General features: G+C 32.1%; 219 protein-coding genes, 1 tRNA gene, 2 pseudogenes, 2 riboswitches and 5 other annotated features (1 of these 229 cut by a window edge). Of the genes and pseudogenes, 27 read left to right on the top strand and 195 right to left on the bottom strand.

What is annotated here, in order from left to right; all coding sequences use genetic code 11:
* The 4 genes from FYJ50_RS01085 to FYJ50_RS01070 form a co-directional block, all read left to right on the top strand.
* On the top strand, positions 1-398 hold the 3' end of the coding sequence (locus FYJ50_RS01085) for a M20 metallopeptidase family protein (protein WP_154459192.1). It extends 778 nt beyond the left edge of the window; 398 of the gene's 1,176 nt are visible here — the last part of the coding sequence; its start codon lies beyond the left edge, outside the window; it ends in the stop codon at positions 396-398.
* Between the two features lie 28 nt (positions 399-426).
* Entirely contained in the window at positions 427-1,779 is a 1,353-nt protein-coding gene (locus FYJ50_RS01080; RefSeq protein ID WP_154459191.1) for an LTA synthase family protein, read from the top strand.
* On the top strand, positions 1,776-2,546 hold the full coding sequence (locus tag FYJ50_RS01075; RefSeq protein WP_154459190.1) for an SDR family NAD(P)-dependent oxidoreductase: 771 nt from the start codon (positions 1,776-1,778) through the stop codon (positions 2,544-2,546). Before FYJ50_RS01080 ends, FYJ50_RS01075 begins: the two co-directional genes overlap by 4 nt.
* Before the next feature lie 71 nt (positions 2,547-2,617).
* Positions 2,618-2,785: a hypothetical protein gene (locus tag FYJ50_RS01070; RefSeq protein WP_154459189.1), complete on the top strand. Its 168-nt coding sequence runs from the start codon at positions 2,618-2,620 to the stop codon at positions 2,783-2,785.
* Positions 2,786-2,842: 57 nt separating this feature from the next.
* On the opposite strand, the gene FYJ50_RS01065 is transcribed toward FYJ50_RS01070, so the two are convergent.
* The 41 genes from FYJ50_RS01065 to FYJ50_RS00870 all read right to left on the bottom strand — a co-directional run bounded on the left by FYJ50_RS01065 (position 2,843) and on the right by FYJ50_RS00870 (position 42,196).
* Entirely contained in the window at positions 2,843-3,706 is an 864-nt protein-coding gene (locus FYJ50_RS01065; protein WP_154459188.1) for a Cof-type HAD-IIB family hydrolase, read from the bottom strand.
* 32 nt (positions 3,707-3,738) lie between these two features.
* Complete coding sequence (locus FYJ50_RS01060) at positions 3,739-4,668, bottom strand: hypothetical protein (protein ID WP_154459187.1); 930 nt, start codon at positions 4,666-4,668, stop codon at positions 3,739-3,741.
* Position 4,669: 1 nt separating this feature from the next.
* On the bottom strand, positions 4,670-5,413 hold the full coding sequence (locus FYJ50_RS01055) for a type 1 glutamine amidotransferase (RefSeq protein WP_154459186.1): 744 nt from the start codon (positions 5,411-5,413) through the stop codon (positions 4,670-4,672).
* Positions 5,410-6,726, bottom strand: coding sequence for a Mur ligase family protein (locus FYJ50_RS01050; protein WP_154459185.1), 1,317 nt, complete (start codon positions 6,724-6,726; stop codon positions 5,410-5,412). The genes FYJ50_RS01055 and FYJ50_RS01050 overlap by 4 nt, the downstream gene beginning before the upstream one ends.
* Before the next feature lie 51 nt (positions 6,727-6,777).
* Positions 6,778-7,962, bottom strand: coding sequence for a cation:proton antiporter (locus FYJ50_RS01045; RefSeq protein WP_154459184.1), 1,185 nt, complete (start codon positions 7,960-7,962; stop codon positions 6,778-6,780).
* 38 nt (positions 7,963-8,000) lie between these two features.
* Positions 8,001-8,071, bottom strand: a riboswitch (Fluoride riboswitch).
* Between the two features lie 25 nt (positions 8,072-8,096).
* Positions 8,097-9,830 carry a bifunctional homocysteine S-methyltransferase/methylenetetrahydrofolate reductase gene (locus FYJ50_RS01040; RefSeq protein ID WP_154459183.1) on the bottom strand — a complete coding sequence of 578 codons (1,734 nt, stop codon included), beginning with the start codon at positions 9,828-9,830 and terminating at the stop codon, positions 8,097-8,099.
* 3 nt (positions 9,831-9,833) lie between these two features.
* Positions 9,834-12,155: a homocysteine S-methyltransferase family protein gene (locus FYJ50_RS01035; protein ID WP_338082976.1), complete on the bottom strand. Its 2,322-nt coding sequence runs from the start codon at positions 12,153-12,155 to the stop codon at positions 9,834-9,836.
* A complete protein-coding gene (locus tag FYJ50_RS01030) occupies positions 12,145-12,798 on the bottom strand; it encodes a vitamin B12 dependent-methionine synthase activation domain-containing protein (protein ID WP_205946363.1) in 654 nt (217 codons plus the stop codon). The genes FYJ50_RS01035 and FYJ50_RS01030 overlap by 11 nt, the downstream gene beginning before the upstream one ends.
* Before the next feature lie 41 nt (positions 12,799-12,839).
* Positions 12,840-13,328 carry a hypothetical protein gene (locus FYJ50_RS01025; protein ID WP_154459181.1) on the bottom strand — a complete coding sequence of 163 codons (489 nt, stop codon included), beginning with the start codon at positions 13,326-13,328 and terminating at the stop codon, positions 12,840-12,842.
* Positions 13,318-13,701, bottom strand: coding sequence for a DUF4430 domain-containing protein (locus tag FYJ50_RS01020; protein ID WP_154459180.1), 384 nt, complete (start codon positions 13,699-13,701; stop codon positions 13,318-13,320). Before FYJ50_RS01020 ends, FYJ50_RS01025 begins: the two co-directional genes overlap by 11 nt.
* A gap of 64 nt (positions 13,702-13,765) precedes the next feature.
* A riboswitch (cobalamin riboswitch) is annotated at positions 13,766-13,932 on the bottom strand.
* Positions 13,933-13,937: 5 nt separating this feature from the next.
* Positions 13,938-14,831 carry a ketopantoate reductase family protein gene (locus FYJ50_RS01015; protein ID WP_205946362.1) on the bottom strand — a complete coding sequence of 298 codons (894 nt, stop codon included), beginning with the start codon at positions 14,829-14,831 and terminating at the stop codon, positions 13,938-13,940.
* A 28-nt stretch (positions 14,832-14,859) separates the two neighbouring features.
* A complete protein-coding gene (locus tag FYJ50_RS01010; RefSeq protein ID WP_154459178.1) occupies positions 14,860-15,465 on the bottom strand; it encodes a M48 family metallopeptidase in 606 nt (201 codons plus the stop codon).
* Positions 15,455-16,285, bottom strand: a complete 831-nt coding sequence (locus FYJ50_RS01005; RefSeq protein WP_154459177.1) for an Mrp/NBP35 family ATP-binding protein — start codon at positions 16,283-16,285, stop codon at positions 15,455-15,457. The genes FYJ50_RS01010 and FYJ50_RS01005 overlap by 11 nt, the downstream gene beginning before the upstream one ends.
* Positions 16,282-17,184 carry a tyrosine-type recombinase/integrase gene (locus FYJ50_RS01000; protein WP_154459176.1) on the bottom strand — a complete coding sequence of 301 codons (903 nt, stop codon included), beginning with the start codon at positions 17,182-17,184 and terminating at the stop codon, positions 16,282-16,284. The genes FYJ50_RS01005 and FYJ50_RS01000 overlap by 4 nt, the downstream gene beginning before the upstream one ends.
* A 16-nt stretch (positions 17,185-17,200) precedes the next feature.
* The gene (locus FYJ50_RS00995) at positions 17,201-17,854 is read right to left on the bottom strand and encodes a tRNA1(Val) (adenine(37)-N6)-methyltransferase (RefSeq protein ID WP_154459175.1); all 654 of its coding nucleotides are present in this window, start codon (positions 17,852-17,854) and stop codon (positions 17,201-17,203) included.
* Entirely contained in the window at positions 17,851-19,017 is a 1,167-nt protein-coding gene (gene dinB, locus FYJ50_RS00990; protein WP_154459174.1) for a DNA polymerase IV, read from the bottom strand. The genes FYJ50_RS00995 and dinB overlap by 4 nt, the downstream gene beginning before the upstream one ends.
* Positions 19,010-20,641, bottom strand: a complete 1,632-nt coding sequence (locus FYJ50_RS00985; RefSeq protein ID WP_205946361.1) for a DNA repair protein RecN — start codon at positions 20,639-20,641, stop codon at positions 19,010-19,012. The genes dinB and FYJ50_RS00985 overlap by 8 nt, the downstream gene beginning before the upstream one ends.
* Positions 20,634-21,359: a TlyA family RNA methyltransferase gene (locus FYJ50_RS00980; RefSeq protein WP_154459172.1), complete on the bottom strand. Its 726-nt coding sequence runs from the start codon at positions 21,357-21,359 to the stop codon at positions 20,634-20,636. The genes FYJ50_RS00985 and FYJ50_RS00980 overlap by 8 nt, the downstream gene beginning before the upstream one ends.
* Positions 21,346-23,202 (bottom strand): 1-deoxy-D-xylulose-5-phosphate synthase, encoded by a 1,857-nt coding sequence (dxs, locus tag FYJ50_RS00975; protein ID WP_154459171.1) that lies wholly within the window; start codon positions 23,200-23,202, stop codon positions 21,346-21,348. The genes FYJ50_RS00980 and dxs overlap by 14 nt, the downstream gene beginning before the upstream one ends.
* A gap of 15 nt (positions 23,203-23,217) precedes the next feature.
* On the bottom strand, positions 23,218-24,066 hold the full coding sequence (locus FYJ50_RS00970) for a polyprenyl synthetase family protein (RefSeq protein ID WP_154459170.1): 849 nt from the start codon (positions 24,064-24,066) through the stop codon (positions 23,218-23,220).
* On the bottom strand, positions 24,050-24,262 hold the full coding sequence (gene xseB / locus FYJ50_RS00965) for an exodeoxyribonuclease VII small subunit (protein WP_154459169.1): 213 nt from the start codon (positions 24,260-24,262) through the stop codon (positions 24,050-24,052). The genes FYJ50_RS00970 and xseB overlap by 17 nt, the downstream gene beginning before the upstream one ends.
* Entirely contained in the window at positions 24,216-25,586 is a 1,371-nt protein-coding gene (gene xseA / locus FYJ50_RS00960; protein WP_154459168.1) for an exodeoxyribonuclease VII large subunit, read from the bottom strand. The genes xseB and xseA overlap by 47 nt, the downstream gene beginning before the upstream one ends.
* Positions 25,583-25,960, bottom strand: a complete 378-nt coding sequence (nusB, locus tag FYJ50_RS00955) for a transcription antitermination factor NusB (protein WP_154459167.1) — start codon at positions 25,958-25,960, stop codon at positions 25,583-25,585. The genes xseA and nusB overlap by 4 nt, the downstream gene beginning before the upstream one ends.
* A complete protein-coding gene (locus FYJ50_RS00950; protein ID WP_154459166.1) occupies positions 25,957-26,853 on the bottom strand; it encodes a 5'-nucleotidase in 897 nt (298 codons plus the stop codon). Before FYJ50_RS00950 ends, nusB begins: the two co-directional genes overlap by 4 nt.
* A gap of 39 nt (positions 26,854-26,892) precedes the next feature.
* Entirely contained in the window at positions 26,893-27,219 is a 327-nt protein-coding gene (locus FYJ50_RS00945; protein WP_154459165.1) for an Asp23/Gls24 family envelope stress response protein, read from the bottom strand.
* Between the two features lie 35 nt (positions 27,220-27,254).
* Positions 27,255-28,211: a bifunctional riboflavin kinase/FAD synthetase gene (locus FYJ50_RS00940; protein WP_154459164.1), complete on the bottom strand. Its 957-nt coding sequence runs from the start codon at positions 28,209-28,211 to the stop codon at positions 27,255-27,257.
* A complete protein-coding gene (truB, locus tag FYJ50_RS00935; RefSeq protein ID WP_154459163.1) occupies positions 28,211-29,041 on the bottom strand; it encodes a tRNA pseudouridine(55) synthase TruB in 831 nt (276 codons plus the stop codon). Before truB ends, FYJ50_RS00940 begins: the two co-directional genes overlap by 1 nt.
* Positions 29,042-29,087: 46 nt before the next feature.
* Positions 29,088-29,666 carry a hydrolase gene (locus tag FYJ50_RS00930; RefSeq protein ID WP_154459162.1) on the bottom strand — a complete coding sequence of 193 codons (579 nt, stop codon included), beginning with the start codon at positions 29,664-29,666 and terminating at the stop codon, positions 29,088-29,090.
* A gap of 12 nt (positions 29,667-29,678) precedes the next feature.
* Positions 29,679-29,801: a hypothetical protein gene (locus FYJ50_RS10705; protein ID WP_268891853.1), complete on the bottom strand. Its 123-nt coding sequence runs from the start codon at positions 29,799-29,801 to the stop codon at positions 29,679-29,681.
* A gap of 283 nt (positions 29,802-30,084) precedes the next feature.
* Positions 30,085-31,824: an aspartate--tRNA ligase gene (gene aspS / locus FYJ50_RS00925; RefSeq protein WP_154459161.1), complete on the bottom strand. Its 1,740-nt coding sequence runs from the start codon at positions 31,822-31,824 to the stop codon at positions 30,085-30,087.
* A gap of 1 nt (position 31,825) precedes the next feature.
* Positions 31,826-33,100, bottom strand: a complete 1,275-nt coding sequence (hisS, locus tag FYJ50_RS00920) for a histidine--tRNA ligase (protein ID WP_154459160.1) — start codon at positions 33,098-33,100, stop codon at positions 31,826-31,828.
* Between the two features lie 40 nt (positions 33,101-33,140).
* Positions 33,141-33,332: a binding site (T-box leader), on the bottom strand.
* Positions 33,330-34,061, bottom strand: coding sequence for a YebC/PmpR family DNA-binding transcriptional regulator (locus tag FYJ50_RS00915; RefSeq protein WP_154459159.1), 732 nt, complete (start codon positions 34,059-34,061; stop codon positions 33,330-33,332). It overlaps the preceding feature by 3 nt.
* A 44-nt stretch (positions 34,062-34,105) precedes the next feature.
* Complete coding sequence (locus tag FYJ50_RS00910) at positions 34,106-35,059, bottom strand: PhoH family protein (protein ID WP_205946360.1); 954 nt, start codon at positions 35,057-35,059, stop codon at positions 34,106-34,108.
* Positions 35,060-35,103: 44 nt separating this feature from the next.
* On the bottom strand, positions 35,104-35,283 hold the full coding sequence (gene rpsU / locus FYJ50_RS00905) for a 30S ribosomal protein S21 (RefSeq protein WP_154459158.1): 180 nt from the start codon (positions 35,281-35,283) through the stop codon (positions 35,104-35,106).
* 68 nt (positions 35,284-35,351) lie between these two features.
* Positions 35,352-36,698, bottom strand: coding sequence for a butyryl-CoA:acetate CoA-transferase (locus FYJ50_RS00900; protein ID WP_154459157.1), 1,347 nt, complete (start codon positions 36,696-36,698; stop codon positions 35,352-35,354).
* A gap of 66 nt (positions 36,699-36,764) precedes the next feature.
* Positions 36,765-38,204, bottom strand: a complete 1,440-nt coding sequence (locus FYJ50_RS00895) for a UDP-N-acetylmuramoyl-L-alanyl-D-glutamate--2,6-diaminopimelate ligase (RefSeq protein ID WP_154459156.1) — start codon at positions 38,202-38,204, stop codon at positions 36,765-36,767.
* Positions 38,195-39,481 carry a tRNA (N(6)-L-threonylcarbamoyladenosine(37)-C(2))-methylthiotransferase MtaB gene (gene mtaB, locus FYJ50_RS00890; RefSeq protein WP_154459155.1) on the bottom strand — a complete coding sequence of 429 codons (1,287 nt, stop codon included), beginning with the start codon at positions 39,479-39,481 and terminating at the stop codon, positions 38,195-38,197. The genes FYJ50_RS00895 and mtaB overlap by 10 nt, the downstream gene beginning before the upstream one ends.
* The gene (locus FYJ50_RS00885; protein WP_154459154.1) at positions 39,478-40,203 is read right to left on the bottom strand and encodes an RsmE family RNA methyltransferase; all 726 of its coding nucleotides are present in this window, start codon (positions 40,201-40,203) and stop codon (positions 39,478-39,480) included. Before FYJ50_RS00885 ends, mtaB begins: the two co-directional genes overlap by 4 nt.
* Before the next feature lie 3 nt (positions 40,204-40,206).
* On the bottom strand, positions 40,207-40,929 hold the full coding sequence (locus tag FYJ50_RS00880) for a pseudouridine synthase (protein WP_154459153.1): 723 nt from the start codon (positions 40,927-40,929) through the stop codon (positions 40,207-40,209).
* A 2-nt stretch (positions 40,930-40,931) separates the two neighbouring features.
* Positions 40,932-41,465, bottom strand: a complete 534-nt coding sequence (scpB, locus tag FYJ50_RS00875; protein ID WP_154459152.1) for an SMC-Scp complex subunit ScpB — start codon at positions 41,463-41,465, stop codon at positions 40,932-40,934.
* A complete protein-coding gene (locus FYJ50_RS00870) occupies positions 41,462-42,196 on the bottom strand; it encodes a segregation and condensation protein A (protein ID WP_154459151.1) in 735 nt (244 codons plus the stop codon). The genes scpB and FYJ50_RS00870 overlap by 4 nt, the downstream gene beginning before the upstream one ends.
* Before the next feature lie 67 nt (positions 42,197-42,263).
* On the opposite strand from FYJ50_RS00870, the gene FYJ50_RS00865 reads away from it, so the two are divergent.
* From FYJ50_RS00865 to FYJ50_RS00855, 3 genes are all read left to right on the top strand, one after another.
* The gene (locus FYJ50_RS00865) at positions 42,264-42,983 is read left to right on the top strand and encodes an N-acetylmuramoyl-L-alanine amidase family protein (protein WP_154459150.1); all 720 of its coding nucleotides are present in this window, start codon (positions 42,264-42,266) and stop codon (positions 42,981-42,983) included.
* Between the two features lie 164 nt (positions 42,984-43,147).
* Positions 43,148-44,335: an ATP-grasp domain-containing protein gene (locus FYJ50_RS00860; protein WP_154459149.1), complete on the top strand. Its 1,188-nt coding sequence runs from the start codon at positions 43,148-43,150 to the stop codon at positions 44,333-44,335.
* A gap of 17 nt (positions 44,336-44,352) precedes the next feature.
* Positions 44,353-45,111 carry an alpha/beta hydrolase gene (locus FYJ50_RS00855; RefSeq protein ID WP_276983610.1) on the top strand — a complete coding sequence of 253 codons (759 nt, stop codon included), beginning with the start codon at positions 44,353-44,355 and terminating at the stop codon, positions 45,109-45,111.
* 55 nt (positions 45,112-45,166) lie between these two features.
* Here FYJ50_RS00855 and FYJ50_RS00850 read toward each other — a convergent pair whose 3' ends face one another.
* The 6 genes from FYJ50_RS00850 to FYJ50_RS00825 all read right to left on the bottom strand — a co-directional run bounded on the left by FYJ50_RS00850 (position 45,167) and on the right by FYJ50_RS00825 (position 51,061).
* Entirely contained in the window at positions 45,167-46,204 is a 1,038-nt protein-coding gene (locus FYJ50_RS00850) for a threonine aldolase family protein (protein ID WP_154459148.1), read from the bottom strand.
* Positions 46,205-46,283: 79 nt separating this feature from the next.
* Positions 46,284-47,075: an enoyl-CoA hydratase-related protein gene (locus FYJ50_RS00845; protein WP_154459147.1), complete on the bottom strand. Its 792-nt coding sequence runs from the start codon at positions 47,073-47,075 to the stop codon at positions 46,284-46,286.
* Positions 47,076-47,089: 14 nt separating this feature from the next.
* On the bottom strand, positions 47,090-47,962 hold the full coding sequence (locus FYJ50_RS00840; protein WP_154459146.1) for a 3-hydroxyacyl-CoA dehydrogenase family protein: 873 nt from the start codon (positions 47,960-47,962) through the stop codon (positions 47,090-47,092).
* A gap of 13 nt (positions 47,963-47,975) precedes the next feature.
* On the bottom strand, positions 47,976-49,067 hold the full coding sequence (gene acrA, locus FYJ50_RS00835) for an acryloyl-CoA reductase electron transfer subunit beta (RefSeq protein ID WP_154459145.1): 1,092 nt from the start codon (positions 49,065-49,067) through the stop codon (positions 47,976-47,978).
* Between the two features lie 17 nt (positions 49,068-49,084).
* Positions 49,085-49,879 (bottom strand): electron transfer flavoprotein subunit beta/FixA family protein, encoded by a 795-nt coding sequence (locus tag FYJ50_RS00830; protein WP_154459144.1) that lies wholly within the window; start codon positions 49,877-49,879, stop codon positions 49,085-49,087.
* Positions 49,880-49,891: 12 nt separating this feature from the next.
* Positions 49,892-51,061 (bottom strand): acyl-CoA dehydrogenase, encoded by a 1,170-nt coding sequence (locus FYJ50_RS00825; RefSeq protein WP_154459143.1) that lies wholly within the window; start codon positions 51,059-51,061, stop codon positions 49,892-49,894.
* Between the two features lie 238 nt (positions 51,062-51,299).
* Between FYJ50_RS00825 and FYJ50_RS00820 the strand changes: the two genes are divergently transcribed.
* Entirely contained in the window at positions 51,300-52,484 is a 1,185-nt protein-coding gene (locus FYJ50_RS00820; protein WP_154459142.1) for an acetyl-CoA C-acetyltransferase, read from the top strand.
* Positions 52,485-52,619: 135 nt separating this feature from the next.
* A complete protein-coding gene (locus FYJ50_RS10605; RefSeq protein ID WP_338082975.1) occupies positions 52,620-53,042 on the top strand; it encodes an alpha/beta hydrolase in 423 nt (140 codons plus the stop codon).
* Between the two features lie 12 nt (positions 53,043-53,054).
* Here FYJ50_RS10605 and rbfA read toward each other — a convergent pair whose 3' ends face one another.
* The 7 genes from rbfA to gmk form a co-directional block, all read right to left on the bottom strand.
* Positions 53,055-53,402 carry a 30S ribosome-binding factor RbfA gene (rbfA, locus tag FYJ50_RS00810; protein ID WP_154459141.1) on the bottom strand — a complete coding sequence of 116 codons (348 nt, stop codon included), beginning with the start codon at positions 53,400-53,402 and terminating at the stop codon, positions 53,055-53,057.
* A 2-nt stretch (positions 53,403-53,404) separates the two neighbouring features.
* Entirely contained in the window at positions 53,405-55,246 is a 1,842-nt protein-coding gene (infB, locus tag FYJ50_RS00805) for a translation initiation factor IF-2 (RefSeq protein WP_154459140.1), read from the bottom strand.
* A gap of 8 nt (positions 55,247-55,254) precedes the next feature.
* Positions 55,255-55,545, bottom strand: coding sequence for a L7Ae/L30e/S12e/Gadd45 family ribosomal protein (locus FYJ50_RS00800; protein WP_154459139.1), 291 nt, complete (start codon positions 55,543-55,545; stop codon positions 55,255-55,257).
* The gene (gene rnpM / locus FYJ50_RS00795; RefSeq protein WP_154459138.1) at positions 55,538-55,795 is read right to left on the bottom strand and encodes an RNase P modulator RnpM; all 258 of its coding nucleotides are present in this window, start codon (positions 55,793-55,795) and stop codon (positions 55,538-55,540) included. The genes FYJ50_RS00800 and rnpM overlap by 8 nt, the downstream gene beginning before the upstream one ends.
* An 8-nt stretch (positions 55,796-55,803) precedes the next feature.
* Positions 55,804-57,396 (bottom strand): transcription termination factor NusA, encoded by a 1,593-nt coding sequence (nusA, locus tag FYJ50_RS00790; protein WP_235900894.1) that lies wholly within the window; start codon positions 57,394-57,396, stop codon positions 55,804-55,806.
* A 10-nt stretch (positions 57,397-57,406) separates the two neighbouring features.
* Positions 57,407-57,865: a ribosome maturation factor RimP gene (locus tag FYJ50_RS00785; protein WP_154459137.1), complete on the bottom strand. Its 459-nt coding sequence runs from the start codon at positions 57,863-57,865 to the stop codon at positions 57,407-57,409.
* A 106-nt stretch (positions 57,866-57,971) separates the two neighbouring features.
* On the bottom strand, positions 57,972-58,550 hold the full coding sequence (gmk, locus tag FYJ50_RS00780) for a guanylate kinase (protein ID WP_154459136.1): 579 nt from the start codon (positions 58,548-58,550) through the stop codon (positions 57,972-57,974).
* Positions 58,551-58,652: 102 nt separating this feature from the next.
* Here gmk and FYJ50_RS00775 point away from each other — a divergent pair, with 102 nt between their 5' ends.
* Positions 58,653-60,284 carry an Rqc2 family fibronectin-binding protein gene (locus FYJ50_RS00775; protein ID WP_154459135.1) on the top strand — a complete coding sequence of 544 codons (1,632 nt, stop codon included), beginning with the start codon at positions 58,653-58,655 and terminating at the stop codon, positions 60,282-60,284.
* A gap of 2 nt (positions 60,285-60,286) precedes the next feature.
* Here FYJ50_RS00775 and FYJ50_RS00770 read toward each other — a convergent pair whose 3' ends face one another.
* The 13 genes from FYJ50_RS00770 to FYJ50_RS00715 form a co-directional block, all read right to left on the bottom strand.
* Positions 60,287-61,504, bottom strand: a complete 1,218-nt coding sequence (locus FYJ50_RS00770; RefSeq protein WP_154459134.1) for a M24 family metallopeptidase — start codon at positions 61,502-61,504, stop codon at positions 60,287-60,289.
* 75 nt (positions 61,505-61,579) lie between these two features.
* Positions 61,580-63,217 (bottom strand): peptide ABC transporter substrate-binding protein, encoded by a 1,638-nt coding sequence (locus FYJ50_RS00765; protein WP_154459133.1) that lies wholly within the window; start codon positions 63,215-63,217, stop codon positions 61,580-61,582.
* 16 nt (positions 63,218-63,233) lie between these two features.
* Positions 63,234-64,202 carry an ABC transporter ATP-binding protein gene (locus FYJ50_RS00760; protein WP_154459132.1) on the bottom strand — a complete coding sequence of 323 codons (969 nt, stop codon included), beginning with the start codon at positions 64,200-64,202 and terminating at the stop codon, positions 63,234-63,236.
* 2 nt (positions 64,203-64,204) lie between these two features.
* Positions 64,205-65,209, bottom strand: a complete 1,005-nt coding sequence (locus FYJ50_RS00755; RefSeq protein ID WP_154459131.1) for an ABC transporter ATP-binding protein — start codon at positions 65,207-65,209, stop codon at positions 64,205-64,207.
* A gap of 13 nt (positions 65,210-65,222) precedes the next feature.
* Positions 65,223-66,152: an ABC transporter permease gene (locus tag FYJ50_RS00750; RefSeq protein ID WP_154459130.1), complete on the bottom strand. Its 930-nt coding sequence runs from the start codon at positions 66,150-66,152 to the stop codon at positions 65,223-65,225.
* Between the two features lie 12 nt (positions 66,153-66,164).
* Positions 66,165-67,082, bottom strand: coding sequence for an ABC transporter permease (locus FYJ50_RS00745; RefSeq protein ID WP_276983760.1), 918 nt, complete (start codon positions 67,080-67,082; stop codon positions 66,165-66,167).
* 134 nt (positions 67,083-67,216) lie between these two features.
* Complete coding sequence (locus FYJ50_RS00740) at positions 67,217-67,522, bottom strand: (Fe-S)-binding protein (RefSeq protein WP_154459129.1); 306 nt, start codon at positions 67,520-67,522, stop codon at positions 67,217-67,219.
* On the bottom strand, positions 67,519-67,641 hold the full coding sequence (locus tag FYJ50_RS10695) for a hypothetical protein (protein WP_268891852.1): 123 nt from the start codon (positions 67,639-67,641) through the stop codon (positions 67,519-67,521). The genes FYJ50_RS00740 and FYJ50_RS10695 overlap by 4 nt, the downstream gene beginning before the upstream one ends.
* 65 nt (positions 67,642-67,706) lie before the next feature.
* Positions 67,707-68,285, bottom strand: coding sequence for an electron transport complex protein RnfA (locus FYJ50_RS00735; RefSeq protein WP_154459128.1), 579 nt, complete (start codon positions 68,283-68,285; stop codon positions 67,707-67,709).
* Positions 68,282-69,004: an electron transport complex subunit RsxE gene (rsxE, locus tag FYJ50_RS00730; protein WP_154459127.1), complete on the bottom strand. Its 723-nt coding sequence runs from the start codon at positions 69,002-69,004 to the stop codon at positions 68,282-68,284. The genes FYJ50_RS00735 and rsxE overlap by 4 nt, the downstream gene beginning before the upstream one ends.
* 11 nt (positions 69,005-69,015) lie before the next feature.
* Positions 69,016-69,522, bottom strand: a complete 507-nt coding sequence (locus tag FYJ50_RS00725; RefSeq protein WP_154459126.1) for an RnfABCDGE type electron transport complex subunit G — start codon at positions 69,520-69,522, stop codon at positions 69,016-69,018.
* Positions 69,519-70,658 carry an RnfABCDGE type electron transport complex subunit D gene (locus tag FYJ50_RS00720; protein ID WP_154459125.1) on the bottom strand — a complete coding sequence of 380 codons (1,140 nt, stop codon included), beginning with the start codon at positions 70,656-70,658 and terminating at the stop codon, positions 69,519-69,521. Before FYJ50_RS00720 ends, FYJ50_RS00725 begins: the two co-directional genes overlap by 4 nt.
* 12 nt (positions 70,659-70,670) lie before the next feature.
* Positions 70,671-71,963 (bottom strand): RnfABCDGE type electron transport complex subunit C, encoded by a 1,293-nt coding sequence (locus tag FYJ50_RS00715; RefSeq protein WP_154459124.1) that lies wholly within the window; start codon positions 71,961-71,963, stop codon positions 70,671-70,673.
* 97 nt (positions 71,964-72,060) lie between these two features.
* Here FYJ50_RS00715 and FYJ50_RS00710 point away from each other — a divergent pair, with 97 nt between their 5' ends.
* Genes FYJ50_RS00710 through FYJ50_RS00700 form a run of 3 tightly spaced genes read left to right on the top strand, consistent with a single transcriptional unit; the run spans position 72,061 to position 74,863 of the window.
* Positions 72,061-73,152 carry an FAD:protein FMN transferase gene (locus FYJ50_RS00710; RefSeq protein ID WP_205946358.1) on the top strand — a complete coding sequence of 364 codons (1,092 nt, stop codon included), beginning with the start codon at positions 72,061-72,063 and terminating at the stop codon, positions 73,150-73,152.
* Positions 73,149-74,507: a Y-family DNA polymerase gene (locus tag FYJ50_RS00705; protein WP_154459122.1), complete on the top strand. Its 1,359-nt coding sequence runs from the start codon at positions 73,149-73,151 to the stop codon at positions 74,505-74,507. Before FYJ50_RS00710 ends, FYJ50_RS00705 begins: the two co-directional genes overlap by 4 nt.
* Complete coding sequence (locus tag FYJ50_RS00700) at positions 74,504-74,863, top strand: hypothetical protein (RefSeq protein WP_154459121.1); 360 nt, start codon at positions 74,504-74,506, stop codon at positions 74,861-74,863. The genes FYJ50_RS00705 and FYJ50_RS00700 overlap by 4 nt, the downstream gene beginning before the upstream one ends.
* Before the next feature lie 35 nt (positions 74,864-74,898).
* Here FYJ50_RS00700 and ileS read toward each other — a convergent pair whose 3' ends face one another.
* The 4 genes from ileS to hpf all read right to left on the bottom strand — a co-directional run bounded on the left by ileS (position 74,899) and on the right by hpf (position 79,676).
* Positions 74,899-77,625, bottom strand: a complete 2,727-nt coding sequence (gene ileS / locus FYJ50_RS00695) for an isoleucine--tRNA ligase (RefSeq protein ID WP_154459120.1) — start codon at positions 77,623-77,625, stop codon at positions 74,899-74,901.
* Positions 77,626-77,661: 36 nt separating this feature from the next.
* Positions 77,662-77,874 (bottom strand) — a binding site (T-box leader).
* Entirely contained in the window at positions 77,868-78,620 is a 753-nt protein-coding gene (locus FYJ50_RS00690; RefSeq protein ID WP_154459119.1) for a YlmH/Sll1252 family protein, read from the bottom strand. Its footprint overlaps the feature before it by 7 nt.
* Positions 78,610-79,053 (bottom strand): cell division protein SepF, encoded by a 444-nt coding sequence (locus FYJ50_RS00685; protein ID WP_154459118.1) that lies wholly within the window; start codon positions 79,051-79,053, stop codon positions 78,610-78,612. Before FYJ50_RS00685 ends, FYJ50_RS00690 begins: the two co-directional genes overlap by 11 nt.
* 101 nt (positions 79,054-79,154) lie before the next feature.
* Complete coding sequence (hpf, locus tag FYJ50_RS00680) at positions 79,155-79,676, bottom strand: ribosome hibernation-promoting factor, HPF/YfiA family (protein ID WP_154459117.1); 522 nt, start codon at positions 79,674-79,676, stop codon at positions 79,155-79,157.
* Positions 79,677-79,845: 169 nt separating this feature from the next.
* On the opposite strand from hpf, the gene FYJ50_RS00675 reads away from it, so the two are divergent.
* The gene (locus tag FYJ50_RS00675) at positions 79,846-80,856 is read left to right on the top strand and encodes a shikimate dehydrogenase family protein (protein WP_154459116.1); all 1,011 of its coding nucleotides are present in this window, start codon (positions 79,846-79,848) and stop codon (positions 80,854-80,856) included.
* A 25-nt stretch (positions 80,857-80,881) separates the two neighbouring features.
* On the opposite strand, the gene aroD is transcribed toward FYJ50_RS00675, so the two are convergent.
* Entirely contained in the window at positions 80,882-81,643 is a 762-nt protein-coding gene (gene aroD / locus FYJ50_RS00670; RefSeq protein ID WP_154459115.1) for a type I 3-dehydroquinate dehydratase, read from the bottom strand.
* A gap of 230 nt (positions 81,644-81,873) precedes the next feature.
* Here aroD and FYJ50_RS00665 point away from each other — a divergent pair, with 230 nt between their 5' ends.
* Positions 81,874-83,100, top strand: a complete 1,227-nt coding sequence (locus tag FYJ50_RS00665) for a shikimate kinase (protein ID WP_154459114.1) — start codon at positions 81,874-81,876, stop codon at positions 83,098-83,100.
* Positions 83,101-83,114: 14 nt separating this feature from the next.
* Positions 83,115-84,128, top strand: coding sequence for a 3-deoxy-7-phosphoheptulonate synthase (aroF, locus tag FYJ50_RS00660; RefSeq protein ID WP_154459113.1), 1,014 nt, complete (start codon positions 83,115-83,117; stop codon positions 84,126-84,128).
* 12 nt (positions 84,129-84,140) lie between these two features.
* Here aroF and FYJ50_RS00655 read toward each other — a convergent pair whose 3' ends face one another.
* Entirely contained in the window at positions 84,141-84,806 is a 666-nt protein-coding gene (locus FYJ50_RS00655) for a M48 family metallopeptidase (RefSeq protein WP_154459112.1), read from the bottom strand.
* Positions 84,807-84,916: 110 nt separating this feature from the next.
* Between FYJ50_RS00655 and mnmL the strand changes: the two genes are divergently transcribed.
* A complete protein-coding gene (gene mnmL / locus FYJ50_RS00650) occupies positions 84,917-85,864 on the top strand; it encodes a tRNA modification radical SAM protein MnmL/YtqA (protein ID WP_154459111.1) in 948 nt (315 codons plus the stop codon).
* 15 nt (positions 85,865-85,879) lie between these two features.
* Here the strand turns inward: mnmL and tyrS are convergent, their stop codons facing one another.
* The 13 genes from tyrS to FYJ50_RS00585 all read right to left on the bottom strand — a co-directional run bounded on the left by tyrS (position 85,880) and on the right by FYJ50_RS00585 (position 97,747).
* Positions 85,880-87,112 carry a tyrosine--tRNA ligase gene (tyrS, locus tag FYJ50_RS00645; RefSeq protein ID WP_154459110.1) on the bottom strand — a complete coding sequence of 411 codons (1,233 nt, stop codon included), beginning with the start codon at positions 87,110-87,112 and terminating at the stop codon, positions 85,880-85,882.
* Positions 87,113-87,144: 32 nt separating this feature from the next.
* Positions 87,145-87,326, bottom strand: a binding site (T-box leader).
* Positions 87,327-87,354: 28 nt separating this feature from the next.
* On the bottom strand, positions 87,355-88,605 hold the full coding sequence (locus tag FYJ50_RS00640) for a peptidoglycan bridge formation glycyltransferase FemA/FemB family protein (RefSeq protein WP_154459109.1): 1,251 nt from the start codon (positions 88,603-88,605) through the stop codon (positions 87,355-87,357).
* Positions 88,606-88,679: 74 nt separating this feature from the next.
* The gene (gene leuS, locus FYJ50_RS00635) at positions 88,680-91,094 is read right to left on the bottom strand and encodes a leucine--tRNA ligase (protein WP_154459108.1); all 2,415 of its coding nucleotides are present in this window, start codon (positions 91,092-91,094) and stop codon (positions 88,680-88,682) included.
* Between the two features lie 31 nt (positions 91,095-91,125).
* Positions 91,126-91,317 (bottom strand) — a binding site (T-box leader).
* A 25-nt stretch (positions 91,318-91,342) separates the two neighbouring features.
* On the bottom strand, positions 91,343-91,684 hold the full coding sequence (locus tag FYJ50_RS00630; protein WP_154459107.1) for a hypothetical protein: 342 nt from the start codon (positions 91,682-91,684) through the stop codon (positions 91,343-91,345).
* 16 nt (positions 91,685-91,700) lie between these two features.
* Complete coding sequence (locus FYJ50_RS00625; RefSeq protein ID WP_154459106.1) at positions 91,701-92,093, bottom strand: prepilin-type N-terminal cleavage/methylation domain-containing protein; 393 nt, start codon at positions 92,091-92,093, stop codon at positions 91,701-91,703.
* Positions 92,056-92,211, bottom strand: coding sequence for a prepilin-type N-terminal cleavage/methylation domain-containing protein (locus tag FYJ50_RS00620; RefSeq protein ID WP_154459105.1), 156 nt, complete (start codon positions 92,209-92,211; stop codon positions 92,056-92,058). Before FYJ50_RS00620 ends, FYJ50_RS00625 begins: the two co-directional genes overlap by 38 nt.
* The gene (locus tag FYJ50_RS00615; protein ID WP_154459104.1) at positions 92,204-92,587 is read right to left on the bottom strand and encodes a prepilin-type N-terminal cleavage/methylation domain-containing protein; all 384 of its coding nucleotides are present in this window, start codon (positions 92,585-92,587) and stop codon (positions 92,204-92,206) included. The genes FYJ50_RS00620 and FYJ50_RS00615 overlap by 8 nt, the downstream gene beginning before the upstream one ends.
* A complete protein-coding gene (gene comGC / locus FYJ50_RS00610; RefSeq protein ID WP_154459103.1) occupies positions 92,565-92,861 on the bottom strand; it encodes a competence type IV pilus major pilin ComGC in 297 nt (98 codons plus the stop codon). The genes FYJ50_RS00615 and comGC overlap by 23 nt, the downstream gene beginning before the upstream one ends.
* A 9-nt stretch (positions 92,862-92,870) precedes the next feature.
* A complete protein-coding gene (locus FYJ50_RS00605; RefSeq protein ID WP_205946357.1) occupies positions 92,871-93,875 on the bottom strand; it encodes a type II secretion system F family protein in 1,005 nt (334 codons plus the stop codon).
* A complete protein-coding gene (locus tag FYJ50_RS00600; protein WP_205946356.1) occupies positions 93,787-94,770 on the bottom strand; it encodes an ATPase, T2SS/T4P/T4SS family in 984 nt (327 codons plus the stop codon). The genes FYJ50_RS00605 and FYJ50_RS00600 overlap by 89 nt, the downstream gene beginning before the upstream one ends.
* 52 nt (positions 94,771-94,822) lie before the next feature.
* On the bottom strand, positions 94,823-95,425 hold the full coding sequence (locus tag FYJ50_RS00595) for an MBL fold metallo-hydrolase (protein ID WP_154459100.1): 603 nt from the start codon (positions 95,423-95,425) through the stop codon (positions 94,823-94,825).
* 34 nt (positions 95,426-95,459) lie between these two features.
* Entirely contained in the window at positions 95,460-95,609 is a 150-nt protein-coding gene (gene rpmG / locus FYJ50_RS00590) for a 50S ribosomal protein L33 (protein WP_154459099.1), read from the bottom strand.
* 62 nt (positions 95,610-95,671) lie between these two features.
* The gene (locus FYJ50_RS00585) at positions 95,672-97,747 is read right to left on the bottom strand and encodes a peptidoglycan D,D-transpeptidase FtsI family protein (RefSeq protein ID WP_338082974.1); all 2,076 of its coding nucleotides are present in this window, start codon (positions 97,745-97,747) and stop codon (positions 95,672-95,674) included.
* A 94-nt stretch (positions 97,748-97,841) separates the two neighbouring features.
* Between FYJ50_RS00585 and ispG the strand changes: the two genes are divergently transcribed.
* Entirely contained in the window at positions 97,842-98,891 is a 1,050-nt protein-coding gene (gene ispG, locus FYJ50_RS00580) for a flavodoxin-dependent (E)-4-hydroxy-3-methylbut-2-enyl-diphosphate synthase (RefSeq protein ID WP_154459097.1), read from the top strand.
* On the opposite strand, the gene FYJ50_RS00575 is transcribed toward ispG, so the two are convergent.
* Both FYJ50_RS00575 and FYJ50_RS00570 read right to left on the bottom strand, forming a co-directional pair.
* Positions 98,888-99,733 carry a deoxyribonuclease IV gene (locus FYJ50_RS00575; protein ID WP_154459096.1) on the bottom strand — a complete coding sequence of 282 codons (846 nt, stop codon included), beginning with the start codon at positions 99,731-99,733 and terminating at the stop codon, positions 98,888-98,890. The two genes, ispG and FYJ50_RS00575, sit on opposite strands and share 4 nt — an antisense overlap.
* The gene (locus tag FYJ50_RS00570) at positions 99,730-101,034 is read right to left on the bottom strand and encodes a DEAD/DEAH box helicase (RefSeq protein WP_154459095.1); all 1,305 of its coding nucleotides are present in this window, start codon (positions 101,032-101,034) and stop codon (positions 99,730-99,732) included. The genes FYJ50_RS00575 and FYJ50_RS00570 overlap by 4 nt, the downstream gene beginning before the upstream one ends.
* Before the next feature lie 74 nt (positions 101,035-101,108).
* On the opposite strand from FYJ50_RS00570, the gene ispH reads away from it, so the two are divergent.
* Complete coding sequence (gene ispH / locus FYJ50_RS00565; RefSeq protein WP_154459094.1) at positions 101,109-102,014, top strand: 4-hydroxy-3-methylbut-2-enyl diphosphate reductase; 906 nt, start codon at positions 101,109-101,111, stop codon at positions 102,012-102,014.
* Here ispH and FYJ50_RS00560 read toward each other — a convergent pair.
* From FYJ50_RS00560 to xerA, 13 genes are all read right to left on the bottom strand, one after another.
* A complete protein-coding gene (locus FYJ50_RS00560; protein ID WP_154459093.1) occupies positions 102,011-102,649 on the bottom strand; it encodes a tRNA (adenine(22)-N(1))-methyltransferase in 639 nt (212 codons plus the stop codon). The two genes, ispH and FYJ50_RS00560, sit on opposite strands and share 4 nt — an antisense overlap.
* Positions 102,646-103,884 (bottom strand): RNA polymerase sigma factor RpoD, encoded by a 1,239-nt coding sequence (rpoD, locus tag FYJ50_RS00555; protein ID WP_154459092.1) that lies wholly within the window; start codon positions 103,882-103,884, stop codon positions 102,646-102,648. Before rpoD ends, FYJ50_RS00560 begins: the two co-directional genes overlap by 4 nt.
* Before the next feature lies 1 nt (position 103,885).
* A complete protein-coding gene (dnaG, locus tag FYJ50_RS00550; RefSeq protein ID WP_154459091.1) occupies positions 103,886-105,622 on the bottom strand; it encodes a DNA primase in 1,737 nt (578 codons plus the stop codon).
* Positions 105,623-105,634: 12 nt separating this feature from the next.
* Positions 105,635-107,014 (bottom strand): glycine--tRNA ligase, encoded by a 1,380-nt coding sequence (locus FYJ50_RS00545; protein ID WP_154459090.1) that lies wholly within the window; start codon positions 107,012-107,014, stop codon positions 105,635-105,637.
* Between the two features lie 72 nt (positions 107,015-107,086).
* Complete coding sequence (gene recO, locus FYJ50_RS00540) at positions 107,087-107,815, bottom strand: DNA repair protein RecO (RefSeq protein ID WP_154459089.1); 729 nt, start codon at positions 107,813-107,815, stop codon at positions 107,087-107,089.
* Entirely contained in the window at positions 107,799-108,701 is a 903-nt protein-coding gene (gene era / locus FYJ50_RS00535) for a GTPase Era (RefSeq protein WP_154459088.1), read from the bottom strand. Before era ends, recO begins: the two co-directional genes overlap by 17 nt.
* 12 nt (positions 108,702-108,713) lie before the next feature.
* A complete protein-coding gene (ybeY, locus tag FYJ50_RS00530; protein ID WP_154459087.1) occupies positions 108,714-109,169 on the bottom strand; it encodes an rRNA maturation RNase YbeY in 456 nt (151 codons plus the stop codon).
* Between the two features lie 257 nt (positions 109,170-109,426).
* Positions 109,427-109,903 (bottom strand): HEPN domain-containing protein, encoded by a 477-nt coding sequence (locus FYJ50_RS00525; RefSeq protein WP_154459086.1) that lies wholly within the window; start codon positions 109,901-109,903, stop codon positions 109,427-109,429.
* 2 nt (positions 109,904-109,905) lie between these two features.
* Entirely contained in the window at positions 109,906-111,000 is a 1,095-nt protein-coding gene (locus FYJ50_RS00520; protein ID WP_154459085.1) for a GmrSD restriction endonuclease domain-containing protein, read from the bottom strand.
* Between the two features lie 43 nt (positions 111,001-111,043).
* On the bottom strand, positions 111,044-114,103 hold the full coding sequence (locus FYJ50_RS00515; protein WP_154459084.1) for a type I restriction endonuclease subunit R: 3,060 nt from the start codon (positions 114,101-114,103) through the stop codon (positions 111,044-111,046).
* Positions 114,104-114,251: 148 nt separating this feature from the next.
* Positions 114,252-115,103, bottom strand: coding sequence for a GIY-YIG nuclease family protein (locus FYJ50_RS00510; protein WP_154459083.1), 852 nt, complete (start codon positions 115,101-115,103; stop codon positions 114,252-114,254).
* 87 nt (positions 115,104-115,190) lie between these two features.
* Positions 115,191-116,375 carry a restriction endonuclease subunit S gene (locus FYJ50_RS00505; RefSeq protein ID WP_154459082.1) on the bottom strand — a complete coding sequence of 395 codons (1,185 nt, stop codon included), beginning with the start codon at positions 116,373-116,375 and terminating at the stop codon, positions 115,191-115,193.
* An 11-nt stretch (positions 116,376-116,386) separates the two neighbouring features.
* Positions 116,387-117,376: a site-specific tyrosine recombinase/integron integrase gene (xerA, locus tag FYJ50_RS00500; protein ID WP_154459081.1), complete on the bottom strand. Its 990-nt coding sequence runs from the start codon at positions 117,374-117,376 to the stop codon at positions 116,387-116,389.
* On the opposite strand from xerA, the gene FYJ50_RS00495 reads away from it, so the two are divergent.
* Positions 117,364-118,131: a restriction endonuclease subunit S gene (locus tag FYJ50_RS00495; protein WP_338082978.1), complete on the top strand. Its 768-nt coding sequence runs from the start codon at positions 117,364-117,366 to the stop codon at positions 118,129-118,131. The genes xerA and FYJ50_RS00495 overlap by 13 nt on opposite strands.
* Here the strand turns inward: FYJ50_RS00495 and FYJ50_RS00490 are convergent.
* From FYJ50_RS00490 to FYJ50_RS00475, 4 genes are all read right to left on the bottom strand, one after another.
* Positions 118,128-118,628: a restriction endonuclease subunit S gene (locus FYJ50_RS00490; RefSeq protein ID WP_154459079.1), complete on the bottom strand. Its 501-nt coding sequence runs from the start codon at positions 118,626-118,628 to the stop codon at positions 118,128-118,130. The genes FYJ50_RS00495 and FYJ50_RS00490 overlap by 4 nt on opposite strands.
* A complete protein-coding gene (locus tag FYJ50_RS00485; RefSeq protein WP_154459078.1) occupies positions 118,618-120,126 on the bottom strand; it encodes a type I restriction-modification system subunit M in 1,509 nt (502 codons plus the stop codon). Before FYJ50_RS00485 ends, FYJ50_RS00490 begins: the two co-directional genes overlap by 11 nt.
* Positions 120,127-120,238: 112 nt before the next feature.
* On the bottom strand, positions 120,239-120,766 hold the full coding sequence (locus FYJ50_RS00480; RefSeq protein WP_154459077.1) for a hypothetical protein: 528 nt from the start codon (positions 120,764-120,766) through the stop codon (positions 120,239-120,241).
* A 3-nt stretch (positions 120,767-120,769) separates the two neighbouring features.
* On the bottom strand, positions 120,770-122,524 hold the full coding sequence (locus FYJ50_RS00475) for an N-6 DNA methylase (RefSeq protein WP_154459076.1): 1,755 nt from the start codon (positions 122,522-122,524) through the stop codon (positions 120,770-120,772).
* A gap of 147 nt (positions 122,525-122,671) precedes the next feature.
* Between FYJ50_RS00475 and FYJ50_RS00470 the strand changes: the two genes are divergently transcribed.
* Positions 122,672-122,878 carry a helix-turn-helix domain-containing protein gene (locus FYJ50_RS00470; RefSeq protein WP_154459075.1) on the top strand — a complete coding sequence of 69 codons (207 nt, stop codon included), beginning with the start codon at positions 122,672-122,674 and terminating at the stop codon, positions 122,876-122,878.
* A gap of 48 nt (positions 122,879-122,926) precedes the next feature.
* Here FYJ50_RS00470 and FYJ50_RS00465 read toward each other — a convergent pair.
* From FYJ50_RS00465 to fmt, 14 genes and pseudogenes are all read right to left on the bottom strand, one after another.
* A pseudogene (locus FYJ50_RS00465) lies at positions 122,927-123,151 on the bottom strand (IS3 family transposase); the annotation flags it as partial.
* A gap of 894 nt (positions 123,152-124,045) precedes the next feature.
* Positions 124,046-125,050, bottom strand: a complete 1,005-nt coding sequence (locus FYJ50_RS00460) for a LacI family DNA-binding transcriptional regulator (protein WP_154459073.1) — start codon at positions 125,048-125,050, stop codon at positions 124,046-124,048.
* A 24-nt stretch (positions 125,051-125,074) separates the two neighbouring features.
* Entirely contained in the window at positions 125,075-125,416 is a 342-nt protein-coding gene (locus tag FYJ50_RS00455; RefSeq protein WP_154459072.1) for a hypothetical protein, read from the bottom strand.
* Positions 125,400-125,798: a hypothetical protein gene (locus tag FYJ50_RS00450; RefSeq protein ID WP_154459071.1), complete on the bottom strand. Its 399-nt coding sequence runs from the start codon at positions 125,796-125,798 to the stop codon at positions 125,400-125,402. The genes FYJ50_RS00455 and FYJ50_RS00450 overlap by 17 nt, the downstream gene beginning before the upstream one ends.
* An 86-nt stretch (positions 125,799-125,884) precedes the next feature.
* The gene (locus tag FYJ50_RS00445; protein WP_276983810.1) at positions 125,885-127,198 is read right to left on the bottom strand and encodes a UDP-N-acetylmuramate--L-alanine ligase; all 1,314 of its coding nucleotides are present in this window, start codon (positions 127,196-127,198) and stop codon (positions 125,885-125,887) included.
* A 12-nt stretch (positions 127,199-127,210) separates the two neighbouring features.
* Positions 127,211-127,834: a hypothetical protein gene (locus FYJ50_RS00440; RefSeq protein WP_154459070.1), complete on the bottom strand. Its 624-nt coding sequence runs from the start codon at positions 127,832-127,834 to the stop codon at positions 127,211-127,213.
* Between the two features lie 3 nt (positions 127,835-127,837).
* Positions 127,838-128,164, bottom strand: coding sequence for a thioredoxin family protein (locus tag FYJ50_RS00435; RefSeq protein ID WP_154459069.1), 327 nt, complete (start codon positions 128,162-128,164; stop codon positions 127,838-127,840).
* Complete coding sequence (trmB, locus tag FYJ50_RS00430) at positions 128,161-128,790, bottom strand: tRNA (guanosine(46)-N7)-methyltransferase TrmB (protein WP_320860146.1); 630 nt, start codon at positions 128,788-128,790, stop codon at positions 128,161-128,163. The genes FYJ50_RS00435 and trmB overlap by 4 nt, the downstream gene beginning before the upstream one ends.
* 7 nt (positions 128,791-128,797) lie before the next feature.
* Positions 128,798-130,183, bottom strand: a complete 1,386-nt coding sequence (gene pepV, locus FYJ50_RS00425) for a dipeptidase PepV (RefSeq protein WP_154459067.1) — start codon at positions 130,181-130,183, stop codon at positions 128,798-128,800.
* An 83-nt stretch (positions 130,184-130,266) separates the two neighbouring features.
* Positions 130,267-132,402 carry a polyribonucleotide nucleotidyltransferase gene (gene pnp, locus FYJ50_RS00420; protein ID WP_154459066.1) on the bottom strand — a complete coding sequence of 712 codons (2,136 nt, stop codon included), beginning with the start codon at positions 132,400-132,402 and terminating at the stop codon, positions 130,267-130,269.
* Positions 132,403-132,488: 86 nt separating this feature from the next.
* On the bottom strand, positions 132,489-132,755 hold the full coding sequence (gene rpsO / locus FYJ50_RS00415; protein ID WP_154459065.1) for a 30S ribosomal protein S15: 267 nt from the start codon (positions 132,753-132,755) through the stop codon (positions 132,489-132,491).
* 94 nt (positions 132,756-132,849) lie between these two features.
* Positions 132,850-133,914 (bottom strand): radical SAM family heme chaperone HemW, encoded by a 1,065-nt coding sequence (hemW, locus tag FYJ50_RS00410; RefSeq protein ID WP_235900893.1) that lies wholly within the window; start codon positions 133,912-133,914, stop codon positions 132,850-132,852.
* A 1-nt stretch (position 133,915) separates the two neighbouring features.
* Positions 133,916-135,718 (bottom strand): translation elongation factor 4, encoded by a 1,803-nt coding sequence (lepA, locus tag FYJ50_RS00405; RefSeq protein WP_154459063.1) that lies wholly within the window; start codon positions 135,716-135,718, stop codon positions 133,916-133,918.
* Positions 135,719-135,761: 43 nt separating this feature from the next.
* Positions 135,762-136,694 carry a methionyl-tRNA formyltransferase gene (gene fmt / locus FYJ50_RS00400; protein ID WP_154459062.1) on the bottom strand — a complete coding sequence of 311 codons (933 nt, stop codon included), beginning with the start codon at positions 136,692-136,694 and terminating at the stop codon, positions 135,762-135,764.
* A 122-nt stretch (positions 136,695-136,816) separates the two neighbouring features.
* Here fmt and rpsT point away from each other — a divergent pair, with 122 nt between their 5' ends.
* Positions 136,817-137,083, top strand: coding sequence for a 30S ribosomal protein S20 (rpsT, locus tag FYJ50_RS00395; RefSeq protein WP_154459061.1), 267 nt, complete (start codon positions 136,817-136,819; stop codon positions 137,081-137,083).
* A gap of 13 nt (positions 137,084-137,096) precedes the next feature.
* Here rpsT and holA read toward each other — a convergent pair whose 3' ends face one another.
* The 14 genes from holA to mnmA all read right to left on the bottom strand — a co-directional run bounded on the left by holA (position 137,097) and on the right by mnmA (position 151,728).
* On the bottom strand, positions 137,097-138,053 hold the full coding sequence (holA, locus tag FYJ50_RS00390; RefSeq protein ID WP_154459060.1) for a DNA polymerase III subunit delta: 957 nt from the start codon (positions 138,051-138,053) through the stop codon (positions 137,097-137,099).
* A gap of 12 nt (positions 138,054-138,065) precedes the next feature.
* Positions 138,066-138,920: a hypothetical protein gene (locus FYJ50_RS00385; RefSeq protein WP_154459059.1), complete on the bottom strand. Its 855-nt coding sequence runs from the start codon at positions 138,918-138,920 to the stop codon at positions 138,066-138,068.
* Positions 138,921-138,941: 21 nt separating this feature from the next.
* Positions 138,942-140,774 carry a ComEC/Rec2 family competence protein gene (locus FYJ50_RS00380; protein ID WP_154459058.1) on the bottom strand — a complete coding sequence of 611 codons (1,833 nt, stop codon included), beginning with the start codon at positions 140,772-140,774 and terminating at the stop codon, positions 138,942-138,944.
* Positions 140,771-141,244 (bottom strand): ComEA family DNA-binding protein, encoded by a 474-nt coding sequence (locus tag FYJ50_RS00375; protein WP_154459057.1) that lies wholly within the window; start codon positions 141,242-141,244, stop codon positions 140,771-140,773. The genes FYJ50_RS00380 and FYJ50_RS00375 overlap by 4 nt, the downstream gene beginning before the upstream one ends.
* Before the next feature lie 49 nt (positions 141,245-141,293).
* Positions 141,294-141,773: a transcription elongation factor GreA gene (gene greA / locus FYJ50_RS00370; RefSeq protein ID WP_154459056.1), complete on the bottom strand. Its 480-nt coding sequence runs from the start codon at positions 141,771-141,773 to the stop codon at positions 141,294-141,296.
* Positions 141,774-141,832: 59 nt separating this feature from the next.
* Positions 141,833-142,897 (bottom strand): endolytic transglycosylase MltG, encoded by a 1,065-nt coding sequence (gene mltG / locus FYJ50_RS00365; protein WP_205946355.1) that lies wholly within the window; start codon positions 142,895-142,897, stop codon positions 141,833-141,835.
* Positions 142,890-143,144, bottom strand: coding sequence for a DUF1292 domain-containing protein (locus FYJ50_RS00360; RefSeq protein ID WP_154459054.1), 255 nt, complete (start codon positions 143,142-143,144; stop codon positions 142,890-142,892). Before FYJ50_RS00360 ends, mltG begins: the two co-directional genes overlap by 8 nt.
* A 39-nt stretch (positions 143,145-143,183) precedes the next feature.
* On the bottom strand, positions 143,184-143,609 hold the full coding sequence (ruvX, locus tag FYJ50_RS00355) for a Holliday junction resolvase RuvX (protein WP_154459053.1): 426 nt from the start codon (positions 143,607-143,609) through the stop codon (positions 143,184-143,186).
* Entirely contained in the window at positions 143,609-143,860 is a 252-nt protein-coding gene (locus FYJ50_RS00350) for an IreB family regulatory phosphoprotein (protein ID WP_154459052.1), read from the bottom strand. Before FYJ50_RS00350 ends, ruvX begins: the two co-directional genes overlap by 1 nt.
* A 78-nt stretch (positions 143,861-143,938) precedes the next feature.
* Positions 143,939-146,563: an alanine--tRNA ligase gene (gene alaS / locus FYJ50_RS00345; protein ID WP_154459051.1), complete on the bottom strand. Its 2,625-nt coding sequence runs from the start codon at positions 146,561-146,563 to the stop codon at positions 143,939-143,941.
* Between the two features lie 30 nt (positions 146,564-146,593).
* Positions 146,594-146,779: a binding site (T-box leader), on the bottom strand.
* Positions 146,780-146,820: 41 nt separating this feature from the next.
* Positions 146,821-147,984 (bottom strand): cation diffusion facilitator family transporter, encoded by a 1,164-nt coding sequence (locus tag FYJ50_RS00340; protein ID WP_154459050.1) that lies wholly within the window; start codon positions 147,982-147,984, stop codon positions 146,821-146,823.
* Between the two features lie 82 nt (positions 147,985-148,066).
* Positions 148,067-148,477 (bottom strand): peptide deformylase, encoded by a 411-nt coding sequence (locus FYJ50_RS00335; RefSeq protein WP_154459049.1) that lies wholly within the window; start codon positions 148,475-148,477, stop codon positions 148,067-148,069.
* Positions 148,470-150,575, bottom strand: a complete 2,106-nt coding sequence (recD2, locus tag FYJ50_RS00330; RefSeq protein ID WP_154459048.1) for an SF1B family DNA helicase RecD2 — start codon at positions 150,573-150,575, stop codon at positions 148,470-148,472. Before recD2 ends, FYJ50_RS00335 begins: the two co-directional genes overlap by 8 nt.
* Positions 150,562-151,728 carry a tRNA 2-thiouridine(34) synthase MnmA gene (mnmA, locus tag FYJ50_RS00325; protein WP_154459047.1) on the bottom strand — a complete coding sequence of 389 codons (1,167 nt, stop codon included), beginning with the start codon at positions 151,726-151,728 and terminating at the stop codon, positions 150,562-150,564. Before mnmA ends, recD2 begins: the two co-directional genes overlap by 14 nt.
* 94 nt (positions 151,729-151,822) lie before the next feature.
* Here mnmA and FYJ50_RS00320 point away from each other — a divergent pair.
* Positions 151,823-151,909, top strand: a tRNA-Leu gene (locus tag FYJ50_RS00320).
* A 119-nt stretch (positions 151,910-152,028) separates the two neighbouring features.
* Here the strand turns inward: FYJ50_RS00320 and FYJ50_RS10690 are convergent.
* The 10 genes from FYJ50_RS10690 to gap form a co-directional block, all read right to left on the bottom strand.
* Complete coding sequence (locus FYJ50_RS10690; protein WP_268891850.1) at positions 152,029-152,154, bottom strand: hypothetical protein; 126 nt, start codon at positions 152,152-152,154, stop codon at positions 152,029-152,031.
* 55 nt (positions 152,155-152,209) lie between these two features.
* Positions 152,210-152,758, bottom strand: coding sequence for a transcription termination/antitermination protein NusG (gene nusG, locus FYJ50_RS00315; protein WP_154459046.1), 549 nt, complete (start codon positions 152,756-152,758; stop codon positions 152,210-152,212).
* 8 nt (positions 152,759-152,766) lie between these two features.
* A complete protein-coding gene (gene secE, locus FYJ50_RS00310; RefSeq protein WP_154459045.1) occupies positions 152,767-152,973 on the bottom strand; it encodes a preprotein translocase subunit SecE in 207 nt (68 codons plus the stop codon).
* Positions 152,974-152,981: 8 nt separating this feature from the next.
* Positions 152,982-153,131, bottom strand: a complete 150-nt coding sequence (rpmG, locus tag FYJ50_RS00305) for a 50S ribosomal protein L33 (protein WP_154459044.1) — start codon at positions 153,129-153,131, stop codon at positions 152,982-152,984.
* Positions 153,132-153,169: 38 nt separating this feature from the next.
* Positions 153,170-153,772: a sigma-70 RNA polymerase sigma factor region 4 domain-containing protein gene (locus FYJ50_RS00300; protein WP_154459043.1), complete on the bottom strand. Its 603-nt coding sequence runs from the start codon at positions 153,770-153,772 to the stop codon at positions 153,170-153,172.
* 19 nt (positions 153,773-153,791) lie between these two features.
* Entirely contained in the window at positions 153,792-154,505 is a 714-nt protein-coding gene (gene rlmB / locus FYJ50_RS00295) for a 23S rRNA (guanosine(2251)-2'-O)-methyltransferase RlmB (RefSeq protein ID WP_154459042.1), read from the bottom strand.
* Entirely contained in the window at positions 154,502-154,888 is a 387-nt protein-coding gene (locus FYJ50_RS00290; protein WP_154459041.1) for a Mini-ribonuclease 3, read from the bottom strand. Before FYJ50_RS00290 ends, rlmB begins: the two co-directional genes overlap by 4 nt.
* On the bottom strand, positions 154,888-156,222 hold the full coding sequence (gene cysS / locus FYJ50_RS00285; RefSeq protein WP_154459040.1) for a cysteine--tRNA ligase: 1,335 nt from the start codon (positions 156,220-156,222) through the stop codon (positions 154,888-154,890). The genes FYJ50_RS00290 and cysS overlap by 1 nt, the downstream gene beginning before the upstream one ends.
* Before the next feature lie 13 nt (positions 156,223-156,235).
* Entirely contained in the window at positions 156,236-156,400 is a 165-nt protein-coding gene (locus tag FYJ50_RS10450) for a hypothetical protein (RefSeq protein WP_205946354.1), read from the bottom strand.
* Positions 156,401-156,506: 106 nt separating this feature from the next.
* A complete protein-coding gene (gap, locus tag FYJ50_RS00280; RefSeq protein ID WP_154459039.1) occupies positions 156,507-157,520 on the bottom strand; it encodes a type I glyceraldehyde-3-phosphate dehydrogenase in 1,014 nt (337 codons plus the stop codon).
* A gap of 124 nt (positions 157,521-157,644) precedes the next feature.
* On the opposite strand from gap, the gene FYJ50_RS00275 reads away from it, so the two are divergent.
* Positions 157,645-158,142, top strand: coding sequence for an Lrp/AsnC family transcriptional regulator (locus FYJ50_RS00275; protein WP_154459038.1), 498 nt, complete (start codon positions 157,645-157,647; stop codon positions 158,140-158,142).
* Positions 158,139-159,299, top strand: a complete 1,161-nt coding sequence (locus FYJ50_RS00270; protein ID WP_154459037.1) for a pyridoxal phosphate-dependent aminotransferase — start codon at positions 158,139-158,141, stop codon at positions 159,297-159,299. The genes FYJ50_RS00275 and FYJ50_RS00270 overlap by 4 nt, the downstream gene beginning before the upstream one ends.
* 26 nt (positions 159,300-159,325) lie before the next feature.
* Here FYJ50_RS00270 and FYJ50_RS00265 read toward each other — a convergent pair whose 3' ends face one another.
* The 50 genes and pseudogenes from FYJ50_RS00265 to FYJ50_RS00025 all read right to left on the bottom strand — a co-directional run bounded on the left by FYJ50_RS00265 (position 159,326) and on the right by FYJ50_RS00025 (position 227,737).
* Entirely contained in the window at positions 159,326-159,694 is a 369-nt protein-coding gene (locus FYJ50_RS00265; RefSeq protein ID WP_154459036.1) for an RpnC/YadD family protein, read from the bottom strand.
* A gap of 128 nt (positions 159,695-159,822) precedes the next feature.
* On the bottom strand, positions 159,823-160,092 hold the full coding sequence (locus tag FYJ50_RS00260; protein WP_205946353.1) for a PD-(D/E)XK nuclease family transposase: 270 nt from the start codon (positions 160,090-160,092) through the stop codon (positions 159,823-159,825).
* A gap of 245 nt (positions 160,093-160,337) precedes the next feature.
* Entirely contained in the window at positions 160,338-162,275 is a 1,938-nt protein-coding gene (locus FYJ50_RS00255; RefSeq protein ID WP_154459034.1) for a hypothetical protein, read from the bottom strand.
* A 536-nt stretch (positions 162,276-162,811) separates the two neighbouring features.
* Positions 162,812-162,943: a hypothetical protein gene (locus FYJ50_RS10685; RefSeq protein WP_268891849.1), complete on the bottom strand. Its 132-nt coding sequence runs from the start codon at positions 162,941-162,943 to the stop codon at positions 162,812-162,814.
* A gap of 369 nt (positions 162,944-163,312) precedes the next feature.
* Positions 163,313-165,016 (bottom strand): phospho-sugar mutase, encoded by a 1,704-nt coding sequence (locus tag FYJ50_RS00250; protein ID WP_154459033.1) that lies wholly within the window; start codon positions 165,014-165,016, stop codon positions 163,313-163,315.
* Positions 165,017-165,119: 103 nt separating this feature from the next.
* Positions 165,120-165,389: an HPr family phosphocarrier protein gene (locus FYJ50_RS00245; RefSeq protein WP_154459032.1), complete on the bottom strand. Its 270-nt coding sequence runs from the start codon at positions 165,387-165,389 to the stop codon at positions 165,120-165,122.
* 51 nt (positions 165,390-165,440) lie between these two features.
* Positions 165,441-166,892, bottom strand: coding sequence for a glycogen synthase GlgA (glgA, locus tag FYJ50_RS00240; protein WP_154459031.1), 1,452 nt, complete (start codon positions 166,890-166,892; stop codon positions 165,441-165,443).
* Positions 166,892-168,013, bottom strand: coding sequence for a glucose-1-phosphate adenylyltransferase subunit GlgD (glgD, locus tag FYJ50_RS00235; RefSeq protein ID WP_154459030.1), 1,122 nt, complete (start codon positions 168,011-168,013; stop codon positions 166,892-166,894). The genes glgA and glgD overlap by 1 nt, the downstream gene beginning before the upstream one ends.
* Positions 168,014-168,016: 3 nt before the next feature.
* Entirely contained in the window at positions 168,017-169,156 is a 1,140-nt protein-coding gene (locus FYJ50_RS00230; protein WP_154459029.1) for a glucose-1-phosphate adenylyltransferase, read from the bottom strand.
* A 284-nt stretch (positions 169,157-169,440) separates the two neighbouring features.
* Positions 169,441-172,023, bottom strand: coding sequence for an ABC transporter ATP-binding protein/permease (locus FYJ50_RS00225; protein ID WP_154459028.1), 2,583 nt, complete (start codon positions 172,021-172,023; stop codon positions 169,441-169,443).
* An 80-nt stretch (positions 172,024-172,103) separates the two neighbouring features.
* A complete protein-coding gene (locus FYJ50_RS00220) occupies positions 172,104-172,649 on the bottom strand; it encodes a transcription repressor NadR (protein WP_154459027.1) in 546 nt (181 codons plus the stop codon).
* A gap of 95 nt (positions 172,650-172,744) precedes the next feature.
* Positions 172,745-176,455: an N-acetylmuramoyl-L-alanine amidase gene (locus FYJ50_RS00215; RefSeq protein ID WP_154459026.1), complete on the bottom strand. Its 3,711-nt coding sequence runs from the start codon at positions 176,453-176,455 to the stop codon at positions 172,745-172,747.
* Between the two features lie 107 nt (positions 176,456-176,562).
* Complete coding sequence (locus tag FYJ50_RS00210) at positions 176,563-177,579, bottom strand: acyltransferase (RefSeq protein WP_154459025.1); 1,017 nt, start codon at positions 177,577-177,579, stop codon at positions 176,563-176,565.
* Complete coding sequence (locus tag FYJ50_RS00205) at positions 177,573-178,289, bottom strand: hypothetical protein (protein WP_154459024.1); 717 nt, start codon at positions 178,287-178,289, stop codon at positions 177,573-177,575. The genes FYJ50_RS00210 and FYJ50_RS00205 overlap by 7 nt, the downstream gene beginning before the upstream one ends.
* Positions 178,290-178,303: 14 nt before the next feature.
* A complete protein-coding gene (locus FYJ50_RS00200; RefSeq protein ID WP_154459023.1) occupies positions 178,304-180,154 on the bottom strand; it encodes a transglutaminase domain-containing protein in 1,851 nt (616 codons plus the stop codon).
* Positions 180,155-180,292: 138 nt separating this feature from the next.
* Positions 180,293-181,324, bottom strand: coding sequence for an NAD-dependent epimerase/dehydratase family protein (locus FYJ50_RS00195; RefSeq protein WP_154459022.1), 1,032 nt, complete (start codon positions 181,322-181,324; stop codon positions 180,293-180,295).
* A 326-nt stretch (positions 181,325-181,650) separates the two neighbouring features.
* Positions 181,651-182,361 (bottom strand): IspD/TarI family cytidylyltransferase, encoded by a 711-nt coding sequence (locus FYJ50_RS00190; RefSeq protein WP_154459021.1) that lies wholly within the window; start codon positions 182,359-182,361, stop codon positions 181,651-181,653.
* Positions 182,330-183,178, bottom strand: coding sequence for a LicD family protein (locus FYJ50_RS00185; protein WP_154459020.1), 849 nt, complete (start codon positions 183,176-183,178; stop codon positions 182,330-182,332). The genes FYJ50_RS00190 and FYJ50_RS00185 overlap by 32 nt, the downstream gene beginning before the upstream one ends.
* A 16-nt stretch (positions 183,179-183,194) precedes the next feature.
* A complete protein-coding gene (locus tag FYJ50_RS00180) occupies positions 183,195-184,232 on the bottom strand; it encodes a glycosyltransferase family 2 protein (protein ID WP_154459019.1) in 1,038 nt (345 codons plus the stop codon).
* 719 nt (positions 184,233-184,951) lie between these two features.
* Positions 184,952-186,223, bottom strand: coding sequence for a lipopolysaccharide biosynthesis protein (locus FYJ50_RS00175; RefSeq protein ID WP_154459018.1), 1,272 nt, complete (start codon positions 186,221-186,223; stop codon positions 184,952-184,954).
* Positions 186,224-186,298: 75 nt separating this feature from the next.
* Positions 186,299-186,544 carry a hypothetical protein gene (locus tag FYJ50_RS00170; RefSeq protein WP_154459017.1) on the bottom strand — a complete coding sequence of 82 codons (246 nt, stop codon included), beginning with the start codon at positions 186,542-186,544 and terminating at the stop codon, positions 186,299-186,301.
* A complete protein-coding gene (locus tag FYJ50_RS00165; RefSeq protein WP_154459016.1) occupies positions 186,531-186,791 on the bottom strand; it encodes an oligosaccharide flippase family protein in 261 nt (86 codons plus the stop codon). The genes FYJ50_RS00170 and FYJ50_RS00165 overlap by 14 nt, the downstream gene beginning before the upstream one ends.
* A gap of 58 nt (positions 186,792-186,849) precedes the next feature.
* Positions 186,850-187,767 carry a glycosyltransferase gene (locus tag FYJ50_RS00160; RefSeq protein WP_154459015.1) on the bottom strand — a complete coding sequence of 306 codons (918 nt, stop codon included), beginning with the start codon at positions 187,765-187,767 and terminating at the stop codon, positions 186,850-186,852.
* A gap of 15 nt (positions 187,768-187,782) precedes the next feature.
* On the bottom strand, positions 187,783-189,759 hold the full coding sequence (locus FYJ50_RS00155) for a DUF6077 domain-containing protein (protein ID WP_154459014.1): 1,977 nt from the start codon (positions 189,757-189,759) through the stop codon (positions 187,783-187,785).
* The gene (locus tag FYJ50_RS00150) at positions 189,756-190,106 is read right to left on the bottom strand and encodes a DUF2304 domain-containing protein (RefSeq protein ID WP_154459013.1); all 351 of its coding nucleotides are present in this window, start codon (positions 190,104-190,106) and stop codon (positions 189,756-189,758) included. Before FYJ50_RS00150 ends, FYJ50_RS00155 begins: the two co-directional genes overlap by 4 nt.
* 3 nt (positions 190,107-190,109) lie before the next feature.
* Positions 190,110-190,796, bottom strand: a complete 687-nt coding sequence (locus FYJ50_RS00145; RefSeq protein WP_154459012.1) for a glycosyltransferase family 2 protein — start codon at positions 190,794-190,796, stop codon at positions 190,110-190,112.
* Positions 190,797-190,970: 174 nt separating this feature from the next.
* Entirely contained in the window at positions 190,971-193,415 is a 2,445-nt protein-coding gene (locus tag FYJ50_RS00140; protein ID WP_154459011.1) for a glycosyltransferase family 2 protein, read from the bottom strand.
* A 50-nt stretch (positions 193,416-193,465) separates the two neighbouring features.
* Positions 193,466-194,251, bottom strand: coding sequence for an ABC transporter permease (locus tag FYJ50_RS00135; RefSeq protein ID WP_154459010.1), 786 nt, complete (start codon positions 194,249-194,251; stop codon positions 193,466-193,468).
* Positions 194,252-194,263: 12 nt separating this feature from the next.
* Positions 194,264-195,388, bottom strand: a complete 1,125-nt coding sequence (locus FYJ50_RS00130) for an ABC transporter ATP-binding protein (protein ID WP_154459009.1) — start codon at positions 195,386-195,388, stop codon at positions 194,264-194,266.
* A gap of 307 nt (positions 195,389-195,695) precedes the next feature.
* Positions 195,696-197,375, bottom strand: coding sequence for a glycosyltransferase (locus tag FYJ50_RS00125; protein ID WP_154459008.1), 1,680 nt, complete (start codon positions 197,373-197,375; stop codon positions 195,696-195,698).
* Between the two features lie 185 nt (positions 197,376-197,560).
* The gene (locus FYJ50_RS00120) at positions 197,561-198,064 is read right to left on the bottom strand and encodes a hypothetical protein (RefSeq protein WP_154459007.1); all 504 of its coding nucleotides are present in this window, start codon (positions 198,062-198,064) and stop codon (positions 197,561-197,563) included.
* A gap of 386 nt (positions 198,065-198,450) precedes the next feature.
* Positions 198,451-199,362, bottom strand: coding sequence for a dTDP-4-dehydrorhamnose reductase (gene rfbD, locus FYJ50_RS00115; RefSeq protein WP_154459006.1), 912 nt, complete (start codon positions 199,360-199,362; stop codon positions 198,451-198,453).
* The gene (gene rfbB / locus FYJ50_RS00110) at positions 199,362-200,396 is read right to left on the bottom strand and encodes a dTDP-glucose 4,6-dehydratase (RefSeq protein ID WP_154459005.1); all 1,035 of its coding nucleotides are present in this window, start codon (positions 200,394-200,396) and stop codon (positions 199,362-199,364) included. The genes rfbD and rfbB overlap by 1 nt, the downstream gene beginning before the upstream one ends.
* Positions 200,397-200,399: 3 nt before the next feature.
* Entirely contained in the window at positions 200,400-200,972 is a 573-nt protein-coding gene (gene rfbC, locus FYJ50_RS00105) for a dTDP-4-dehydrorhamnose 3,5-epimerase (protein ID WP_154459004.1), read from the bottom strand.
* An 8-nt stretch (positions 200,973-200,980) separates the two neighbouring features.
* Positions 200,981-201,859 (bottom strand): glucose-1-phosphate thymidylyltransferase RfbA, encoded by an 879-nt coding sequence (gene rfbA, locus FYJ50_RS00100; protein ID WP_154459003.1) that lies wholly within the window; start codon positions 201,857-201,859, stop codon positions 200,981-200,983.
* Positions 201,860-202,176: 317 nt separating this feature from the next.
* Positions 202,177-203,346, bottom strand: coding sequence for a MerR family transcriptional regulator (locus FYJ50_RS00095; RefSeq protein WP_154459002.1), 1,170 nt, complete (start codon positions 203,344-203,346; stop codon positions 202,177-202,179).
* On the bottom strand, positions 203,321-204,445 hold the full coding sequence (locus tag FYJ50_RS00090) for a glycosyltransferase family protein (protein WP_154459001.1): 1,125 nt from the start codon (positions 204,443-204,445) through the stop codon (positions 203,321-203,323). Before FYJ50_RS00090 ends, FYJ50_RS00095 begins: the two co-directional genes overlap by 26 nt.
* Positions 204,446-206,182 (bottom strand): sugar transferase, encoded by a 1,737-nt coding sequence (locus FYJ50_RS10785; protein ID WP_154459000.1) that lies wholly within the window; start codon positions 206,180-206,182, stop codon positions 204,446-204,448. It lies immediately after the preceding gene.
* Between the two features lie 82 nt (positions 206,183-206,264).
* A complete protein-coding gene (locus FYJ50_RS00080) occupies positions 206,265-208,928 on the bottom strand; it encodes a Cna B-type domain-containing protein (RefSeq protein ID WP_154458999.1) in 2,664 nt (887 codons plus the stop codon).
* A gap of 185 nt (positions 208,929-209,113) precedes the next feature.
* Positions 209,114-211,045, bottom strand: a complete 1,932-nt coding sequence (locus tag FYJ50_RS00075) for a Cna B-type domain-containing protein (protein WP_154458998.1) — start codon at positions 211,043-211,045, stop codon at positions 209,114-209,116.
* A gap of 157 nt (positions 211,046-211,202) precedes the next feature.
* Positions 211,203-213,038, bottom strand: coding sequence for a polysaccharide biosynthesis protein (locus tag FYJ50_RS00070; protein ID WP_154458997.1), 1,836 nt, complete (start codon positions 213,036-213,038; stop codon positions 211,203-211,205).
* A gap of 62 nt (positions 213,039-213,100) precedes the next feature.
* Positions 213,101-213,910: a radical SAM/SPASM domain-containing protein gene (locus tag FYJ50_RS00065; protein ID WP_154458996.1), complete on the bottom strand. Its 810-nt coding sequence runs from the start codon at positions 213,908-213,910 to the stop codon at positions 213,101-213,103.
* A 31-nt stretch (positions 213,911-213,941) separates the two neighbouring features.
* Positions 213,942-214,418, bottom strand: a complete 477-nt coding sequence (locus tag FYJ50_RS00060) for a hypothetical protein (protein ID WP_154458995.1) — start codon at positions 214,416-214,418, stop codon at positions 213,942-213,944.
* Positions 214,419-214,786: 368 nt separating this feature from the next.
* Complete coding sequence (bilR, locus tag FYJ50_RS00055; protein WP_154458994.1) at positions 214,787-216,799, bottom strand: bilirubin reductase, long form; 2,013 nt, start codon at positions 216,797-216,799, stop codon at positions 214,787-214,789.
* An 11-nt stretch (positions 216,800-216,810) separates the two neighbouring features.
* Positions 216,811-218,727: an NAD(P)/FAD-dependent oxidoreductase gene (locus FYJ50_RS00050; RefSeq protein ID WP_154458993.1), complete on the bottom strand. Its 1,917-nt coding sequence runs from the start codon at positions 218,725-218,727 to the stop codon at positions 216,811-216,813.
* A 51-nt stretch (positions 218,728-218,778) separates the two neighbouring features.
* Positions 218,779-221,898 (bottom strand): AAA family ATPase, encoded by a 3,120-nt coding sequence (locus FYJ50_RS00045; RefSeq protein WP_154458992.1) that lies wholly within the window; start codon positions 221,896-221,898, stop codon positions 218,779-218,781.
* The gene (locus FYJ50_RS00040) at positions 221,895-223,022 is read right to left on the bottom strand and encodes an exonuclease SbcCD subunit D (protein ID WP_154458991.1); all 1,128 of its coding nucleotides are present in this window, start codon (positions 223,020-223,022) and stop codon (positions 221,895-221,897) included. Before FYJ50_RS00040 ends, FYJ50_RS00045 begins: the two co-directional genes overlap by 4 nt.
* Before the next feature lie 70 nt (positions 223,023-223,092).
* Entirely contained in the window at positions 223,093-224,706 is a 1,614-nt protein-coding gene (gene pckA / locus FYJ50_RS00035; RefSeq protein ID WP_154458990.1) for a phosphoenolpyruvate carboxykinase (ATP), read from the bottom strand.
* Positions 224,707-224,900: 194 nt separating this feature from the next.
* Positions 224,901-225,812 carry a ketopantoate reductase family protein gene (locus tag FYJ50_RS00030; RefSeq protein ID WP_154458989.1) on the bottom strand — a complete coding sequence of 304 codons (912 nt, stop codon included), beginning with the start codon at positions 225,810-225,812 and terminating at the stop codon, positions 224,901-224,903.
* A 1-nt stretch (position 225,813) separates the two neighbouring features.
* A pseudogene (locus FYJ50_RS00025) lies at positions 225,814-227,737 on the bottom strand (aconitate hydratase).
* 92 nt (positions 227,738-227,829) lie between these two features.
* Here FYJ50_RS00025 and FYJ50_RS00020 point away from each other — a divergent pair.
* Positions 227,830-229,140, top strand: a complete 1,311-nt coding sequence (locus FYJ50_RS00020; RefSeq protein WP_154458988.1) for a citrate synthase — start codon at positions 227,830-227,832, stop codon at positions 229,138-229,140.
* Positions 229,127-230,338 (top strand): NADP-dependent isocitrate dehydrogenase, encoded by a 1,212-nt coding sequence (locus FYJ50_RS00015; protein WP_154458987.1) that lies wholly within the window; start codon positions 229,127-229,129, stop codon positions 230,336-230,338. The genes FYJ50_RS00020 and FYJ50_RS00015 overlap by 14 nt, the downstream gene beginning before the upstream one ends.
* Positions 230,339-230,351: 13 nt before the next feature.
* Here FYJ50_RS00015 and FYJ50_RS00010 read toward each other — a convergent pair whose 3' ends face one another.
* Together FYJ50_RS00010 and FYJ50_RS10845 are read right to left on the bottom strand one after the other, a co-directional pair.
* Complete coding sequence (locus FYJ50_RS00010) at positions 230,352-230,585, bottom strand: hypothetical protein (protein ID WP_154458986.1); 234 nt, start codon at positions 230,583-230,585, stop codon at positions 230,352-230,354.
* A 17-nt stretch (positions 230,586-230,602) separates the two neighbouring features.
* Positions 230,603-230,686: IS3 family transposase (locus FYJ50_RS10845; RefSeq protein ID WP_154459219.1), on the bottom strand; the 84-nt coding region annotated here is incomplete at its 5' end.

The following is a 230,686-nucleotide window of genomic DNA, read 5'->3' as shown; positions in this document are numbered from 1 at the left end:
ACAATGAACAAAGAGAATTCATATTAAAAAGACTAAATGAAGTTTCCAGTTCAATAGCAGCTTCTTTTAGAGGGAGTGCAAAAGTCATTTTAACAAGTGGTACACCTCCTCTAATCTGCGATAAAAAATCAGTCGATGATTTTGTGAAATATATGAAAGAACTACCGGTTGAAAATCAGATGGGAATCAATGGAATCCATGCAGGGGCAAGTGATGATTTGGCTGTAATCCTGCAAAAGATTCCAGGAGCCTATATGTATTTGTCAGCTGGATTTACAGATGGTAGAGAAGTCTATGCTCAACATCATCCTAAAGTTGTATTCAATGAAGATGTTCTAATCAGTGGTCCTGCTTATCTGGCACATTGTGCAACACGCTGGCTGGAAGAGAACTGTTAACAGGAATTATGAATACAGGAGGATTATTTTGATATTTATCGGTTTTTTATGTGCTTTTTCCTCTCGATGGGCTTTTTCTTATTTTGGTTTATCCTGTTTTGAACAGATTGTATATCATTTAAAAGTACCACTGGAAGGAACCAATACACAGTTTATATCAGATTGGATAAAAAAATGTTTGATTCCATCTTTAGCTTTATCCATTCCTTTTTATTTTATGCCTTTCTGGCTGAATGTTTTTATTTTTTTGGCAAGCATGCTGTATGCAATTATTCAAATTCAGATTGTTCCTTATATTTTCCATCAGTTTCAGACAAGTGATGTATTTGAATCGGAATTTCACCAGGGAAATATTAAAAGTCCTGAAAAGAAAATGAATCTGATTCATATATATTTAGAATCGATGGAAACCACCTACGCTTTAGAAAAAGATGGAGGAAACAGTAAAGAGGATCTGGTTCCTTTCCTGACAAAGCTGACCAAAGAGAACATTTCTTTTTCTAATACAGATAAAATTGGAGGTGCTCGTATTATAAATGGTACGGGATGGACTACAGGAGGAATTGTAGGAAGTGAATGTGGAATTCCATTATTGTTTCCTTTAGGACATAAATTCTGTAAAGAAAACGTTCCTTTTTTAAAAAATATCAAAGGTTTAGGAGATGTATTAGAACAAGATGGATATCATCAGGTGTTTATGATTGGCTCGGATGCTGCATTTGGAGGTCGAAAATCTTATTATCTTCAACATGGTCATTATGAAGTTGAAGATATAAATCAGATAAAAAGGGAAGGGAAACTGGAAAAAGATTATCATGAATTCTGGGGCTTTGAGGATGATAAATTATTTGAATTTGCCAAAGAAAAACTGTTAGAACTATCTAAAGAAAATAAACCATTTAATTTTACGATGTTAACAGTGGATACGCATCATCCATATGGATATCAGTCTAAAACATGTAAGAATAAATTTAAAGCATCTTTATCCAATTCTATTTATCATATGAATGAACTTTTACAGGATTTTATGGAATGGTTAAAACAGCAGGATTTTTATGAAGATACAGTTATTGTAATTCAGGGAGATCATATCAGTATGGCTGCTGAATACATTCATAAAACGTATGACAAAAAATATAAAAGAAGAGTCTGGAATGTTTTTATACATGCACAGAATCATACAAATCATACAAAGAATAGAGATTTTACAACTTTTGACCTGTATCCTACCATTTTAGCTTCTTTAGGTTATAAAGTGGATAGAGCAGGTTTAGGAACCAATCTGTTTAGTTCAGAAAAAACAATAACAGAGAGAATGAATGCGAAAACTTTTAATAAAGAGTTAACAAAAAAATCAGATTTTTACAGGAGTTTGTTATGAAAATTGCTATTGTAACCGGTGCTAGTTCAGGATTAGGTAAAGAATTTGTATTTCAATTAGAAAAAATGGATTTGGATTTAGATGAAATATGGATCTTAGCCAGACGAATGGATCGTTTAATAGAAATTCAAAATACATGCAATCTACCAATAAAACCTGTCTGTATAGACTTATGTGATACCAATCAGATGGATTGTCTGGAAAGAGAAATTAACCTTATAAAACCAGATATTAAAATATTGATCAATGCAGCTGGAATGGGAAAAATCGGGAATTATAAAACAATCAGTCGAAAAGAAGCCGATTGGATGATCGATCTAAACTGTAAAGCAGCTATTGATATGACTTACATATGTTTACCTTATATGAAAGAGAATAGTCATATTCTTCAAATATGCTCAACCTCAGCTTTTCAGCCTTTACCCTATTTAAATATATATGCGGCATCAAAATCTTTCTTATATCGCTTTTCTAGAGCTTTGAGAATGGAATGTAAAAAAGATAAGATACATGTTTGTGCAATCTGTCCATACTGGATCAAAGACACAGAATTTATACAGAATGCACAATCGGATGTAAATAAAGATATAAAATCCTATCCACTGGCTTCTAAAACAGATAAAGTAGTGAAAAGGGCATTGTACGATGCCTTCCATAATTTTGCAGTATCTACACCTGGAATACTATGTACACTTCATCGTTTCTTTTCGAAGCTGTTTCCATCCTCATTTTTAATGAATTTCTGGAATCTGCTTCGAAAAATATAATATTTTATTAATGTCATTTTTTCTTCAGAATCTTTCTATATTCTTATAGATAGAAAGGGCAAAGAAAAAATATGAATAAAAATTTAAAAAATCAAATAAAAGGATTGTATATAGATATACGTATCCAATGTAAAAATTTAATGGATGATATAAATGAAGAAAAACTCATTGATATCATCCATGCACTTTATTTGATCTCCTGTGAGATAAAAGATATATATAATGAACTTGAAGATTAAAAGAATATATATTCTTTTAATACATATTACTTCGCATAATATATCTTATGTAATTTTTTATATAGATAACGTTCCTTCCAATAAGGCATCAATAACAATACCAATGCCATTTTCATCATTGGATTTAGTGACCAGATCGGATACTTTTTTTACTTCATCCATAGCATTTTCCATGGCAACGCCAATTTTTACCTGTTTTAACATTTCTATATCGTTTTGAGCATCCCCAAAAGCCATAACCTGGTCCATATTAAGATTCAGTTTTTCCGTAATCTTTTTTATTGCACTGGCTTTATTGACATTTTTTGGCATTATTTCTAACCATTGTGGTCCAATTAATAATACGTCATAATCCTTTAAAGCTTCTTTTAATTTATCTAAATTTTTTTCAAAGAAAGATTTAGAATGAACCATAATCACTTTATTAATATCTTTTGTCAGTTTAATTGGCTCATATGGTAAATTGATAAAGTTTCTTTGTTCCATACCAGCTTTTAATCCATAATCTTCTGGCTCTTTAAATAAGAAAGATTTGATTCTTTTTTTCATACGATTGTACGTGGATACATAACTGTAAAAGTCATAACCGCATTGAAAAATACCTTCTATATCAAACTGTTTACAGATTTTCTGAATTTTTAAACCATCTTCTTCTGTTAATACATTATCCAGATCGTATTCACGGTTTTTAAAATCATAAATGATCTGTCCATTGACCAGTGCTAAGAAATGATTTCCATTTTCTAAACCTAAAGGTTCATATACAAATTTACATCCATTTTTATCTCTTCCAGAAGCAATGATAATATGAATGCCTTGTTTCATCGCTCTTTGAATCGAATCTTTTGTTCTTTCATCAATGGTTTTATCACTGGTTAATAAAGTTCCATCTAAATCAAATGCAATACATTTAATATCCATATAAATCTCCTTTCATAAAGAAAGAGAAGCTATCAACTTCTCTTTAATTTAACACTTCGATCAATTCCAATGGCCTGACAGCTCATTACAATTGTGATTGGTTCTTCATCACTTTCCTGATAATAAATAAATGAATTATGGAAAGTGATAGAAGTATTGCATGATAAACTTTGTTCTGGATCCAGATATAATAAGGCATAACCACTGGATTCTCCTGATATATTTTTTGTCTGTGCCAGTAAACCATCTGTTTTCAGATCCAGCTTTTTAATATCATCCATACTCATCGTACTAAAATCACCTTTTGATGCATAATCCGATGTTAAACATCCATTTAATGTTCCATAAGGAGTCACATATGGAATCACAATACGCTGATCGGTTTTATTTTCATATTTAATATAAAAATTGGATACAACTGTATTTCCTTCAAAGAAATTTATTTCTGCCTGTGAATAATCATAACTGATCAGTAAATCATCACTTTCATACAATTTTTGTGCCATACCAACCTGTTTGGTTGCGATTTCACTAGAGGAAGCTTTTCTTATTTTCGAATTTTTAAAAGCTAAAAAGTCTTTAGAAGAATTGAATTCAATTCCTATATTTTTCTGATCATTATTTGGAAAACCAATATAGCCTGCAATATAAGCTTTTTCATTGGCTGGAACAATTTTACTGGGAACAAATTTGTTCTGATCAATGGCACCAATGGCTTCATCACTGCCCTTCTCTTTTATTGTATAAGATAAATCTTCCAGATTATAATCCGAATCAGAATCATTTTGTATATCAATTAAATAATAGTAATAAATTGTATTCTGTTTTTCATTTTCAACTTTTAATACATCCGATAATGTCAAAGTAATGTCTTTTGAGATAGAATAACTTGGATTTTTAGAACATCCAGTAAAAGAAAGACATAATAGAAAGGAAAACAGTATCGCAAATATTTTTTTCATACTAACCACCTATATTGAATCTTTTAAATAATGTATCTCGAGCTCCTTTTTCAAAGGTTTCATTTAAAGGCTTTAAATCTTCAAATTTAAAATCCGGATTTCTTTTCTTTAAAGATTTATAGATCACAAAGTCGGCCACTACAGGATTTTTAGGAAGTAAAGGACCATGTAGATAGGTACCTAAAATTTTACCATCATAAAATCCTTCCTGTCCTGCATCAAAACTATTGCCATATCCATGAATCACTTTTCCAAGAGGATGTTTCACATTTAATGTCTGTCCCCCATGGTTTTCAAATCCTACAATACGAGTCTTGATTCCATCTAAGTTGGCATCGATCACAATATTACCAATGCATCGAGATCCTTGTTTACCTGTATCGGTATAATAATCATAAAATTGCAGGCCTTTTATTTTCTGATTGTTGGCAGCAATATAATATTGTCCAAACAATTGATATCCACCACAGATCAGTAAAATAAATGTATTTTCATCCATAGCTTTTTGAATATTTTCTTTTCTGGATAATAAATCTGGAATTAAGCTAATCTGTTCTTTGTCCGCACCGCCACCTAAAAAGATCAGATCGTATTCACTCAAATCTTTTTTCTGACCGATTCCACAAGTATCCAATTCAAACTGAATATCCCGATCCAGACATCTTTTCTTTAACACCATCATATTTCCTTTATCCCCATAAAGGTCCATAATATCATGATACATCCAGCATACTTTTAATTTCATAATCCCATCTCCTTTACAATCATTTGTCGAGTTGGTAAAAGTGCTGTATAAGTCGCAATGGCATAGACTTTTAAATGAGTTGAAAAAGAAGTTTGAATGGCTTTTTCTATGGTATCCACTACAGTGATATTTCCTTTGTATCCACCATAATAAATACGTAAAGCCATATCATAGCCACGACATCCTGTACAGATAATTGATTTTGTATGTTCATTCATTATTTTCTCAAAGAATGTGTCATAAATCCAGCTGACATCGGTTCCATCCTGTTCGTTATCGTTTAATACGATACAGATGGTTTTATCCGTATCATCGGTTTCAATTACTTTCATCACCTCATTGGCACCTGTTGGATTTTTTACTAAATTTAATATGCAGATCTGATTGTTTTTTTCAAATCTTTCATTTCTTCCTGCAGGCTGAGGTGCATTGGAAAATACTTTTTTTACTTCCTGATCGTTGATATTCAAATATTTAGCAACCATTAAAACAGCTGCACAATTATACATAGAATACATTCCCATATATGGTTGACGATATAAGATATTATCACATTCAAAAGACTGGTTGTTCAGATTTACATGATTTAATATGACATCCATATCAGGCGTTTTAAAATCACATTGGCTGCAATGAAATTTTCCAATATGTGAATACTGATAATAATCATAGACTAATTTTGAACCACATTCTGGACAGAATTTTCCTTCTGAAGCTTCATTTGTATTCTGCATAGAATAGGCATTCATATCCATTCCAAAGTAGTAACAATGAGAATGTTTCGCTTTTAAGGAAAGACGAACCACATTGGGATCGTTTCCATTTAAAATCAGATCCCCTCTATAATCTGGCAATACTTTTTCAATGGATTCAATCAGCTGTTCCATTTCTCTGGCACGATCTAACTGATCTCTGAAAAAATTATTGACCACAAAACAGGTCACAGGAATATTTAATAATATATGACGAACATTTAATTCATCCACTTCCAGAACACAGGCAGTCGCATTGACTCTTCCACTTAAGGAAGCATTTGTTAAAAGAGTGGTCGTAATTCCGGCTTTTAAATTGTCTCCTTTTCGATTGGAAATCACTTTATAACCAGCATACGATAATAAATCGGCAATCATATTGGCTGTACTGGTTTTTCCATTTGTTCCAGTTACCAGTATGATTGGACCGGTAAATTCGAGTTTATTTAAAATTTTGTCATCGATTTTTAAAGCAATAGAACCTGGTAAGGATCCTCCTCTTCCAAAGCATCGTAAGATAGATGACGATAATTTTGCTGCTAAAATAGCTAAAGTCTGCATAGTATCACTCCTCACCTATTCTTATATTATACACAAGTTAATTCATAAAAACTATACATTCTCCTGGATTAAACAAATCTTATCAAATACGTCCATTAATATAGCTCCCACAGGTGCACTGATTAAGATGGAAATGACCGAAATAGCTAAAATCAGTTCCCCACAGGAAAATCCCATTGCCAGTGGAATGCCTCCCATGGCCGCTTGTACAGTTGCTTTTGGAATGTAGGAAATCGCAATAAAAAATCGTTCTTTTCGATTTAAACTGGTTTTAATCAGACAGCAGAATACACCGATTATACGAATCAATAGTACAAATAGTATCAATAAAATGCTGTTGATACCTGCATGGAAGGCTACTTTGATATTAACACTGGCTCCTACCAGTACAAATAAAAAGATTTGCGCAATCATCCAGCATTTTGAATAGATTGAATTTAAAGACTGGCTTTCTTCTTTACAGTTTCGATGAATCGCTAGTCCTAATGCCATAATAGATAAATAACCACTAAAAGGAATAAAAGGTTTAATAATGGCTTCCAGTTTCATTAATAAAAAAGAAAAACTTAATACAAAAATAAAGGAAGAAATAGAATCCATCTTTACCTTATTAAAGAATAAAGAAATGATATATCCTAATAAATAACCGATTAGAATTCCATTTAATATTGAAAAAGGAACTTGTAATAAACTGGTAAAAGAAAATCCATTTCCAGAAGCTAAAGAAGTAAAACAGGAAAACATAACGATCACAAAGACATCATCCACACTGGCTCCAGCTAAGATCAGTTGTGGAATGGCTTGTCTGGTACCTAATTTTTTATCCATTAATTCAATCATTTTTGGTACGACTACAGCTGGAGATACTGCTGCAATAACACTGGCTAATATAGCCGCATCTAAATAGGATATATCAAATAATAGAGGGGCTATAAAAATGGTTGTCATCATTTCAAAACAGGCCGGAAGAAAACACATTAAAATGGCAGGTCTACCGACTTTTTTCAGGTCTGATAAATCTAAAGAGAGTCCTGCTCGTGTCAGTATGATAATCAAAGCCATTTGTCTTAGATCACTGGAAATGGCTAACATATTTGTATCCAGAATATTTAAAAAATAAGGTCCTATGAGTATTCCTGCAAAAATCATACCTAATAATTTTGGTAAATGCATTTTTTTAAATAAAAAAGAAAATAAAGATCCAATTAATAAAATATAAGCTACACTTTCAACCATAATTCCTCCATAAAAAAAACTGATGACAACAACGAAAAAACGTTGTAGAAGTCATCAGCTTTACGCGGTTTTGCAATATGCAAGGGAGACATTCATTCCCTTTTGAAAAGAAGAACTTTCCGTTAATGATATTATCATAACTGTTTATAAAAATCAATGATTTTTACCATAAGTTCACTTCTTCCAAATGGTGTCATTAAATAAAATCCATCCACATAATCTTCGATTTCTTTCATGATTGTACCTGAAATTTTAATAGCTTGTGTTTCACTTTGCATCCGATCCAAATCTTTATATAAATCAATGATTTGATCACATACATGAATCCCGTTGATTTCATTTTCCATAAATATGGCATTTCGATACGACACAACAGGAATGATTCCACCCATAATATAAACATCTAATTCTTCTTTGGCTCTTTTTAAATTGTATAAAGCTTCTTTGGATAAGACAGGCTGGGTAAAAAGACCGACCATTCCATTCTGGATTTTCTCTTTAGCTAATTTAAGCTGTATGTCAAAGTTCACTGCATTTATATTTAAAGCACCAAATAAATTGAAATGAGACATTAATCCTTTCTGTTCTAAAGAAGTAATGTAACTGGCCAGTTTTCTGGAATTGTGCTGGTAAACGGTTTTGACTTCATCTTTTTCACTGGAAGGAATGGGATCTCCAGTAATCAGCAGAACATCTCTTATACCTTGTGCATAATCGGCAAGAAGTAAGGCTTTGGTCGCATTTAAATTTCGATCTCGACAGGTCATATGAGGTAAAACATCCAGTTTACATTCCTGTTTGACTTTACAGGCCAGTAAAGAAGCATCCATGCGAGCTCTTCCTATCGGACAATCCGCAATGGTCAGAGCATCCACATATTCTTTTAATTGCCAGGCACCTTTCATAAATTTAGAAAGATCCCAGTTAGAAGGTGGATCCAGTTCTACGGCAATGACTTTCTGATGATTTTTTAGCTTTTTAAAGAAATCACTTTCACTCAATTCAGAATTCTTTACTATATTTTTTTTATTTTTGAAATCGGATTGGATTAAGCTTGTCTGTTTGATTTTATTATATAAAGCCTGGATATGACTGGGCATAATTCCACAACATCCACCAGCCATTTTGATTCCTTTTTGCATCATTGAAATCATTTCCGTGGCAAAATAGTCTGGATCCAGCTGATATTGTGTACGATTGTTTACCACAGTTGGATATCCTGCGTTGGGAGAAATAAACTGTATAAAGGAGCCAATCTCCTTTAAAATTTCATGCATATGATGTACACCACAGCCACAATTTAAGCCTATGGCATCAATTTTATCTTTGTTTAAAGAAGAAATAATATCCTGGATATGAATTCCTTCTTTTGTATATCCATCACTTTGAATGGAAAAACTGCAAATGATATAAGCTTCTTTATTCTTTGATTTTATATAAGACGAAATTTCATTTAATCCGATTGGATTGGATAAGGTTTCAAATAAGAAATACTGTGCCCCTTTATTTAAAAACTGGTCAACTACCCATTTATATTCTTCATAACTTTTCCATTCACTGGATACAGGTCCTATATCACAAAAAACATAAGCTGGATATTGACTTGCTAAATCATAGGAAGTCGATATACAATCCGATAATACGGTTTCATCTGAAATATAAGTTCGATTGCAGCAGAATGTATTTGTTTTGATCGCATTGCTTCCTGCTTTTATATAGTTTTCATGTATTTCTTTGATCCAGTTGGGGTGCGTTAATGAAACCAGTTCCACATTTTCTTTGCAATATGGATGTAAACTGGTAAAATAAGTTCCCATAGAACCATCAAATAATAATCGATTTTCTTTTAAATATTCTTTAACATTCATACATTACCCCAATACCTTTTTGGCAATATCAGCACTTTGTTTGGCATCTTTTGCATAATAATCCGCACCGATTTCAAGAGCATATTCTTCCGTTAATACCGCTCCTCCTACAACAATGGTACATGGATGACCTGATTGTCTTAAAGCTTCAATGGTTCTTTTCATAGATTGTACAGTGGTTGTCATTAAAGCTGATAATCCAATAAAATGAATATCTTTTTCAATAGCGGTAAAAACCACTTTTTCTACGGGAACATCTTTCCCTAAATCAATAACCTGATATCCATAATTTTCCAGAACAACACGGACAATATTTTTACCGATATCATGAATATCTCCTTCCACAGTTGCCAGTAATATTTTTCCTTTAGATATATTCATTCCTTTTTTTGAAATACGATCTTTGATCACATCAAATCCAGCACAGGCAGCAGTAGCTGCATTCATCAGCTGAGGAAGAAATAAAATATTTTTTTCATAGAGATCTCCTACCTTATCCAAAGCCGGAATCAGCTGATGATTGATCACATCCATTTCATCCATAGTTTCCAGTGCCTTTAAAGTAGCTTTTTTGCATTCTTCTTTTAATCCTTTTAATACGGATGATTCAATATCCATATTAGAAGATAACGGCAACTTTTCATTTTTTACCTGGGCAAATCGTTCAATATAATTCTGACAATTTTTATCCTGGCCACTAATGGCTTTATAAGCATAAATGGAATTCATAATTTCAGAACTGTTGGGATTGATGATCGCAAAATCCATACCACAATACATAGCCTGTGTTAAAAATGAAGAAATAATTTGATTTCTTTGTGGAAGACCAAAAGATATATTGGAGACGCCTAATACACAATGCAGATGCAAATGATTTTTAACCATTTCAATGGCTTTTAACGTTTCAAATGCCTGATCCTGCTGTGCAGAAATGGTTAATGTTAGACAGTCAATTAAAAGATTGTCAGATTCAATACCATATTCCAGTACTTTATTGTATATCTTTTTGGCCATTTCAAATCTTTTCATCGCATTTTCTGGTAAACCGCTTTTATCCAGTGTTAAACCAATCACACTGGCACCATACTTTTTCACAATTGGCAATATTTCATCTAAATTGTCCCCATTGACCGAATTGACAATGGGTTTTCCATTGCAGACACGACATCCAGCTTCTATGGCTTCAGGATTGGAAGAATCAATTTGTATCGGTAAATCGACAACACTTTGAATGGCTTTGATTACATCCACCATCATCGCTGCTTCATCAATTCCTGGATATCCGACATTCACATCTAAAATATCGGCTCCCGCTTCCTGCTGGGCTATGGCCTGTTCCATGATATAATTTAAATCGTGATCCAGTAAAGCCTGTACAAATCGTTTCTTTCCTGTTGGATTGATTCGTTCCCCAATCACACGGACCGTATTGAATTCACACATTCTGGAACTGGAACAGACACCATATTTCTTTTTCCTTGTTTCTTTTTTTAAAATTGTTTTATCTTTAGATAATTCTTTAATAAATTCAGGTGTAGTTCCACAGCATCCACCTAAATATTGAATTCCAGAATCTTTAAAGACCTGCATCTGTGCATTAAAATCCTTTGAAGATAAACTATAAAGATTGGTTGCTGGATCTGGTAGTCCTGCATTTGGTTTGACTATGATTGGTTTATTGGTCCATTGCTGGATTTCCTGAATAAATGGAACGATTTCTTCTGGTCCCAAAGAACAGTTGATACCCAATGCATCTACATCCAATGAATCCAGAACGTTAGCCATACAGGATACTTCTGTTCCTGTAAAGGTTCTACCATTTTTCTCAAAACTCATCGTAACCCAGATAGGCAGATCACAGTTTTCTTTTGCGGCTAAAACGCCTGCTTTAACTTCATACAGATCGCTCATCGTTTCAAATATAATCAGATCCACTTCACATTGGACACCAATCTGTATAATTTCTTTAAAGATATCATAGGCTTCTTCAAAGGATAACGTTCCAAAAGGCTCCATCAGTTCTCCAATAGGACCGATATCCAAAGCCACTTTTGCACGATTTAAACTGGCTTCTTTGGCAATCTTGATGTTACCTCTAATTAATTCTTCGAATGTATAGTTTAAATTTTTACATTTTTTACGATTTAATCCAAATGTATTGGCATATATAATATCACTGCCACTTTCAATATAAGATTCATGAATCTGTTTTAAAAGATCTGGGTTTTCATATCCAAATACTTCTGGTCTTTGACCTAAAGGCAATCCTTTTTTCTGAAGTTCGGTACCTAAAGCTCCATCCAATATTAAACATTTAGTTTCCACAATTCATTCCTCTCTTTCTTAATGAGCAATTAAAAAATAAATTACAATTCTCACATCCTTTTAAACGATGTGTAAAAGGTTTATCAGATATGGCACATACAGCCGTTACCGATTTTTTTGGAATCAGAATCAGATGATCGCTGATATGTAAACCTATTTTACGGGAAGTATCTAATATTTGACATAAAGTACTTTGATAATTCAATGGAAAATCCCCATAGCCTGGTGAAAATCGATCGGATACAAACAGATGATCTTTTTGATAATAGTCTATTAATTGAGATTCAATTAAATCGCATACCTGTTCAATGGCCGCATTACAGCATGCATCGAGAAGTAAGGCTTTGGATACATCTTTAATCTGATTCTGATATACGATTCGATCCACTTTATGTCCTAATGTTACCGCAAAGACAAATAAAAAAGTACTTTGATCCATTAATTCCTGAATGGTTTTTCCTGGAATCTGTAAAGCATCTTTTTTAAGATCAAATAATTTATATGTATATTTTATATCCATATTTTCTAATACAATCTGAATACAAGAGTTGATATCATCCAGTAAATGACTATCCAGTTTCTGATCTTTATAGCCTAAATAATACAATACTTGTTGAATGGGTATATTTATTTTAAATGTCATAGAAATATTATACATAAAAAAATAGATGAATAAATCATCTATTATAAAAATCGATCAAATACTTTGGAACATGGTTCATATAACCATAATATAGATAGAAAACTGCTGATCGCAAGTAAAAGTTCAAATACGATATCAGCTAAAAAATAAGATAGAATCGATACGTTTAAATTCAGGACACTGGCAATCATAAAGGTCCAGCTGTATAAAAAGGAATACAGAACACCTGTAAAAGCCAGTTTTAAAGAATCATCTATCTTTTTAAATATAGTATGAGAACATAACGGAATCAAAGCCCATCCGATCCACATAAAAGGTGTATAGTACAGATTAAAGCTTCCTAAAAACAGATTATCCAGTAATACATGTAAAGTAATAATCAGTAATGTTTCATGACATTTTAATTTCTTAGAATATAAAACAAGAAGAAAAACAGTTAATTGAATATTGGGTAAAAACGTTAATAATTCTTCCTGTACGGTTAAAATAATACTTAAAAATGCCAGTAAAACCAATCTTTTAGTATTCATATTCTGTCATGACAAATGAAATTTTCATGCCATCTTCTAAAACAATATCTTCAATTCCGACCTGACTCATTTCATCATTTACATAAATACAGATAAATTCAGACCAGTCTTCTGGTGTTTCTAAAGATTCAATGTTTAAAATCATTCCATTTTCAATCAGAACGTTATCAAAGTTATTTTGAATCACTTCTGTACATTTTTCATCTTTTTGAAAATCAATGGATTTTTGTTTGATCACTTCTTCATTTACATCTTCTACAATAACATCAATTGTCCCTGCTTTTTTTGATTTGGATAACATATTGGGTACAATTAATACGATAGCCAGAATGGCAACCACAAGGATGCTCCATAATACTTTTTTCTTTTTCATTTCTCTTTTCACTGTACTTTACAATATCTTTTTATCACCAGTAAACTGAATTGTAAATACAGCTTCCTCCTAACTTGATCAGGCAAGTCTTCTGACTTGGTTTCATTTTACTTTTCGCCTTCTCTATTTCTAAATGGCAATTGAATTTCATCCACCTTACAGCTGCTGGGACAGTTCAAGATTTTCACTTGATTCCTTATTAAGATTAACACCTGAATAGAATCATTATAACATTATTATTCAAAATATCCTTTATTTTTTTCTTCCAATGCTTTTATATAGTGGTATGTCATTTCAGAAAATGGAATCTGAATGTGTAATTCACAGGCCATATTGATTAATTCTTTCAAAAACAGATCCACTTCTGTCTCTCTTTTCTGTTCGATATCCTGCAAAGTTGAATATTTATAACCCCATTCTGAATCAGGAAATATCTGAACCTGTTCAGGTATTTGGATTCCTTTCAGTTGTGCAACTTTATAAACTTCAGACCATAACAAAGATGCCAGTTTATATCCATGTTCTGATTTTGTATACAAAGTAGAATTTACCTGTAATACCGCCTGTGGCAGATTGTTTGCGATATTGCACGCATATTTTAACCACATTTGTTCAAGAATGTTATCCACTTCATGAAAATGAATTTGAGTTGTTTTTAAAAATTGGCTAAGAGAATGCAGTTGTTGTCTATTTCCATATAAAGATCCATAATACAGATCGGATATTTTATTGATATCAAAATAAATGCGATTGTCTTTACGATAAGAACCAATTTTCATAAAGGAATGAAGAACGTGTTTTTTTGGTATAAACTGAATTATTTTTTCTTCACTGGTTACTCCATTCAACAAAGAAAGGACAATGGTATCTTCTTTTAATAAGTATGGTAAATAAGAAATTGCTTCCTTTAATCCATCCGCTTTGGTCCCAATTAATATTAAATCCTGTTTTCCAGCACTTTTTTCAGTCTGAACATTTAATGTATAATGTTTATCATTGATCCATAATCCATCTTTTTTCAGTCGTTCTTTTCTTTTTCCATTGGCAATAATGGTAATCCGATTGTTTAAACTTTCAACAAAATAAGAGCCTATGGCTCCACATCCAATTAATGCGACATTTTTAATCATATTCTTCCTTTCAAAAAAGAATGTATTTCTACATTCCCCATTTTGGTATTTGATAATTTTTATGATGATTTTTATAATCAGGATCCCATTTAAAGACCAGATCATAAAAATCTTTTGAATGATTATGATAATATAAATGAGCCAGCTCATGTATAATTACAGAATCAATAAATTCATCAGGGAAACAGATTAAATAAGCATTTAAATGTATCAGACGTTTTTTATAATAGCAGTTTCCCCATTGAGATTTATAGATTTTGATATTTAAATGAACAGAATCTATCGATAAAGATTTTGTGATCAAATTAAATTTGTTTATTAAAATAGGTTGAGCCATTTCATAAATGATTTTATCCAATCCTTTTTGACTGGAAATATATAAATCCTGATGAATTCTTTCATTCTTATCTGATTTATGTAAATGATAGATTTTATTCTGTATTGTTAAGATATCCTTTTCTTTAAGGACCCATTGTGATTGTAAATGATTTAAGATCCATTCTTCATTTTTCTTCACAAAGATATCAATTTCTTTTTTAGAAGCTTTTATGGGAGCACTTACAAGAATCTGATTTCCTTCTATTTTTAAAATCAATCGTTTTACATTCTTTTTTCTAATGATCTTATAGGTCATTCAATAAATCTTTACAGGCTTGTTCCAGATACGAAACAACACTTTCCTGCTGTTCTTTTAAATAAGTATCGTATTGATTGAGATCTCTTATTAAATCGATCATTGGAAGTGTGGCATAACATTTCAGTTGATTCTGTTCAAAGAAATCGTTTAATTCATCCACATTATAGAAATCAATTTTTTCTTTACAGTTTGGACACTGTAAATAAGCCATATTTTCTATGACACCTAGTACTTTTATATTCATCTGCTGGCACATACCTACAGCTTTAGATACGATCATAGAGACCATAGGTTGAGGTGTAGAAACCATAATGACACCTTGTACCGGTAAAGACTGCATAATCGTTAATGGGACATCTCCTGTACCTGGTGGCATATCAATCAATAAAACATCTAATTCTTCCCATAAAACATCGGTATAGAACTGTTTAACGACTCCTGCAATTACAGGACCTCTCCAGATTACAGGATCGGTTTCATTGGGTAAAAGAAAGTTTAAAGACATAACTTTAATTCCTTCTTTTGAACAGACAGGAATGATTTCATTTTCTTTAGTGGCATAGGCCTGTCCATTTTGAATATTCAATAATCTTGGAATACTAGGACCGGTAATATCGGCATCCATAATTCCTACCTTGTATCCTTGTTTTACCAATTGTTTTGCCATTAATACCGTAATTGTAGATTTTCCCACTCCACCTTTTCCAGACATGATGGCAATAATGTGTTTAATTTTATTTTTTGGATTGGAAATCACACCACAACTTGATGAATCTTTGGTGCATTTTCCTTTACTTGGACATCCTTCACAGCTCATTTTATTTCCTCCTCTAATAAATCTGTAAAATAGGTATCATACACATCATTTAATCTTTTATTCTGTACATGTGTATAGATTTGTGTTGTTTGTATATCGCTATGGCCCAATAATTCCTGTACCACTCTTAAATCTGCATTTCCATTTAATAAATGTGTCGCAAAGCTATGTCTTAAACTATGAGCTGATATATCTGGATTTAAATCCAATTCTTTTATTTTTTTCTTGATCAGCTGATGAACATATTGACGATTTACAGGATGGGACAATGAATTGATAAAAAAATAAGGGCTGTTTTTTGTATCCCATTGATTTCGTACAAGAGAAATGTATTGTTTCATCTGTTCGACACAGTTTGAAGCAATAGGAATAATTCTTTCTTTTCCTCCCTTACCATTAATTTTTAAAATTCTTTCATTTAAATGAACATCATTTAATTTTAATTGACAACATTCCGATACACGTAAACCACAACTGTATAATGTTTCTAAAAGCGTTTTCTGAAAAATACCTTTATCACTTGAATCAAAAGAAGACAATAATTTAAGAATCTCTTCAAATTCTAAATAAGATGGCAAATGTTTTTCTTTATGAAAACTTTGATAATACAAAACTGGATTATTGATATTGGGATGATTTAAAGTGGTATATTTATGAAAAGAACGTATGGAAGCTAAAACACGATTGGCACTTGTCATTTTATGACTTTGACAATATTGTTGAAAAAAAGAATCTACTTTTAATAAAGTGATGTCTTCCATATTTATAATATTCAATGATTCCATATAATCTAAATAACCATCTAAATCTCTTTTATAAGCCTCCACTGTACGTTCTGACTTATTTTCAATTACCGTAAGGTTCATCATATAATCATTTAAAGCTTCTTTACAATTCATGTATTTTATTTTATCACTAAATCCATTTTACAGGTAGTATTGTGCATTGACATTTTGAATCTCTGATTACTTCCATACAGAAAGATTTAGCTTGCATAGATTTTTTATCGTAGGCAATCTGCATTGTTTTGATATGAAAATGATATAAACTTAATACTTCCAGAATTTCATTTAAAAATGTACAGCGATGTACAAAATAAAAACGACCATTGTCTTTTAATAATCGATTAACACTTTCTACACATTCTTTAAATGTTAAGTTAATTTCAATTCTTCCTAACTGGCGATTGTCTAAAATCACATTGGGATTTGTCTTTGAAACAGGAAAATAAGGAGGATTGCATAGAATCACATCTACTTTCTCATGTTCAAATAGGCGTATATCTTCATTATAAAATTCACAGGGATGTTTTATAAACTGTTCATTCAGTTTACAGACTTCAAATGCTTCTTTTAGAATTTCAACGCCTATTAATTTCTGTACATTAAACTGATCCATATATAACAGTAAGGCCCCATTATTGGTTCCTATATCCAATATGGTTTCATTGGAATGAAGATGTACAAACTGAGCTAAGAATTTCGTATCGGTATTAAAATGAAAACAGTCTTTTTTCTGATAGAGTTTAAGGTTTTCATCAATAAAATAATCCAGTGATAAATCGTTCATTTCGACTCCTTTATTAATAAATCCGATGCACGAAACAATACATCTTTTTTTAATTCATGATTTAGCTGTTCAATGATCGTTTTTGAATCCTGAATAGGTATTTCAAATAAGCTGATCTGATCTACTATCTGATTGGCATTCTGTAAAGAAGCCATTGTTAAGGCCATATAACGATATCCATTGGATTCAAAGTTTGATTCAATCAGATTTGTCGCAATTTCATAAATAATCTGAGGCTGATTCGTATACTGATTGAGAGATTGACTTCGAACAATGTTATGAAAATTTAAATCTCGTAAAGAAATTGATACAAGCTTTCCTTTCTGATTGTCTTTTTTTAATCGATTCGATAATTCAATGGAAAGCTCTTTTACTTTATCAAATGCTTCTTTTAATGTATAAATATTGGAACTGTATGTTTTGGATACAGAACAGCTTTTTTGTGTATAAGAATAATGAAGCTGACTGCTGCTGTGTCCTCTGGCTTTCTGAATCAGAGCATAGCCACTGTTTTTCATCAACTGTAAAATTTTAGTTTCATTTTCAGCTGATGCAAAATCTCCGATTGTCTGAATACCTATTTTTTTCAGTTCAGGAACGGTTTTTTTACCGATTCCATACATTAAAGAAATATCCAGTGGCCATAATTTTGTTTCAAGTTCGGATATACGCAAAACCGTAATTCCAGCTGGTTTTCGCATATCACTGGCCATCTTTGCCAGAAAACGGTTGGGGGCCACACCAATGGAAACACTCAATCCAGTTTCATTTAAAACACTTTGTTGAATCTGAAAAGCCAGATCCAAAGGTCGTTTATATTGTTTAATGATTTCGGTTACATCCATGTAACATTCATCAATACTGGCTGGTTCAATTTTAAATGTGTATTTCTTTAGACAGGAAAAGAATCTGGCGCTTAATGCCCGATAATAATTAAAATCTCCCTCAATTAAAATTAATTCTGGACAAAGAGATAAGGCCTGATAAACTGGCATTGCACTATGAACTCCTTTTTTTCTGGCTTCATAATTTGCCGTAGATAAAACAGACCTTCGATCTTTAGAACCAATTGCCAATGGTTTTCCTTTATATTCTGGATGTCTTAATTCTTCACAGGAAGCATAGAACGCATTTAAATCAATATGAAAGATCACTCTACCCATGGTGCGCTCTTTTCTTTAATTCTCTGGCACTTTCAATTGCCTGTCTATCTTTGTTTCCAGTGGCCATTACCGCTAATTCTTCTATGCTTTGTTCCTTGTTTAACTCTTCAATAAAAGTGGTTGTATTCTCTTCTTTAGTTTCTTTATAAACACGATAATGCCTGTCTGCCCAGCAGGCAACACTTGCCAGATGAGTAATACACAGTACCTGATAACGTTTTGATAAAGTATGCATCTTATTTCCCATCGCATAGGCTACTTTACCAGAAACTCCTGTATCAATTTCATCAAACAGAATGGTTTCAATAGTACTATCTGCCTGAAAAACAACTTTTAATGCCAGCATAAGTCTTGACAATTCTCCTCCAGATGCACTTTTCTTTAAAAGTGAAAAAGGTTGTCCAGGATTCATGGAAACCATAAACTGAACCTGATCGTACCCATTGGATGAATCACATTTTTTATTTAAATCGATTTTAAATCGTGCATTTTCCAGCATCAGATCTTTACAGTGAGCTTCTACTTTTTCACATAAGGAAGGTATCACGGATAATCTTTGATGATGAAGCTTATCGGCATAAAGATTATAATTCTTTTTTGACTGGCTCATTTTCTTTTCTAATTTTTCAAATACGTCCTGTCTATGTAAAATTAAATCCACTTTTTTCATATAAGAATCATAAAGATTTTTCATGCTTGAGTAACTTCCACCATATTTTCGAAAACATTTTCGGATCTGGTATTCTCTTTCCTGTAATGCATCGATATCAAATTGTTCATTCTGATACTGATCTCTTTGATGTTTTAAATCTTCATTTAATGCATCCAGCTGAAAATATTCACTTTCTACATTCTGATTAAAAATAGAATTTTTTGATAAAATTTTATTTAATTCATATACCTTTTCTATAATGCCATTTTCACAGTCCAGTAAATATATGGCATGATTATAATCATCTATATTCTTTTGAAAAGAATTTGCCTGTTTAATCTGATTCTGCAATGTTTCCAGTTCATTTTCAGCTATATTCATTTCCTGTATTTCATTGATACAGGAAGTAATATAATCCAGTTCATCGTCACTGAATGTTTCATTTTTTGCTTTTTCGTATTCTTTTTTATCCTTATTATAAATACGATACGTCTCTTTTACTTTTTCCTTTAATTCTGTACACTTAGCATACTGATCCAGTAAATTTAACTGAACTTCTTCATCCATCAACTGATAAGTATCCATTTGTGAATGTATATCCATCAGCTGATGCATTAAAGAACGAATATAAGATAAAGTAGTATTCATCCTGTTCAATTTTACAGTTGATTTACCATTTTTATGAATAGTTCTTTGTACAATGATCAAATCTTCAATTTCAAAGCCATCTTCTTCCAGCTGATCGCATATAGATTGACAGGGACGTGAAAAAACAATCTGTAAAATACATTTTTCTTTTCCATTACGTATTATATTAGAAGAAATTCGATCCCCGCATAAATAAGAAATCGCATCAATCAGTAAACTTTTACCAGCACCGGTTTCCCCAGTAATGACACTCAGTCCTGTATTAAAATCAATTAATGCATAATCAAATAGTATATAGTCTTTAACCATTAATTGTTCAATCATGGGATCTCCTTTCTTTAGCATACAGTATAAATTCCTGATTTCCACTACGCCCAGTAATCGGACAAGGAATCACATGTACGACTTTATAATATGTTAATACGTAATTCTGAATCGATTCAACAATTTTCTGCTGTACTTTTTTGTCTTTTAATACCCCCTGTTTATTTAAAAATTGAGGTCCACACTCAAATTGAGGCTTTATTAAAATCGCTATATGGAATGGATCCAATTGTTTAAATAAAGTTTCCAGTATCGTTTTACAGCTGATAAAACTGACATCCATACAGATAAAATCAATGGAATCTGAAAACCAGTCTGATTCAAGATATCGAGCATTTTTCCCTTCCATTTTTATTACTCGATCATCCTTTTCTAACTCTTTAGCAAGCTGTAAATGACCTACATCTAAGGCATAAACTTTTTTAGCGCCTTTTTTTAAACATAAGTCGGTAAATCCTCCTGTACTGGCTCCAACATCCAGTACAATCTGATTTTCAATTGAAAACTGAAAGGTATCAAAAGCAGCTTTCAATTTATAGGCCGCTCTGGATACAAATTCCTCTTCTTTTGATAAAACTTCAATTGTATCTTTTTCATTGACTTCAAAAGAAGGTTTTCGGATGCATTTATGATTTACATATACACGACCTTCTTTGATGGCATCCTGTGCTTTACAACGAGTCATAAAATGCTCTAAACAAGCTTTATCCAATCTCATTTTCACTCTCACTTATTTGTTCAAACAATGTATTGATATCAATTTTTTCTTCAATTCTTAAGGATCGTATCGACCCATGCTGTACAAAATGATCTTCGATTCCCAATATATTTATGGATTGATTTTTATATTCTAAAATGGCACTTGCCAGTGAACCTTTTTTACAATCCGTTTGATAAACATGAATTTTTAAATTCATTTTAAATAATTCATCCAGCATATCTGTGTCCAGCGGTTTAAAGAAACGGGCATTGACAACAATCAAAGAAACGTGATTCACTTTTGCTTTCTGAATCACTTTATCCACTTCAAGACCATAACAGATGACAATACAGCCTGGATTTTCTCCTACTATTGTTTTTGTCCATGTTCCTGGTTGAATGTACTGGTAAGAATCCACTTTTTTATATTTTTCGTATCCTCTTGGATATCGAATGAAATATGGTTTATTTTCCAGAAAGGCACTGTACAACAGATTTTGTGCTTCCTGTGCATCTTTTGGCTGCGATAAAATTAAATTCGGTATACTTCTTAAAAAAGAAATATCAAAAACTCCCTGATGCGTTTCGCCATCATCTCCTACCAATCCAGCCCGATCCACTCCAATGACTACAGGCAAATTCATACGTGCTAAATCATGGTTGATCTGATCATATCCTCTTTGAAGAAAAGAAGAATAAATGCTGATAAATGGTTTTAAACCAGCTTGAGCCATACCACATGCCATAGTTATTGCATGTTCTTCGGCAATTCCACAGTCAAAGAAACGTTTAGGATATTTTCTTTGAAATTCAAGTAATTTGCTTCCCTGAGCCATAGCTGGAGTAATCGCAACAATACGTGAGTCTTTTTTTGCCAGATCGATCAGCGTTCTGGATACAATTTCAGACCAGGAAAGTTCATCTGAAGGAACTTTCATTATTGAGCGTCCGGTTTCAATGTCAAAAGGAGATACACCATGCCATTTTCCGACTTCATCCTTTTCCGCAAATGAATAACCTTTTCCTTTTTTCGTAATGACATGAACCACAATCGGTCCTTCTGCATTTTTAGCCGCATGAAAGGCTTTAATTAAAGCATGTAAGTCATGTCCATCCACGGGTCCTAAATAGTTAATATTAAAATTTTCAAACAATGGTGCATCAATAACTTCTTCTTTAATATGATCTCTTAAATGTGTCATAGATTTTAATAAGTTTGTCCCTAAAGCGGATTCCTTTAAATTCTTTTTCACATCAATTTTCATAGTCTGATAAAAATTACTGGTACGTAAATTGGTAATTTTCTGTTCAATCGCACTATGATTTTTAGATATGGACATATTATTATCATTAAAGATCATAATAATTTTTCTTTGTTGGGTACCTATATCATTCAGCGCTTCCATAGACATACCTGAACCTAGAGCTCCATCTCCAATAATGGGAATCACCTCATAATCGTGACCAAGTAAATCTCTGGCACAGGCAAATCCAAGTGCAGCCGATAAAGAAGTAGAAGAGTGTCCAGCTTCCCAGCAGTCATATTCACTTTCTTTTCGCTTCTGAAAACCTGATAGTCCATCTTTTTTTCTTAAAGTTGAAAAATAAGGAGATCGTCCTGTTAATATTTTATGAGTGTAACACTGATGTCCAACATCAAATATAAATTTATCTTCTGGTGCATTAAAAACATAATGTAAGGCAACTGTTAATTCAACAACTCCTAAATTACTGGATAAATGCCCTCCTGTTTTCGATATATTCTGAATCAGAAACTGACGTATCTCCTCACATAAGAATTTTAATTGATCATAGGATAAATTTTTAATATCCTGTGGAGATTGAATGTCATAGATTCGCATGGATTTCACCCCTGTCTAATATGTGCGATTCAGCAGAAAATCAAAAATTTTTACAATCTCAACTGTATCGCAATGTAAATGCGTTAATGCTTCTCTTAAATAGCCATCGTATTCTTTTACCATATTTTTTGATTTTTCTAACCCCAGTAAAGAAACAATAGTTAATTTCCCATTGTCTTTATCACTGGTTGATTTTCCCAATACATCAGCGGATTGAGTGATATCTAAAATATCATCCTGCATCTGAAATTGAATACCTGAATAATAACCAATTTTTTCAAGATAAGGAATATCCTGTTCCTGATGACTTAATAAAGCAGCACATACCATAGGTAAAGTCAATAATTTAGCGGTCTTATATTCATCAATTTCAATCAGCTGATCTAATGTTGGATTTTTTTCTTTTTCTGCTTTTAAATCTCGATCCTGTCCATAAATCATTCCATCAATGCCTGAATAAGAAGCTAAAGCTTTTATCAGTTTAACTTTTATATCACTTGTTGTATTACTGTCTAATGCCACTTCAAAAGCTTTTGTTAAAAGACCATCTCCTGCTAAAATGGCAGTGGCTTCATCATATGCTTTATGACAGCTTGGCTTTCCTCTTCGCAAATCATCATTATCCATACTAGGAAGATCATCATGAATCAAAGAATAGGTATGAATCATTTCAATGGCACAACAGATTGGAAACCCAATTTCAGGATTTATTCCATAACCTTTTAATAAAGCAAAACACAATTGGGGACGTATGCGTTTTCCTCCATTCATTAAAGAATAGCCCATTGCCTCTTTTGTTGGACTTTTTAAATTTTCTGTCACTCTATTTTGTAGATATTGTTCAAATTCATTCTGCAGAATCATTCTGAGCCTCCACTTTTAATAATTCATCCATTTTCATTTCAAATTCTTTTAATTGTTTGTCACATTGATTGGATAATTTTATCCCTTCTTCAAATAAAGACATCGCTTCTTCTAATTCCAGCTGATTGTTGTTTAATAAGGTAACGATTTCATCCAGTCGATTCATCGCTTCCTGAAATTTCATTTTCTTTGGCATATCTTATTCCTTTTCCTGTTATCTTTGCATCAATGTTTCCATCCTTTAATTGAATCAGAATAGAATCATCGATGTTTACATCGTCTAAACTTCGGATTATTTTACCATTCTTTTGTGTAATGGAATATCCTCTTTCTAATACTTTTAATGGACTATAAGCCTCTAACAAAGATATATTCTTATAAAAATGATTCTGATTTGTATCATAATATTGTTTTAAAGACTCTGTTAAAGGAATCTGTTTAAATTCATTTTTATATTTTTTTATTAAATAATCACTTTGTGTTTTTATAGTATTATATTTAAGATGAATATCATAATGTTTATTTGATATCTGTTCTTTACAGTTTAAAAATGCATACAGATAAGAATCCAGTCTCATTTTTTTATCTATAATATAACTATGGGGATCCATTAAATAAGGCTGATTTTTAAGATATTGAAACTGTGATTTCTTATATTGAATAAGATGATTCATATTTGATATACATTGTTTTTTTAAATGAATACATCTATCTTTTAATTCTTTTAAATCGGCACTTACAAATTGAGCGGCCGCTGTAGGTGTTGCACATCTTTGATCACATACAAGGTCACATAAAGTTATATCACTTTCATGACCGACTCCACTGACAATATAAGTATTTAATCGATATATCGTTTTAACGAGTTCTTCATCATTAAAACAGAATAAATCTTCAAAACTTCCTCCACCACGTACAAGTAAGATAGCATCATGATGATTTACATCCGCTTTTAATAAAGCCTGAATGATGCTTCTGGAAGCCTGATTTCCCTGTACATAAGCAGGATACAATTTCATTTTCATAATGGGAAAACGTAAGCGAATGGTCTTTAATACATCCTGTAAAGCTGCCGAGTCTTTAGCACTGACAATGGCTATATTTTCGATCCATTCCGGTTTTTCCTTTTTATGATCGTCCTTAAAATAACCTTGCTGAGATAATTTCTTTTTTCTTTGTTCAAACTGAAGATACAGATCTCCAATACCATTTGTACGTATCGTTTTTACATTTAACTGTAAGGTACCTCTTTGTTCATATACATTTACATTTCCCTGAATACAGACACTCATTCCTTCTTCTAATTGAAATTCAAGCAGTTTAACATAACTGGAAAACATAATGCAGCTGATTTCACTATATGAATCTTTTAAAGAAAAATAATAATGTCCTGATCGATGTTTTGTTAAATTGGAAATTTCTCCCTGAATCCATATATTGGATAAATTAATGTTTTGATTTAAAACATTTTTTATTTTTAAAATTAAAGAAGAAACAGGAACTACAATTTCCTGATTCATAGTTTATCCAGTACCCCATTGATCAGTTTATAAGAATGATCATCGCAATATTTTTTACATAAAGTTACGGCTTCATTGATCACAATGGCTTTAGGAGCTTCATTTGCCAGAATTTCCTGAAAAGACATTAACAGTATAGCCTGTTCCAGTAAGCTTAACCGGTCAAATGTCCAGTCACTTCTTAATAATTCATTAATTTTTCGTATGTATACTTCTTTATTTTCAATGGTTCCAATTGTTAAACTATATAAAAAACCATCAATTTCATTGCATCCTTTCATATTTTCAAAAACACATTGACGAATATCTTTTGATAATAAAAGATGCTGATAAAGACTTTCCATAGCAATAATTCTTAATTCATGTCGATTCATTCATTTTCTCCTTTTTTATATGGTACTCTTGCACTTGGTACAACTTCACTGGCTGGAGCTGCATAGATTTCCTGATCATCAAAAAATATATTGGCTCCAAAACATTTTAATACTTCTTTTTTATTGGCACCCTGTAAGAAAAAAACTTCATCTACAACAATGCCCCATTTTCTTAATGTTTTGATTACGCGTATCCCTGCATTACGATCTCTAGCTGTCACAATAGCAGTTCTTAGTAAATTTTTTTCTTTACATACTTTCTGTAAAGATGCTAAGCGGAATAAAAATCGTGCCAGAGGCCCTTTTGTGAGTTCTTCATCCTGATTATTAATTTCATTTTCACAAAAGGCCTGCAGTCCTTTTGTTTTGTAGATATGTTCGGATTCATATCCAAACAGTACCGCATCGGCATCAAAGGCAATACGAATCTGACCATCGTTCTGGTATTCTATATCCTGAGCATAAATCAGTCCAGCTGGAATCCCATTCTGTATCGCATGATTGACATCTTCTTCATTACACGATAAAAACAGATCTACATCAAATACTTTTAAATATTTTGAAACATCCTGTCCCGAGGACATAACCATTCTTCCAATATCCAGCTGATAATGATCCAGAGAATTCATAATACGTAAAGATGTTTCTGCTGAATTTCGAGACATCACAATCACTTCTACGTATTTATGATTTAAAGTCTGATTAATGGATAATAGATTCTTTACCAGTGAAAATCCACTTCCTGGTTTTAATATTTCCTGTTCATGTTCAATCTGATATTGACGGTAGGCATCCAGACCTTCTGTTTCAAAGATTTTATTTTCTTCTTCTAAGTTAAATAAAGCTCTTGAAGATATCCCAATCACAAGATAGTCACTAAAAGATACACTCATAACAAGCCCTTTCTAAAAAAAAGGAAATCTTATGATTTCCTAAAAAATAAAGCCTACTACCTCAATCTCAATGGATTCAGGTTTTAATTCTGTCATATAGGAAATACTTTCAAAGATCTTATTCTGTAATTGTGCACAAACATCAGATACATTTGCTTTATGATTGATTTTAATCGAAATTTTCAAATAAAGTGAATTGTTTTCAATTTTTGTGACAATTCCATTTTTAAATGTACGAGAATCGGCTAATTTAACATTTTCATCTTCTTCTATCACATTTTGTGCAATGGAAGAAAAAACGGTTTTATTTAATTGAACTCTCCCTAGTTCATTTTCTGTTTCTAAAACAATATAATCTTGTGCCATACTATCACCTTTCTATTATTTACATTCTATCACACTTAGTTCTTAAAAAAAATGTTTCTTGTATTTTTCAGTAAACACTCATCAAAATTTAATTGGTCTACATATTGAATATCCCTTAATAACTGATTTTTTAATTCATCAATTGAATGAAATTTCATTTCATCTCGTATTCGATCATAAAAGAAAAAACGAATCTTTTGTCCATAAATATCTTCATCAAAATCTAAGATATGTGCTTCAATTGTCAAGTGCTGGTTATTAAAGGTAGGATTGGTTCCAATATTGATCATAGCTTTATAAAACTGGTTTTCCAGTAAAACCATCCCTGCATATACACCTGTTTTGGGAAGTATATACTCTTGGTCAACATTTAGATTGGCTGTAGGTATCTTTAATACATTTGTACCTCTTTTAAAACCATGTTCAATATATCCAGATATAGAATAAATATAATCCAGCAAGACATTAGACTGGTAAAGCTCTCCCTTTAAGATTAAAGGTTCTATACGAGATGTGGATATTTTCAGATTAGAAAAGTTAACACTGTCAATGACAATCACTTTAAAATCGTTCTGTTTTTTTAATGTATCAACATTCCCTGAATTAAATTGTCCATATTTGAAATCAAATCCACAGATTAGAATCTTAATGTTCATTTCTTTTAATAAATGATGAAATGATTCTATGGATAATGAAGCAAATTCTTTTGAAAACTGAAGAATATAGACTTCATCAAATCCATAAGAAGATAATATTTGAATTTTATCAGAAAGTGTACTTAAATGCTTCTGTTTTTCATTTTTAAATATGACCCATGGATCTGGATCAAAAGTAATGCATACTTTCTTTAATTGATTTTTATCTGCCTGTTCTATACAGTTTAATAAAAGCTCTTTATGTCCTTTATGAATGCCATCAAAATATCCTATGCATGCACAAGAAGGTTCAAATGGATATTTTAAATGAAAGGCATCAATTGATACAACATTCATTAGAATAACCCCCTTACACAACTGAATATATCATCTGATTTCCTCTGATAAATCGCAATAGGCTGATTGTTATCGTATAAACAAATTTGATCGGCTTTTGTTTCTATACGAATGGATTTTCCATTGTATATATCCTTTACAGGCTGATATTCTATTTTTTCAATATGAGAAAGAACCATTTCCAATGGATATAACTGAATTGAATCCAAAGATACATCTTCTAAATTCTGCGCCATATCGATTGTAAAACGACCTACCTGTATTCTCTCCAGTGATTTCATACAGCTTAAATTATCAGTTTTTAAACCAAAATCTCGACAGATCGATCTTACATAACATCCAGATGAACAATGTACAATAAAAGAAAGATCTTCTTTTGATATCCTCTTTATTGAATAAATTTCTACATCTGTATAAACATCCAGATCTGTAATCCCTTCTCTTTGATATTCCATCAGTTTTTTTCCATTGATTTTTTTAGCCGAAGTCATTGGTACTTTCTGTCTTTGTTTCCCTGTAAAAGAAGAAAGTACCTTTTCAAAATCAAAATCCAGATTGATTTCTTTTTCACTGATTTTATTTCCATATATATCATCCGTATCGGTATTGTATCCCAGTTGAATGGAACTCTTATAGACTTTATCTGTATCCTGAAGAAACTGTAATGCTTTACAGGCTTTTCCCAATAATATAATTAATACCCCAGAAGCATCGGGATCTAAAGTTCCTGTATGTCCAATTTTTTTTTGTTTTAATTTTTTTCTTAATATATTTACAACATCATGACTGGTCATTCCCATTGGTTTATTTATAACTAAAATTCCATCCATATTTTCACCTTTGTCTATAATAACATAAAAAAAAGCAGATTGAAATCTACTTCATTTCATCACAGAAATAAGTTGCTTCCATATCGGCTGTGCTTAAAGCAAAAGCTAAAGGGAAATGTTCAAATGTATATCCTACATTCTGTTTTGGATCTTCATTTGAAAATCCCATATGATAACGAATCGCAAAAGCTTCCTGTCGTGTTAATTTCATAAAAGGTGTAATCATATAAACACTCTTTTCACCATGACCATATGGCATTTCATCTTCATATTCATAAAATGGAACTTCGATCCATTTCCCATTCACTTTTTTATTTCGAACAGATTTTTTATATACATTAATTTTGCATACATCATGAAGCAAACTTACAATCGCTATGGATTCATCTGAAAAATCCATTCCATATCGTTCTTTGACACGATTCCTGGAACAGTAATCTTTTAAACATTCAAAAACGTGAATACTATGATCGACAAGACCACCTTCATAATTTCCATGAAAACGAGTACTGGCTGGGGCTATAAAAAAGTCAGATTTACTGGAACATAAATAATCCAGAAATTCTTTTGAACCTTCTCTTTTTATATTTTTCTGATAAATATCGATAAATGTCTGTTTGCTCATAACTCCTCGATTCTATATAATTTTCTTTATAAAATAAATAATACTGATCATTAATCCAATCCAGGAAAGAAATTCTGCAATAGTCAGAATACAGAAAATTGGATCGATACACATACACATAATTATTTTTAACATAGAATCACTCCTTATGATTCTATATTATCCTTTATATTGTCATTATATATGACAATATAAAAGTCCAGAGATAGAGATCTTTCCCTGTAATTACAGGTGGGTGACCTGTGAAATATATTAGGATTCCAACTCGTAGTCAGCTTTCAACACAATAAGTCAACATCCGGTCTCCCTTATCTCTTCATGTAGGAAAAATGTAAACCTCTGGACAATTTCATAATATAGAAAGAATGATATTCTTTCAACCATTTTTTTAAAGAAAAAATCAGACAGAAGTCTGATTTTAATCTACAATTTCAATATGCAGTTCTTTTAATTGTTTGTTGTCCACTGGTGTAGGTGCTTTTGACATTGGACATTTCGCATTAGCATTTTTAGGGAATGCGATAACATCACGTATTGAATCAGATTCACTTAAAATCATAGCAACACGATCCAGTCCAAAAGCCAGACCACCATGAGGAGGGGTACCATACTGGAAAGCGTCCACAAAGAATCCAAATTTTGTCTGGATATCTTCATCACTTAATCCCAGTAATTCAAAGATTTTTGTCTGCAGCTTGTTGTCATAAATACGCAAAGATCCCCCACCCAATTCATATCCATTTAATATGATATCATAGGCATTGGAGCGAACGCTTCCCTGATCTGTATCCAGCAAAGGAATATCTTCTTCTTTCGGTTGCGTAAATGGATGATGACAGGCAACCCATCTTTGTTCTTCTTCAGACCAGTCAAACATTGGAAAATCAACGACCCATAAATAAGAAAATTCGTTTTTCTTTTTTAATCCTAATTCACTGGCAATTCCATTACGCAAAGCTCCTAATGCGTTACATGTTTTATTCCATGTATCACTTACAATGAACAATACATCATTTTCTTTTAATTTACATGTATCATATAAAGCCTGAATTTCATCTTCAGATAAGAATTTACTTGCCGATCCTGTTAATGTGTGATTTTGTGCTTTTAAAGTGACTAATCCTTTTGCACCATTTTTCTTAGCCAGATTTGTCCATTTATCAATTTCTTTTCGAGAAATATGAGCAAAATCATTGACTACAATTCCTTTTATATAACCATTGGATTCAATACATTTTTTAAATACCTGGAAAGAAGAATTTTTAAATACATCGGTTAATTCCTGTAATTCCATTCCAAAACGATTGTCTGGTTTATCACTACCAAATCGATTCATCGCTTCTTTATAAGTTAAACGTAAAAATGGTCGTTTCACTTCGATATTTTTAACATCTTTCATTAATTTCACAAGCATTTCTTCTGTAAAATCAATAATTTCATCCTGTGTTAAGAAACTTGTTTCAATGTCTACCTGTGTAAAATCCGTTTGACGATCGGCTCTGAGATCTTCATCTCTAAAACAGCGGGCAAACTGATAATATCTTTCAAAACCAGAAATCATCAGCAGCTGTTTATACAATTGTGGAGACTGTGGCAATGCGTAAAATGATCCTGGATGAACACGTGATGGAACCAAATAATCTCTGGCTCCTTCAGGTGTACTTTTTCCCAGCATTGGTGTTTCAATTTCAATAAATCCATGATTATCCAGATAATCACGCATAGAACGTGTAATCTGATGTCTCATGATTAATTTCTGCTGCATAATAGGACGTCTTAGATCCAGGTAACGATACTGCAGTCTTGTATCTTCTAATGCATCGGTATCATCGGCAATAATAATTGGAGTTGTTTTTGCGGAATTGATAATTTCAAAACTTTCGACTTTAACTTCAATTTCTCCTGTTTTTAAATCTGGATTGCTGGACTGTCTTTTCATAACAGTACCTGATACATTTAATAGATATTCATTACGAACTTCTTTTAAAGATTCTTTCATTGTTTCGTCAAAGACAAGCTGACAGATACCCGAACGATCTCTTAAATCAATAAATACCAGCTGTCCAAAATTACGTTTTTTTGATACCCATCCAATTAAATCTACATGTTCATTCACATTGGATAATCGCAAATCTCCATTGTTGTGTGTACGTTTCATTCTAATCAAACTCCTTATCTAAAAAATCAATGATTTCATTTCTTGAAATGGTTGTTTGAACCTGTGTTTCAATATTTTTAATGGATACTTCTTGTGAATCCATTTCATTAGAACCAATTAATATCGCAAATTTTGCTTTAGAACGAGCGACTGCTTTAAATTGTCCTTTAAATCCTCTTTGAAGATAATCCATATCCGCTCTAAAACCATTGGCACGAAGCTGTGTTAAAATTTCAAATGCATACGTTTGTGCCTGAGAATCTAAACACATCACATAAGCATCCAATCCTGGTTTTTCTTCTAAAACAATTCCTTCTGCTTCTAAAGCCAGAAGAATTCTTTCCATACCTAAAGCCCATCCAATTCCACTCATTCCTTCAGGACCACCAAAATAAGAAATCAGATTGTCATAGCGACCACCTGCCAGAACAGTGGATTGAGCACCCATGCTGGAATTTACCGATACAATTTCAAAAACGGTATGAGAATAGTAATCCAGACCTCTAACTAGTCGATCATCAACTTCATATGGAATATCTAATGTTTCAAGCAATTGACATACAGTATCAAAATACTTTTTACTTTCTTCATTTAAATAATCTTTCATGCTTGGAGCGTGTTTCATATATTCTTTATCATGATCCACTTTACAATCTAAAATACGTAATGGATTCTGCTGATAACGACGTTTACAGTCCGAACATAAATCTTCTAAATATGGTTTAAAATAGTCTTTTAAAGCTTCTCGATATGCATTTCTGGATGCATCGTCTCCTAATGTATTTAAACAGACTTTAATATCTTTTAATCCCAATGATTTTAAAATGGAAAAAGCCAGTACAATGCTTTCAACATCTGTATATGGACTTTTATTTCCTAAACATTCAATTCCAAACTGATTAAATATACGCATTCTACCTTTTTGAGGTCTTTCATGACGGAACATAGGACCCATATAATACAATTTAACTGGCAAATCTGGATTCGCATACATTTTATTTTCAACAAAAGAGCGAACCGTTCCTGCTGTTCCTTCAGGTCGTAATGTTAAAGAAGTACTAGAATTTGGTAAAGTAAATGTATACATTTCTTTATTTACCATATCACTGGAATCGTTTTCTCTTTTAAATACATTAGTATGTTCAAAAATTGGAGTACGAATTTCATCGTAATTGTATAAGTAACAAAATTGTCTTAATCTTTCTTCTAGAGCCTGCCAGGAATACGATTTTTCCTGGAAAACATCAGCTGTTCCTCTTGGTATCTGATATGCCATATTTTTATCCTTTCTTTTAAACAAAAAACGCCCTTATAAATATAAGGACGTGATTGACGCGGTACCACCTTACTTCTCCAGTCAGGAGCTCTCATTGCTTTAACGCAGCTAACGATCGCTTTTTAGTGCGATTCCTCCCAAGTGTCCAAATAAAAGCGGTTTAATAGTTTTCACCATCCACTATCTCTCTAAATAAACAAATCTTTTATTTTCTCTTTTTCAACAGATTTTATTCTTCATCTATATTTTCAACATTATGGTAAACATTCTGAACATCATCTACATCTTCTAATAAAGTCACAAGACGTTTAAATAACGTTAAATCTTCACCAGACAATGTAACTGTTTCATTTGGAACCATTTTGTCTTCCAGTACTTCAAATTTAACCCCATCAATTAAAGATTCAACAGCCGTTTTGGCATCATCCAACTGAGTAGGATCAACCGTTACTGTCATATATCCATCTTCAACTTCAATATCACGAACATCGATATCTGCCATCATCAAAGCATCTAACATAGCTTCTTCATCTTCATACTGAATCACAATGACTCCTAAATGTTCATAACCGAAAGATACAGAACCACCTACACCTAATTTAGCATGTGCTTTATTGAAGCAGGCTCTTAAATTGGCAATGGTACGATTCGCATTATCTGTTAAACAGTCAATAATGATTGTAGAACCACCACCAGAACCAAATCCTTCATATCTGGCACTTGAATAACTTTCATCAGCACTGGATTTAGCTTTATCAATAGCACGTTTGATAACGTCTGCAGGCACATTGTTTGCTTTTGCACGATCAATGGCTTTCTTTAAACTTTGATTCATATCGGGATTTGGATCCCCGTTTTTGGCAGCAACTAAAATCTCTTTAGAGTAACGAGAATAAATTTTTGCCTTCTGATTGGCTGTTTTCTGCATAGCAGCCGCTCTAACTTCAAAATGTCTACCCATAATTTCACCTTCCAAATTTCTAATTAAGTATATAATATGTGTATTTATTTTTCAATCATTGAATAGCGTTCAATAATCTTCTGTACAAGAGGATGCCGAACTACATCTTTAGAACTTAAATGGACGATGGCAATCTCCTCAATTCCTTTTAAAATGTCACAGGCCTGAATCAAACCAGATTCCTGTTTTTTGATCAGATCGATCTGTGTTACATCTCCATTAACGATCAATTGTGAATTTTTACCCATACGTGTTAAAAACATTTTCATTTGAGCCTGTGTTGTATTCTGTGCTTCATCCAGAATCACAATTGCATCGTTTAATGTACGACCTCTCATAAAAGCAAGGGGTGCAATTTCGATGATCTGTTTCTCAATATATTTTTCAACCGTTTCAACCCCCAGCATATCGTATAAGGCATCATACAAAGGTCGCAGATAAGGATCTACTTTTTCTTTCATATCTCCTGGTAAAAATCCTAATGATTCTCCTGCTTCTACAGCAGGTCGAGTCAATACAATTTTACTCACTTCATTGTTTTTTAATTTCGAAACCGCATAACAAACAGATAAATAAGTTTTTCCAGTACCTGCAACTCCTGTTGCGAAAATAATATCTTTTTTCTTAAAAGAAGAACACAGAATAGCTTGTCCAACCGTTTTAGGATAAATCATTTTACCGGATTTTGTTTTACCAATTGATGATAGCTGGTTGATATGAAAAGAATGCAGTTTATTTTCTAAAGATAAATCAGCAAAATAATGCACATCTTGAGGACTTAATGAATGTGAAATCCCAATATAATCAAAACAGACCTTAACCACTTCTTTAACATTTAAAGTGTATTCATTCTGTTCAAATAAAAGACTATGATTTCGAATATTACATTTAATTTTAAATTTTTTAGAAAATACATCTAAATTACAATCATGAAGACCTGTAAAAAGTTGAATTTCTTCATAAGTAAATTCAGATAAATCTATTGATACAAATGCCAATTAAAAATCCTCCTCAAGAAAAAAATCTGCATAAAGCAGATTTATTATTTACCCCTACGTGCCTTGCGCGCAGCTTCAGATTTAAATTTTCTACGCACACCAGGTTTAACGTAATATTCTCTTTTACGGGCCTCAGCAAGGGTACCATTGCGAGAAACTTGACGTTTAAATCTTCTTAAAGCGTCATCTAATTGCTCATTTTCTTTCACAATTACTTTTGCCATGAAACAAACCTCCCTCCCGAGTTAAGCAACAAAATTATATCAAAATTTACAGAAAAAGCAATATTTTTTTAACGATTATTTGAATTTTTCCAAATATGCATTGCATTGGCCTGATCAATCAATTGTTGTCTGAAATCAGGATGAGCCACTGATATAATGGCTTCTGCTTTTTGCCAGGCAGTTAAACCTTTCAAATTGACACAACCATATTCTGTACATAAATAATGAATGTTTGCACGCGTATCTGTTACAATGGAACCATTTGCTAAAGTAGGTATAATTCGACTTTCCAGTTTTCCTGTTTTCTTATTTACAAAAGTCGAACTTAAACAAATGATAGATTTTCCACCATTACTTAAATATGCACCCAATACAAAATCCAATTGTCCACCTGCTCCTGAAATATGTTTGATACCTGCACTTTCAGCACTGACCTGACCAAATAAATCTACATTGACCGCATTGTTGATGGAAATAAAATTATCCAATGCAGCAATGGAACGAATATCATTGGTATAGCTTACTGGAGCTGACATACATTCCGGGTTATTATCCAGATAATCATATAATTTTTGAGTTCCTGCTCCAAACGCATAAACCTGTCTTCCTTTATCTATTGATTTGTTTAAACCAGTAATTTTTCCAGCTTTGGCTATATCCACAAAAGCATCCACATACATTTCTGTGTGAATACCTAAATTTTTCAGATCACTTTGGGCAATCAAAGAACCAACAGCATTAGGCATTCCGCCAATTCCTAACTGTAAACAGGCTCCATTGGGGATTAATTCTACAATTTGTTTTGCCACAGCGATATCCACTTCAGTAGCTGGTCCAGAACCTTTTAATTGTCCAATTGGCGAATTGTTTCCTTCTACAACATGTGTGACATCCTTAATATGAATTCCTTCTTCAAAACCACCTAAACATCTAGGCATGTTTTCATTCACTTCTACAATAATAACTTTTGCTTTTTCACACATAGCTGCCATATGTGAAGCATTAGGTCCAAAATTAAAATATCCATGTGCATCCATCGGTGCTACCTGAAATACAGCCACATCCACTGGATCTTTGCTTTCACGATAATAGCGTGGAAGTTCAGAATAACGGATGGGACTATAAAAACTAAATCCTCTTGCGATGGCTTTTCGTTCAATTCCACCCATATGCCAGCTATTCCAAGTCATATGTTTTTCAGGATGATCAATTTTAAAAATTTCTGGTTCTTTTAATAAAATTCCACCGCGAAATTTCACATCTTCCAATTCTGGTAAACGTTTTGCGATTTCCTGATCACAAACATCAGGTGTTCCTGTGGTCCAGCCGTAGTCAACCCAGTCTCCACTTTTAATAACGGAAACTGCTTCTTTAGCACTGACAAGTTTTTGTTTGTAAATATCTTGAAAACTCATAAAATCCCTCCAATTGTTAAAAAATTATCAAATTGATTATAACACTTTAAAAAAAAAAAGAAAGAACTATAACATTCTTTCCTCTATACATTCTTTTGCAGCTTTATTGTCCCCAATCCAAGGAACTCTACCATTTTCATGATACATAAAAACTTCATCACCTTTTCCTAATAAAAGAATAACATCTCCGGATTTAGCATACTGTACCGCCTGACGAATGGCTTCATATCGATCTGGAATAAAAATATTGGTTTTTGTCTGAATACCTTCTTTGATCTGTCTGGCAATATCTTCACTGCTTTCATCTCTTGGGTCGTCTTCTGTCAATATAATATAATCACAATATTTTTCTGCAATCTCACCAAATACTTTACGTTTGGCTACGTCTCTTTTACCAGCTGAGCCAAATACAGAAATTAAGTTGTTTTCTTTTGCGATATCACGACCAAATTTCATCATTTTTTCCATTCCATCAGGAGTATGAGCAAAATCAACAATTACATGAAAATCCTGTCCGCAATCGATCTGTTCCATACGCCCTTCAATCTGTGGAATAGAGTCACAGGCTGCAATTATCTGATCTAATGGCATTCCTGTTTCATGCAAAGCTGCAATCGCTGCCAGCAAATTGTATACATTGTATAAAGCAACCAGGTTGGTTACTACTTTATATTCATTCTGATTGTATACTAAAGTAAAACGAGATTCATGAGAAGTTAATTTCAGATCTTTTGCGAAATAATCAGCCTTGTTTTTAATTCCATAACTTACCGTTCTGGCTTTTGAAACAGATTTAAGATCCTCATATTTTTCATCATCGATATTTAAAATTGAAACACCATCTTCTTTGACTCTTTCTTTAAATAATAAAGATTTTGCTTCAAAATAATTTTCAAATGTTCCATGAAAATCCAGATGATCGTACGTAAAATTAGTAAAAATCGCAACATCAAAAGAAATCGCATCCACTCTATGTTGAGCTAATCCATGTGAACTGACCTCTAAAGCACACGCTTTCATACCACAGCGAACCATATCAGCTAATTTTGAATGAAGAAAAAGTACATCTGGAGTGGTTAGATCAGGAGCTAAATTTACATTTCCATAACGTATCGCAATTGTACCTATATATCCACATGGCCTGACTGGATTTAAAATCGCCTGAATAATATTTGTAATAGTACTTTTCCCATTTGTACCTGTCACTCCATACATAACCATTTTATCCGTTGGACGACCATAAAAAATACGTGCACATACATTTAAAGCTTCTACAACATTTTCAACCTGTATATAAATCACATTCGCATCCGTATTTTCTAAAATTTTTGAATGTACAATACAGATAGCCCCTTTATCAATGGCCTGATCAATAAAATCATGTCCATCAAATGTCAATCCAGGTAAACAGAAATATACATTTCCTTTTTTTACTTTACGAGAATCAAAACATAACCCTGTAATATTTACAGTTGGAGCATTTTTAAACAATTTACTTAATCGCATATCGATCCTTCTTTCACAATATATATATTGTCCTTAATTTCATTCCAGCGTACTTTTATTCTACCACTTAAATTCTTAGATGAATATATATGTACCATATGATATTGATTTGAATAACCCATATATACATTTTCTTTATGATTTTCAATCAAAACTTCCAGAGTATCAAAACGTTCCATATCTTTTCGTCTTAATTCACTGGAAAGCTTTAATAATTGATTGACTCTATTCTTTTTTGTGATTCCATCAATTTCTCCATCCATTTTACTGGCTTCTGTCCCACTTCGTTTTGAATAAGGGAATACATGCAAAAAAGAAAATCCGATTTCTTTTAAATTCTGATATGTCTGTTGAAATTCTTCTTCACTTTCCTGAACAAAACCAGTTATTACATCAGTGGAAATAGAAATGTCATCAATCATTGTACGTATCGTATTTATTCTTTCTTTAAATTCATCTATCGTATATGGACGATTCATACGTTCTAAAGTTTTATCACAAGCCGCTTGAATCGGTATATGAAGATGATGACAAATACGAGGATTTTTTTTCATCAGCATTAATAATTCATCACTGACTTCTGTTATTTCTATACTGCTGATACGATAATGAATAGATGGATCCGTATGTTCCAGCAATAATTTTAACAGTTTTGCCAGATTGGTATTGCCATCTGCATAACGTCCTGTATGAATCCCCGTTAAAACAATTTCATCGTGATGGCTTAAAGACAATTGTCTGGCAATCTCTATTACATCTTCTTTCTTCAAACATCTTTCATGTCCTCTGGCATATGGAATGGCACAATAAGAACAATATTGATTGCATCCATCCTGAATCTTTAAAAAGGCTCTCTTTTTTGATTCAAACTCTTTAATGGGCATACTTTCAAATTCATTAAATTCTTCTATATCAAGAACACTATGTGGATTATGATTCTGTATATAATCCATAACAATATCAACTAATTTACTTTTATCTTTTGCACCAATTACTAAATCTACATTCAGTTCCTGTCTTTTTTTCTTGTCAATAAACTGTATATAACATCCTATGGCAACCACGATCGCATTGGGATTTTCTTTTCTTGCCAGATGTATTTTCTGTCTGGATTTACTGGCAGCGGTATTGGTGACCGTACATGTGTTGATAATATATATATCACTGATTTCTTTTGCGTTTGCTTTTATAAATCCATTTTTTTCAAACTGTTCTTCATAATACTGAGATTCATAAGAATTGACTTTACATCCCAATGTTAATATCTTATATTTCATTCTTTTTCCTCTTCTAACGCTCTCTGGTAATCTATAGCAGCTAAACAGTATAAACTGGCTGTTTCGGCTCTTAAAATTGATTTTCCCAATGATACACACTGAAAATGATCATCATTCAGGATATCAATTTCTGCTTCATCAAAACCACCTTCAGGTCCAATACATATTGTAATGCTCTTTGGATTGTTTTTTAAAAACTTTGAAATATGCTTTGACTGATTCTCTTTTTCATAAGCTACCAGATTGCATTCACTTTGAAATTCATGCAGATTTTCAATTTTTTGAATATTACACAATTCCACTAAATCATTTCGATTGCATTGTTTGCAGCTGGACAAAAGAATTTGTGACCATCGATTCATCTTTTTTTCTACTTTCTGTGAATCAATATGTACAACACTATATCTGGATTCAAAAGGAACAATTCTTGTGACATTTAATTCACAGGCTTTTTGAAGCATCCATTCGAATTTATCCTGTTTAATAAGACTTACACATAAAGTAATATCTTTTTTTTCATTTAATACTTCAATTTCAGAAAATATTTCCAGATAAGGTTTATTACAGGGATGAGCTAAATAAACACGCTGATTGGCTCCTACAACGCGAACAATTTCTTTTTTCTGAATTCGTAATACATCAAATAAATGATGAGCTTCTTTTTCATTTAAAACAATTCTGGAATTGACATCACAGATCTGATCCACAAACACCTGTTTCATTCTTTATTCCCCTTCTTGTGCCGCTAACTTTAATTTTTTTACTTCAAAAGGCTTTAATTTACGATATTCACCCGGTTTCATTCCTTCTACATTAATAAAAGAAAAAGAACATCGATGTAATTTGCGAACTTCATATCCTAACGCTTTCATCATATTTTTTACCTGATGATTTTTTCCTTCAGAAATTGTTAATTCAAACTGACATCGATCCCTGGTAGGATCCACTTCCAGCATCTTGATACGAGCTGGCTGGTATTTTTCTTCTTTGGTATGAAGACCTTTTTTGATTTTCTTTATATCTTCATCCTTTAAGGTTCCTTGAAGATTTACACGATAGGTTTTTGGTAAATGATAACGTGGATGAGTCATTAAATTACAGAAGTTTCCATCATTCGTTAACAGCAATACACCTGTTGTATCATAATCTAAACGTCCTACACAATAAATACGACTTTCAGTATCAATATAGCTTACAGCTGTTTTTCTCTGTTTTTCATCTTCATTGGTACATATACATCCTCTTGGCTTATTCAGTACATAATATTCTTTTTCCTGATAAGACAGAATCTGTCCATCGATTTCAATGGTATCGTTTCCACTTACTTTTGTTCCCAGCCTCTTACAGACTTCTCCATTGACAAATACTTTTCCATTAAGGATATATTCTTCTGCTTTACGTCTTGAACAAATGCCCGCATTGGCAATAACTTTTTGTAATCTTTCCATTTTTATTGTATCTCCTCAAATAATTCACTGTCTTCAAAATCTTTCTGTTTTAATTCTGGCAATTCTTTTAAAGATTCCAGCTGAAATGTATCTAAGAATTCATCGGTAACCGTATATAGTAATGGTTTTCCAATTACATCTTTACGATCTTTTGCTTCAATTAAATTTCTTAACTGTAATTTTTTTAACATCATTTCACAATTTACCCCGCGAATTTCTTCAATTTCTACACGAGTGATTGGCTGTTTATAAGCAATGATGGCCAGTGTTTCCAAAGCAGCTGGAGATAAGGAAGGAGCTTTCACTTCTTCAAAAATGTTTTTTGCGTAAGGATATACAAATTCTTTTGTGATGAATTTATATCGATTCGCAAATTCAACCAGCTCAAATCCTTTATCTGGATTTCTATATTCTTCTTTTAGTGTTTCTATAAAAGAACCAGCATCCATCTGGATGGCATCAGATAATTGTTCTATACTCAATCCTTCTTCTCCACTCAAAAACAGCAATCCTTCTATAATTGCTTTTGTATTCATATTGCGTCTCCTTTATATACCCAAATGGTTTCCTTTTCATCCACTGTAAAAGTAATAATTCTCTGGTGTATTAAATCCAGTAAAGACAGAAAGGTAACTATTACCATATGTAAATTAGAACAGTCCAGACATAGCTGTTCAAATGAAATTTTATCTGTCTGTTTTTCTATAATCAGTTTTACCTGTTCAACTCTTTGTTCAACCGATAATTCTTTAATCGTTACTTTGGTCTGATAAGGTTTTAAAATAGCCATACGAGAAACAACCCGATTCATTGCTTTTAATAAATCATAAGGTGACTGTTTTTCTAATGAATCCAGAACCGGCTGACTTTGCCAGGAAGATACAATAGAAGCCTGTGGTCGAGTGTAGAGTTTTTGTCTTTTATCAAATTCCTCTTTTAAAAATTCACTTGCTTCTTTATACCTTTGATATTCCAGCAATCGATTTACCAGCTTATCTCTTTGATCTTCTTCATAATCCTGGGTAACTTCCACATCGTTTCTTGGCAAAAGCTTTCGGCTTTTATATTCAACTAAAGAAGCCAGTTCCTCTAAATATTCACTGGCAATTTCTAAATGGATTTCTTCCATTTTTTGAATATAATCGATGTATTGACTGGCTAAAACGTTCATATCTAAATCAAAAAGATCCAATTTATTTTCTTTAATTAAATGAAGCATTAAATCAAGTGGACCTTCAAACTGATCGATTGTTACTTTAAATTCCATATTCTCACCGCATGTATTATATCAAATAAAGTTAAATTGTGGTATTATTTGTTCTAAAGGGGGCTTTATGAATAAAACTTATATATATATCATTATTGCAGTCTTTTTAGCTCTGGTTGTTCAACCGAATATATCTGTTAAATTAAAAGAAACTATTCGTATCCCTGAAAATCAGGGTGAGACATTAATGACGAATGATAATGTTGATTTAAAATCCAGTGAGTCAAAAGCAACCATATGCATCGATCCTGCCTATGGAGGAGTAGATAGTGGCTTTGTATCCCAGGGAAAAACCGATTCAAAAGATATCACTTTGAATCTGGCACTTATAATTGGCGATACGTTGAAACAATCTGGTTACAATGTAGTTTATACACGTATTGACGATTCTATTAATTTTTATAAAAATGAAGAAGAAAATGCGAATTATCGTATTAATATCGCAAAAGACCAGAAAGCGGATTATCTGTTAAGAATTGAACTGAATTCCAACAGCGATCCTCTGGAAAAAGGATATACAATTTTTACTCAGCCAAATGATTCTTTAATTGATTTATCCAATGAAATTGCACAGAATCTCATGCAGATCAATTATTCGGAATTTAAAGGACTGGATAGTGATCATTATGGAAACTTTCCGATTCTGGCAGATTCCGATCTGTCTACAATATTTATTGAGTTTGGCTATGTTTCCAATCCATCCGATTACTCACAAATGAGCGATATCGAATATCAAAAGAAAATAGCTTCGGCAATCGCAAAAGCTTTTCTGAATAAAATCAATTAAACTTTATCAAAACATAAAATAGCCCAGGTCTTTACTGATTCCACTCAAAAACGATTTGTATGCTTCAAATCGTTTTTATTGTATTAGATTCCCTATACTTTTTTTATTGTGAATCCTATAAAAATAGAGTATATTTATAAAAAAAAAGAAAGTGAGAAAAAAGTATGAATTTTGTATTTATTTCCCCTAATTATCCCGACAATTACTGGATGTTCTGTCGTGGATTAAAAAAATATGGAGCGAAAGTATTAGCAATCGTAGATACACCTTATAATTCATTACAGCCTGAATTAAAAGAATATTGTGATGAATGTTATGTTGTTCAAAGTTTCAGCAATTATGATGATATGGTACGTGCATTAGGTTACTATACATTTAAATATGGTAAGATTGACTGGATCGAATCCAACAATGAAGCCTGGTTAACACTGGATGCTCGTTTACGTGATGATTTCAATGTGAAAAGCGGATTCAGTTTTGCACAGATTGATGAATTTCAGTCAAAAGCAGCTATGAAAAAATATTATGAATCCGTTAATATACCTACTGCTCGTTATACATTGGTGGATTCATTAGATACTGCATTGGATTTTGCTCATAAGGTTGGTTATCCTTTAGTATTAAAACCAGATCATGGTGTAGGAGCCAGCTTTACTTATAAACTGTACAATGATGAAGATTTAAAACATTATTACGAAAAAACTCTGCAATACCATATGATTCTTGAAGAATTTGTGGATGGTACTGTATTTACATTGGATGGTATCTGTGATGCCAACAGTAATATCCGTTTCTTAAGCAGTATGGATTATATCGGAAGCTGTATGGAAAGTGTAAATAACCAGTTAAGTATGGCTTCTTATACTACATTGGAAATCAGTGATGAATACTGGCAGCTGGCTAAAAAAACAATTAAAGCATTCCAGTTAAAAAATCGTTTCTTCCATTGTGAATTCTTCCGTTTAAATCAGGATGTAGAAGGATTAGGTAAAAAAGGATTTGTTTTAGGATTGGAAGTAAACTTTAGACCACCAGGAGGAATTTGTCCGGATTTGATGAATTATTCCTGTGATATTGATGTTTATGATTTATGGGCAAAAGTAATTTTAACTCAACAAAGCCCAGAATTTAAAGAAAAGCCTTATTCAGCTGGTTTTGCAGGTAGACGAAACAGCCTTAACTACAAATACAGTGTAGAAGATTTAAAGAAGGAATTTGGTAAAGAAATTATTTATGTAAAGCATTTGCCTAAAGCATTTGCTGCTGCCATGGGTGATGTTCTGGTTGTAGCTCGCTGGAAAACAAAAGAAAGAAGAGAGGAATTCTATCAAAAAGCACTCATGACAATCTAATAGAAAGGATTTTGTGTGTGATAAAAAAATTTAGTATGCATATGTCTGCATTCAATGAAGATCGAATGATACATATGTATATTCCAGATAACTATCAGGACAGTGGAATACAGTATCCTGTACTCTATATGTTTGATGGTCAGAACTTATTTTTAGATGAAGATGCGACTTTCCATCAATCCTGGAATCTTGCCGATGCGATTATAGAAAAGAATTTAGATATTATCGTTGTTGGTCAGGAATGTTCTCACGATGGAAACAATCGTTTAAATGAGTATGGTCCATATCCATTTGCAGACTTTGATGCCAAAGAATGCTTTGATGGTTTTGGAGATATCACAATGGATTTCTTCGTGAATGAATTAAAACCATATATTGATGAACATTTTCCAACCAATCCAGATAGAGATGCAACCTGGATTGGTGGAAGCAGTTGTGGTGGATTAATGGCTTTGTATGCTCATATGGTATATAGTGATATCTATTCAAAATCTTTAGTGATTTCCCCTTTTGTTTCACCTGTTGAAGATTATTTATATTTAGAAGCATTTTACACAGAAATGAAAGATATAAATAAAATATACATGTCATGGGGAGCATTGGAAGATGGAAAACATGAATTTGTTAAAGAAACAAAAATATGCACCAACCTTGTGAATTTATTACAGGAAAAAGGGGTTCAATTTCACTTAAATGTTAAACCATATGGTCATCATTGTGAATTGGATTGGGCTAAAGAATGTTTTGAGTTTTTAGACTTTTTATTTGATGAGTGAAAAACAGCTGACAGACAGCTGTTTTTTTTTATATTAAAAAAGGCGGTATTCCGCCTTATTTAAGATCGACTGCTTTTTGAAGCAGCTGTATCAAAGATTCTACATCTTCCTGTTTAGTACACCAGCTGGTAACAAATCGGATCACGATCATATCGTTTCTTTTGTCCCATATTTCAAAATCTACTTCGCTGGATAAATAATTAAATTGTTCTTTTGTGACAACTGGAAAAATTTGATTTGTATCACTTTTCATATATAAAGGATATTTTAATCGAATCAGTTCATCCTGTATCATTTTAGAACAATCATTAGCGTGTTTTGCACATTTAAAATAATGTTCATTTTCAAATAATCCAATAAACTGAACACCCAATAACCATCCTTTTGCCAACATAGCGCCATTCTGTTTTAAATTAAATCGGAAATGAGATTTTAAATTTGGATTGGTAATAACACAGGCTTCCCCAAATAAAGCACCATTTTTCGTTCCACCAATGTAGAAAACATCACACCATTTTGCGATATCATTAATGGTATAATCACATACACTGGACATTAAAGCCTGTCCTAAACGAGCTCCATCCATCATTAAATAAAGACCCAATTCATCACAAACGTCACGCAATTTCATTAATTCTTCTTTTGTATAAACCGTTCCAAATTCTGTAGCATTTGAAATATAAACAAGTTTAGGATAAACCATATGTTCATAGGATAACATATGTGCATCAAAACACTGTTTTATCATTTCCGGAATTAATTTTCCGTTGTTGTTTTCCAATGTGATTACCTTATGTCCAGTTGCTTCAATAGATCCTGTTTCATGTGTAGAAACATGACCTGTATCACAGGCAATCACCGCTTCATATGGTTTTAGAATATGTTTAATAATTGTTTGATTTGCAATGGTTCCTCCAGCTAAGAAATGAACATCTACATCTAAATCAGGAATTTGATTTTTAATCAATTGTTTTGCTTTATTACAGTAAGGATCCAATCCATACCCTGTAATATTTTCATAATTTATTTCTTTTAATAGAGATAAAATCTCTTCAATACAACCTTGTCCATAATCATTTCTAAAAAATAACATGATTATCCCTCCATTCGCTTTATTTTAACATTAATAGACCAAAAGAAAAAGCCCTTTATTAAAGGACTTAATCAATTCATTATTTATTTTGGAAAGGAACGACTTTTAATTTTTTAGATTTATCTTTTTCTAAAAAGTTTGCCATACCAGCTTTTTGATCTTCTGTTTCAAAACAGTCACCAAATAATTTTTCTTCAATAACGATAGCTTCATCCATATTTACCTGAAGACCATCATTAATTGCTTTTTTACAGTTACGTACAGCAATTGGAGCATTTTTTGCAATCGTTCCAGCTAATTTTTGAGCAGCAGGAATCAATTCTTCCAATGGATAAACTGCATTTACTAAACCAATACGATAAGCTTCATCGGCTTTGATATTACGAGCTGAATAAATCATTTGTTTAGCAATACCAACTGGTACTACACGAGCTAAACGCTGTGTTCCACCAAATCCTGGTGTAATACCTAAACCTGTTTCAGGTTGACCGAATACAGCATTTTCAGAACAGATACGAATATCACAACTCATTGCGATTTCACATCCTCCACCTAAAGCAAAACCATTAACGGCTGCAATAACAGGAATTGGGAATGTTTCCAGTTTACGGAAAACATCATTTCCTTTTTTTCCAAAAGCTTCTCCTTGGGCTTTTGTTAAAGTTGACATTTCTCCAATATCAGCACCAGCAACAAAAGATTTTTCTCCTGCTCCTGTTAAAATCAGACAACGGATTTCATCTAAATTTACAGCATCTAAAGTGGCATCCAATTCTTCTAATACCTGAGAATTCAATGCGTTTAAGGCACGTGGACGATTGATTGTAATTGTACCTACATACCCTTCTGTTTCATATGTAATAAATTCCATAATCAATCTCCATTTTATAGTTCATCAACTGGTGTTTTTGTACGATCGGCATTGTATACATAGAATCCTTTTCCAGATTTAACACCTAAGTTTCCACCACGAACCATTTTACGAATCAATGGACAAGCACGATATTTGCTGTCTCCAGTTTCTTTATATAAAACATCCATAATAGCTAAACAGATATCCAAACCAATATAGTCACCTAATTCTAATGGTCCCATTGGATGATTAGCCCCTAATTTCATAGCTGTATCAATTCCTGCAATATTAGAAACACCTTCCATTTTAATGAAAGCAGCTTCATTGATCATTGGAATTAAAATACGGTTAACAACAAATCCGGCAGCTTCGTTTACCTGTACTGGAGATTTTCCAATTTCTACAGAAATTTCTTTGATGCGTTCTACAACTTCAGCTGGTGTATTCACTCCAGCAATCACTTCGATCAGTTTCATACGATCTGCAGGATTGAAGAAATGCATCCCCACAACTGGACGATTTACACCTTTACCAATTTCAGTAATAGATAATGAAGAAGTGTTGGATGCAAAAATACATCCTTCTTTACAAATCGCATCCAATTCACGGAAAGTATTCTGTTTTACTTCCATATTTTCAAATGCAGCTTCTACAATTAAATCACAGTCTGCACATAAATTTTCTTTTAAACCTGGTTCAATTGAAGCTAAGATTGCATCTACTTTTTCCTGTGTTAATTTTCCTTTTGATACAAGACGAGCATAACCTTTTTCAATTTTAGCTTTTCCATTTTCAGCCCATTCCTGTTTAATATCACATAAAGCAACTGTATATCCTTCTACCTGAGCAAACGCTTTGGCAATTCCTTGCCCCATTGTTCCAGCGCCAATTACACCGACTTTCATTTTAACCCTCCTGTTAAGCAACTTTTGCTTTCTTGATTTCTTCAATTAATTGTGGAACCACTTTAAATAAATCCCCAACGATTCCATAATCTGCTACACCAAAAATAGGTGCAGTTTCATTTTTATTGATTGCGATGATGCATTCTGAATCCTGCATACCAGCTGTATGCTGAATTGCTCCAGAAATACCTAAAGCTACATAGATTTTTGGATGAACTGTTTTTCCAGTCTGTCCAACCTGATGAGCAGCATCTAACCATCCAGCATCTGTAACGGCACGAGAAGCACCAACTACTCCACCACCTAAAACATCTGCTAATTCCTGTGCTAAGGCAATTCCTTTTTCAACATCTTTACCAATTCCACGTCCAACTGAAACGATAATGTCAGCACCGATTAAGTCAACCAGTTTATTAGCTGCCTTTTCAATGCTTAATACTTCTGTTTTAATATCATCCGCACTTAATTCAAAAGCTGGTTCAATGACTTTAACAGCCTGTGCTTTTGCTGAATCAAATGCAGCTTTTTTCATAACACCTGGACGAACTGTAGAGATTTGTGGACGGAAACGAGGACAAATAATTGTAGCCATCAAATGTCCACCAAATGCAGGACGAGTCATCTTCAAGTTACGATCTTCCCAGTCAAATGTAGTATTATCTACATCAATTGTACTGGATTCGCGTAAATATTCTACATATCCTTTTGTATCGATATCTAAGTGAGTGGCATCTGCTGTTAAACCTGTATGTAAACGAGCTGCAATTCTTGGTGCTAAATCACGTCCAATGTTAGTAGCTCCAATTAATAATACTTCTGGTTTAAATTCATTAACCATATCACATAAAACTTTTGCATAAGCATCTGTTGTATAATCTTTTAATAATGGGCTTTCACATACAACAACTTCATCTGCTCCATATCCAGCAATTTCATTTGCCAAACCTTTTACATTGTCTCCTAATAAAAGACCAACAACTTTACATCCTAATTCAGATGCCAGTTTAGTTGCTTCAGAAACAAGTTCAAAATCTGTTGTCTGTAATTCTCCCTGACGTTGTTCACAGAAAACCCAAACATTTTTATATTCGCTAAAATCTGCCATTTTCATTCTCCTTTTTTCTAAATCAAATGTTTTTTAGCCAGAATTGTAGCCAATTGATTTGCAACATCATCTCCAGCTAACATTGTTCCAGCTCCTTTTTGAGGAGGAGTGAAAGATTTAAATACATTTGTAGGGGATCCCTTTAATCCAATTGTGTCTACTTCAATTAGAGGATCGTCCTGTAATGCAGGATAATCTAAAACTTCGATTTCAGAATCAAAACATGAGAAAATTCCAGGAACGCTCATATAACGAGGTTCATTTAATTCTTTGACACAAGTGATCAAACATGGAGTCTGTACTTTAATTTTCATATATCCATCTTCTAATAGACGTTTTACAATTAAAGAATTTCCATCTTTTTCAATTTCTGCAGCATAAGTCACTTGTGGAAGACCTAATTTTTCTGCAATTTGAGGACCTACCTGAGCTGTATCCCCATCAATAGCCTGACGTCCACAGAATACAACATCTTCTGGTCCAACACCAATTTTATTAATACCAGCTGCAATGATCTGAGATGTCGCAAATGTATCGGATCCACCAAATTCACGTCCAGAAATCAAAACGGCACGATCTGCACCACGTGCAATACATTCACGTAACATAGATTCTGCTGTAAAAGGACCCATTGATACAGCAACAACTTCACATCCTGTTGCATCTTTTAATCTTAAAGCGGCTTCTAAAGCGGCTAAATCATCAGGGTTTGTAATGGTTGCCATAGATGCACGATCTAATTGTCCATTTTCTTTAACGGCAACTTTTCCTGAAGTATCAGGTACTTGTTTAACACAAACGATAGCTTTCATTCTTTGCCCCTCCTATTTCAATAAAGCACCAGAGATTACCATCATCTGTACTTCACTTGTTCCTTCATAGATTTCAGTGATTTTCGCATCACGCATCATTCTTTCAATTGGATAGTCACGAGTGTATCCATAACCACCAAACAATTGTAAACAACGACGAGTTACATCACTGGCTGTTCTAGATGCGATTAATTTTGCTTCAGCTGCTTCTACACTATAGCGAACTTTTGCGCCATCCATTGCTTCCTGTTTCTTTAATGCAGCTTTATAAACCAAATATTTGGCAGCATCTACTCTTGCTTTCATTTCAGCCAATTCAAATTGTGTATTCTGGAATGCAGCAATGGAACGACCAAACTGTTTACGTTCTTTTACATAGGCTATAGTTTCATCTAAGGCACCCTCAGCAATACCTAATGCCTGAGCAGCAATTCCAATACGACCACCGTCTAATGTAGCCATTGCCAATTGGAATCCTCTTCCTTTTTTACCTAATAAGTTTTCTTTAGGTACGATACAATCTTCCATGATCAATTCGCATGTTGAAGATCCACGAATACCCATTTTTTCTTCCGGTTTACCAACAGAGAATCCAGGGAAATTTCTTTCTACAATAAATGCAGAAATTTCTTTTGATTTACGACCACGTTTATCTGTAACGGTACCAGTAATAGCAATAATAATAAATACATCTGCATAACCAGCATTTGTGATAAAGATTTTGGATCCATTCAATAACCAGTGATCCCCACAGTCAACCGCTGTTGTCTGCTGTCCTTGTGCATCTGTACCAGCACCTGGTTCTGTTAAACCAAAAGCTCCTAACCATTCACCAGAACATAATTTAGGCAGATATTTAGCCTTTTGTTCAGGTGTTCCATTTTCATAGATTGGAGCAGCACATAAACTTGTATGAGCAGATAAGATAACTCCTGTAGTACCACATACCTTACTCATTTCTTCTACGGCCATTACATAAGAAAGAACATCAGCTCCAGCTCCCCCTACTTCTTTAGGAAAATAGATACCCATCATTCCTAATTTAGCCATTTTTTCAACTGTTTCTTTTGGGAAGTATTCCTCTGCATCTACTTTTTTCGCAAGAGGTTTTACTTCGTTTTGAGCAAACTCCTGATACATCTGCTGTACCAGTTTCTGTTGCTTAGATAAAGTAAAATCCATAAATGAAGTTCTCCTTTCCTGATTTGAATTAAACGACTTCATCAGCTCATGTGAAATCTTTCACGATTTTCACTCATTTATATTCTACTCCTAATTTTGTTAGTGTCAATTCAATTGTGAATTGACAAACAAATAATTTCAAATGATTACTAACTTGTGAAAAAATTATTTTATCATTGATTTTCTATTTTTCGTGTGTTACCCTTAGGTGGTAGATAATACGGAGGGATTATATAACATGACAAAAAAAGTAGTCTTAGCCGGTGCATGTCGTACGGCTATTGGTAAAATGGGTGGAGCATTAAGCAATACACCTGCCCCAGAATTAGGAGCAATTGTAATTAAAGAAGCGTTGAATCGTGCTGGTGTTAAACCTGAACAAGTAGATGAAGTCTTAATGGGATGTGTTATTCAGGCAGCACAAGGTCAGAACGTAGCTCGTCAAGCTTCTATTAAAGCCGGTTTACCTATTGAAGTACCTGCAGTGACATTAAATGTAGTTTGTGGATCTGGTTTAAAATGTGTTAATGAAGCTGCTACAATGATCTTAGCTGGTCAGGCTGATATCGTAGTTGCTGGTGGTATGGAAAACATGTCAATGGCACCATATGCAATGACAAAAGCACGTTTTGGATATCGTATGAACAATGCTACAATCATTGATACAATGGTTAATGATGCATTAACAGATGCTTTCAATAATTATCATATGATGATTACAGCTGAAAATGTTTGTGATAAATATGGAATCACTCGTGAAGAACTGGATCAATTCTCTGCTGATTCACAACAAAAATGCGAAGCTGCTATCAATGCTGGTAAATTTGACGATGAAATCGTTCCAGTTCCAGTAAAAGTTAAAAAACAGATTGTAGAATTCAATAAAGATGAAGGACCTCGTCCTGGTACTACAGTTGAAACATTAGCTAAATTAAAATGCTGCTCAGGAAAAGCTGGCGGATTAATTACTGCTGGTAATGCTTCTGGTATCAATGATGGAGCTGCTGCTATAGTTGTAATGTCTGAAGAAAAAGCAAGAGAATTGGGTGTTAAACCAATGGCAACATGGGTTGCTGGTGCATTAGGTGGAGTTGAACCAGAAATCATGGGTGTTGGACCTGTTGCTGCCTGCAAAAAAGTATTTGCTCGTACAGGATATACAATTGATGATATCGACTTAGTTGAAGCAAACGAAGCTTTCGCTGCTCAATCCATTGCCGTTGCTCGTGATTTAAACTTTGACATGTCAAAAGTTAATGTTAATGGTGGAGCCATTGCATTAGGACATCCAGTTGGAGCAAGCGGTTGTCGTATTCTTGTAACATTGTTACATGAAATGCAGAAACGCGATGCAAAACGTGGTTTAGCTACATTATGTATCGGTGGAGGAATGGGTTGCGCTACTATCGTAGAACGCGATTAATTTCTAAGTTTAAGGATGCAGTTGCATCCTTTTTTTTATTGTAATTTCATAAACCCATTTATACAATAAAGTAAAAATGAGGTGTAGCTTATATTACATGAAAATCAATTTTTATCTTATAATAAACGAGATACTGTGTATGGATGGATTTATGTTCCTGCAAGTAAACCAAAAGGAATTATTCATATTATTCATGGTTTTGGTGAACATTCCCGCAGTTATTTACATATGTGGGGTGACTGGGGTTATTCTGGTATCCATACTATGATGGAGGATGAATATTCCCTTTTGAAGATCACAAAAGAAAAATATCCAGATCTTCCTTATTTCTTATTTGGCCACAGTATGGGATCTTTCATTGCCAGAGATTTTATTTCAAAATGTGGAAATGAATTAAGTGGTCAGGGTGTTTATGAAACATCAAATTTATTAATTGATACAGGTCATAATGTTCAGACAAAATTATATTCTGGATATCGTCATGAAATTCATAATTATAAAGAAATTAAAAATGAAGTTGTTCAAGGTATAATCGAATTTTTTAATTCCTGTCTATAACAAAAAAAGGGGTTATTCCCCTTTTCCATTCATATTTTTTAATATAGATTCAATTTTATTTCCTTTTTCTAAACTAGTATCCTGAATAAATATTAAATCTGGCATTTTACGTATTTTAATTCGTTTAGCTAAAGTTGAACGGATATATCCTTTTGACTTCTGTAAAATACGCATTCCTGCATCGTTTCTTTCCTGTTTTCCTAAAAATGTAACATATACTTTAGCAACACTTAAATCTTTTGTACATTGTACATCTGTAACCGTTACAAATCCTAATTTAGGATCTTTTAAATCAAACTGTAAAATATTTGATATTTCCCGATGCAGGATCATATCTAAACGTTCTTGTTTTACTGACATAATTAAACTTCCTGATCTTCATACATTTCAATGATATCATCAATTTTAATATCATTAAAATTCGCAATCGTCATACCACATTCAAATCCAGTATTGACTTCTTTTACATCATTTTCAAAACGTCTTAAAGAACCCAATTGTCCGGTATAAACAACAATACCATCACGAATTAAACGAATCTTACTGTCACGTTTGGCAATACCATATGTAATCATACATCCAGCTACCGTACCAACTTTTGATACTTTATATGTTTGTCTTACTTCCGCCTGTCCAATTACAACTTCTTCATAAACAGGTGCCAGCAGACCTTTCATAGCAGATTCTAATTCTTCTAAGGCTTTGTAGATAATGTTGTGTAAACGAATTTCAACCCCTTCTTCTTCTGCTTTTTTACGAATTGCAGCATTTGGACGAATGTTAAATCCGTAAATGATCGCATTGGAAGCTGTAGCCAGCATAATATCAGATTCTGTAATCGTTCCAACTGTTGAACGAATAACACTGACACGAACATTTCCCACTTCTAGTTTTTCAATAGAAGCTTTTAAAGCTTCCGCACTTCCCTGTACGTCAGCTTTGATCAGAATATTGATTTCCTGCATTTCTCCCTGATCAATTTTACGTGCTAAATCTTCTAAAGACATTGCACTTGTCTGATTTCTTTCTTTTAATATCTGTTTTTCTAATCGATGAGATGCAATTTCCTGTGCTTTTTTATATGTATCGTAAGCCATGAATACATCTCCAGCTCTAGGAACATCATTCAATCCGATAATTTCAACTGGCATACTTGGTTTAGCCGCCTTAATTTCCATACCACGGTCATTTGTTAATTTACGAATACGTCCATAACATGTACCAACAACGATACTGTCTCCTGCTTTTAATGTACCTCTTTGAACCAGCAAAGTTGCAACCGGACCTCTTCCTTTATCCAGTTTTGCTTCAACAACAGTACCACTTGCCAGTTGATCTGGATTGGCTTTTAATTCCTGCATTTCTGCAACCAGCAATACTGTTTCCAGTAAATCAGAAACTCCTTCTCCCGTTTTTGCTGAAATAGGAACAAAAATCGTTTCTCCACCCCATTCTTCAGGCATTACACCATTTTCAGCCATTTCAGAATTAATACGATCAATATTGGCTCCTGGTTTATCAATTTTATTTACCGCTACTACAATTGGAACTCCAGCTGCTTTGGCATGGTCAATGGCTTCTTTTGTTTGAGGCATAACTCCATCGTCTGCTGCTACAACAATAATAACGATATCAGTAATCTGAGCTCCTCGAGCACGCATAGCGGTAAAAGCTTCATGTCCTGGTGTATCCAGAAAAGTAACTTTTTTCCCTTTAACACTAACCTGATAAGCTCCTATATGCTGGGTAATTCCTCCAAATTCACCACTTGTGACATTGGTTTTACGAATAGTATCCAGCAAAGTCGTTTTACCATGGTCAACATGACCCATAATGGTAATAATTGGTGGACGTGATACCATCTTGGATTCATCTTCATGCATAGATTCAATTTGTTCTTCAATGTTGTCTTCTTCAATCACAATTTCTTTTTCGACTTCAATACCAAATTCTAAACATATAATTTCAATATCTTCATCGGATAAAACGGTGTTTATAGTAGACATATTTCCCATCATAAATAAAAATTTGATGATGTCTGAACTTTTTTTATGCATTAATTCTGCTAATTGTCCAACTGTAAGAGTATCACTGTATGTAATCTTTTTTACTTCTTCGCGTTTTACTGCATTAGATACTCGATTGTTTTTTTGTGGCTTTCCTTTAAACTTCTTTTTGTTGTTTCTGTTTTGTTGCTGAGCCATACAATCACCTATCCTTTCTCTATATTCATAATCATTTCCGCAAATTTCTGATCTGTAATTGCTAAAGACTGAATATTTTTTTGCGTAATCTGATTGAAAAACAATTCATTTAATTCGATGCATTCAATTTTATAGTATGCACATTTATCTTTCAGTTTCTTTTTTCGATTTAAACCACATGCACTTGAATATACGACAAGTTTTGCTTTCTGATTCTGTATAGAAGGAATCAGATCACTTCCTGTACTCGTCTTTCCACAACGAAGTGCAAGCTGACAATAATTTACAATTTTATTCACTGCATAGCTCCATTAACTGTGAATAAATATCATCTGGGATGTCACATTCTAAAGCACGATTCAGTGCATGATTTTTTTGAGCCAGCGTTACAATTTCTTTACTTAATTTTAAATAAGCACCATGGCCATTCTTTTTTCCTGTTATATCGACAACAATTTCGTTTTCAGGTGTTCGAACCACACGAATCAATTCTTTTTTAGGATATCTTTCCTGTGTTACAACACATTTTCTCATTGGAATTTTTCTCATAAATGCTCCTAATCGTAATATTCATCGTATTGCTCATAATCAATATCTTCATCCCATTTGTTTTCTTCATCCTCATCATCATACTCTTCTTCCATTTCAAGAAGTTCTTCTTCTGTATAAATAGGCTGAATCTGTTCAAATTTTGGTTTTTTAATAACGATTTCTTCTTTTTCTTCCTGTTTTTTCTTTGGAGCTGGTTCCACTTCATTTTTATTGGAAGCATCTGCAAATTCTTCAAATTTAGAAACATATTCTTTGTTTCCAATAGAAGCTTTTTCTTTTCTTAATTCTTTTGCAATGCGTGCAGCTTCTTCCATCTCATTCATTTTCTGCTCTTGTTCTAAAGCAAATAAAGTATCTTCATCATGGAAATCTGATTCATCCAATACATCTGGTTCATCATATGTAAAATCAATTTCATCAATGACATCCATAGTATCTTCTTTTGCAACTTTTAATTCATCTATCTTCTGTTGCTGTTTATAAGCTCTTTCTTTTGCTTTCTTTTCTTCATATTCTTTTTGCATCTGAGCAGAAATACTCATATAATCAATACCCGCTTCCTTCATTTCAGATTCCGATTTGATATCAATTTTCTGATTTGTTAATTTAACGGCTAAACGAGCATTTTTCCCTCTTTTACCAATTGCCAAAGATAATTGATTATCTGGTACAACAACGATTAAACCATCTTTCACACGATCATTTGGAACAACCGCAACGGCTTCACTTGGACTTAACGCATTTGAAATTAAATCAGTAACATTGTCTGACCATTCAAAGATATCAATTTTTTCACCATGCAGCTCATTGATAATGGCCTGTACACGAGCTCCTCTAGGACCAATACATGCACCAATTGGATCAATATTTTCATTATGAGAATAAACTGCAATTTTACATCTTTCACCTGGATCACGGGCAATGGCTTTTATTTCAATGGTTCCGTTATAAATTTCTGGTACTTCTTTTTCAAATAAACGTCTGACTAAAACAGAAGTTCCTCTCGATACTAGAACTTGAGCCCCTTTTGTGTCCTTGTTTACTTCTTTAATGATTACCAGAATTTTCTGACCTTCTTTATAAGTCTCATTGGGCATAGCCTGTGAACGTTTCATCATAGCTAAAGTTTTACCAATATTGACAATAATAAATTTTTCTTCAACAGTTTCAATTGTACCCAAAACCATTTCATCGATTTTGTCACAATATTCTTCATATACCAGTTGTTTTTCAGCTTCACGAATTTTTTGTTTCATAACATTCTTAGCCAGAACAACGGCTGCTCGATCAAATCCAGAAAAATCAACTTTTTCTCCAATCATGTCATCAATTTGAGCATTAGGATTTAATTTACGAGCGTCTTCTAAAGAAATTTCCAATTCATCATCATAAACTTCTTCTACAACAATTCTTTCATGATAGATTTCAATTTCTCCATTTACAATTTCCACTCTTACATAAGCATCCTGAATATTGATCTGCTTACGATAAGCTTTCTGCATTGCTTCTTTTAAAGCTTCTTCTACTACTTCTTTCGGTAATTTACGTCCTGTTTCAACACCTGTTAAAGCAGCTGCTAAACTCATTTCTTGCTTCATTTTCTTCTCCTTATATTTTTACTGCTGTCATAATGAATTCTATATTTTCTTTATCAACTACAATTTTTTTATTTCTGGTTTTTTCTTTATAAGAAATAGTGACCGAACTTTCATCCGCTTCCAGTAAATCCCCTGTCACACAATCTAAACCATTTTTAGGATTTTTAAATTTTACATGAACATAACTTCCAATCGCATTCTGGATCTGTTCATCATTCTTTAATTCTTTTTCTGCCCCAGGTGAACAAACTTCCAGCATATATTCATTCTGGTACCAGTCTTTTTCATCTAACATAGTGGAAATTACATCTGAACAAAGTGCACAGGCATCTAAATCCACTGTACCATTTATTTTTTCAATTGATATTCTTAATAAAGGTGGATTCTGATTTGTTAACCATTCAATTTCATATAGACTACAACCATTTTCTGCCAATAAAGGTTCAATCCATTCTTTTAAATGATCCATATTTTTCTCCTTTTCCAAAATTAAGGAGTGGTTTTACCCACTCCTTTTTTTCTATCGATAAAAATTTATCATAATTTACATCATAATTCAAGTATAAAACTATAAATCATTTATTTTCTTCAATTTCTATATTACGATAAATAATTGTTTGAATTAAGTCCGCCGCTAATTTAGGATCATCGTTACAAACAATATATTTATACTGGTTAACCAATTTTAATTCCTTTTCAGCTTTAGCCAGTCTTTGCTGTACAATTTCTTCTGGTTCCGATTTACGTCCACGAATCCGATTTTCCAGTTCTTCCATTGAAGGAGGAATAATAAAAATACTAATCGCATCTGGACATTTTTCCTGTACCTGTTTTGCTCCCTGTACTTCGATTTCCAATAAAACATTTTTACCTTCATCTCGTAATCGATTGACCTCTTTTAAAGGAGTTCCATAATAATTCCCAACAAATTCAGCATATTCCAATAATTCGCCTTTTTGAATGGATTGTATAAATTGTTCTCGAGTTACAAAGAAATAATCTTTTCCATCAATTTCCCCTTCACGAGGCTTACGTGTTGTCATAGAAGTAGAATACGCAAGATTTAAATCTTTATTGGCTTCAAAATATTTACGAACCGTTCCTTTTCCAACACCACTTGGACCACTGATAATAATCAATAAACCACGTTTCATATAACTCTCCTTTTCTTATTATTATACAATTTCAAATAATAATAATCAAAGATTTTTATAAAACAATGATTAATGTTATAATGTCTGCCAGGAGGGTTTAAAATGGCTCTAGATGGATTATTGCTTCATACAATTACAAATCAATTAAAAAATATGGTACCCTGTAAAATAGGTAAAATACAGAATATTAGTGAAGAAGAAATACAGATTCATCTTCATAATCCTGAATATGGAAATCAGAAACTTGTTATAAATGTACATTCGAATACAAATCGTATTTATATTACGGAATCCATAACTACAACTCTAAATAGTCCAAGTAATTTTGTAATGGTTCTTCGTAAGAATATATCACAGGGAACGATAGAATCAATTGAACAGATTGATTACGATCGTATCCTTTGTTTAACTATTACATCATATAATGAATTTCAGGATCTGGTAAAACATAAATTATATATCGAATTGATGGGAAAATATGCAAATATTTTATTAGTAAAAGAAAATCGAATTATAGATGCTTTAAAACGTATTCCAGTATACGAAAATTCAAAACGTCTGATTCACCCTGGTGCAATCTATTCCCTTCCAGATCCTGGAGTAAAACAGGATCCGCTTCATCCTGTTTCAATTGATTTTGAACAGTCGCTTGTTAAACAGGTTTATGGATTTTCACCATTATTATCCAATGAATTTCAATATCGTATTAATCAGCTTCATGAAGATTATGGATCGATTATAAAGGATTTATTACAATCTGATTCTTTATATGTATATGAATCCGACTTTCATTGTATTGAGTGTAAACATCTTCATAAACCCTATAGAAAATTTCCATTAATGAATGGTTTATCTATCTTGTATAAAGAAGATGAAACGAAAATACGCTTAAAAGAACAATGTGGAGATGTATTTAAAGCTGTACAGAAAGAGAAAAATAAAAACATTCGTAAACTTCCTAAATTAAATAAAAGTTTAGAAGAATCTTTTAATTATCAGAAATATCAGGAATATGGAGATTTATTATTCTGTTATATGAATGAAATTGAAAAAGAAAAAGTCGTTATACTTCCTTCTTTTACAGATGGAACAGATGTTAAGATTCCTATCGATATGCGTTATGATTTAAAGGAAAATGCGAACAAATATTATCAGAAATATCATAAGATGAAACGCAGCCAGATTGTTTTAAAGCAGCAAATTGAAAACTGCAAAAAGGAAATTGACTATTTTACACAATTGGAAGAACAGCTGATGCACTGTAGTATAGAAGATGCGATGGAAATTCGAGAAGAACTGACTCAGCAGAAAATTTTAAAACCAAAAAATATTAAAAAGAAGAAAAAGAATAAACCAAATATACTTCATCTTAAATTTGACAATTATGATATTTATGCAGGAAAAAACAATATTCAGAACAACTACATTACACATCGATTGGCACATAAGCAGGATTTATGGTTTCATGTAAAAGATTATCACGGAAGTCATGTTTTATTGAAAAGTGAAGAATATAATGAAGAAAATATTCGTTTATGTGCAAATCTGTCAGCATATTTTTCTAAAGGAAAAGAATCCAGCAGTGTCCCTGTAGACTATTGTACTGTATCTCAATTGAAAAAAGTACCTGGTTCCAAAATTGGTTTTGTGACAATGAAAAGCTATAAAACAATATATATTGATCCAGAACCAGAAAAAATTGAAACTATAATAAAGACCTATCGTGTTCGATAGGTCTATTTAATGAGTGTTATCTGGTCTCTATTTTTATATAAGAAACGGGCTCCTTTATCCGTTACAGATATCGTTTCTTCTAAATAATATACAATAGAATCCACAGTTACATTCAATTCCAGTGCATAACATGTATTATTGGATACTTCTACATCTCCTTTTACTGGAATTTCTTCCTGTTGAGAATATAAACCGATTGTAGGCCCTGGACCATGTCCATACATGTTGCAAGGATGAGAATATAAAACAGCCTGAATATTTTCTTCTATTGCCTGTTTTAAAGATGCTGTAAAAACTTCATTTCCAGTTCTTCCTGGTTTTAGATTTTCTAATACAATATCCTGAAAACGATTTCCCACTTTCATTCCCAGTTTTAGTTTTTCTGGAATGCTTTCTTCATTATCTTTTGCTACATAGGCCAATCTTTGCGTATCCGTGCACATATTCATATAACGAATCCCAAAATCACAATGTAACAGATCCCCTTTTTCAATAACACAATGTTCCATACGAGTGGATGTTCCATTTTCTCTTTGAAGGTCCATAGTCGGTTCAAACCAGTATTCCAATCCATACTGATTAACTTTTTCTTTCATAAACCATACCAGATCATCACATGTTGTAACACCAGGATGAATCGTATTTGTTGTATACATTTCTTCCATAATCGAATGCGCAACTTCCATAATTTCAGGCATCATCTGCATTTCCGTAGGCGTTCTTAATTCCATTAATTTAATTGCTAAAAAATCATCACAAATCATACGATCCAGCCATTTCTCAGATAAATTTTCAAGGAACATCGTATAAATTCCCATAGATAAACCATCATTAAAACTAAAATTCATAGATGTATTGATTGCAATCTTTTCAGGATCATATTTTTTTAATAATCGATTTAAAGCATCCATCTGAGTTTCTTTTCCATGTTTATAATATGGTTCATAATATAATTCTAAACTTTCATCTGGCATACTTAAAGAATAACGATGAATATAATCCTCTTCTTTTACAAATACAAACATAGTAATTCGTCTAGCTGTTGGATAATCTGGTGGCGTTAAAGCTCTGAATAAAGGATCTTCATTGTATTCTTTACATGCGATGATCCACATATCTGCCTGAGAATTAAACATCACTTCAGGTAAAAGAATATCCAATCTTTCTTTTAAACATTTAGACTGAATCTCATATTGTTCTTTTAGAGAACGAATTTTCATAAATACCTCCCTATATAAAAAGCTACCTTAATGGTATCACTAAAGTAGCTTAATTCCTATTCATTTGTTTAATACTTATTCAAAATAAGCACGAGATAAATCGTAATGTCCTTCAGGAGAAGAAACAATTCCTTTTAAGTTGCTCTTCTTTAAGTAAGGTTCAGAGTAACCAATTAATGGTACGATATAAGCCTGATCTTCAACTAAATATCTTTCAGCTTCACCTAATTTTTCCAAACGTTTAGCTGGATCAGCTTCCGCATTGGCAGCATCAATCATACCTTCATAAGTTGCATCGTCTGTTAAGTTACCAGCTGTATCTTTACCATATAACATTTCTAAGTAAGTCATTGGATCGAAGTAGTCAGCTGTCATAGCATGACGGAACATTTCTCCATCACCTTTGTCACGAGCATCAAAGAATGTAGATTTTTCTGTAGAAGTACATTTCAAATTAATGTAGATTTCTTTTAAGTTAGCCTGTAATACTTGGGCAATGTTTTTGTGCATAGCTGTGTCATTGTATTTGTATTCAATTGTTAACATGTTATCTGCACTATAACCTTTGTCTTCCATAATCTTCTTAGCAGCGTCTAAATCGTATTTAGTTTCGTCACCAGTTTCTTCACGGAAGTCACCAGTTGCACCTGGAATACCACTTGGAACATATCCATATAAAGGATAAGCAGCTTCACCGTATCCAGAAGCTTGTGCTACTTCGTCACGGTTAATAGCCCATGAAATCGCATGACGGATATCTGCATCTTTTAATGCTTTTAATCCTTCAGTAGATTCATCATTTTCATTTCCGCAGTTTAATAAAATATAGTAGTTACATACAAATGGATCGATGATATAAACTTGTTCTTTTAATTCATCAGATGCATAAATTGTTTCAGGGTTACAAGAAGTCGCAAAATCCAATTGATCTGATTGGAAAGCAGAAACTTCAGAATCCTGATCAGACATAACTGTGTATTCAATAGAATTTAATTTTATTTCATCTACTAAATAGTAATTTTCATTCTTAGTTAATGTTACACCAGCTGCATAATCAACAGAAGTAGCAGTAAATGCACCATCTACAGGATAATCTGTACCTTTAGCCCAAGAATCATCTAGTGGATTTTCACCAACAACATCTTCACGTACAGGATAGAAAACATTACTTACTAATACAGATGTAAAGTAAGGAACTTTTTCTTTTAATGTGATTTGAATTGTGTGGTCATCTAATGCTACCGCACCAAAATCAGTCATTTTGTTGAACGCATCTGGATCTGTAGAACCATCGATGGCACCTGCGATGTATTTAGTGATAAACATTGAATAGTAAGCATTTGCAGTACCTAATGCAGACGCACGTTTCCAAGCGTAGATGAAATCATCCGCTGTTAAGTCTTCACCATCAGACCATTTTGCATCTTCTGTAAATTTGATTGTATAAGTTAATCCATCTTCACTTACTTCTGGTAAATCTTCAGCTAATACAGGAACTGTATTCCCATTTTTATCCAATTTATACAATCCATCATACATTGAATTTAAGATATTGGCATCGATAGAAGCATCTACTTTTGCAGGGTCTAATGTATTGATATCCCCACCAACACCTACACGTAGAGTATCAGAACCAGAATCTGAACCCCCACAACCAGCTAACATTGTTGCAGCCATCGCAAAACTAACTGCACCAGTTAATACTTTTTTCATTTTCTTTTCTCCTTTTTTACTCGTCAAATAAATGACATGCTACCTGACGATCTCCTACTTTTCTCATAGCAGGTTTTTCAGATGCACATCGATCCATCACTTTAGGACAACGTGTTCTAAATACGCATCCTGAAGGTGGATTAATTGGACTCGGAAGTTCTCCTTCAAGAACGATTCTTTGTCTTTCACGCGCTGTTTTTGGATCTGGAATAGGAACAGATGATAACAACGCTTGTGTATAAGGATGCATAGGTTGACGATAAAGAAGTTCTGCATCCCCAACTTCGACTAAATTTCCTAAATACATTACCCCGATTCGATCTGAAATATGTTTAACCATACTTAAATCGTGAGCAATGAATAGATAAGAAATTCCCATCTCTTTTTGAAGTTCCTCTAATAAGTTAATAACCTGTGCCTGAATGGAAACATCAAGAGCCGAGATTGGTTCGTCGCAAACAATAAATTTAGGATTTAAAGCCAATGTACGGGCAATTCCTATACGTTGTCTTTGTCCTCCAGAGAACTCATGTGGATATCTACGGATATGATCCGGTTTCAATCCAACTATTTCTAATAGCTCACGAACACGAGCTTCTCTTTCTTCTTTTGTACCAATGTTATGAATATCCATTGGTTCACGTATAATTTCTCCTACAGTCATACGTGGATTTAATGAAGCATATGGATCCTGGAAGATCATTTGAACATCCTGTTTAAACTGTTTCAACTGATCACCTTTAATCGTATCAATATCCACCCCATTATAATAAATATGACCATCAGTAATTTTATTGATTTTTACAATTGCACGTCCTGTTGTAGACTTTCCACATCCAGATTCCCCAACAAGACCAAAAGTTTCATTTTCGTAAACGGTTAAATTTAATCCGTCAACGGCTTTTACAAGAGGAGCTTTTTTAATAAAACCTCCACCTCCAAAATATACTTTTAAATCTTTAATTTCTAATATTGGTTTTGGCATAATTATTCTCCCTTCCCTTGTGCAAGTGGATGAGACAACCAGCAGGAACAAGTATGTGTGTTAGAATATTGTTTTTCTTCTGGCATTCTCATTTTGCAGATTTTCATTGCTTTTTCGCAACGATCCGCAAATGGGCAATAATTTTCTATATTTAACAAATCAGGAGGAGATCCAGGGATTGGATGCAGCTCTTTCTTTTCTTTTTCTTCTGGATTTGAAATACAAGACAACAATCCAATTGTATATGGATGTTTTGGATCGTAAAAAATTTCATCAGCTGTTCCACTTTCTACAACCTTACCACCATACATAATATTAATACGATCACAGATACTGGCAACAACACCTAAGTCATGTGTAATCATAATAATACCGGAATCAATTTCATCTTTTAAATGTGCAATCAGATCCAAAACCTGTGCCTGAATGGTAACATCCAGAGCCGTTGTTGGTTCATCGGCAATAATGATTTTAGGATTGCATGCTAAGGCAATCGCAATAATAATACGTTGTCTCATACCACCTGAAAATTCAAATGGATATTGATTTAAACGAGTTTCTGGGGAAGGAATTCCTACTTTTCTCATCAATTCAATAGCACGAGCTTCCGCTTCCTGTTTTGAAACATCATTATGATTTAAAATAGGTTCGATTAATTGCGTACCAATTTTTAATACTGGATTTAAAAATGTCATTGGATCCTGGAAAATCATAGCCATGTCATTTCCACGAATGGAAGACATTAAACTTTCATAATCCTTTGGACTGTAATTTTTAGGAGAAATATCTTTACCATCAATTTTTATGTCTCCTTCTGTAACTTCACCATTACCACTTAACAGACCCATAATGGAAAACATCGTTTGACTCTTACCAGAACCAGATTCACCTACAATACCCAATACTTCACCTTTTTCAACTTTAAAAGAAACATCACGAACCGCTTTTACCGCTCCGTTTTCCGTTTTGAATTCAGTGGATAAATGATTTACTTCTAACATAGCCATAATTCAAAACCTCCTATTTCTTTTTAGGATCTAAGGCATCCCCTAGTCCATCACCAATAAAATTCAATGCTAACATAGTCAAACAAATGGCTAAAATAGGCCACATACATTCAAGAGGACGTGTCGCTACTAAACCTTTAGCATCGTTAGCCAATGTACCCCAGGAAGCCTGAGGAACACTTAATCCAATTCCTAAATATCCCAATGTTGCTTCAGAGAAGATTGCCGCTGGTACCAGCATAGTAAACTGAACAATGATAGGTCCCATTGAATTTATGATTAAATGCTTAAATAAAATTCTCTTTGGACTGGCACCTAATACAAAAGCCGCCAGTGAGAATTCCTGCTCTTTTAAAGTTAATACCTGAGCACGAACCTGTCGGGACATTCCCATCCAGCTAGAAATAGAAATACCCAGCAAAATTGAGAACATACTTGGTTCAAATACAACAACAATTAAAATTACATATAAAGTATCCGGAATGGAATACATACAGTCAACAATACGCATCATGACCATATCCACTTTTCCACCAACATAACCAGAAATACCACCGTAAATAACTCCAACTACCAATGCGATAAGGGCAGCAATTACACCAACGCTCAAAGAAATACGCCCACCACACATTACACGTACCAGAATATCACGACCAAATCGGTCAGTTCCCATTGGATGAGCTAATGTAGGATTCTGACTGGCAACGGCCATATTCTGTGCATCATAAGAATATGGTGAAACCATTGGAATTACGATACAGCAGACAACCATAATGGCCAGAAAACACAGACCCGCTAAGGCCAGCTTATTCTGTTTAAATCTTGACCATGCATCCTGAAAATAAGTTTTACTTTCATAAGCAATTTTTTCTGCATTTTTATCTGAATCATCCAGACGTTCAAATAAATCAGGAGTTATTTCAAAATTTTTATTCTCTTCCATTCTGTTCCCTCCTTACTTCAATTTAATACGCGGATCGATCATTGCCGACAAAATATCGGATAATAAGTTAAATGTAATAATGATAATTCCTAAGAAAATGGTAACACCCATTATGACTGTATAGTCACGGTCTGTAACACAGGTAATGAATGTCTTTCCGATTCCAGGAATAGAGAATGCATTTTCAATAACAAATGAACCTGTTAATAAGAAAGCAAACATAGGCCCACAATATGTAATAACTGGAAGCATTGCATTTTTCAAGGCATGCTTAATTACTACTTTTTTATATGGAGTTCCTTTTGATCGAGCTAAAATTATATAATCCTGTTTCATAACTTCCAAAAGTGAACTTCTTGTCAATCGTGCAATCATCGCAATTGGATATAACGATAAGGAAATGGCTGGTAAAATATAATTGGCAGGTTTTGTTAAACCAACAAATGGAAGCCATTTTAATTCAACTCCAAATACAATAATCAGTAACATGGCAATTAGAAAAGATGGAACACTGACCCCAATAGTCGCTACGATCATACATAAATTATTGATCCATTTTTTCTTAGATAATGCAGCGGCCGCGCCAAGAGATATTCCTCCAAAAACAGATAGTATAAAGGCTACCACTCCTAAACGAGCTGTAACTGGGAAACCATGTTTAATATAATACCAGACAGTATTCCCCTGGTGAACCATACTTTCACCCAAATCTCCATGAGCTAAATCACTCATATAAAGGACATACTGTTCCATAATTGGCTTATCCAGATTATATTTTGCTTTAGCTGCTGCAAGTGCTTCTGGACTTTTATACTTTTCAGCACTGAATGGCGAACCAGGTGTAATTTTCATTAAGAAAAATGTAGCTGTTGCCAAAATAAAAAGAGTTATAAATCCAATAAGCACACGCTTTACAATGTATTTAAACACTTCATTCACATCCTCTCAGTAATAATATACTTTATTATACATAAATCTTGAAAACCTTTCAATAAATGAAATTAATTTTCATTATTATAAAAAAGCACATGAAAACTTTTTATTTTCATGCGCCTTTGCATTTATTATCCTTTTATATTCACTGTAGTACCATCTGGACCAGGTGTACTGGCCAGATAATCGATAATTTCCTGTTTTTTATCAGCCTTGCATGGTTTACATAAAAAAGTTGAAACTTCTTTATCTACCATTGCCTGTGCTAAAGAAGAACATCCTGCATATCCACATCCACCACAATTATAATTTGGTAAAAGTGCAGATACTTTTTCTACTCGAGGATCGGCTTCCACTTTTAAGAATTTATCTGCAATTCCTAAACCGACTCCTAAAAGAGCCCCCAATCCCAACATAACAATTATCGCATAAATCATTGGTCTGTTTCCTTCTTTCTATAATGTGCCGGATTATTCGTACATGAATAATCATGACAACCTTCACAATCTGCTTTTAAATTTTCGCATCCTTCTGGTAAAGGAGTTCTTTTATTCATTAGATATAATACAATATATAGAGAGACCATTACCAGAAAAAATAATATTGCCAGTATCGTTTTCATTAAACAATTCCTGCAAGACCACTAAAAGCCATCGCCATAATGGCAGCAACGATCAAAGCAATTGGATTTCCCAGAAAGGATCGAGGAACTTCACTTGTTTCCAGTCTTTCTCGAATGCTGGAGAAAATATAAAGAACCAGAGCAAATCCCAATGGTGTACCAATTGAATAAACCAGCATCTGGGCAATTCCATATCCATTTGATATATTTGCCAGACAACAATTCAATACAACGCAGTTTGTTGTGATCAAAGGAAGGTATACACCTAATGATTTATATAAAGATGGACTTGTTTTCTTAATAAACATTTCACACAATTGCACTAATGATGCAATCACAAGAATAAAAGTAATCAGTTTCATATATTCGATATGAAGAGGAACTAAAACCAGATAATATAGAGCATACGTAACAATGGAAGCTACCACAATGACAAATACAACAGCAACTCCCATACCCAGTGCAGAGTTTCTTTTCTTAGAAACTCCCATAAATGGGCACATACCTAAAAACTGATTTAAGATTGCATTATTGATCAGTACACTTGTAACCAGTAAAGTACATAATTCACGAATCATACAGCTTTTGCTCCTTTCTTAGCTTCTAAAGCTGCTGCTTTTTTAGCTTCCATTTCCTTTTTCTTTGCTTCTTTTTCCTCTAAAGCAATGTGATCGGCTTCTTTATTTTTCATCAAAGCAACTACAGCCGCTAAAATTGCAAATGTCACAAAGGCACCTACAGAAGAGCCAAACATGCTGATTGTATATTCTTCAGGTATAATACTGAAACTGAATAGTACCTGGGATACATTAAATGGATTTGTAATAGTACATCCTCCTGTTGCCAATAATTCGCGAAGAAATGACATCACAACAACGGCCAGAGTGTATCCTAAACCCATTCCTAATCCATCAATAGCTGAATCCAGTACGTTATTTTTACTGGCAAAGGCTTCTGCACGTCCTAAAATAATACAGTTTACGACAATCAATGGGATAAATACACCTAAACTGTCATTTAATGAAGGTGCAAATGCCTGAATCAGCATTTGAATGATCGTAACAAGTGATGCAATAATCACAATATATACCGGGATACGGATTTCATCTGGTGTGATTTTTCGAATGCAGGAAATGATCACATTTGATAGAATCAAAACCATAATAACAGCCGCTCCCATTCCTATGGCATTATTTACAGTTGTTGTAATAGCCAATGTAGAACAGATTCCTAAGTACAGAGAAAATACAGGATTGTCTTTAATTAAACCTGCTTTAAAATTCTTCCAGCGATTCATAAAAACACCTCCTATTTCATATCCTTTAATACTTGGTCAGCTTCATGTATACCTTCTATAACAGGTGTACTGGAAACCGTTGCACCACTGATCGTATCTAATTCACCAGAAGCTGATTTTCCTTCCAGTGATTCTTTAAATGGTTCATCCATGACCTGAGATCCTAAACCTTTTGTATCTCCATTTGACAATGCCTGGTATTTATCAATCACTTCTGTTTGTGAATCTATAGAAACCAAATAAGTCGTTCCATCTTTATATCCAGATACTTTCATATTAAAAATATAAAAATCATTATATTTATATACTTTCTGTATTGTTTTAGAACTTACACCTTCCACCAGTTCAAAATCATCTTCATTTGCTTCCGGATACATTTCAAGCAAAGTGGCTTTTTCAATTGCTAAATTATTTTCTTCAATGATTGGAGATGTGATTCCATTTACGTAAGATAAAGCACCTCCAGCAATGGCAGAAACGATTGCTAAAAACAAACCTAATTGAAGTGCCTTTTTCATAAGCATTCCTCCTGTATAATTAGATTTTTAGCAGCTGGCTTTTCAGAAACCGGTTCAATGGAAGTCGCTGCAAAAACAGATATAGCTAAACCAATTAAAGCAAAACAGATAAAACCTTTTATTGCTTTTTTCTTTACTTCCAACTGTTTTCCATCCAGTACAGATTCAATCAGAGGAGTAAACATATTCATTAATAAAATTGAATATAAACATCCTTCTGGCAAATTGGCTTTTACACGAATCAGAACAGTCAGAATGGCAGCACCCATCGCAAATAAAGTACGACCAGAAGCACTTGTAGGAGATGTAACTGGATCAGTAAGCATAAATACAGCTCCAAATACCACTCCTCCTGTTAATAGGTGCAGCAGTGGATACCAGATTACAGATGGAATTCCATGATAAGAATCCAATCCCGCAAATAAAGCTATGCATGCACTCATTACAATAATTGTACCTAAATAGACAACCGGAATACGCCAGTCAATGACATCTCTTATAATCAGAAAAATTCCAACTATCAGAATTAAAATAGTAAATGTTTCCCCTAATGCCCCTGGATACAAACCAAGTGCCAGTCCGGTAAAACCACCAAATTCACTCAAGAAAGCATCCAGTGCAACAGCCGTTGATGGAAGCCAGTGATAAGAACTTGCTAATAAAGCAGTTGGTGTTGCACTGGTTACAAGATTGGTAGTCATTCCTGCAAAAGCCGCAAATATAGTGGCTCTACCTACAGCTGCTGGATTAAAAATATTCTGACCAAAACCTCCAAAAAGAAGTTTTCCGAAAACGATACAGAATGCTGTTGCGATGATCAAAGCGTAGATACGAGTGGATACAGGAACCATTAATGTTAAAATAATAGCTGTTACCCATCCAAAAGAATTCAATAAATATGATTTAATCTCTTTCTTCATAACTTTAGCAAAAACAGCTTCACAAACAAAAACTGTTGCTAAGGAAGAAAGCAATAACAGTATGCATTGCAATGCATAACGATAGGACCAAACCATTCCATAATAAAGAACTGAAGCAGCAAACACAATCAGTAAACCAATCGTTAGATCTCTCATGATTTTTTGTGTAGTCTGTTTTCCTTTCAGGTTTGGGCTTACATGAAAATTAAACTTCATTGAAAAAACCTCCTACTTCTTCTTCATCATCAAAACACGTTTGGCTTTACGAACATTTTCAGTAACATCAATATGAGAAGGACAGTTATAAGAACACAATCCGCATTCAATACAACTTAAAGCACCGCGTTTTTCCATTTCATTTGTATTATTGGCTTTTACAGCCTGTGCAATACGAACAGGCTGTAAGCCGGCTGGACAATTATCACTGCATTTTCCACAACGTAAACAGGCAATGGCATCATCCTGCACGTGAGGAAGAATTGTAATGGCATTGGTTGCACGATCCACAACCCACATGTCATTTACAACCGTTTTTCCCATCATAGGACCTCCTGCAATCAGTCGTACACTTTCACTTGTGTATCCATGACAGGCTTCTACAATTTCTTTAACTGGCATTCCAACCGGAACATATACATTCTGTGGTTTTTTTATACCTTCTCCCGATACAGTAACCATTTTTGAAACAATCGCCTGTCCCTTTTCAAAAGCATTGGCCATTGCGATAGCCGTAGTTGCATTAGAGACTATGGCTCCTGCCTGAGCTGGTAAACGATCGTATTCTTTATGCAGAACTTCACGTACCAGAACACGTTCCCATCCCATAGGATATACATCAGGAACTGCTTTAACTTCAATACCATCACCTGAAACAACTGCATTTTTCACAACCTGAATCAGATCTGGATGACTTTCTTTAATGCAGATATAAACGGTATTGCACATAGCCATCTTTTTCATAATTAAAGCACCAGTTATCAGATCTTTTGTATGATCCATAACCATTTTATAATCAGCTGTTATATAAGGTTCACATTCTACTGCATTAATTATGACAGCTTCAATACCATCTGGTTTTGAATATTTTATATAAGCAGGAAATCCTGCTCCACCAAGTCCTACAATACCGGCATTCTTTACAAAATCAACACACTGTTCTCGAGTTGCTTTCTGATAATCCAAAGGTTCAAACGATGGAATACTTTCCTGTAGCCCATCACATTCAATCACCATGTGCATCTGTGGTTTTAATGAATTATGCATTCTTTTCTGACAGCCTTTATAAATACCAGATGCGCTGGAATAAATTGGAATGTAAAAACCACTTGTTGTCTCTGCAAGTTTTGTTCCAACTTTTACATTTTCCCCTTCCTTTACAAGAATATTAAAATTCGTATTATTTCCTGCAATTAAAGGAAGATAGACTTCTTTACCCGGCTTTAAAATTAAAACAGGTTTATCATCTGTCAATTCTTTTTTTCCCGGAATATGATGTCTCATGGGTCCTAAAAATAGTGACATACTTTATCCCTCCAATATGCTTTATTTTAGTCCCATTTATCCCTTGTTTCAAGTACACATATTAGACAAATCAGAGAAAACTCACTATAATCAAGGTATGAAAAAAACAATTCGATCCTGGTTTATGATTGTTTGCTGTTTCCTGATTTTTATAATTTCTCTATTATTTTATTTATCCAATCCGAAATCAAAAACAGAAAAACAAAGCATCACATTAACTAATCTCGGTTTTGATACGGCCATTACTTTTACTGCTACATGTACAAAAAAAGAATTTGATCAGTATGTATCCCTTTTAAGTAAAAAATATACATATTACAATCAGTTATTTGATCCATATCATGAATATGAACTTTCAAATGTCTATACGATCAATCATCAGGGATACCATCATCCTGTAGAAGTAGATGAAGAATTAATCGATTGTATTCAAATCGCAAAAGAAGTTTATGATATCCAGTCTAAATTTGATATTACAAGTGGTAAACTTTTATCTTTATGGCATACATATCGTATAGAAGGCATTGAAAAAAATGAAATGGGTTTAGATGGTTTACTTCCCAGCGAATATGAAATACAGCAAGATATAAATTGTAGAGGTTTTGATAAAATCCGAATAGAAGGAAATACGATTGAGCTGCTGGATGAAAATATTCAGCTTGACTTAGGTGGAATCGCAAAAGGTTATGCTTCCCAAAAAGTAAAAGAAGCTCTAAACAAAGCTGGATGCGACAATGGATTTATTAATGCAGGCGGAAATGTCGTTCTTCTATCCAGTAAAGAACAAGGATGGAAAATCGGCATTCAAAATCCCGACGAATCTTCCTCATTGCTTGAAATTGATACAAAAGAAGATGTAAGCATTGTCACCAGTGGCGATTATCAGCGTTATTATACTGTAAATGGTACAGAATATTCCCATATCATCGATCCTGATACAGGATATCCTGCTACATACAATCGCAGTGTAACGGTAATCACAAAAGATTCCAGCTATGCGGATGCATTAAGCACCCTTTTATTTCTTCTTCCCATTGACCAGGGTTTACAGATTGTAAACAATTTATCTTTTGATGTAGAAGTCATCTGGATATACGAAAATGGAAGTCAGACTCCAGACTATCAGTATAAAAAACTGAAAATATATTGTACAGATCCAGAAAATGTGTCCTTGATCCAGACTCAATGAATTCCTATCTGGCAATTGATTTAAAGTCTTTCTATGCATCTGTTGAATGCATTGAAAGAGGTTTAGATCCGCTTACAACTCATTTAGTTGTTGCGGATGAATCCAGAACCAGAACAACAATCTGTCTGGCTGTATCTCCTTCTTTAAAACAATTTGGGCTTCCAGGTCGATGTCGTCTATTTGAAGTGGAACAGAAATGTGAAGAAATAAAAAGAAAAACAGGACACAAACCACATTACATTATCGCCACTCCAAGAATGGCTTTATATATTGAATATTCAAGTCGAATTTATAAAATTTATACAAAATATATTTCTCCAGAGGACATCCATGTTTATAGCATAGATGAAGTATTTATTGATATAAAACCCTATCTGTCTTTATATAAAATGGATGCTTTTTCATTGTGTCGTATGATTTTAAGAGATATCCTGGAAACAACCGGAATTACGGCTACAGCTGGAATCGGAACAAATCTTTATCTGGCAAAAGTGAGTATGGACATTGTTGCAAAACATACAAAACCCGATTCATATGGATCACGTATTGCTTTTTTAGATGAAATTTCTTATCGAAAACAGCTATGGAATCATAAACCTTTAACAGATTTCTGGCGTATTGGAAAAGGAATTGCCTCACGTTTAGAAAATCATCATCTCTATACGATGAAAGATATCGCGATTGAATCCATTGAAAACGAAAACTGGTTTTATAAAGAATTTGGAGTGGATGCAGAAATATTGATTGATCATGCATGGGGTTATGAACCATGCACGATTCAAAATATTAAACACTATAAACCATCTTTGAAAAGTTTATCGTATGGGCAAGTATTACCAAAAGCGTATTCAAAAAAAGAAGGTACTGTAATTATAAAAGAAATGATTGAACAGATGATTATGGACCTGCACAAACAGAATTTAAAAACCATTTCACTTTCTTTTTATATAGGATATGAAATTGTTTCTAATTATAAAGGGGAATCTATAAAAGACTCTTATGGAAGAACACTGCCGAAAGGTGTTTCTAAATCTATTACTTTATCTACCTATACATCTTCAAAAAAGATCATTCTAAACACTATCCTCTCTTTATATGAGAAGCTTGTGGATCCTTCTTTATCCATAAGAAGAATTTCTTTAAGCGCAAATCTTCTTAAACCAAAAGAAGATGCAGTGGAACAACTTTCATTATTTGATTCTATAGATGAAAAAAATAAAGAAGAAAAATTGAATCAGACTTTAATTGAAATTCAGAATCGTTATGGAAAAAATTCCGTTATAAAAGGAACCGATTTAGAACAGGAAGCCACAACTTTAGAAAGAAATAGACAGATTGGAGGCCATAAAGCATGAAAGAAGAAGATTTATATACTTTTCCTTATCCTTTTTCAAAACCCAAAATGGATTTGAATACTCGTGCAAAAATCTTTTTACCGTTTAATGCATTAAAAGGATTCGAAGAAAAAATCAATGAAATCAATCAGGTAGATACCACAAAGGTACAATTAGATGACAATATGAAAGAAGAGATTCAATCTATTTTAACTTATTATTCAGGCATTCTTTCTTCTAAGCCTTATATCCATATTACTTATTTGGAAAATGAATGTTACAGAATGGATACCGGTTTATTGATGGATATACAGCCCGGATATATATTATTTAAAAACAAAATCATTTATATAAAAGATATCTATGAAATAAATTGACCTTTTAAAGCATAGCTTTAAAAGGTCAATTTTTTTTATTTATTTAATACATCATAACAACGATTACATAAACCATCTTCATGACTTGTTTTTGTGATATTCCAGCATCTAGGACAAACACTTCCCTGTGCTTTTTCTACCTGTACCTGACATACTTCATAGGATGGTAATGTATCCTGAACAAATTCAACCTGTGAAACAGTAAACCATTGTGGAACATTATCCAGCATTTCATCTATAACGGCTTTCTGCTGTTCACTAACATGAAGAAGTACTTTTGCTTCCAATGGTTTTCCAATTAATTTATCTGCACGTTTTTCTTCTAATGCTTTGAATACATCTTTACGAATTTCAAATAAAACTTTCATTTTATCTTTAATATCTTTACCGTTAAAATTCAATTGCAGATCATCGAAAGATTCAAGATGAATTGATTCAGAATTAAAATGCATAAAATCATTAATTTCTTCACATGTATGACATAAAATTGGTGACCATAATTTCGCAAGAACATCAACTGCTGTATATAATACAGTCTGAACTTCTCTACGTGATAAAGAATCAACATTTTCAATATATAAAATGTCCTTAGTATAATCCAGATAGTAAGCTGATAAATCGTTTGTCATTAAATTTGATAAGTAACTTACTACATCAGAGAAACGATATTCTTTATATGCTTTGATCACAAAATCACTAGCATCTTTTAATAGTACCAGAATGTATTGATTTAAAGCATTTAACTGATCAAATGGAATACAATCTTTCTTACTAAATTCATTATTATCCAGGTTTGCCATTAAGAAACGGAATGTATTACGAACTTTACGATAATTATCACTGACTTGTTTCAAAATGTTCTGTCCCATGGAAACATCTGCCTGATAATCCACAGAACATGCCCATAAACGCAATATATCTGCACCATATTTTTTAGTAATTTCTCCAGGAGCCACTGCATTCCATAAAGATTTAGACATTTTCTGTCCTTTTTCATCCATAACAAATCCATGACTTAATACAGCTTTGTAAGGAGCTTTTCCATGTACAGCTGTTCCTACAATCAGACTGGAGTTAAACCATCCACGATACTGATCCGAACCTTCAAAATAAAGATCCACTGGATAATCTAAACCACGTTCTTTAATACATCCTGTATGAGAAGAACCGGAATCAAACCATACATCCATTGTATCCATTTCTTTTCTAAAGATTCCATTTGGTGAATGAGAAGAAGTATAACCTTCAGGTAATAAATCTTTTGCTTCTCTTTCAAACCAGACATTAGAACCATATTCTGCGAACAGTTTTGAAACATGTTCAAAAATTGCCTCATCAATTAATGGAGTATCATCTTCTCCATAAATGATTGGAATTGGTACACCCCAGGCACGCTGACGAGAAATACACCAGTCTCCACGATCGGCAATCATGTTATGCATTCTCTGTTCGCCCCAGGAAGGTGTCCATTCTACACTATGAATCTGTTCCAGTAATTCATCACGAATTTTATCAATTGAAGCAAACCATTGAGTTGTTGCACGATAGATTACAGGTTTCTTTGTACGCCAGTCATGTGGATAAGAGTGTGTAATAAACTGAAGTTTCAGTAAGCATCCCAGTTCATCCAATCTCATAGTAACTGTTTTATTGGCATCTTCAACATACTGACCTTCCAGCCATTCTCCACAGTCTTTTGTCATACATCCTTTTTCATCAACATTGACATAAACAGGAAGATTGTATTTCATTCCAATCAGGAAGTCATCCATACCAAATCCAGGAGCAGTATGAACGCAACCCGTACCAGCATCTGCTGTTACGTGTTCTCCACACATAACAAGCGATTCTCTATCTTCATATAAAGGATGAACACAAGTAATATATTCAAATTCTTTACCTTTAAATGTTTTAATGACTTCTCTTTGTTCCAGTTTAAACTCATCACATAACGAATCAACCAGTTCATTTAATAAAACTAAGTTCCCTTTTTCTGTTTTTACTAAAGCATATTCAAAATCTGGATGTACGGAAATACCTAAGTTAGCTGGAATTGTCCAAGGTGTTGTTGTCCAGATTACGAATGAATCATCGCTGGTTAAAACCCCTTTTCCATCTTTAACCTGAAATTTGACAAAAATTGTTGGGCTCTTTACATCTTTATATTCAACTTCTGCTTCCGCTAATGCAGATTCTGAACTTGGTGACCAGATAACAGGTTTTAATCCCTTATAGATCAAACCTTTTGTAGCCATTTTTCCAAATACATCAATCTGTAACGCTTCAAATTCTTTTTGAAGTGTTATATAAGGATGATCGTAGTCTCCAATAGATCCTAAAGAAAGGAATCCGGCTTTTTGTTTTTCAACCTGTTCTAAAGCATAATCCTGACAGATTTTTCTGAATTCAGCCAAAGGCATTTTCTTACGATCGTATCCTAATTTAGTTACAGCTGTTTCAATTGGCAACCCATGTGTATCCCATCCAGGAATATAAACGATTTTCTCTCCCATCATATAATGAGAACGATTGATTACATCTTTTAAAACTTTATTTAATGCATGACCTAAATGAATATCTCCATTGGCATATGGAGGACCATCATGTAAAATAAACGGTTTTGCCGTTTCTCTTTGTGAAAGCATTTTTTCATATAAATGCATATCTTTCCATCTTTTCTGAATACCAGGCTCTTTTTTTGGTAAATTTCCACGCATTTCAAAACCTGTTTTAGGCATATGTAATGTTTCTTTATAATCCATATTTATCTCCTTCCATACATAAAAAAAAGGCATCCATCTAAGGACGCCTGTGCGCGATACCACCTTAGTTCCTTTTATATAAAATATAAAAGACCCTCAATTTGATAACGGAATTCTCCGGATTTTCTTACTCTATTTCAGAAAATCAGCTCAAAGTGATATTTTATTCTACATCATTCTGCTTTGCACCATCCAGCATATCTCTAATATGAGAGGTAAAATAAAACCTTTCTTTTTCTTAGCTAAATAAACTGATCAAACTTTAATATCATTCGATCTTTTTTTGTTTTTGATACAATACCTTTATATATAAATTTTCCAATTCTATGAATCGAAACAATATCATTTAAGCACAATTGACGATTTTGTTCAAGCTCGATATCATTCAATTTTACACTTTTTCTTTGAATTTTATTCATAGCTTCTTTTCTGGAACAATGAGCTAATTGAGCCACAATGGCATCCAGTCTTAATGAAGCACAATTTATATGAATTTCTTTAAACATCTGTACATGTAATTCACAGGAATCAATTCTATTTAAAGAAACTGGAACTTTTTTTATAAAAGTACAGTAATTTATAATATATTCGCTGATTTTTGTTTTACAGAATATATAAACATATCCCTGATCAATGACCAGGTCCCCAATCTGATTCCTTTCAATACCCAGACTCATTAAAGAACCTAAAATATCTCTATGATTGATATCTTTAAAACGAGAATCTATTTTTGATGATAAGCAGCAGACCTCATAATCCGTATCACAGTCATCTATTTGAATGCAGCATACTTTTCGAATGGCATTTTCAAATCCTCCGTAAAACGAATAATGAAGAATATCTGGACAAATCTGTCTGATAATTTCCTGCTGTGATAAACTTAAAAAAGAGGTCACAATTGATTTTTTCCTCAAATGCACCAGATTAAATTGATCCTGCATAGAAGCAATAAACAATTCATGACCTTTATAATTACGATTCAGATTATTCGGCATCGTCAAAATCGTCTGGACTGCCTAAATTAATTGAACCCTGTACTCCAATTTGTGCTGGAGAACATAAAATAACATTCTGTCCAATTTTTTGAATTTTTCCATCCAGAGCGAAAACAACACCTGTTAAGAAGTCAATTGTACGTTGTGCATATTCACGATCCAATTTATGTAAATTCACAACAACAGCACGTCCTTCTTTTAAGCGCTGTCCAACTTCTTCCGCTTCTCCAAAGCTTCTTGGTTCAAATAAAACCATTTTTGTATTCGCATTTAAAGTCGATGCACTCTGACGTTTTGGTCTTTCATAACGAGTCTGCTGTTCTGGTTCTGCAGCAGCAACTGGCTGAGCTACTTGTTGAACAGGTTCCTGATATTCTTCTTCATCATCTTCAACTGGAGCAACGAAGTTTTTGATATTATCCATAATTCCCATAGGAAAATCCTCCTTCTTACTTCGTAATTATAACATATAATTAATAATTGAAAAGGGATTTATTTAAAAAGATTGAAACATTTCGTTTCAATCTTTTCTTACTATTCGGTTTCAATCAGTCCATAACCACCTAAATTTCGTTTATAGACTACGGCAATTTTTTTCGTTTCATCATCAATATAAATAAAGAAATCATGTCCTAATAATTCCATCTTCATGATTGCTTCTTCCAGATCCATTTCGGTAGGAACGATAGACTTTGTTTTTACTTCAATATCCTCTTCCTGATCCATTTCTTCATTCATTAAGAATTCAGCCAATGATTCTTTATGTTTTCTTTCCAGTCTTGTTTTCTGTCTTCGAATCTGATCTTCTAATTTATCCACAACTTTATCAATCGCATTATAGACATCCATATCCATTACTTCAGCACGTAAAATCGCATATTTTGTTGGGATCGTCACCTCAATTTTCTGTTTTGTGGGATATGTACGAATCAATACATTCGCCACATCTTCATCATCAATTATGATGTATTTATTCAGGGCTGATAATTTTTTTGTGATTTTTTCCTGTAATCCCTGAGTAACTGAAATGTTTTTTCCTACAATATTAATTTTCATTGTACGTACCTCCTGTTTTCTAGATACATAGTAAAATTGAAATCTCAATATGTCATTTCAAGTACCAACTTAGACAATTTTTATTCCAATCCTTCCTATATTGAAAATATTTTCATTGAATTCTGAAAATATTATCAATATAATAAAATCGATATTCAGGAGGTTTTTTATGGAATACGGATTAATCGGAGAACATTTAGGTCATTCTTATTCTAAATTAATACAAGAAAAACTATTAGACAATTATACATATGAAATACAAGAAGTTTCAAAAGAAGATTTAGATTCTTTTATGAAAAAAAGAGAATTTAAAGCCATCAATGTTACCATCCCTTATAAACAGGCAGTCATCCCTTATCTGGAAGAAATGGATCAGGCAGCCAGAAAAATTGGAGCTGTTAATACAATTGTGAACAGAAATGGTAAACTGTATGGTTATAATACCGATTATTATGGTTTTCGCTATATGGTAGAAACACATGGTATTTCCCTGAAAGGAAAGAAAATTCTTGTATTAGGAAATGGGGGAGCCAGCCAGGCCATTCAGGCAGTCGTTCATGATTTGGGTGCCTGTGAAATGATTATTACCGATCTGCTTTTAAAAGATAATGTAATTTCCATTGAAGAAGCTTATAAAAACCATACGGATGTGAATATTATCATCAATACAACTCCTATGGGTATGTATCCAAAAGTACATGGTATTGCAGTGGATCTATCAAAATTCAAAAAATGTGAAGCTGTGTTTGACTGTATATACAATCCTCAGGATACTGAATTCACTTTACAGGCTAAAGAAAGAGGAATCAAGGTTGCTGTAACAGGATTGGAAATGCTGGTTGGACAAGCGAAACGTGCATTGGAATTTTTCAAAAATATTGAGATTGAAGATAAACAAATTGATCGAATTTATCGAGAAATCTTATTTGAAACTTCTAATGTTGTTTTAGTTGATGTAAACATGGATACAGCTTTACAGGTTGCCAGAGAATTAAAAAAAGAATGTATTGTTTTAGATTCAGAAAATTATGAAGAACAAGCTATTTCTTCAAATAAAGTATTACTGTCTTCTTCTCAGGATAAAAAAACATTATCTCGCAACGGTTTTATTATCCAGTCTAAAAATGCAGATGAAATCATTTGCGAATTCAAGTTAAAAGTCAATCAGTTCAACAAATAAGACCTGGTAAATCCAGGTCCTGTTTTTATATAGAATGATGTATAATTTCAAGTATTGTATCCAGTTCTCGAGCATTGATCTGTCCTGGTGCACTGGCTTTAGAAGCACTTCCAAAGGTCAGACAGGATCCAAATACTTCCCCAGCAATTCTGGAGATCAGACCTTTCTTAGACATTGACATTGAAACAATAGGGCGGTCTGCATATTTTTCTGTCATGTCTTTTGTTGCTTTCAATAAAGTCAGAACATCTTCTTTATTTTGAGGCATAAGGGCAATTTTACAGATATCTGCATCATATTCCTGCATACTGCATAATCGATCGATAATCTGTTCATATGTTAATGTTTTCTTAAAATCATGATTGCTCATAATCACATAAACATTATGTTTATGAGCATAATCTAAAATTTCTTTTACCTCTTTTTCACCTGTAAACAACTCTACATCTATAATATCTACAAGTTTTAAATCAATGATTTCTTTATATAATAAAACATAATCCTCTTTACAAATATACGTTTGTCCTCCTTCTTTTGATGTACGAAATGTAGCCAGTAATACAGTATCGTTTAATCGTTTACGAATCATATTAACAGCTTCCCTTTTCTTGTTAGAATTGAATATATCTTTAAAAAAATCCATTCTCCATTCAATCATATCAAACGGAAGCTCTTTTAATGCTTCTATTTCTTTTTCTAATTCAACAAAAGTACTCCCCATTATTGGAATACAGATTTTAGGTTTCCCTTCTCCAAAGTTTACTTTACCAATTTGAACTGTTTTCATTTGAGCTCCTTTTATCTTTTTTTATTATTATACATTCTGAAAAGAATAAATGAAACTTTTACATTTTTATTGAAAATATTTTCTTTTTCATTTATAATTTTTACATGAAACAATTTGCGAATTCTTATTTTTATTTTTATAGCAAATGACCTTGGGAAATAATTTATATTTCAAGGTTTTTCAAAGCGTTAACTTCATATTGTTAACGCTTTTTTTCATAAGGAGGGAGTATGAAAACAGGTTTAATTGGAAATGAAATTTCAGAACAGATCTTTAATGAATTTGATCTGTCCTGTAAAAGAATAAATTCTTATATTAAATCTTTAGATTTTAATGGAATTTATATAGATTTTCCAAATGAAAATAATTGTGAACGCATTGATGTACCTAGTGAAAACAGTAAAAGATCCAATGTAGTAGATACAATTATTTTTAAAAATGAATTATCTTATGGTTTTAATAGTGATTATGATGCATTTATGTATTGCATCAATAGACATGCAATCGATCTTAAAGATAAGAAAGTATTGATTATTGGAAATAACTGGATTTCAAAATCAATTCTTCCTGCATTAGAAGATTTAAATGTAAAAGAAATTTATATAGTGGATCAAAATCCAGATGCAGACTCAATTTCTTATACAGAATGTTATGCCAGGCATCTTGACAGTCAGATTGTCATACACACAGGTCTTACTGGAATGAATCCAGATATTGATTCCATTCCAATAGACATTCATTTATTCTTAAAATGTGAATTATTGATTGATTATGTCTATGATCCTCTTATTTCTAAAATTGCACAGGATGCTTTGCAGTCTGGCATTCAAACAATTACGGGTATCGAATTAAAAATCGCAAAAATTAAATTTGCCACTGAAAAGATAAAGGGGGCATCCATTCAGGAAAAGTTGTTTCAGTCTGTACTGGATACCTACTATATAAATCAACTGAATATTGTATTAATCGGTATGCCAAGTGCAGGTAAAACCACAATTGGTAAACTGCTGGAAACAAAACTGCATAAATCTTTTATTGATATGGATGAAATCATTGTTCAGGATACGCATACCAGTATTCCAGAAATATTCAAACGAAGTGGCGAAGCTGGCTTTCGCAAACTGGAAACTATGACTGCTTTAAAATTATCCGTTCTAAACCAGAAAATCATTGGTACAGGTGGAGGAACCATTAAAAATAAAATTAATATCGATTTATTAAAATTAAATGGTGTTGTCATTTTTATTGATCGTGATCTGGATAAACTGGTCACATATGATCCCAATCGGCCTTTATCTTCTTCACAGGAAGCTGTTAAAAAGCTGTATGAAGAAAGATTTCCTATTTATCAGAAATATGCAGATATTACTGTAAAGAACAACGATAAAATTGAAGATACAGTAGAAAAAATCATTTGTGAATTGAATAGAATTGTAAAAAATAAAAAAAGTGTATAGAAAGAAGGTATATTATGATTATTACAGTTAAAAAAGAAGCAAAAAAACAGGATATTGATCTATTAATTCAAAAGCTTGAATTACAGGGTGTACAGGTTCATTTAATTTTAGGAGAAAACTATAATGTATTCGGTCTGGTAGGAGATACTTCAAAACTGGATGAAAAGAATTTGCTGGCTAATCCAATTATTACAGACATTCAGCGAGTTTCTCAACCATACAAACTTGCCAATCGCATGTTTCATCCAGAAGATACCATTGTAAATGTAAATGGCATTGAGATTGGTGGAAAAAAGATCGTTATGATTGCAGGTCCTTGTTCCGTTGAAGGACAAGATCAGATCAGCCGTATCGCAAAAGAAGTAAAAGAAGCAGGTGCTGATATGTTAAGAGGTGGTGCTTATAAGCCAAGAACTTCTCCTTATGCATTCCAGGGAATGGGTACAGCTGGTATTTTAGCTATGGTCAATGCACGTCATGAAACAGGTCTACCAATTGTATCGGAATTAATGGCAATTGAACATTTAGAAGAATTTGTAGAAAATGTAGATATCATACAGATTGGTGCTCGAAACATGCAGAATTTTGATTTATTAAAAGCCGTTGGTAAAACCAAAAAACCTGTATTATTAAAACGTGGTTTAGCAAATACGATTGAAGAATGGATCATGGCAGCTGAATATATTATGTCAGAAGGAAATCCAAATGTGATTTTCTGTGAACGTGGAATTCGTACATTTGAAAAATATACAAGAAATACTCTGGATCTTGCCGTAATCCCAATCATCAAGGAAAGAACGCATTTACCAATCATCATTGATCCAAGTCATGCTGCTGGTGATTATAAACTGATTGAAGCTTTATCTTTGGCTTCCATTGCAGCTGGAGCAGATGGTTTAATTATAGAGGTGCATGATGATCCATGTAATGCATGGAGCGATGGTTCACAGAGTTTGAAACCAAAACGATATGCTCAACTGGTCGAAAAAGGAAAACAGATCGCAAAAGTAATTGGTCGAGAAATGTAAAAAAAAACAGTATCACACTAGATACTGTTTTTCTTCATTTGTTTCAATTAAATCCAGTCTTCTTTTATAGTCAGGCATAACTTCTTTTAATATTCTATAAAATGCTTCTGAATGATTTGGTTCTAATAAATGAATCATTTCATGACAAATTACATATTCTATAAAATCAATTGGATAATGCACCAGCTGAGAATTCAATGTGATTGAATTTTTATCTGGATGGCAAACACCCCAGCTTGATTTCATATTTCGAATTATAATTTTAGGCTTTTCAAATTCATAATCTGAAAACCGGAAATAAACCATATCTACTACATCACTAAATACATCTTTTGATATTTTCTTTAAAAAACGATTATATAATGTCTCTATTTCCGCTTTATCCTTATATTGAATAAGAAGTTCATTTTCACTATAAGAAACGTGACTTGTTTGACTTTTTACCTTCTTTATGCGAAAACTACGTCCAAATATCCGTACCGAAGGCTGATAGTTAAATTCGTTGACATGATCCTGTACATATTTATCAATGGCTTCTTTTGTACAGAACGGATTGGCATGAACAACCAGTTCCCCATGAGCTGTCACACGCATACGAATCCCTTTTTGGCGTGAAATTTTCACCGTATAGTTTACTGCTTTCGCGTTAGAAGAATTACCCTTTTTAACGTCTGACATCGATGAGCACCAATTCCTTTCTCTCCTATGTCCCCTTAACGCGAAATAATAATATCATATTTTAAGTTAAAATCATACCACGAACCGAATAATTTTGATAAAATATCCTCATGAAAAATCCATATCGTTATTCGTTTGATAACAAACGTTACCAAACAATGAATTACTATTTAAAATCAAAATACAATTGTAAAATTGCCAAAGTTCCTTTAAACGCCCATTTTACCTGTCCTAACCGAGATGGAACAAAATCCATTGGAGGCTGTACATTCTGTTCCAGCAAAGGATCTGGAGACAGTGTTTTAGGTTTCAATGAAAATGTCATGGAACAATATGAAATCGGTTTAAGCCGTATGAAAAGAAAATGGCCGGATTGTAAAGGCTTTGCGTATTTCCAGTCGTATTCAAATACGTATGCTCCTTTTTCCGTATTAAAAGATCTATACGATCCCTTTTTTGAAAAAGAGGATGTATTTGGTATCTGTATTGCCACAAGAGCAGATTGTATTGATGATGAATTTTTAGAATATCTGGATAAAAAAAGTGTTCTAAAAGAAACATGGATTGAACTGGGCCTTCAAAGCATTCACGAAGATACAATGGATTTATGCAATCGCTGTCATAATACGAAAATTGTATACGACATCATTCAAAAAATAAAAAAGACCCATATAAAATGCTGTGTCCATATCATGAATTCCTTACCTTATGAATCAAAAGAAAAAATGATTGAAACCGCAGAATGGGTAGCTCATTCTAACTGTGATGCGATTAAAATACATATGCTTCATCTGATTCAGGGAACTCAAATGGCAAATGATTATCTAAAGAATCCGTTTCCTCTTTTATCAAAAGAAGAATATATAGATATCGTTGTTTCTCAACTTGAAATTTTACCAGAATCTATGATTATTGAAAGATTGACTGGAGATGGCATTGCCAGTGATTTAATAGCCCCTGATTGGACAATAAAAAAAACAATCGTATTGAATGATATTGATAAAGAGATGGTAAAAAGAAATACATGGCAAGGTAAATACTACAAAAAAAATCTATAGAATGACTATAGATTTTTATTTTAGGATGACACAGTAATTATTCTTTTTCCCTCTTTTGATCAGAATATAGTTTTCAATATAAGCTTTATCTAGCGATACAATATAGTTTACATCTTTTATTTTTTCACCATTTACAGAAATCGAATTTCCGTTGATCCATTCCCTTGCTTCTCGCTTAGAAGAAGCAATTTTTGTCTGAATTAAGAAATCCACTAAATTCAAATCTGCATTGCACTCTATTTTATCCATATTTTTAACAGCAGATAATCTTTCTTTCGCTTCCAGATTCTGAAGATTTCCTCTAAATAATGCATCCGTTATTTTTAAAGCAGAATCCAGTTCTTCCTGTCCATGAAGATCTCTAACAACTTCTTGTGCCAATGCTTTTTGTGCCAGACGTTTATGTGGTTCATTTTTTAAACTTTCTTCCAGTTTAGTAATTTCTTCAACACTTAAGAATGTCAATTTCTTTAAATATTCAATTACTTTCGCATCTTCTGTATTAAACAGGAACTGATACAATTCATAAGGGGAAGTCTTTGCAGGGTCCAGCCAAACTGTACCACTTTCACTTTTTCCAAATTTTGTTCCATCTGCCTTAGTAATCAATGGCATTGTCAATCCATAACATTTTACATCTGCCCCACATTTTTTTCGAATCAATTCCAGACCGCTAGTAATATTTCCCCATTGATCTTGTCCACCAATCTGCATAACACAATTTTTTGTCTGATAAAGTGTTAAAAAATCCAAAGACTGTAAAATCATATATGAGAATTCAGTATAGCTTATACCTGAATCTAAACGTTTTTTTACTGTTTCTTTATTTAACATATAATTGACATTAAAGAATTTACCAAAATCTCTTAAAAAGTCAATTACCGTCATATCCTTTGTCCAGTCTAAGTTATTAACCATTTCAAATCCCCATAATTTAGAAATCTGTTCATGTAGACAATCAAAGTTATGTTTTAAAACTTCAGGAGTTAACATATTTCTTTCTCCTGTTGCTTTTGGATCTCCTATAAATCCAGTGGCTCCTCCAACAAGCATGATTGGATGATGTCCATGCTGTTCCAGTCTTTTCGCCATTAATAAAGATGAGTAATGACCAATATGTAAACTGTCTGCAGTAGGATCCGTTCCAATATAAAAAGTTACTTTCTGGTTATTGATAACATCTTCTACTTCTGGACTGGTAATATCATTGATTAATCCTCTCCACTTTAATTCTTCAAAAAAATTCATAATTTCCTCCTTCAAAAAAAAAAACGTCCTGATATAAGGACGTTCTAAACGCGGTACCACCTTACTTCTCTTTTCAGAGCGCTTTATCCTTTAACGCAGGGATTACGTCTTACGAAGCAAGAAGGTGTATTTCATAGATTCTACTGAAGTTTTCCACCGTCCAACTTCTCTCTAAAAGCGATTCTCTATGTTCTTTTCTTCTTTTAGCATTTGCATTGATTATACATCAAACCGTATTCAAATCATAGTTCTTTTTTTAACTTTTTATAGATGTTAAATATTGGTTTCTGAATTGGAAGAACAAAATTGCCAATATATTCAGTAACGATTGCATTGTATCCTCGTTTATAATCAAAGACACCATATCCTTGTTCTCCTTCATTAAAATATCCACTGATTCCATAAAAGTTATAATAAGTATATCCTTTTTTAATGGCTTGCTGTATCATTTCCCATTGTACAGCATAAGGTCCTTTAAAATTACGACATTCATAATTGCTGGCCCCAACAAGATAAACAACTTCTTTACCATATTCAATAAATAAGCAGCAGGCCAAAGGAACTTCATTTCCATATTTAGAATATAGATTCGATATATTTTCAATCTTTTTTTGTAAAGACTGATAATATTCTTCATCAGTTTTTAAACGATTAATTTTTTTTGTAGAATTTGGATTCTTTTCAAGAAATTCTTTTGTCTTTTCAATACTGGTTTCTACTTTAGACAGTTCACTTTTAATTTTATTCCCATATAAATTCAGATCCAGATAGGCATATAGAGTTTTCACATGATTTTTATAATACGTATACAAATCCTGATAATAGGTTAATGTACTTGCTTCAAATCCCTGATGCTGACTGGTTTGTTTTTCCATCTGATCTAATATATATAGTTCATCTTTTTGCAGTTCACGTACTTGTACCTGATATTTATTAGAAGTACGAATATCCTGACGGGTCATATAGGAAAATTCTGAAAAAACTTCTTCAGCACTTCGATCCGTTAAATCAATGCCTGATATCCAGCGGCATTGTTTTCTGGAATCATAACCTTTTTTCATAGGTAAATGAATAAAACCACAAGACTTTAAATTGTTTACGATTTCAAAATTATTCAATCCATTTTCAACAATTTTACCATCTTTATCTCTTTGCTGATATGGAATATTGGGATCAATTTCTAAAAACACAACGTTCTTTTTCTTTAAGTATCTTTTTAAATCACGAATAAAAGCTTGCAGCAAGCCTTTTTCTTTATAGTCTATAGCCATACCACGAGGAATATAGGCATATCGAAAAACTTTCATTAATGGAAGAGTTGCCAGTAAACAAGTGGCAACGCATTCTTCCTGATTAAAATATCCTAAATATTCAACATTCCATCCATCATTTTCTAGTTTATTTCCCGCATAGGAAGAATGTAAAAAACTTTGATATGGATATTTTTCAAGAAAAGATTCATATAAATCTGAATGTATTGTTTTTATTTGCATATACAACCTACCAATCTTTTACATATTTTAACATAAAACAGATTAAAATCAAAAAAAGGTGTTATTTCTAACACCTAGTTGGCTACAATATTTACAATTTTGCCCTTGACTACAATAATTTTACGAATGGTTTTTCCATCAATCTGTTTTTTGACAGATTCCAGCGATAAAGCTTTTTCTTTTAATTCTTCCTGATCTGTATCCGTTGGAACATCAAATTTTCCACGTACTTTTCCATTTACCTGTACAACACAAGTGAAAGTTGAAGATACAAGTTTTGATTCATCATAAATTGGCCAAGGTTCATAGGCAATCGACTCTTCGTGTCCTAATAATTGCCACATTTCTTCTCCAATATGAGGACAAATACAGCTTAACATCTGAATTAATCCCTGTGCATATGGCTTATAAATGGAATTAACTTTGTAACATTCATTGATGAAAACCATCATTTGACTGATTGCAGTATTGAATCCCAATGTTTCAAAGTCATTCGTTACTTTCTTTACTGTCTGATTATAGATATAATCAAGTTCATGAGAGTTAGTATTGGATAATTTATCACTTTCAATCAATATACGATAGACTCTTTCTAACCATTTCTTTGCCCCTTCTACCCCTTTTGAATTCCAAGGTTTGCTGGCTTCTAATGGTCCCATAAACATTTCATATAGACGAAGCGTATCTGCTCCATACTGTTTTACGATATCACTTGGATTAACAACATATTCAGGATAGCGTTTACCCATTTTGATTCCGTTTTCTCCTAAAATCATTCCCTGATGAACAAGCTTTTTAAATGGTTCTTTTACAGGAGATAAACCTTTATCATAAAGATAATTATTCCAGATACGAGAATACATTAAATGTCCAACGGCATGTTCTGGACCCCCTACATATAAATCCACTGGCATCCAGTGTTTCAATAATTCATAATTGGCAAATTCTGAACTATTATGCGGGTCAATGTAACGTAAGAAATACCAGCTGCTTCCTGCACTTCCCGGCATAGTACTTGTTTCTCGTTTTCCTTTAAATCCATCTTTTTCATATTGTTTCCATTCCTGAGCGTTTTCAAGTGGAGCCTGTCCATTATGTCCTTTATAATCTTCTAGCTCTGGTAAAATCAAAGGAAGTTCATCATCTTCCAGAACATAATCCTGTCCATTTTCCATATGCACAATTGGAACTGGTTCTCCCCAATAACGTTGACGAGCAAAGATCCATTCACGGAAACGATAATTGATCGTTTCTTTTGCGATACCCATATTCACTAATTTTTTTGTGATAGCCACTTTTGCTTCTTCCACTGTTAAACCTGTGAATTCTTCTGAATTAATCAGTTTACATCCTTTTCCTAAATAATCCTGTTTTTCGAATGCATGTTCGCTTACATCTTGTCCATCAATAACCTGAATCATTTCAATATTATGAGCAATGGCGTATTCAAAGTCACGCTGGTCATGACTAGGTACTGCCATAACAGCCCCTGTTCCATAATTAGCAAGGACAAAATCTCCTATAAATACTTCCACTTCTTTTCCGTTTACAGGATTGATAGCTTTTATGCCTTCTAAGCGACAACCAGTCTTTCCTTTATTTAATTCAGTACGATCCATATCGGATTTTGAGATGGTTTCCTGAATATAAGCTTTTACTTCTTCCTGATTTTGAATACGAGGCATTAATTCCTGAACCAGATTTCCATCTGGAGCCAATACCATAAATGTAATACCATAGATGGTTTCAATGCAGGTTGTAAAGATAGAGAATTTTCCTCCTCCCACAATCTGAAATTCAACTTCAACCCCTGTTGATTTACCAATCCAGTTTCTCTGCATTTCCTTTGTGGATTCTGGCCAGTCAATTTCATCCAGACCATCCAGTAATCTCTGAGCAAAGGCAGGCTGATCAATACACAATTGTTTCATATTTTTACGAACAACTGGGTATCCACCTCTTTCACTTTTTCCATCAATGACTTCATCATTTGATAAAACCGTTCCCAATTCTTCACACCAGTTGACAGGCATATCTACATATTTGGCATACCCATCTTTATATAACTGTTTGAAAATCCATTGTGTCCAATGATAAAATTCTGGATCACTGGTTGCGACCATTCTACTCCAGTCATAATCAAAACCTAATTCTTTTAGCTGACTGGTAAAATACTCAATATTTTTCTGTGTGAATCCATTTGGATTGTTTCCAGTCTGTACAGCATACTGTTCAGCAGGCAAACCAAAAGAGTCGTATCCCATTGGATGCAGTACATTGTACCCCTGCATACGTTTCATTCGAGACACAATATCTGTTGCCGTATATCCTTCTGGATGACCAGCATGCAACCCTACACCTGATGGGTATGGGAACATATCCAATGCATAAAATTTAGGTTTTGAAAAATCCCAGATATCCGTCTTAAATGTTTCATGTTCTTCCCAGTATTTTTGCCATTTCTTCTCAATTTCCTGATGATTATACATTATATTTCCTCCTACTAAAAAAACGTCCTTGTCTAAGGACGTTATAAACGCGGTACCACCTTAGTTTTCCTTTCGGAACACTCTTTCTCTTTTATCGCAAGAATTACGGGTAACTTTATTACCAACTCCTTAGCAAGTTCAACAATCGTTCTTATCAATTTCCACCAGCCATTGACTCTCTATCAAGAAATTTTTGTTTACTACTCTAAATCATCGTCTACATGTACCATTTTACTGTTTTTTTCTGACTAGTCAACATTTTTAGTTATTTCTAAACCAGAAACGAAATGATCATCATAATATATACGCATTTGAATCTGTTCATATTGACACAATATATAAGTTTCACAATCTTTAAAATATACATTTTTTCCCTGTATTTCCATCTGTTTTTCCAGAATGAGTTGACTTTGATCTTTCGAACAATTTCGTATCCATGTATTATATTCAATCATCCCCCTTGCCTGTGATATACAGGACAAATCCATAATAGATTGTTTATTACATAAGATCAGATTTGTAGATTCCATAGTATAAAGACAAACAAATACAACACATTGCAGCATCAGAAAAAAACAGATTAGACTCATATACAATGAATATCCATTAGGTGATTTGTGCCTGATATGCTTTCCCATAAGCTTCCCATTCCAAATATATATCTTCATCTATTTTATAAAATACAGCTGAATCTAAATCATCCATCCATATTACATATCCATCTTCCTGCACAAGACGATTGTTTTTATAAGAAATCGTAATATTTTTTCTTTGATATAACATGGATAAGTTTCCATCTGAAACATTTATATTATTTGATAAAGAACAAATCTGACGAATCTGTAATATCGCAAGCTGATGCTGATGAATAGAGGTAATAGAAAACAATTTATATGAAGTCTGAATCAGGCATACACATAATAAGGAAACAACCGAACAGATCAATAAGGCCAGTAAAGTTTCAATCAGAGTAAAACCATTTCTTTTCGATTTTTTCATTGAGAATCCTTTCTTCCTGATTTGAAATGGAACAGATACATCCTATCAAAATCTGTATACAGATTGATACAATTAATAAGGCCAGGATACTTTCCATTAAAGAAAAACCATTATTCATAACGTACTCTTCCACTTCCTAACTGGTATATCATTTTCATCTTATGGCTGGAATCTTTACATGTATACGATAATGCCTGTGAAATATTTCCATTCTCATTATAATGGAAGGTGACACTGTTGCAGGATATCGTATCTGGATAATAAAATAATTTATCATCAAAGAGAGCTTCTTTGTTCCCTATACGAATTGTCTTTACCTCTTTTAATTGAAAGGCATTGCACTGAACAGCTATGGAATACATTTTCATCTTTTTCATAAAAAGAGTTAAATGATCTTTTTGAAGCGAAACCGGAATGGAAAAAAGGGTCACAATCAGTAAAACCATTAACATTTCCATCAACGTATATCCATTATTGTGAACGGGCTTGTCCATTTTCAATCACAATCTCCTGTCCATTTGGACAGACATCCTGTCCTTGTTTTAAATATCCCTGATCAATTAATTCCTGTACTGTATCCGGTGTTTTTTCTTCATCTATTTCATACAGTAAAATCTGGCTGTTCACAATTTCAATCAGTGCCTGGCATCCTTTATTACGTATAATTTTCTCTTTCTGCTGTATATTTGGTAAAGTTATAAAAAGTAGAATCGCAACAATTAATAATACAACCATCATTTCTAAAATCGTAAATGCGTTTCGTTTCATATTTCCCTCCTATATTCCACTTAACATATTTAATGGATAAAACATAATCTGATAAACTAAAATGGCAATCAGTCCTACACTGGTATAAGAAAAAATCTGAACATATACTGAAAATTTTTTTGTATAAGTTTCCATTTGATTTTTTGTTCGATTTATATATATTTCTAATACTTCTATTAAATTATTGTTTTGTATTCCGATTGTATAAAAATGAAGAAAATGTTCATCCATATAAGAATTCTTTTTTATGATTGTTTCAAGTGTATGTCCTTTCTGTAAACCTTCAAATAAAGGCTTTACAATGAGATGATTTAAGTAATGTGATTTTATTTTTTCCATATAAGATAAAATCGTAGAGGTATCAATACCTGCTTTTAATAGATTTATAAAAATAATACAGAACTGATGGGTCAACATTTTTCTAAAGAGGCTTATTTTCTGAAATAAAAAAGTAAGAGAGTGATTTTTATATAAGATTAGAAAAGATACAATCAGAAATAAAAGAAAAAGAAGGATAAATGTATATATATATTTTAATAGATAAATAAAGAAAGACAGTCTGTTATCACTGGTAAATGAATCCATAAAAGGAAGAATAGATTCGGATAAAAAATATATCATAAAAAAACAGAATAAGAATATGAACGATGGATAGATCAGCTGTTTTAGACATTTCTTAATAAAACCATATGAATCATCCATAAATTGGAAAGTAGAATAAATCGATTGTTTGACTGGTAAAAAGGAAGAAAAAAAACGAAATGTATTTTCAAAATTTTTATTTTTAAAACAGAAAGATTCATTTAACGAAATTCCATTTTCTAATTTTTTAATAATCGAATCTCCATTTTTAAAACACAGAGAAATCATAGTCTGAATATCCAATCCATGATCCAGTAATAAATAAAAATCCTTAATTTCCTGTTCATAGATCCAACAAATCGTATCTTGCCTGCTGGTCAATGAGATTTCCATTTTCAATATTTTTTTGAATTTTTCTTTTAAGATTTTCAAAATCTGGACTGTATTTTCGATTTTCAAATGCGTATTGAAGCTGTTCGTTCGATAGAATTTCATATATACACTCCCTTCCATTTTTTGACGAATACAATCTTTGGGATATTACAGCTGTGAGAACCATTTTTAATTCTTTGTATGGTAGACCTAGATCCATTAAACGTTCAATGGTCTCTAACCCGTTTTTCGCATGTATGGTTGTAAATACAAAATGTCCTGTCAGACAGGCTCTCAGTACCATTTGAGCGGTATACGTGTTTCGGGTCTCCCCAATAAATATTACATCTGGATCGTGTCGCAATAATTCTTCTATTCCTTTCTCATACGTAAATCCTTGTGCTTCATTGATCTGCAGCTGTAAATAATAATTGTCTTTAATTTCTACAGGGTCTTCCAAACTAACCACTTTATGAAGTCCCTGAAGACTGATTTCATGTAAGATTGCATGTAAAGTAGTTGTCTTTCCCGATCCTGTAGGACCACTGAATATGACCAGCCCACTTCTCTTACAGGTTAAAGAATGAAAATATTGAATGACTTCTGAATCATGACACAATTCATCAATTTTCAGATCCAGATTCATATTCAGGATTCTTAAAACCCCTGTTTGCAGCTGCTGATTTACGATTAAAGAAAAGCGACAGAATATTTCTTTTTTCAGAAAGATAGAAAATTGTCCACTTTGTGGAAGATATGGATTTGTTAAATCAAAATGTGACTTATATTTTAAATATTCAAAAAAAGACTCATTCCATATATCCTGTATCAGTGATTCAAATCCATTCGGTGTTCTTAATGTGATTTTTAATTGATGATTAGAAAGAATAAAATGAATATCTGTACTTCTTTTATTTAATGCGAATTGAATTAAATCTTTTAATAATTGTTCCATATTATTAATATTCGAAAAAATTTCAAAAAAGAGTAAAAAAAAACCATATTTTTTAAAAATATGGATTTTCTTTCTTTTCTTCATCTAAAGTAGAGAGAGGACCATGTCCAGGTAAAATATACAAATTTTCTTTTATTTCTTTTATTTTCTGAATGGATTGTTTCATTTCTGTAAAAGAACCCGTTTCTAAATCACAACGACCAATTGATCCTTTAAATAGTACATCTCCTGTAAATAATAAATTTTTATAGCGATAGACAGTAGAACCAGTCGTATGTCCTGGACAATAAATAGCTTCCATTTCAAATGTACCAATTTTTATAACACCTTCTTTTACAGCGATTGGCTGACAGGAATATGTAACTGGATACATAAAATGACTGGATGCATTCAAATATGGATTCATAAAAAAATCAAATTCTTTTTCATTACAGTAAATGTCACAGGAAATGTTTTTACATAAAGATTCTAAACCTGAAAAGTGATCAAAATGTACATGTGTTAAAACAATCGCATCAATAGTAATGTTTTCCTGATCAATCAGCTTTTGAATATCAAAACTGTCCCCTGGGTCGATAATCAAAGCATGATTATTTTCAATTAAAATATAACAGTTTGCCTGAACTGGACCTAATGTATATGTGAGTACTTTCATAGACTATACTAAAAAAGACCATACTCGGTCTTTCTTATTTTTTCTCCTTATGATCAGTTTTTTGATTACATTTAGGACAATATTTTTTAATAACCATCTTATCAGGATGTTTCTTTTTATTTCTTGTACCGATGTAGTTTTCATTACCACAAACAGAACATTTAAAAATAATACGATCTCTCATGGTCTGACCTCCTTACATATTGCTTCAATATTCTACCATAACTACCATTTAAAGTGCAAGAACTATTGTGGATACAATTCAAAATATTTATCTAATACTTTATTTGTAACAGTATCTGTACAAATGTTTGCGGATACGTTTTGTGAATTGACAGAAGAAGTAGGAGCCGCACAGGCAAAAGCTACTTTGGGCTGTTCATAAGGTGCATATCCCACAAATATAGCTGTCGTCCAATCTCCAACTTCAGCCGTTCCTGTTTTTCCTGCTACACTCTGTTTACGTTCTTTTATCTGACTTCCACAATTTCCCCCTGTGACACAGGCTCTAAATCCCTGCTGAACTCGATTGAGATATTCATCCGATTTTTCACCTTCCAGTTTATTACGCAATTCACTTTCATAAACTTCAACCACTTCACTGCTGTTTACTTCAGTTGCATACGAATAAATTCTTGGTTTATAAGTATAGCCAGTTGTTGCCACTGTCGAAATATATTCTAATAATTGAACCGGAGTATACATGTCATATTGTCCAATGGAATAATTTAATAACATACCGGCTAATGTATTGACTGACTGATACCCTGCTACTTCACCAGGAACATCAATACCTGTTAAATTTCCTAAACCAAAACGTGTATAATAACTTCGCATTTGATTCAAAGTTTCTGGTACATCATTTACCTGCAGTGGTTCTCCTTCTACATAAGTTCCATGCGCCAATCGAATGGCTATATTAAACATATAGATATTACTGGACACCTGCAAAGCCGTAATATCATTTACAGGTCCATGTTCTTCATAAGATGAAAATTCTTCTCCTGCAATATTCATCGTTTTATCGATAATAACTTCTCCAGGGGAAATAACTCCTTCCATGAGTCCCATATAAACTGTTGCTCCTTTTATGCTGGATCCTGGATTGACTAACGATGTATAATTACCGGATGCATAATATGTCATTTCTTTTGTTTCCAGATCCATCTGATACCCCGATAAAGCCAGCAGCGAGCCATCATTTGGATCCATCATACACATGAATAAAGAAGAGAAATTTTCACGTCTTTCCGTACCTCCATATTCCTGTAATACACTTTTCAGTACATCATCTAAAGACACCTGTAAATCTATATTAATAGATAAATGTATATCATATCCTTTTACGGCATTTCGTATAACTTCCTTATGTGCCAATCCATTTGAATCATAGGTAATAATAGATTCTTCACTGGTACCGGCCAGTAAATCATTGTATTGAAATTCCAGTCCTGAAGTACCTACAGAAGCATTTGGCTGGTATCCTTTTTGAATATAGTAAGAATAATAGGCTTCTGGCAATCCTTCTGTACTTGTTGATACATTTCCTAAAACATCCGATAAACTTTCCCCATATGGATATTCTCTTTTCCATCCACCGAAATCAACTTCAAAACCAGGGAATTCTGTTTTATGTTCCACCAGATAAGAGACTTCATCATCGTCAACATCTTCCAGAACAACATTTTCCTGCCCTGTAGAAGCATTGGCAATCATTCTCTGGTAAATGACACAGGTTTTTAATTCATCATCACTCATTTCTTTTAAGTGTTTCTCTTTAATTCGATTGTATAATAAACCATATCGAATGGATTCCGCATCGGCACCCCAGCTGCCATTTGCATATTCCTGCTTTTCTTTATCGGTTAATAAATCACTGGCTGCATATTTATCATCCAATGGTGAATAATTTAATGTACGATACGTAATAAATGCTTCTTTTTTATCACGTTCGCTTAAATCATCCTCATCCAGACCAAATACTTCTACAATACGCTGGGCATACAACAGATAATCATCAACGCTCATATTCTGGGGAGATGTATAAGTAATATTATGACTGACAACTGTTTTTGCCAGTACTTTTCCATTACAATCGTATATTTCTCCTCTAGGAGCACTTACATATTGTCGAATGGATGTATAATCATCTTTTTTCTCTACATAGGAATCGTGTTGAATGATCTGAATGGTAAACAGTCTACCTAATATCGCAACAAAACATCCAGAAATAACAAGTGTTAATATTAAAATGCGCTGAGTAATAATGGCATTCATATTTTTTTTATTTATATTAGAAATTTTCTTTTTTCTTTTAAACACGAAAAATCCCCCTATATGTTAATATTATACATAAAAATTGAAAAATTGCGATTTTTCTTTATCTGTGTATAATGGAATTGAAAGAAGGTTCATTATGAAACGTACACAAACAAGACAGGTTATGATTAAAAATCTGCCCTTAGGGCAAAACGAACATGTATATATTCAATCGATGTGTAATATTCCAACAAAATGCGTAAAAGAAGTCATTTCGCAGATCTTATCCTTAGAAAAAATGGGTTGTGAAATCATACGTGTAAGCTGTCTGGACATGGAAGATGCAAAAGCCATTGCTCAGATTCAAAAAGAAATTCATATTCCCCTGGTTGCGGATATCCACTTTGATTATAAACTGGCATTAGCCTGCATTGAAGCCGGGGCGGATAAGATTCGTTTAAACCCTGGAAATATTGGTTCGAAAGAAAATGTAAAAAAAGTGGTTTCCGCCTGTAAAGAGAAACACATTCCTATTCGTATTGGAATCAATAGCGGTTCTTTAGAAAAAGATATTCATGAAAAATATGGAAAAGTTACTGCACAGGGAATGATTGAAAGTGCCAAACGTCACGTGTCCATCTTAGAAGAATGTGATTTCTACGATACTGTTCTATCGTTCAAATCCAGTGATCCTTTATTATGCATAGAAGCGTATCGTCTGGCTTGTTCGACATTTGATTATCCTTTACATCTAGGCGTAACTGAAGCAGGAACCACATTGACCAGCGCCATTAAAAGTTCTCTGGCTTTAGGTACTTTATTAATGGAAGGTATCGGAAATACGATTCGTATCAGTGTAAATGGTTCTCCTGAAAAAGAAATACCGATTGTTAAGGAATTATTAAAGGATTGTCGTTTAATATCCAATGTACCAAATCTGATTGCCTGTCCAACGTGTGGAAGAACACAATGGAATATTGAAAATGCAGTCAATGAAATCGAACAATATCTTCAAACAGTAAATAAAGAAATAACCGTAGCTATTATGGGTTGTGCAGTTAATGGTCCAGGAGAAGCAAAACATGCTGATATTGCCATTGCGGGTGGTAAAGAAGAAGGATTGCTCATCAAAAAAGGTAAAATCATTGAAAAATTACCTCAAGATCAGATTGTATCGCGTTTAAAAAAAGAAATTGACGAATTTTAGTCAATTTCTTTTAATTTTAATATTTCTTCTTTATAGGGCGCTTTGCCCTCTATATATGGAGTTTCCAGAATTTTTACAATAGAAGACAGTCTTGGATGATGAACAATTGTATGTAAAGCATCAAATCCGATATATCCTTTTCCTATATTTTCATGCCGATCTTTATGTGCTCCTATTTTATTTTTAGAATCATTAATATGTAATACCTTTAGAGATTCTAAACCAATTTGATTATCCAGTTCATCCAGTATAGAATCTATATTTGAAACATCATATCCAGCATCGTGTATATGACAAGTATCCAAACAGATTCCTACGCGATCTCTTTTATGAATATGGGAAAGAATATATTGAAGTTCCTCAAAACTGGAACCACATTCACTTCCTTTACCTGCCATTGTTTCTAAAGCAATGACAACATTAGAATCATCAGAATCCAGAACAGAATTTAATCCTTTTATAATAGAATCCAGTCCTTTTTCTTTTCCAGCATTTACATGCGATCCGGGGTGAAGAACCAGGATGGAGGCTCCTATGGTCGAAACCCTCTTTAATTCTTCTTTTAAAAAGGTTACACCAAATTCAAATGTATCTTCCTTTATCGTATTGGCTATATTAATAATATAAGGTGCATGTACAATAACACGATCCATTTGAAAATCATTTTCTTTCATCAATGCCTTTGCCTGTTCAATTTTTAATTTTTCAACATCTACTCGTTTTGAATTACTGGGAGGTCCAGTATAGATCATACAGGCATTGGCACCATAGGATAAGGCTTCTCGAATCGAACCTTCCAGATAGTCAGGAGCCTTCATAGAAACATGACATCCCAGAATCATGACCGTTTCTCCATCTGTCTCTGTTTAGCTCTTTCTTTCTGTTGCCTTTTGATGTCATTACGAATCATCTCACGACGTTTTTTTCGACGTAACCGATCAATCTCTTCTTTCTGTTTCTTTTTATAATTTGGTTTTACTTTTGTTTTTTTACTTTTAATACGAGCGATATCATCCGCAATTGGATCTTCTTTCTTTTTCATCACTTTTGATTTTTTATCAATCAGCTGATGATTTCGAATATCTCTTTCTTCAAAATGGATTCCTTTATTTTCTAAAGATTTAATGGCTTTTCGATCGTTTTCCTGATATAAGGCAATGCATATTCCATCACGATTCACACGACCTGTACGACCAGCTCTATGAATATAGAAATTCAGATCTTTTGGAAATCCGCAAGAAATAACATGAGTAATTCCTTCCAGGTCAATTCCTCGACTGGCAACATCACTGGCAACAATATATGTTTTTTTCTGTTCCTGTATTGTTTTGATGGATTTATATCTTTCTCTTGATTCTAAATCTCCATGAAGTTCAGTTAAATCGTATCCTTTTTCCCTCATAAAAGAAGCAATTTCTTTTGCCTGAGAATTGGTATTGGCAAAAATCAGACATACATATGGATTAATACAAGGCAATACATCCAGTAATCTTTCTTTATAGTCTTTATGTTTACAGGAGACTAAAATATGTTTTACATCACTTTGAAAATCTTCATCGCTAGAAATTTGAATGATTTCTGGATTTGTTAAATACTTCTTTAAAAATGGTTGAAGTTCCTGTGGTATCGTTGCAGAAAAAACCATCATTTGGATTTTTTTATCCATATTTGATAATATTATATCAATGTCTTCTAAAAATCCATATTCCAGTGTCATATCCGCTTCATCAATGATCATAATTTTTGCTGTATCCAGCCTTAACGTATTTTCATTAATAAATAAATCTTTCATTCTTCCTGGTGTACCAATCACAATCTGTGCCTGAATCTTTGAAGATGTACGCTCCATACCACCTGTAACCAGTTTTACTTTAACCTGGAAATGATCAGCAATTTTTTTACATCTTTCATACAGCTGATAAGCCAATTCACGAGTAGGAGCTGATATAACTGCCTGCGTTTCTTGTGATTCGATATCTATACAATCAAATATGCTCATAAAGAATGCATGACTTTTTCCAGAACCTGTACTGGAAATTCCGATGCAGTCTCTATTTTTATTTTTTCTTTCTAAAACTGCTTTTTGAATGGGAGTCATTTCTTTAAAATGCTCTATTTTCATAATTTCTTGAATTCGATTCATATTGACCTCCTTTTTTTTATTAAAACAAACATCTTTAAAATTGACAATCAAAAGATAACTTGTATCATAATACTATGAAACAATTCAATGTACAGATGTTACAGCCACAAGGATATTGTGGTGGTGTATTAAGAGCCATTAAAATTGCGAAATCGTGCCGTATACAAAATCCAGATGAAAAGATCACCATATTAGGAAATCTTGTTCACAATCGATACGTTCAATTAGCGCTACAATATCATAACATAGAAACGGTCGATGTCAAAAATAAAACTCGATTAGAGCTTTTAGATTCTATTTCAGAAGGAATTGTGATTTTTACAGCACATGGTGTGTCCTTAGATGTTTTCGATAAAGCAAAACAAAAAGGATTGACCATTGTAGATGCCACTTGTCCATTTGTATGTAAAACACAGAAGATTGTAAAAGAACAGATTGATAATGGATTTGTGATTTTTTATATTGGAAAAAAACATCATCCTGAAGCGGAAGCCATATATGAAGGAAACGATTCTGTATATTTAATTGAAAAAATAGAAGATATACCTGATATTCAAAACAAGAAAATCTTTGTGACCAATCAGACCACTATGTCCATACTGGATATTCAGAAAATATTTGATGAAATTAAAAAACGATATCCTCATTCTTTGATTCATGATGAAATCTGTAATGCGACTCGTGTTAGACAACAGGCAATACTGGATCTAAAGGATCAGCCAATCGATGTACTCATTGTTGTAGGAGATCCAACCAGCAACAACACAAGACAGCTGGCAAATATTGGTAAACTTGCCGGGATTCCAAACATAATCAAAGCCCAAACAGTAGAAGATATCAATTTAGATTTTATTGAAGATCGATCCAACATTGCCATTACTTCAGGAGCCAGTACTCCATCCTATTTAACCAATATGATTTATAATTATTTATTAAATCAGCTGGTAAAAGAAAAAATACGCATAGAAAATATACTCTAGCGTATTTTTTTTAAAGCTTCTAATCGTTTTTCTAAAGATATTTTTTTTGAATCTGGACATTTCTGATAGATAGTTGTCCATTTTTTTATCTCTGATTCTATATATGAGCCAAAAATTTCATCCTGAATCATACGGTATCCATAATATTGTTCATGCTCGGATAAAGAATAAGAAACACCAGAATAGGTTATATATAAGATTGGATAGAAATGATCTTCAAAAATCATTTTCTCCTTTATAATTTCATATCCCGATTTTGATAAATAATTACGAAACAGTTCCACATCCTTATGAGGACAGCAGATCAGATTCATGCCTTTTTTCATATCATAAGACTGTAATATATCAATCATTGTCATCGCTCCCATTCCAGCAATCACAATAAGATCCACATCTTCTTTCAAATTTGATAACCCATTCATTAACTGGCATTCAATCTGATTCTCCAGATGATATTTTTTTATCGTTTCTTTGGCATTCTGTAAAGGTCCCTGTGCAATATCACAAGCATATGCCTTTTTAACTTTATTTTGAAGAATGGCTTCTATACATACATATCCATGATCACAGCCAATGTCTGCCATAACAGTACCATCGATCCATTCCACAATTGCCTGTAGTCGCTTTGATATCATTTCATGAAATCCTTTAATCGTTTAGAGCGATTCGGATGTTTTAATTTTCGTAATGCTTTGGCTTCAATTTGGCGTATTCTTTCTCTTGTGACATTAAATTCTTTTCCCACTTCTTCTAAAGTACGAGTACGACCATCTTCCAGTCCAAATCGCAAACGAAGTACTTTTTCTTCACGTTCGGTCAATCCACATAAGGCATGATCAATTTCATCTTTTAAAAGTTGATTATTGGTATATTCCCCAGGAGATAAAGTAATTTTATCTTCAATAAAATCCCCTAAGTGGGAATCATCTTCTTCACCTATTGGAGTCTCTAATGAAACCGGATCTAAAGAAATTTTCTGTATTTCTCTTACTTTTTCTGCAGATATATTCCCCATTCTTTCCGCAATTTCTTCAGGGAGAGGATCTCTTCCTAAATCCTGAATTAACTGACGCTGAATTCGAGTTAATTTATTGATGGTTTCAACCATATGAACAGGAATACGAATGGTACGAGCCTGATCGGCGATAGATCGAGTAATACTTTGACGGATCCACCATGTTGCATATGTGGAAAATTTAAAACCTTTGGTATAATCAAACTTATCCACCGCTTTGATCAAACCACAATTTCCTTCCTGAATTAAATCCAGAAACAGCATTCCTCTTCCTACATATTTTTTCGCAATTGATACAACCAAACGTAAATTTGCAGAAATCAGCTTTTGTTTAGCCTGTTGTCCTTTATCAATAATCTGTTTTAATTCTTCTATTCTTGTGTCATCCTGACATGCAGCTAATTCTTCTTTTGCATACATACCATCCTGAATTGCCTTTGCGATAACAGGTTCTTCTTTTGGACTTAATAAAGGAATCTGTCCAATTTCTTTTAAATACATTTTTACCGGATCATTTATTTTTGCTTGAGATTGAGCCGCAAAAGACTGTTCTAATTCAAAAATTTCATCTTCAATTGAAGTTTCATAATCCGAATCTAAATCCGATTCAAGCTGTGAATCCAATGGAATTTCATCAACCTCTTCAAAAACGTCATCTTCCGTAATGAAATTAATATTGTTTTGTGTACACCAGTCAAAGAATTCATCAATGGTTTCCTCATTAGCATTTATCTTTGTCAGTATATCCATCAAATCATCCTGAGATACTTCAATATCATCGACATTTTGAGACAGAAGAAACTCTTTTATTTCTTCCACAAAAGAAAATTTTGACTTTTTTAAATCCAATATCATATTATCCATCCTTTCGTCGAAGTTCTATTTTTTGAGTGATCAATTCATTTTTTTTCATTGCCATTTTTGCTTTTTCCAATGGATTGGATAGCTTAGCAATCTGATTATTTAATAAATCAATCTGATCCTGTAAAGCACATTCTTTGATTTTCAGCATACTGTCATAAAACAAGGATTCATTGTATGTTAAATCAAATTCGCTCATTAAATCTATACATAAATTTCTCACATCTTCTTCTTCAATTTTAGACAACAATAAATCCATATCGATTGTATTTAATTGTCTATACAGATCGTAACAATATAAGGATAACTGATCACAAACAGGATCCTGAAAAAAACCAATCTCGTTTTTAAACTGTTCTGCCGCTTTTTTACTGGATAAAATCATAGCTAAAATCGATTTTTCAGCACTGACTCGTCCAGATTTTAATTCATTAAAATACAGAGGAACAATTGTCCTATTTTTATTTATATTCTGATTTGAATAAGTAAAATCAAATCCCGTAATTGTCTGTATTTTCTTTATATATAACGCTTTTTCATATTCTTCTGAATATTTTGAAACATAAGAATAGATTTCCTGTGCATATTTTTTCTTATCTTCATAATTATTTAGTACGTATACTGTTTTTAAATAATCAAATAAAAAATCTATAAATGAAATTGTATTTGACAATTGCGATTTTAATTCTTCTTTTCCATAGGTTTCAAGGATTTCATCGGGATCCAGTTTTGTTTTGTTCTTGATAATCTGAAATTTCAATCCATTTTCCAATGCCATTTGACCAAACTTATAAGTCGCATTTAAACCCGCAGTATCACCATCGTATCCTACATAAATTTCAGCCTGAAGTCTTTTTAGAAGACGAATTTGAGTTTGTGTAATAGCTGTTCCTAAACAGGCTAATGCTTCATGAATTCCTGCCTTTTCATACGCTAATACATCCATTGCTCCTTCAACCAGAATACAGCGATTCATCTTTCGAGCACTTTGTTTGACTCTATGATAATTAAAAATCAAATTTCCTTTTTCATAAATTTTTGTTTGAGGAGTATTGATATATTTCGGTATCATATCGTCTTCTTCCAAACGACGAGCAGTGAAACCCACTGGATTTCCATTCTCATCATGAATGGGAATCATCAGTCGATTAGAAAAGAGTACACGAGTAGAATCCGCTTCATATAGTAAACCTGAAGTGACCAGATCCTGATTTGAATACTGTTTCGCCTTCAAAAATTTATAACTGATATTTACATCCGGTGCATATCCTATTTCAAATTTTTTCTGAATCGTTGAATCGATATTTCTTTTTTTCAAATACAATTGACATTGTGTTCCTTCATTCGTATTGAGTTCGTACTGTGTGAACTGAATAAAAGTATTTAAAATATCATAATATTTCTGATTTTCATCGATTTTAACAGAAGTCTGTCTTTGAATATTGATTGGATATCCTACCATAGTGGCAACTTTAGATACCGCTTCAAAATATGAAATGTTTTCTATCTTCTGTACAAAAGTAAAAACATTTCCTCCCTGTCCACAAACAAAACATTTAAAGATTTGTTTCTGGGTATTGATGGTCATACTCGGATCGTGATCATCATGGAAAGGACAAAGACATCGATAGTCTTTCCCTTTCTTTTCTAAAGGCAGATAATGACCTATGATATCCACAATATCCGCACGAGAACGGACTTCTTTTAAATCTTCTTCTTTAATCCAGCTCAAAATAACTCCTTTTTAAAAACGAATGCGTTCTTTAATATAATCTGTCAGTTTTTCCAATGGAACACGAACCTGTTCCATAGTGTCACGATTTCGAACCGTTACACATCCATCTTTTTCTGTTTCATAATCGATAGTCACACAATATGGTGTACCTATCGCATCCTGTCTACGATAACGTTTTCCAATATTACCTGCTTCATCAAATGTACAAGTGAATTCTTTTGCACAATTGGCAAATACTTCATTGGCTTTATCACTTAATTTCTTTGTTAATGGAAGGATCGCAACTTTATATGGAGCTAAATAAGGATGCAGTTTTAACACTGTTCGCTCTTCTTTTTCCAGTTGTTCAACTGTATAAGCTTCACACATAACAGCTAAAATTAAACGTTCCACTCCTACACTTGGTTCAATCACATATGGAATGTATTTTTCATTTGTTTCCTGATCAAAATATTCCATACTTTGTTTAGATGTTTCCTGGTGTGCTTTTAAATCAAAATCCGTACGGGAAGCAATTCCCCATAGTTCACCCCAGTCAATTGGATCTCCAAACATATATTCAATATCTGTTGTCGCATTGGAATAATGAGCCAATTCTTCAGGGTCATGATCACGTAAACGAATATTTTCTTCTTTTAATCCCAGATCTTTTAAGAATTTTACACAATTTGTTCGGTAATAATCAAACCAATCCAATTCTGTACCTGGTTTGCAAAAAAATTCCAGTTCCATCTGTTCAAATTCACGTGTACGGAAAATAAAGTTTCCTGGTGTAATTTCATTTCTAAAGCTTTTTCCAATCTGCCCAATTCCAAATGGTAATTTTTTTCGCATAGATCTCTGTACATTTTTAAAGTTCACAAAAATCCCCTGTGCAGTTTCTGGACGTAAATAAATTGTGCTCTTAGCATCTTCTAAAACACCCTGGAATGTTTTAAACATTAAATTAAACTGACGAATTTCCGTAAAGTTTTTTGCTCCACATTTTGGACAGCAGATATCATGTTCTTTAATATATGTTTCCATTTCTTCATTTGTCCATCCTCCACAGCTGACTTCATGATTGGTTGCTTCTTCAATCAGCTGATCGGCACGATGTCTGGATTTACATTCTTTACAATCCATCAATGGATCACTAAAACCACCCACGTGTCCACTGGCAACCCAGACATTTGGATTCATCAAAATCGCACTTTGAAGTCCACAATTATTTGGATCTTCCTGTATAAAACGTTTCCACCATGCATTTTTAATATTGTTTTTTAATTCAATTCCTAACGGACCAAAGTCCCATGTATTTGCTAAACCGCCATATATTTCTGATCCCTGATAAACAAATCCTGAATTTTTCATATGGGCTACTACTTCATTAAATGATTTCTGACTCATATATATCCTCCTGCAATTTCAAACTATATTATAACCTAAAAGAAAAAAAATCTAAAGGGTATCCCTCTAGATTTACAGATAACGTATTTCCTGTAAAAACTGAAATGATTTTAAATGAATCTGTTCATGCAAACAATACCACTCCATTAAATAAAACATCTGATCAAAAGAAAATGTATAATAATTAATAAATTCTTCTGATTTTTCTTCTTTATATTGAAATAAGGAATAATATTGTATCAGTTCATCTTTATGCATCTTTTTATATTTTCCCTGATTACAGTTATGACACAAAAAGCCACCATCTTTTATAGAAATCGTTTCTAAATTCTTTTTTGTATGACATAATATACAGTCGTTTACATGCATTGAAAATCCATCTTTAATTAAAATATCTTTTATAAACATACATGCCAAAGTATATTTTTTCTTGTCATCTATATGAAAACGATGTAATACCTGATCAAAAAGATGAAATAAATTTAAATCAATTTCGGTATGCAATAGTAAATCACATAAACAATTGCATATTGCCTGATTCATTAAATCCTGACTGATTTTATAATAAGATTGAATCACATTTCCTGTTATCAGAACGGGAAAAGAAGTATGGGTCAGCTGTAAAGATACATACGAAAAGGGCTGACATAGCATTCGATTTTTAGATGTCTGTTTTAATACTCCTTTAGCAATAAAATCTATAATTTTATTTTCAGTGACCATCTTTACAATTGAATCATATTCTTTATACTCATTTATAGATAATATAATGCCTTTGATTTCATCAATTGAAGTCTTCATTCAATTCATCCAATCCAAATTCTTTTATTTTTCTTTCATGATTACGCCAATTTTTTTCCACCCGTACATACAGTTCAAGCTCTACTTTACAGTTGCATTTTTTAGACAATTCTTTTTGAGCAGCTAAACGAATGGAACGGATCATGCTTCCCTGTTTACCAATTAAAATTCCTTTCTGAGAATCACGATCCACTACAATCATCATTTTTAAATTCAGTTTATTGTCAACATATTCTTTTGATTCCAATAAAACCGCAACACTATGAGGAATTTCTTCTCTTGTTTTAAATAAGATTTTTTCTCTTACGATTTCACACATCTGAAAATTTAAATCATGATCGCATTTCATTTCCTCTGGAAACAGTTGAGGACCTTCTGGTATGTATTGATAGAATACATGCAGCAATTCATCAATATTATTTTTCTTTAAAGCGGAAACGGGAACAATTTCATTAAAAGGATAACGGGATTGCCAATCCAGTAAACGTTGTAATAAATCTTCTTTTGAAATACAGTCAACTTTGTTCACAATTAAAATAACTGCTTTGTGAAGTGACTGAATTCGTTTTAAAATAAATTCATCTCCTGAACCAAAATCCTGTGTCACATCAATGATCCATCCAATACAGTCACAATCTTCCATAGCTGTATATGCATTTTTATTTAAGACCCTTCCCAGCTGCTGCTGTGGTTTATGAATTCCTGGTGTATCCACAAAAATATATTGTGCTTCTTCTTTTGTTAGGATACCTGAAATATTATTTCTTGTCGTATTTGGTTTATCCGACATAATCGCTATTTTTTCTTTTAATATAGCATTCAACAATGTACTTTTTCCAGCATTGGGCCTACCCACAATGGCTATAAATCCTGAACGGTACTCCATAAAATCTCCCTTCTATCGTTTTACTATGTCATCTAAAATCTGATCCTGCAAAGAAAACATTTCTTTTTCTTCTTCTTTTGTCATATGATCATATCCTAATAAATGTAAAATACCATGACAGAATAAGAAACATGCTTCTCTTCGATTGGAATGACCGTATTCTTTTGCCTGATCTCTTATAGCCTGTACATTGATAAAGATATCTCCCAGTTCTTCTTCCACTTCTTCAATTTCAAATGCATCTTGCTCATCCTGAAGGGCAAAACTGATCACATCTGTACTTCGATCTATATTTCGATACTCTCTATTGATTTCATGAATTCTTTCAGGTGTTACAAATATTACCGAACAGCAGGAATTTATATTTCGATCTAACAAGTTTAGAGCTTTAGAAAATATCAATTCATAATCTTTTTTATAACGATAAATACTTTTATCTTTTGCTTCATTAATAATCACAATTTCCATACTATTAGTATACACAAAAGTAAAAAAAAAGCCATCCTGGCTTTTAGAACCGATAATATAAAAAGGCCACGTGTTATTAAGGATCCAAACGTTTAAAGAGACCCTATAAAGGATCTCAGTTGCTAATTCGAAATAGAAACCATATTTTGGGTGTAAGGGGAAAGGTTTGATTTCTATTTACACCACTAGAATACGATTTATATTTACGCTATGTATGACAGAATTGTTTAATTTAAATTTGGAATTAACTAACTCAATTAATATATTATCTGATATAGATTATCTAATATACTACAACCAGATCTGTAATACATTATGACGGTATCAATACCTATGCTAAAACTATTGCCATGAGCAAAAGTGTTTCTTAATTTAACCAAAGAATTAAGATCTGACTTTTTATCATTGTTTGCTTGCAAATAATTATCAAAGTCTTGTTTCCAATTCTTATTTAATGATTGCAGATAATTGCTAATCACTCCAGTGGATGGATTGGCCGAGCTTTCTAAAATATTAATTTCCAAATACTTTTTTGTTTCTTCAGATGCATTTTCAGTCAACTTCTCATAAATCATAGATTTCATAACTTGCTCTATTGTACCCGAGGCTCTAATAACGGAATAATAATTAAGATATCTAACATTTGAATCCATTTTATTCCCATTAATCCACGTTTGTATGTTTAACAGCTCAGTTTCAACATCATCCAAAATATTCTTTAATTCTTCTTTCATAATTAACCAAATAGTATCGCCTTTGCTTTATTTATTCTCTTATTAATATTTTCAACGTTCGTAGTTCGTTGTGTTGTTGATTCAATGAATTCTTGATTTTCTAATAGCTCAACATATTTTTCAATAGATGTATGGACATTATTATTTTCTTTTAGAGATAAAGCCGTTGCAATCATAACCGCGTCATAAATAGCTGGACTAATTTTTGTAGTAAATTTTTTACTATCTTTTTTTAAGTTTCTGAAAACATCTTTACCAATATCATTACTTAACAAGCATACTGCATCTGTAAACACTCTTTTAAAATCAAGTATTTCTAATTCAGAAGAATCTTTTACTTGCCCCATATATTTATTTAAATATTTAACCAAATTAATTTGTGTACTATCTGGATTATTTGAATACAAATCCTTCAACGCAAAAAATCGCAGAATTAATTCTAAATCAGCCATTCTTGCATCTTCTTCTTTTGCAATTAGATTTCTCCACATTTTATCTTGATTAAGCTCAAATAATAGTGAATTAAATGATCCTTGGTAAACGCAATTCCTTATTTCTTGCGGTTTTAGTGTTCTTCCACCAGTATTTATTCTTTCAAATACTTGGAACATTCCAGTATCATTATTTGGATATTTCTGTTCAAAAATTATGGCATGAATTGCGGTAGTGCGGATTCTTCTTTGCTCCTCAACTGTCAACTCCATAAAAGCTTTGTTTCTCCATCTAGGATTAATATTATCTTGATTTGATAATTTAAATACCTTATTATCTTGTGAAAAAATTCCTTTTACATAATCGTATACAGTCATAATACGTTGATATCCATCTACAATAAGTTGAACACCATTCTTTTCTTTAGCTAAAAATATACTAGGTATTGGTAATCCCAACAAGATAGAATCTATAAATCTACTCGCCTCATTTTTATTCCAAACATATTTTCTCTGCAATTCAGGTTTTAAAAGATCTCCTTCTTCATACATAGCTATTAATTCTCTAAAAGTCATATCCACTCCCCAAGAACTAATATTATAAAGATCGTCATCTGAATATGATTCTTTTTCACTTTTCATTTCAACTAATTTTATTTCTGACATAGTTGATTACTCCTTTTAATTATAATTGTAAGTTATCTGTTAATTATAATTGTAAGTTATCTGTCCATAATTCACATTGAACCATAACTGTTTTTAAAGCGTCTTCCATACCTTCTGGTGGATACTTGTACTTCTTTAATAATTTCTTAATAATCATTCTCATTCTTGCTCTGGCACTATTTTTCTTTTGCCAGTCGACAGTTTTACTATTACGCAATGTTTCAGTAAGTTCTTTAGTTAATGCTATTAATTCTTTATTTTCATAGAAATCTTTAATAGCTTCTGGTTTTGTCAACGCATCATAGAAAGCTAGTTCTTCATCAGTTAATCCTAAAGAATTTCCTTGATCTTTGCCTTTCTTAATTTGATCTGCAAGTTTTAATAATTCTTGAATAACTTCTTCATTGCTCAACATACCGTTCAAATATGCATTAATAGTTCTTTGAATGATTTCAGAGAATTTTTCAGATTTAACTACATTTGTTCTTCGATAAATCTTTAATTGATCTGCAATCAAGCTTCTTAATAATTCTAAAGCCAAGTTCTTTTCTTTCATCTTTGAGATTTCATCTAAGAACTTAGGATCGAATAAAGAGAATTCTTCGTGCACATCAGAGAATAAATTAATAACACCTTCACTCTTTATGCTTTGTTTTAATAACTCGTTAATACGTTTATTCATTTCGGGTAAAGAGATAGTTCCCCTTCCACCTTTATCCATTAAACGCATAACTAATACACGCACTGATTCAAAGAAAGCAGCTTCTAATCTTAGTTCAGGTTCAACAAGCGATGAACATAGTGATAACGCTTGATGTAAAGCATATGCTTCTTTGATAAAGATTTCTTTTTCTTCTTTTTTGTTAGCAGCAACAATAAAGTTTACACCACCACTGATTGTCTTAGCTCTTTCCAAATCTGTTCCATTTTCAAATAAGTAATAATCAAATCCATGGAATAAATCTCTACAAATTTCAAGCTTTTCTAAGAATTTAGGATATGCGATCTTACCTATATCAGGATCACCATATCTATTTTTATCTCTTGCTGTATAATCATTCATTGCTTGTTTTAATGCATTGGCAATACCAACATAGTCTACAACAAGTCCACCTTCTTTATCTTTATAAACACGATTAACACGTGCAATAGCTTGCATTAAATTATGTCCGCTCATAGGTTTATAAACATACATTGTTGATAATGAAGGTACATCAAATCCTGTTAGCCACATATCTACGACAATAGCAATCTTAAGTGGATCGTCATTATCTTTGAATTTAATTGCCATCTCTTCTTTATGTGCTTTATTACCAATGATTTCACGCCACTCTTCTGGATCTTTATTACTTGATGTCATTACAACACCAATCTTTTCTTTCCATGTAGGCCGTAATTCTAATATTTTATGATATATCTTCAATGCAATTGGTCTAGAATAAGCAACAATCATGGCTTTACCAGTCAATAAATTCATTCTATTATTTTCGTAATGATCTATAATGTCTGTGACTAATGAATCAATGGTTTCATCAGCTCCAAGCACTGCTTCCATACGCCCTAATTGCTTTTTACTCTTTTCAATAACTGCTGGATTAGCATTTTCACCCATTATTTCATATTCTTGATCAATTAATCGAATTGTTTCTTCATCAAGTTTTAACTTAATAACTCTACTTTCATAATATACAGGTCTAGTAGCACCATCCTCTACAGCCTGAGTCATATCATAAATATCAATATAATTACCAAATACCTCTCTAGTTGATCTATCTTTAGTTGAAATTGGTGTACCAGTAAATCCAATATATGATGCATTAGGTAAACTATTTCTAATAATACGAGCTGTACCAATAACTATCTTTGCTTCATCTTCTCCAGCTTCATTTTTTACGATTTTAACACGCTCATCTAATCCATATTGACTACGATGCGCTTCATCGCTCATAACTATAATATTCTTTCTATCTGACAAAACATCAAATGATTCTTCAAACTTTTGCATGGTTGTAAAGATAATACCATTTGCTTTTCTTCCAGCTAGTAATTCCTTTAAATGAACTCTACTTTCTGCTTGAATTGGTTTTTGTCTTAAGAATTCACTACATTTAACAAATTGTGAATATAACTGATCATCTAAATCATTTCTATCAGTAATTACAACGATAGTTGGTGAATTTAAATTTTTTTGTAATAACTGTGCATAGAAAACCATTGATAATGATTTACCTGAACCTTGTGTATGCCAGAAAACACCAGCTTTACCATCTGTTTCAGTTGCACGAATAGTTGATTGAATAGCTTTATTTACAGCAAAATATTGGTGATATCCTGCTAATATTTTGATATTCTTCTTTCCATCATTTGAAAAACAAATGAAGTTTTTAATGATATCTAATAATCTTTCTTTTTGGAACATACCTTCAAAAAACGTATCAAATGAAGCATATTGAGTGTTTTCATAACTTCCATCTACAGTTTTCCATTCCATAAATCTATCTTCACCTGAAGTAATTGTTCCAGCTTTACTTGTAAGTTGATCACTCAACACGCAGATAGCATTATAGATAAACATTGAAGGAATCTCTTGCATATAATTTCTAATTTGAAGATAAGCTTCAGAAGCATCAGTTTCATCTCTAGAAGGAGATTTTAATTCTATTAATACAACGGGAATACCATTTAAAAATAATATAATATCAGGTCGTTTATTACTATTTTCAATAAAAGTCCATTGATTAGCCACTATGAAAGAGTTGTTGTTAAGGTTATCATAATCAACTAAATATACAATTGTTGATTGTTCTTCACCATTCTTATTGTATTTAACTGGAATACCATTTTGAAGATAATCCATAAAAACTTTGTTTTTAGATACTAAATCTCCGTTTTCAAAATTTTTGAATTTATTTATGGCTTCCATAACACCATTATAGTCAACAGTTGGATTAATTCTATTAATACTATTTTCGAATACAGAATCATACAAAGGGCTCTTTAAATCTCTTTCAATTTCAGGTCCATAAACATAATCCCAATTCATGTTTTTAAATAATTCTAAAACCGAATTCTCATAATCTGCTTCAGTAAACAATCCTGCCATAAAATCTCGCCTCCTTTTTAAAATTATTATCACTTGATTTAATAATCGATAATGCAAATATTTCATATAAATAATATTGCATTACTAATGACATAATCAAATTATTGAATTATTCTTAGATTGACTTTTGAATCAAATTATCATTTGACTATTCTTTATTCTCTAATTCCTTTAGAGTAATACCATTCTTATTTTTCCAATTTCTTGGGCCACTTAAACTATATCCAGCAACAAAATCAACAGCTGCTGATGAACTAGAAAATAATATATCTTTGACTGTTTTATAATCCTTGACTGAATCAGATGCCAAAAGTTTATTTCTAAGAGCTATAGCACCTTTTGATAATGATTTCTCTGACACTTTTTCATTTATAATAGCACCAGCGAATATTACGAACCCTTCAGTAGTGACAATACCTTCAGCATATGCACTACCAGATTTAAAGTATAATTTCTCATCATCCATTTGTGATGTAGGCAATTGATGAGTAATTGGCTCAAGAACTTTAAATCCTAAAGTATTAATTAGGATTTTAATGTTATTAAGGAATTCTTCCATGACAGAAATTTGTGATTCCTTCAAAACAGTATTACTATATGTATTTTTTGTAAGAACTTTATATCTTTTACATTCTTTAGTTATTTGTACTAGTCGATCTTCTAAATATCTAATTAACGCCTTGTTTAAATCTCTACCAGTAAAGACTACAGCAGTAATCCAATAATATTTTTCTTTATCGTTATTATAATCTTTAATATGCTGTTTAAGTCTTTCTTTAACATTTTCTGATTCTCCTATATAAACGGAATCCGTTCCATCATCTTCTTTGCAAAATAAGAAATATACCCCTGGACTATTAATATCTTCTCTAGTACACTCATTTACTTCTATTCTTGGTATCTTAATCGCTTTACCATTCCAGTTTGATAATTCTGCAGTTATAATACTTTCCGCTGTTCCGTTTACCAAGAACAGTTCAATAGCTTTTCCATAATTCATTATTTTACACCTCCAATAGAATGTTAATCATTTTTATGTTTTTCATATATTCAACTAAATCAGCCTCATAAACAATAATTTAGCAGCTTAAATATTCGAAACGTCAATCTCGCCAGACATTAGTTTTGGCAGAAGAATATCCCTGATTTCTTTCAATTTACTGTTTTCGATGGCAATAAAGCGCATTTGGGCATATATAGGTGCAACAGTACTTTGAAATGTATTCAGTTCTTCTTCAGTAGGTATAATGACTTCAAAAAACAAAGTGTCTTTTGGCGTGGTTCTCTGTCGGCTGCCTGTGGATCCAGTCACATGACTACACATAAAATTGGAGAAAGTATCACTATTAATAACAGAATATAGGTAATCTGTCATAGATTCTTCTTTGGCTTTATATACAATAAATTCTGTTGAACACACGGCATTGTCTGTTATACAATATGGCCTCCAAACCCTTTTAGTCGTAGGATTGAGTTTTGAAATCATAAAGCATGAATCATCAATGATGAATTTATTGCTCTTGATTTCTGATGAAAATTCAAATACCGGAAACTTCGTGTCATCATATGCAGGAATGCTGTAATGTTCAAGTAACGTTTCAGGTTCTTTTAATGGATTAAAACTTTTGTTACTGATATTTGCAACTTCGCCCAATGATACCTTTTTCCATCCCGTAGGTAATGAATCTATATTTTCAAACAGATTCTGATAAATAGCACGGGCTTGTTGCTCTAAATTATTGTTTATTCTATTATTAAGTTTAATTTTTTCGTCGATTATAGACAAAATTTCAACCATCTTATCTTGTTGTTCTTTTGGAGGTATTTCTACAACCATATCACCTAATGTCTTCGCGTTTATATTTCCCCTTGTACTTCCTGTTGTGAAAGATTGAATCCATCCTCTATATTTATCTGAAAGGCAAAAATACTTAATAAACTTTGGATTCACTTTAGTTGGGTCTATGCTGAATTTTATTAAAAAACCAGCATATACAAAAGTCCCATCTGATCCATCGTAAAAATAATTTCTACCTGTACTTGCACCTGTTCTTGCAAAAACTATATCGTTTGGTTTAAGTAAATATTGCGAAGCCTTATCATCATCAACAGATTTTAAACCATCAAAATTAATTGTTCCATCATCATTAATGTCTGTTATTCTAAGGTAAGTATATAAGTCTTCAGAGTAATCAACCGCTGAAGCTGCTATACCATAATATCCTTTATTGTCTACTGATAACTCTCCTAAAGTTGTTTTTTTCAATTCCATTTTATTCACTCCTAACTTATATACTTCTTATGTGCTATTTTCACATTACTTTGCTTTACCATTGCGTATTGCAATGTTGTATCTATCTTTTGATGACCTAACAGATGCTGCAACTGCTCTATAGGCATCCCTTTATCAATAGCCATAGTGGCTAATGTTCTTCTAAACTTATGAGGATGAACTTTATGTATATTGAGTTCATGTCCTATATTACGAAGCATTACTTCTACACCACCAATATTTAAACGGTTATGTGGTTCTCTTAAACTTACGAATAATGCCTCATTGTTATCATTTCTAGATTCAAGATACTGTTTTAAATGTAATTTTGATTGAGCATCAAAATATACAATACGTTCTTTATCACCTTTACCTAAAACAATGCATTCTCGCTCATTAAAATCTATATCATTCCTATTTAACAATACCATTTCGCCCACACGCATACCTGTTGAAGCCAATAAATCAATAATCGCGAGATTTCTTAATTCTTCACAGTTATCACGCATCTTTTCGAGATCTTCATCAGTAAAAGTTTCTTTAACAGTTTTACTAGTTTTAATCTTATGAATTCTTCTAATAGGACTTTTAATAATATAATCTTCAGTTTCAAGCCAAGAAAAGAAACTAGATAAGATTCTACGAACATTATCTACTGTAACTTTGCTTAGTTTCTTCTCATTTTGGTATGTCATTAAATATTCTCTAAGATCATCTGTTGTTATATGTAACAACTCTTTATTAATATTTAATAACATTTTGTTGATTGTCGCTTCGTAGTAGTTTAAAGACTTTTCAGAACAACCTTCTATTCTTTTTGCATTGATAAATGCATTTAAAATATCAGAATTTGTTAAATCACTATTTGCGTGAGAATTATTCTCAACAACATCATATTTTTCAAGAGATGTTGTTAAAACTTCTCTTAACATATCTAATTGTTTATTATCCAAGGAACTTAACATACCTTGCATAATACTAATAATTAATTTTTCTTTCATGTAATCCTCCTATAGTACAGAGAGAATTACTTTTTCAGTGGCTTCTCCTTTTTAATAAACTTCTGCCACTGGTAGAAGTTATTAATATAAACAATAATTTATTTGAACAAATACAAGCTATTTATCGTCATAGTTTTGTTGATTTTTATAATGATTCACGTATAACTTGTCGTGCTGATGAATATTTTAAGGTTTCTATTGGTAAAACACCACCAAGAAAAGAACAACATTGGTTCAGCAATAATCCTAATGATATAACTTGGGTATCTATTTCTGATATGGGTAATTGTGGATTATATATTAATAGTAGCTCAGAACAATTAACAAAAGAAGCTACTAGCCGACACAATATAAAGATCGTACCAAATAACACAGTGTTGTTAAGCTTTAAATTAACAGTCGGTCGTGTAGCAATTACCGATGGTGAAATGGCGACAAATGAAGCTATTGCTCATTTCAAAACAGACAAAAAAGAAATTACAGAATACTTATACTGTTATCTTAAATCTTTTAATTACCAAACTATGGGCAGTACTTCATCTATAGCTACAGCTGTAAATTCTAAAATCATTAAAGGTATGCCGTTTATAATACCTACTGATAGTGAGCTAAAACAGTTTCACAATATCGCTAAGCCAATTTTCGATAAGATCAAGGAGAATCAACATGAAATCGAAAAGCTATCTTCAATCAGAGATGCTCTTTTACCTAAGTTAATGTCTGGCGAAATTGATGTCTCAGAATTAGATATCTAATATGCTAAATTATTGTTTATTTGATTATTTAACTCTATTTTTTGATCAATAACAGTCAAATATCTAGCAATTTTTTGTTGAATTTGGTTATCATTAGGAATCTCAACTTCCAATCCACTAATATCGTTTCTATTAACAGACCCAAAAACTGTTCCGCTTTCTTTATTAATTAATTGTGGAATATAGTATTTCATTAAATAGTATAAGAATTCCTGATTTCCATTTTTCATTCTAAGCGAACAAACACCTCTGCCAAGGCACATTTCAATAGGAGTAATATTTAAATCTCCCACAGGAGCTCTTACGCTCATAATTACATCACCAGGCTTAGCTATCTTTGTAGTAAGAGTAGTATATGTATCAAAAGTCGGATATTTAAAACCAAAAGTTCTATTTCCTTGTAAAAACGGCATTCCTACTCCATTGTTATTATAATATTGAGATTTTGGTGACTGTCCCATTGTAATATCACAAATGTCAGATAACTTATATTTCATACCCAATTGCTCCTAATTTCTCACGAATTTCTTCTTCTAATTCATGAGATTTCATAAACAAATCAGATAATTCAGATGTTAATCTTGTCATTTTTTCTTCGAAAGGTTCACCGTCAACTTCTTGTTCTTCGATACCCACATATCTACCTGGAGTAAGAATATAATCTTGTTTTTTTATTTCTTCTAAATCAGCAATAGCACAGAAACCTTTAACTTCTTCCATTGTTCCATTTTGGAAAGCTTCAAATGTATCTGCTATTTTCTTAATATCTTCATCAGTAAAATCTCTATGTTTTCTATCCACCATATGTCCCATTTTACGAGCATCGATAAATACAGTTTTACCTTTTTGTTTTTTATTTTTAGAAATAAACCATAATGTTACTGGAATTGTAACACTATAGAATAATTGTGTAGGCATTGCTACGATTCCTTCAACTAAGTCTGCTTCGATAATATTCTTTCTGATATCACCTTCACCAGATGTTTGAGTTGATAAAGCACCATTTGCTAAAACTAACCCAATTTTCCCATTTGGTGCTAAGTGATGAATCATATGTTGAATCCAAGCATAGTTGGCATTACCAGCAGGTGGTAAACCATACTTCCATCTAACATCATCTGTTAACTTTTCTTGGTTCCAAGGATGATAGTTAAATGGTGGATTAGCTAAAATAAAGTCAGCTTTTAATTGAGGATGTAAATCATTAGTAAATGTATCTGCTTGATATGGTCCAAAGTTTGCATCTATACCTCTAATAGCCATATTGATTTTAGCCATTTTCCATGTATCCGCATTTGCTTCTTGACCATATACAGAGATTTGATCTCTTTTACCACTATGAGCACGAATAAATTTCTCACTTTGAACAAACATCCCACCTGATCCACAAGCTGGGTCGTATACTCTACAGTTGGCAAAAGGTTTTAGTATTTCAACTAATGTTTTTACAATACTAGATGGTGTGTAGAATTCTCCTCCACCTACACCTTCTTTTTCAGCAAATTGTTGAATGCAATATTCATATGTTCTACCTAATAAATCTTTACTATCATCAGTATCATCCATATCAATATTATTAGTAAAAATATCAACTACATCTCCTAAAACTGTTTTATCTAGGTCTGGAGAAGCATAATTCTTTGGCAATACATTCTTCAATACTTTGTTTTCTTCTTCGATTGATCTCATTGCTTTGTCAATTACAATACCAATTTCTGGTGTATGTGCAGCTTCAGCAATAGTATTCCATCTAGCTTCTTCTGGTACAAAGAAAACATTTTCCATTTCATATGCATCTCTGTCATCTTCAAATCCATCGCCTTCTTGTACTAATTCGTTATATCTTCTTTCAAAAGCAGTACTTATATATTTTAAGAAGATTAGTCCTATGATTACTTTTCTATATTCGGCAGCTGGAATATGTCCCCATAAGACACATGCAGCATCCCAAATTTGCTTTTCAAATCCAATGTTTGCATTTGTTTTTTCTGGCATATTTAATTCTCCTTTTTCATGAATTCAAGTTAATGATATTATACTCTATTTTATTACTCGAATCTTAACTGATTGTGACTTAATATGTGTCTCTCATATTTTGGAAACAAATTTATGAGATATATCCTTTTTCAATAGCATTTAGTAAACATTCTTTGAATCCGGATTTCGTTAATTTCAATTCATTTTTTCCCGATTTTAAAATTGGTGGATATCCTTCTTTATTTTCTAAAGCAGAAATCACACTCCCATAATTACCTTTTTCATATCCCGAATGACCAATCGGTCCGAATATAACAAGACTATAATTTGGATTATATTGCATTTTTTTATAGTTGTATTTTTGAGCACTTTCATAGTCCAGACAAAATTCAAAACGTTCTTTGCTAATACCTAGTCCTTTCGCAACAGCTGCAAATACACTCTCTTTTACTTCACTACCTCCAACTACAACAATTTTCCCAGTTTTATATGGACTATATATTGGTTGTGAAGAGATAAGTCCTGCAAGTCCTATCATTTCAAGAAATTCAAATAATTGGCCTTTTCTATTTAGTAAGGAAAGAATTCCTGTCATGTTTTCATTGAATTCTACTAATAGTTTTTCTTCTAAATTCAGCAATTCTAATGTGTTTAACAAAATCTAGTCCTCACTTTCTGAAATAAAAACTTCCTTAAGTTTACTATATGCTCTTTCTAATTTTATATTTAACATTCTGATTTCGTCTTCTAGTGCTGCGTATTTTAAAGCAATCTTTTCCTGTTCTTCCAATGCTGGACACGGTATTTTCAATTCTTTCAAATCTTTTAATGGAATATTTGGAATCGTAGAACCAATTGCAATTGCATTCAATGCTGCACTACCATATTCACTCTCAAAATATGCTTTTAGATAATACGGGTTAATTTTTTCTTCATCTAATTCAAGAATGTACAAATTCCCATTTGCAAGTATTTTTCGCTCATCTAAATTTTCAACTACAGCAACTTTAAAAGGTTTCCCATTTTTTGAAATAACAATATTGTGATGATTCAAGCAGAACTTTTCATATTTTTTATTGATTTCTGTAATGTATGGTAAATTATCATCTATCATTCCATTTTTTATATTCCCTAACATCAAATATTGATATTTTGTTTCTTCAGTAGAACTAATTTGATCTAATTGCGCAGCTGAATATGTTGCACCACGTCTTACTGAGATTAAAACATCATCAATTTTTGTTAGATTCTCAAATTTAACTTCTTCTTTTAAATATCTTTTTATATTCAACGAATAATTTTCTTCGACTAGTCTTTCATATTCAATGAACTTACTGTATTGAGATTCGTTTTCGTAGATATTGATTATCTCATCAACGTTTTCCTTACTAAATACATTTTGACGTCTTCCTTTTACATACAACTTAGAAGCATCTACAAATTTCACCTTTTCATCGCTTTTATATTTATTCAAAACAATCAATGCGCTTGAAATACCAGTATAGTCAAACATCATAGCAGGAAGTGCTACAATTGCTTCAATGTAATTATTCTTTATTAAAAATTCTCTAATTTTATTATCAATTGCATTTGACAAAGGTCCATTTACCATGATACAAGCTGCACGCCCTTTTTTAGATAAAGTACTTAATACTGATAATACAAATAACCAACTATCCGACATGTTTGTAAAATCAGTTCCAAATAACTTGTTGTATTCAGTTATCATATTATCTTTGTTATATTTGTTTAGCCTGAATCCTAATGGAAAATCAGAGAAAACTTTATCATGTTCAAATTCAAAATCTAGGTCTAGAACATTTTTTTGAACAATTTTAAAACTATGATCAAGTAATGCTGATTTAATCTTCGCAATAGCACATGACTCTGTAGATAAGTCATAACCAATATACTTACACTTCTTTTCTGCAAAACAATTACTAATTAAAAAATCCCCTTTATTACAGCAGAATTCTGCTACTGTTTCTCCATCTTCCACAGAAAGAATTCTATTAGCTAATTTTATAATCGAAGATGGTGTATTAAAGTTACCATTCATTGGATCATAATCTTCTGGCATGAATGAAGCATTAAAGAAAGCTTCAGCACTAAACTGATTGCCTCTACTACATAACTCATTCCAGATGTTCTCATTAAAATATTCATCTAAAATAGCTTTGATATCATAGTTTTCTTCATCAAAGATTTCTTTATATGATACACAATCATTTGTATTCCCATATTTATACATAAGATATAAAGCCAAATGGATTGCAACTCTATTTTTCTTTTCTTCACCTTTTAAGCAAAAAGAAACTTGATTTCTTAGAGAACGTAATTCCATACGTTCCTTTTCTGTTAATTCATCATACGTTCTATATAGCATACTACCTCCGATTTGGTTATCGATAACCATTTGATAATTATATTATATACGTGATTTATGTGTTGTCAATGGTTATTTATAACCATTTTTATTTTTTTTCATTATGTGTTTAAATATTAAGTTTTAATGCCCTTTGCTCTATTTCGAAGTATTTCGCATTTTTTATACATTAAGCTTATGAACTATTTAAAATATATATACAAAATAAGAAAAGAACACAAATTGACGCAAAAAAAGGTAGCTGAACACCTTGGCATAAGCCAAAGACATTACAGCTACCTTGAAAATGGTGACCGACATATGAAAGTTGAATATGTTATTGAATTAGCTAGACTATATAAGATATCTATTGATGAACTGCTTGGATTTACACTAGAAGATTAAGCATTTCTTTTATGAGAGGGAGTGCGGACTAATTCTTGGACCGTTTTTTCAAGCTAATCCCAGACTTTTTCTGTACTCCATGGGACTCATAAAACCCAACGATGCTTTTAATCTTTTCGTATTATACCATATGATGTAATCGTTGATAATCTGAATGAATGCTTCAATTGTTACTCCGGCAAAATTTCTACCATAAAACATTTCATTTTTCATTCTGCCGAAGAATCCTTCACATGCCGAATTATCTGATGAACAGCCTTTCTTTGTCATCGCCGGTCCAAGAATTAGTCCGCACCTCCGCCTGCATTAATTTTTGTGTAATAAGCACTGCTTTCGTAATGTCCACTAGGACTCCTTTTTAAAACAATATTATTTATATTTATGTACTAATACGCTGTAGTCCTAGTTCCCAATGAATATAAGTTTGAATCATCATCCCATCTAGAATCATACAGAACTTCAACATACATCTTATCATCAGGAATTTTAGTTATTATTCTAACATCATTACAAACTTAATAAAGATAATTACAAAAATAACCCAAATAGATATTCAAAAAATATATACGGGAGAAACATATCATTCTTTTGAAAAAATCGTATACTGGATTTAATAACTTTCCTGCATAGATTGTAAAAGTAAATGTATATTCAAACAGAAATAATACTCGCAAATATTTACTGCCATTAATACAACAGGCATATCCACTCTAAAATTTAAACTTTTGGATTAAAATAATTTGATTTAAGACAATTAAAATTGAACAAACAATTATTGTTATCGTCATAGAAGACAAAGAAGAATGCATATGATTAATTCCTTAATTTTTATTATAGTCAATTCATATAATAATCTATAAACATATTTTGACATATCGGTTGTGTGAAGTACTTTTTTTATTTGTAAATTTTAATGAATAGCTTTTTATATCTATTTAAAACACATTAAGATTTCACAAAAAATATTCATTACCTAAAATATAATAAATTTATAATTATAGAAAAGAAATTTGAACTCAGCATTACTACATATTTAAATACCTATTTTTTTAATTTTCTCATAATCATTATAATTGTATATTTCACAATACTTTTATTAATCAAAGATTAATTGAATACTCTTTACGCTATTATAACTTTAGTGAAATAAAAAAAGTGACTCTAATGTCACTTTGTTGTTTGTCTTGGAATAAAGGAAAAACTCTGTTCAATAAATCTAGGTTTTCCACTGTTCTGTTCCATTAACATTTTCTGCAGCAAACGCATCGCAATAGTACCCATATCATATTCTGGTAAAGAATATGCAGAAATATTTGGTCTTACCATAGTCAAATATTTATTATTCAGAATGCAGATCAATTCTGAATCTTCTGGTATAGAATATCCTGCTTCTTTTAATGAATTCATTACAGCAACTGCCTGAGAGTCTCTAAAAGAGACAATCAATTGACTTGGTTTATTCTTTTTAAAGAATTTTGATAAATAGATATACGAATTTTTATAAGAATCATCAAAAGAAATATAGTTTGTAAATTCCATACCTTTGTCACGATAAGCTTTTTCAAATCCCTGTTTCAAACGATTCATCATATACATATTTAACTTATCTTCAACTAAAGAAATATCAGTAATTCCTTTATCAAAATAGGAATTGACCAGATCATAAGCCAATTTTTCAAAATCCACATAAACATTGGCTACATTTGGCAAATCTGTTTTATGAATTTTACTTCCAACAATAACAATTGGAATTTGGTAAACCAGTAAAGCTTCCATTTCATCCTGTGTAAAATCATCATTAAATAAGATTACACCATCTACATGACTTTTTATAATGGATTCTACAATATCACTCATCTCATTAATTCCTTTAGAGATTACATGAAACATTATATTATAGTGATATGTACTTGCGATATTCATCAATCCATTTAATATTTTCGCATTGTAAGAAATCAGTCTTTCTGACATAACAATGGAAATTGTTGTTGTCTTGGATAAAGCTAAACCTTGAGCAATCGCATTGGGTTTATATCCTAGTTTTTCTATTGCCTGCTGTACACGGATGCGTGTGTCTTCGCGAACAACATTGCTGTCATTGATTACACGACTTACAGTTGCTAAAGATACATCGGCTTCTTTTGCGACATCATATATTGTAATACGTTTCATTTTTCTTCCTCCTTTTCTTAAATTCTATTTTGTTATATAGCCATACTGAATATATCGCGATGTATTGGATAAAAATTCTTTATGATTATCAAATGCGTCATTTTCAGACAACAACATTGTTTTTTCTTTTGTTTCATACAGGATTCGAATCAGCTCCTGTTTAGATTTAATTACCATAAGTTTTGTCTGGTCTTCGTTTAACTGATGAATGCTTCGATTCATTTCTTCAAAAATGGAATATAATTTACGTTTTGATTCTTTAATGACTTTAATATTTTTTAAATTGTCTTTTTCATATAGAGAATTCAGATCTTCCAGCGCTTCTTTTTGAAGCTGACAGACTACTTCATCAAGATTCAGACTCATTGCTTGGATCCTCTTTGACTCTATTTTTTAATCCTTCCATTTTTAAATGAATTGCTTCTTTCCAAGATCCTTTATTTTCATTGACAAATGATCTAATATTTGAAACACTTTCTTTTGTATTATCGACTACTTTTTTACATGTCTGTTTTGCTCCTTCGTGCAACTGGTCAACGGTATGAGAAAGATCTTCTGCTGTTTTTAAAGGTGCATCCAGTTTTTTCACTTGTTCATCAACAGTGGACAATGTTTTTGTTACTTCTTTTAAAGTGATAATAAGTTCTTTTACAAATAAAATAATATATACGAGTAATACAACACCTAATACAGGGAGAAGACATTTGGCAATGAAAGAGACCATATATAATAATTGTTCCATCGTCATAATTTTCACCTCAATTAGATTATAACACTTTCTATTGTTTTTACCTATTTATTTTGAAAAAATTTTCAGAAATGAAAAAAGATAGATTATTTTTCTATCTTTTCTTTTAACATATCTTTTAATAAGTAAATATCCTTACTGGACATAAAAACAAATACCGCTGGACACATAGTCTTTAGGATTTCAGCTGAAGGTTCATCCACATCCAGTAATTTACCATTTGGACATCGTTGCAGCAGATCCTGTATCGTAACCGTGATGGTTTCATCTTCTCTTTTCGCATTCTTCGGAAAATCACATAATATAACCTGATCGGCTGTATTTAAGCTTTTCGCAAAATCATCTAAAAAATATTGCAGTCTTGAATAACGATCGGGTTTATACAGAGCTACTACTTTTTTATCTGGATATTTTTTTCTAGCGGAATCAATCATGTATCGAATAGCAGTTGGATGGTGTGCATAATCATCTATTAATACACTGTCCTTTACTTCTTCAATCACAAATCGTCTTGCGATTCCTTTATATTCCTGTAATCCTTCCAGAATTTCATCCACATCACAACCCATTTCATAAGCTAGAGCAAACGTACCCAATGCATCCTGTAAGAATGGATCGCCTACTTCATTTAATTCGATGTGACATAAAAATTCATCTTTGTGATAACAGTCAAATATCATACCGAACTGTCCCTGTCTGATATTTTTCGCAATATAATCGTTTCCTTCTTTATATCCATATGTCACATAAGGGACTTTATAATGTAAGTGTGGCAAATATGGATCGTCTCCATAAACAACAACTTTTTTCTTAACCTGATCTACAAAAGACTGATAAGCACTGACATAATCATTAATATCTTTATAATAATCAATATGATCCAGTTCAATATTGGTAATGATGGCATAATCCGGATGATAAGCTAAAAAATGTCTTTGAAATTCACAGGATTCCAAAACAAAATTTTTCGCATCTTCTGGCATGAACCCATGTCCATCGCCAATCAGAAATGCCGTTTCTTCATGTTTTTGAAGAACACTGGACAGTAAACCAGTTGTCGTACTTTTTCCATGACATCCTGCTACACATACCGATGTATAGTCTTCAAGCAGAACTCCAAGATATTCATTATAGTAATAACATTTTACATTTGGATTATTAAAAGCAGCCTGTACTTCAACATTGCTTTGATCAAACGCTAAACCAATAATTACTGTATCACCGTCATGAATGTTTTTTTCGTCAAATGAAGTAAAAGGAATATTTCTTTCTTCCAGACCTTCCTGAGTAAATATATATTTTTCAATATCCGACCCTGTAACTTCTTTATGCTGATCATGAAGTATACAGGCTAGAGCTGCCATTCCTGTTCCTTTGATACCAATAAAATGATACGCCACGTTGATCACTTCCTATTCCTGTTCAAACAATGAATTTTGTTTCGTATCTTTCTTTTCAGGTGTGGATAACATTTCTTTTAATGTATACTCATTGTTTTTTTTTGTATTTGGTTTTTTAACTGGAATCTGTTCCACTGGTTTTGGAGAAGGAATGTCATTTCCATACATTGGTGAAATTACTTTTGTGAAAGAAAAATCATCGGCTGGTTTCTGCAGCTCAATCGCATTGTGAACTTTATCAAAACGCTTTGCTTCCTCTTTGGTATTTCCAAAAATTGGAGAAATAACAGGGGAATAATCATAATCTTCCTGTGTTTTACGCTGTTTTAATTTTGAACGATCGTAATGATATTCTTTCTTTTTTGTCTTCTTTCCAGGCATTTGTGAAGAAATTTCATCAACATCCATTCCATCAAAAATACTGGCTTTCTTTACAGGTTTCTCTTCTTTTTTATCCAGTAAGAAATCAGCAATCATCGTATTGTCTTCCACAGGTTTTATTTTAGGTTCAACAAAAGTTGGCTGTTGATCCACTTTGTTTTCCTGCAGCTCTTCTTTTTCTTCTTCTACTATTTCTTCTTCGTCTTCGATGCCTTCATTTAAAATCGCATGCATTAAATCTTTTACTTTTGACATATTCTAAGCCTCCCTTAACGTATCCTTCAGATAAGCAACAATTTCTTCTTTGGTTTTACGTAAACTTGAAACAAATCGTGATATTTCTTTTCCATCTTTATAGCAGACAAAACTCGGAATCCCCATAATGCCCATTTTTTGAGCCAATTCCATACATTCATCACGATCCAATTCATAAAAATTCATTTGATCAAATTGTTTTTCAATGGAAGGTAAAAATGGTTTTATATATATACAGTCTCCACACCATTTTGTGGTGAATAAAAATACCTGAATTCCATTGTTCTGACATATTTCATTAAATTCTTTTACAGTATGTATCGTTTTCATATTTTTTCCCATACACATCGATAAATCGGCTGATTTTTCTTTACAAATTTTTCTTCATATTCGGTTAAAACATCTTCATTATGTGTTTCCCTTCGATAATCTACACTGAATTCTATCATTTTAAATCCATTATTTTCAAATTCAAGAACTGAATATTCAAATAAAGAAGCATTGTCTGTTTTCATTTGAATCTGTCCTGATTTATTTAATATGGTTTTATACTGATCCAGAAAAGATTTAGAGGACAATCTACGCTTTGCGTATCTTTTTTTAGGCCATGGATCGGAAAAGTTTAGATGAATGACATCCACTTCTCCTATTTCAAACCAGGATAAAATATCACTGGCATCTTTCTGAATCAGAGCCAGATGTCCATTGCCTTCATTTTCATCAAATTTCTTAACAGCCATTCCAGCAGCACTTTCATTTTTTTCAATTGCCACATAACCCTGATCTGGATACATATTGGACATTTCTAATGAATAATTCCCTTTTCCACAACCAATTTCAACATGCAAAGAATCTACTTTTAAATAGTCTTTCCATTTTCCTTTTAATGTCTGTGGTTCTAAAACAAGATGAGGGCTCTGTGTTAAATAATCCACAGCCCATTTTACTTTTCTCATTCTCATATCAGCTGCACAATGTCACAATTGCATCTGCATAAATCGCAATGGCTTCAATCAGGGAAGATAATTTCATTCCTTCATCCGCCTGGTGACATCCTCCTACAATTTGAGCTGTTTCAATTTCTTCCCATGGTTTTTCAGGACCATAGGATACGAAATTTTCAAAATGACGGGCATAAGTTCCTCCACCAATGGTCATTGGACCATGGAATGTATCGTTTGTATATTTGCGATAAACATCCATTAAATCGGTAACCAGCTTAGAATTTGGATCCACAAACAATGGTTTAGAATCCGATTTATTTGTGACTTTGATATTTGATGTTTTCAAAGAAACAGCTTTTTCAAATTTCTTTGTGATTTCATCTCCATTTGTATCATTTGGATAACGAATATCAATTAATACACGACTTCCTTTTTCATCAAAATTCACAAAACCTGTACTCATTGTTAAAAAGGACATATAGGCTCCTTCCATATCAATTCCAACAGGTTGACCCATCCAGTCTTTTAATAAAGAATAATAGTCTTTACAAAGAGAATCATTATAGGCAGTACCAATAAAATTCAGTATATGTAAAGCCGCATTGTTTCCTTTATAAGGCCAGGCTGCATGAGAAGACTGTCCATCAATATGAATTTTTACCCATTCATTTCTTTCAACGCTTCCCTGAATCTGATTTGATTGGCAATAGAATCTGAATAAAGCTTCCTGCTGTTCGCTCATAGATTCAACATATGCATCCGCTTTTCCAATGACAATATTAGGTGCCTGTCCTGCATCCATTTTTTTCAGAACCGTTTTATCATGAGAAGATAATTCGATATGTAATCCCCCTTTTTCTCCATAAATACAAGGGAAATTGGCATCCGGTACAAAGCCCATATCAGGAATTTGTGCATGTTTACAATAATATTTCATACATTCCATTCCTGATTCTTCATCACATCCCATGATCAGCATCACTTTTTTCTTTAATGGTATATTTAATTCTTTAATAAGTTTTAATGCATAATATCCAGCTAAAGCAGGACCTTTATCATCCATAACTCCACGACCGAATACATACCCATCATTATATGTCACTTTTAGTGGTTCTTTGCTCCAGCCTTCTCCTAATGGAACAACATCCAGATGTCCTAATACACCAAATGTTTCTTCATTATCCCCATATTCAATGACTCCTGCATATCCATCTATATCTTTTGTAGAAAAACCATCCGCCCTGGCCATATCCAGCATGACGTCCAAAACTTTACGACAGTTATCTCCAAATGGAGCCTTTTCTTTTTTTGTTGAAAGGTCTCGAACCGATTCAATTTCTACTAATTTATTCAAATCAGTTAAAAAATCTTCTTGTTTTTCTTTTGCATATTTTAAAAAGTCCATAAAACACACTCCTTTGTACTATTTTATCATTATTTTATTCAATAGGGTAGAATGATTACAAAAAAGGATATCGAATGATATCCTTATTGAGCTGCATCTTCTTTCTTTAATTTAGGAAGCAATGCTTTTGCACTGACATTAATGCGTCCTTTATTGTCAATTTCCATAACTTTTACATCAATGATATCACCTACTGATAATACATCTTCGACTTTTTCTACTCGATTATGAGAAATTTTTGAGACATGAAGAAGCCCATCTGTATTTCCAAACAGGTTCACAAAAGCACCAAATTTTTCAATACGAACAACTTTTGCCGCATAAACATCTCCAACTTTTGCTTCTCTAACAATTCCATAGATCATGTCTTTTGCTTTATCAATTGTTTCCTGATTCATATGATAAATTACAACTTTTCCATCATCATCAATATCAATTTTAACATCATCGCATTGTGCAATAATTTCATTGATCATCTTACCACCAGGTCCGATTACATCTTTGATCTTATCTGGATTGATCTGCATCATACCAATTTTAGGAGCGTACTGGCTAACTGTTTTTCTTGGTTCAGGAATGCAGGCTAACATATTGTCTAAGATTTCTAATCGAGCTTTGTGGGCCTGCTGTAAAGCTTCCTCAAAAATTTCACGAGTAATACCTGTAGTTTTAATATCCATCTGTAAAGCGGTAATACCATTTGTAGTTCCTGCTACTTTGAAGTCCATATCTCCAAAATGATCTTCCATACCCTGAATATCGGTTAATACAGTGTATTGACCCGTTTCATCATTCATGATCAGTCCCATGGCTATACCTGCAACAGGAGCCTTGATCGGAACTCCGGCAGCCATTAATGACATAGTTCCTGCACAGATACTTGCCTGAGAAGAAGAACCATTGGATTCCATAACATCGGCAACCGTACGAATTGTATAAGGGAATTCTTCCAGTGATGGGATTACCTGTGCCAATGCTCTTTCTCCTAAAGCACCATGTCCAATTTCACGACGTCCTGGTGTTCCCATACGTCCTGTTTCCCCTACGCAGTATGGAGGGAAATTATAATGATGCATGAAACGTTTAGATTCCACAACCGTTAAATCATCAATAATCTGATTGTCATTTAAAGCACCTAATGTTGTTGTTGACAATACCTGTGTTTCTCCACGAGTAAACAATGCTGAACCGTGTACTCGAGGTAACAGATCCACTTGAGAATTCAATGGACGAATTTCATCAATTTTTCTTCCATCCGGACGAATTTTATCTTCGATGATCAAACGACGTACTTCATCCGCTTCAATTCCTCTGCAGATTTCACGAGTCTGTTTGATAGCTTCATTTTTATCTTTTTCACTGTCGTATTCTTTCGCTTCGATCATTGCAACAGCCTGTTCTGTCAATTCATCAATTTTTCCATATCGTTCCAGTTTTTCTTTAATGGAAACAGCTTCACGAATGGCTTTTTCAAATCCAGAACGAACTTCTTTATCCAGCTGTTCATCTACACTATATAATTCTACTTCACGTTTTTCTTTTCCACATGCCTGAACGACACTTTCCTGGAATTCACACAATTTTTTAATCTGCTCATGTCCAAACATCAAAGCTTCCAGCATATCTTCTTCGGATACTTCTTTTGCTCCTGCTTCCACCATGTTTAAAGCATATTTTGTTCCAGCTACTGTTAAATCAATATCACTTTGTTCTTGCTGGCTTACAGTCGGATTGGCAATCAGCGTTCCATTTACTCGAGCAACCTTTACTCCAGCAATAGGTCCATTAAATGGAATATCCGAAATACATAATGCCAGAGAAGCCCCAAACATAGCAGCCATTTCAGGAGAATAATCCTGATCCACACTTAATACTGTATTTACGACCTGAACTTCGTTTCTGAATCCTTCTGCAAATAAAGGACGAATTGGACGGTCGATCATACGCGCTGTTAATGTTGCGTGTTCACTTGGTCTTCCTTCACGACGTAAAAATCCACCTGGGATCTTACCAACAGAATATAACTTTTCTTCAAAACTAACCGTTAAAGGGAAAAAGTCAATCCCTTCTTTTGCCTGATTCGATGCACAGGCTGTAGAAATTGTAACGGTATCTCCATAACGAATAATGACCGCTCCATCTGCCTGTTTTGCAATTTCACCAGTTTCGACTGTGATCCCCCGACCACAGAAATCAAATTGAAACACTTGTTTCATCATTTTTCACCTCATTTTTCGACATTTTAAATCTTAACACAAACCAATCTAAAATAAAACTATAATAAAAAAAATAATCGATTTCTCGATTATTTTCTTAATCCTAATTTAGCAATTAATTCTTTGTAACGATCGTAATCTACATCTTTTAAGTAGTTTAACATAGCTTTACGACGTCCAACCATTTTCATCAATCCACGCTGTGAATGATAATCATGTTTGTGTTCTTTGAAGTGCTCAGTCAAACGATTGATCTGTGCAGTTAATACCGCAATCTGTACTTCTGGAGAACCTGTATCTCCTTCATGACGAGCATATTCTTTCATGATTGCCTGTTTTTCAGATTTTAATAACATTTTTTCTTTCCTCCTGTATTTTTGTCCTTTTCTACCGTGAATAAGGTCGGAGTTTCCATACTCTCAGTACAAAAGCTCATTCATTTTAACAATTTTATTCTAAAAAATCAATAAGAATTGTATTTAAAATATTTCTTCCTTCTTGTGTACAAACAAGAGAATCTTTTGACTGAATAAAATAGTTTTGATATTTTTGAATTGTTTTTTTGTAACATTCATAAAAATCTATTTTATACTTTTCATTAAACTGTTTTACATTTAATCCAAAAGTCGTTCTTAAAGACATCATAATGGCTTCAAACATCAAATCTTCCTTAGTGGTTTCAATGAAATATCTTTTTAGTGGATCCAAAAGATAATCATTATAATTTGAGGCATGATCGTATCGTATACCCTTTTCTTTTCCCGAAGAGCCCCATCCAATTCCAGTAAAGTCTTTATCCGACCAGTAAACCAGATTGTGTTTTGATTCATATCCATTTAAACAGAAACTGGATATTTCATAATGATGATAACCCTTTAAAGTCTGACAGATACAATCATACATATCCGCTTCCAAATCCTGGTCTGCTGGTTTTAAATGCTGTTTTCCAAAGACAGAATTTTCTTCAATCTGTAAAGAATATATTGAACAGTGTGGCAATTGTAAGGATAAAAATATATTCACATCGTTTTGTACCTGTTTTAATGTCTGATTGGGTAAAGCATATATTAAATCAATGGATATATTTTTTAAATCACATTCTCTTAAATCATTTATACATCGATATACATCAAAACTTGAATGGTGTCTTCCTATTTTCTGTAATAATTCATCCTGAAAGCTTTGTACACCTAAACTGATGCGATTGACTCCCATTTCTTTAAATAAAATGATTTTATCTTTAGTCAGTGAATCTGGATTGCATTCAATGGTCCATTCATAATCTTTAGATAAATATGGAATAAACCAGTTACCAATCTGTTTTAATTCATCTATAGATAGTGAACTGGGTGTTCCTCCACCAAAATAAAGCGTATCAATTGAATCTATATTTAAAGATGTAAATTCTTTATATAAAGCATCTATATATTCTTTTTTGGAAATGGATACTTTTCTTTTAAAATCACAATAGAAACAAATATGATCACAAAATGGAAGATGCACATAAAGATTCATACTAGTCTTCATCCATTGAAAGAACAGCCATGAAGGCTTCCTGTGGAATTTCAACAGAGCCTACCATCTTCATACGTTTCTTTCCTTCTTTTTGTTTCTCTAATAATTTTTTCTTACGGGAAATGTCTCCTCCATAGCATTTTGCCAGTACATTTTTTCGCAAAGCCTTAATATTTGTTCGAGCAATAACTTTCCCACCGATGGCTGCCTGTACAGGAATTTCAAACTGTTGTTTCGGAATAATTTCCTTTAATTTAATGGTCATCGCATTTCCTCTATGATACGCAAAATCTTTATAGACTATCGTACTCAGGGCATCAATAATCTGTCCATTTAATAAAATATCCATTTTAACAAGTTTACTTTCGCGATAACCACTGATTTCATAATCTAAAGAAGCATATCCTTTTGTACAGGATTTCATCTTATCAAAGAAATCAAAAATAATTTCACTTAACGGAAGTTCATATTTCATTAACATGCGAATATCATCTAAAACCTGAAGATCGACATATTCTCCTCTTTTTTTCTGACAAAGATCCATCATAGCCCCTACATATTCTTTGGGAACCATTATTTCTGCACTGACATATGGTTCTTCAATGTGATCAATGTTCTGTGCTGGTGGTAAAGCGGCTGGATTGTCAATGGCCTCCATTGTTCCATCGGTTTTAAATACATGATAAATAACAGAAGGAGAAGTTGCGATCAGATCCAGATTAAATTCCCTTTCCAGTCGTTCTTCCACTACATCCATATGCAGTAATCCTAAAAAGCCACAACGGAAGCCAAATCCTAATGCCTGAGATGTTTCTGGTTCAAACTGTAAAGAAGCATCGTTTAATTTTAATTTTGATAAAGCTTCTTTTAAATCATCATATCTTGCGTTATCCACAGGATATAAGCCACAGTAAACCATTGGATTCATTTCCCGATATCCTTTTAATGGTTCTTTGGCTGGTGTATTTACATGTGTGATCGTATCCCCAACTCGTACATCTTCTATATTTTTGATAGCTGCACTGATCCAGCCAACTTCTCCTGTTGTCAGCTGGTCTTTTATGACTTCCTTCGGTGTTCTTACTCCCACTTCAATGACTTCATATTCTGCTCCAGTAGCCATAAATCGTATTTTATCTTTTGGTTTTAATACGCCATTTTTTACAGATACAAAGGCTATTATTCCCCGATAAGAATCATAAAAGGAATCAAATACCAGTGCCTGTAAAGGTGCATTTGCATCTCCTGAAGGAGCTGGAAGTTTATCTACAATTTCTTCCAGTACTTTATCCACATTTAAACCGGACTTTGCACTGATTTCTACTGCCTGGGAACAATCTAAACCAATCAGATTTTCAATTTCCTCTTTAACTACATCCGGTTGAGCACTTGGCAGATCCACTTTATTCAGTACCGGAAGAATTTCCAGATCATTGTCTAAAGCCAGATAAACATTGGCTAAAGTCTGAGCCTGTACCCCCTGAGCTGCATCCACGACCAGAACAGCTCCTTCACAGGCAGCCAGAGACCGAGATACTTCATAGGAAAAGTCAACATGCCCTGGTGTATCTATTAAATGAAACAGATAGTCTTCACCATTCTTCGCATGATAAATCAGCTGTACTGCATTTAATTTGATTGTAATTCCTCTTTCTCTTTCCAGATCCATTGTATCCAGCATCTGACTGACCATTTCCCTTTTTTCAACCGTATCGGTCAATTCCAGAATTCGATCGGCTAAAGTGGATTTTCCATGATCGATATGAGCTACAATGGAAAAATTTCGAATGTGTGACTGATCCATAAATACCTCCTTATTGTTTTAACATTCTATCAGAAAATAAAGATTATTCAAGAATGTATCCAACAAGATTTCTTCCCATTCCATTGTAGAAATCTTTTCCTTTTAATACCGGTTTTCCTTCCATTTGACATTCTTCAATTAACAGGATTCCTTCTTTTAGATTTAAACCAAAGAAACCTTCCACCAATCCAGTAAATGTAAATGGCTGATCAACTGTACATTCTTTATAATGTGCTTTTAAAATTTTAAATTTTTTATTTTTGACCATGACATACGCTCCAGGTTCATATGATAATGCTCGAATCTGATTACGGATTTGAAGATCGCTTTGACTTAAATTGATTCTTTCTTCTTCTTTTTTAATAATCGGAGCAAAACTAACTTTTAATGGATCCTGTTCAATAAATTGTGCCTCTCCACTTGTTAAAGTATCCCATTGTCTGATCAGCAAATCAGATGCTGCTATAGCCATTTTTTCAAAAATAGAAGTGGAATTATCATCGTCCTGTATTTCAACTTCTTCTACATCTAAAACAGGTCCAGCATCCATTTGACGTACCATTTTCATAAGCGACATTCCACTGATTTTATCTCCATTCCAGATAGCTCTTTGAATTGGAGCACCTCCTCGATAAGAAGGAAGTAATGAACCATGTAAATTTACACATCCTAGTGGACAACAGTTTAATACCTCTTCTGGAACAATCTGTCCATAAGCACAGGTAATAATTATATCTGGTTTAAAATCAATTAATTTTTGGAAGTCTTTTTTGATTGAAACTGGCTGAAAGACTTCTATACCATTTTCTACAGCTACTTTTTTTACTTCATTGAATACCAGTACCTGTTTTCTCCCTCTTTTTTTATCAGGTTGAGTCACAACCAGTCCCACTTCAATTTTAGATTGAATTATATTTTCTAATAACGTTGCCGCAATTTGCGGTGTTCCCATAAAAGCTACACGTATATTTTTCATAAATAACCTCCAACAAATCGTATTATATCCTATTTTTTAAAAATAGTGTATGTATTTTATATTGCATTCCTAAAAAGTTTTTGTTACAATATTAAAGCAATTTATGTCAGGAGGTGCAAACCATGCCACAAATCGATTCACAAAAGAAACGTGTAAAAACAAACAACAAAGCTCACAAGTTAATCGTATCTAGAAAATCAGCTACTAAAACAGCAATTAAAAAAGTATTAGCTGCTGTTGAAGCGAATGACAAAGAAGCCGCTGTTGCAGCATATAATGTTTGTAGTTCAAAACTTGATCAGGCTGTTGCTAAAGGAGTTTTCCACAAGAACTACGCTAGCCGTCAAAAATCACGTTTACAAACTGCAATCAACAACATGAACAAATAAAAACGGAAGGTCGTTAACCTTCCTTTTTATTTTCAATTAACATATCAAATACAAATTGTTCAAATCCCTGGTCCATATCCTGTTTCCCTGTTTTAAAGTTCTGGTCTAAAGCAGAAAACTGATCCAATAGATTTAGTAATTCTTCACACGTATGTTTTTTACTTTCTTTCATTGTCAGCTGCACACGATAAGGATGGGCTTTACATTTCTGTACGATATCATCTTGGCTATAACCGGATTCCATTAATATTTTAACCTGAAATAAAAAACGCATTTGTCCAGCTAATAAAGCATTGATTGCTGTAGGAGCCATCCCTGTCTGTCTAAAATTGCGATAATAAGCCAGTATACGTAAAGCATTTCGATCCTTTAAAGCATCCACCATTTTAAATACATTCTGTAATGGTTCCGCACAAACGAGTGCTTCTACATCTTTTAGATAAATGTGACTGGAATATAAATATAATTTATCCAGTTCTGATTCAATACGCATCGTATCCATGCCAACTCGAGTACAGAACCAGTTAAGTGCATCCGTTTCCATATACAGTCCAATTCGCTTACAGTAATCCTGAATATAACTTCTTTTATTTTTTTCATCCAGAGCCATGCATGGAATCAGATTGTTTGAACTGACTGTCTGTAAAAATTTCTTATTGGCACTTTTTTTCTTGCTTAATTTCGGACTGTAACACAAACATACAAAATAAACATTCGCATCTTTTCGTTTTGTCAGCTGTTCCAGATCATAATTTGTTTCATCTTCCCCAGATAAGAAGGAACAATGGTCCAAAACGATCATCTTCTGTTCATCGAATATAGAAACGCTGTCCAATTCCCATAATACTTCTTTAAATTCATTTGTTTTTGTATCCATATATACGATATTTGAAACATTTAGTCTTTTTTTTACCTGTTCAAGATTCTGTTTCATTCTGGATTGGTCATTTCCATATAATACAATATTCATATTCCCTCCTTTTTATGAAAATAAAAGATTTATTATTTCCTGAGCTTCTTTTTCTTTTAGATTCTGAGGATCTTTTAAAGTTGAATCATTCCATTTAAACTGAACATAATCGGTAAGATAAGAACTATCTACTGTACAATCTGGATATTTTTCATACCAGTCCGATCTGTATTTTTTCATAGTTTCCTGTGCAATTCGAACTGCCTGTGATTCTGGATTTCCATTTCTATCTACCGTTCCAGAAATTTTAACACCTGGAGGAGAAGAATGAATCAATAATACACTTCCATCTTCACAACCAGAAATCACAATATAGACATGCCCATTATCTGTTGACATAATATCCCCAGGAGAATAGCTTTCAATTGTGGTATACGTCTTTCCATATCCCATTTCTTCCAATCGATAAACCATTTCTTCTGCCTTATATACATAACCATCATTTTCCTGATTTTCATTACACAAAGTATTATAGATCACCCAGCCAACATAGCCTGAACAATCCAGTCCATCATGAATCTGATAATTATAATTTTCATATTGATAATATTCATCCTGTTCTAAATAAAAGGACTCCCAATTCTTACTTTCTCCAATAGTGAGAGCTTCTATTCCAGCTCCAGTATCTTGTTCATTCCATCCACCACCATACACATACATAGTGTGTCCTAATGGTATAGTGGCATTTTTTAACAGTTCATATATTGTATTTTCATTTTTAATTTCTTTACTGGATATTATTTCTTTTTTAATATCTTTACTAGATTCTACTTCTTTTTTATCTGATACAAGATAAAATACAAGCACAATAATAACTGGAATGAAAAAAAGAAATAAGAGTCGATTCCATTTAATTTTTCTTTTCATAAACGTATTCTATCATAAAATTTATATCATCCCAAATAATCCAGTTGCCGTTACAAAAAAAGTAAATTTTTTTAAGGTAAAAATATGTATCATTCCTTCCTCTTTTGTCATAAGCAAATCAATTCCCAATAAATGAGCATTGGATATCACTTTACTGGATGGATGATTGTACTTATTATCTTTTCCTACACTAATGATTCCCAGTGTGGGATCTATTTTTTCTAAAAAATGAAAAGAAGAGCTTGTTCTTGATCCATGATGTCCTAATTTTAATACATCTACGTCCAGATCGTATCTTTGTAAAAGCTGATTTTCAATGGAAATAGATGCATCTCCCATCCATAAAAAAGAACAGGTATCGTATTGAAAATAGGAAACTATACTTGAATCGTTTTCATCTTTTATATTTCTTTCTGGTAATAAGGAATAAAAGGTATAGTTGACCTTTATTTCTTCATTTGAATCCTCTACAATCTGATTTATTTTAATCTTTTCACTCAATTCTTCTTTACCTCCACTATGGTCAATATCTTCATGAGTCACAATTAAAGTATCTATTGTATGTATCTGTAAATCTTCTAAAACAGGTAAAATGATCTTTTCCACATTGTTACGATACAAATTCTGTCCACAATCTATCATCACAACACTTTTTTTATAGGGTTCTACAATTAAAGTACAATCCCCTTGACCAATATCTAAAGTATAAACATGAAAAAAAGGATTCAGATAACTGGAATAAACAGGAGAACATAAAAATAAAATCAAAATTGAATATTTTATTTGATTATGAATCAGATAATAAAATAATAAAATCATCAAAGAGTAAAATATTAGATTGGGTACATAATGAAAGACTGGCATTTGTATATTCAGAAATGAAATATCAATAAAGAAAGAAGACAAAAATAAAATTACATTTATATTTTTAAAAAAAGAAAAAAAGAAAAGTGCCAGAAGATTGATTTCATGAAAATATATAAATTGTAAAGAATATATAAAAATAAAGCTTGCCAGTTTATTCTGTTTCTTTATATATTTTTGAATCCATCCTAAACCAAAAGGAAGTATATAGCTAAAATCACAGGAGGAATATGGAAATAAAAAGAGTAAAAGAGTGGAGGTTATACAAAATGATTCTGAATCTATATATTTAACAATCTGGTTTAAAATATATCGAACCAGAGCAATTTTAAATGTGAATAGATATCCATAAAGAATAGAAATCAGGATACATACAAATTTCGTTTTATTTTCTGAAATAATAGTATTTAATATTTTTTCCAGAATATGCATGCATACAAGAAAAGGCAAAGATAAGCGAGCTAAAAGATTAATCGAATCTGGATCATAGATTCCATATAAATATAATAAACAGAGTGGTTTTTCTTTTAATTTCTGAAAAATATATGATTTAATTGAATCTGATTTTTTAATGCACTGATTTTCTTTACCATTTGTACATTCATATATATTATTTTTATTCATATAAGATTCAAAATTAAACTGATGAATGTTTTTTAAACTGTATATGTTTTCAAATTCATCCAATTGATATTTATCTCCAAAATTTGCCTGATCTAAGCCATATACAACTACTTTTGTATCTTCATTTCTGGCAATGCAGTATTTGTTTTTGATTTCAATGATCTCATAGGTTCCTTTTTCGGCTGGATGATAAGATGGAAAGAAGAATAAAGTCAGAAAAGAACATAAAAACCATAAAAGTACAATGAATTTCTTTTTAAAACGAATATAAAGATAAATTGAAAATATTATGGAAAAACAAAGAATTAAATATATATCCTTCAGTACAAAACAAATCCATATGCCTAAACAGAATATATATTTCATAGAACGATCTTCTCCTTAATTTTTTCAAACAGTTTATCTCCAATTCCTTTGACATTTTTAATTTCTTCAATAGATTGAAAAGATCGTTCCTGTCGATATTCAATTATGCGACTGGCTAACGAAGGACCGATTCCCGGTAAAGTCTGTAATTGTTCTAAAGAAGCTGTATTAATTGATATATAATTCTCTTCCTGTTTTCCAATCACAATAACTTCATTTTCCTCTACAATGCGATTTAAAGCCAGAGCATCGGTATTTGCCAAATCCGTTAATCCATCAGCCTGTTCAATTACATCCTGTATACTGGCATCCCATTTAACAGTATAAATACCCGGATGGTTGACTTCTCCTTTAATTTCAACTTCTTTTGTAGATGGTTTTTTTAAATCTAATGAGACAAATGTATATCGGTTAAAAAAAGTAAATAGAAATACAACCAGACATATTAAAAAAAGAAGGATTTTTTTCATAGTATCACCCTTCTTATATATACGTAATTAAATTATAAAAATATAAAAATTATTGAATGGAGACGATTTTTACATCATATGGTTCATCCACACGTTTTACTGTGCAAACATCCCCTACTTTTCGATCCAGGATTACTTCCGCTAATGGAGTAATGTTTGATAATTTTCCATTTAAAGGATCGGCTTCTACAGAACCAACGATACTGAAAGATTTTTCCTGGTTCTCTGATAAATCTAAAATCGTTACATAAGAACCAATTTTTACAACATTAGCTTTTCCTTTTTTTACAGATTCATCAATAATTTCTGAATTTTTAATTAATTCATCCAATTCACGAATACGAGCTTCTACCTGTCCCTGATGTTCACGAGCTGCATCATAATCCGCGTTTTCGGACAAGTCCCCCTGTGCTCTGGCTTCCTGTAATTCAACAATTACCTGGGCACGTGTAACATGTACTAACTGTTCATATTCTTTGACTAACGCGTCATAACCTTCTTGCGTTACATAATTCTTATCAATTGCCATTTTACCAACTCCTTGTGTTTTGCATTAGGAATTATAACATAGAAAATAGAAATATCAAATTATAATCCTAAATTCAGTTCTTCACAGATCTGCAAATGTTCCTCATAAGTCTTAGAATAATAGACTTTTCCATCCCCATGAATATCGGCTGCAAAGTAAAAATAATCATTTTCTTCAGGATTCAAAACAGCATAAAAAGCATCTTTTCCAGCATTTAAAATAGGTCCTGCTGGTAAGCCATCGTATAAATATGTATTGTATGGAGAATCTATATCGGTTTGAACTTCACAATCCTTTGGATCGTTAAATTCATCATAAAGAGCATAACATACAGTAACACTGGATTGCATTTTCATACCATTATTTAATCGATTATAAAAAACACCGGCAATGGTAGGCATATCTTTGTCATAACCCGATTCAAACTGTACTACACTGGCCAATGTAACAATCTGATGAATAGAATAATCAGAATTTTTAAAATCGTCTTTATATTCCTGATACATTACATCAAACTGATTTAACAGAGTACGTGTAATTGCATCCAGTGTTGCATCTTTTTCAATGGAATATGTTTCTGGGAATAAATACCCTTCCAGTTTAATTTTATATACGGACTGGTTAATATCGTCAAAATTTAAAAATTCATACGTATTGCACCATTCTTTTAAATTAGTTTCATCATTCCAGTAGGCAATGATTTCTTCTTTACTGTAGTCCAGCTGCTGTGACAGGATCTCTGCAATTTCTTTTGCCCATTTGCCTTCAGGAATTGTAATGGTTACACTTTCTTTGGTCGCATTAGAACTGTCATTTAAAAAATTCAGAATTTCATTCAGATTCATTCCATCATTTAATGTATAATTACCTGCATAATACTGAATATTACTTTTAAATTTCACATATAAAGATGCGAATTCTTTTGAATGAATTAAATTCAACTCTTCCAGATTCTGTAATACCTGATCAAAAGATTCTCCTTCTTCAATCACCAGTACTTCCTGTTTTTTTCCATCTCCACAGGCAGATGTATTTTTAAAGATATAAAATAAAGAAGATAAAACCAGAGCAATCAGAAGAATCAGAACAAAAATTAGAACAATTTTTCCTTTTTTCTTACGCATCTTCCTCATCCTCAACAAATGTATTGATGACTTCTTCTACCATATCCCATTCTTCATCGCTTTCAATTGGATATAGATTTCCTTTATCATCATAAATGGATGCATATACATCACCTGAATCGTTTTGTGGATCCTGATATACCACGTATTGTTTTTTTGTTTCATCGTTGTCAAATGTAAATAAAATGATAAATTTTTTTTCATTTCCATTTTCATCTTTCACGTATAGACAATTTGAATCTAGCATAATAATGCTCCTTTCTAAAAATAAAGAGGGTAATGAAAATTACCCCCTATTTTTTTTACTGTCCAGATAATTCTGTAGAATAAAAACGGCTGCTGTCTGATCAATAATTTTTTTTCGCTTTTTACGCGATACATCCCCTTCAATTAATAATCTTTGCGCACTGACAGTCGTTAATCGTTCATCCCATAAAGTTACATGATAACCTTCCTGTTCCAGTTCATATCCAAAATCAATGGATAATTGTCCTCGAATCCCAACATCTCCATTCATATGTTTAGGCAGACCCAATACCACCTCATTTACCTTCTCTTTTTCCAGTAAATTCAGTATCTGGTCAAAACAGTCATCATAATCTTCTTGTTCAAAACGAATCGTAGTTAAAGCTCTGGCAAGAAATCCTGTCTGGTCACTGATTGCAACCCCACAAGTTTTACTTCCGAGATCCAGTCCAATAATACGTCCCATTATTTCTCCAGATAAGCACGAACCAGTTCTTCAATGATTTCATAACGTTCGATTCTTTGAATTAAATTACGTGCATTCTTATGAGAAGAAATATAGGCAGGATCATTACTGATCAAATAACCTGCAATTTGGTTTTCAGAATTGTAACCTCTTTCTTCCAGTGCATTACTAACTTCTTTTAAAATCATTTTGATATTCTCTCTACGAATATCTTCCGTTGTAAAAGTCATAGTTTCAGTAACGTCTCTCATAATATCAACTCCTTAACTTCTACTATTATACAAAATAAAAGACAAAAATGAAAGAAATTTCACCTTTGTCTTCACTTTTTATAGATTTGAAAGCGCTTCTTTGACTGTTTGGATGGCCTGATCTACTTTTGTGACATCTTTTCCACCTGCTTGAGCCATATCTGGTTTTCCACCCCCATTACCCGAACAGATTTGAGCCGCTTGTTTTACCAGCTGTCCTGCATGGACACCTTTCTGGATAGCTGTTTTTCCAGCACCAGATACGAACACAATCTTATCTCCATTAACATTTACAAAGAAACAGACAGAATTATCATCTTTTCCTTTAATATTGGATACCACATCTTTTAATGCTTTTCCATCCATACCTTCTACTTTTTTAATATAGGCATTCAATGTACCAATATTGATTTTTTCTTCGATCCACTGGTTAGCTTTCAAAGAGAAAATCTGATTTTTTAAATCATCAATTTCTTTATTTAAAGATTTGATTTGATCGTATGCATTCTGTACCTTTTCATCAATATTTTTAATTCCTTTTGATTTAGCACTGTTTGCGATATTTTCTAACATTTTATGTTCTTTTGCGATTTCTTTATAAGCTTCCATTCCTGTTTTTGCAGTAATACGTCTTGAATCAGAACCTATGCTTTCTTCCGAAATAATCTTGCAGATTCCAATTTCAGCTGTATTTTCTACATGACATCCAGCACAGAATTCTTTTGATACATCTCCCATAGAAACAACACGAACAAAGTCACCATATTTTTCATTAAACAAAGACATTGCACCAGTCTTTTTGGCTTCTTCAATTGGCATTACTTCTTTTGTGACAGTGTAAGAATCTGAAATATACTGATTGACAATAGCTTCTACCTGTGCCAGCTGTTCATTTGTGATTTTTTCATAATGAGAAAAGTCAAAACGTAAATATTCATCACATACATAAGACCCAGCCTGATGAATGTGTGATCCAACTACTTTTTGTAAAGCAGCCTGCAGCAGATGTGTACAAGAATGATTGGCAGTTGTTTTTGCACGAAGTTTTGTATCAACATAACAAATTAATTCCATACCTGAAGTCAAGATACCATCCTGAACCTGTACTGTATGCAAATGCTGTTTATTAGGTGCTTTTTGTACATCCACTACATTTACCAGGACACCATCGCTTTTCATCCATCCTTTGTCACAGACCTGACCACCACTTTCTGCATAGAAACAAGTCTGATCTAAAATTACCTGTCCTTCCCCACTTAATGTATCGACTTTATGTCCATCTTTAAATAAGGCAATCACTTTTGCTTTGCAGGATAAATTGTTGTATCCGATAAACTCAGACGGTTCAACAAAAGCCATCAGTTCTTCATTCTGTTTTGAAAAAGACTCCTGAGTATTTCGAGCATTACGAGCTCTTTCTTTTTGCTGATTCATCTGGTAATCAAATTCTTCACGATTGACTTCTAATCCTCTTTCAGCTGCGATTTCCTGTGTCAATTCAAATGGGAATCCATATGTATCATATAATTTAAAGACCACTTCTCCACTTAATTTTCCATCGGCTTTATTCATTTCTTCATCCAGTAAAGATTGTCCATTCTTTAATGTTTTTCTAAATGTTTCTTCCTCGATTTTAATCAGCTTCTGGTTAAATTCTACATGTTCCTGTAAATATGGATAGAAATCTTTCATATTATCCGCTACAACAGGAACCAGTTTATATAAGAAAGGTTCATCCAATCCCAGTTTTAATCCAAATCGAGCGGCCCTTCTTAATACTCGACGCAATACATATCCTCTACCACTGTTTGAAAAATTGGCTCCATCACTTAAAGCAAATGTAATGGTACGAACGTGGTCAGCAATGACACGATATGCCATTTTATATTCTCCCTGATATGGATATTTTGCCATATCCTGAGTTGCATAAATAATTGGTAGGAATAAATCGGTATCAAAGTTGGTTTCCCCATCCTGAATCAAAGCAACCAGACGTTCCAGTCCCATTCCTGTATCAATATTTTTCTGAGGTAGTTCTTTATATTCTTTACGATCAATTTCAGGATCGCAATCGTATTGTGAAAAAACGACATTCCATACTTCAACGTATCGATCGTTTTCCATTTCTTCGAAAAATAATTTTTCTCCCAATCCTTCTGGATCGTATTTTTCACCACGATCAAAGAAAATCTCACTATCAGGTCCACCAGGTCCTTTTCCGATTTCCCAGAAGTTTTCTTTCGTTTTTAAAATATGACTAGGATTCACTTTACATTTTTCTGTCCAGATGCGATAAGCATCTTCATCATCAACATAGACAGTAATATATAAACGTTCTTTATCGATTCCCATCCATTCTTCACTTGTTAAAAATTCCCATGCGAATGGAATGGCTTCTTCTTTAAAATAATCTCCAATAGAAAAATTTCCCAGCATTTCAAAGAATGTATGATGTCTTGCCGTGCGCCCTACATTTTCAATATCATTTGTACGGATACTTTTCTGCGCATTGGCAATACGATTGCATCTTGGTTTTTGAGAACCATCAAAATATTTCTTTAAAGCCGCAACCCCTGCATTGATCCATAATAAAGTCGGATCGTTATTAGGAATTAAAGATGCGCCAGGTTCAATCATATGTCCTTTACTTTTAAAGAAATCCAAAAACATCTGTCGAACCTGATTTCCTGTTAATTGTTTCATTTTCTTTCCTCCATAAAAAAAACGTTCCCATCTAGGAACGTAAAAATACGCGGTACCATCCTAGTTCACCATTGCTGGTGCACCTTTCATTCGAATATCGCCGAATTACGTTTTCACTCCAAAGCAGCTTCAACTTATACCATCCAGAAGTTTTCACCTGACACTTCCTCTCTAAATTCAGAATATAAATCTACTTATCTTTTTCTTCGTGAACGTATATATATTAACATTCAAAATTTCAAATTTCAAATAAAATTTCAGGCAAATGGATGATCAATCGTTATCACAAGGTATATAATTTTATCTACATGCATATGAGCCAATATTTCTTCTTCAATTTCCTGTTTTGTCCTTTTATCTTCAAATGGAATGACCAGATCAAAAACCAGATTGGTATGAGTAGGTCCAGATACAATACGGAAATCATGAAAATGCCAGTTTTCATTGCACTCTTCAAGTGCATTTTTTAAAACCTTTCTATAATAATCCGTTTCTGGATCGTTAACTTTAACAGGATCCATATGAAGAACTAAAGAAACGTTATATTTTTCTTTGATAGCTCGTTCAATATTGTCTACATGATCGTGGATTTCAAATATATCCTCATCACTGTTAACTTCCACATGTGCACTGGCAAACTGTTTATCGGGTCCATAATCATGCAATATAAAATCATGGACTCCTAAAATTTTTGAATCGGATAGGATATCATCTACGATTTCTTTCACAAAATTTTCATCTGGAGCCGTTCCAATCAGCGTATTGATGACATCTTTTAATAAACCATAGGCATTGTATAAAATAATGATCGAAACGATCACTCCCATATACCCATCTAAATTAAAATGAAGGACAGGAGACAAAACAGTCGAAACCAATACCGCACTGGTTCCCATTACATCGGATATGGAATCTAAAGCTGTTGCATGAAGCAGACTGGATTCATATTTTTTTGACAACGACTGATTGTAGCTATACATCCACAATTTAACCAGAATGGAAATCAATAAAATCAGAATTGTCACCCATCGAAAATCAATTTCCTGGGGATGAATAATTTTAATGAAACTTTCTTTTGCCATTTCAATTCCCAGAAAAACAATTATCAGACCAACGAATAAAGAAGCTATAAATTCAGTTCTCTGATGCCCATAGGGATGATCTTTGTCTGCAGGTTTATTTGATAAATGAAACGATACAATGGAAATAATATTGGATCCAGCATCCGTTAAATTGTTGATCGCATCGGCCTGAATGGAAACCGATCTGACTAACACTCCAATAATAAATTTAATCGTAAATAAAAATACGTTATTGCATATACCAATCCATCCGCAAAATCTTCCCACTGCACTTCTCACAGCTGGATTTTTTGTGTCTTTTGCATTTTTCACAAATTTATTCAATAAAAAAGAAATCATATTCTCACCTTCTATATGTTAGATGAGTATATCATTTCTTTTCCTTTCTTTTCAAATAAAATCAGGTAGTTGAATATAACCTTTATATGATAATTCCTTCCAGATGATCCATTTCATGCTGAATAATTTGAGCACTCATATCACTAAATACCTGTATATGTTTTTTAAATTGGGTATCAAAATACTGTACCGTAATTTTTCTATAGCGTGTCGTTTTTCGAGAACCTACTAAAGATAAGCATTCTTCCATTGTCTGATAAGGATCTTCTTTCTTTAACAGTTTAGGATTGATCATAACAACTGGTATAAATCCAGCATCAACAATGATCATACGTTTTGAATATCCAATCATATTCGCTGCCAGTCCAACACAACTTTTTTTATGAAAAGATAAAGTATCCATTAGATCTTTGGCTATTGGAATATCTTTTTTTGTACAGACTTCACTTTTAATAGATAAAAAAAATTCATCTTTTACAATTGGTTTAATCATATATTTCACCTAATCTTTCTTTTAATGAAGTTTGACGGATTCGTTTTTGAATCATACGAACCTGTCTTTTAAATACATTCGCATTTCCAATGATATATAAATGATGTTTTGCACGAGATATAGCTGTATAAATCAATCTTTTTTCTAACATATAAATCGATTGTACATCACAAATAAAAACAACATTATCGTATTCACTTCCCTGTGATTTATGTATAGAAATACAATAGGCATGTGTTAAATAATAGAGAAAATCATGATCAAAACAAACTACATTGTTTCCAAAATCAACTTCAACGATATTCATTTCTTTTGTTTTTTCTATATGAACAATCGTTCCAATATCCCCATTGTATACATCTTCATCCGCCATATTCTTTAGAAGCATAACTTTATCTCTTTCACGAAAAATAATCGTTCCTACTTTCAGTTCTTTCTTATAGGCTGCCTTTGGATTTTTTAACTGCTGTATCATTTGATTAATAGCATCAATACCACAGCTTCCTTTGTACATGGGTGCAAGGATCTGTACCTCCTGCTGACTGGCAATACGTTTAATTTCTTCTAAAATCTCATTATTGTTTTTTTCAATAAAAGTCACTCCATCTTCAAATCTGCATAAACCTTCTTCTCGAATTTCTTTTGCCAGTGTAACAATACCCGATCCATGTTCTTGTCGATAAATGCGATTCAGATGAACAACAGGAAGAATTTCTGAATCAATTAAATCCTCAAATACTTTTCCTGGTCCAACACTTTCCAGCTGATTTTCATCTCCAATCAACAAAATACGACAATGAAGTGGTAAAGCTTTCATCAATTGAGCAAACAGATGTGTATCGACCATACTGAATTCATCTACGATCAGAAAATCACATTCTATTTTATTCTTTTCATCTTTTCCAAACGTATTGGAATGCAGATCCCATTGTAATAAAGAATGAATGGTTCTTGAATCACAATCCGACAATTGAGTTAGTCGTTTTGATGCCCTGCCTGTTGGTGCACACAATTGAATCGTTGATTGAGGAAAGATCTGTTTACATAATCTTAAAATACCTCTAACAATTGTTGTTTTACCAGTTCCTGGTCCCCCATTGATAATGGAAATAGAGTGATTAAAAAATGAAGAAACCGCATCAACCTGCTTCGTGTCATATTCGATATTCAATGAAAATTCCACTTCTCTCAATTTTATTTTCAAAATTTCTTCTTCCACAGGTTCAACTTTAAATATATGATCTTTTATTCCCTTTGAAACAACGATTTCATCACTTAATAGTTGAAATGGATAATACTTATTTTTTTCATTTTGTAGATAACCATCGTCAATCAGGCGAATTAAGCAATTTTTCACCTGTTCTTCGGATAAAACTTTTACATTTTCAAATATATTTTCAAAAGTAATGTAAGTATTGCCATAGCTCATAACCAGTTCACGACACAAATTACAGATATAGGCATCCTGTCTTCTCGTATCCATTGCCTGCATCTGAAGCATATTTGCGATCTGAACACTGGTTTTATATCCAAATCCATTCACTTCATAAAAGGGCTGAAAACAATTCTTTTCAATGACCTCTAATGGATTTTCATATTGTTTTTCAAGCAGTTCAATTTTATGATCACTTAATCCATATTTCATTAACTGTATATAGGATTCATTAAAACTCGAAAACTCCTGTATGCCTTCCTGGATGATCTTTCTTTTTTTCGCATTTAAAGAAGAAACCTGATTCAATATAGAAGCATCTTTACTGATTTGTTCCAGACAGTTATCTCCCAGTGTCTGATAAATATCCGTCGCAGTTTTTTTACCGATTCCACTAAATTTATCACTGCATAAAAAACGAATGATCTGTTTTTCATTCGTTGGTAATTTTTTTATGGCTGTCTGAATCTGAAACTGCATTCCATATTTAGGATGAACTATATATTGTCCTGTTAAATTGTATTCAATATCTTCCTGTACATCACGTATAGTTCCTGCAGCTGTAAAAGTATGATATGTTTTCGTTTCACTGAAAAGAGCAACCGCATAATGGTTCTGTTCGTTTTCATAAATAATTGTATCCAGTATAGCATCAATGCTTTCCATTTAATTTCTCCTTATAGGTCATAAGTATTTTTTCATTCAGATCCACATCATCTATAAAAACCTGTTCAATGACTCCTCCACCCATACATATATTTCCATCATAGAAAACCGCTTCCTGCCCGCATGTAACCGAAGCAATTTTTTGAGGATATGACAAAATAACCGTTTTAGGATCAATATATTTTAAATATACGTCCTGATCGGGCTGACGATATCTGAACTTAGCTGTACATTTTCCAGGAATATTGTAATCCTGCGGTAAAATCCAGTTTACATCTTTTACTATACAGGATGTCGAATAAAGCCATTCCTTTTTTGTCTGATGACATACAAATAATATATTCTTTTTAACATCTTTTCCTACTACAAACCAGGGACCTGCTGCATGATCAATATTTAATCCTTTTCTTTGTCCAATGGTGTAATAGAGTACACCTATATGTTCCCCTACAACTTTACCAGTATCGATATCTACAATCTTTCCCTCTTTTGAAGGAAGATAATTGGTTAAGAATTTACGAAAATCTCTTTCTCCAATAAAACAGATTCCGGTACTGTCTTTTTTTGTTGCAACACTTTCTAAATTTAGATCCAAAGCATATTTTCGAACTTGTGGCTTGATTAAATTCCCTAATGGAAACATCGTTTTTTGAATCGCTTCTTTATTGACCTGGCATAAAAAATAAGTCTGATCTTTATTTGTATCTTTTGCACGTGTCAGATAGTTAAACCCATCAATATTGGTCGTAGAAGCATAATGACCCGTAGCCACTATATCAAAACCATTGTCCTTTGCATAATTAAAGAAGGAATCAAATTTAATATATTTGTTGCATAATATATCTGGATTTGGAGTTCTTCCTTTTTCATATTCATTTAAAAAAGTCTGAAATACATGATCCCAATACTCTTTAATAAAATCCACTCGTAATAACTGCAGACCTAAATGCTTAGCAACCGCTAATGCATCCATATAGTCCTGTTCCTGTGGACAAGTGTCCTCTAAAATCGTAGGGTTTCCTTCGATGTCATTATTCGCATAGGAATCCCAATTTCTCATAAAACAGCACGTTACGTCATATCCTTGTTCCTTTAATAAATAGGCAGCAATGGCTGAATCCACTCCTCCACTTAATCCAACTAATATTTTCATGTTGACATCCTCCGTTTTCTATTATAACACATTTTACTTTTTTTAAACTTTCTCTTGAAAAAGAATATAAATTTGTATATAATAATCAAGCAATGCCCTGGTGGTGAAACTGGTAGACGCAGTGGACTCAAAATCCACCGGTAGCGATACCGTGCCGGTTCGAGTCCGGCCTGGGGCACCATTCGAATTTAAAAGACCATTTAGTAATTTAAATGGTCTTTTTTTACTCTTCCTTAATACAAATAGTGATCCATATAGAAATATGAGTTTTTAATGAATCCTATTTTTTATTTCTGTTTTTTATTCATGATTTTCTTCCTTAAAACCAATTCTTTTTAATATATCGCATGATAAATCTTTTTCACTTCCATAACTAAATTCTGGTATATAATCAACTGGAATTTCTAAAAATTTACATAAAATCAAAGTATCATAACTTTTTTAAAAAAGAGAAATGACATTCATCATTTCTCCATTAAATTTATTCTTCTATCTTTTTTAAATCTATATAAGGGATTTCCGTTGGTGTTTCACGACCAAACAGAATCAGTAATACAGTAGCTTCTTTCTTTTCATCATCCATTGCTTCAACGGTTCCTTCTGAACCTTCAAAAGCTCCATTCAAAATGGTTACCGTATCCCCAATTTCAAAATCTACCTGTACATTTAAGTCCTGTCTTCCTAAGCGACGCAATACCGCATCCACTTCTTCCTGTGCTACAGGGAATGGTTTAGCCCCTTTCCCACTGGAACCAATAAATCCTGTTACTCCAGGTGTATTACGAACAACATACCAAGCTTCATCTGTCATGATCATTTGTACCAGCAAGTATCCGGAAAATAGATTTCTAACTTTTTCAACAGGTTTTCCATTTTTATATTCAATTTCTTTTTCTTCCGCAACAACAACCTGAAATAAAGAATCTTCCAGTCCCATTGTTTTAACACGACGTTCCAGATTGTTTTTGACATTATTTTCCTGTCCAGCGTATGTATTTACCACATACCATTCTTTTTTTAGTTCTGACATGTATCCTCCTATGCTTTAATAATTAAATTAAGTAAACCAGAAGCAGCTAATTCACAAATAAAGAAATATACTCCAAATAACAGTGTAAATAAAATAACCAGTCCACTGGATTTTAAAAGAGCTGTAAATCCAGGCCATTCCACTGTTTTTAATTCACGAATAATTCCTTTTGGAGAATACACTCTATCTTTCTTTGCTTTTTTTTCCTTTGCCATAATGTACCTCACTTTGTTTCTTTATGCAAAGTATGTTTTCCACACTTTGGACAATATTTTTTAATTTCTAATCGCTCTAAATGCGTTTTTTTATTTTTTTCAGTTGTATAGTTTCTTGATAAACATTCTGTACATGTTAAAATTACTTTATCTGCCATATGAATCTCCTATAACCAATTTAATTTATCACTATATTTTATTCTTTGTCAATCTGATTTAACCAAATTTTTATTTTTTTAATATGATAACGTATAGCCGCCTGTGATAAAGAAAGATTTTGAGCAATTTGAGATACACGTACATTCTGTTGTTTTAAAATAAAGATCGTATAATCCAGTTCATTTAATTCTTTTTTTGCTTTTTCAAAAATATGTTCTTTCTGGATTTTACCCATCACATAATCATGAACCAGACATGCACACGGATTGCTGATAATATTTCCATATTCTTCATCTGAATCTTCTTTTATTTTTGAATCTAAAGACACAGTTAAATTCGCATATGGAAATGTTTTTTTTGAAAAAGTTCGAAACAGATCAATCATACGATTCTGTAGAACATGAAGATAAAACTTTGTAAAACTGTTATGATAATCAAATCGATAATTTGATAAACAATCAATTAAAGTACAATCACTGATTGAATAATATTCATCTATTGTGTAATAATTTTTGAATGTGTAACTGAATTTTTCATAAAATAATTTAGTCACTGCCGGTCGATAATATTCAATTAAAAAAGGCAAAGAATCTTCATCTTTTATAAAATAATAATAAATCCATTCATTTATATTTACCATAATCGCTCCTTAAGCGAAATTACAGAGGATTTCTTTGATTATAAATCTCATACAATAAAATTCCACAGGCTACACTGGCATTTAAAGACTGTATCTGTCCTGCCATTGGAAGAGTGACCATATAATCACACTGTTTTTTTACAATCGGACTGATTCCTTTTCCTTCGTTTCCAATAACTAATACAGTTGGCAGATCATACATTCCTTCACGATAATCTCTGGCATGATCTAGATCCGTTCCTACAATCCAGTATCCTCTGGTTTTTAAATCTTTTAGAGTCTGATTCATATTAGTAACAATGGATACAGGAATTGTATAGCAGGCTCCTGTACTGGCTTTAATTGCTGCTGGTGTCAGTCCAGCACTGTTGTGTTTACAAAGAATCAGACCATTTACTCCAGCACAATCACATGTTCTTAAAATAGCTCCCACATTATGAGGATCCTGAATCCCATCTAAAGCAACCAGCAGTCCTGGATTTTTTGTTTTCTGGATCAGTTCATCAATCGAATATGTGGGAATTTCTTTCACCTGACATACGATTCCCTGATGATTTTCATGTTTTGTCATCTGATCCAGTCTTTGTTTGGAACAGACTTCATAATCACAATTTAATTCTTTTAATGATTTCCATATTCTCTGATCCTGTAAACCTTTTAAAATATAGACTTTTTCAATCGCATCTGGATCGTTTTTTAATTGAGAGTAAACATTTTTACCATATACAATCATATTGTTTCTCCTATTTTCAATATAAAGTTCAAACAATCCTTTAGCCGTTCATCGTGCTTATATAAATATAAATATCCTAATAATGCTTCTAAAGAAGTTGCTTTTAAATAAGTCTGTCCATCTGCATTTTTTGCTTTCGAATGAATCGAAGCATTTCTGCCACGATTTAATATTTCTTTTTCATCCTCATTAAAAAAATCCAATGCAGACATTTTTTCAAGAATACTGGCCTGTCCTTTTGCACTACAGATGCGACTGCTTTTCTTTTGCAGTGTATTAGGCTTCTGATATCCTTTTTTTAAAAGATCTTCACGCACTGCCAGACTCATTATAGCATCACCAATCCAGGCAAGGCTTGTCGCATTTTCTGTAACTATTTCCATTAGATAATTCCTTTTTCCTGTAAAGTTAAACGATATTGATCCGCAGTTATAAAGTCTTTTTCTTTTACAGCCTTTCTCCAGGCAGTATACATTTCTTTATCCTGTTCAGTTAATTTCAATGGTTCAAATTCAATTCCCAATACATAAAGTTCTCTTTCCAGAGTATATACCAGTTTTGATATCTGATCAAAATCAACTGGTCTTTTACGAATGTTCTGATTGATGCTTTTAACTGTATCCAATACAGTAGTAATTGCATTTGGTGTATTCAAATCATCATTTAAGGCATCGATAAAAGATTTCCATAAATCATCATCCAATTGATTTCCTCTTTGAATATTTGCCAATTCCATCTGCAGACAAGCCTGTTTATAAGCATTTTGAATTTTATTTAATTCTTTAATGGCTACATCAAAGACTTCATCAGTTAAATTCATCAAGGCTCTATATTGAACAGAAATCATAACCCAGCGAACGACATTTCCACCAAATTGTGCAATTAAATCTTTTGCCCATCGTACATTTCCTAATGATTTTGACATTTTTGTACCATCAATGTTGATCATTCCATTATGTACCCATGTATTGGCAAGACGAGTATGATTGCAAGCCTGACATTGTGCCATTTCATTTTCATGATGTGGGAATTTTAGATCCAGCCCTCCTCCATGAATATCGATTAAATCGGTTTTAAAAACGTCCTGAATCATAACTACACATTCTGTATGCCATCCTGGTCTTCCTTTTGACCATGGTGAATCCCACTGAATTCCTTTATCTGTCTGTTTCCATAAAGTAAAATCTAAAGGATTTTCTTTTTTTGAATTTTCATCAATTCGTGCTCCTACCATCAGATCATCCATTTTCTGATGAGATAATTCTCCATAAATTGGATCACTTTCAATACGGAAATATACATCTCCGTCCACCTGATAGGCGGCTCCTTTTTGAATCAGTTCCTCAATAAATGAAATAATTTTATCCATTGTTTCGGTTACTCTAGGTGCTACATCTGGTAAATCTGCATGCAGCCCAGTACGTACTTCATTGTATGCTTTTATATATTTATCTGTAATTTCTTTTTCACTTACATTGTTTTCAATTGCCGCATTAATAATTTTGTCATCAACATCTGTATAATTGCTGACAAAAGTAACATTATATCCTTGCACCTGAAGTGCTTTTTTTAATGTATCAAATACGACAATAGGCCGGGCATTCCCGATATGTGGATAATTGTAAACCGTAGGTCCACAAACGTACATAGAAATTTTATTATCCTGAATTGGTTTTAATGGCTCAATTTTTTGAGAATAACTGTTATATAACTTCATAAAATCCTCTTTTCTAATCATAATCTTTCATCTGTAGAGTCAGATCCTTGAATTGTTCTAATAACTCTTCATCAATTCCCTGGTCTCTCATCTGTTCTAAATATACTTTATCTAAATCGTCAACATCCTTTGTTAATTCGTCTCGATCCTTATTTGATAATTGTGTTCGAATTGCCATAAATGTATCCTTTCAATCGTATAATTAGAATACATGAATTACCTGTTAATTTCAAGAATGCGAAAAAAAAAGACATCTGTTAAAGATGTCTTTTCTCATTAAATTCTTATCCTAATTCAGCAAAGTATTTAATTGTACGAACCATCTGGCTAGTGTATGAGTTTTCGTTGTCATACCAAGAAACAACCTGTACATGAGTGTTTCCATCAGCCATTTCATGAGCCATTGTTTGAGTAGCATCAAATAATGATCCATAACGGATTCCGATGATGTCACTAGATACTAATTGTTCTTCAGTGTATCCGAATGATTCAGTTGAAGCAGCTTTCATAGCAGCATTGATTTCGTCAACTGTAACTTTTCCTTCAACAACAGCTACTAAAATAGTTGTAGATCCTGTTGGAGTTGGAACACGTTGAGCAGATCCAATTAATTTTCCGTTTAATTCAGGAATAACTAAACCGATAGCTTTTGCAGCACCTGTTGAGTTAGGTACGATATTAACTGCAGCAGCACGAGAACGACGTAAGTCACCTTTACGTTGTGGACCATCTAATGTCATTTGGTCACCAGTGTAAGCATGAACTGTAGTCATGATTCCTGATTGAATTGGAGCTAATTTGTTTAATGCATTAGCCATAGGTGCTAAACAGTTTGTAGTACATGAAGCAGCAGAAATAATTGTATCTTCTGGAGTTAATGTTTCATGGTTAACATTGTAAACGATTGTTGGTAAGTCGTTTCCTGCAGGTGCAGAAATAACAACTTTACGAGCTCCTGCATCGATATGAGCTTGAGCTTTAGCTTTTGAAGTATAGAATCCTGTACATTCTAATACAACGTCTACACCTAATTCACCCCAAGGTAATTCAGCAGCGTTAGCTTTTGCATAGATAGTAATTTCTTTACCATCAACTGTGATTGAGCTTTCTCCAGCTGATACTTTGTCAGCAAATTTGTATGTTCCTTGGCTTGAGTCATACTTTAATAAATGAGCTAACATTTTAGGGCTAGTTAAGTCATTAATAGCAACAACTTCATACCCTTCTGCATCGAACATTTGACGGAATGCTAAACGTCCAATACGTCCAAAACCATTAATTGCAACTTTTACTGTCATTTCAGTAAATCCTCCTTTAAAATTCTATTTAATTATAAAATCAGTACTGAAATTTGTCAATAAATACGTATAGTTTAGATTCTTTCTTAGTTTTATGCTAGAATAAATACCAGGGAGGTTTTGTATGAATCATAATAAAATTTTAGAACTTCTAGAAAATGATGCGCGTTTAAGTGTACAAGATTTAGCTGATATTTTAAATGAAGATAAAGAAGATATCCAGTCTTCAATCAAACAAATGGAAGATGAAAAAATTATTTGCGGATATCATACTGTCATAAATTATAATAGAGCCTTTAGAAATCGTATGATCCTAGCTTTCATTGAAGTGAGCTGTACACCACAAAGAAATAAAGGATATGATCAGACAGCCACAATGATAGCTAAATACCCTGAAGTTTCTAATATGTATTTATTAAGTGGAGATTGTGATTTTTTATGTCTTGTTGAAGGAAAAACGATGTTTGAAGTGGCTCGTTTTGTTTCGGATAAAATTGCATGTGTTGAAAATGTGATTTCAACCAAAACTTTATTTGTTTTAAAAGAATATAAGAAAAGTGGAATTGTCATGATTGATAGCGTGGATGACAATACAGCCGATCGACTGATTGTTACACCATGACAAAAGAAATATCTAAAACAGTTAAGGAATTAAAGCCAAGTGGAATTCGAAAATTTTTCGATTTAGCCAATGAAATCGAAGGAGTTATTTCTTTAGGTGTTGGTGAACCAGACTTCGATACTCCCTGGCACATTTGCGAAAATGCTATACACGCTATCTCACATGGAAAAACACACTATACAGCTAATCGTGGCTTATTGGAATTAAGAAAAGCTATTAGCGAATTCCATTCTTTAAGATATGGACAGCACTATGATCCTGAAAATGAAATTATTGTAACAGTAGGTGGTTCAGAAGGTATCGATATCGCCATGCGTACCTTAATTGATCCAGGAGATGAAGTCATTTGTATGGATCCTAATTATGTTGCTTATGCACCAGCTGTGCAATTAGCAGGTGGAAAAGTCGTAACGATAGAATTAAAAGAAGAAAATGATTTTAAATTGTTACCAGATGATTTAAAAAAAGTGATTACAGATAAAACAAAGGCTATGATCATCAACTTTCCAAGCAATCCAACTGGTGGAGTCATGACTTATGAAGACTACGAAAAACTGGTTCCTATACTTAAAGAATCGGGCATTTTTATTGTTTCAGATGAAATCTATGCAGAATTAAGCTACGACCAGCCTTTTTCTTCTTTAGCTCAATTTGATGAAGTAAAAGATCAGGTTATAGTCATTAATGGATTCTCTAAAGCATTCGCAATGACTGGCTGGCGTTTGGGTTATTTACTTTCAAATAAAAATATTTCCCAGGCTATGAACAAAATTCATCAATATGTCATCATGTGTGCGCCTGTTGCTGCCCAATATGCAGCTATTGAGGCATTGGCTCATGGAATGAACGACGTGGTAAAAATGCGTAACGATTATTTAAATCGTCGTAATTTACTGGTTCAAAGATTAAACCGAATGGGGTTAACATGTAACATGCCTCATGGAACTTTTTATGTATTCCCTTCTATTAAAAAGACGGGACTTACCAGTGAAGAATTCTGTGCAAAGCTATTAGAGGAAGAAAAAGTAGCCTGTGTTCCTGGTAATGCATTTGGAGAATGTGGTGAAGGATTTATTCGAATTTCCTATGCTTATTCATTGGATCATATTAAACAAGCCTGCGATCGTATAGAACATTTTTTAAAAAATTATCTATAAAAAAATCCGTTTGATGACGGATTTTTTTATACTTTAATGCTTGACAATAATTCTTTAACAGAATCTATACTGCAGTTTAAAATCTGGGAAATCGTTTCCAGACTGAATCCCATTTTTGTCATATTCACAGCCAGAGAAATCTTTTCTTCTCGCTGTCCTTCACATTTTCCTTCTAGTATTCCTTCAAGCCTTCCTTGGGCTCTTTCACTTTTCGCAAATTCTTCCAGCAGTTCACACATTTCCTGTTTCTCCTTTTCTCTTGTCTTTATTTTTCGAACCGATTCTCTTAATTCTTCAATAACCATTTTCTGATAGTCACTGCATGAAAAATCATGCATTAAATATCCTAACTCATCCTGGTTTCGATACTGACCATTGACATAATACAGATTCATGCGATCTTTAAAAGGACAATGATTCAATTCTTTTATAGTTCTTTGAATATGATATACAGGATATCCTTTATGGTAATAGTCTTCTTCGGTAATAAAAAGAATATGAATATTTCGAATCTCATCAAATTTTATGTTTTTTTGGCATATTCTACATCCAGGACGCTGGCATAATATCGAAGTCTTTCTACAGGTGCTTTCTTTGCACTTCTTTCCACTTCAATATCATAAATGTTTCCATCTGTATCCTCAATCACAATATCTGGGATGATAGATCGAGACAGAATCTGTTTCATGTCTTTTTGAATTTCATATTTTCGGATTTTAATATCGGTTCGATTCAATAAAATATTCAGTATCCTTTGTACAAGTTCTTTATTGTCTTTAAACAGGATACGCATAAATATATCATCAAAGGGTCGTAACCTTTCAATAATATCAAGATACTTTTTATTCTCCACCGCGGGCATTGTGCTATATGATTCATATCGAAATTCTCTCTTTCTATTTATTATATACGTATTTAAAATCACTTTTGACAGTACAAATTGAATTTTTTTACATATCAGAATCGATCATCTTAATGATACTAAAAAAGGATAGAATTTTTAAATCCACCCTTTTTATAGACAATAATTTTTAATCATTATTTACGTTTTTTTAGAATAGCTAATATACCTGATAAAGATAATGCAGAAATAGCTGTTGAAATATAAAGTTTTGCATTTGTTTGGACACTTGTATTTGTTTTCTTTTTACTGTTGTCTTTTTTTGTTTCTTCGACTTTTTTATAATATACATTGATTTCTTTATTTTCATCAATGAAATCAAATATTAATGAATTTTCTTCTGCTTTCTCTTCATCTAAAGACATCTGTGCAATTTGCTGATCATGACTGTAATCACTTCCCAGTGATTTTACTTCTGTTTTTACATAAGTATATCCATCAATCTTGATCTTATCATATGATGTTGCATCAAATTCCAAACCATATTCAATAGGATTACTACTGTAAGAATCTTTTAATACTTTATTGGTTCCCATTTCTAAGTAATTAACTTTCACTGTATAATTTAATGTATGAGCTGCTTTTAAGGCAAGAATCTGATTTTCTCTTGATGAATCATAATGTTCAATATATTTTTCATTTCCATCCACATTCCAACGCGTAAACACTTCTTTCTGGTCCATCACATTGTATCCGTCATAATACCAGTCATCAATAGTATCTGTACAGTCATCTAATATCCAATTCGAACCAACTGAATCAAAGGTAATCTTTCCAGTAGAGTAAATATCATCTCCTGCAATAGGAGCATGGTTATTATACAATTGAATATTTGAAGGTAGAATTGCACTTCCATTAATATTAATTCCACCACCATAACCTAATTTTTCTGCAAAGTTATGCATAATCGTAACATTTGCACTGGATTCAATTGTAAGTGTATTTCCTTTCTGATAAATGCCGGATCCATTGTTTCCTGTAATGTTCAATGTACAGTTCTGAATCTTTGATTCTCCTGCAATATAAAATGCTCCTGGAATCGTCCATTTACTGCAGATTGAACATTTGTTGTTCTTAATATCCACTGTCGATTCATTATCAATATTTAATGTACCTGTAACATGAATTCCATTGGCACCATTGTTGCTTCCACTTACATAAGAATCATTAATGAATAGAGTGGATGCAGACAATCCATGTGATCCATTTCCATCAAATTTAACATTTGAATTATTTTTGATATCAAAATTACTTCCATTTGAACCATTTCCTAAACTATTAATAACATTAACTATACTATTATCAATCGTTGCATAGAAAGTTCCTGTAAATCCCGAACGACAATGATTGGATGTGAATGTGGAATTTATTATATTTACATTATATCCTCCATCTCCTCCATCCCATTCCAATGCATCCTGACCATAATTTTGAATAGTTAAATTTGAATTGTTTAAATTTAATTTGTTGTTGCTACAGAAATATATGGCATGTTTATTCGCATTTCCACCATCTAAAGTCATTGTTGTATTGTTTAGTGTTAAAGATGAATTTTTGCTGGCACAGATTGTCATCCAGTTCCATTCAGCTGTATATGGAGTAGAACCAATATTGTTCATTGTCAATACGGCATTATTAAAAGTTAAGGATTTACCCCATAAAGCAATACCATATTTTGTAAATGTAATGGTATGTCCCTGTCCATCAATAATCAGATTTTTATTTAAATTCAGCCCTTCTGTATTTACATTCTTTAATAGTAAAATTGTTTGTCCATCTTCAGCAGCCAATACAGCCTCATCTAAAGTTTCATATTCTGTATCCTCTATTTTACAGACAGCCTCAATCGGATCTTCCTCCAGCAGCATAACTTCTTTTTCCAAAGTTTCTTCATCTACCTGTTTTTGTGGATCCTCATCCAATTTTGGATTCACTTGCGTTTCTTCCTGCAAAATTTCTTCATCATTTTTTTCTATTACTGGATCTTTGATCTGATCATCAGCCAGTACAATCTGACTAATACCAGAAACCACTAATGTACCTGATAATAGAAAAGCTGTCAGTTTTCCTTTCATATTTACCCTCCTTGACTTGATATAAATATTATAATTCTTTCGGTATTAATCACAAGCCAGTAAACATTATTATCAATTTTAATGTAATTTTTATCTATTTATGAAAATATCATAAAAAAACTTTTTGAATATTAAAATTTGGATGAGGTAAAATTAAGTCTTTAAAATTATGTGTTTTTCATTTTTTAATGTCTGCCCTCCAAATTCTTTTGAGGTGATATTAAAACGTAATGTGACCTTTTTTAGAAAACTTAAGATCTATACTCATATATACAAAAAAAGTTGTGATAAAAAGCTCTCTTAATGCATTTATTCACAACTTTTTATATACTGTGTCCATGAAAAGGAAAAGGCAGGAAACAAACCCACGTGATTGCACCCACAAAGTTTATTTCCCCCTCAACATCTATTAAGATACTTTATTTTGCTTCCCCAATCAAAAGCTTTAATCATTCAAACTATCGTAAAACAGTCTTCTCTATTATGGAAAGACCCTTTGTCTGTCCCAAGTGTGAAGAACGAGATCATCCATTCATTTATAACAGTAAAGCAGGATTATATGACCACGAAGGACGAAAAGTACAAGGTCCATGATCGAGAATCACAACCGCATCATCAAATGCATCAAGAACAATGCCAACGGATATACCAACTGGTTCCGCTTCCAAAATCGGATTCTCTATGTACTCCGTCCAGAAGTCACGTTTTATCTGGAGCCAAAAGAAATTCCATGGAAGAAAAAGAAGGAAGTTTCGTAAGCACAGAAAAGATCAGCAACTCTGCAGGGATGCAACGGCAAAAGATACTGTGCAACCATACGAAAAGGATTACCATCACATTATAAGGTGGTCATTTTTCCTTTTCGGTGGTGCTACCGCAAGAAAATCCTGGGGTAGTCACTTGTGGTGCAGGGGTAAAGTCCCTGAAAACAGAGAAAAGCCGAGTATTTCAACCCGACTTTCTGTCTGTTCTAAAAGCGTTTGAGGTTTTCTTTCTCCTCATGAAATATTATATAGTTCTTCAAGCACCTTTTCTAATTAATTTGTGCCTGTTAATTCTGCAATTGCTTTCTGGTAATTCAAAGTTTTCGCATGTGCATCTTCTTTTGAATCCCCTTTAATACAATAGTAGAATTTAATTTTAGGTTCTGTTCCAGAAGGACGAGCAGCAATCCAGCTTCCATCTTCCAGATAGTATTTCAATACATCGGATTTAGTAAATCCAGTTAATTCTTTAACTGTATCTCCTTCTTTGATTGTACATTCTTTATAGTCTTCTGATTTTACAACTGGTGTACCACCAATTTCTTTTGGAGAATTTTCTCTTAAATCAGCCAAAATCTGTTTAATACGTTTTGCTCCCGCTTCACCGCTTAATGAAATTGCAACCTGACTTTCTTCGTATGTACCATTTCTTTCATATAAACCATCCAATACATCACATAAGTCTTTTCCCTGTGCTTTGTAATAAGCAGCTGCTTCTGCTAGCATTAAGCAAGCCTGAGGTGCATCTTTATCTCTAACAAATGGACAGATTAAAGAACCATAAGATTCTTCATATCCAAATACATAATTCTTTTCATGAGTGACTTCGTATTTTGCAACTTTTTCACCAATGAATTTAAATCCTGTTAATGTTTTTTCAGTTTCAACCCCATAATTTGCTGCTGTTTTTTCACCTAAATCACTTGTAACAACAGTATTGAACATAACTGGATTTTCAGGCATTTTATTCTGTGCCTGTAATTGAGACAGAATGTATTCAATTAATACTGCACCAGACTGATTTCCTGTCATAACAACGTATTCACCATTGTGTTTGACTCCTACACCCATACGGTCAGCATCTGGATCACAAACTAATATAACATCTGCATCATTTTCTTTAGCATATTTTAAAGCCAGTTCATAAGCTCCAGCCTGTTCTGGATTTGGAGTCGGTGTATTTGAAAAATCAGGATCAGGAGAACATTGTTCCACAACAGGAATGCAATTGTATCCTGCACGTTTATAAACTTCCTGAACTGGAATATTCGCTGTACCATGTTCTGGTGAGAATACAATTTTAATATCTTTGTTTACATCTGGATTTAATTGAATGCTCAATACATTTTTATAGTATTCTTCATCCACTTCTTTTCCAATGACGGTAATCAATTCTTTTTGCTGTTCTGTACAATTGGCATCAATTGCAAGTTCATCTTCAATGGCATTTACACGATCAATTACCTGAGAAGCCAAACAAGGAATCAACTGACATCCTTTGTCATCATAAAGTTTGTATCCATTGTATTCTTTTGGATTGTGACTGGCAGTAATCATAATTCCACCAAAACATCCTAAATGACGAACCGCAAAACTTAATTCTGGTGTAGGACGTAAAGATTCAAATACATAGGATTTAATATTGTTTTTTGCTAATAAATTGGCACAATCAAATGCTAATTCCTGAGACATATGACGATTGTCATAACCAATAGCAATTCCTTTTTCACAGGCTTCTTTCCCAGCATGAATGATAAAATCGGAATATCCCTGTGTAGCTTTACGAATCGTATGAATGTTGATACGGTTTGTACCAGGTCCCAAAATACCTCTCATCCCCGCTGTACCAAATTCAATTAATGTGTAGAATGCATCATTTTTTTCATCTGCACTCATGTTAGCCAGATCATCCTTATAACGCGCATCTAAATTTGGATGATTGACCCATTTTTCATATCTTTCATCAACTAAAGACATTTTTATATCCTCCTAAATATATATTAAGTATACCACTTTATATATAAAAAATGAAATCGTTTTCAAAATAAAAAGGCCTTTTACAAGGCCCGTTTATCTGTTATTAAGCAATAATTTTTTGTTCACGTAATGTAGCTTCAATCTTAGCAATTGCATCGTCTTCATCTTCACCAGAGCAGCTGATAGTGATTTCAGACTGAGTTGGGATTCCTAAAGACATAACACCCATGATAGATTTCATGTTTACTTCACGACCTTTGAATGCAACGTTAATGTCACATTTAGGGAATTTGCTTGCCTGGTTAACAGCAACAGTTGCTGGACGAGCGTGAAGACCAACTGGGTCGATTACAGTTACAGTGATTTGTTTCATTATATTTTCCTCCTAATAAACCTTATTAATATTTTATTCTTTTTAAAGCTTTTAATCAAGTAATTCTTTATACATTGTCGTATAAACTGATGCACTCTTTTGCCATGATACATCTTTTGTAATGGCATTTTTTACAAGCAGATCCCAGTCTTCTGGTTTATTGTAATAAACATTAACTGCATCATTAATTTTATTCATTAAATCGACAGAATCATATTTTTCAAAACTGAATCCATCTCCTGTTTTTTCATACTGATTGTATGGTTTAACCGTATCCTTTAATCCACCTGTTTCGCGAACCAATGGTAAAGTTCCATAACGCAAAGAACACAATTGAGAAATACCACATGGCTCAAATAAACTTGGCATCAGGAATAAATCGGATCCAGCATAGATTTTATGTGCCAGGGCTTCATTGTATCCTTTATAGAATGCGATTTTACCCTTATTTCCATTTTCCAGATCACGGAATTTATTTTCGATGTCTTTTTCACCAGAACCTAAGATTGCAACCTGAACTGGGGCAGCACATAAAGCACTTAACTGTTCCATTAATAGATAGAATCCCTTTTGCCATGTTAAACGAGATACAACACCAATTAATAAAACATCCGGATTTTCTTTTAAGCCTAATTCTTTCTGTAATCCCAGCTTATTGGCTTTTTTACCTTCTTTAACATTTACTAAATCATAATTTTCATAAATGTCTGGATCCGTTTTGGGATTCCATAATTTAATATCAATTCCGTTAGTGATTCCCCACAAATCATATTTACGCATATTCAAAACAGATTGCATATGTTCTCCATATTGAGGTGTTAAAATTTCCTGAGAATAAGTTGGAGAAACTGTTGTGATTTTATCTGCATATACAAATGCCGATTTCATAAAGGAAATTCCTGTATCAAAACGAACGCTTCCATTTTCATACAAATAATAAGGCACACCCAGACATGGATCTAAGATACGTGCATCAAAATTTCCCTGGAATGCAATGTTATGAATCGTAAATACAGTTTTAATTTGTGAATAACGATAATCGTCTGTATGACATTCTTTGATCATACAAGGAATCATACCTGAATGCCAATCATGACAATGAATAATCTGAGGCCAGTAATTTAATTGATTCAGCATTTCCAAAACAGCTTTCTGGAAATATCCAAATCGTTCTCCATCATCGTTATATCCATACAATTCATCTCTTTCAAAATATCCCTGGTGTTCTACAAAATAGAATGTTACACCATCTACTTCAGATGAATAAATACGAACTGGAATTTCACGATAATAGATTGAAACATTGTATTCCTTTTTAAAAGTAAATACGTCATTAAATTTTGTAGCGTATTTATCTTTAATTTTTTTATAAAATGGCATGATAACAGATACTTCGTGTCCTTGTTCTGTCAGGGCTGCTGGAACAGATCCAATCACATCGGCCAATCCACCCGTTTTAATAAATGGTAAGCCTTCCGAAGCAACCATTAAAATCGTTGCCATTAAATTTTCTCCCTTCTACCGATATATAGAGGTTCATAATCTTGTCCAACCAATTCTTTCTTATGAATGATCTTTGAATGTTTATCAATGATAACATTCTGAAGAATCGCATTTGGTCCAATTTCAACATCTTCTGTAATTACACAGTTTTCAATAATAGCTCCTTTTCCAATTTTACAGCTACGTCCAACAATTGAATGTTTTACTGTACCACTGATTTGAGAACCATTTGAAATCAAAGACTGTTGAGCAGTACCATCTCCAATATAAACAACTGGAGCTGTATCCGATGTATTTGTATAAATTGGCCATTTTGGATCAGAGAATTCTTTCATGTTATCTAATGATAAAATATCCATATTTGCATCAAAATAAGATTTTAAATCATTAATGCAGTATACTTTACCACGATGTGCAATTGCACGAATATCCAATTCAGCGCATTTATCATTGATGATATCTTTTAACCAATACATTCTGGATACTTTTCTTGCTTCTTCAATTAAAGAAACAAAAATATCTTTTTTCATAATGTAAGTCAATAAAGAAAGATCACGTTTTTTATAACGACCTACATTTAATTCGATTCCTTCTACACCTTTTTGTTTATTCAATGCCAATGTATCACAGTTGATATATTTTTCATTAGCATCATTAACTGTTTTATACAGCATAGAAATATCAGCACCACTTTCAATATGCTGCTGCAGCAATTCTGCATAATTTGTTGTATAAATATAGTTTACAGGTGCAATAATGACATAATCATGTTTTGTTTCGATGATGTTATCAATATTATCATAATAACTTTCAACATCACTTGTATAAATAGAAGTACCTAATCCAGTTTCTTTATAAAGAGGAATTAAACTTAAACTTCCATGTTTTGAATTAATATTGTATTGACGTCCATCTCCAATATGATCAAATAAAGAGCGAGGATTTCCATTTACATAAATTTCAATATCATCCATACCTGAATTTGTCATATTTGAAACAGGTACATCTAGTAAGCGGTAACGTCCTAAGAATGAGAAAGAAGCGATAGGACGATGCTGCTGCAATCCTTGTACATATACAGTTGAATCATTATATGAAACAATACCTAATGCTGTAGCCATATCTTATTCCCCTTTCTTCACGTTTTTAGCAATTAACGCGATTTCTTTACTATTGATAGAACCAACTACGGCTCCATCTTCCACTTTTACACCTTCTGCTAAAATAGCACGGTAAACTTTTGCACCAGCACCAATTTTAACTCCAGGCATTAATACAGATTTTTGTACATCTGCTCCTTCACCAATCACAACTCCATTGGAAATAACGCATTCTTTAACATCACCGTTGATGATAGCTCCCTGATTGATGTAACATTTTTTAACGCTTCCTGTTTCGGAAATATAATGTGGAAGTGCTGGAATGTCTTCTGTATAAATTTTCCAGTTTGGATCATCTAAATCCAATTCATTATTTTTATTTAATAAGTCCATGTTGGCTTCCCATAAAGAATCAATGGTACCAACATCTTTCCAGTATCCTTCAAAACGATAAGAGAATAATTTTTTATTTGAATTTAAGAAATCAGGGATGATATCTTTACCAAAGTCATGGTTGCTTCCTTCTTTATTCATATCCGCAACCAATGCTTTTCTCAACTGTTTCCAGTTAAAGATATAAATACCCATACTAGCTAAATTACTCTTAGGTTGAGCTGGTTTTTCTTCAAATTCAACAATACGTCCTGTTTCATCACAGTTCATAATCCCAAAACGAGGAGCTTCTTCCCAAGGTACAGGCATTACCGCAATTGTTAAATCAGCATTATTCGCTTTGTGTGTTGCTAACATATCCGCATAATCCATTTTGTAGATATGGTCACCAGATAAGATCAATACATATTCTGGATCGGCATTATCTAAGAAATCAATGTTTTGAGTGATGGCATCGGCAGTTCCTTTATAAACACCAAATTTTGTTCCATCTTTTTCACTAGGTGGTAATACGTATACACCACTTCCTGCAGTATCAAGACCCCATCTTTGTCCTTGTCCTGCATATGCATTCAATGTCACTGGTTCATACTGAGTTAACACTCCAACAATGTTAATATCAGAATTTGCACAGTTACTTAATGGAAAGTCGATAATACGATATTTCCCACCAAAGTAAACAGCTGGTTTTGCGTTTTTCTTTGTTAAATCGTATAAACGCGTTCCACGGCCACCGGCTAAAATCATGGCGACCATATTATTTTGTTCCATAGTCATCCTCCTATACTTTGTAACCTGTTTTAAGTATACCACTTTTGAAAGAAAAATAAATCAAATTCAAGTAAATATGTATGCGTTTTCAATATAATTTAATATTTTTTTGAAATTTTCAATAAAATATTCTTAAAGGTAATCTTTAATTTTTTATAAATTTTATTTTCAATATTAAAATCTATTAAATCATTTGTTTTAAATTTTTTTAAAGTTATTTTTCTCTAAAAAAAACATCTAAAGCATAAAAAAATTGTTACGAAATTATTTCGTAACAATCTTTTTTACTCTGTTCTCAATGCTTCCACTGGATCTTTTTTAGATGCATATTTAGATGGAATCAAACCTGCAATTAAAGTTAAAACCAAAGAAATAAGAATTAAAATAATAGCTCCCTGCCATGGTAATTTTGCGATGTGTTCCACTCCTGTTTTCGATGCGACAATGGTAGAAATTGGAATATTTAATAAGATCGTAATAAAAATACCCATACATCCACTTGTCAGTCCAATAATAAAAGTTTCCGCATTAAATACACGAGAAACATCTTTTTTACTTGCTCCAATGCTTCTTAAAATTCCAATTTCTTTTGTACGTTCCAATACAGAAATATATGTAATGATTCCAATCATAATGGAAGATACAACTAAAGAAATGGAAACAAATCCAATAAGTACATAACTGATCATATTTACCACACTGGACACAGAAGAAATCATCATACCGACCATATCAGAATAACTGATCACATTATTAGAATTTCCATTTTCTTCCTGTAAATCATTATAATCTTCAATACAATCGGCTAATGCTTCTTTACTGTCAAAATCTTTAGCATATAAAGAAATCTGACTTGGGGAATCTAAATTCACCACTCCCATCTTCTTTAAATTCGATTCATAAGAAGCATTCATATTGTCATTGTATGTTTGCATATAAGCCATCATTTCTTCTTGTGACATAGAAGCAAACTGCATCTGCTGTTGTGGAGTTAAGGAGGAAAAATCTAATTTTTCATTGGATTTAAAACTGTTTCCAGTAAAAATATTAATGTCTTTATTTTCTTTCTGTTCTTTTACAATTTGTGAATTTTCACATTGTTCAATGACATAATCTGACATTTTAGAAGAATAATAAATTCCCCCTAACATACCAGAAGACATTGTATTATCTTTTTGACGAATGATACCGACCACTTTCACTTCCTGTGCATTCTTAACTACATTTTTTATATAATCTTCATTGTCACTTTGATCGATCCAAATTCCATTTACTTTTTCAAATAAATCACAATTGAATACCAGTTTAAATTTTGAATTCATTAATTCTTCATAAGAATAAGATTTTTTGTTGTTTGTTGTTTCAATTTCATTTGAATCTCCCTGTAAAATCTTATTGTAGGAATCTACCACTTCATCCTGATTCAGTAAACCTAAAGAATATAACGCATAGTCTGTAATATTATTGTCACTATCCACACCAATTACCACTTCGTTATAATTTTGTGGCCAGGATCCTTCTAATAATTCAAATTCACTTTCTTTTAACGTATTGCTGTCTGGTAATTGAAGCCATACTTCATTGGCATCTGATGTACCAGCCATAAATTGCGAACGAAGATCTACCATATCACTCATTCCCAGTTTATCAATTAAACCATTAGGAGAAACCTGAATTAAACCACTGTCTGTATCTTCATTATAAACATTTAAGTTTAAGCCATAAGAATATTCAATCGCACGAGTGTTTTCTCTTAATTCTTTTCCCTGTTCACTTTCAATATATTTTTTTAATTCTTCTAAGTTATTCTGTTTAGAAGAAGCAATGCTTTCTAGAACATCATTAACAAAAGAACGCGTATAAATCTGATTGTCTTCTCTTTTTTCATTTGAGCTTTCTTCTTTACCGGCCATAGCTTCCATCATACTGGTCATATCCATTGTTGTAGATTGAATCTGTATAGGATAAGCTGTCATCGTATCACTTTCAACAGAATCAATGTAAGACTGAACTCCATTGGATAAAGATAAAATCAAGGCAATTCCAATAATCCCAATGCTTCCCGCAAAAGATACTAGAATTGTACGTGCTTTTTTTGTCATCAGGTTATTTAAACTTAACGATAAAGCCGTTTTAAAAGACATACTTGTTTTTTTATCGATTTGAGAATTATTTAATTCTTCAAATTCATTATAAGGATTTGAATCACTGATCACTTCTCCATCCGATAAACGAATAATACGAGAAGAATATTTTTGAGCCAGTTCAGGATTGTGAGTGACCATAATAACCAGTTTATCTTTGGATATTTCTTTTAAAATTTCCATAATTTGAATGGAAGTAGATGAATCCAAAGCCCCAGTGGGCTCATCGGCCAGAATGATATCTGGATTGTTGACAATGGCACGAGCAATGGCAACTCTCTGCATTTGTCCTCCAGATAATTGAGTTGGTTTTTTATAGATTTGATCTTTTAATCCAACTTTTGTTAACGCTTCTATTGCTCTTTTTTTTCTTTCTTCTTTACCAACTCCACTTAAAGTTAAAGCCAATTCAACATTGGACAATACACTTTGATGCGTAATTAAATTATAACTTTGAAACACGAATCCAATTTTATGATTTCGATACGTATCCCAGTCTTTATCTTTATAATTTCGTGTAGACTTTCCATTAATGATCAAATCTCCACTTGTATAATGATCCAATCCTCCAATGATATTTAAAAAAGTCGTTTTTCCACATCCACTTTGTCCTAAAATGGAAACAAATTCATTATTACGAAAGGATAAACTAACTCCTTTTAAAGCATGAACCACTTCTTCACTAGTAGGATAGTCTTTAATAATGTTTTCACAACGTAACATCAAATTCCTCCTTTATTTAACATAGGTTAAATATATGGAAATTATAAACTTATATGTATCAAAAATCAAATGAAAAGACATTAAGAGGATTTCTTAATGTCTTCTGGTTCATAATCTTGAAGTTGAGCAATAAAACCTTTTTCTTCTAACTGTTTTTCGATTAGATCTAGTATCGTTTCTGTAGGAGCACTCACTGTATGATAATGATAATCGGATGTTACATTCTTTAAATAAGTCGATTTTCCACTTTTTAAATCTTCTAAAAAATGGATGATATCATTTCTGGAACGAATATTCATTTTTGCTCTTACAATTCCATAGCGTCTATGATAAATGAATACATCTTCAATGATACCTCCATAATCTACAATGCATTCCAATTCTTCCTGTGTTTTTTCATCACTGTGTTTTACTTTAAATACACGAGTCACTTTTTTCGTTTCATTTAAAATATAACCATGATTTGTGGATACAATATCATAGTCTTTTGCACGAAGAAGAGCTATATCCTGTACAATAACCTGTCTGGATACACGATATAAAGAAGCTAAATCTTTTCCAGAAACCGCTTTATCACTGTTTTGAAGATATTCTATAATATTCATTCTTCTTTCATATCCATTCATAGTCTTCCTCACTTTTCTGATACAAGTTTACCAAAATTTAATTTAAGAAACAATGAAGAGAACAAATAAAAAGCAAAGTGAATTTCACTTTGCAGTTATATTGCTTTTATATCATTAACCATAGTTAATAACTTTTCAGCATAGTTAGGATCCCCTGCCCATCCAGTTCCATATGGATTGTTTGGAATGCTTAAATATTCAACATATAAAGCTTTTCCTCTTAAACTTTCAGACCATCTTGGATCCACTCTATCATTATTCAATGGTTCTGTAGAAGCATAACATTTTAAGTGCTGAATATGAGCACGTATTCCCATTCTTACATTATCAAAGCTGTTACCAGCTACTCCATTACCAGTAGCTCCCATTCCGGCAAAGTTATACTGATCTGGTTTTACATCTCCACCATATTGTAAAAATCCAGTTTCTAACATTGCCTGCGCAAAAGCAATTTCAGGTTTTATTCCTTCCATCAAAGCTTCTTCATAGTACATTTGACAGAAAGATTCAATTGTTGGAGCTCCACCACTCGCTAAAATACCATCATATGTAGTTCCATATTTTGAGAAAGTATCGTAGTTTGGATTTTTTGATTTAAAATAGGAAACCATTTGATTTACAGTGACTTCACTATTTCCCATAATTGGATGTAAAGTGGTTTCTGGTAATTCTGGCTGTTCTGGTTCTATAGGAATATTTTTTTCATAGAAACAATTTTCTGTACTTCCAGGCGCAGTTTGACCTTTTGGTACTAACTGTATCTCAATGGCCTCCAGTCTATAAGCATATCCTGCTGTACCTGCACTTTCACCATTCTTAGCCCATCCTAGCCATCCAAAGTTCTGTGCATGTACTCGATAATATACATCATAGTAATTTGAAATGTCACCTGACAGTTTAATCTGAATTGCTTCTAATCGCTTGGATTCGCCAGTTGTTCCACTTACCTGCCCGTTTGATTTCCATTCTTGCCATCCATATGTTTGTACATGGGTTCTATAAAGAATATCTCCGCTGTATTGTGTTCCCGTTAATTTGATTGTGATTCCTTCCAGGCGTTTTGACTGACCTGTTGTACCACTTGTTTCACCGTCATATTTTGTTTCCTGCCATCCATATGTTTGTACATGTGTCTGGTATGAAATCTGTTTTTCATAGAAACAATTTTCTGTACTTCCAGGCGCAGTTTGACCTTTTGGTACTAACTGTATCTCAATGGCCTCCAGTCTATAAGCATATCCTGCTGTACCTGCACTTTCACCATTCTTAGCCCATCCTAGCCATCCAAAGTTCTGTGCATGTACTCGATAATATACATCATAGTAATTTGAAATGTCACCTGACAGTTTAATCTGAATTGCTTCTAATCGCTTGGATTCGCCAGTTGTTCCACTTACCTGCCCGTTTGATTTCCAATCCTGCCATCCATATGTTTGTACATGGGTTCTATAAAGAATATCTCCGCTGTATTGTGTTCCCGTTAATTTGATTGTGATTCCTTCCAGGCGTTTTGACTGACCTGTTGTACCACTTGTTTCACCGTCATATTTTGTTTCCTGCCATCCATATGTTTGTACATGTGTCTGATATGAAATCTGTTTTTCATAGAAACAATTTTCTGTACTTCCAGGGGGATTAATTCCCTTCAACAACAATTTGACTTGAATCGAAACAATTTTTGAATTCATGCTATTTGAACCAGATGCTTGTCCATTTTTAGCCCATCCTTGCCATCCATATTTTGTTGAATAAACTCGATAGTATATGTCATATTTTTGAGAAGCTTCACCCGATAATTTAATTCGAATTGCTTCTAAATTAATTCCTTTACCAGTCGTTCCACTCAAAGATCCATCAGATTGCCAATTTCCCCATGAATTGTTCGATAAACTTTGATATAGTATAGAACCATTAATATTTTCTGATAGCTTTAAATTTAATGCTTGAATTCCTTGATTATATGTTAAGGAACCACTTTCCTCTCCATTTTGTTTCCAAGAAGTCCAGCCAACAGTTTCTAAATGTGTTTTATATAACACAGATGCAATATTTTGATTAAATGAAATAAAACTCCATTTTTGATTTTCTAATTCTTTATTTAACGAAAGCTTAATTTGATTGTTTTCATTAGATAGCACATATTTTATGTCGATTCCTGAATGGATGTAATAGTTACTATTTTGTTTCGAAACAACCCATAAACTACTCATAGATAAGTCATCCTCAGATAAAGTCAATGAATCACCATCACAATTTAAGTATTTACCATTGTATACATTCATAAAAGAAACATATCCGTTATCATGATTAATAACTCTCCATGCTTGTAAATCTAGATTTGTGTTCTCTGATAAATTCACATCATTTGAATTCAAGCCAATTACATAAGAAGAATTCGACGAAATCATATAAGTTCCATCATTGATAATGTTTTTATTTTGTATAACAAAATCATCTTGATCATATATTTTTAATCCTAAAGCCTTTGCTATACCTGTTGCATCTGCAATTCCTAAATTCTGAAGTTTAGATTCTGAACTTAAGAATGCATCAAAATCGGCTTTATTATCCGCAAAACAATGTTCAATAATTAAACCTGTAATACCCAAATTCTTAGCATGACGAATGACTCCATAATAGTCCCCTTCAGACCCATCTGGATAATCATACTTTTCATCATGTCCATCAATCGTATTGGTACGAATTCCCATACTTTGAATTCCTAAAGCCGTTAATTCATTTAATACACTTTGAGCTACCACTTTTCCATCTTCAGATAAATCGGGTCTATAATTTGTATTTGGATAAAAAATAACAGCTCCTCTATTCGTTCCATTTAAACCATTTAGATGAAAACTAATCAGATAGCTAGCACCATAATCTGAGGCAATCTGGGCTCTTTCTTTTAAATCTAAATCCGTATCATCGTAACGAGTTAAATATACTTTTACATTGGCATACTTTTCCAGTTCCTGTTTACAGTACTGTGCAATTTTAAGATTATAGTATTTTTCATACAATCCATTTTGTGATGAATAATAGGTATAAGTACCTGAATCACTTCCACCATGTCCAGGATCTAAACAAAGAATAATTTCATCGGATTCATTATCTAAAGCATAAGATGAAATTGAATATGATTGTGGTACATTTAACTCTTCTTTAATAATTTCAGATGAAGAATGCATATTTTCTGAATCAATTGAAACAACTCCTTCTTGAGAACTTGAACCTTCTGATATCTCTTCTAAATCTACCAGCTCATTTTCAGAATATACTTCCTGATTGACACCAAATTTTGCTTCAATTCCAATATCACTTAAAGAAATTACATAATTTTGTTCATTTAACTGATAATGTATTTTTGTAACAATATAAGCTCCACTTGAAAAAGATTCAGTAAATTTTATTAAGTTGTTTACTCTTTCATTACTTTCAACATTAAAAATATTTCCATATGCATCACTTACATCAATTGAAAAATTTGTATATCCTTCGTCTTTTAATAAAGATAAAACAAAATTTTGTGTAGAAGATACATTGGATTCTTCCAGTAAAAAGTATTCAATACATGTAGAATCACCTGTTAATTCTGTATTTGTATCTGAATCTTCAATTTGAGATTCAACATTCATTTCTTCAGAATTTATATTTTCTTCTACATCTAAGTCTTCATTTTCTATCTCATTTTGTATTTCTACAATTTGTTCACTCTGTTCTTCTTGCGCAAATATTGAAACAAAATTTGATAATGACATTGTCATAGCTAAAAAGATTGAGAATGATAATTTAAGAACTCTTTTCATTTTTCCCCCTTTTTTTTATATTAATCTAAAAATGATTTTATAACAATAAAAAGTGTGGTTCATCTTTGAAAAGAAACATTAAATGTACTTTATCCACACCTTTTTATTTATATGAATGATTTAATAAATGGTATTTTTTTTAATATAATTGTCGTACAAAAAGAAAAAAGAAACGTTACTGATATGACAGAAATCAACATAATTAATGAATCGTATGGATTAATACATAAATACTTTAAAATTATTTTTACAAAAATCATGTGTAACAAATAAATTCCAAACGAACATTGGTCAATAACTTTTATAAATTTATTTTCCTTCCATTTGATATTATTTAAAATACAAAATAAACTTACGGATTGAAGTACAACAAAAATTGATGAGTAATTTAATAATACTTCCAGTGTTTGTACTCCGATATTGTAATAATAGGTAACGAAGGCTAAACAAATACTTGATAGAATAAATATAATTATTGCAAATAGATTTTTAATTTCAACAATATTATTTTTATATGCGTAGCCAAAAAACAAATAAAAGGGATAAATAGAAGAAACCATAATATAAAATGCTACATAAACACCAAATACTTGTAATACATAAATAGCTGATAGGAAAATAAAATATAAACACAAAAGATATTTAATATCTTTATTAGATGCACTTTTAGTTATTAATCTATAAATCGGCAACATTAAATAAATAGCCAACAACAAATATAAATACCATAAATGACTCCAACTAGTACCTAAGAAAATATTTTTTATAGAATTGAAAATAAATTGAAAAGTAAATTGCTCTCCATGCATTACTAAATCGAATATAGAAAATAAGAAACAACAAAAAACCAATGCAAAAAGTATACGTGATATGTATTTAGAAAATATTTTTTTATAGAATATTGATTTTTCAGGATTAAGAAGTAGCGCTCCAGTAATCATAACAAAACATGGTACACACCAAAGTAATAAATTTACTATAATTTTTGAAGTCAAAATAACGTTAATATTAACAGTGCTGTTATATAATCCAACAGCACTGTTCAATATATGGAGAATCAAAATACCAACGCAAGATAATACTCTTATATAGAAAAAACTTAAAACATTGTTATTCTTTACCATGTATCAACATCATCTCCTAAACAACCTTCATTAGATGTTTCACTACCACTAACAGGAGGCTGTACAACAACTTGATTTTGTTCTTGTACACTTTCATAATCTTGTGCATAATCGTAATCTGGATATTGAATAGAATCTTGATTTATTGGTTCATTTTGTTCATCAACACTTTCTTGAATATCCTCTGAATTTTCTTTATCAGATTTAATTTTTAATTCAGCATCTTTTGTTGAAACCAATTTGTCTTGTTGAATAGAATTATATTCAATAAAGACAATTTCATCTTCCATTTTAATTTCAGCCGTTTCTACATCGTCAAAAGGAAAAGAATGTAATTCAAATTCTGATTCATCATCAAATTTTAAATGAATAGTAAAGTCTGGATATGTTTCCATTTCAGAATCGTTTTGCTTTTTGCTTTCTTCAATAGCCTTATTTGCATCATAGTAAAGAACTCTTTCTTCGTTCGGAATAAAATCTTCACTTAACATATTATTACAATATTCATCAAAATTTGATTTAATAGAAAATTCGATAATATTTTTATCAGTTGAATTAATTATATTTACAATATAAACATTTTCCCCTTCAATTTTTATACCAATAATTTTCTTTTCAGTTTCTTTATTTTCATCCACTTTACTACACCCATTTAAAATAAAAGAAAAGCAAACAAAACTCGATAAAATAAACTTTAAAATTTTATTCATATATACTTCCTTTCTTAGTTCATACGACTATAATCATGATATTTTAATGTTCCTGAAGATCCATAGGTAAACATAAACCCATTTCTTCCTAATTCTTTTTCAAAATCAGGATCACACACATAAATAGTACCATTTACTACAATTTCAACCCAAGAATGTGGTGTATTTAAACTACCTTGCTGCCCACCCACTTGATGTGCATCATATCCTAATTCTTGTGCTAAATATGTAAATACAGCAGCCATAACATAACAATTTCCTCTTTGATTAGCAAAACCATATTTTGCATAATTTTCACTTCCATATGAGTTTACATCTGCTGGTTCATATCTAGAATATTCAATGTTTTTCGCATAATCAAAAGCTTTCCTCAAATCTCTTCCCAAAGAGTTATTTATTTCGTAAGCAGACTGCATAGTAGAATTAATATATTCTCGATAATAGTTTAAGTTATGTCCAGGTGCTGAAGTTGTTTTCATATTTATCATAATTTGAATGGCCTCAATACCATTTCCAATTTTTGATGAACCTGCAGATTGACCATTTTTAGCCCATCCTAACCATCCAATGTCCGTAATATATGTACGATAATAAATATCACAATAAGTATAAAGTTCATCAGTTAAACTAATTTTTATTGCATTAATAGTATTACCATCAGTAAAAACTAATGTATCTCCATTAGAAGCAACATTACTCCATCCAGCATCCTTATTGTATATTTGATAATTAATATTTCCCTTAAAAGAATTTACATCAGAATTATCTAAATTAATTTTTATTCCATTTATTCCTATATTATTTGTAGTAGAACCGGAAGTTTCACCATTAGATTTATTATCTTGCCAGCCTGTATTACTATAATTAACTGAATAAGATAAAGTTCCAATAGAATCAACACCAATATAAGATTTACCTGAAGTGGTAATAGGATCATCTTTTTCTCTAAGAACAATTTCTATAGCCTCTAATCGTTTAGATAATCCTTCTGTACCTGCTTTTTCACCATTCTTAGCCCATCCTAGCCATCCAAACGTCTGTGCATGTACTCGATAATATACATCATAGTAATTTGAAATGTCACCTGACAGTTTAATCTGAATTGCTTCTAATCGCTTGGATTCACCAGTTGTTCCACTTACCTGCCCGTTTGATTTCCATTCTTGCCATCCATATGTTTGTACATGTGTTTTATATAGAATATCTCCGCTGTACTGTGTCCCTATTAATTTGATTGTGATACCTTCCAGACGTTTTGACTGGCCTGTTGTACCACTTGTTTCACCGTCATATTTTGTTTCCTGCCATCCATATGTTTGTACATGTGTCTGATATGAAATCTGTTTTTCGTCATCATCTATTTCTTCATTTAATGCATTTATTCCATAATCTAAATCATCTTTTACTTCAAATTTATTATTAAATTGTGTTTTTGTAAAATCAAACACATAAGATTGATTATTCAATTCATAATGTATTTTATCAACATTATAAATTCCTTTTTCAAATTTATATGAAAATAACACCTTATTTTCCCCTTCAAAACAACTTTTTATATTAATAACGTTTCCATTTTCATCTTTAATATCAATCGAAAAATTTGAAAAGTTATCTTGATTTAATAATGATAAAATAAAATCTCTTGTTGTGAAATCTTCAGTTTCTATTATTAAAAATGAGTCTATAGATATCATTTCTTCTTCAATTTCATTATTTCTTGAATTAATAGAGTCCTGATTTTCTTCTGTTTCACAAGTAATTGTATCTGTATCGTATGTTTCTTGAGCAAATGTTGGCACTACATTTATCATAGAGATAACTACTACAAATAAAATAGAAAAAAGGTATTTAAAAAATTTAACCATAATATATACTCCCTCTCACTAAAAAAATATTTTAAAACAATTCGCTTTACATGACAATATTATTATTTTCTATTACAGTTTAATTATTTACTTTAATATTAAAAGAATTATTTTAATTTGTATTGAGCCATACTTCATTTAAAAGCAATTTATTTCTTTAATAATTTTAACGGTATGTGTTAACCCCTCTTCAACAGTAAATGTATCAGAATATCCTAATTTTTTTATTTTAGTATTATCAAGAGAAGAATTGTTCATGGGATTAAAATCGTTTAATTCTGATTCAGTGGGACTTACACTTGAAATCTTCACTCCACCTGCTTTTGCATAAATTTCCGCCATTTCCCTGACAGTTGTTATTTTATCGTGACCTATATTATAAACATCACCATTCACACCATTTATTAATGCATATAATATTTGTATAGAACAATCAATAGAATAACAATATGATCGTTTTTGTAAACCCGAACTTTTCATTTCTAATTTAATCCCTTTAGCTGCTTTAAATGCAAAATCTGAAGATATCCTTTTATCTGTTTTTCTTGCAGATGGTCCAAAAATATGTCCTGGTCTTACTATTGTAGTATTAACACCATACTCTTGAGAATAAGACTTACATAGCATTTCTGAAGCTCTTTTAGCAATTGAATAAGAAGAACGAATATTATCAATATTAATAATTCCATATTTTCCCTCAACAAAAGACTCTATCGTTTCTTTATTTCCATATACTTCACTTGAAGAAATATATAAAATTTTTTTTATATTATTTTTCTTTGCAAATTCAAGTAAAAAATGAATTCCATTCAAATTCGATAAAATTGTTTCTACAGGCATTGAAGTATATAATTCTGGACTAGCTAATCCTGCACCATGAATAATATAATCAGGTATAAAGTCTATTTGTAATTTTTCTAATGCATCATACTTTACAAAACTTAATTTATCGATTTCTCCAAATCTTTCAAAAAATTGAGTTTCATCTCTAGCACCTACATAAATTTTTTTTACATTCCCATACGTTAGAAGAACATCGATAACTGCTGAACAAATTAGACCCAAACCTCCAGTAATAAAAATCGATTTCCCATCTAATTTTTCTAAATCTGCTTTTTTTACCGCTTTTTCTAAATCTGCTTTGTATAATTTAGAATCTAATAATCTCATAATAATCTCATCCTTTTTTAATTTTTAAAATAATACAATAACTAAGTTAGATTATTATCACACTTAGATTATAAAACAATTTTCAAATGTTATTTTTCTATCTTATTCAAACATCTTAATAATAAAATCAGGTTTATTATCATTGTCTATAGGCATATATTCTTTAAATAACAAATTTTTTTATCCAAATATAAAAAGTGTAAAACAATAAAAGATCATAAACTATAGACCAATGAGTACTAAATACCTTGTACATTCATATATTTTTCTTTAAGAATACTATAAAAAAATCCAACAGAGTATGAACTAAATAATATTTAAAAAGTTTATTTTAACCATTTTTCTCTTTCGGAAGTAAGTAATGATTTAAATAAATCTATATCTTCAACAGTCGTAATTTTAATATTTTTTTCTGAGCCTTTAGAAAAATAAATTCTCTCTCCTAATTCCACCATGAGTGTACATGTAGCCACTGTATTCACTATGTTTTTTTCTTTTGCCATTTCATGAGCCCATAACAATTTTTTCAATGGATACGTATGAGGAGTCTGCGTTCTATATAAATTATTTCTAGGAATGGAAGTATTAGATGTTGATCCATCTTCACTTTTAAAAACCGCTTCCGTACAAGGAATTACCGCTACAGCTCCACCATGAATTTTACATTGTGCAATACTATCTGAAATTATATCTGATGACACTAACGCACGATTTCCATCGTGAATAAGTACAATATCTTCACTGCTAATTTCTTTTTCTAAACATTTTAATCCATTACAAATGGATTCTTGCCCTGTTTTGCCTCCAGAAACAATCCATTTTAACTTTGTAATATTAAACTGATTTGCATAGGCTCTTAATACTTCATGCCACCCATCTAAACAAACTACCAAAATTGCATCAATATTCGGATGATTTTGAAATGCTTCCAAAGTATAAATAATTAATGGCTTATCATTAATATGCATAAACTGTTTAGGAATATCTTGTTTCATCCTTGTCCCACTACCTGCCGCTGTTAACAATGCTACATTCATTTTTGTCCTCCAAAATCTTTATTTCGTGAATTGTGTGCATTCCTCCAACTCTCTTTTCTTTTGGAGGAAGTTTCATATAATCTCCATACATATGTTTCAAATATAAATCATAATCTTTACAAGCCGTAAAATATCTTGATTCAAAAAGATATTCATCTAAATTTGTTAATATTTGTTTTTTTAATATATCTTTTTTTGGATATGCACCACCAAAAGCATACACATATTTTGTTTCTTGATTGTTATACTTACGAACATTTTTTTCAATTTTACTTATAAAATACTTTAATGAAATAGGCTTTGTAATTATTTTTGATATAGAGTATGCAATGCAGTATATTTTTGAATTTACATATGGATTTCTATATCCACTTTTGATAATATATAAATTTTTTAAAAGAAAAACAAATTTGTTTTGAAAAAAACGTTTCATTTTATTATCAGGAATATTATCAAAAGGAAAAATATCAATCCAAATACCTTGACTCATATTTATATGATAAGAGTAATTTTCAGACATAACCGTATTTTTCATTCTAATTTTAGAAAAAATAAGTCCACAATTAGGTTCAGTCAAATAATTTTGTAAAACCATATTTTGATTCAATTCTGTTTTGCAAATCTCACAGAATACATCATAATCTTTTCTTAGCATACCGACATCAATATCATCATCCCACGGAATAAAACCTTTGTGCCTTATTGCACCTAAAAAAGTTCCGCCCGCCAAAAAATAATTTATTTTATGCTTTCTACAAATGTTATCTAGCTCTATTAGCATAGATAATTCTATTTTTTTGATTTCTTCAATATTCATAAATTTACCCACGTAATTACACTATTTTTGAGATATGTTTTGAATAAAAATCTATTATTAAAAAATTTAGTAAATGTTGATTTTTCAAAAATAATTTCAAAATCAAATATCTTTTATAATCAATTTTTTTCAGATTGGTAAGACTCATCTTGTTTAATTGATTAAAGCACTTTTTTTCTCTGTATTCTTTACATTTTTTCAATTTCTCTTTTTTTGTATAAGGTGCTTTTGGGTTCAATAATGCCAAATAATATCCCATTACATAATAATTAGTCAAAATGTCTTCCCAGGAACCTGGACATATATTTTGTATATTTTTATCTAATATAAATTGATATTCTTCTTCTAAACATTTTTCTAAGGCATATAAAAAATTTTCTGAAAATTTCTTCGTTGTCGAATGTGTATCTCTTTGAATCCAATGATAATATACTTTTGGATTCAATATCATTTTTTTTACGTATTGATAATATTTAATGTTGAAAAACATATCTTCATATCCAAATCGAAAATCTTCAGGAAATTGTATACTATAGTTATCTATAATACTTTTTTTATAAACATTGCACCATACACCAGAGCTGATATTTCTAGCAATTCTATAGTTTTTTATTACTTCTTCGTCCTTGAATATCGAAAAATTATATTTATAAATATAACTTTCTTCTGTTATGTTTTCATCATCTACGTGAATTCTTAAACGCGAAAACTTCACTATATCTGCATCGTATTTTTTTGCCAAGCTGAGATTATCTTTCAATATATTAGGTAAATATATATCATCGTTATCACAAAACATTATATATTTTCCTTTTGCGATTCTCATTCCTGCATTTCTTGCAGAACACATTCCACCATTTTTTTTGTGCAAAACAGAAATATTACTATATTTATTTGAAAACTGATCACATACAATTTCACTGCCATCAGTAGATCCATCATCAACTAATATTATTTCAAAGCTTTCATAATCTTGATCTAGAATAGATTTTAATGCTATTTCCAAATATTTTACAGAATTGTAAACCGGAATAATAATACTGACATCGTACATTATATTCTCCTTCAATATTTAAATTTTATAACTACCTATATATCCTAATTAACAACAAAATTTAAACACAATACCTATATTATATCCTAAAATTCTTTAAACATATAATTTTTCGTTTAATTTTTTTATATTTTGCCAAAAAAAGTTCTTATAACATTTAGTTCGACTGTATAGTTAAAAATAAAAAATGAATATTATTCCTAATTTATTGTATAAATTCGTATTTAAAAATCCGTCTTTCCATATCCTTAATAATACGACAGAGAATAGACATGATTCCGATAATAAAGCCAAAATTTTATGACATTCTTTTATAAAAATTACTCACACTTTTGATCATATATTCCAACGCATAGAGATACTTGTAGCTTTTATTATTAAAAGGAAAAATTTACTGTAAAATCAATAAAAATTGAAAATAATTGTATTGAATCAAATTCAATTCCTTATCCACAAAAGGTCCTATTTCCTTTAAAAATCTGATTTTGCACTTTCTGAATAAATTTACGAGATTAGTGTCAAGAAAAGCGTATTCTTATAAAATGAAAAACCACTATAAAAATTTTCACAACATATGGTTCTAGCATTTTTGATCTAGATGGCTCCATGTCGTAGATTGTTGACTCTTCTTGATAAATTCAAAAGTTCTAACAACATGGATTGAATAACTCTTTTTCTCTGTATTCGTGGATCCATCACTATGGAATATTAGATAACATTCATTTTTGCATTTTTTTATATTTAAAATAGTCATATAAAACAATTATAGAAGATAATATAACTGCAATAAGATTTAATGTAACTGAAATTAAAGTTGCACCAAATATTTCATATTTTCTTACCAATGGATTCATAATAATCAAACAAACTGCAAAAACGATTATATTAACAAAAGCCATTTTCTTTTGAGATCGAATAACTGTCATAACCACTGTTAAATACGAATATAAAGTATTCAATCCTCCACCAATTAACAATAACATAAAAGAAATCATAAACTGATGAAGTTGAACACCATATATTAATTCTAGCAAAGTTAGCCCAATAATATATCCACCAAGAATAACTGCTACTGTAATTCCAATGATTACAAATATTTGTCTAAATAATAGAGTCTTAAATTCACGAAAGTCTCTTGTATTCCAACTATTTGAAAAAAGAGGAATATAAGGTCTGAATATAATATCACACATTAAACCTATTACAAACACTGGCATATATAATACATTAAAATATGCTTGGTCAATATTCCCTAAACATGCATCAATAGCATACTTAGGAGAATTATTAATATACATTTTTATATATGTTGTAAGTACAACAGGAATTAAAACATACAATAACTTTTTAAAATTACCAAATGAAAATTTATACTTTTTATTATAAAAATAATGGATAACATTTTTATTTGTAAAAATAAAAATCAATAGGCTTAAAACAAAAGAAATAATACTTGCTATAAACATGTCATCTGTAAATAAAACTATGACAATGAAACAAACAATTGAAATTATATATCTAAAAGTTAATAGAATTGCAGCAATATCTAATCGCATACGCCTGTGATACTCACCATGATATAAATCTTCTATTACATCTATACTTTTAAAGAGTCCATAACTTAATATTACAAGTGATTTGTCTAATGAATATCCAGAACCGAATGCATAATATAATAACATCATTAATAATAGTAGATATGAAAATATCCTTACATAAAAATAATCACAGAAAGAAAATTCTTCTTTGACATCAGAAGCATGTACTCCTCTAGTTCCAAAGTTACCTAATGATATACATTGATATGCAATTGCTGAAGCAATAGAAAATATGCCTGCTTCATTCAGTCCACAAAATCTAGTGATAAAGAAAAGAAAAATCGCAGATGTAAAACCATTTAGAATACTAGCAATCATATTCCAAAAAAAAGATCGTTTTAAAATTCTTTTTTCATTTACATTAATCAGTTTATCAAGAATATTTTGATTCATAAGCCTCCTGCTATACCTATTAACATATATATCATAATCTTAATAATCTATTAAATGTTTTTAACATTAAATAGATTATTTATACAAGTGCAACTTTAAACAAAATAAATAAATTCTGCAAAATAAAGATAATTGCTGTTTTATATACTTATTTTTGTACCATTTACTAAATCTTTCTTCCACCCAAATATTTATACTTTTCAGTTCATTTAAAGAAAAATCTTTTTTAAAACTTGTTCTAAAAACAGTACCGACCAAAACATGATATACTGTTAGATATTCAATTACTTCTCTTTCAACATTAAAATCAATTAAAATCATCTATGACTGTATACATATCATATATTTTATTTGAAAAAGTGTACATTTTTTCTTTATTATTTCTATGTTTTGATCCTTCACGAATTGCATAAGTAGAAATTCCTAATGCTGCAAATAAAATAAAATAACTGATTACAGAATAAGAAAAATTATATTTTCCAACATAATCCACCTCTAGTACTTTCGATACATATGGGAAAGTTATCAAAGGAAATATTATACTTGTTACATTTTTCAATCCATTCATTAATACATTAAAACCTAATGATTTTTTTCATTTACACACTTCCTTAATCAAATATTTATCAACTATTCAAACTCAACATCGCAAACCTATAAATCTTATCTAAATAATATCTAGAAGCAAATAATAATTTAAATCCATCTTTAATAAAACCAATAAATTTCTTATCCGTCATCTCCTGTAACATTTTATTAAATATTACATTTGCTTTTAAATATTTCTCTGAATTCTTTTTATTTAAATAACTTTTGACATATTCTTTTGCATTCTCAATAGAAGCAATATTCCCATTACTATATTCATTTGTAATGTATTTCATATACAAATACTGATCAAATAAGTTATTTCTGGAAATACTATTTTTTGTCATTCTATATTTTAATACTGTCTCATTTAAATTTGAGATTTTAAATCCATTTAAAACAGCTCTTAACGTAAAATCAAAATCTTCACATAAAGGAATATTTCTATATCCATTTAAGCAATCAAATACTTCTTTTCTTCCTAACCATGTAGGATGAGCAATACATTGACCATATCGTAATGCTTTCTTTATTTTATTAAAATCCGTTGGAACTTTTTGAATCGAATAAATACTGTTCCCGTCTTCATCAATCATTTGAGTAATACCACCAATTAAATCATATTGATTCTTTTTTATATATTCCAATTGTCTTTCTAAACGATATGGTAACGAAATATCATCTGCATCCATGCGTGCAATATACTCACCTTTTGCTAAAGATAACCCTCTATTTAAAGAACCTGTTAATCCTAAATTCTTCTCGTTTACAAAGAATCGAATTCTATTATCTATTTTAGAATATTCTTCTATAATTCTTTTATGTAAATTATTATCTGGAAAATCTAAAATAATAATAAATTCAAAATCTTTAAAAGTTTGATTTAAAATTGATTCAATTGATTCTCTTAAAAGAGTCTCCTCTTCTTTATATGTTGACATAATAATTGAAATCATATTATCACCTTATCATTAATATATTTTTATTAAAAACCATGGATTTTCATTTTTAGTGTTTTCCAGCACAATTTGATTATCTTCAAAATACGATTTTGATGTCTCATTAAATAGCAATATATAGGAAATATCCTCTTTTTCAATTAAAGATTTAACAACTGACAATTCTCCTTGGCCATACAATGAAAAATCATTCAAATATACTAATTCATCTGCATTTAATACATCAAAACCTCCACGGTCTTGAATTTGAATTTTAGAAGACGAGAGTGTAAAACCATAATCATAAGCCATTATTCCATCCGTATAAAAAACAGATGGTGAAAATAATTTGTATGTATCATCAGTTAACTCATTAAAATATTGCCCTACACTTTCAAAAATATCAGCTGTCATATTTGTATTAAAATCTAATAAACGATGGAAATTCCAACCACTTTCTGAAATTCCAGACCCAAGGTAAACATAATTTAGAAATATATTTTGACTTAAATAAAAAAATAGCAAAACTAACGAGATTGATATTATACTAAATACATTTATAAATATTTTTTTAAATTTTATTTTTTTCAAAACCGATAAAAAAGTACATCCACATAAAAATAAAATAATAAACTGGATTGATGCTATTGTTCTTAAAATAACAAAAAAGAAATTAAATGATGTTATCACTAATATTTCTATAAAATAACCATTATAGATAAATAAAAATAATCCTAAAGTTATAAAATATACTATCTTATGCTGCCATTCACTTGTTATACATAATCCTATTAAGACAATTATTATCCCAAGATTTAAAATAATATCATGATCATACCAAATAGTTAAATAAGGTATAAATGATTCATATGCATAAACAAATGAATCAGTTTTAATTAAACTAAGATGGTCCAAGTACTTTGTTGAAATAAGTAAAACAATATAAGAAATCAAACATAAAGAGTATAGAATTATCTTAGCTATATTTTTTTTCTTTATGTTATTTATTAACAAAATAAAAAATTTAATAAACAGAATCACAAGAAAAAACAAGACTAAAATTTGTATATAAATTGTTGAAAAAGACATAAAAGAGATGGATATCAAAAACAAATAAAATAATTTCTTAAATTCCATCTTATATAAAAGTGGTTCTGAAAAAATATATAAAATAGGTATTGACATAACTCTAACTATAGAACCACCATAAAACATTGCTGTTTGAAATTGCCATAGATCGTAGCAATTAACTCTTAGCCATAAAGGAAGACCACTTTGTAAAAAACCAAAAGGAATTAAAAAAATAAAGAATGGTAGGAGTGAGAACTGTGCAATATTTTTATCCAGTATGTTTTTTGCAATTTCTTTATACACAACACAAAATAGAAGGTAATTATGAATAACCATAGATACTCTACAAAAAAATGTTGATGGAATATGAAATATTGTAGAGAAATATGCATAGCTTAATTCATATGTATTTATGACACGAGCTACATTAATAGAATTTTCACTTAACAGTTTTCCATTAAAAAAATCCGTATCCATTAGATGTTCTGCTGTTTTTAAATTTTCAACTTTACCAATGTAGTACATATCATCATAATTCATTTGATAGATTGGTAATTGATTTGCCATTGAAAATGATGTAAACAACACAACAAATAATATACATAACCAGTTTTCTTTTAAGAATGTTTTTATATCAATATTTTTATATTGTTTATTTTTTATATATGATTTTATTTTATCTTTATATTTAAATAATAAAACCGCATCAAATAAAATAAAAACAATGGATTGAATAATAAAATATGTAATGAATGAAGTAAAAAATAATTGACATGGAAATCCCACAAGAAAAGTGATTAAGAAAGTTGTAAGAAAGCCTGAAAACAATATTTTCCCAAATGTTTTCTCATATTTAAATACAGATAACATAAAATCACCCGATAAATAATACTGAAAAAACAAAAAGAAGTAGAAAACGATTGTTAATAACCAGTTCATTCGTTTTCTCCTTTCTTTTCTTCATATTCTTTAATACTCAATTTTTGTATTAATTCTTTTTGTTTTTCTTTTAATTTTGATATCTGTGCTGTTTGTGTAAACAGCATAATATATAAAAAGAAAATAAAGACACAAAAAATAAAATTACTTGTAGACATAAAGCCTAATTCTTTGGAAATCCAACTAGGAATCTGTGGAAAAACACTAATGATTAATAACCCGATAGACCATAAAATCCAAATAATCGCATCGTCTATATTCAATCCATGTTTTTGAATCTTTTTAATCACAAATAGAAAAGTAATTAAACTAGCAAATATAAATACCAATTGTAATTTAAAACTCATAGACTATTTCACCTTTCTAAATGGCTGAATTAAAAATATAGATACCATCATACGACTCATATATTTTATTGTATTCATTAAATTTAAATACGATTCTCCAAATTCTCTTTCACTCATTTGAACTTGTACTTCTTTTATTTTACGTTTCTTTCTCAGCATATAAACCAAAGTATCTGGTTCTGGTGGATTGTTCATATCATTTGCATAATCTTTAATGCAGGCTCTGTTATAAGCTCTAAAACCACTAGTTGGATCGGCAATCTTTTTTCCTGTCATTAATCGAATTGAAAAGGCAATCAATCGTGATCCTAACATACGAGCTGTAACAGGCTTCTTTTCGGTTACAAAACGAGATCCAATCACAATATCATTTCCATTTTTAATTTCATCAATTAATGGTTGAATATATTTAGCAGAATGTTGTCCATCCCCATCAAATTGAATCACAATATCATAGTCATTTAATAATGCCAACTTAAATCCGGTTTGAACAGCACCAAACAATCCTAAGTTACAGAAACCATCAATATAGTTAAAATGATGTTCTTTTAATACTTCTAACGTATTATCTTTAGAACCATCATTTACAACAACATAATCTACTTCAGGTGCATTTTGTTTTATATCATCCACAGTTTTAACAATATTTAATGCTTCATTATAAGCAGGTATTACAATAAGAGTCTTCATTTTCATTCCTCGTCCCTCACAATATTATAAAGAATTATTAGTGTAAATGCAAAAAAAGACGTATCAATAAATCTTGATTGTCAAGATTATATACATCTTTTCAAATTTTGAATTAGATTATACTTTTCAATAATCCATTTATTCTTGTAAAGTATAGTCTTTATCCTTTAAAATTTATTCTTCTACAATATAATCATTATCCTTCAATGACAAGTTAATATTATAATACGGATCCCCTTTTTCTAAAATTTCAGGCCAATTCTTTTCAAATGTTTTGATTTCATTGTTAAATCGATTTACTTTTTCTGCTGTATTTTCTAAACCTCTAGACTTAGATTCAAAATGATATAGTTTTGCGTTAGGATTATATACAATATGATATCCTGCTTTTCTTATTTTCATGCAGAAATCCACATCATTAAAGGCTACTTCTAATTCTTCATTAAAACCATTTACTTGTTCATATACTTCTTTTTTTACCATCATACAAGCAGCTGTAACCGCACTTAATTCTTGTGTACAAACAATTCGTCCAAAGTAACCTAAATCATCCTTTTGACTTCCAATAAAGGCATGACCTGCGATTCCACCTTTTCCAATAATTACACCAGCATGTTGAATGGTATTATCTGGATAGAATAATAAAGTTCCTACTGCTCCAACATCTTCTCTTTGGCAATAGCTTAACATTTCATCAAAGCAATCTCCATTGATGACTTCAGTATCATTATTTAATAATAAAAAGTATTCTCCTTTGGCAAATTTCACACCAAAGTTATTAATGGCAGAATAATTAAATTTATCTTTCCAGTATACAATATGAATATTCTTATATTTTTGTTCAATTTTATGATAATAATCAAATGTTTCTTTCTTTTTACTATTGTTTTCAATCACAATGATTTCATAATTTTTGTAAGTTATTTTATTTAATATAGATTGAATACAACGATCTAAGTCTTTAACATGTTCATAACTAGGAATAATAACAGAAATCATAGGATTTCCTTTTACTTCATATTTAATTCTATATAATCCTAGAGATTTCCCCATCGAAACAGTACCTTTTAATCCTATACGGTCCAAATGCGATTGTATAGCTCTTTTTCCAGCTTCAAAGGCATATAATTTACTTTCTGGATTTTCTGCTGTAGATTGAGCATGCATACGCCAATGATATAAAATTTTAGGAATATGATAAATATTATCTTCATCACAATTTTCATATAGCCTTAATACAAAATCATAGTCCTGTGCTCCATCAAAATCTGAATTAAAGTTTCCTGTTTTATTTATTAATTCTTTATTCACGACAAGGAAATGGCAAATATAATTCACATTTCTCAAATAATCTATATTTATATCGGGTTTAAAATTCGGATTATCATATTTCTTTGTCTGATCTAATATTTTATCCTCATCCGTATATATAAATCCATATTTTTTATTCTGTAATGCATTCACTACTTCAAATAATGCATCCGGTGTTAATAAATCATCATGATCAAATAAACCAACATAGTCTCCTTTTGTCATTTCTAAAGCAGCATTCATATTTCCTGAAATTCCTAAATTTTCATTTAATTTCTTATATAAAATTCTTGTATCATTAGAATACTCTTTTAAATAAACATCTTGTACCTGGTTATCCGTACTCCCATCCGCTATGCATAATTCCCAGTTAGAATAGGATTGATTTAAAACAGAATTAACCATTTCTTTAAAATGTTCTTCTTTCGTATTATAGGTTGCGACAATAATACTGATTAGAGGCTGATAATCAAAATGTTTTTGTTTTTGAATCTCTAATTGTTCTTTTGTGACTTGATGTTTCATAAACCAATCATGATAAATGATTTGATCAGGTACATTAAATTTTAGACGTTTTATAAATTGTTTAATTCCATTTTTTCTAACGTAAGAAAATGATTGTTTTATTAAAGTTGGAGTAATCTTATGACTATTTTGAATAATTCTTCTAAAAATATTGTTTACAGAATTTAAATCAATGATTTTTTCTTCTTTTCCTTTTATAATTAATTTGTACTTATCATTGACATCACCTTTAAAATGAATTACAAAACCTGAATTAATTTGATTTTCTGACAACATTTTATATAAAACTTGTTTCTGACAGACTACTCTAAATAATTCAATTGGTACTTCATTTCCTTTTGAATCCACAATTTTATATTCTACTTCTTTTTTACAATTTGATTTTGCCCATCCTATTACAGTAAACTTTTTATCTTTTATATCAAATGCTTCAATTTCATAATCAAATTCATCCTGATCCTTTATTTGTGATAATTTTTTTCTATTATAATCTAAAATCACAACACTTTCTTCAGAAGAATATCCCGTTAATTTAAAGTGATTCAGTTCTTCTTCTAAATCAACTCGAATCGCAAATCCAGGTAGACATTTCTCATTTTGAATTTCAAATTTTTTTAATACATCATTTCGATTAAACGGAACGACATCTGTACTTATTTCTTTTCCATTGATTTCCACTTTATATTCTATTTTATTATCTTTATCTAAACACCATCCATTGATACAAAAATATTTTTCGTTTTCTGTATACTTATACTTTATATAATCAATATATTTACGCATTATTGTTCCTTTCTTTTCACAAAAAAACCATTTTCACATTATGAAAATGATTAAAATTGTTCCGCAAAACCTTTTTCTAGTTTTCCAAAAATCAAATAACCTATAATTAAAACAACAAATGATAATACAAGAACATATAATAATCCCATTGGATCTGGCCAAGCATGATACAAGAAAATATCACGATATGCATTGACTAGTACAGTAATTGGATTTAGAGATATCAATGTTGTTAAAATATTTCCTTCTGGAAGTAATGACATACTATACAAAATTGGTGTTGCATAGAATCCCATATTAATAATAAATTGAACCGCAAACTCAATATCCTGTACATAAACATTAATAGCCGATAAAATAAACACAATACCCAATGTCAAAATCAATTGTGTAAAAGCTATAATTGGTAATAATATTAAATGATAAGAAATTCCTGCTCCTGTTCCAATACAAAATATTAAAACAATTGTACAAGAAATAAAGAAGTTGACCAATGTAGATAAACAAACCGAAATTGGTAAAATTGATCTAGGAAAATATACTTTTTTTATGATACCTTTATTATTTTTAATACAAATTGTTCCTAAAGTGACTGCACTGGTAAAAAATGTCCAAGGAATAATTCCAGTCACTAAGTAACATAAATAATTATCTTCTGTACCAGCTCTTCCTAATAAATAAGGAAATACAATCCAATAAACTAATACTTGTAATAGTGGTGTCAAAAAAGACCATAAAATTCCTAGAAAAGATCCTTTATATTTTCCACGTATATCTTTTTTAATATTCGTTTTTAATAATTCACGATATTTATATATATCACTGAAAACATTCATCTTTTCACCCCACTATTCAATTGTAAATGTCTGTTCTTTAGAAGCCAAACATCGACCATCTTCACACCAGCAAGAAACAACAACTTTATGTATACCTTTTTCTAAATTTGACATCATTACATTTTTCTTCCATCCTAAAATATCTGCATTTAACATTCCATCATACATTTCATAATAGACTGCATAAACATCACCTCTAGGATGTCTTTCAATTTCTTCCACTTCTTTACCATCTAATGAAACTTTTAATACACTTTCATCGTCATTGGTTACACACCATCCTCTTAACAATAAAGAATCCTGTGTAGAATCCACAACTTCATATTGATCTGGTTCATCAATAAATAAATCTGCTTTTAATTCAATATCTTTTGAGACTTTCTTTGATTTATTTTTATGATCTTCAGCAATTTGTTTTAAATAAGCATCTACAACTAAAGATGGTTCTCCATCCATTTTTAATTCTCCATTATAAATCCAAATAGCTCGTGTACACATTTCTTTTACAACATCTAAAGAATGAGTAACAATGACAATGGTTTTTCCTTCTTTTTTTAATTCTTCTAATTTCGCATAACATTTATCCTGAAAATGTTGATCCCCAACAGCTAAGATTTCATCAATTAAAAGAATATCCGCGTCTACATTAATCGCAACTGAAAAGGCCAAACGCATGAACATACCAGAAGAGTAAGTACGAACTGGTGAATTGATAAAATCTCCTAATTCAGAAAATTCAATAATTTCATCGATTCTTTTATCAATATCTGCCCGTGTCAGACCAAAAATCGATGCATTAAAATAAATATTTTCTCTTCCCGTAAATTCGGTATGAAACCCAGCTCCCAATTCTAATAAAGAAGTTAATTTACCATTTGTTTCTAACGTACCAGAAGTAGGATAATAAATCTTTGTCATTAATTTTAATAAAGTAGATTTACCAGAGCCATTGGTACCAATCAAAGCCACCGTTTCTCCTTTTTTTATATTTAAGCTAATATGTTTTAAAACTTCATGATATTCAACAGTACCTCTATTCCAAAACAACAGTTTTTCTTTTAAACCTTTTGCGGTATCATGTTGAATCTTAAAGCTTTTAGACATATCTTTTACTTCAATCGCATTTTGTTTATCCATAATTACCTCAATTTTACTAAACATTCCTATTCTACACTAGTCTTTGTTTTATCGCAAAGAAAATATCCATTACCCTAGCCTTTTTGGTTTTAATATTTTTATAATACGGACTAAAATTTTGAATCAATAATTTAATTGGATTTTCATTTGATAAATAATTAATAATTATTTAATTCATCATCTATTTTTCTCTCATGTTTTTATGTAAATAGAAAAATGTTTTACGAATTAATCCTACAATCCCCTCATTTTTTTATAAAAATTCTACTTTATCTTTTAATGTGATTTTATTTGCCATATAACTCCTTTAAACTAAATGAATTTTTTTAATTGAATCATTTAAATACTCTTCTTTCATTCCATTCCAAAAACCATAAAATTCTGAACTGTCGTAACTATAATCATTGTTTTTATTAATTTTTGAAAACAGCGCATATGGAGTCCAAACATTTCTATATCCTTCACTAAATAATCTCAATGAAAAATCTATACATTCATAACCTTTTATATCATTAAAACCATTTATTTTATTAAACAATTCTTTTTTAAAGATTAAACAAGTATCTGACTGTATTGTAGTATTTCTTACATAGCTTAACATGGCTTCATAACCATAGTCCATTGTGGTACTTAATTCACCAAAACGATAAATACAGTCATTTTTACTAAAATCTAAAGCTATTCCAGCATAGTAAACTGTATTATCCTTATTAATTACTTTTCCACTAACAGACCCTATATTCTTTCTTTGTACATGCATTAATAGCTGATAAATACAATCCAAATTTTTTGGGACACATCCACATTCTAAAAGTAAAATAAACTCATTCGATGATTGTTTTACGGCTTGATTTATTTGATCAGAAAAATTAATATTGTTTGAAATAAAATTAATCCCGCCCAATGAAGAAATAGGTTCCGAATATAAATATATTATTTCAAAATCACCTATTTTTCTTAGCTCTTTAATGTTTTTTTCAAGTATATTTCTATTTTCACAATGGTGAAGAATAATTGTGATATTCACTTTAGGATCATATTTATAATCAATCTTATACAAAGTTTGAAACGGAAAACTACTATAAACAATACCATTTTCATTATTTCTTATCAATTGTTCTGTAACTGCTTTTATTGCAGAATCAATACAATAACTCTTTACATTAATATTTTTTGATACAGAATTTTCATGGACTCTCCAATAATATAGGACTTTTGGAATGTGAACGATACATTTTGCTTTTTCAGTTAATCTCAAAACCATATCATGATCTTGACTTCCATCAAATTCTTTTCTGTAAATAACCTTCTCATTTTGAATTAATGATTTATTAAATATAGTAAGATGACAAATATAATTATGAGATCTTAATTCATCGATACCAAATCCTGATTTAAAATTAAAATTATAAATATTATCTATCAACTCTGGCTTTTTTGAAAATTTTGCTTCATCTGTATATATAAAATCTGCATTTTTTTCTTCAATAACTTTAGCAGCTTCAAATAACGCACTCGGATGCAATAAATCATCATGATCGAGTAAAACATAATAATTACCTTTAGCAATTTTTATACATTCATTTGTATTTTCAGAAATTCCTTTATTTTCTGTTAATTTTATGTATTTAATACGTTTATCTTCCAAAATACATTTTTTACATATATCTTCAACGTAGTTATGTGAAAAATCACTTCCATCCGCAAAACACAATTCCCAATTTTCATATGTTTGTTTTTTTACGGATTCAATCAATTCTTCTAAATATTCTTTAGGTGTATTATAAAGAGGAGTAATAATACTAAAAAGAATACCCTCTTTAAATTTTATATTTCTTTGGGATGACAAAACAGCATCGTCTACCATATGAAAAGATTGTATATCTTTCAAAGACAATTTTTGTCTTTTTTTAGTAAGTTTTCTTTGTTTTAATGTTGTTATCAATCCAAACTTCAATATATTATGAATAAAAGTTTTAATTTTCATTTTATTTCTCACAATCTAAACAAATACATTATACACTAATCATTTCAGTTTTCCTAAATATTCAAAATATATAAACAAAATAAAAAAGATAGAAATTACCTGAACGTTGTTTATTTCTATCTTTTTTATCATTCTTTCTATCTTACATTTAATTGTAAAACATATATTTTTTATTCAAAAACAATCTAATTTGACTGTTCTTTTAATTCCGCTCCATAATCAAATATGGCAGCCAGTAAAAATAATAATAGGATCCATCCAATACTGAACCAGGCTTCAAAATCATAATATTGAATTTCATATAAAGTAATAAATATTTCACATACTATATAGGAAACAATAGGCATCCATATAGATTTTATTGCCAGTTGTCTTATCATTGTAGCCCCTTCATGTGTAAAAGGTGTTCCATCATTTACTTCTTTTTCACAATACTTATAAGAATAATAAGATAAAATACCATAAGTTACAGATAGGATCATTCCACATAAACAAGATACCCATAATGTACTTGTATTCATATTCTGAACCATAAAGACTTTATTTAATGTTGTTATATCTGTATAAAATAAAGCACAGATCAGACCCACAACCCAGATACAACTGATCACAATACAAAATATCATAGCTATTTTTGATAAAACTTTAAACATTTTAAAAAATTTTTGAACGATTTCTAAACTTTTCATTTTCTTTCTCCTTGCATCATAAGAATACAAAATTTTATAAATATTAGAAATTATCTTTTTAAGTATAAATGTGTCAAAAATTGAGATTGTTTGTTTAATGATTGTTCCAGTGCACTTTTTTTAAAAAGAACTGGAACAGAAAAGTTCATTTAGCTTTTGAGCCATTTTCCACTTCCATATTTTTTAATTTCAACATTCTCTTTTTCCAGTCGTTCTATATTGTTTCGAAATAAGATACACATGTACGTATCCTCAAAAGGTCTAAATCTTTTGATTGTGGAAAGAAGCTGTTCATTGTATATCACAGACTTTGATTACTGTTCTGATTTATAATAAAAAACCGATCTTATAAGACCGGTCAATAAATCATTTTTTTGATACTGAAATTATCCAATCTCTTTTAAATATCTGGATAACGCATCTTGCCAGGTTGGTAAAGGTGTAAAACCATTTTTAACCAATTTAGATTTATCCAATCGTGAATTAAATGGACGAGCGGCTTTAGATAATCCATATTCTTTCGTTGTTACAGGAATGACCTTTGTCTCATAACCTGCCTGTTTAAAAATTTCACACGCAAAATCATACCATGAAATATATCCACCTTCATTTGTGGCATGATAATAACCATATTGTTCACTTTCAATCATATCCACTAATAAACGAGCTAAATCATATGTATACGTTGGTGTACCAATCTGATCGTTGACAACTCTTAATGTTTCATATTTTTTCCCAATATTTAACATCGTTTTAATAAAATTGTTTCCATTTAAACCAAATACCCATGCGATACGAACAATAAAATATTTATCTAAAATAGAAGATATTTTCAATTCTCCTTCTAATTTGGTCTGTCCATAAACATTTAATGGTTTATAATCTTTACAATCTGGATCCCAAGGTATATCCCCTTGACCATCAAATACATAATCCGTAGATAAATATAAGCACTTACAGTTCACAGCTTTTGCTGCTTTTGCGATATTTTCGGTTCCTTTCACATTAACCAAACGAACTTTTTCAATTTTGTCATCGTCCTCTGCTAAATCCACAGCTGTCCAGGCTGCACAGTGAATGATGGCATCTGGCTTTATAGACAGAATGGTATCCATTACATCTTTTTCATTGGTAATGTCTAAAGAAACATATTGTGCTTTTGTTACTGCACTGTTATCCTGAATCCCACTATAGGTTTCATGAATATCACTGCCAATTCCTATATGTCCTCTTTTATCCAATTCATTGATTACATCGTGGCCTAATTGACCTCCAACTCCTGTCACAAATACTTTCATTATTTATTGGCTCTTCCTTTTTCTACGTACATTTTATCAAAATAATTCTGATATTCTCCAGAAATGATATTTTCCCACCATTCTTTATTATCCAAATACCATTGAATGGTCATAGGAATCCCTGTATCAAATGTATATTTTGGTTTCCATCCCAATTCCGTTTCTAATTTTGTTGGATCGATGGCATATCTCATATCGTGTCCTTTACGATCGGATACAAAAGTGATTAAAGATTCTGGTTTATTTAAAGCACGTAATACAGTTTTGACAACTTCCAGATTTGTTCTTTCATTGTGTCCACCTACATTGTATACTTCTCCCACTCTACCATTACGAACAATTAAATCAATGGCAACACAGTGATCGTATACATGTAACCAGTCTCTAACGTTTTCTCCCGTTCCATAAACAGGAATGGTTTCATCATTTAAAGCACGTGAAATAATTAATGGAATTAATTTTTCAGGGAAATGATAAGGTCCATAATTATTTGAACAACGTGAAATTGTTACTGGAAGTCCATAGGTTCTATGATAAGCCAAAACAAATAAATCCGCACTGGCTTTTGCTGAAGAATATGGAGAACTTGTATGAAGTGGTGTGTTTTCTGTAAAGAATAAGTCTGGACGATCTAAAGGTAAGTCTCCATACACTTCATCTGTAGATACTTGATGGTATCTTTGAATTCCATATTTTACACAGGCATCCAATAAAGTTGTTGTTCCCATAACATTTGTCTTCACAAAGATTTCTGGATCTTCAATGCTTCGATCCACATGCGATTCTGCCGCAAAGTTAACCACAACATCGAATTTTTCTTTTTCAAACAAATCCATAATAAATGGACGATCGGCAATATCCCCTTTTACAAATTTATAATTTGGTTTATCTTCTACTGGTTTACAAGTTTCTAAATTTCCTGCATAAGTTAATTTATCTAAATTCACAATCATATCTTCTGGATATTTATTCACCATATAATGAACAAAATTTCCACCAATAAATCCAGCTCCACCTGTTACTAAAATTTTCATATCTTATTCTCCTTCATAAATAAATTGATTGTCTGATTCTTCTAAAGTTGGTCCATCTTTATCTTTTTGTGATAAAACCGGTTCGATTCCATTTAATAAAGTACCCCAATCTACATGAACCGTAGGATCATCATAACGCATTCCACCTTCGGATTCTTTATTATAAACATTATCCACTTTATAACGGAATTCTACATTCTCACTTAAAGTTAAAAAACCATGAGCAAATCCCTGAGGAATAAAAAACTGACGATGGTTCTCTTCACTTAATTCAACACTGACCCATTGTGCATAAGTGGGTGATCCTTTACGAATATCCACAGCTACATCGATCACTTTTCCCTTTGTACAGGAAACTAGTTTGGATTGAGCATAAGGAGGATTTTGCCAGTGAAGACCTCTTAGTGTTCCTTTTTGCGAACTAAAAGACATATTGTCCTGTACAAATTCCACATCAATTCCCAATTTTTCATATTTAGGTTTTGAATACGTTTCCGTAAAATATCCTCTATGATCTCCAAACACATCGGTATCAATGATCAATACGCCTGGAATTTTTGTTTCTGTTACTTTCATCTTTTCACCTACTTAATATATTTACGATCAATAATTTTCTTTAAATACGCACCATATTGATTCTTTTTATAAATTTCATATGTATCCAACAATTGTTCTTTAGAAATCCATCCATTTTCATACGCAATTTCTTCCAGACAAGCAATCTTACGATGCTGATGTTCTTCTATGGTCTTCACAAAATTTGTCGCATCCACTAAAGATTCGTGTGTTCCTGTATCCAGCCATGTAAATCCATCACCCAATAAAGTGACATTTAATTCATTGTTTTCTAAATAAATGCGATTTAAATCTGTAATTTCCAATTCTCCACGTGCACTTGGTTTTAAATTCTTAGCGTAATCCACCACTTTATTATCATAGAAATACAATCCCGTAACCGCATAATTGGATTTTGGCATCTTTGGTTTCTCTTCTAAAGAAACTGCTTTTCCATTTTCATCAAATTCAACCACACCAAAACGTTCAGGGTCTTCTACATAATATCCAAATACAGTCGCTCCTTTTTCCTGATTGGCAGCTTGTCTTAACCGTTTTGTCAGACCATGTCCATGGAAAATATTGTCTCCTAAAATCATGGCACAACTGTCATCACCAATAAAGTCTGCTCCTAAAATAAATGCCTGTGCCAATCCATCTGGACTTGGTTGCACAACATACGATAATTCAACACCAAACTGATGTCCATCTCCTAATAATTCTTTAAAACGAGGTGTATCATCCGGTGTAGAAATAATTAAAATGTCTTTGATCCCTGCCTGCATCAAAATGGACATTGGATAGTAAATCATTGGTTTGTCATAAATAGGAAGCAATTGTTTACTTGTTACTTTTGTTAAAGGATATAAACGTGTTCCACTTCCACCTGCTAAAATTATACCTTTCATAATAAAACTCCTTTACATGCACACTAATATTAAACCCTTACGTAACGTAAGGGTCAAGTCTTATTCGCAAATTTATAACATGAGAATATTGTAATACTTTAGAAGCAGTTATTTTCTAACGTATTTAGAGGATCTGCTGATCTATAATGTCCAGTAAAGAACACCACTTTTTCTTATATTGAAAATCAATTGTGTTTTATCAATATAGTGGGATTGGGTATCGAGCCTTTCTTTAAAAATTTCGATTCCAATGGGTATTCGTTTCAACACTTTCTTTCCTTTTAAATCCTTTTTTCAATTCATTTTTAACATGTTTTTTATTTTTTCTTACATTCAAACAGACAAGCTTCCTTTGTGATTTGAATGTTTCCATTTCGTTTTATTTTATCTTCAATAAAACGATAAAATTCGTTGACACGTTTTAATAATTTTTCATTCTGATTTCCATGACAAGAAAGTACATAATCCACTAAATGAGAAGCATTTGTGACAACTAAAGTATCATTGTATTCAAAACATTGAATGTCTTTAAAATAAGATTTTAATAATTGTTCTCCATTTTCTTTACCAAACTGCTCACTTAAATTTGTTTTTGATAAATAAATAGAAGGATCAAATTCATGTACCAGTTCCCCTATTTCTTTCATATGATTCTTTGAATAAGTACTGCAATAAAAATATCCATCCGTTTTTAAAACTCGAGAGATTTCTTTTAAACCTTTCTGTAAATCTTTTAAATAAAATAAGACGTGATTGGCAATTACACAATCAAAAAAATCTTTTTTAAACGGAATGTTTTCACAATTAAAAACCATAAAACTAAAATCATCACTTAAATGTTTCTTTATATCTTCAATCATTCCATAACTGGAATCGGATAAGAAAATCTGTCGATTTCGCAACTCAATATGATTGTTTAACCACAATTGACCATTTCCACATCCAATTTCTAATAAACTATTAATTTTAGAAAATTTTATATGAGAAAAGATCCAGGTAAACCAGTCTATTTTATTTTGAGAGTACAATTCATGTAGATTAATTCGAACTTTTAAGTTGTTTGAATTCTTATACGATTCAATCATCTGATCGTCTCTTGATAATAAATTTAAAACTTCAATGACTTTATTCCAGTTCATTCCCTGATTTTGAATGGTATCCATTGTTAGCGTTAAAGATTCTTTAATGCTGTTATACGTTTGAATTCGATGATCAATCAATTCTTTCTGCATCTGTAAAGATTTTAAAACATCTTCTTCTTTATTCTGATTGGAAAGAAAGGAAACGATTTCTTCAATGGAAAACCCTAATTTTCTCAACAATAAGATTTTCTGTAGTCGTAATAAATCCTGATTGCCATACTGTCGATATCCATTTTCCAATACAAAAGAAGGCTTTAATAAGCCTACCTGATCATAATATCGCAATGTTCTTTCACTGACATTTGCCAATTTCGCAAATTTACCCGTTGTGTAATATTTTTCCATAAACTTCATCTAATTTCATTTTAAAAGACTCATAAGTGAAATAAGTATAATAAGCTTCCTTACAGTTTCTTCTTCTTTGAAGCTGGCACTCTTTACTTTCTTCACATAATAGATAAGCAGCCTTTTTATAATTTAAAGTATCTACATTCCATCCTAAATCTTTTTCTTCACATAAAGTATACGTATCCCCCTGTATTGTATTGATCATTGGAATTGAGCCACACAAATAATCCAGTGATTTCATTGTCAATCCCACTACCACACTGGGTTTCATAACATTTAAAGCATAATGACATTGATCAAATATTTTCTGTTTCTTTTCAGGATCGTAAATTTCTTTATGATCGATGACATTTATACCATTTTCTAAACAGGAATAGATCCAGTCTGTTTTATTTTCTCCATTTCCAATAATGTGAAGTCTTACTTTTTTATATAAAGAACACTCTTTTAAAAACTGAACGATAAAAGGAATGTCAATAATATGATTGATACTTCCTAAATAACAGAATTCCAGATCATCCGATAATTCTGGATGACTATCTAAAGGCAGATTTTCCTTTGACCAGTATAAAGTGCTACAAGATTCATAATGAATCAAATTCAGTTTTTCTTTGAACAGATCACATTCACACAATATATAATCGGCATTTTTTAGATATCGGTCTCTAATATTTTTCCATAAAGTAAATGGGAAATGATTCTTTAAGGTTTGAATGGGCATAGTTTCTGGCCATAGATCCATTACATCAAATATAAGTTTTACATTATGTTTTTCTTTATATTCACTCATTGTTTTACATAAACTATTACATGGAATCAAACAATGAATTAAATCGGGTTGTATAGTTTCCAATTGTTCTTTTGTTTTACTCGAAAATTCATAATGATTGTAAAGACGATCAATGGATAAATTTTTATAATACGGTTTAGTGGATATAGAAATATCCACTAAATCCGATTGAATCTGTTCTTTTTTCCGATGAGAAAACGAAGAAGAAAGAATTAATACTTCATTTCCTTTTTCTTCATAATATTTTTTTAAAAGTCTGACACGTTCAAAATACGTATCAAAAGCACATACGATAACAATTTTCATTTATTTTCCTTCTGTTAATTTAATTGATTTTTTAAAATCGACAACCTGATAATCCAATCCAGGATATACACTCATAGATGGATCATACGCACACGAACCAAAGGCTTTATTCACCAGTTTTCCTACTTTTCCAGGTAATGTACTGGATATAAATACAGCTGGACTCAATAAGGAAGAAGAAATCACTTTGTGATTATGTACTTTAGCTACTTCTTCCATAATTTGAGTAGTACTTACTAATTCTTTATTCTGTGGAAAGAAGATTCCACCTTTTCCTGAAAATAGAACCTGACAAACAAATTCACATAAATTTTCAATATATAGTATAGATCTTTCATTTTCCACATTCGGAATCACTGGTGTTTTTTGAGCAATTTTTGATAAAATCGGATAATTTCCTTTACTTCCTTTTCCATATATCATTGGAGGACGTATCGTTACTACATTAAATTTCTTATCCATTAAAGTTCGTATTTTACAATCCGCTTTCCATTTTGAATCTCCATAGAAATTGGATGGTTCAGGTTTTGTTAAGCGAGTAATGCGACCACTCTGTTTCAGATTGCTTATCTGTCCATAAACAATCATACTGGACATAAAGATGAATTGTCTAACACCTTCTTCTTTGGCTTTCTTAGCACAATCATAAGCTAGATCACAATTGATCTGATAATATAATTTCTTTTGATCTTCATCAATGGAATCTACATCTGCATGCGCAATTCCTGCAACATGGAAAATGGCATCGTATTTTGAAAAATCATGCTCTTTCCAATTTTCATCTTTCATATCCAAAGTATCGATTTCAAAAGAATCCGGATATTTTTTATACGCATATTTTTCAAAGGAAGTACCAATATAAGAATCTTTTCCTGTAATCAATACTTTTCTTTTTTTATTCAAATTGATTTTAACATCGTGTCCAAAACCAATCTGATCATAATTTGAAGGAAGAGAACCGGTTCCACCTTCTACGACTCCATCATGATGTAAAACGGAAGTAATCGTTTTAAAGAAACATTTCACATCCATCATGAAACCCGATAAACTGTTTTTTTGAAGCGCTCTAGTGTATTCTCCATCTAAAGAAGCTTTTACATCAATTTCCAGTTCGTCTCTACCATTGATCTGAGCCCAGCCCGTTAAACCAGGTTTGACATCATTGGCATAATATAAATCTCTTTGTGCAATCAGATCTTTCTGGTTCCATAAAGCCGGTCTAGGTCCAACCGTTGTGATATTTCCCACAAATATATCCCATATTTGAGGAAGCTCATCTAATGAATATTTTCTTAAAATTTTACCAACACGAGTAATATACTGATCTGGATTTTCCAGTAGATGAGTTGGTACATCATGAGGCGTGCTCATCTTCATACTTCTGAATTTATGAAGCTTAAAATATGTTTTATTTTCTCCCACTCGCTTTTGAGTAAACAATACAGGACCTGGATCATCCATCACAATGGCAAGAGAAATCAGTCCATATACAGGAGCCAATACAATTAAACCAGTAAAGGAAAGGCCAACATCAACCACTCTTTTTCCATATTTTTCATAAAAAGTTTTATCTTTTGGACTCAATCGAATTCCCTGATCTTCATAGGTCTGTACTTTTAAATCTGGATCTTCTTTTTGTTTATCGCGTGAATGTTTGGCAAGAATCGACAAACCAGCATAAGCAGCACCCAAAGACAATCCAGTGATAAGGAGTGCTTTTTTTGTTTTCTTCTTCATAATAACCTCCAGAACATTTTTTAATATTATATCACATGAAAAAGCCTTGTGCGAATACACAAGGCAAATCATAATTCATAGATTATTTTCTTTTCTTATTAAAGAAGAATACACCAATTGCACTTAAAGTCAATAATAGAATATTTGATCTAAAAGAAGATACAACACCCGTATTTGTGTTATTGGTTTTCGTTTCTTCTTTCTTAGGATCTTCTTTCTTAGTGATTTCATGTGTATTCGTAATTGTAAAATCATCTAATGCACTTCCAGTCACTTTAGATGTATAACCATCAGCTACATTAATTTCAACAACAGAATACTCAATTACATTTCCATCGTCATCAAAAGCATGTACCGTAAAATCAATATCCCAGTCATTTCCTTCCGATAAAGTAAATGTATCTTTTAGTTTTCCATTTTGATACAATTCAAACTGTACTTTTTCTGGACGTATACCATCTTTATCATTTTGATCATTCCATACTTTTCGAACTGTGAAACTAAAATAATTAAAGGTATTCGTAATTATAAATCCACCATTTTCATCTTCTTTAACAGAAGAATCATAGTATTTATAATCATCGTTATCGATTGTATATTTTTCATATACTTCATATTTTATTTTGTTTCCATTCTCATAGACCGGAACATCTTCAAATGTAGCCGTCCAATCTTCACTTTCTTTTACCTGAATTGTAGACACTTCTTTACCATTCGCAAATAAAGCTACCGTAATTTCATCTGGACGCTTACCATAAAAATCATCATTATCATTCCATACTTTCTGAACCGTAATATCTTTTACTTCTGGTATATGTGTATTTGTGATAGTAAATCCATTTTCAGCATCACCTGTTATTTCAGTTGTATAGTTATCTACTTCCCCTTCATGTAAAATATATTCAATTTTATGTCCTTCATAATATACTGGATGATCCAAATATGAATAAGTCCAATTATTTGTATCATTTAAAAGAATTTGTTCATCATAAGCCAAAAATATGACACGATTTTCAGTTTTCACTTTACCAATTAGATAAATATAAACTTTTTCAGGCCGAAGACCATCTTGGTTATTATTGTCATTCCATTCTTTTTTAACAGTTATAGAATCATATACTTGTGTGTTCGTAACAGTAAATCCATTATCTACATCACCAGTTACTTTAGATGTATAACCATCTAAAGCAGGTTCTTTGATAGTATATTTAATGTCTTCTCCATTGGATTTCTTTGGAAGATTTTCAAATGAACCTGACCAATCATTTTCTTCATTTAATATAATTTTATCGTAATAATTTCCATTGGCATATAAGTAAACATAAATGGATTTAGGACGAAGTCCATCTTGATCATTATTATCATCCCAAACTTTTTTTACATTTAGTTTTTCGATTGTTTCTGGTGTATAACTATTTTTGATTATGAAACCATTTTGCATTGAACCAGAATAAGTTGTTGTATATTCATTTAATGCAGTAGTCGTTGTATCTTTGTATTCAACCACACGATATTCTTTATTCGCATCAAGACCAGTAAAAGTATGTGTCCAATGATTTTCTTCACTTAATATTACTTCCCCTCTTGAAACTTCATTGTCCATTAAATAAACTTTGATAGAATTCGGACGAATTCCATCTTGATTATTTTTGTCATCCCATACTTTTCTAACTGTAATGGATTGTGTTTGTTCTACTCGATACGTATTTGTGATTGTTATGTTTTGACCACTACATGAAGTAAAAGAACTATAACCAGCTGGTATATTGATTTCTTCAGCTGAATAATAAATTTCTTTATTTCCCGATGAATATTTTGGTAGATTTTCTATTGTAATTTGCCAATTATTGTCTTTTGATATAGTAATTGGTTCGCCATATACTTCATTGTCTGCAAATAATTGGACAGAAATATTATCAGGACGTGTATTGTTCGCATTGTTGTCATCGTCCCATACTTTTTGAATTGTGCGATTTACAGTAAAGGATTCTGAAATATCGTTTGCGACTATATTAATATCGTATCCAGTATGATTGGGACAATTTGTTTTAAATTGGTTTAAAGTTGCAGCCCCAGAATAATCCATCGAGAATGGAATATTAATTTTTTCTCCATCTTTCTTAGTTCCTGTTAATGTACATGAAATTGAAATTTTGTCAGTTGCTGGCGTTAATTGACTAATACTTGCACGCCATTCATTTTCAATTCCTTGTCCATATTTGCGAGTAAATGACACAGGTGTGCCATTAAAGGATCCTAAGACATTACTTGTGTCTACACTGATTGTTTCACTGGAAACCGTAATACCATTTACTTTAGATTCAATTGTTAAAGATGCAGCAAAACGTACATCGATATGAGCGCCTGTTCCTCCGCCACTATTTCCATCATGATTTCCATTTTGACCATTTCCACTTTGACCACGGTATGTACTTGCACCTGCCATCATAAGTGCTGTTGCAACACCTAGATCTGCATTTGGTGTTTCTGTTGTTTCTCCTTCTTTGATTTCTTCTTCAGGTTCTTCTTCCAAATCTGGATCCGTACTTGGATCTTGTATACTTGGATCTTGTGATGGTTGTGTGCTTAAAACCTCAGGATTTTGTTCTGGTTCGTTTGCTAAAGTTTCAGTTATTGTAGCTTCAATTGTTGGATCTTCTTCGGCTGCATAGATATTTATTGGAGCATTTCCTAATATCATGAAACAACACGCAATCGAACACATCATTTTTCTAATTCCATTCATTTCCTCTCTCCTTTCTTTTTTTGTTTAAAATAAAAACATGAATTGAATCTATATATATTATATATAAATTTTCATTTTATTTTAATTCACTTTCAAAAAAAATATTAAAAAGTAATATTTAACCATTTCAATGTATGTTAAATCAAAAACCAGGACTTTCATCCTGGTTCATTGATTTTTATATTTTATTTTCTTTTCTTACTTAAAAGAATTAAGGCCAATCCACTGATTGTGAATAAAGAAATATAAGTTTTTAAAGAAGAAGTGACTCCTGTATTTGTGTTATTTTTCTTAGGATTTTCTTTTTTTGGTTCTTCCTTTTTCTCTTCTTCTTTCACTTCGTGTGTATTTGTGATTGTGAATCCATCCACATTTGAAGTATATCCTTCTACTTCTTCTTCAACGATTGTATATTCAATTTCTTCACCATCTCTATATTTATACAAACCTTCTAGAGTGACTTGCCAGTTTTCTTCTTTTGTTAAAGTTAAAGAACATTCCTTGTCTCCATTGGCAAGTAAATAAACTGTAATGGAATCTGGACGAATTTCATCTTTATCATCTTCATCTACCCATACTTTTTGAATAGTAATTGGATCTAATTGTTCTGGATCATGATAGTTAACAATTTCAAATCCTTCTGTAATATTTCCTTTTATTTCAGATGTATATCCTTCGACATCAATTTCTTCAATCTTATAGTTGATTTCTTCTCCTTTATCATATTTAGGAACATTTATAAAAGCAGAATTCCAATCATTGTCTTCATTTAATACGATAGAATCATAAAGTGAATCATTTCCATATAAATATACGGTAATATCTTCTGGACGAATTCGATCATTGTCATCTAAATCTTCCCAAGTTTTAGAAACCGTAATCTTTTCAATGGTAGCTGGAATATGTGTATTTGTGATTGTATACCCTTCTGCCATAGATCCTGTAATTTCTGTACTATATGGCAATTCTAAATCATCGGAAATAAATTCTCTTACTGTATATACAATTTCTTGTCCATCTGCATATTTATCCAGATTTGTAAATGTATATGTCCATTGATTTGCTTCACTCAGATGCACAGAATCGACAACTTTATCTCCAATCATCAAATATACTTTGATACGATCTGGGCGAATTCGATCCTGATCATCGTTGTCTTTCCATACTTTATTAACGGTAACCGATGTTTTTTCAATTTCTGTAATCGTATTTGTGATTGTGATAGTTTCTCCATTATAAGCATAGGATGGTGTATAGTTATCTACACTATCTTCTACCACTGTATATACAATTTCATTGGTTCCGGAAGAATATTTAGGTAAATCGGTTAATTCGACTTTCCATCCATTTTCTTCATTTAATGTGATTTTATCACCATAATTTTCACCATTGGCTTTTAATTGAACCTGAATACTATCTGGACGTTTGTTATCCTGGTTACTGTTGTCATCCCATTCTTTTTCAATGGTACGATCCACTGTAAAAGATTCTGAGATGGTCTGTGCAGCGATATCAATGTCATATCCAGATTTATCTGGACAGTTCAGAATGAATCCATTCAATGTACTGTATCCTGAATAAGTAATACTGAATGGAACACTGATTTTCTGTCCTTTTGAATTTGTTCCCGTTAATGTACAGCTAATGGAAATAATATCGGAAGATGGTGTTTTTTTACTAATACTTGCACGCCACTCATTTTCTTTTCCACTCCCTGATTTACGAGTAAATGATACGCTGGACCCATTGATTGAACCTGTGACATTGCTTGTTTGCACATTAATAGTTTCACTTGTAATAGTCACTCCATTTACTTTAGAAGCGATAGTCAAAGTTCCTGCAACACGAACGTCTATGTGGGCCTTACTTCCTCCACCCGGTTTCCATCTGCTGAACGTTTGAATACCTGTAAAAGTAGAGGCTACCAGACCTGTTGCTAAATCCGGAAAGTTTTCTTCCTGTTCTTCTTCATTTTCTTCCTGTTCTAAAACTGGCTCATTTTCCTGTTTGATTTCTTCTACTGTTTCTTCTTCCTGAGCAAATACATTTACAGGGGAATTTGTAAACAACATAAAACAGCAGGCAATCAGACAAAATAATTTTGCTATTCTATTCATATACTCTCTCCTTTCTTTTGCTTATAAAAACAAAATCCAAATGAATAGTTATTTTTACAAATATATTATACATAAAAATTTCCTTTTATTACATTATATTTGTTATTTATTACATTTAATTATATGTGATTATAAAAAAAGATAGTTTTTCAACTATCTATTGTATAACTTTCATTAAAATATCTTTTATTTCGTAAATGTCATCGGTCTTTTCAATTGTATCATCTAAAACCTTTAGTTTCTGATCAATATCATCCTGTGAAATGTCCATTCTTTCATGGACAAAAATAAGATTGTTATCGGTTTTATGACATTTTTCAATTTCTAAAGCCAATTCTTCAAACATCTTTTCTCCAGGCCGTAAACCTATTTCCTGTATCTCAATATCTTTGTAAGGAACTTTGCCCGCCAATCGAATCATTTTTTCCGCTAAATCTAATATTTTGACTGGTTTTCCCATGTCCAATACAAAGATTTCTCGATGCTGAGCGTAATATCCTGCCTGTAATACAAGTTGAGCAGCCTCTGGTATGGTCATAAAATAACGCTGAATATTGTAATCGGTAACCGTTACCGGTCCTCCCTGTTTGATCTGTTCTTTAAAGATTGGAATCACCGAACCATTGGAACCCAGTACATTCCCAAATCGAACCGCAGCCATCTTAATGTCTCCATTGCATTTACGAGACTGTAAAATCAGTTCCGTCATTCGTTTGGTTGCTCCCATTACATTGGTCGGATTCACTGCTTTATCTGTGGAAATCATAATAAAACGTTTAACGCCATACTTCATGCTGGCATCAATCACATTTTTAGTACCAAAAACATTGTTTCGAATGGCTTCCATTGGTCGATCTTCCATTAAAGGAACATGTTTATGAGCTGCCGCATGATAGACAACTTCTGGATGATATTTTTCCATCAGTTTAAATATATCTTCTCTTTCACGAATGGAAATGATCAATGATTCCATTTCTATTTTTTCATTCATAATATGGTTTCTCTGATTTCGTAAAAATTCCTGTTTTAACATATATAAAGAATTTTCATTAATATCCACCATAATTAATTTTGAAGGATTGAATTTTACAATCTGACGACACAATTCCGAACCAATCGATCCTCCAGCTCCAGTTACACAAACTACTTTATTTTCTAAATAAGAACCAATTTCTTCTGTTTTTAAATCAATACTGTGACGATTCAATAAATCTTCAATGGAAATATCATCCACACTGACTTCATTTTCATTTTCTAATGAAAAACGCATAATTTTCGTATTACAGCTTGTATTGGCACACAATTCAATGATTCTTTGTTTCTGTGCATCTGTTGCATTGGTAATGGATATAAACAATTGTTTTACATTGTACTGCTCAACAATTTCGGACACTTCATCAATGGTTCCCAATACTTTTTTTCCACTGACAATGGTTCCTTTTGATTTAAAATCATCTAAAAAACCAATCACATGATAAGGATATTTATTATTTCGATATATCTCATTCAACATTAAATATCCACCATTTCCAGCTCCAATGATCAATGCTTTGGTTGTACGATCTACATTTTCCAGATAAGAATGCATATATCGATAGGCAATACGAATTCCCATCTGCAGTACAAAAGCAACACATTCAGCGGCTACAAAAGTCTGTATTTTAAATACATGCATTGTATGGGAAAAGAAAGACATGATCACAACACAAAATAGAAAACTGTAGAAACTGCGTATAATATCTCTAGGTCCGGTATAGGTCCATAATGATTTATGCTGTTTAAAGAAGAGTTCACTGATTAAATGAAGAACAAGAACAAAAATCATTCCAAAAATAATTAATTTTGTGAAATGAAGAAATCCACCATTTAAAAAGAAGTTGTTTCCTGCTAAAAACACCAGTACATAGGAACAGAAAACAATGATCAAATCAATGGCTATAATAACAGCTCCTCTATATTTTTTATATAAACTTGTTTGATATACATTATCCATTTAAATCACCAACAAAATTATTATAACGAAATCTTGTTCATTATGCAAAAAAAGAAATGTACCTATCGAAATCGGTTCCGATAAGTACATTTCTGACACAATTGTGCAATGCATTTATTTTCATTGAATCCGTTAATTATACTTTGATAATAAGAAGAAGCCAGTATTTGTTTTAAAGAAGTTTCAAAAATATTTCCTAAATGAATGGAACCATGATTATCCAGACAACAGATTGTTACCTGTCCATCACTTAAAATAGCCAGCATATTTTTAGCCCCTTTGCATGTTCCCTGTTTTACCTCATTATTGGCTGTATCTGGCCATTCAAAAGAAGAGGCAAACGAAACAAATGTATTTTCATAAATTCGATATGACTGTTTCTTTTTTGTGATTTCAAATTCAAATTCTTTCTTTAAATAGTCTAAACAGAATTTTGATTTTTCTTTTAAACGATCGATAACCCAGAATCTTAAATCTATATAATATTTAGAATGATTGTTTTTGATAAATTGATAAATACGATTCATATATAATTTGGTATCATAATTGTGTTCATCAATCGAATGAATGGATATGGATACTTTTCGAATACAGGAATAAGATAGTGTCTCTGGCAACAATAATCCATTGGTCACAATATGAACTTTCATATTATAGTTTTCACATAAGTTCAGAATTTTATCCCATTGACTATGACAGAATGGTTCTCCCTGTACATGCAGATAAATAAAAGAAGTAATGGGTTGAATCTCTTTCAGTATGATTTCAAACTCATCTAAATTCATCTCTTTTATTTCTCTATGATGAAAGTCACAGAAAGAACATCTTAAATTGCATTGATTTGTGATTTCTATATATATTCTTTTGATCATAGATATATTGTATAAAAAAAGGTGATAAAAATCACCCAAATTGTTTCTTATACCAGGATTTAAAATTTTTATCTTCTGGAGTTAAAGTTGGAATAATATCTTTATGATAATAAGACATTAACCCTCTTTTCCCAACATCAAAAGGTTCTATAAGATCACAAGCTTTACATAAATGAAGAAGTGCCAGTTCTGCATCACGATTTTGTGTCCACTGTGTTCCATCATATTTCAATATAGAATGGTCCAGTACCAGATATTTATGTTTATGAACGTCTCTTAACTGTCCCATTAAATACATAATTGTCTTTTTTTCTTTCTTTAGTTTATGTTTATCAAACTGTAAACGATCCACTACATTAAAATAATTTGGTTTTGCGATTAATGTAGACGGTTCATAATCGGTTGTGGTTGATGTTGGCAGACAACGATTGTATAGATTCACAACAAATCTTTCATTTAAATCCACTGGTTCAAAATCACTTATTTTAAATAAATTTGTAAAAATCATACTGCTCCTCTTTTCTAATATAATATATCATGAAATGTAAGCCTTTTCACGACATATTTAAAAAACATAAAAGACGAACCAACTATTTTACCAATCAGTTCGTCTTATTATGAATCGCTTTTTTCTAATGTGTCCATTGGCATCATTCCTTCTTTCTCTTTTGTTCTGCAAATTTTCTGGAGGATTATTTTGTATCAGTTTTTATTTTTTGTTTCAGAGAGTTCTACTGATACAAGAACTAATGGCTTTAGTTCTTTTCTTGTCTACATTATAAAACAAAAAAGAAATTATAAAAGCATACTGTCCTGATTGGTTTAAATTTTGGTAAATCTGACAAAAAAGAATGATCACTATGGATCATTCTTTGATTAGATTTCATTTGCACAATGGTAAGCACTACGAATGGCACTGGCAATATCCGCAGTCTGTTTGTTTGAACAGTCTCCTACATAATGAACCGGAACATTGATTCCTGTTTCATCAAATAATAGTTTTTTCGAACCTACCGCCATTACAATGGCATCGGCCTGAATTTCAACAGGATCTGGATTGTTTGCGTAAATTGTTTTTCCATCTTCGGATAATCCACAAACTTTCGTACTTACATATTCTTTAACGTTATATTTCTTAAAGTCTTCCTGGATCAGAGGTAATATCGTTCCGGATTCCTGTGCTGCAATTTTATCGGTCATTTCAATAATGGATACTTCGCATCCTTTTTCGGCCAGATATTCAGCGGTTTCTGTTCCAACCAGTCCACCACCAATTACAGCCACTTTACCTTTTACTTCCACATTTCCTTCCAGTACATCCCAGCTGGATACAACATAATCTGTATTTCCGGATAAAGGAAGCATAAAGTTGGAAGCACCAATAGCAACAATGACTTCATCATACTGATTTAAAGTATCTGAATCTGGTTTTGTATTATATTGAATGTTCACATTTAAAGAAGGTAGAATTTTTTCAAAATATTTTATTGAACGAAGAATTTCCATTTTTCTAGGTGGAATGCTTGCCAGATTGATCTGGCCACCTAATTTAGAAGTGGCTTCAAACAATGTGACCTTATGATTTCGTTTTGCCAGAACTCTTGCTGCTTCACATCCAGCAATTCCTCCACCTACAACGGCAATATTTTTACTTGTATCATTTGGTTTAATGTAAATTGTGGCTTCATCCCCATTTTCAGCATTTAGAACACATGAAATGTATTTACGATTCTGGATGGCATCTACACATCCTTTGTTGCAGTTCAGACATTCGCGTACTGGTTCATCTTTTTCAATTTTTATAGCTATATCTGGATCAGTTAATAAAGAACGTCCATATCCAACAATATCTGCCTGTCCATCTGAAACAATTTTTTCTCCTGCTTCAACAGATACCACACGACCTACAGTCGCAACCGGAATGGATACCAGCTGTTTTACTTTTTTTGCCACTGGTAAAGTCCAGTTGTATGGTACAGAACCCATAGGAGGTATTGTATCTCCCATATTTCCAGTATGATTTGCCTGGGCTACCTGAATCATTTCCACACCGGCTTTTTCCAACATTTGTGCAAAAATATAGGCTTCTTCTTCCAGTAAACCACCTTTTCCACGATACGATCCATCTGGATTTATAGTGATGATTGGAAGTTTATATTCAATGGTCAAATCTGGAGCTGCTTCTTTGATTGCCTGAACAACTTCTAATGCATATCGAGTACGATTTTCTAAGCTTCCTCCATATTCATCCTTTCTATGATTTAAAATCGTTGAACATAAAGACCCCAGTAAACGGTCTCCATGCACTTCAATGGCATCCACTCCTGCAAGCTGAGCCATTTTTGCACTGCGTGCAATGGCTTCTTTTATTTCATTAAGCTGTTCATGCGAACATTCGCTCACAAAAAATTTCATGTCATGATGAAGTTTTGCGTACGCTTCTTTTGTGACTCTCTGACTTTCTTCCATCTTCTGGGCAAACAGTTCCATATTGCCTTCCTGTTTAGCTTTTTGAGCCAGCATTCCTGCCTGTCTTGCCTGCATGATCATTTTTCCAACACCTGGAACATCATATTCTGGATGGAATAACTGTAATGCCAGTTTACAATCGTAATCATGAAGCGCATCAGCTAATTTTTTAAATGTAGGAATCTGTCTTTCATCATACAGCTTTGGAGTTGGACTGGCGGTATTGACAGGAGCCACATCACCAATGACAACATAAGCAGCCCCACCTTTTGCCAGGCGTTTATAGAATTCAAAACTTCTTGGTCCAATGGAACCATCTCTTTCTTCATAACCTGTTGTTAGAGGTGGAAACATAATACGATTTTTTAAAATCATTTTACCCACTTTTAATGGTTGTAATAATACAGATTCTTTTGACATATTTTCTCCTTTTATAAATGTATTGTTGCCTGATAGGCAGATGAGATCGCATCTTTTAAATTTCCTACTGAATCACAATCTCCAATTTGTACAATGCGATCGTTTTGAATTGGAACTGGAACATATCCTGTAGCAAATACCAATGTATCCGCATCACTTATCACATGTTCTTTTCCATTCTGAGAATAATAAATGTGATCGGAATCAACACGTTCTACTTTCGCATTGAATTCAATACGAACTCCTTTTTCCATCAATCGACGTGTCAAAACACTTTTGGCAGCTCCACCTTCACCCGTCATCAGAGCATTTGTCATTTCCAGTATTGTGACATTGCGATTTGCCGGGAATAAGTCATTTACCAGCGGAGCCAGATAATCGGCTGTTTCACAACCTACACTTCCTCCACCTATGATCACAACATTTCTTCCAGTGACTTTACGACCTGCCAAAATATCATCGGCTGTCATTGTGGATTTAAAGGAAGTAAAGGCATCTATAATTCTTGGTTTAGCCCCCGTTGTTCCCAATACAATATAATCTTTAAATTCATTTTCCAGCATTTCACTAGTGATTTCACAATTCAGACGAATGTCTACATCTGTCTTCTTTAATCTTGTGATCATGAATTTAATGACTTTGGATAGATCCTGTTTTGCGATTGGTACACAAGCTAAACGAAGAAGTCCTCCTAATTCACTTTCTTTTTCACAAAGAATCACTTCATGTCCTCTTTGACTGGCAACATAAGCTGCCTCCATTCCAGCTGGACCTCCACCAATCACAAGTACTTTTTTCTTTTCTTCTGCTTTTTCGATCACATTGGATTCTACCGAAGGATTGACTGTGCAGCCAACCGGTTTTCCAAACATGACGCCTGTTAAACAGCGACCACAGCCAATACATGGACGAATTTCATCTTCCCGATTGTTCATGGCTTTATTGGCAAATTCACTGTCACATAAATTGGCACGTCCCATCATACATATATCGGCTTTGCCATTTTCAATCAGTTCATTGGCAATCCATGGTTCATTAATTCTTCCTACTGTCGATACAGGAATATGTATATATTTCTTCAATTCTTCACTCAGTAAACAATGAGAGCCCTGTTTTGTTCCTGGAGCTGGCATACTGGATCCTCTTTTGATTGTATTTCCACCTGAACAGTGAATAAAATCAACACCTGCTTTTTCCAGCTGTTTACAGACATAGATCATATCATTAATATTTAAACCACCATCACTGTATTCATCTCCGGAAATACGTACATCAATGATAAAATCATCTCCACATTGTCTACGAATTTCTTCAATAACTTCTAATGTGATTTTTAATCGACCATTAATATCACCTCCATACTCATCGCATCTTTTATTGTATAAAGGCGTTAAAAATCCTCCCAATAAACCATGCGCATGAGCCGCATGAACTTCAACCCCATCACATCCGGCAATCTGGGCACGTCTGGCCGCCTGGCCAAACTGTTTTACCAGTGTATGGATTTCTTCAATACTTAATGCTCTTGGTGCACTTTTGGCATAATAAGGTCCTACATTACTGGGAGCCACTAGCTGTGGTGTTCCTGGCAAAGGAAAGGCCATAAAAGCCGGATGAAACAGTTGAGGCATTATTTTTGCTCCATACTGATGGATGGCATCGCTTAATTTTTTCCATCCCTCAATATAACTGTCATCACAAATGGAAATATCACCTGGTAAATACGTATAGACAGGTTCTATAGTCGTTACCTCGGTAATGATCAGTCCCACTCCTCCTTTAGCTCGAGAAGCATAATGTTCAATCAAAGCATCACTGATATAATGATTTTTCGCACATAAATTGGTTGATACCGGTGGCATAAATATTCGGTTCTTAACCACCGTCTTCCCAATTTGAATTGGTTCAAATAAAGACGCATATCGCATCTAAAACACCTTCTTTCTGATAAACATTATATCATGATATCGCTTACATTTTTAATCAAAATGCCATTTTGCTCTACTTCCTTTTTCATTTTTAGAAACAACCAGCTGCTGTTCGATCTGCCCTTTCAATTCACTGACATGACTGATAATACCAATACATTTTTCTTCAGTTGCCATTTCTTTTAAGATTCGAATCGCCTGCTGTAAAGAAACCTGATCCAATGAACCAAATCCTTCATCAATAAACATCATATTTAAATGCAGAGCTCCCTGAGTTTCCTGAATCTGATCGGCCATTCCTAAAGCCAGAGACAAGGCAGCCATAAACGATTCTCCTCCAGATAGTGAAGAAACATCCCGATACTGATTGGTAATCAAAGAATGCACCATCAGATCCAATCCTTCATTTCTTACTTTTCCAAAATCATCCAAATCTTTTAAAACCAGATGAAACTGATACGCACTTAATTTCTCAAAACGACGATTGGCTTTTACCAGGATCTGTTTTAGATAATATCGCTGTACAAATGTTTCAATATCCATCTTCGCATCCTTAGACATAGTACCCGACAATTTTCGATACAGTTTTTCATAGCGCATCTGTAAAGAAATTACTTCATTACGTTTCTGATGATTTTCTTTCAGTTGATAGAATACATTTTCATTCTGTTTTACGATTCTTTCCATTTCATGATGAATTTGAATCTGATTTTCTGCTTCCTTAAAAATTCGATCCAATTCTACCTTTAATTTTTGAATATCTGGCTTTTCTTCTTTTTCCAGATAAGATAAAGATTGAATCAAAGTTTCTAAAGAATGAAGTTTTGAATTGTATGCTTCCCACTCTTTTTTATCTATTTCATATTGTTCTTTAGTATTTTCTTTCAAATACTTAAGATAATCTTCTTTTTTAATCTTATATTGTTCAAATTTAGAATGGACTACTTCTTTCTGCTTTTTCATATCCCATTCTAAATCAATCGCTTTCTTCTGGTTTTCCTTTAAAACAGACTCACACTGTATCTTTTCTTTCTGCAAATTCATCAGTTGATTCTGTATATTCTGATATTCTTTTTCTTTTTTGACCAATATATCTTTTTTCTCTTTTATTTCTAGAATCAATTCTTCTTTTGATTGATACGGTTTAATTTCTTTTTGAATAGAAAGAACATTCTGATTTAATGACTGAATCTGTTCCCGTAAAGAAATAAGAACATTTGATATATTTTGTTTTATTGTCTGTTCCTCTTCTTTTTTCTTTAATAATTGATTCCATTTCTGATCCGAAGACAAATACTGCTGGTATTCTTTCTTTTTTATATCCATTTCCTTTTCCAGCTGTTTCCTGGTATCTGAAATATAAGACTGGATTTCTTCTTTTTTATAGATTTGTACCTTTTCAAAGCATTCATTCCATTTTATTTGGATCTTTTGATTCAATTCATTTAAATTTTCTTTATAAGCCTTTAAAGAAGCTGCCTTTTTCAATAATTCGGATTTAAGCTGTTCACATTTCTGATTGTCTTCATCCATTTTTTCTTTAGAAATCCATTGTTCCGGTAAAGAACACAATTTTGGATGATGGAAAGAACCACAAACTGGACAAGGTTCATTCTCCTTTAAATGCTTTGCCAGAATACCGGCCTGAGAAGCTATATAAAGCTGAAAAGACGCATCCGCTTTTTCTTTTGAATTCTGATAGATCCGATTTAAATTCTGAACTTCCTTTTCATAATTCAATATTTCTTTTTCTTTCTGATTGTATTCTTCTTCCAAAGACAGACAACCTTTAATTTTGTCTTCTATCACAAGAATTTCATTGATTTTTTCTTTTCTTTCATTGTATCTTTCCAGTGAATCTTTATATTTTTCTTTTATTTTTTCATGATATTCAAGTTCCTGAACCAGTTTCTGACAGGATCTTTCAAGAAGTCTGAATTGTTCCTTTTTCTTTTTTAAATCTTCTTCTTTTTTAGAAATGGTTTCATATAATTCTTTTAAATGATCAAATGCTTCTAATATTCTAAAACTTTTCTGTTCAAAAGAACTATAGACCTTCAAATTATGTTCATATTCCAGTTGAATTTTATCTTTTTCAGTTTTTAAATATTTCCAATTCTGTTCTAAAACAGGAAGATTCTTTTCTTCTTTTTGGATATCCATCTGAATTTTTTCTAAATCTTTTTGATATCTGATCAGCCAGTCGTATTCTCTTTGAATCTCAAAACAGAAAGATAGTTTCTGAATTTTTTCAGCCAGCTGATCCATATCCATTTTCTGATTCATTAACTGACTGTATTCCTCTTTGGATTTTTCTAACTTTTGAAACGATTCAAATAGAGTATTGGCTTTTATATATTTTGTATTTATTTCTTCTTTCTGTTTTAAAATTTTTTCTAAATGAAAAACCGATACTTCATATTCTTCTTTCTGTTTTTCAAATTTTAATTCAAGTTCATTTAAAAACGATTCCAGAAAAGATAATTGTCCATTTTTTACAGCTTCAAAATATTGGCTCGAATCCATTCCCTGAATTTGTGATACCTGTAAAGTGACAAACATTTTCATTTCATTTAACTGATGATTTAAAGCTGTTAATTTTTCTTTTAAAATTTCAATTATAGTATTGTATTTTTCGGTATGAAACAATTTTCGAAACATTTCTCTTTTCTTATCACTGTCTGATTTTAAAAGCTCTCTGAACTCTCCTTGTGCAATCATGGCAATCTGCATAAATTGAGATTTTGTCAGACCTACAATCTTTTCAATTTCAATATCCGCTTCTTTCTGATTCAGTACCGTTCCATTTTCTAAAAATAATTCAACCGTTTCATTCACAAAAGTATATGGTTCTTTACTGGATTTACGTTTTTTTAATCGTTTATGTTTTGGTTTTCGTACAATTGTATATGTCTGATGTTGAATTTCAAATACAAACTTTACCATCGGTACCAGATCCAGTGGTGCAAATTCACTTTGAAAATTATATTTTGATCGATATTGAGACCCTGCCTGTCCATATAATGCAAAGACAATGGCATCAAATATGGTTGATTTACCACTTCCTGTATCGCCACATATAAGGAATAAGTTTTCCTTTAATCGACTAAAATCGATTTCCTGATCTACAAAGGAACCAAAAGAATTCATTTTTAAATAAATAGGCTTCATAACAATCCTCTTTCTTCATTTAAAATATCTTTTAATATTTTTTCATCTTCTTCATCATAATCGGATAAAAACTCAAGGATCAGTTCCATGGGTTCCATAATTTTCTCGTTGTCGATTTCCATATCCATATCCACCCATTTCCTGTTTTTAAAGAGGATCTCCAATACATGCGGATAATGAAAACGAATCTGTTCCTGCAGATCCACTGCATTTAAATCCTGCTGATCCAGCAGTTCAATACGTACATAATCCTGACTGGATTGTTGAATGATGTTCTGATAATATCCCTGAATGGTACGAACTGGATGTTTCATATGTAAAGGTAAGGATGTGATTTTTGTATTTCCTTTTTCCAGTAAATCTACCATTAATATTTGTTTGTTCTGGTTTTGTTCACTGATTGAATAAGCCATCGGACTGCCAGCATAGCGAAAGATATTCTGTTTTACCGTCATCGGTTTATGAATGTGTCCTAAAGCTGCATAATCAAATGGTTTCAAAGCCGAACTGTAAATGACATCAATATTTCCTACCGTTTGAATTTCGCTATCACTTCGTTCTATATCCTGTAAGGAAGCTTCTTCTGGCAAATAAAATTGATGCGATACAAGAACATTTCGCTGATTCAGATCAATTGTTTCTTTTTCTAATAATAAATGAATGGCTTTATCATAACTTAAAGACTGGTCCATATCGATATTCAAATACTGTTTGACATGACTGGGTCTTACAAATGGCATTAAATAAAATAGAATGTCTCCATATTTATCTTCACATTTTATTTTTTGAATAGGTAAAGTACCTGCAGTATAGAATTTTTCTTTTGATAATAAATTTTTATATTGATCCATATAAGAAGAATTATCGTGATTTCCCGCAATGACCATCATTTGTATATCTTCTTTTGCCTCATAAATATCCGATAACCATTGATTGTATTGTCTTAAAGCATTTGCAGAAGGTGTAGATCGATCAAATACATCTCCTGCAATAATTAAAACATCTGGCTGATATTGTTTTATATACTGTACAATCTGATTCAGTATATAATTCTGTTCTTCTGTTAAATCATAATTCATTAAACGAATTCCTAAATGTAAATCTGAAACGTGAAACAATCTCATAATCTTCCCCTTTTCATATACTTAATTAAAACATAAAAAAAACGAAGAAATCAATCTTCGTTTTTTTCTATTAAAGTTGAGGTCCAGCTTTAACCAATGCTTTACCTGCTTCATTTGTTGTATATTTAACAAAGTTTTTATTAAAGCGGCTAGCCAAGTCTTTTGCTTTTTCTTCCCATTGAGAAACATCCTGGTATGTATCACGAGGATCTAAAATATTTGAATCTACACCAGGTAATTCTGTTGGTACTTCAAAGTTGAAATATGGAATTGTTTTTGTAGGAGCATTTTGAATGTCTCCATTTAAAATCGCATCAATGATTCCACGAGTGTCTTTAATGGAAATACGTTTTCCTGTTCCGTTCCATCCTGTATTTACCAGGTAAGCTTTCGCTCCACTCTTTTCCATTTTCTTAACCAGTTCTTCAGCATATTTTGTTGGATGCAATTCAAGGAATGCCTGTCCAAAACATGCAGAGAATGTTGGAGTAGGTTCTGTAATTCCACGTTCTGTACCTGCTAATTTAGCTGTAAATCCAGATAAGAAATAATATTGTGTCTGTTCTGGAGTTAATACAGAAACTGGAGGTAATACACCAAATGCATCAGCTGATAAGAAAATTACGTTTTTAGCAGCTGGTCCACTGGATACACCATTTACTTTTGAAGCAATATTTTCAATGTGATCAATTGGATAAGATACACGTGTATTTTCCGTTACAGTTTTATCCGCAAAATCAATTTTACCATTTTCATCTACTGTTACGTTTTCTAATAATGCATCACGACGAATCGCATTGTAGATATCTGGTTCAGATTCTTTATCCAGGTTGATAACTTTTGCATAACATCCACCTTCAAAGTTGAAGACTCCGTTATCATCCCATCCATGTTCGTCATCACCAATTAATAAACGTTTTGGATCTGTAGATAAAGTTGTTTTTCCAGTTCCAGACAATCCAAAGAAGATAGCAGTATTTTCACCATTTTTATCTGTATTGGCAGAACAGTGCATAGAAGCAATTCCCTGTAATGGCAGATAGTAGTTCATCATTGAGAACATACCTTTTTTCATTTCTCCACCATACCATGTATTGATGATAACCTGTTCATGGCTTGTGATGTTGAAGGCTACACAAGTTTCTGAATTTAATCCTAATTCTTTATAGTTTTCAACTTTAGCTTTTGAAGCATTGTAGATTACGAATGTAGGTTCAAAATTCTTTAATTCTTCTTCTGTAGGCTGAATGAACATATTCTTAACAAAGTGTGCCTGCCAAGCAACTTCCATAATGAAACGGATTGCCATACGAGTATCTTTATTGGCTCCACAGAATGCATCAACAACATACAATTTTTTGTTGCATAATTCATTAACCGCAATTTCTTTTACTGTTTTCCAAGTTTCTTCAGACATTGGATGATTGTCATTTTTGTAATCTTCACTTGTCCACCAGACAGTATCTTTTGAATTTTCATCCATTACGATATATTTGTCTTTAGGAGAACGTCCAGTATAAATACCAGTCATTACATTGACTGCATCTAATTCTGTATTTACACCTTTTTCATATCCTTCTAAATCTTTTCTTGTTTCATCTTCAAACAATTGTTCATAAGAAGGATTGTACACAATTTCAGTTGTACCAGAAATACCATATTTAGTTAAATCAATCGCACTCATTTCTTCTTCCTCACTTTCATAAAGAACTTCCATATCATGTGATATAAATCACATTTCCTACAAATTATATTGTTTTTATATACTAAAATCAAACTATTTTTCATTAAGTTTTCACGAATATTTTTCAAGCGCTTACATTTTTATCGAAGTCATATTTTTCTATTTATTAATAAAAATACAGTCCTTAGACTGTATTAAAATTGATTTTCAATTTTTGTGATGGAATCATATAGATTCTGTAAAGTTTTACAGGAAATTCCTTTCTGTTTTGCCAGTGGAAGAATGGTTCCAGAAAACAATTCTTTTTCTGTTTTTCTATGACTGATAATATCCTGTCTCATACTTGGCATACCTTCATCTGTTAATTGAGACAATACAACCTTCCAGTTTTCAATATTTTCATTGCTTAAGGAAATACCATACGCATTGGCCACTTCTTTGACTTCTTTCATAGCCTGTATAAAAATATCTCTTAAGACTCCATCCACTTTACATCCACCATAAGTAGAATAGTAAGCCGCACATGTCTGATTGATTCCACAATTAAACATCAGTTTATTCCATTGATCAAAGACTATATCTTCACATCTTCGATAAGGAATCTGCACTCTTTGATAAAATTCTTCCAGTAGATCACAAGCTTGTTTTTCCTGGACAAATTCTTCACCAAACAATAATTCTCCTAAAACGGTAAAAGTCACTTCATTATTTAAATAAGTAGAATCCATGCCCTGTACAATTGTACGAATGACTTTATGTTCAGGAAACTGTTCTCTTAAAATTGTTTCCGAAGAAATTCCATTTAAACAGGATACGATTATGGTATCTTCTTTCAAGAATGGTTTCATCAATTTAATCGCATCTTTTAAACCAGAATATTTTGTGGAAATGAAGATCAGATCCACTTTTTTAAATTCATCGATTGTACTTACATAATGAAAATCAGTTTGTTTACCATTACAAATTAAAGGATTATCCAAATAATACTGTTTTCTTTTTTCATCTACAATATAAACAAGATCCTCTTTGGACAGAAATCGCTCCATTAATTTTCCATACAAAACACCTATGGCACCTCGACCAATTAATCCCACACTATGAATCATATTATTGTTGATTGCGTATATAATTTAACGCTCCTCCTGCTTTTAATATTTCTACATCTTCTTTTGAAAGAGTGGTTTTGACTTTAAAAGAAGTGCCTTTTGTTTTATTTTGAACGACCAATACTGGATCTTTGGATAAATTGTATGTATTTTCTATAACCAGTTCATCCATAAAATCAATATTGTCATAATCCTGGACATTTTCAAATTCACAAGGAATGATTCCAAAGTTTACTAAATTGGCTTTATGTATACGCGCAAAGCTTTTGGCAATGACCGCTTTGATTCCTAAATACATAGGAGCCAAGGCAGCGTGTTCACGAGAAGAACCTTGTCCATAGTTGTGACCTGCTACAATGATACCTCCATTGTTCTTTTTACAGATCTGATCAAAATGTTCAATGTTGTTTTCAAAGACAAATTCCGACAATTTTTCAATATTGGAACGATATGGCAATACACGGGCTCCTGCAGGTGCAATGTGATCGGTTGTGATATTGTCTTCCAGTTTGATGACTACTTTTTTATCAATGACATCGCTCATTTCATCGTTTACCGGTAATGGTTTGATATTTGGTCCACGAATAATTTCAACATCTTCTGGATGAGAACTTGGAGCAATGATCATTGAATCATCTACATAATAAGGACTTTGGTCAAATGTATCTTCATACTCAATTGTACTTGGATCACAGAAAACACCAGCTACCGCACTGGCTGCTGCAGTTTCTGGAGAAACCAGATAGACTCCCGCACTCAATGTTCCAGATCGTCCATAGAAATTACGATTAAACGTTCTTAATGATACACCATCGCTTTTTGGTGACTGTCCCATACCAATACAAGGTCCACAAGTACATTCCAGAATACGGGCACCTGCCTGAACAAATGTTTTTAAAGTTCCATTTTCCATCAGTTTCATTAATACCTGTCGAGAACCTGGAGAAACCACCAGACTGACATGGTCGGCAATTTTCTTTCCTTCCAGAATTTTTGCAGCTTTCATCAAATCTTCGTATCCGGAATTTGTACAGGAACCAATGGCTACCTGATCTACTTTTTTTCCTTGTAAAGATTCAATGGTCACCACTGCATCTGGTGAATTTGGACAAGCTGCCATAGGTTTTAATGTCGAACAGTCAATTACCAGGGTATCATCGTATTGACATCCTTCATCTGCACCTAAACAAATATAATCTTCTTCTCTTCCCTGCTGTTTTAAAAATTCATGTGTTACTTCATCGCTTGGGAAAATCGAAGTGGTTGCTCCTAATTCAGCACCCATATTGGTAATGGTCGCTCTTTGATAAACCGTTAAATCTTTTAAGGCTTCACCAGAATATTCAAATACTTTACCCACTCCACCTTTTACACTCAATTGTCGTAATACTTCTAAAATAATATCTTTAGCCGAAACACCGTGGGATAATTTTCCTTCCAGTTTAATATTGACCACTTCTGGCATTGTCAATCGATAAGGAATCCCTGCCATTGCTTATTGCTTTTGCGACATCCAGGCCACCTGCTCCAATGGCTATCATTCCCATTGCTGAAGAAGTAGGTGTATGCGAATCGGAGCCAATCAATGTTTTTCCAGGTTTTGCGAATCGTTCCAGATGGACCTGATGACAGATTCCATTCCCAGGTTTTGAAAAATAGATTCCATGTTTGGAAGCAACCGACTGTAAATACGCATGATCGTCCGCATTCATATATCCACTTTGTAATGTATTGTGATCGACATAACTGATCGATTTTTCCGTTTTGACCTGATCCACTCCCATCGCTTCCAGCTGCATATAAGCCATGGTTCCAGTGGCATCCTGTGTTAATGTCTGATCCATTTTAATTTCAATAGGAGATCCTTTTATCATTTCTCCTTTGACTAAATGAGCTCGTAAAATCTTTTGAGTTAAATTTTCCATACAATATTCCTTTCAACTTTTTATCTATTATACACAAAAATGAAAATTTTTGAAAGAAATGTGATATACTTGAAAAATAAAAGGAGGATGTTATGAAAAATTTACAGGACATTTATAAAGAACATGAGCCAGATAACTTTATTGAGCCCTCATTGTACCCACGTTATCGTGTAAAACAAGGATTACGTAACGATAATGGGACAGGAGTTAAAGTAGGACTTACAAAAGTAAGTCAAGTTGTCGGATACAAAGAAATTCATGGTAGAAAAGCCGATTTAGAAGGAAAATTAATATATCGTGGATATTCAGTAGACGATTTAGTCAGTCACTTTGATCAGGATAACTTATTTGGGTTTGAACAAATTGCGTTTTTATTGATTTTTGGTGCCTTACCAACAAAAGAAGAATTGGAATCATTCCATTATGAATTATTGACAAGGGCAACCAATACAATGACTGATTTTACGTATAAAACCAGCAGTATTTTAAATGCCATGCAAATTGGAGTTTTAAAACTTTATGGAAACGATGAAAATCCAGACAATGATACATTGGAACATCGTATGTTAAAAGGAATACACATTTTATCCAGTATGCCTTTATTCGTATTCTCTTATTATACCGATGTTCATGCGAAAACATTCTGGGAAACTTATCCAAAACCCGATAAAAGTTTCGCGGAAAACATCCTCTATATGGCAAGAGAAAACCGTAAATATACGAAAAAAGAAGTCAGCCTGGTGGATAAACTGCTGATTGTTCATGCCGATCACGGTGGTGGAAACAACTCCACTTTTGCCGATGTTGTCATTTCTTCTACTGGAACAGATATTTATTCCTGTATTGCAGCTTCTTTAGGATCTTTAAAAGGGCCTAAACATGGAGGTGCCAATTTAAAAGTTTATGAACAGTTTGAATATTTAATCAATGAAGTTGGATTAACATGTGATGAAGATGTATTGATGGATGTCTGCAATAAAATGCTGGATAAAGAATTATTCGATCACAGCGGATTGATTTATGGAATCGGACATGCCATTTATACAAAAAGCGATCCAAGAGCTCAAATTATAAAAAAAGAATGTAAAGAACTGGCAATAGAAAAAGGTTTAATGGATACTTTTAATTTCTTTGAAGCCTTTGAAAAAGCAGCCATTAAAACAATGAAGAAAAGAAAAGGAATTACAGCCTGTGCCAATGTTGATTTCTATAGTGGATTTGCGTATCGTATGTTAGGATTTAGAAAAGAAATATTTACCCCATTGTTTGCCATCGCTCGTACATCCGGATGGATCGGTCACCATTTGGAAAGTCGTCAGAACGATCGTAAACTGATTCGTCCTGCCAATGTATATGTTGGGGAAATGAAGAAAGTAGAAGGAATATTAAATGGAAAAGATTAAAATGAGCACTCCATTAGTAGAAATGGATGGAGACGAAATGACTCGTATTCTTTGGAAAATGATCAAAGAAGAGTTACTGGAACCTTATATTGAATTGAATACAGAATATTATGATTTAGGTCTGGTTCATCGAAATGAAACAAATGATCAGGTGACAATTGATAGTGCCAATGCCACAAAAAAATATGGTGTTGCGGTTAAATGTGCAACTATCACTCCCAATCAGGCCAGAATGGGAGAATACAATTTAAAAGAAATGTGGAAAAGTCCAAATGGTACCATTCGTGCTGCATTAGACGGTACTGTATTCAGAACTCCAATTATTGTTAAGGGTATTGAACCTTGTGTCAAAAACTGGAAAAAGCCAATCACTTTAGCTCGTCATGCCTATGGAGATGTCTATAAAAATACTGAAATGAAAGTTCCAGCTGGAAAAGCTGAACTTGTTTTTACAGATGAAAATGGCAACGAAACAAGAAAGCTGATTCATGAATTTAAAGGAGATGGAATCATTCAGGGAATGCATAACACCAATGAATCGATTACCTCTTTTGCTCGTTCTTGTTTTAATTATGCATTATCCACAAAACAGGATCTATGGTTTTCAACCAAAGACACCATTTCTAAATTATACGATCATACCTTTAAAGATATTTTTCAGGATCTGTATGATAAAGAATATAAAGAAAAATTCCAACAGGAAAACATCACTTATTTCTATACATTGATCGATGATGCCGTTGCTCGTGTAATGAAAAGCGAAGGTGGATTTATCTGGGCCTGTAAAAACTACGATGGAGATGTCATGAGTGATATGGTTTCCAGTGCTTTTGGATCTCTGGCAATGATGACTTCTGTACTGGTTTCCCCTAGTGGTGTATATGAATACGAAGCAGCCCATGGAACCGTTCAAAGACATTATTACAAACATTTAAAAGGAGAAGAAACTTCTACAAACTCAGTGGCTACCATTTTTGCCTGGACAGGGGCTTTAAATAAACGTGGTGAACTGGATGGAAATCTGGACTTACAGGAATTTGCGAAAATGTTAGAACAGGCGACCATTCAAACAATTGAAAGTGGAAAAATGACAAAAGATTTAGCACTGATCACTTCTTTAGAAAATGTAACGGTATTAAATTCACAGGACTTTATCAAAGCCATTAAAAATTCTTTAGAAAACTTGCTTGCTCAATAAGCAAGTTTTCTTTTTAGAGGATTCTTTTTTCAATTGTGTCCCACTTTTGATTTTCACACCAGTATACAATGCCCTTATCTGCATCCAGTACCATCGAAACAACAGTTGGACAAACTTGTTGTGATACTTTTTTCAGCAATTCAAAACAATCGTTTACATCAAAATCATCACTTGCATTTTCCAGTATATTTTTTGCGATATTATATCTATCCCATCCCATCTGAAGTGAACCCAATTTCTTGGACATTAAAATAAGTATACTATCTAAACGGTAATTAAGGATTGATTTCTGTATTCTACAGGAGTTAATCCTTTTAATTTTTCAGTGATTCTCTGATTGTTATAGTA

This window comes from Floccifex porci (assembly GCF_009696175.1).
Taxonomy (GTDB): Bacteria; Bacillota_I; Bacilli_A; order Erysipelotrichales; family Erysipelotrichaceae; genus Floccifex; species Floccifex porci.
Note: the sequence above shows the minus strand (reverse complement) of the source record. Positions and strands in the feature narration are given on the sequence as shown.

Coding starts and splice junctions, on each gene's coding strand:
- FYJ50_RS01075 (WP_154459190.1), top strand. CDS start 1,776: ATGAAAATTGCTATTGTAACCGGTGCTAGTTCAGGATTAGGTAAAGAA.
- FYJ50_RS01070 (WP_154459189.1), top strand. CDS start 2,618: ATGAATAAAAATTTAAAAAATCAAATAAAAGGATTGTATATAGATATA.
- FYJ50_RS01065 (WP_154459188.1), bottom strand. CDS start 3,706: ATGGATATTAAATGTATTGCATTTGATTTAGATGGAACTTTATTAACC.
- FYJ50_RS01060 (WP_154459187.1), bottom strand. CDS start 4,668: ATGAAAAAAATATTTGCGATACTGTTTTCCTTTCTATTATGTCTTTCT.
- FYJ50_RS01055 (WP_154459186.1), bottom strand. CDS start 5,413: ATGAAATTAAAAGTATGCTGGATGTATCATGATATTATGGACCTTTAT.
- FYJ50_RS01050 (WP_154459185.1), bottom strand. CDS start 6,726: ATGCAGACTTTAGCTATTTTAGCAGCAAAATTATCGTCATCTATCTTA.
- FYJ50_RS01045 (WP_154459184.1), bottom strand. CDS start 7,962: ATGGTTGAAAGTGTAGCTTATATTTTATTAATTGGATCTTTATTTTCT.
- FYJ50_RS01040 (WP_154459183.1), bottom strand. CDS start 9,830: ATGAATGTTAAAGAATATTTAAAAGAAAATCGATTATTATTTGATGGT.
- FYJ50_RS01030 (WP_205946363.1), bottom strand. CDS start 12,798: ATGACATTTAAAATAAATATACCCATTCAACAAGTATTGTATTATTTA.
- FYJ50_RS01025 (WP_154459181.1), bottom strand. CDS start 13,328: ATGAATACTAAAAGATTGGTTTTACTGGCATTTTTAAGTATTATTTTA.
- FYJ50_RS01020 (WP_154459180.1), bottom strand. CDS start 13,701: ATGAAAAAGAAAAAAGTATTATGGAGCATCCTTGTGGTTGCCATTCTG.
- FYJ50_RS01015 (WP_205946362.1), bottom strand. CDS start 14,831: ATGATTAAAAATGTCGCATTAATTGGATGTGGAGCCATAGGCTCTTAT.
- FYJ50_RS01010 (WP_154459178.1), bottom strand. CDS start 15,465: ATGACCTATAAGATCATTAGAAAAAAGAATGTAAAACGATTGATTTTA.
- FYJ50_RS01005 (WP_154459177.1), bottom strand. CDS start 16,285: ATGAGCTGTGAAGGATGTCCAAGTAAAGGAAAATGCACCAAAGATTCA.
- FYJ50_RS01000 (WP_154459176.1), bottom strand. CDS start 17,184: ATGAATTGTAAAGAAGCTTTAAATGATTATATGATGAACCTTACGGTA.
- FYJ50_RS00995 (WP_154459175.1), bottom strand. CDS start 17,854: ATGAACGATTTATCACTGGATTATTTTATTGATGAAAACCTTAAACTC.
- dinB (WP_154459174.1), bottom strand. CDS start 19,017: ATGGGTAGAGTGATCTTTCATATTGATTTAAATGCGTTCTATGCTTCC.
- FYJ50_RS00985 (WP_205946361.1), bottom strand. CDS start 20,641: ATGATTGAACAATTAATGGTTAAAGACTATATACTATTTGATTATGCA.
- FYJ50_RS00980 (WP_154459172.1), bottom strand. CDS start 21,359: ATGAGATTGGATAAAGCTTGTTTAGAGCATTTTATGACTCGTTGTAAA.
- dxs (WP_154459171.1), bottom strand. CDS start 23,202: ATGCGAATCTATGACATTCAATCTCCACAGGATATTAAAAATTTATCC.
- FYJ50_RS00970 (WP_154459170.1), bottom strand. CDS start 24,066: ATGATTCTGCAGAATGAATTTGAACAATATCTACAAAATAGAGTGACA.
- xseB (WP_154459169.1), bottom strand. CDS start 24,262: ATGCCAAAGAAAATGAAATTTCAGGAAGCGATGAATCGACTGGATGAA.
- xseA (WP_154459168.1), bottom strand. CDS start 25,586: ATGAATCAGGAAATTGTAGTTCCTGTTTCTTCTTTAATTTTAAAAATA.
- nusB (WP_154459167.1), bottom strand. CDS start 25,960: ATGAATCGACATGAATTAAGAATTATTGCTATGGAAAGTCTTTATCAG.
- FYJ50_RS00950 (WP_154459166.1), bottom strand. CDS start 26,853: ATGAGTGTATCTTTTAGTGACTATCTTGTGATTGGGATATCTTCAAGA.
- FYJ50_RS00945 (WP_154459165.1), bottom strand. CDS start 27,219: ATGGCACAAGATTATATTGTTTTAGAAACAGAAAATGAACTAGGGAGA.
- FYJ50_RS00940 (WP_154459164.1), bottom strand. CDS start 28,211: ATGAATGTTGTATCAATTGATGCCTTTCATTTAAAATATCCATTTGAA.
- truB (WP_154459163.1), bottom strand. CDS start 29,041: ATGGATGGAATTTTAGTTATAAATAAACCAATGGGAATGACCAGTCAT.
- FYJ50_RS00930 (WP_154459162.1), bottom strand. CDS start 29,666: ATGAGCAAACAGACATTTATCGATATTTATCAGAAAAATATAAAAAGA.
- FYJ50_RS10705 (WP_268891853.1), bottom strand. CDS start 29,801: ATGTTAAAAATAATTATGTGTATGTGTATCGATCCAATTTTCTGTATT.
- aspS (WP_154459161.1), bottom strand. CDS start 31,824: ATGAAACGTACACACAACAATGGAGATTTGCGATTATCCAATGTGAAT.
- hisS (WP_154459160.1), bottom strand. CDS start 33,100: ATGGCATATCAGATACCAAGAGGAACAGCTGATGTTTTCCAGGAAAAA.
- FYJ50_RS00915 (WP_154459159.1), bottom strand. CDS start 34,061: ATGGGTAGACATTTTGAAGTTAGAGCGGCTGCTATGCAGAAAACAGCC.
- rpsU (WP_154459158.1), bottom strand. CDS start 35,283: ATGGCAAAAGTAATTGTGAAAGAAAATGAGCAATTAGATGACGCTTTA.
- FYJ50_RS00900 (WP_154459157.1), bottom strand. CDS start 36,698: ATGAGTTTTCAAGATATTTACAAACAAAAACTTGTCAGTGCTAAAGAA.
- FYJ50_RS00895 (WP_154459156.1), bottom strand. CDS start 38,204: ATGCGATTAAGTAAATTGTTTAAAAATGCTCCAACTGTAAATATTACA.
- mtaB (WP_154459155.1), bottom strand. CDS start 39,481: ATGAAATATAAGATATTAACATTGGGATGTAAAGTCAATTCTTATGAA.
- FYJ50_RS00885 (WP_154459154.1), bottom strand. CDS start 40,203: ATGAAACAGGTGTTTGTGGATCAGATCTGTGATGTCAATTCCAGAATT.
- FYJ50_RS00880 (WP_154459153.1), bottom strand. CDS start 40,929: ATGGAAAGATTACAAAAAGTTATTGCCAATGCGGGCATTTGTTCAAGA.
- scpB (WP_154459152.1), bottom strand. CDS start 41,465: ATGAATACAAAAGCAATTATAGAAGGATTGCTGTTTTTGAGTGGAGAA.
- FYJ50_RS00870 (WP_154459151.1), bottom strand. CDS start 42,196: ATGGAATTTAAAGTAACAATCGATCAGTTTGAAGGTCCACTTGATTTA.
- FYJ50_RS00865 (WP_154459150.1), top strand. CDS start 42,264: ATGAATAAAACTTATATATATATCATTATTGCAGTCTTTTTAGCTCTG.
- FYJ50_RS00860 (WP_154459149.1), top strand. CDS start 43,148: ATGAATTTTGTATTTATTTCCCCTAATTATCCCGACAATTACTGGATG.
- FYJ50_RS00850 (WP_154459148.1), bottom strand. CDS start 46,204: ATGTTATTTTTTAGAAATGATTATGGACAAGGTTGTATTGAAGAGATT.
- FYJ50_RS00845 (WP_154459147.1), bottom strand. CDS start 47,075: ATGGAATTTATTACATATGAAACAGAAGGGTATGTAGGTACAATTACA.
- FYJ50_RS00840 (WP_154459146.1), bottom strand. CDS start 47,962: ATGAAAGTCGGTGTAATTGGCGCTGGAACAATGGGGCAAGGAATTGCC.
- acrA (WP_154459145.1), bottom strand. CDS start 49,067: ATGGCAGATTTTAGCGAATATAAAAATGTTTGGGTTTTCTGTGAACAA.
- FYJ50_RS00830 (WP_154459144.1), bottom strand. CDS start 49,879: ATGAAAGCTATCGTTTGTGTTAAACAAGTACCTGATACTTCAGGAAAA.
- FYJ50_RS00825 (WP_154459143.1), bottom strand. CDS start 51,061: ATGGATTTTACTTTATCTAAGCAACAGAAACTGGTACAGCAGATGTAT.
- FYJ50_RS00820 (WP_154459142.1), top strand. CDS start 51,300: ATGACAAAAAAAGTAGTCTTAGCCGGTGCATGTCGTACGGCTATTGGT.
- rbfA (WP_154459141.1), bottom strand. CDS start 53,402: ATGTCAGTAAAACAAGAACGTTTAGATATGATCCTGCATCGGGAAATA.
- infB (WP_154459140.1), bottom strand. CDS start 55,246: ATGGCTCAGCAACAAAACAGAAACAACAAAAAGAAGTTTAAAGGAAAG.
- rnpM (WP_154459138.1), bottom strand. CDS start 55,795: ATGAGAAAAATTCCAATGAGAAAATGTGTTGTAACACAGGAAAGATAT.
- nusA (WP_235900894.1), bottom strand. CDS start 57,396: ATGAAGCAAGAAATGAGTTTAGCAGCTGCTTTAACAGGTGTTGAAACA.
- FYJ50_RS00785 (WP_154459137.1), bottom strand. CDS start 57,865: ATGGATCATTTAAAAGAATGGATTGAACCTTTATTGGCAGAAAATGGT.
- gmk (WP_154459136.1), bottom strand. CDS start 58,550: ATGAAACGTGGTTTATTGATTATTATCAGTGGTCCAAGTGGTGTTGGA.
- FYJ50_RS00775 (WP_154459135.1), top strand. CDS start 58,653: ATGGCTCTAGATGGATTATTGCTTCATACAATTACAAATCAATTAAAA.
- FYJ50_RS00770 (WP_154459134.1), bottom strand. CDS start 61,504: ATGAAAATTCGTTCTCTAAAAGAACAATATGAGATTCAGTCTAAATGT.
- FYJ50_RS00765 (WP_154459133.1), bottom strand. CDS start 63,217: ATGAAAAAAGTATTAACTGGTGCAGTTAGTTTTGCGATGGCTGCAACA.
- FYJ50_RS00760 (WP_154459132.1), bottom strand. CDS start 64,202: ATGCCAAAACCAATATTAGAAATTAAAGATTTAAAAGTATATTTTGGA.
- FYJ50_RS00755 (WP_154459131.1), bottom strand. CDS start 65,209: ATGGCTATGTTAGAAGTAAATCATTTATCCACTGAATTCAAAACGGAA.
- FYJ50_RS00750 (WP_154459130.1), bottom strand. CDS start 66,152: ATGGAAGAGAATAAAAATTTTGAAATAACTCCTGATTTATTTGAACGT.
- FYJ50_RS00740 (WP_154459129.1), bottom strand. CDS start 67,522: ATGATTTATGCGATAATTGTTATGTTGGGATTGGGGGCTCTTTTAGGA.
- FYJ50_RS10695 (WP_268891852.1), bottom strand. CDS start 67,641: ATGAATAAAAGAACTCCTTTACCAGAAGGATGCGAAAATTTAAAAGCA.
- FYJ50_RS00735 (WP_154459128.1), bottom strand. CDS start 68,285: ATGATTCGTGAATTATGTACTTTACTGGTTACAAGTGTACTGATCAAT.
- rsxE (WP_154459127.1), bottom strand. CDS start 69,004: ATGAATCGCTGGAAGAATTTTAAAGCAGGTTTAATTAAAGACAATCCT.
- FYJ50_RS00725 (WP_154459126.1), bottom strand. CDS start 69,522: ATGAAAAAGGCACTTCAATTAGGTTTGTTTTTAGCAATCGTTTCTGCC.
- FYJ50_RS00720 (WP_154459125.1), bottom strand. CDS start 70,658: ATGAAGTTTAATTTTCATGTAAGCCCAAACCTGAAAGGAAAACAGACT.
- FYJ50_RS00715 (WP_154459124.1), bottom strand. CDS start 71,963: ATGTCACTATTTTTAGGACCCATGAGACATCATATTCCGGGAAAAAAA.
- FYJ50_RS00710 (WP_205946358.1), top strand. CDS start 72,061: ATGAAAAAAACAATTCGATCCTGGTTTATGATTGTTTGCTGTTTCCTG.
- FYJ50_RS00705 (WP_154459122.1), top strand. CDS start 73,149: ATGAATTCCTATCTGGCAATTGATTTAAAGTCTTTCTATGCATCTGTT.
- FYJ50_RS00700 (WP_154459121.1), top strand. CDS start 74,504: ATGAAAGAAGAAGATTTATATACTTTTCCTTATCCTTTTTCAAAACCC.
- ileS (WP_154459120.1), bottom strand. CDS start 77,625: ATGGATTATAAAGAAACATTACATATGCCTAAAACAGGTTTTGAAATG.
- FYJ50_RS00690 (WP_154459119.1), bottom strand. CDS start 78,620: ATGCCGAATAATCTGAATCGTAATTATAAAGGTCATGAATTGTTTATT.
- FYJ50_RS00685 (WP_154459118.1), bottom strand. CDS start 79,053: ATGGGAATTATGGATAATATCAAAAACTTCGTTGCTCCAGTTGAAGAT.
- hpf (WP_154459117.1), bottom strand. CDS start 79,676: ATGAAAATTAATATTGTAGGAAAAAACATTTCAGTTACTCAGGGATTA.
- FYJ50_RS00675 (WP_154459116.1), top strand. CDS start 79,846: ATGGAATACGGATTAATCGGAGAACATTTAGGTCATTCTTATTCTAAA.
- aroD (WP_154459115.1), bottom strand. CDS start 81,643: ATGAAAACAGTTCAAATTGGTAAAGTAAACTTTGGAGAAGGGAAACCT.
- FYJ50_RS00665 (WP_154459114.1), top strand. CDS start 81,874: ATGAAAACAGGTTTAATTGGAAATGAAATTTCAGAACAGATCTTTAAT.
- aroF (WP_154459113.1), top strand. CDS start 83,115: ATGATTATTACAGTTAAAAAAGAAGCAAAAAAACAGGATATTGATCTA.
- FYJ50_RS00655 (WP_154459112.1), bottom strand. CDS start 84,806: ATGTCAGACGTTAAAAAGGGTAATTCTTCTAACGCGAAAGCAGTAAAC.
- mnmL (WP_154459111.1), top strand. CDS start 84,917: ATGAAAAATCCATATCGTTATTCGTTTGATAACAAACGTTACCAAACA.
- tyrS (WP_154459110.1), bottom strand. CDS start 87,112: ATGAATTTTTTTGAAGAATTAAAGTGGAGAGGATTAATCAATGATATT.
- FYJ50_RS00640 (WP_154459109.1), bottom strand. CDS start 88,605: ATGCAAATAAAAACAATACATTCAGATTTATATGAATCTTTTCTTGAA.
- leuS (WP_154459108.1), bottom strand. CDS start 91,094: ATGTATAATCATCAGGAAATTGAGAAGAAATGGCAAAAATACTGGGAA.
- FYJ50_RS00630 (WP_154459107.1), bottom strand. CDS start 91,684: ATGAGTCTAATCTGTTTTTTTCTGATGCTGCAATGTGTTGTATTTGTT.
- FYJ50_RS00625 (WP_154459106.1), bottom strand. CDS start 92,093: ATGAAAAAATCGAAAAGAAATGGTTTTACTCTGATTGAAACTTTACTG.
- FYJ50_RS00620 (WP_154459105.1), bottom strand. CDS start 92,211: ATGAATAATGGTTTTTCTTTAATGGAAAGTATCCTGGCCTTATTAATT.
- FYJ50_RS00615 (WP_154459104.1), bottom strand. CDS start 92,587: ATGGACAAGCCCGTTCACAATAATGGATATACGTTGATGGAAATGTTA.
- comGC (WP_154459103.1), bottom strand. CDS start 92,861: ATGAAACGAAACGCATTTACGATTTTAGAAATGATGGTTGTATTATTA.
- FYJ50_RS00600 (WP_205946356.1), bottom strand. CDS start 94,770: ATGGAACAATTATTAAAAGATTTAATTCAATTCGCATTAAATAAAAGA.
- FYJ50_RS00595 (WP_154459100.1), bottom strand. CDS start 95,425: ATGAAAGTACTCACATATACATTAGGTCCAGTTCAGGCAAACTGTTAT.
- rpmG (WP_154459099.1), bottom strand. CDS start 95,609: ATGAGAGATCGTATTATTTTTAAATGTTCTGTTTGTGGTAATGAAAAC.
- ispG (WP_154459097.1), top strand. CDS start 97,842: ATGAAACGTACACAAACAAGACAGGTTATGATTAAAAATCTGCCCTTA.
- FYJ50_RS00575 (WP_154459096.1), bottom strand. CDS start 99,733: ATGATTCTGGGATGTCATGTTTCTATGAAGGCTCCTGACTATCTGGAA.
- FYJ50_RS00570 (WP_154459095.1), bottom strand. CDS start 101,034: ATGAATCGAATTCAAGAAATTATGAAAATAGAGCATTTTAAAGAAATG.
- ispH (WP_154459094.1), top strand. CDS start 101,109: ATGAAACAATTCAATGTACAGATGTTACAGCCACAAGGATATTGTGGT.
- FYJ50_RS00560 (WP_154459093.1), bottom strand. CDS start 102,649: ATGATATCAAAGCGACTACAGGCAATTGTGGAATGGATCGATGGTACT.
- rpoD (WP_154459092.1), bottom strand. CDS start 103,884: ATGATATTGGATTTAAAAAAGTCAAAATTTTCTTTTGTGGAAGAAATA.
- FYJ50_RS00545 (WP_154459090.1), bottom strand. CDS start 107,014: ATGAGTCAGAAATCATTTAATGAAGTAGTAGCCCATATGAAAAATTCA.
- recO (WP_154459089.1), bottom strand. CDS start 107,815: ATGAAGACTTCAATTGATGAAATCAAAGGCATTATATTATCTATAAAT.
- era (WP_154459088.1), bottom strand. CDS start 108,701: ATGGAGTACCGTTCAGGATTTATAGCCATTGTGGGTAGGCCCAATGCT.
- ybeY (WP_154459087.1), bottom strand. CDS start 109,169: ATGGAAATTGTGATTATTAATGAAGCAAAAGATAAAAGTATTTATCGT.
- FYJ50_RS00525 (WP_154459086.1), bottom strand. CDS start 109,903: ATGAAAGAAGAATTAAAGAATATTTTGGATGATGTTGAAACTGAGCTG.
- FYJ50_RS00520 (WP_154459085.1), bottom strand. CDS start 111,000: ATGTCAGAAATAAAATTAGTTGAAATGAAAAGTGAAAAAGAATCATAT.
- FYJ50_RS00515 (WP_154459084.1), bottom strand. CDS start 114,103: ATGGCAGGATTGTTTACTGAAGCAGATTATGAGAATTCGGTTTTAGAA.
- FYJ50_RS00510 (WP_154459083.1), bottom strand. CDS start 115,103: ATGAATTATGGAAAAGCTATTGAACTGTTCTTGGTAAACGGAACAGCG.
- FYJ50_RS00505 (WP_154459082.1), bottom strand. CDS start 116,375: ATGGAATTGAAAAAAACAACTTTAGGAGAGTTATCAGTAGACAATAAA.
- xerA (WP_154459081.1), bottom strand. CDS start 117,376: ATGAAAGAAAAATTAATTATTAGTATTATGCAAGGTATGTTAAGTTCC.
- FYJ50_RS00490 (WP_154459079.1), bottom strand. CDS start 118,628: ATGAAATATAAGTTATCTGACATTTGTGATATTACAATGGGACAGTCA.
- FYJ50_RS00485 (WP_154459078.1), bottom strand. CDS start 120,126: ATGCCAGAAAAAACAAATGCAAACATTGGATTTGAAAAGCAAATTTGG.
- FYJ50_RS00475 (WP_154459076.1), bottom strand. CDS start 122,524: ATGGTTATCGATAACCAAATCGGAGGTAGTATGCTATATAGAACGTAT.
- FYJ50_RS00470 (WP_154459075.1), top strand. CDS start 122,672: ATGAACTATTTAAAATATATATACAAAATAAGAAAAGAACACAAATTG.
- FYJ50_RS00460 (WP_154459073.1), bottom strand. CDS start 125,050: ATGAAACGTATTACAATATATGATGTCGCAAAAGAAGCCGATGTATCT.
- FYJ50_RS00455 (WP_154459072.1), bottom strand. CDS start 125,416: ATGAGTCTGAATCTTGATGAAGTAGTCTGTCAGCTTCAAAAAGAAGCG.
- FYJ50_RS00450 (WP_154459071.1), bottom strand. CDS start 125,798: ATGACGATGGAACAATTATTATATATGGTCTCTTTCATTGCCAAATGT.
- FYJ50_RS00440 (WP_154459070.1), bottom strand. CDS start 127,834: ATGTCAAAAGTAAAAGATTTAATGCATGCGATTTTAAATGAAGGCATC.
- FYJ50_RS00435 (WP_154459069.1), bottom strand. CDS start 128,164: ATGAAAACGATACATACTGTAAAAGAATTTAATGAAATATGTCAGAAC.
- trmB (WP_320860146.1), bottom strand. CDS start 128,790: ATGAGAAAAGTAAAATGGGCTGTGGATTATTTAACACAGAGCCCTCAT.
- pepV (WP_154459067.1), bottom strand. CDS start 130,183: ATGGACTTTTTAAAATATGCAAAAGAAAAACAAGAAGATTTTTTAACT.
- pnp (WP_154459066.1), bottom strand. CDS start 132,402: ATGATGAAACAAGTGTTTCAATTTGATTTCTGTGGTCGGGGGATCACA.
- rpsO (WP_154459065.1), bottom strand. CDS start 132,755: ATGTTATTAAAATCTGAAAAACAGGCAATCATGAAAGAATATGCTCGT.
- hemW (WP_235900893.1), bottom strand. CDS start 133,914: ATGAATCTTTATGTGCATCTTCCATTTTGTGATCATATTTGTTTCTAT.
- lepA (WP_154459063.1), bottom strand. CDS start 135,718: ATGGATCAGTCACACATTCGAAATTTTTCCATTGTAGCTCATATCGAT.
- fmt (WP_154459062.1), bottom strand. CDS start 136,694: ATGAAAAATATACGTGTAGCTTTTATGGGAACACCGCAAATTGCGGCA.
- rpsT (WP_154459061.1), top strand. CDS start 136,817: ATGCCACAAATCGATTCACAAAAGAAACGTGTAAAAACAAACAACAAA.
- holA (WP_154459060.1), bottom strand. CDS start 138,053: ATGAATATTGTATTATATGGAAATGACCAATCCAGAATGAAACAGAAT.
- FYJ50_RS00385 (WP_154459059.1), bottom strand. CDS start 138,920: ATGAAAAGAAAAATTAAATGGAATCGACTCTTATTTCTTTTTTTCATT.
- FYJ50_RS00380 (WP_154459058.1), bottom strand. CDS start 140,774: ATGAAATATATATTCTGTTTAGGCATATGGATTTGTTTTGTACTGAAG.
- FYJ50_RS00375 (WP_154459057.1), bottom strand. CDS start 141,244: ATGAAAAAAATCCTTCTTTTTTTAATATGTCTGGTTGTATTTCTATTT.
- greA (WP_154459056.1), bottom strand. CDS start 141,773: ATGGCAATTGATAAGAATTATGTAACGCAAGAAGGTTATGACGCGTTA.
- mltG (WP_205946355.1), bottom strand. CDS start 142,897: ATGCGTAAGAAAAAAGGAAAAATTGTTCTAATTTTTGTTCTGATTCTT.
- FYJ50_RS00360 (WP_154459054.1), bottom strand. CDS start 143,144: ATGCTAGATTCAAATTGTCTATACGTGAAAGATGAAAATGGAAATGAA.
- ruvX (WP_154459053.1), bottom strand. CDS start 143,609: ATGGGACGTATTATTGGACTGGATCTCGGAAGTAAAACTTGTGGGGTT.
- FYJ50_RS00350 (WP_154459052.1), bottom strand. CDS start 143,860: ATGAGAGACGTTACTGAAACTATGACTTTTACAACGGAAGATATTCGT.
- alaS (WP_154459051.1), bottom strand. CDS start 146,563: ATGAAACAATTAACAGGAAATCAGGTTCGACAGATGTTTTTGGATTTC.
- FYJ50_RS00340 (WP_154459050.1), bottom strand. CDS start 147,984: ATGATTTCTTTTTTATTGAATAAATTTGTGAAAAATGCAAAAGACACA.
- FYJ50_RS00335 (WP_154459049.1), bottom strand. CDS start 148,477: ATGATTAAACCAATTGTAAAAGATGAATTTTTTTTATCTATTAAAAGT.
- recD2 (WP_154459048.1), bottom strand. CDS start 150,575: ATGGAAAGCATTGATGCTATACTGGATACAATTATTTATGAAAACGAA.
- mnmA (WP_154459047.1), bottom strand. CDS start 151,728: ATGAAAATATTAGTTGGATTAAGTGGAGGAGTGGATTCAGCCATTGCT.
- nusG (WP_154459046.1), bottom strand. CDS start 152,758: ATGTCAGAACTAAAAAAAGAATGGTATGTGGTAAATACATACGCTGGA.
- secE (WP_154459045.1), bottom strand. CDS start 152,973: ATGGCAAAGGAAAAAAAAGCAAAGAAAGATAGAGTGTATTCTCCAAAA.
- rpmG (WP_154459044.1), bottom strand. CDS start 153,131: ATGGCAGATAAAGTAATTTTAACATGTACAGAATGTTTATCAAGAAAC.
- FYJ50_RS00300 (WP_154459043.1), bottom strand. CDS start 153,772: ATGGTAAATATAAATGAATGGATTTATTATTATTTTATAAAAGATGAA.
- rlmB (WP_154459042.1), bottom strand. CDS start 154,505: ATGATTGTATATGGTAAAAATGTTTACTCTCAATTAAAAAACGATCCA.
- FYJ50_RS00290 (WP_154459041.1), bottom strand. CDS start 154,888: ATGGAAATAGTTACAGAAAATGCGACAAGCCTTGCCTGGATTGGTGAT.
- cysS (WP_154459040.1), bottom strand. CDS start 156,222: ATGAAGTTATATAACAGTTATTCTCAAAAAATTGAGCCATTAAAACCA.
- FYJ50_RS10450 (WP_205946354.1), bottom strand. CDS start 156,400: ATGGCAATTCGAACACAATTATCAAATAAGGATCGAGACGAATTAACA.
- gap (WP_154459039.1), bottom strand. CDS start 157,520: ATGACAGTAAAAGTTGCAATTAATGGTTTTGGACGTATTGGACGTTTA.
- FYJ50_RS00275 (WP_154459038.1), top strand. CDS start 157,645: ATGAATCATAATAAAATTTTAGAACTTCTAGAAAATGATGCGCGTTTA.
- FYJ50_RS00270 (WP_154459037.1), top strand. CDS start 158,139: ATGACAAAAGAAATATCTAAAACAGTTAAGGAATTAAAGCCAAGTGGA.
- FYJ50_RS00265 (WP_154459036.1), bottom strand. CDS start 159,694: ATGAATCTGTATTATGTCAATGGTCAGTATCGAAACCAGGATGAGTTA.
- FYJ50_RS00260 (WP_205946353.1), bottom strand. CDS start 160,092: ATGCGTATCCTGTTTAAAGACAATAAAGAACTTGTACAAAGGATACTG.
- FYJ50_RS00255 (WP_154459034.1), bottom strand. CDS start 162,275: ATGAAAGGAAAACTGACAGCTTTTCTATTATCAGGTACATTAGTGGTT.
- FYJ50_RS00250 (WP_154459033.1), bottom strand. CDS start 165,016: ATGTCTTTAGTTGATGAAAGATATGAAAAATGGGTCAATCATCCAAAT.
- FYJ50_RS00245 (WP_154459032.1), bottom strand. CDS start 165,389: ATGAAACAAATCACTGTAACTGTAATCGACCCAGTTGGTCTTCACGCT.
- glgA (WP_154459031.1), bottom strand. CDS start 166,892: ATGGCAACGATTTTAATGGTTGCTTCGGAAGGCTTACCATTTATTAAA.
- glgD (WP_154459030.1), bottom strand. CDS start 168,013: ATGGCTACAGCATTAGGTATTGTTTCATATAATGATTCAACTGTATAT.
- FYJ50_RS00230 (WP_154459029.1), bottom strand. CDS start 169,156: ATGGAACAAAATAATATGGTCGCCATGATTTTAGCCGGTGGCCGTGGA.
- FYJ50_RS00225 (WP_154459028.1), bottom strand. CDS start 172,023: ATGTTACGTTGTGAAAACATTATTAAAGACTATCCTACTAGTGAAGAA.
- FYJ50_RS00220 (WP_154459027.1), bottom strand. CDS start 172,649: ATGAATGGATATGAAAGAAGAATGAATATTATAGAATATCTTCAAAAC.
- FYJ50_RS00215 (WP_154459026.1), bottom strand. CDS start 176,455: ATGAAAAGAGTTCTTAAATTATCATTCTCAATCTTTTTAGCTATGACA.
- FYJ50_RS00210 (WP_154459025.1), bottom strand. CDS start 177,579: ATGGTAAAGAATAACAATGTTTTAAGTTTTTTCTATATAAGAGTATTA.
- FYJ50_RS00205 (WP_154459024.1), bottom strand. CDS start 178,289: ATGAATAAAATTTTAAAGTTTATTTTATCGAGTTTTGTTTGCTTTTCT.
- FYJ50_RS00200 (WP_154459023.1), bottom strand. CDS start 180,154: ATGGTTAAATTTTTTAAATACCTTTTTTCTATTTTATTTGTAGTAGTT.
- FYJ50_RS00195 (WP_154459022.1), bottom strand. CDS start 181,324: ATGAGATTATTAGATTCTAAATTATACAAAGCAGATTTAGAAAAAGCG.
- FYJ50_RS00190 (WP_154459021.1), bottom strand. CDS start 182,361: ATGAATGTAGCATTGTTAACAGCGGCAGGTAGTGGGACAAGGATGAAA.
- FYJ50_RS00185 (WP_154459020.1), bottom strand. CDS start 183,178: ATGAATATTGAAGAAATCAAAAAAATAGAATTATCTATGCTAATAGAG.
- FYJ50_RS00180 (WP_154459019.1), bottom strand. CDS start 184,232: ATGTACGATGTCAGTATTATTATTCCGGTTTACAATTCTGTAAAATAT.
- FYJ50_RS00175 (WP_154459018.1), bottom strand. CDS start 186,223: ATGAATCAAAATATTCTTGATAAACTGATTAATGTAAATGAAAAAAGA.
- FYJ50_RS00170 (WP_154459017.1), bottom strand. CDS start 186,544: ATGATTTTAATTGATTTTAATGTTGAAAGAGAAGTAATTGAATATCTA.
- FYJ50_RS00165 (WP_154459016.1), bottom strand. CDS start 186,791: ATGAATGGATTGAAAAATGTAACAAGTATAATATTTCCTTTGATAACT.
- FYJ50_RS00160 (WP_154459015.1), bottom strand. CDS start 187,767: ATGATTTCAATTATTATGTCAACATATAAAGAAGAGGAGACTCTTTTA.
- FYJ50_RS00155 (WP_154459014.1), bottom strand. CDS start 189,759: ATGAACTGGTTATTAACAATCGTTTTCTACTTCTTTTTGTTTTTTCAG.
- FYJ50_RS00150 (WP_154459013.1), bottom strand. CDS start 190,106: ATGAGTTTTAAATTACAATTGGTATTTATATTTGCTAGTTTAATTACT.
- FYJ50_RS00145 (WP_154459012.1), bottom strand. CDS start 190,796: ATGAAGACTCTTATTGTAATACCTGCTTATAATGAAGCATTAAATATT.
- FYJ50_RS00140 (WP_154459011.1), bottom strand. CDS start 193,415: ATGCGTAAATATATTGATTATATAAAGTATAAGTATACAGAAAACGAA.
- FYJ50_RS00135 (WP_154459010.1), bottom strand. CDS start 194,251: ATGAATGTTTTCAGTGATATATATAAATATCGTGAATTATTAAAAACG.
- FYJ50_RS00130 (WP_154459009.1), bottom strand. CDS start 195,388: ATGGATAAACAAAATGCGATTGAAGTAAAAGATATGTCTAAAAGCTTT.
- FYJ50_RS00125 (WP_154459008.1), bottom strand. CDS start 197,375: ATGAAAATTAAAACTTTTATTCATAATATATTGAAGTTTGGATTGATA.
- FYJ50_RS00120 (WP_154459007.1), bottom strand. CDS start 198,064: ATGAAAAGTTTAGAAATCGTTCAAAAATTTTTTAAAATGTTTAAAGTT.
- rfbD (WP_154459006.1), bottom strand. CDS start 199,362: ATGAAAGTATTTGTGACAGGAGTTGGAGGTCAATTAGGCCACGATGTA.
- rfbB (WP_154459005.1), bottom strand. CDS start 200,396: ATGAAAATTTTAGTAACAGGTGGAGCTGGATTTATTGGTGGAAATTTT.
- rfbC (WP_154459004.1), bottom strand. CDS start 200,972: ATGAAAGTAACAGAAACAAAAATTCCAGGCGTATTGATCATTGATACC.
- rfbA (WP_154459003.1), bottom strand. CDS start 201,859: ATGAAAGGTATAATTTTAGCAGGTGGAAGTGGAACACGTTTATATCCT.
- FYJ50_RS00095 (WP_154459002.1), bottom strand. CDS start 203,346: ATGGAAAAATATTACACAACGGGTAAATTTGCGAAATTGGCAAATGTC.
- FYJ50_RS00090 (WP_154459001.1), bottom strand. CDS start 204,445: ATGAAAATTGTTATCGTATGTGCTTTTGATACGTATTTTGAACGTGTC.
- FYJ50_RS10785 (WP_154459000.1), bottom strand. CDS start 206,182: ATGAAGAAGAAAACAAAAAAAGCACTCCTTATCACTGGATTGTCTTTG.
- FYJ50_RS00080 (WP_154458999.1), bottom strand. CDS start 208,928: ATGAATGGAATTAGAAAAATGATGTGTTCGATTGCGTGTTGTTTCATG.
- FYJ50_RS00075 (WP_154458998.1), bottom strand. CDS start 211,045: ATGAATAGAATAGCAAAATTATTTTGTCTGATTGCCTGCTGTTTTATG.
- FYJ50_RS00070 (WP_154458997.1), bottom strand. CDS start 213,038: ATGGATAATGTATATCAAACAAGTTTATATAAAAAATATAGAGGAGCT.
- FYJ50_RS00065 (WP_154458996.1), bottom strand. CDS start 213,910: ATGATCAAAAGAATATATATAGAAATCACAAATCAATGCAATTTAAGA.
- FYJ50_RS00060 (WP_154458995.1), bottom strand. CDS start 214,418: ATGATTTTTACAAATTTATTTAAAATAAGTGATTTTGAACCAGTGGAT.
- bilR (WP_154458994.1), bottom strand. CDS start 216,799: ATGTCAAAAGAATCTGTATTATTACAACCATTAAAAGTGGGTAAAATG.
- FYJ50_RS00050 (WP_154458993.1), bottom strand. CDS start 218,727: ATGCGATATGCGTCTTTATTTGAACCAATTCAAATTGGGAAGACGGTG.
- FYJ50_RS00045 (WP_154458992.1), bottom strand. CDS start 221,898: ATGAAGCCTATTTATTTAAAAATGAATTCTTTTGGTTCCTTTGTAGAT.
- FYJ50_RS00040 (WP_154458991.1), bottom strand. CDS start 223,022: ATGAGATTGTTTCACGTTTCAGATTTACATTTAGGAATTCGTTTAATG.
- pckA (WP_154458990.1), bottom strand. CDS start 224,706: ATGAGTGCGATTGATTTAACTAAATATGGTATTTCTGGTACAACTGAA.
- FYJ50_RS00030 (WP_154458989.1), bottom strand. CDS start 225,812: ATGATTCATAGTGTGGGATTAATTGGTCGAGGTGCCATAGGTGTTTTG.
- FYJ50_RS00020 (WP_154458988.1), top strand. CDS start 227,830: ATGAAAAATTTACAGGACATTTATAAAGAACATGAGCCAGATAACTTT.
- FYJ50_RS00015 (WP_154458987.1), top strand. CDS start 229,127: ATGGAAAAGATTAAAATGAGCACTCCATTAGTAGAAATGGATGGAGAC.
- FYJ50_RS00010 (WP_154458986.1), bottom strand. CDS start 230,585: ATGTCCAAGAAATTGGGTTCACTTCAGATGGGATGGGATAGATATAAT.